General features: G+C 61.1%; 202 protein-coding genes, 1 tRNA gene, 1 other RNA gene and 4 pseudogenes (2 of these 208 only partly in view). 110 read left to right on the top strand and 98 right to left on the bottom strand.

Annotated features, from left to right (window positions below; all coding sequences use genetic code 11):
- Together AUC43_RS01255 and AUC43_RS01250 are read right to left on the bottom strand one after the other, a co-directional pair.
- A protein-coding gene (locus AUC43_RS01255) for a T9SS type A sorting domain-containing protein (protein WP_082684831.1) crosses the window boundary here: on the bottom strand, positions 1-260 show its start. 760 nt of this gene lie to the left of the window's left edge; the window shows 260 of its 1,020 coding nt (coding positions 1-260); the start codon lies at positions 258-260; its stop codon lies off the left edge, out of view.
- A 401-nt stretch (positions 261-661) separates the two neighbouring features.
- On the bottom strand, positions 662-1,480 hold the full coding sequence (locus AUC43_RS01250) for a ribonuclease H-like domain-containing protein (protein WP_068188785.1): 819 nt from the start codon (positions 1,478-1,480) through the stop codon (positions 662-664).
- A 291-nt stretch (positions 1,481-1,771) separates the two neighbouring features.
- On the opposite strand from AUC43_RS01250, the gene AUC43_RS20755 reads away from it, so the two are divergent.
- Complete coding sequence (locus tag AUC43_RS20755) at positions 1,772-1,945, top strand: hypothetical protein (protein WP_157780872.1); 174 nt, start codon at positions 1,772-1,774, stop codon at positions 1,943-1,945.
- 78 nt (positions 1,946-2,023) lie between these two features.
- On the opposite strand, the gene AUC43_RS01245 is transcribed toward AUC43_RS20755, so the two are convergent.
- The 6 genes from AUC43_RS01245 to AUC43_RS01220 form a co-directional block, all read right to left on the bottom strand.
- On the bottom strand, positions 2,024-2,545 hold the full coding sequence (locus tag AUC43_RS01245) for a carboxypeptidase-like regulatory domain-containing protein (RefSeq protein WP_068188782.1): 522 nt from the start codon (positions 2,543-2,545) through the stop codon (positions 2,024-2,026).
- A gap of 282 nt (positions 2,546-2,827) precedes the next feature.
- Positions 2,828-3,247 (bottom strand): carboxypeptidase-like regulatory domain-containing protein, encoded by a 420-nt coding sequence (locus tag AUC43_RS01240; RefSeq protein ID WP_082684830.1) that lies wholly within the window; start codon positions 3,245-3,247, stop codon positions 2,828-2,830.
- A gap of 255 nt (positions 3,248-3,502) precedes the next feature.
- On the bottom strand, positions 3,503-4,168 hold the full coding sequence (locus AUC43_RS01235) for an SdpI family protein (RefSeq protein WP_068188775.1): 666 nt from the start codon (positions 4,166-4,168) through the stop codon (positions 3,503-3,505).
- A gap of 36 nt (positions 4,169-4,204) precedes the next feature.
- A complete protein-coding gene (locus tag AUC43_RS01230; RefSeq protein ID WP_068188771.1) occupies positions 4,205-4,459 on the bottom strand; it encodes an autorepressor SdpR family transcription factor in 255 nt (84 codons plus the stop codon).
- Between the two features lie 115 nt (positions 4,460-4,574).
- Entirely contained in the window at positions 4,575-4,958 is a 384-nt protein-coding gene (locus tag AUC43_RS01225; RefSeq protein WP_068188768.1) for a hypothetical protein, read from the bottom strand.
- Positions 4,959-5,053: 95 nt separating this feature from the next.
- The gene (locus tag AUC43_RS01220; RefSeq protein ID WP_068198053.1) at positions 5,054-5,656 is read right to left on the bottom strand and encodes an RNA polymerase sigma factor; all 603 of its coding nucleotides are present in this window, start codon (positions 5,654-5,656) and stop codon (positions 5,054-5,056) included.
- A gap of 372 nt (positions 5,657-6,028) precedes the next feature.
- On the opposite strand from AUC43_RS01220, the gene nuoK reads away from it, so the two are divergent.
- The 3 genes from nuoK (at position 6,029) to AUC43_RS21795 (ending at position 10,375) form a co-directional block, all read left to right on the top strand.
- Positions 6,029-6,373 (top strand): NADH-quinone oxidoreductase subunit NuoK, encoded by a 345-nt coding sequence (gene nuoK / locus AUC43_RS01215; protein WP_068188765.1) that lies wholly within the window; start codon positions 6,029-6,031, stop codon positions 6,371-6,373.
- 117 nt (positions 6,374-6,490) lie between these two features.
- Positions 6,491-8,443 (top strand): NADH-quinone oxidoreductase subunit L, encoded by a 1,953-nt coding sequence (gene nuoL, locus AUC43_RS01210; RefSeq protein WP_068188760.1) that lies wholly within the window; start codon positions 6,491-6,493, stop codon positions 8,441-8,443.
- Positions 8,444-8,764: 321 nt separating this feature from the next.
- Entirely contained in the window at positions 8,765-10,375 is a 1,611-nt protein-coding gene (locus AUC43_RS21795; protein WP_068188758.1) for an OmpA family protein, read from the top strand.
- A gap of 111 nt (positions 10,376-10,486) precedes the next feature.
- Here the strand turns inward: AUC43_RS21795 and AUC43_RS01200 are convergent, their stop codons facing one another.
- The 4 genes from AUC43_RS01200 to AUC43_RS01185 form a co-directional block, all read right to left on the bottom strand.
- Positions 10,487-13,102 (bottom strand): TonB-dependent receptor, encoded by a 2,616-nt coding sequence (locus AUC43_RS01200; protein ID WP_233254078.1) that lies wholly within the window; start codon positions 13,100-13,102, stop codon positions 10,487-10,489.
- Positions 13,103-13,152: 50 nt separating this feature from the next.
- Positions 13,153-13,512, bottom strand: coding sequence for a winged helix-turn-helix domain-containing protein (locus AUC43_RS01195; RefSeq protein ID WP_068188753.1), 360 nt, complete (start codon positions 13,510-13,512; stop codon positions 13,153-13,155).
- An 8-nt stretch (positions 13,513-13,520) separates the two neighbouring features.
- A complete protein-coding gene (locus AUC43_RS01190) occupies positions 13,521-14,264 on the bottom strand; it encodes a DUF72 domain-containing protein (RefSeq protein WP_068188750.1) in 744 nt (247 codons plus the stop codon).
- A gap of 100 nt (positions 14,265-14,364) precedes the next feature.
- Complete coding sequence (locus AUC43_RS01185) at positions 14,365-15,120, bottom strand: DUF72 domain-containing protein (RefSeq protein WP_068188747.1); 756 nt, start codon at positions 15,118-15,120, stop codon at positions 14,365-14,367.
- 264 nt (positions 15,121-15,384) lie between these two features.
- Here AUC43_RS01185 and AUC43_RS01180 point away from each other — a divergent pair, with 264 nt between their 5' ends.
- The 5 genes from AUC43_RS01180 (at position 15,385) to AUC43_RS20750 (ending at position 19,648) form a co-directional block, all read left to right on the top strand.
- Positions 15,385-17,850 carry a prolyl oligopeptidase family serine peptidase gene (locus AUC43_RS01180; protein WP_068188743.1) on the top strand — a complete coding sequence of 822 codons (2,466 nt, stop codon included), beginning with the start codon at positions 15,385-15,387 and terminating at the stop codon, positions 17,848-17,850.
- A 131-nt stretch (positions 17,851-17,981) separates the two neighbouring features.
- Positions 17,982-18,347 (top strand): hypothetical protein, encoded by a 366-nt coding sequence (locus AUC43_RS01175; RefSeq protein ID WP_157780871.1) that lies wholly within the window; start codon positions 17,982-17,984, stop codon positions 18,345-18,347.
- Positions 18,348-18,455: 108 nt separating this feature from the next.
- Positions 18,456-18,848, top strand: coding sequence for a hypothetical protein (locus AUC43_RS01170; RefSeq protein WP_068188737.1), 393 nt, complete (start codon positions 18,456-18,458; stop codon positions 18,846-18,848).
- Between the two features lie 151 nt (positions 18,849-18,999).
- Complete coding sequence (locus AUC43_RS01165) at positions 19,000-19,395, top strand: NUDIX hydrolase (RefSeq protein WP_068188734.1); 396 nt, start codon at positions 19,000-19,002, stop codon at positions 19,393-19,395.
- A gap of 79 nt (positions 19,396-19,474) precedes the next feature.
- Positions 19,475-19,648, top strand: a complete 174-nt coding sequence (locus tag AUC43_RS20750) for a hypothetical protein (protein ID WP_157780870.1) — start codon at positions 19,475-19,477, stop codon at positions 19,646-19,648.
- A 249-nt stretch (positions 19,649-19,897) separates the two neighbouring features.
- Here the strand turns inward: AUC43_RS20750 and AUC43_RS01160 are convergent, their stop codons facing one another.
- Positions 19,898-21,340 carry a hypothetical protein gene (locus tag AUC43_RS01160; protein ID WP_068188731.1) on the bottom strand — a complete coding sequence of 481 codons (1,443 nt, stop codon included), beginning with the start codon at positions 21,338-21,340 and terminating at the stop codon, positions 19,898-19,900.
- A 278-nt stretch (positions 21,341-21,618) separates the two neighbouring features.
- Between AUC43_RS01160 and AUC43_RS01155 the strand changes: the two genes are divergently transcribed.
- Positions 21,619-23,745 (top strand): prolyl oligopeptidase family serine peptidase, encoded by a 2,127-nt coding sequence (locus tag AUC43_RS01155; RefSeq protein ID WP_068188729.1) that lies wholly within the window; start codon positions 21,619-21,621, stop codon positions 23,743-23,745.
- Between the two features lie 246 nt (positions 23,746-23,991).
- Here the strand turns inward: AUC43_RS01155 and AUC43_RS01150 are convergent, their stop codons facing one another.
- Positions 23,992-24,825: an oxygenase MpaB family protein gene (locus AUC43_RS01150; protein ID WP_071885787.1), complete on the bottom strand. Its 834-nt coding sequence runs from the start codon at positions 24,823-24,825 to the stop codon at positions 23,992-23,994.
- A gap of 174 nt (positions 24,826-24,999) precedes the next feature.
- Between AUC43_RS01150 and AUC43_RS01145 the strand changes: the two genes are divergently transcribed.
- A complete protein-coding gene (locus AUC43_RS01145; RefSeq protein ID WP_068188726.1) occupies positions 25,000-25,569 on the top strand; it encodes a class I SAM-dependent methyltransferase in 570 nt (189 codons plus the stop codon).
- 4 nt (positions 25,570-25,573) lie between these two features.
- Here the strand turns inward: AUC43_RS01145 and AUC43_RS01140 are convergent, their stop codons facing one another.
- Entirely contained in the window at positions 25,574-26,488 is a 915-nt protein-coding gene (locus AUC43_RS01140) for a pirin family protein (RefSeq protein ID WP_068188725.1), read from the bottom strand.
- A 260-nt stretch (positions 26,489-26,748) separates the two neighbouring features.
- On the opposite strand from AUC43_RS01140, the gene AUC43_RS01135 reads away from it, so the two are divergent.
- The 4 genes from AUC43_RS01135 (at position 26,749) to AUC43_RS01120 (ending at position 30,972) form a co-directional block, all read left to right on the top strand.
- Positions 26,749-27,612 carry an SDR family NAD(P)-dependent oxidoreductase gene (locus AUC43_RS01135; RefSeq protein ID WP_068188723.1) on the top strand — a complete coding sequence of 288 codons (864 nt, stop codon included), beginning with the start codon at positions 26,749-26,751 and terminating at the stop codon, positions 27,610-27,612.
- Positions 27,613-27,730: 118 nt separating this feature from the next.
- Entirely contained in the window at positions 27,731-29,137 is a 1,407-nt protein-coding gene (locus AUC43_RS01130) for a hypothetical protein (RefSeq protein WP_068188721.1), read from the top strand.
- A 92-nt stretch (positions 29,138-29,229) separates the two neighbouring features.
- Positions 29,230-30,171 (top strand): NmrA family NAD(P)-binding protein, encoded by a 942-nt coding sequence (locus tag AUC43_RS01125; RefSeq protein WP_233254077.1) that lies wholly within the window; start codon positions 29,230-29,232, stop codon positions 30,169-30,171.
- Between the two features lie 144 nt (positions 30,172-30,315).
- Positions 30,316-30,972: a DUF4142 domain-containing protein gene (locus tag AUC43_RS01120; RefSeq protein WP_068188718.1), complete on the top strand. Its 657-nt coding sequence runs from the start codon at positions 30,316-30,318 to the stop codon at positions 30,970-30,972.
- 123 nt (positions 30,973-31,095) lie between these two features.
- On the opposite strand, the gene AUC43_RS01115 is transcribed toward AUC43_RS01120, so the two are convergent.
- From AUC43_RS01115 to AUC43_RS01095, 5 genes are all read right to left on the bottom strand, one after another.
- Positions 31,096-31,404, bottom strand: a complete 309-nt coding sequence (locus tag AUC43_RS01115; protein ID WP_157780869.1) for a gliding motility-associated C-terminal domain-containing protein — start codon at positions 31,402-31,404, stop codon at positions 31,096-31,098.
- Between the two features lie 415 nt (positions 31,405-31,819).
- Positions 31,820-32,380, bottom strand: a complete 561-nt coding sequence (locus AUC43_RS01110) for a DsrE family protein (protein ID WP_233254076.1) — start codon at positions 32,378-32,380, stop codon at positions 31,820-31,822.
- Between the two features lie 88 nt (positions 32,381-32,468).
- Positions 32,469-33,521 carry a c-type cytochrome gene (locus AUC43_RS01105; RefSeq protein WP_068188711.1) on the bottom strand — a complete coding sequence of 351 codons (1,053 nt, stop codon included), beginning with the start codon at positions 33,519-33,521 and terminating at the stop codon, positions 32,469-32,471.
- 153 nt (positions 33,522-33,674) lie between these two features.
- Positions 33,675-34,013, bottom strand: coding sequence for a rhodanese-like domain-containing protein (locus AUC43_RS01100; RefSeq protein WP_068188708.1), 339 nt, complete (start codon positions 34,011-34,013; stop codon positions 33,675-33,677).
- 27 nt (positions 34,014-34,040) lie between these two features.
- The gene (locus tag AUC43_RS01095; RefSeq protein WP_068188705.1) at positions 34,041-34,859 is read right to left on the bottom strand and encodes a sulfite exporter TauE/SafE family protein; all 819 of its coding nucleotides are present in this window, start codon (positions 34,857-34,859) and stop codon (positions 34,041-34,043) included.
- Between the two features lie 278 nt (positions 34,860-35,137).
- On the opposite strand from AUC43_RS01095, the gene AUC43_RS01090 reads away from it, so the two are divergent.
- Positions 35,138-35,743: a TlpA family protein disulfide reductase gene (locus AUC43_RS01090; protein WP_068188701.1), complete on the top strand. Its 606-nt coding sequence runs from the start codon at positions 35,138-35,140 to the stop codon at positions 35,741-35,743.
- Between the two features lie 28 nt (positions 35,744-35,771).
- On the opposite strand, the gene AUC43_RS01085 is transcribed toward AUC43_RS01090, so the two are convergent.
- Together AUC43_RS01085 and AUC43_RS01080 are read right to left on the bottom strand one after the other, a co-directional pair.
- Positions 35,772-37,925, bottom strand: coding sequence for a glycoside hydrolase family 97 protein (locus tag AUC43_RS01085; RefSeq protein ID WP_082684827.1), 2,154 nt, complete (start codon positions 37,923-37,925; stop codon positions 35,772-35,774).
- A 398-nt stretch (positions 37,926-38,323) separates the two neighbouring features.
- Complete coding sequence (locus AUC43_RS01080; RefSeq protein WP_068188699.1) at positions 38,324-38,794, bottom strand: hypothetical protein; 471 nt, start codon at positions 38,792-38,794, stop codon at positions 38,324-38,326.
- A 770-nt stretch (positions 38,795-39,564) separates the two neighbouring features.
- On the opposite strand from AUC43_RS01080, the gene AUC43_RS01075 reads away from it, so the two are divergent.
- From AUC43_RS01075 to AUC43_RS01015, 12 genes and pseudogenes are all read left to right on the top strand, one after another.
- Positions 39,565-39,942 (top strand): VOC family protein, encoded by a 378-nt coding sequence (locus AUC43_RS01075; RefSeq protein ID WP_068188696.1) that lies wholly within the window; start codon positions 39,565-39,567, stop codon positions 39,940-39,942.
- A 429-nt stretch (positions 39,943-40,371) separates the two neighbouring features.
- Positions 40,372-40,947 (top strand): hypothetical protein, encoded by a 576-nt coding sequence (locus AUC43_RS21370; protein WP_068188693.1) that lies wholly within the window; start codon positions 40,372-40,374, stop codon positions 40,945-40,947.
- A gap of 279 nt (positions 40,948-41,226) precedes the next feature.
- On the top strand, positions 41,227-41,811 hold the full coding sequence (locus tag AUC43_RS01065) for a carboxypeptidase-like regulatory domain-containing protein (protein WP_082684826.1): 585 nt from the start codon (positions 41,227-41,229) through the stop codon (positions 41,809-41,811).
- Positions 41,805-42,311: a TonB-dependent receptor plug domain-containing protein gene (locus AUC43_RS01060; protein ID WP_068188687.1), complete on the top strand. Its 507-nt coding sequence runs from the start codon at positions 41,805-41,807 to the stop codon at positions 42,309-42,311. Before AUC43_RS01065 ends, AUC43_RS01060 begins: the two co-directional genes overlap by 7 nt.
- A 24-nt stretch (positions 42,312-42,335) precedes the next feature.
- Positions 42,336-43,583 (top strand): outer membrane beta-barrel family protein, encoded by a 1,248-nt coding sequence (locus AUC43_RS01055; RefSeq protein ID WP_082684825.1) that lies wholly within the window; start codon positions 42,336-42,338, stop codon positions 43,581-43,583.
- Positions 43,576-44,345 (top strand): annotated as a pseudogene (locus tag AUC43_RS21365) (IS5 family transposase). The gene AUC43_RS01055 and the pseudogene AUC43_RS21365 overlap by 8 nt, the downstream one beginning before the upstream one ends.
- A 30-nt stretch (positions 44,346-44,375) precedes the next feature.
- Positions 44,376-44,654, top strand: coding sequence for an outer membrane beta-barrel protein (locus tag AUC43_RS01040; protein ID WP_068188681.1), 279 nt, complete (start codon positions 44,376-44,378; stop codon positions 44,652-44,654).
- A gap of 353 nt (positions 44,655-45,007) precedes the next feature.
- Entirely contained in the window at positions 45,008-45,541 is a 534-nt protein-coding gene (locus AUC43_RS01035; protein ID WP_068188677.1) for an NUDIX hydrolase, read from the top strand.
- Positions 45,542-45,670: 129 nt separating this feature from the next.
- Positions 45,671-46,393, top strand: a complete 723-nt coding sequence (locus tag AUC43_RS01030) for an NADPH-dependent F420 reductase (RefSeq protein WP_068188672.1) — start codon at positions 45,671-45,673, stop codon at positions 46,391-46,393.
- Positions 46,394-46,651: 258 nt separating this feature from the next.
- Positions 46,652-47,440, top strand: coding sequence for a hypothetical protein (locus tag AUC43_RS01025; RefSeq protein WP_068188669.1), 789 nt, complete (start codon positions 46,652-46,654; stop codon positions 47,438-47,440).
- A gap of 137 nt (positions 47,441-47,577) precedes the next feature.
- Positions 47,578-47,850 carry a hypothetical protein gene (locus tag AUC43_RS01020; RefSeq protein WP_068188665.1) on the top strand — a complete coding sequence of 91 codons (273 nt, stop codon included), beginning with the start codon at positions 47,578-47,580 and terminating at the stop codon, positions 47,848-47,850.
- An 85-nt stretch (positions 47,851-47,935) separates the two neighbouring features.
- Positions 47,936-48,868: an isoaspartyl peptidase/L-asparaginase family protein gene (locus tag AUC43_RS01015; protein ID WP_068188661.1), complete on the top strand. Its 933-nt coding sequence runs from the start codon at positions 47,936-47,938 to the stop codon at positions 48,866-48,868.
- 69 nt (positions 48,869-48,937) lie between these two features.
- Here the strand turns inward: AUC43_RS01015 and AUC43_RS19920 are convergent, their stop codons facing one another.
- Complete coding sequence (locus AUC43_RS19920; protein WP_071885786.1) at positions 48,938-50,629, bottom strand: ATP-dependent nuclease; 1,692 nt, start codon at positions 50,627-50,629, stop codon at positions 48,938-48,940.
- Positions 50,630-50,774: 145 nt separating this feature from the next.
- Here AUC43_RS19920 and clpB point away from each other — a divergent pair, with 145 nt between their 5' ends.
- Positions 50,775-53,384: an ATP-dependent chaperone ClpB gene (clpB, locus tag AUC43_RS01010; RefSeq protein WP_068188657.1), complete on the top strand. Its 2,610-nt coding sequence runs from the start codon at positions 50,775-50,777 to the stop codon at positions 53,382-53,384.
- 100 nt (positions 53,385-53,484) lie between these two features.
- Here clpB and AUC43_RS20740 read toward each other — a convergent pair whose 3' ends face one another.
- The gene (locus AUC43_RS20740) at positions 53,485-53,964 is read right to left on the bottom strand and encodes a hypothetical protein (protein ID WP_157780867.1); all 480 of its coding nucleotides are present in this window, start codon (positions 53,962-53,964) and stop codon (positions 53,485-53,487) included.
- A gap of 585 nt (positions 53,965-54,549) precedes the next feature.
- Between AUC43_RS20740 and AUC43_RS01005 the strand changes: the two genes are divergently transcribed.
- The 4 genes from AUC43_RS01005 to AUC43_RS00990 all read left to right on the top strand — a co-directional run bounded on the left by AUC43_RS01005 (position 54,550) and on the right by AUC43_RS00990 (position 58,679).
- Positions 54,550-54,867, top strand: a complete 318-nt coding sequence (locus AUC43_RS01005) for a nucleotidyltransferase family protein (protein WP_068188654.1) — start codon at positions 54,550-54,552, stop codon at positions 54,865-54,867.
- Positions 54,845-55,210, top strand: a complete 366-nt coding sequence (locus AUC43_RS01000) for a HepT-like ribonuclease domain-containing protein (RefSeq protein ID WP_071885785.1) — start codon at positions 54,845-54,847, stop codon at positions 55,208-55,210. The genes AUC43_RS01005 and AUC43_RS01000 overlap by 23 nt, the downstream gene beginning before the upstream one ends.
- Before the next feature lie 375 nt (positions 55,211-55,585).
- Positions 55,586-56,185 (top strand): HupE/UreJ family protein, encoded by a 600-nt coding sequence (locus tag AUC43_RS00995; RefSeq protein ID WP_068188647.1) that lies wholly within the window; start codon positions 55,586-55,588, stop codon positions 56,183-56,185.
- Positions 56,186-56,324: 139 nt separating this feature from the next.
- Complete coding sequence (locus tag AUC43_RS00990; RefSeq protein ID WP_068188643.1) at positions 56,325-58,679, top strand: M1 family metallopeptidase; 2,355 nt, start codon at positions 56,325-56,327, stop codon at positions 58,677-58,679.
- Between the two features lie 359 nt (positions 58,680-59,038).
- Here the strand turns inward: AUC43_RS00990 and AUC43_RS00985 are convergent, their stop codons facing one another.
- The 9 genes from AUC43_RS00985 to AUC43_RS00945 form a co-directional block, all read right to left on the bottom strand.
- Positions 59,039-59,695, bottom strand: coding sequence for a cytochrome b/b6 domain-containing protein (locus AUC43_RS00985; protein WP_068188640.1), 657 nt, complete (start codon positions 59,693-59,695; stop codon positions 59,039-59,041).
- 14 nt (positions 59,696-59,709) lie between these two features.
- Positions 59,710-60,945: a pyridoxal phosphate-dependent aminotransferase gene (locus tag AUC43_RS00980; RefSeq protein ID WP_068188637.1), complete on the bottom strand. Its 1,236-nt coding sequence runs from the start codon at positions 60,943-60,945 to the stop codon at positions 59,710-59,712.
- 136 nt (positions 60,946-61,081) lie between these two features.
- Complete coding sequence (locus AUC43_RS00975; RefSeq protein WP_068188634.1) at positions 61,082-62,065, bottom strand: N-acetylmuramoyl-L-alanine amidase; 984 nt, start codon at positions 62,063-62,065, stop codon at positions 61,082-61,084.
- Between the two features lie 97 nt (positions 62,066-62,162).
- Entirely contained in the window at positions 62,163-63,851 is a 1,689-nt protein-coding gene (gene rny, locus AUC43_RS00970; RefSeq protein ID WP_233254075.1) for a ribonuclease Y, read from the bottom strand.
- Between the two features lie 128 nt (positions 63,852-63,979).
- Entirely contained in the window at positions 63,980-64,273 is a 294-nt protein-coding gene (locus AUC43_RS00965) for a cell division protein ZapA (RefSeq protein WP_068188626.1), read from the bottom strand.
- A gap of 39 nt (positions 64,274-64,312) precedes the next feature.
- Positions 64,313-64,609: a hypothetical protein gene (locus AUC43_RS00960; protein WP_068188624.1), complete on the bottom strand. Its 297-nt coding sequence runs from the start codon at positions 64,607-64,609 to the stop codon at positions 64,313-64,315.
- Between the two features lie 186 nt (positions 64,610-64,795).
- On the bottom strand, positions 64,796-67,807 hold the full coding sequence (locus AUC43_RS00955) for a M16 family metallopeptidase (protein ID WP_082684824.1): 3,012 nt from the start codon (positions 67,805-67,807) through the stop codon (positions 64,796-64,798).
- A gap of 209 nt (positions 67,808-68,016) precedes the next feature.
- On the bottom strand, positions 68,017-70,452 hold the full coding sequence (pheT, locus tag AUC43_RS00950) for a phenylalanine--tRNA ligase subunit beta (protein ID WP_068188620.1): 2,436 nt from the start codon (positions 70,450-70,452) through the stop codon (positions 68,017-68,019).
- Between the two features lie 298 nt (positions 70,453-70,750).
- The gene (locus AUC43_RS00945) at positions 70,751-71,362 is read right to left on the bottom strand and encodes a DUF1684 domain-containing protein (protein WP_071885998.1); all 612 of its coding nucleotides are present in this window, start codon (positions 71,360-71,362) and stop codon (positions 70,751-70,753) included.
- Between the two features lie 92 nt (positions 71,363-71,454).
- Between AUC43_RS00945 and AUC43_RS00940 the strand changes: the two genes are divergently transcribed.
- Positions 71,455-71,739 (top strand): hypothetical protein, encoded by a 285-nt coding sequence (locus tag AUC43_RS00940; protein WP_068188612.1) that lies wholly within the window; start codon positions 71,455-71,457, stop codon positions 71,737-71,739.
- A 97-nt stretch (positions 71,740-71,836) separates the two neighbouring features.
- Here AUC43_RS00940 and AUC43_RS00935 read toward each other — a convergent pair whose 3' ends face one another.
- Positions 71,837-72,328 carry a hypothetical protein gene (locus AUC43_RS00935; RefSeq protein ID WP_233254074.1) on the bottom strand — a complete coding sequence of 164 codons (492 nt, stop codon included), beginning with the start codon at positions 72,326-72,328 and terminating at the stop codon, positions 71,837-71,839.
- A gap of 567 nt (positions 72,329-72,895) precedes the next feature.
- Here AUC43_RS00935 and AUC43_RS00930 point away from each other — a divergent pair.
- On the top strand, positions 72,896-74,710 hold the full coding sequence (locus tag AUC43_RS00930) for a glycoside hydrolase family 13 protein (RefSeq protein ID WP_071885783.1): 1,815 nt from the start codon (positions 72,896-72,898) through the stop codon (positions 74,708-74,710).
- A gap of 207 nt (positions 74,711-74,917) precedes the next feature.
- On the opposite strand, the gene AUC43_RS00925 is transcribed toward AUC43_RS00930, so the two are convergent.
- The 6 genes from AUC43_RS00925 to AUC43_RS20735 form a co-directional block, all read right to left on the bottom strand.
- A complete protein-coding gene (locus tag AUC43_RS00925) occupies positions 74,918-77,365 on the bottom strand; it encodes an outer membrane beta-barrel protein (RefSeq protein WP_068188608.1) in 2,448 nt (815 codons plus the stop codon).
- Between the two features lie 385 nt (positions 77,366-77,750).
- The gene (locus AUC43_RS00920; protein ID WP_233254073.1) at positions 77,751-78,266 is read right to left on the bottom strand and encodes a DUF1003 domain-containing protein; all 516 of its coding nucleotides are present in this window, start codon (positions 78,264-78,266) and stop codon (positions 77,751-77,753) included.
- A gap of 195 nt (positions 78,267-78,461) precedes the next feature.
- Positions 78,462-78,713: a WGxxGxxG family protein gene (locus tag AUC43_RS00915; protein ID WP_068188601.1), complete on the bottom strand. Its 252-nt coding sequence runs from the start codon at positions 78,711-78,713 to the stop codon at positions 78,462-78,464.
- Between the two features lie 119 nt (positions 78,714-78,832).
- Complete coding sequence (locus AUC43_RS00910; protein ID WP_068188598.1) at positions 78,833-79,174, bottom strand: hypothetical protein; 342 nt, start codon at positions 79,172-79,174, stop codon at positions 78,833-78,835.
- A gap of 47 nt (positions 79,175-79,221) precedes the next feature.
- Positions 79,222-80,076: a cyanophycinase gene (locus AUC43_RS00905; RefSeq protein ID WP_068188595.1), complete on the bottom strand. Its 855-nt coding sequence runs from the start codon at positions 80,074-80,076 to the stop codon at positions 79,222-79,224.
- Positions 80,077-80,468: 392 nt separating this feature from the next.
- Entirely contained in the window at positions 80,469-80,672 is a 204-nt protein-coding gene (locus AUC43_RS20735; protein ID WP_157780866.1) for a hypothetical protein, read from the bottom strand.
- A gap of 438 nt (positions 80,673-81,110) precedes the next feature.
- Between AUC43_RS20735 and AUC43_RS00900 the strand changes: the two genes are divergently transcribed.
- Positions 81,111-81,770 carry a YceI family protein gene (locus tag AUC43_RS00900; protein WP_068188592.1) on the top strand — a complete coding sequence of 220 codons (660 nt, stop codon included), beginning with the start codon at positions 81,111-81,113 and terminating at the stop codon, positions 81,768-81,770.
- A gap of 466 nt (positions 81,771-82,236) precedes the next feature.
- Here the strand turns inward: AUC43_RS00900 and radC are convergent, their stop codons facing one another.
- Positions 82,237-82,995 (bottom strand): RadC family protein, encoded by a 759-nt coding sequence (gene radC, locus AUC43_RS00895; RefSeq protein WP_082684823.1) that lies wholly within the window; start codon positions 82,993-82,995, stop codon positions 82,237-82,239.
- A gap of 124 nt (positions 82,996-83,119) precedes the next feature.
- Between radC and AUC43_RS00890 the strand changes: the two genes are divergently transcribed.
- From AUC43_RS00890 to AUC43_RS00870, 5 genes are all read left to right on the top strand, one after another.
- A complete protein-coding gene (locus AUC43_RS00890) occupies positions 83,120-84,358 on the top strand; it encodes a metallophosphoesterase (protein ID WP_068188589.1) in 1,239 nt (412 codons plus the stop codon).
- Between the two features lie 118 nt (positions 84,359-84,476).
- Entirely contained in the window at positions 84,477-85,136 is a 660-nt protein-coding gene (locus tag AUC43_RS00885; protein ID WP_068188586.1) for a hypothetical protein, read from the top strand.
- 131 nt (positions 85,137-85,267) lie between these two features.
- Entirely contained in the window at positions 85,268-85,948 is a 681-nt protein-coding gene (locus AUC43_RS00880) for a carboxypeptidase-like regulatory domain-containing protein (protein WP_157780865.1), read from the top strand.
- Positions 85,949-86,213: 265 nt separating this feature from the next.
- Positions 86,214-87,215, top strand: a complete 1,002-nt coding sequence (gene uvsE, locus AUC43_RS00875) for a UV DNA damage repair endonuclease UvsE (RefSeq protein WP_082684821.1) — start codon at positions 86,214-86,216, stop codon at positions 87,213-87,215.
- Positions 87,216-87,290: 75 nt separating this feature from the next.
- Positions 87,291-87,647: a hypothetical protein gene (locus AUC43_RS00870; RefSeq protein ID WP_068188582.1), complete on the top strand. Its 357-nt coding sequence runs from the start codon at positions 87,291-87,293 to the stop codon at positions 87,645-87,647.
- A gap of 92 nt (positions 87,648-87,739) precedes the next feature.
- On the opposite strand, the gene AUC43_RS00865 is transcribed toward AUC43_RS00870, so the two are convergent.
- Together AUC43_RS00865 and AUC43_RS20285 are read right to left on the bottom strand one after the other, a co-directional pair.
- The gene (locus tag AUC43_RS00865; protein ID WP_157780864.1) at positions 87,740-88,120 is read right to left on the bottom strand and encodes a hypothetical protein; all 381 of its coding nucleotides are present in this window, start codon (positions 88,118-88,120) and stop codon (positions 87,740-87,742) included.
- A gap of 87 nt (positions 88,121-88,207) precedes the next feature.
- Positions 88,208-88,678, bottom strand: coding sequence for a hypothetical protein (locus AUC43_RS20285; protein WP_199243489.1), 471 nt, complete (start codon positions 88,676-88,678; stop codon positions 88,208-88,210).
- Positions 88,679-89,005: 327 nt separating this feature from the next.
- Here AUC43_RS20285 and AUC43_RS00855 point away from each other — a divergent pair, with 327 nt between their 5' ends.
- The 11 genes from AUC43_RS00855 to AUC43_RS00805 all read left to right on the top strand — a co-directional run bounded on the left by AUC43_RS00855 (position 89,006) and on the right by AUC43_RS00805 (position 99,816).
- Positions 89,006-89,530: an RNA polymerase sigma factor gene (locus tag AUC43_RS00855; RefSeq protein ID WP_068198010.1), complete on the top strand. Its 525-nt coding sequence runs from the start codon at positions 89,006-89,008 to the stop codon at positions 89,528-89,530.
- 11 nt (positions 89,531-89,541) lie between these two features.
- Positions 89,542-90,453, top strand: coding sequence for a HEAT repeat domain-containing protein (locus AUC43_RS00850; protein WP_071885782.1), 912 nt, complete (start codon positions 89,542-89,544; stop codon positions 90,451-90,453).
- Positions 90,398-91,270, top strand: coding sequence for a DUF4097 family beta strand repeat-containing protein (locus AUC43_RS00845; protein ID WP_068188572.1), 873 nt, complete (start codon positions 90,398-90,400; stop codon positions 91,268-91,270). The genes AUC43_RS00850 and AUC43_RS00845 overlap by 56 nt, the downstream gene beginning before the upstream one ends.
- A gap of 18 nt (positions 91,271-91,288) precedes the next feature.
- Positions 91,289-92,161: a DUF4097 family beta strand repeat-containing protein gene (locus AUC43_RS00840; RefSeq protein WP_082684820.1), complete on the top strand. Its 873-nt coding sequence runs from the start codon at positions 91,289-91,291 to the stop codon at positions 92,159-92,161.
- Positions 92,162-92,456: 295 nt separating this feature from the next.
- The gene (locus AUC43_RS00835; RefSeq protein WP_068188567.1) at positions 92,457-93,011 is read left to right on the top strand and encodes an RNA polymerase sigma factor; all 555 of its coding nucleotides are present in this window, start codon (positions 92,457-92,459) and stop codon (positions 93,009-93,011) included.
- Positions 93,012-93,014: 3 nt separating this feature from the next.
- Positions 93,015-93,869 (top strand): HEAT repeat domain-containing protein, encoded by an 855-nt coding sequence (locus AUC43_RS00830; protein ID WP_068188563.1) that lies wholly within the window; start codon positions 93,015-93,017, stop codon positions 93,867-93,869.
- Positions 93,870-93,967: 98 nt separating this feature from the next.
- A complete protein-coding gene (locus tag AUC43_RS00825; protein WP_068188560.1) occupies positions 93,968-94,738 on the top strand; it encodes a DUF4097 family beta strand repeat-containing protein in 771 nt (256 codons plus the stop codon).
- A 221-nt stretch (positions 94,739-94,959) separates the two neighbouring features.
- Positions 94,960-95,706, top strand: coding sequence for a DUF4097 family beta strand repeat-containing protein (locus AUC43_RS00820; protein WP_068188557.1), 747 nt, complete (start codon positions 94,960-94,962; stop codon positions 95,704-95,706).
- Between the two features lie 179 nt (positions 95,707-95,885).
- Positions 95,886-98,444 carry a DUF5916 domain-containing protein gene (locus AUC43_RS00815; RefSeq protein ID WP_068188554.1) on the top strand — a complete coding sequence of 853 codons (2,559 nt, stop codon included), beginning with the start codon at positions 95,886-95,888 and terminating at the stop codon, positions 98,442-98,444.
- Between the two features lie 216 nt (positions 98,445-98,660).
- Positions 98,661-99,455, top strand: a complete 795-nt coding sequence (locus tag AUC43_RS00810; protein ID WP_068188551.1) for a HipA family kinase — start codon at positions 98,661-98,663, stop codon at positions 99,453-99,455.
- A complete protein-coding gene (locus tag AUC43_RS00805; RefSeq protein ID WP_068188549.1) occupies positions 99,433-99,816 on the top strand; it encodes a DUF3037 domain-containing protein in 384 nt (127 codons plus the stop codon). The genes AUC43_RS00810 and AUC43_RS00805 overlap by 23 nt, the downstream gene beginning before the upstream one ends.
- A 146-nt stretch (positions 99,817-99,962) precedes the next feature.
- Here AUC43_RS00805 and AUC43_RS00800 read toward each other — a convergent pair whose 3' ends face one another.
- The 3 genes from AUC43_RS00800 to ssrA all read right to left on the bottom strand — a co-directional run bounded on the left by AUC43_RS00800 (position 99,963) and on the right by ssrA (position 102,114).
- Complete coding sequence (locus AUC43_RS00800; protein ID WP_068188547.1) at positions 99,963-100,361, bottom strand: YybH family protein; 399 nt, start codon at positions 100,359-100,361, stop codon at positions 99,963-99,965.
- 312 nt (positions 100,362-100,673) lie between these two features.
- The gene (locus AUC43_RS00795; RefSeq protein ID WP_199243488.1) at positions 100,674-101,165 is read right to left on the bottom strand and encodes a hypothetical protein; all 492 of its coding nucleotides are present in this window, start codon (positions 101,163-101,165) and stop codon (positions 100,674-100,676) included.
- A gap of 576 nt (positions 101,166-101,741) precedes the next feature.
- Positions 101,742-102,114: a transfer-messenger RNA gene (ssrA, locus tag AUC43_RS00790) on the bottom strand.
- A gap of 286 nt (positions 102,115-102,400) precedes the next feature.
- Between ssrA and AUC43_RS00785 the strand changes: the two genes are divergently transcribed.
- From AUC43_RS00785 to icd, 3 genes are all read left to right on the top strand, one after another.
- On the top strand, positions 102,401-104,425 hold the full coding sequence (locus tag AUC43_RS00785; protein ID WP_068188541.1) for a DNA polymerase III subunit gamma/tau: 2,025 nt from the start codon (positions 102,401-102,403) through the stop codon (positions 104,423-104,425).
- 368 nt (positions 104,426-104,793) lie between these two features.
- The gene (locus tag AUC43_RS00780) at positions 104,794-107,802 is read left to right on the top strand and encodes a M16 family metallopeptidase (RefSeq protein ID WP_233254072.1); all 3,009 of its coding nucleotides are present in this window, start codon (positions 104,794-104,796) and stop codon (positions 107,800-107,802) included.
- A 222-nt stretch (positions 107,803-108,024) separates the two neighbouring features.
- Positions 108,025-109,290 (top strand): NADP-dependent isocitrate dehydrogenase, encoded by a 1,266-nt coding sequence (icd, locus tag AUC43_RS00775; RefSeq protein WP_068188539.1) that lies wholly within the window; start codon positions 108,025-108,027, stop codon positions 109,288-109,290.
- Between the two features lie 877 nt (positions 109,291-110,167).
- Here the strand turns inward: icd and AUC43_RS00770 are convergent.
- The gene (locus tag AUC43_RS00770; protein ID WP_068188535.1) at positions 110,168-111,580 is read right to left on the bottom strand and encodes a mercuric reductase; all 1,413 of its coding nucleotides are present in this window, start codon (positions 111,578-111,580) and stop codon (positions 110,168-110,170) included.
- A gap of 152 nt (positions 111,581-111,732) precedes the next feature.
- Between AUC43_RS00770 and AUC43_RS00765 the strand changes: the two genes are divergently transcribed.
- Positions 111,733-112,467 carry a hypothetical protein gene (locus AUC43_RS00765; RefSeq protein ID WP_068188532.1) on the top strand — a complete coding sequence of 245 codons (735 nt, stop codon included), beginning with the start codon at positions 111,733-111,735 and terminating at the stop codon, positions 112,465-112,467.
- A 258-nt stretch (positions 112,468-112,725) separates the two neighbouring features.
- On the opposite strand, the gene sucD is transcribed toward AUC43_RS00765, so the two are convergent.
- Entirely contained in the window at positions 112,726-113,625 is a 900-nt protein-coding gene (gene sucD / locus AUC43_RS00760) for a succinate--CoA ligase subunit alpha (protein ID WP_068188529.1), read from the bottom strand.
- Positions 113,626-113,923: 298 nt separating this feature from the next.
- Between sucD and AUC43_RS00755 the strand changes: the two are divergent.
- Together AUC43_RS00755 and AUC43_RS00750 are read left to right on the top strand one after the other, a co-directional pair.
- Positions 113,924-114,898: pseudogene (locus tag AUC43_RS00755) on the top strand (PLP-dependent cysteine synthase family protein); the annotation flags it as partial.
- A 73-nt stretch (positions 114,899-114,971) separates the two neighbouring features.
- The gene (locus tag AUC43_RS00750; RefSeq protein ID WP_068188524.1) at positions 114,972-115,382 is read left to right on the top strand and encodes a response regulator; all 411 of its coding nucleotides are present in this window, start codon (positions 114,972-114,974) and stop codon (positions 115,380-115,382) included.
- Positions 115,383-115,479: 97 nt separating this feature from the next.
- Here AUC43_RS00750 and AUC43_RS00745 read toward each other — a convergent pair whose 3' ends face one another.
- Entirely contained in the window at positions 115,480-116,055 is a 576-nt protein-coding gene (locus AUC43_RS00745) for a hypothetical protein (RefSeq protein WP_068188519.1), read from the bottom strand.
- Between the two features lie 127 nt (positions 116,056-116,182).
- Complete coding sequence (gene ade / locus AUC43_RS00740; protein WP_068188515.1) at positions 116,183-117,844, bottom strand: adenine deaminase; 1,662 nt, start codon at positions 117,842-117,844, stop codon at positions 116,183-116,185.
- Between the two features lie 75 nt (positions 117,845-117,919).
- Between ade and AUC43_RS20730 the strand changes: the two genes are divergently transcribed.
- From AUC43_RS20730 to AUC43_RS00725, 4 genes are all read left to right on the top strand, one after another.
- A complete protein-coding gene (locus AUC43_RS20730) occupies positions 117,920-118,078 on the top strand; it encodes a hypothetical protein (protein ID WP_157780863.1) in 159 nt (52 codons plus the stop codon).
- Positions 118,079-118,195: 117 nt separating this feature from the next.
- Entirely contained in the window at positions 118,196-118,600 is a 405-nt protein-coding gene (locus AUC43_RS00735) for a hypothetical protein (protein WP_068188512.1), read from the top strand.
- Between the two features lie 31 nt (positions 118,601-118,631).
- Entirely contained in the window at positions 118,632-119,321 is a 690-nt protein-coding gene (cmk, locus tag AUC43_RS00730; RefSeq protein WP_068188508.1) for a (d)CMP kinase, read from the top strand.
- A gap of 286 nt (positions 119,322-119,607) precedes the next feature.
- Complete coding sequence (locus AUC43_RS00725; protein WP_068188504.1) at positions 119,608-120,489, top strand: 4-hydroxy-3-methylbut-2-enyl diphosphate reductase; 882 nt, start codon at positions 119,608-119,610, stop codon at positions 120,487-120,489.
- A gap of 66 nt (positions 120,490-120,555) precedes the next feature.
- Here AUC43_RS00725 and AUC43_RS00720 read toward each other — a convergent pair whose 3' ends face one another.
- Positions 120,556-121,101, bottom strand: a complete 546-nt coding sequence (locus tag AUC43_RS00720; RefSeq protein WP_068188501.1) for an O-acetyl-ADP-ribose deacetylase — start codon at positions 121,099-121,101, stop codon at positions 120,556-120,558.
- A 214-nt stretch (positions 121,102-121,315) separates the two neighbouring features.
- Between AUC43_RS00720 and AUC43_RS00715 the strand changes: the two genes are divergently transcribed.
- From AUC43_RS00715 to AUC43_RS00685, 7 genes are all read left to right on the top strand, one after another.
- Positions 121,316-121,618, top strand: coding sequence for a 2TM domain-containing protein (locus AUC43_RS00715; RefSeq protein WP_068188498.1), 303 nt, complete (start codon positions 121,316-121,318; stop codon positions 121,616-121,618).
- 38 nt (positions 121,619-121,656) lie between these two features.
- On the top strand, positions 121,657-122,823 hold the full coding sequence (locus AUC43_RS00710; protein ID WP_071885781.1) for a PQQ-dependent sugar dehydrogenase: 1,167 nt from the start codon (positions 121,657-121,659) through the stop codon (positions 122,821-122,823).
- Between the two features lie 89 nt (positions 122,824-122,912).
- Complete coding sequence (locus tag AUC43_RS00705) at positions 122,913-123,839, top strand: glycosyltransferase family 2 protein (RefSeq protein WP_068188495.1); 927 nt, start codon at positions 122,913-122,915, stop codon at positions 123,837-123,839.
- A gap of 62 nt (positions 123,840-123,901) precedes the next feature.
- Positions 123,902-124,384, top strand: a complete 483-nt coding sequence (locus tag AUC43_RS00700) for an ATP-dependent zinc protease family protein (RefSeq protein WP_068188492.1) — start codon at positions 123,902-123,904, stop codon at positions 124,382-124,384.
- A 62-nt stretch (positions 124,385-124,446) separates the two neighbouring features.
- Positions 124,447-125,397 (top strand): 30S ribosomal protein S6--L-glutamate ligase, encoded by a 951-nt coding sequence (gene rimK, locus AUC43_RS00695; RefSeq protein ID WP_082684819.1) that lies wholly within the window; start codon positions 124,447-124,449, stop codon positions 125,395-125,397.
- Between the two features lie 25 nt (positions 125,398-125,422).
- Positions 125,423-126,859 carry a hypothetical protein gene (locus AUC43_RS00690; protein WP_068188488.1) on the top strand — a complete coding sequence of 479 codons (1,437 nt, stop codon included), beginning with the start codon at positions 125,423-125,425 and terminating at the stop codon, positions 126,857-126,859.
- Positions 126,860-126,906: 47 nt separating this feature from the next.
- A complete protein-coding gene (locus tag AUC43_RS00685; RefSeq protein ID WP_068188484.1) occupies positions 126,907-127,866 on the top strand; it encodes a succinylglutamate desuccinylase/aspartoacylase family protein in 960 nt (319 codons plus the stop codon).
- A 170-nt stretch (positions 127,867-128,036) separates the two neighbouring features.
- Here the strand turns inward: AUC43_RS00685 and AUC43_RS19915 are convergent.
- Positions 128,037-128,785 (bottom strand): annotated as a pseudogene (locus AUC43_RS19915) (IS5 family transposase).
- A 126-nt stretch (positions 128,786-128,911) separates the two neighbouring features.
- Between AUC43_RS19915 and AUC43_RS00670 the strand changes: the two are divergent.
- The 5 genes from AUC43_RS00670 (at position 128,912) to AUC43_RS00650 (ending at position 132,760) form a co-directional block, all read left to right on the top strand.
- On the top strand, positions 128,912-129,592 hold the full coding sequence (locus AUC43_RS00670; RefSeq protein WP_068188470.1) for an OmpH/Skp family outer membrane protein: 681 nt from the start codon (positions 128,912-128,914) through the stop codon (positions 129,590-129,592).
- Positions 129,593-129,886: 294 nt separating this feature from the next.
- Positions 129,887-130,171, top strand: coding sequence for a hypothetical protein (locus AUC43_RS00665; protein WP_068188468.1), 285 nt, complete (start codon positions 129,887-129,889; stop codon positions 130,169-130,171).
- Between the two features lie 173 nt (positions 130,172-130,344).
- A complete protein-coding gene (locus AUC43_RS00660; protein ID WP_233254071.1) occupies positions 130,345-131,583 on the top strand; it encodes an MFS transporter in 1,239 nt (412 codons plus the stop codon).
- A 64-nt stretch (positions 131,584-131,647) separates the two neighbouring features.
- Positions 131,648-132,274: a hypothetical protein gene (locus AUC43_RS00655; RefSeq protein ID WP_068188461.1), complete on the top strand. Its 627-nt coding sequence runs from the start codon at positions 131,648-131,650 to the stop codon at positions 132,272-132,274.
- A 111-nt stretch (positions 132,275-132,385) separates the two neighbouring features.
- A complete protein-coding gene (locus tag AUC43_RS00650) occupies positions 132,386-132,760 on the top strand; it encodes a cupin domain-containing protein (protein ID WP_068188457.1) in 375 nt (124 codons plus the stop codon).
- Here AUC43_RS00650 and AUC43_RS00645 read toward each other — a convergent pair.
- A complete protein-coding gene (locus AUC43_RS00645; RefSeq protein ID WP_233254070.1) occupies positions 132,757-133,650 on the bottom strand; it encodes a diacylglycerol/lipid kinase family protein in 894 nt (297 codons plus the stop codon). The genes AUC43_RS00650 and AUC43_RS00645 overlap by 4 nt on opposite strands.
- A 125-nt stretch (positions 133,651-133,775) precedes the next feature.
- Here AUC43_RS00645 and AUC43_RS00640 point away from each other — a divergent pair, with 125 nt between their 5' ends.
- The gene (locus AUC43_RS00640) at positions 133,776-134,780 is read left to right on the top strand and encodes an App1 family protein (RefSeq protein WP_068188455.1); all 1,005 of its coding nucleotides are present in this window, start codon (positions 133,776-133,778) and stop codon (positions 134,778-134,780) included.
- Positions 134,781-134,789: 9 nt separating this feature from the next.
- Here AUC43_RS00640 and AUC43_RS00635 read toward each other — a convergent pair whose 3' ends face one another.
- The 10 genes from AUC43_RS00635 to AUC43_RS00590 all read right to left on the bottom strand — a co-directional run bounded on the left by AUC43_RS00635 (position 134,790) and on the right by AUC43_RS00590 (position 141,559).
- The gene (locus AUC43_RS00635; protein WP_257721732.1) at positions 134,790-135,203 is read right to left on the bottom strand and encodes a glyoxalase superfamily protein; all 414 of its coding nucleotides are present in this window, start codon (positions 135,201-135,203) and stop codon (positions 134,790-134,792) included.
- Between the two features lie 149 nt (positions 135,204-135,352).
- Positions 135,353-135,949, bottom strand: coding sequence for a DoxX family membrane protein (locus AUC43_RS00630; protein ID WP_068188450.1), 597 nt, complete (start codon positions 135,947-135,949; stop codon positions 135,353-135,355).
- A gap of 316 nt (positions 135,950-136,265) precedes the next feature.
- Entirely contained in the window at positions 136,266-136,859 is a 594-nt protein-coding gene (locus AUC43_RS00625) for a hypothetical protein (protein ID WP_068188447.1), read from the bottom strand.
- Between the two features lie 52 nt (positions 136,860-136,911).
- Positions 136,912-137,586 (bottom strand): NAD-dependent epimerase/dehydratase family protein, encoded by a 675-nt coding sequence (locus tag AUC43_RS00620; protein WP_068188443.1) that lies wholly within the window; start codon positions 137,584-137,586, stop codon positions 136,912-136,914.
- 279 nt (positions 137,587-137,865) lie between these two features.
- A complete protein-coding gene (locus tag AUC43_RS00615; protein WP_068188440.1) occupies positions 137,866-138,702 on the bottom strand; it encodes a CvfB family protein in 837 nt (278 codons plus the stop codon).
- Between the two features lie 102 nt (positions 138,703-138,804).
- On the bottom strand, positions 138,805-139,218 hold the full coding sequence (locus tag AUC43_RS00610) for an arsenate reductase ArsC (protein ID WP_068188438.1): 414 nt from the start codon (positions 139,216-139,218) through the stop codon (positions 138,805-138,807).
- On the bottom strand, positions 139,215-139,895 hold the full coding sequence (locus tag AUC43_RS00605) for an MIP/aquaporin family protein (RefSeq protein WP_199243487.1): 681 nt from the start codon (positions 139,893-139,895) through the stop codon (positions 139,215-139,217). Before AUC43_RS00605 ends, AUC43_RS00610 begins: the two co-directional genes overlap by 4 nt.
- A complete protein-coding gene (locus AUC43_RS00600) occupies positions 139,892-140,404 on the bottom strand; it encodes a GNAT family N-acetyltransferase (RefSeq protein WP_068188435.1) in 513 nt (170 codons plus the stop codon). The genes AUC43_RS00605 and AUC43_RS00600 overlap by 4 nt, the downstream gene beginning before the upstream one ends.
- A 201-nt stretch (positions 140,405-140,605) precedes the next feature.
- Complete coding sequence (locus tag AUC43_RS00595; RefSeq protein WP_082684818.1) at positions 140,606-141,178, bottom strand: ArsI/CadI family heavy metal resistance metalloenzyme; 573 nt, start codon at positions 141,176-141,178, stop codon at positions 140,606-140,608.
- Positions 141,179-141,223: 45 nt separating this feature from the next.
- Positions 141,224-141,559 carry an ArsR/SmtB family transcription factor gene (locus AUC43_RS00590; protein WP_068188430.1) on the bottom strand — a complete coding sequence of 112 codons (336 nt, stop codon included), beginning with the start codon at positions 141,557-141,559 and terminating at the stop codon, positions 141,224-141,226.
- Positions 141,560-141,935: 376 nt separating this feature from the next.
- Here AUC43_RS00590 and AUC43_RS00585 point away from each other — a divergent pair, with 376 nt between their 5' ends.
- Entirely contained in the window at positions 141,936-142,436 is a 501-nt protein-coding gene (locus tag AUC43_RS00585; protein WP_082684817.1) for an energy transducer TonB, read from the top strand.
- 108 nt (positions 142,437-142,544) lie between these two features.
- Here AUC43_RS00585 and AUC43_RS00580 read toward each other — a convergent pair whose 3' ends face one another.
- Positions 142,545-144,506, bottom strand: coding sequence for a BamA/TamA family outer membrane protein (locus AUC43_RS00580; RefSeq protein ID WP_157780862.1), 1,962 nt, complete (start codon positions 144,504-144,506; stop codon positions 142,545-142,547).
- A gap of 196 nt (positions 144,507-144,702) precedes the next feature.
- Here AUC43_RS00580 and AUC43_RS00575 point away from each other — a divergent pair, with 196 nt between their 5' ends.
- The 5 genes from AUC43_RS00575 (at position 144,703) to rfbD (ending at position 149,018) form a co-directional block, all read left to right on the top strand.
- A complete protein-coding gene (locus tag AUC43_RS00575; RefSeq protein WP_068188419.1) occupies positions 144,703-145,971 on the top strand; it encodes a putative DNA modification/repair radical SAM protein in 1,269 nt (422 codons plus the stop codon).
- 5 nt (positions 145,972-145,976) lie between these two features.
- Entirely contained in the window at positions 145,977-146,246 is a 270-nt protein-coding gene (locus AUC43_RS00570) for a hypothetical protein (RefSeq protein ID WP_068188416.1), read from the top strand.
- Positions 146,247-146,281: 35 nt separating this feature from the next.
- Positions 146,282-147,139: an alpha/beta fold hydrolase gene (locus AUC43_RS00565; RefSeq protein ID WP_068188413.1), complete on the top strand. Its 858-nt coding sequence runs from the start codon at positions 146,282-146,284 to the stop codon at positions 147,137-147,139.
- A gap of 10 nt (positions 147,140-147,149) precedes the next feature.
- The gene (locus tag AUC43_RS00560; RefSeq protein ID WP_071885780.1) at positions 147,150-148,073 is read left to right on the top strand and encodes a TIGR03915 family putative DNA repair protein; all 924 of its coding nucleotides are present in this window, start codon (positions 147,150-147,152) and stop codon (positions 148,071-148,073) included.
- A gap of 87 nt (positions 148,074-148,160) precedes the next feature.
- A complete protein-coding gene (gene rfbD / locus AUC43_RS00555) occupies positions 148,161-149,018 on the top strand; it encodes a dTDP-4-dehydrorhamnose reductase (protein WP_068188410.1) in 858 nt (285 codons plus the stop codon).
- Between the two features lie 192 nt (positions 149,019-149,210).
- Here rfbD and AUC43_RS00550 read toward each other — a convergent pair whose 3' ends face one another.
- A complete protein-coding gene (locus AUC43_RS00550; protein ID WP_082684816.1) occupies positions 149,211-150,449 on the bottom strand; it encodes an MFS transporter in 1,239 nt (412 codons plus the stop codon).
- A 116-nt stretch (positions 150,450-150,565) separates the two neighbouring features.
- Between AUC43_RS00550 and AUC43_RS00545 the strand changes: the two genes are divergently transcribed.
- From AUC43_RS00545 to AUC43_RS00535, 3 genes are all read left to right on the top strand, one after another.
- Positions 150,566-151,096 (top strand): GreA/GreB family elongation factor, encoded by a 531-nt coding sequence (locus AUC43_RS00545; protein WP_068188407.1) that lies wholly within the window; start codon positions 150,566-150,568, stop codon positions 151,094-151,096.
- 86 nt (positions 151,097-151,182) lie between these two features.
- Positions 151,183-151,650, top strand: a complete 468-nt coding sequence (locus tag AUC43_RS00540) for a hypothetical protein (RefSeq protein ID WP_157780861.1) — start codon at positions 151,183-151,185, stop codon at positions 151,648-151,650.
- A gap of 50 nt (positions 151,651-151,700) precedes the next feature.
- Positions 151,701-152,627, top strand: coding sequence for a bestrophin family protein (locus tag AUC43_RS00535; protein ID WP_068188401.1), 927 nt, complete (start codon positions 151,701-151,703; stop codon positions 152,625-152,627).
- A gap of 183 nt (positions 152,628-152,810) precedes the next feature.
- On the opposite strand, the gene AUC43_RS00530 is transcribed toward AUC43_RS00535, so the two are convergent.
- Complete coding sequence (locus AUC43_RS00530) at positions 152,811-153,740, bottom strand: AraC family transcriptional regulator (RefSeq protein WP_068188398.1); 930 nt, start codon at positions 153,738-153,740, stop codon at positions 152,811-152,813.
- 209 nt (positions 153,741-153,949) lie between these two features.
- Between AUC43_RS00530 and AUC43_RS00525 the strand changes: the two genes are divergently transcribed.
- The 3 genes from AUC43_RS00525 to AUC43_RS00515 all read left to right on the top strand — a co-directional run bounded on the left by AUC43_RS00525 (position 153,950) and on the right by AUC43_RS00515 (position 156,534).
- On the top strand, positions 153,950-155,479 hold the full coding sequence (locus AUC43_RS00525) for an aldehyde dehydrogenase family protein (protein ID WP_068188396.1): 1,530 nt from the start codon (positions 153,950-153,952) through the stop codon (positions 155,477-155,479).
- Between the two features lie 217 nt (positions 155,480-155,696).
- On the top strand, positions 155,697-156,059 hold the full coding sequence (locus tag AUC43_RS00520) for a hypothetical protein (RefSeq protein ID WP_068188393.1): 363 nt from the start codon (positions 155,697-155,699) through the stop codon (positions 156,057-156,059).
- A 73-nt stretch (positions 156,060-156,132) separates the two neighbouring features.
- Positions 156,133-156,534, top strand: a complete 402-nt coding sequence (locus tag AUC43_RS00515; RefSeq protein ID WP_068188390.1) for a DUF779 domain-containing protein — start codon at positions 156,133-156,135, stop codon at positions 156,532-156,534.
- A gap of 155 nt (positions 156,535-156,689) precedes the next feature.
- Here AUC43_RS00515 and AUC43_RS00510 read toward each other — a convergent pair whose 3' ends face one another.
- From AUC43_RS00510 to AUC43_RS00500, 3 genes are all read right to left on the bottom strand, one after another.
- Positions 156,690-158,735 carry a S9 family peptidase gene (locus tag AUC43_RS00510; protein WP_068188387.1) on the bottom strand — a complete coding sequence of 682 codons (2,046 nt, stop codon included), beginning with the start codon at positions 158,733-158,735 and terminating at the stop codon, positions 156,690-156,692.
- A gap of 117 nt (positions 158,736-158,852) precedes the next feature.
- Entirely contained in the window at positions 158,853-159,320 is a 468-nt protein-coding gene (locus AUC43_RS00505) for a MaoC family dehydratase (RefSeq protein ID WP_068188384.1), read from the bottom strand.
- A gap of 51 nt (positions 159,321-159,371) precedes the next feature.
- On the bottom strand, positions 159,372-160,136 hold the full coding sequence (locus AUC43_RS00500; protein WP_068188382.1) for a DUF4197 domain-containing protein: 765 nt from the start codon (positions 160,134-160,136) through the stop codon (positions 159,372-159,374).
- A gap of 405 nt (positions 160,137-160,541) precedes the next feature.
- On the opposite strand from AUC43_RS00500, the gene AUC43_RS00495 reads away from it, so the two are divergent.
- Positions 160,542-161,759, top strand: coding sequence for an aminopeptidase (locus AUC43_RS00495; RefSeq protein ID WP_082684815.1), 1,218 nt, complete (start codon positions 160,542-160,544; stop codon positions 161,757-161,759).
- Between the two features lie 131 nt (positions 161,760-161,890).
- Here AUC43_RS00495 and AUC43_RS00490 read toward each other — a convergent pair whose 3' ends face one another.
- From AUC43_RS00490 to AUC43_RS00480, 3 genes are all read right to left on the bottom strand, one after another.
- On the bottom strand, positions 161,891-162,628 hold the full coding sequence (locus AUC43_RS00490; RefSeq protein ID WP_068188378.1) for an SDR family NAD(P)-dependent oxidoreductase: 738 nt from the start codon (positions 162,626-162,628) through the stop codon (positions 161,891-161,893).
- Between the two features lie 24 nt (positions 162,629-162,652).
- Complete coding sequence (locus AUC43_RS00485; RefSeq protein WP_068188375.1) at positions 162,653-163,966, bottom strand: family 1 glycosylhydrolase; 1,314 nt, start codon at positions 163,964-163,966, stop codon at positions 162,653-162,655.
- Positions 163,967-164,066: 100 nt separating this feature from the next.
- Positions 164,067-164,672: a 2,3-bisphosphoglycerate-dependent phosphoglycerate mutase gene (locus tag AUC43_RS00480; RefSeq protein ID WP_068188372.1), complete on the bottom strand. Its 606-nt coding sequence runs from the start codon at positions 164,670-164,672 to the stop codon at positions 164,067-164,069.
- Positions 164,673-164,779: 107 nt separating this feature from the next.
- Here AUC43_RS00480 and AUC43_RS00475 point away from each other — a divergent pair, with 107 nt between their 5' ends.
- The 4 genes from AUC43_RS00475 to AUC43_RS00460 all read left to right on the top strand — a co-directional run bounded on the left by AUC43_RS00475 (position 164,780) and on the right by AUC43_RS00460 (position 168,755).
- Entirely contained in the window at positions 164,780-165,406 is a 627-nt protein-coding gene (locus tag AUC43_RS00475; RefSeq protein WP_068188369.1) for a bifunctional 4-hydroxy-2-oxoglutarate aldolase/2-dehydro-3-deoxy-phosphogluconate aldolase, read from the top strand.
- A gap of 184 nt (positions 165,407-165,590) precedes the next feature.
- Positions 165,591-166,739: a galactonate dehydratase gene (gene dgoD, locus AUC43_RS00470; RefSeq protein ID WP_068188366.1), complete on the top strand. Its 1,149-nt coding sequence runs from the start codon at positions 165,591-165,593 to the stop codon at positions 166,737-166,739.
- 132 nt (positions 166,740-166,871) lie between these two features.
- Complete coding sequence (locus AUC43_RS00465; protein WP_068188363.1) at positions 166,872-167,864, top strand: 2-dehydro-3-deoxygalactonokinase; 993 nt, start codon at positions 166,872-166,874, stop codon at positions 167,862-167,864.
- 15 nt (positions 167,865-167,879) lie between these two features.
- Positions 167,880-168,755 (top strand): SMP-30/gluconolactonase/LRE family protein, encoded by an 876-nt coding sequence (locus tag AUC43_RS00460; RefSeq protein WP_068188361.1) that lies wholly within the window; start codon positions 167,880-167,882, stop codon positions 168,753-168,755.
- Between the two features lie 24 nt (positions 168,756-168,779).
- On the opposite strand, the gene AUC43_RS00455 is transcribed toward AUC43_RS00460, so the two are convergent.
- Together AUC43_RS00455 and pbpC are read right to left on the bottom strand one after the other, a co-directional pair.
- Entirely contained in the window at positions 168,780-169,277 is a 498-nt protein-coding gene (locus AUC43_RS00455; protein ID WP_068188357.1) for a YcxB family protein, read from the bottom strand.
- Positions 169,278-169,310: 33 nt separating this feature from the next.
- Complete coding sequence (gene pbpC, locus AUC43_RS00450; RefSeq protein ID WP_099092862.1) at positions 169,311-171,695, bottom strand: penicillin-binding protein 1C; 2,385 nt, start codon at positions 171,693-171,695, stop codon at positions 169,311-169,313.
- Between the two features lie 544 nt (positions 171,696-172,239).
- Between pbpC and AUC43_RS00445 the strand changes: the two genes are divergently transcribed.
- Both AUC43_RS00445 and AUC43_RS00440 read left to right on the top strand, forming a co-directional pair.
- Entirely contained in the window at positions 172,240-174,969 is a 2,730-nt protein-coding gene (locus tag AUC43_RS00445) for a S8 family peptidase (RefSeq protein ID WP_068197990.1), read from the top strand.
- A 932-nt stretch (positions 174,970-175,901) separates the two neighbouring features.
- Positions 175,902-178,631 carry a S8 family peptidase gene (locus AUC43_RS00440; RefSeq protein WP_068188351.1) on the top strand — a complete coding sequence of 910 codons (2,730 nt, stop codon included), beginning with the start codon at positions 175,902-175,904 and terminating at the stop codon, positions 178,629-178,631.
- A gap of 111 nt (positions 178,632-178,742) precedes the next feature.
- Here AUC43_RS00440 and AUC43_RS00435 read toward each other — a convergent pair whose 3' ends face one another.
- The 3 genes and pseudogenes from AUC43_RS00435 to AUC43_RS21360 form a co-directional block, all read right to left on the bottom strand.
- Positions 178,743-179,558 (bottom strand): Vgb family protein, encoded by an 816-nt coding sequence (locus AUC43_RS00435; RefSeq protein WP_068188349.1) that lies wholly within the window; start codon positions 179,556-179,558, stop codon positions 178,743-178,745.
- Positions 179,559-179,575: 17 nt separating this feature from the next.
- Positions 179,576-185,140 carry an alpha-2-macroglobulin family protein gene (locus AUC43_RS00430; RefSeq protein WP_068188346.1) on the bottom strand — a complete coding sequence of 1,855 codons (5,565 nt, stop codon included), beginning with the start codon at positions 185,138-185,140 and terminating at the stop codon, positions 179,576-179,578.
- Positions 185,141-185,208: 68 nt separating this feature from the next.
- Positions 185,209-185,978 (bottom strand): annotated as a pseudogene (locus AUC43_RS21360) (IS5 family transposase).
- A 353-nt stretch (positions 185,979-186,331) separates the two neighbouring features.
- Between AUC43_RS21360 and AUC43_RS00415 the strand changes: the two are divergent.
- The 6 genes from AUC43_RS00415 to AUC43_RS00390 all read left to right on the top strand — a co-directional run bounded on the left by AUC43_RS00415 (position 186,332) and on the right by AUC43_RS00390 (position 193,872).
- Positions 186,332-187,789, top strand: a complete 1,458-nt coding sequence (locus AUC43_RS00415) for a L,D-transpeptidase scaffold domain-containing protein (protein ID WP_068188337.1) — start codon at positions 186,332-186,334, stop codon at positions 187,787-187,789.
- A 256-nt stretch (positions 187,790-188,045) separates the two neighbouring features.
- Positions 188,046-188,912, top strand: a complete 867-nt coding sequence (locus tag AUC43_RS00410; protein ID WP_068188335.1) for a M28 family peptidase — start codon at positions 188,046-188,048, stop codon at positions 188,910-188,912.
- A 154-nt stretch (positions 188,913-189,066) separates the two neighbouring features.
- Positions 189,067-189,972, top strand: coding sequence for a LysR family transcriptional regulator (locus AUC43_RS00405; protein ID WP_068188332.1), 906 nt, complete (start codon positions 189,067-189,069; stop codon positions 189,970-189,972).
- Between the two features lie 63 nt (positions 189,973-190,035).
- Positions 190,036-191,238, top strand: a complete 1,203-nt coding sequence (locus tag AUC43_RS00400) for a threonine synthase (RefSeq protein ID WP_068188329.1) — start codon at positions 190,036-190,038, stop codon at positions 191,236-191,238.
- A gap of 163 nt (positions 191,239-191,401) precedes the next feature.
- A complete protein-coding gene (locus AUC43_RS00395; RefSeq protein WP_068188324.1) occupies positions 191,402-193,303 on the top strand; it encodes a polysaccharide deacetylase family protein in 1,902 nt (633 codons plus the stop codon).
- A gap of 29 nt (positions 193,304-193,332) precedes the next feature.
- Positions 193,333-193,872, top strand: coding sequence for an RBBP9/YdeN family alpha/beta hydrolase (locus AUC43_RS00390; RefSeq protein ID WP_068188321.1), 540 nt, complete (start codon positions 193,333-193,335; stop codon positions 193,870-193,872).
- Positions 193,873-193,890: 18 nt separating this feature from the next.
- Here AUC43_RS00390 and AUC43_RS00385 read toward each other — a convergent pair whose 3' ends face one another.
- The 5 genes from AUC43_RS00385 to AUC43_RS00365 all read right to left on the bottom strand — a co-directional run bounded on the left by AUC43_RS00385 (position 193,891) and on the right by AUC43_RS00365 (position 198,458).
- Positions 193,891-194,166 (bottom strand): DUF167 domain-containing protein, encoded by a 276-nt coding sequence (locus AUC43_RS00385; protein WP_068188318.1) that lies wholly within the window; start codon positions 194,164-194,166, stop codon positions 193,891-193,893.
- Positions 194,167-194,171: 5 nt separating this feature from the next.
- Positions 194,172-194,936 (bottom strand): endonuclease III domain-containing protein, encoded by a 765-nt coding sequence (locus AUC43_RS00380; RefSeq protein WP_068188315.1) that lies wholly within the window; start codon positions 194,934-194,936, stop codon positions 194,172-194,174.
- Between the two features lie 206 nt (positions 194,937-195,142).
- Positions 195,143-196,120 (bottom strand): hypothetical protein, encoded by a 978-nt coding sequence (locus AUC43_RS00375; RefSeq protein WP_068188313.1) that lies wholly within the window; start codon positions 196,118-196,120, stop codon positions 195,143-195,145.
- 337 nt (positions 196,121-196,457) lie between these two features.
- Positions 196,458-196,868 (bottom strand): response regulator, encoded by a 411-nt coding sequence (locus AUC43_RS00370; RefSeq protein WP_068188310.1) that lies wholly within the window; start codon positions 196,866-196,868, stop codon positions 196,458-196,460.
- 99 nt (positions 196,869-196,967) lie between these two features.
- Positions 196,968-198,458 (bottom strand): sensor histidine kinase, encoded by a 1,491-nt coding sequence (locus AUC43_RS00365; RefSeq protein WP_068188307.1) that lies wholly within the window; start codon positions 198,456-198,458, stop codon positions 196,968-196,970.
- Between the two features lie 82 nt (positions 198,459-198,540).
- Here AUC43_RS00365 and AUC43_RS00360 point away from each other — a divergent pair, with 82 nt between their 5' ends.
- Positions 198,541-199,362: a TrmH family RNA methyltransferase gene (locus tag AUC43_RS00360; protein WP_068188303.1), complete on the top strand. Its 822-nt coding sequence runs from the start codon at positions 198,541-198,543 to the stop codon at positions 199,360-199,362.
- Between the two features lie 8 nt (positions 199,363-199,370).
- Here the strand turns inward: AUC43_RS00360 and galB are convergent, their stop codons facing one another.
- The 4 genes from galB to typA form a co-directional block, all read right to left on the bottom strand.
- The gene (galB, locus tag AUC43_RS00355; protein ID WP_068188300.1) at positions 199,371-201,833 is read right to left on the bottom strand and encodes a beta-galactosidase GalB; all 2,463 of its coding nucleotides are present in this window, start codon (positions 201,831-201,833) and stop codon (positions 199,371-199,373) included.
- 112 nt (positions 201,834-201,945) lie between these two features.
- On the bottom strand, positions 201,946-202,464 hold the full coding sequence (locus AUC43_RS00350) for a DUF6630 family protein (RefSeq protein ID WP_157780860.1): 519 nt from the start codon (positions 202,462-202,464) through the stop codon (positions 201,946-201,948).
- A gap of 18 nt (positions 202,465-202,482) precedes the next feature.
- Positions 202,483-202,929: a hypothetical protein gene (locus AUC43_RS00345; RefSeq protein WP_157780859.1), complete on the bottom strand. Its 447-nt coding sequence runs from the start codon at positions 202,927-202,929 to the stop codon at positions 202,483-202,485.
- 235 nt (positions 202,930-203,164) lie between these two features.
- Entirely contained in the window at positions 203,165-204,976 is a 1,812-nt protein-coding gene (typA, locus tag AUC43_RS00340; RefSeq protein WP_068188294.1) for a translational GTPase TypA, read from the bottom strand.
- Positions 204,977-205,214: 238 nt separating this feature from the next.
- Between typA and msrB the strand changes: the two genes are divergently transcribed.
- Complete coding sequence (msrB, locus tag AUC43_RS00335; RefSeq protein WP_082684813.1) at positions 205,215-205,766, top strand: peptide-methionine (R)-S-oxide reductase MsrB; 552 nt, start codon at positions 205,215-205,217, stop codon at positions 205,764-205,766.
- 445 nt (positions 205,767-206,211) lie between these two features.
- Positions 206,212-206,568, top strand: coding sequence for a hypothetical protein (locus AUC43_RS00330; protein WP_068188291.1), 357 nt, complete (start codon positions 206,212-206,214; stop codon positions 206,566-206,568).
- Positions 206,569-206,666: 98 nt separating this feature from the next.
- Here AUC43_RS00330 and AUC43_RS00325 read toward each other — a convergent pair whose 3' ends face one another.
- Positions 206,667-207,413 (bottom strand): hypothetical protein, encoded by a 747-nt coding sequence (locus AUC43_RS00325; RefSeq protein WP_068188287.1) that lies wholly within the window; start codon positions 207,411-207,413, stop codon positions 206,667-206,669.
- A gap of 232 nt (positions 207,414-207,645) precedes the next feature.
- Here AUC43_RS00325 and metG point away from each other — a divergent pair, with 232 nt between their 5' ends.
- Positions 207,646-209,688, top strand: a complete 2,043-nt coding sequence (gene metG, locus AUC43_RS00320) for a methionine--tRNA ligase (protein WP_068188284.1) — start codon at positions 207,646-207,648, stop codon at positions 209,686-209,688.
- 75 nt (positions 209,689-209,763) lie between these two features.
- Here metG and pth read toward each other — a convergent pair whose 3' ends face one another.
- From pth to AUC43_RS00295, 5 genes are all read right to left on the bottom strand, one after another.
- Positions 209,764-210,330 (bottom strand): aminoacyl-tRNA hydrolase, encoded by a 567-nt coding sequence (gene pth, locus AUC43_RS00315; protein ID WP_068188279.1) that lies wholly within the window; start codon positions 210,328-210,330, stop codon positions 209,764-209,766.
- A gap of 134 nt (positions 210,331-210,464) precedes the next feature.
- The gene (locus tag AUC43_RS00310) at positions 210,465-211,037 is read right to left on the bottom strand and encodes a 50S ribosomal protein L25/general stress protein Ctc (RefSeq protein ID WP_068188275.1); all 573 of its coding nucleotides are present in this window, start codon (positions 211,035-211,037) and stop codon (positions 210,465-210,467) included.
- Between the two features lie 124 nt (positions 211,038-211,161).
- Positions 211,162-211,974, bottom strand: coding sequence for a GNAT family N-acetyltransferase (locus AUC43_RS00305; RefSeq protein ID WP_068188273.1), 813 nt, complete (start codon positions 211,972-211,974; stop codon positions 211,162-211,164).
- A 79-nt stretch (positions 211,975-212,053) separates the two neighbouring features.
- Complete coding sequence (locus AUC43_RS00300; RefSeq protein ID WP_068188270.1) at positions 212,054-212,980, bottom strand: ribose-phosphate pyrophosphokinase; 927 nt, start codon at positions 212,978-212,980, stop codon at positions 212,054-212,056.
- A gap of 146 nt (positions 212,981-213,126) precedes the next feature.
- Positions 213,127-213,199 (bottom strand) — tRNA-Gln (locus tag AUC43_RS00295).
- A gap of 277 nt (positions 213,200-213,476) precedes the next feature.
- Between AUC43_RS00295 and atpD the strand changes: the two genes are divergently transcribed.
- The 4 genes from atpD (at position 213,477) to AUC43_RS00275 (ending at position 217,819) form a co-directional block, all read left to right on the top strand.
- A complete protein-coding gene (gene atpD, locus AUC43_RS00290) occupies positions 213,477-214,982 on the top strand; it encodes a F0F1 ATP synthase subunit beta (protein WP_068188267.1) in 1,506 nt (501 codons plus the stop codon).
- A gap of 124 nt (positions 214,983-215,106) precedes the next feature.
- A complete protein-coding gene (gene atpC / locus AUC43_RS00285; protein ID WP_068188265.1) occupies positions 215,107-215,352 on the top strand; it encodes an ATP synthase F1 subunit epsilon in 246 nt (81 codons plus the stop codon).
- Between the two features lie 69 nt (positions 215,353-215,421).
- On the top strand, positions 215,422-216,543 hold the full coding sequence (locus AUC43_RS00280) for a trans-sulfuration enzyme family protein (protein WP_068188261.1): 1,122 nt from the start codon (positions 215,422-215,424) through the stop codon (positions 216,541-216,543).
- Between the two features lie 46 nt (positions 216,544-216,589).
- Entirely contained in the window at positions 216,590-217,819 is a 1,230-nt protein-coding gene (locus tag AUC43_RS00275) for an MFS transporter (RefSeq protein WP_199243486.1), read from the top strand.
- On the opposite strand, the gene AUC43_RS00270 is transcribed toward AUC43_RS00275, so the two are convergent.
- From AUC43_RS00270 to AUC43_RS00260, 3 genes are all read right to left on the bottom strand, one after another.
- Positions 217,816-218,973: a DegT/DnrJ/EryC1/StrS family aminotransferase gene (locus AUC43_RS00270; protein WP_068188257.1), complete on the bottom strand. Its 1,158-nt coding sequence runs from the start codon at positions 218,971-218,973 to the stop codon at positions 217,816-217,818. The genes AUC43_RS00275 and AUC43_RS00270 overlap by 4 nt on opposite strands.
- Positions 218,974-219,036: 63 nt before the next feature.
- The gene (locus tag AUC43_RS00265; protein WP_199243485.1) at positions 219,037-219,732 is read right to left on the bottom strand and encodes an acetyltransferase; all 696 of its coding nucleotides are present in this window, start codon (positions 219,730-219,732) and stop codon (positions 219,037-219,039) included.
- 8 nt (positions 219,733-219,740) lie between these two features.
- Positions 219,741-220,382, bottom strand: coding sequence for a sugar transferase (locus tag AUC43_RS00260; RefSeq protein ID WP_068197977.1), 642 nt, complete (start codon positions 220,380-220,382; stop codon positions 219,741-219,743).
- A 46-nt stretch (positions 220,383-220,428) separates the two neighbouring features.
- Here AUC43_RS00260 and ispE point away from each other — a divergent pair, with 46 nt between their 5' ends.
- Positions 220,429-221,253 (top strand): 4-(cytidine 5'-diphospho)-2-C-methyl-D-erythritol kinase, encoded by an 825-nt coding sequence (gene ispE / locus AUC43_RS00255; RefSeq protein ID WP_068188254.1) that lies wholly within the window; start codon positions 220,429-220,431, stop codon positions 221,251-221,253.
- Here ispE and AUC43_RS00250 read toward each other — a convergent pair.
- The 3 genes from AUC43_RS00250 to tgt form a co-directional block, all read right to left on the bottom strand.
- A complete protein-coding gene (locus tag AUC43_RS00250) occupies positions 221,250-222,161 on the bottom strand; it encodes a DMT family transporter (protein ID WP_335340906.1) in 912 nt (303 codons plus the stop codon). The genes ispE and AUC43_RS00250 overlap by 4 nt on opposite strands.
- Before the next feature lie 153 nt (positions 222,162-222,314).
- Complete coding sequence (locus AUC43_RS00245; RefSeq protein ID WP_068188253.1) at positions 222,315-223,394, bottom strand: LptF/LptG family permease; 1,080 nt, start codon at positions 223,392-223,394, stop codon at positions 222,315-222,317.
- Positions 223,395-223,493: 99 nt separating this feature from the next.
- Positions 223,494-224,624 carry a tRNA guanosine(34) transglycosylase Tgt gene (gene tgt, locus AUC43_RS00240; RefSeq protein ID WP_068188252.1) on the bottom strand — a complete coding sequence of 377 codons (1,131 nt, stop codon included), beginning with the start codon at positions 224,622-224,624 and terminating at the stop codon, positions 223,494-223,496.
- A 110-nt stretch (positions 224,625-224,734) separates the two neighbouring features.
- Between tgt and AUC43_RS00235 the strand changes: the two genes are divergently transcribed.
- On the top strand, positions 224,735-225,367 hold the 5' portion of the coding sequence (locus AUC43_RS00235; RefSeq protein ID WP_157780858.1) for a glycosyltransferase. The gene runs 480 nt beyond the window's last position; the window shows 633 of its 1,113 coding nt (coding positions 1-633); its start codon is at positions 224,735-224,737; its stop codon lies off the right edge, out of view.

Below are 225,367 nucleotides of genomic sequence, written 5' to 3'. Positions count from 1 at the left end.
TAGGCCGCGTTGCCGGTGTAAAAATGGTCGTCGGCGGCCACCAGCGGCACGGGCATGCCCCCCACGGTGGCGGCCAGCGCCAGTACCCGGCCCTGGCCCGTGCCCCCGATGCCAAATTCCAGTTCCATGGTCGTGTCCGTGACCCGGACAATGCGGACTTCACCGCCCTGGCTAGGAGCCGAGACCTGGGCCTGGACGCGGCCAAACGATAGCCCAACTGCCAGACACAGCAGTAGCAGCGATAAAATGCGTGAAGGCATAAAACGGAAAGTAAAAGAAGGGGCTATATAGAGATTGAAATTAAATGAGAAACAAAAGCTGTTTTATGAGTATTGCCATGAGGCAAGTGCTTCCATGTCTTTCGTTTTATTGTTTTTGAGTATCAAATTATGGCAACAATAATGCAGGACTTGTTTTTATTTATGGCTAATAAGTGCGTAAAAAGGCTAATATTCATTTGAGGGCATTGAAATAAAGCAAGTGAGCTAAAATGGGCGCAATCAAAATTGACCCGGTTTCGTGCCCGAAGGCGTTGAGGTAAAAATAGTATTAATAAGTGTTGGCATTATGTTGAGCTGCCGGGGCGCATCGCTGGCGTTCGACCATCAAAAAGGGCAGCCTGTTGGGCTGCCCTTTGTCGAATTGCTTGTGAGAAAATGTGTTAGGCCATCACGCGCATAGCGGGCACGGCGGGCCAGGCCGTGTGGGTCACCTGCACCTCGGGCCACAGAGCCTTCTGGCCGGTGTAGTGCAGGTAAACGCGGGCCGTGGTGATGACGTCCTTTTCGCAGTAGGTCACGATGCGCTTGAGGTTTTTTTCGGTCCAGTAGGTGTAGCCCACCTGCGAGCCGTCGATGTCGTCTTTGGGCGACGGGATGCCGAAAACGCCGGCCAGCAGGGGCAGGGAAATGTGGCCTTTGTTGTCGCCAAACTTCCAGAGGTCCATGGTATCGAGCAGGTGGGGCAGGTCCCAGGGCTTGTGGCCGGCAATGTCGAGCATAGGCGGAATGGGCTGCCCGCAGATGAGCATGCGGCGGCCCATGTAGCCGTAGTCGAACTCGCGGCCGTTGTGGGCGCAGAGGTAGTAGCCGTCTTTGCCGGCCGTGTCGAGCTTGGGCCGGTAGTCCTGGCTGGCGGGCGGAAAGCGCTCCAGAAACTTCCCGAAGCCGCTGAGCACCGCGCACTCGTCGTCGTCGGCAAAGGACTTGACCCGGAACTCGAGCGCGTCGTCCTTCAGGTAGCGGAAATAGCCAACCGAGATGCACACCACTTTGCCGAATTCGGCGTAAAGGCCCGCTTTTTCATACAGCTCCGGGTGGGTTTTGCCGTCGGCCACCTCCTTGGCGTGGCGTTTGGTGCTGAACTTTTCCCAGAGCGGCCGGTGGGTTTCGGGCAGCTCGTCGTGGCAGCTATGACAGGGCACGGTCTCAATATCAACGAAAAAGACTTTGGTGAGGTCAACGTGACGGAGAATGTGCATGGCAGAGGCGGGCTATAGTCGAGTATGAAGGTAGTGCCCTGGCGGGCAACCGTGCAAAATTCCGCAGCGCTACCCTCGCGTTTAAAATTATTAACATATGAATATTAAATAAAAGCTAACCTGCAACGTTGGCGGGGCTCCTGGCCTCATCTTGCGGCATATTTCTCCCCTCAAGTCACTCGTTACTGTGGCTTTTCTCTACCCGGGCTCAGGGCAACCGCCGCTACTTCCACTACAAGATGGAGCTCAAGTCCCGAAAACGACTACCTGCCCGTAGCCATTTTCCCGGCCTTGGGCAAAGACAAAAAGCCTGTAACACCGCTGCTCACCAAGCACCGCATTCACACCAGCACCAACAAGTTCCAGTTTGTAGTGGCCAAGGAGCTCGCCAAAGCCGCCGTAGACCCCTATCACGAGCTGACAGACCGCGTGCTGGAAGACAATGCCAAGGATATAAAATTGTAGGCCGCCAGGCAGCCGACGCAAAAAAGCCCAGCTCCATTAATTGGGCTGGGCTTTTTTGCGTCGGCTGCTTTCTCGCGCTTACTTGATGCTGCGCAAAGAGCGGCGGGCCTGGCGGTGCGCCGTCTTGAGGTAGGCCTTCATGCCTTGGCGGCGGGCAATGGTGCACGTTACGGGCTGGGCAGTGCTCAGCTTCAGCGTGGCCGAGCAATCGTCGGCGGCAATGGTCGTGGTCTCATCGGCGAAGCCGGCGTAGCTGGCCACCAGCTGCACGGGGCTGCCGTTGTCCGGCACGGTCAGGCTGAATTCGCCGTTGGCATTGGTAACGGTCGCTTCTTCGGTGCCGGCCACTTCGACCACTGCACCCACCTGCACGCCGGCCGGGCCCATTACCCGCCCGCTCACCACCTTGGTGGCACTGCTGGGGCTGGCGGCCTTGCTGGTACGCCCATTGCCCACTGCAGCGGGCCGGCTGCCCACCGGAGCGGCCGAGGCTAACAGCAGCTTACTGGCGGGCTTGCTCTGGGCCTGGGCGCGGGGGCCGGTCAGGCTCAGGGCGAGGATGAGGAGGGAAGTGACGGCCAGGAGTAAAGAAGAGCGCATGCGACGAGGTACAGATAAGGTGGGAAAAGCCGTGGGGTTTTTGAATGATACAAATCTAGACTTGTATATAACCCCGTTTGGCCCTGTTTGGCCCAACGGTCATATTTGCACCGGTCAATGAATGATTTGGCTAGGCGAGTGAAATTGCTGTTTGCGAAAGCCAGCTTTTCGGGCATAAAAAAACCCCGACCGTATGGGGCCAGGGTTTTTGCTAAGGCACTGTTTTGCAGAAAAAAGGTGCCGGTTGCCTTGGTGAAAGAGGTGTTTTGGTAAGGATGAGGCTTATTCGTCGCTCAGCTCGTTGGCCGAGGGCCGGGTGGGGCGCACCAGGTACACAGAGCCCACGGCCTGAACGGGTGCGGTGGTGAGTACGGTCTCTTGCAAACCGCCGTAGCTGCACACCAGCTTCACGGCTTTGGCATCGGCGGGCACGCGGAGTTCAAATTCTCCTTCGGAGTTGGTCACGGCGATGGTGCGGGTGCCGTGCAGCCGAACGGTGGCCCCGGGCAGAGCACCCTGCTCGTCCTGTATCACCCCGTGCACCAGCTTATATGTGGTCGCTTTGGTGTTTTCTACGGCTGCCGGCTTCGTAACAGCCTTTTTGGGCGGCGCCACGCTGGCGTAGGCGAACTGAGCCCGGCCGGGCAGCGCTAAGAATAACAAGCCTAAGGCGATTACAGCAGATGTAAAGCGTGAGGTCATATAGAATTGCGTTGATGTCTTTTTTGATTGGGCATTGCAAACGTACAAACTAATAATAGCGAATTGCAAATATTGACAATTAAAAAATTATTGTAATTATAAGTAAAGGCCAAATTGGGCGATGGCAATTCAAAGCATACAAATGCAGAACGCCGCCCCACTGCAAGTGAAGCGGCTTTTGGTTAGCATTAAAACCCCACTTGTGGTCCAGCTTGTGGGGCCGCTGGGCGGGAAAGTGCCAGCGCGCTGTGCGGCTTAGGCCGAGCGGCCCAGCCGCTCCTGCTGTCGGAAAAGCAGGTAGGAGTAGAAGTAGCAAAAGGCCACCGTGCCCAGTATCAAGCCCAGCAAAGCCTTGCCTACCCAGGCCAGGGGCAGCACCAGCCCCAGGGCCACCATGAGCAGCCCGGCCAAGCAGAAGAGAATGCCGCCCACGCGGTGCGTGCGGGCCCAGACGGCTGCGCTTTCCAGCGTCCAGGGCGTGCGGATGCCCACAAAATAGTTGGGCTGCACCGTGGTGAGGTAGTTGCCCAGCAAGGCGAAACTCAGCCCCACAATGACCGCCGGCCCCCGGCCCGACGAGGCGCTGGGGTGCAGGGCCACGTAGAGGCAATAGCAAGCCAGCCCACTGACGAGCCCCACGAGGGCCAGGCGCAGCTTCTGAAAATTGGCGGTGTCGGTGGCGATGCGGTGCTTGGGGTCGAGGCGCGGCAGCACGCTGAGCAGCACCGCCAGGCCCAGCGGCAAAGCCAGGGTAAGCAGCCAGAGGTGCTCGCGGCGGGTGTAGCCGTTGGGCTGGCCGTCGAGCCCAAAGTGCGTGGGCACCTGGGCCGGCAGCCCCGCCCATGCATACGCGAGGTAGGCCGTGGGCACTAGCAACGCCAGCAGGGTGAGCAGTTGCCAGAGAAGCAGGTTCTTTTTCATGGAAACGTTGGAGTTTATGCGAAAGGGGAGCGCGGCTTAGGATTTGAACTGGTAGAGCCAGCCCAACAGCTCGTCGAACACGGTCATGTTGAGGGTGTAGACCACGAATTGGCCTTGCTTCTGGCTCGTCACCAGCTCGGCCTGGCGCAGCAGGTCGAGGTGGTGGCTGATGGTGGGGGCGGAGAACTGGAACTGCTCGGCAATGGCGCCCGCCGTGGCCGGCCCGTTGCGCAGCCTCTCCAGAATAGCCCGCCGGGTGGGGTCGTTCAGGGCTTTGAAGAGGGCATTCATGGCGGTGTTTTAATGTTTAGGCAAATGTCTAAATAAAAAGCCAATAAAAAAGCGCGGCTCCTTTTATCAAGGAGCCGCGCCACTAAAATAATTTTCATGCTGTGGCGCGCAGGTGCTAAGCCGGTTGCTCCATTTTGGGTTCGGCCGCAGTTTCGGGCCGGCGCATCCAGCCCATACCGCAGCGCTGTTGCATTTGCAGGCGGAATTTTTCGCGCTCTTCGGGGCTCAGGTGCTCGAGGCGGCCGGCCATGCGCTGCTGCCAGGCCTTGCGCCGCTGCGCCCAGGCGCCGGGCCGCCCGCCTCCCCGAAAGCCGCCGAACAGAATGCGGCTCAGCACCAGCAGGCCCACCGTTTGGCCCAGGCCGATGGCCGGGCCGTGGAACAGCTCTGGCACTAGCCAGTTCCAGAGGTACTGGGTCAGGAATACAGCAGCAGTAAGAAACAGCGCCGCGAAGAGGAAAATGCGGAGGCCGCGGAGCAGCCAGAATTTACGGTCCATGATAAGTAGTGGTTCGTTGTTAGTTGTTAGCTGCAGTTATATAGTTTTCAGGAAATTATATACAAGCCTGACAACGAGCAACTGACAACCAAGAATTAATCGGTGAATAACTCGGTGTACAGTTTTTGCAGGCGTTTGCGCAGGTGCAGCACGGCGTAGTGCTTGCGCGAAATCAGGGTTTTGAGGGGTACGCCCGTTTCTTCCTCCATTTCCCGGAAGGTCTTGTCCTCTAGTTCGTGCCATACAAATACCTGACGCTGGGCGGCCGGCAGTTCGGCCAGCGCATCGGTGAGAGCATCCATAAGGGTTTCGCGCAGCAGCCGGTTTTCGGGCGAGTCGTCGGGAGCGGGCAGCAGGTCGGCCAGCAGAAGGCCTTCGCCGTCGTCGGAGGCTTCGGCCGCACCGAAGGCCGCCTCCAGGCTCAAGGGGCGCTTGCGGCGGTACAGGTCGGTGATGCGGTTGCGGGCCACCCGAAACAGCCAAGCCGCAGCCTGCTCCACGGGCTTGAGCAAGCGGTAGCTCTCCACGAGCTCGGCAAAGACGTCCTGCAGGAGGTCTTCGGCCTCGGCTTCGTCGGGGATGCGGCGCCGGATGAACTGCAGCAGCCGCGGCCGCTGCTGTCGCACGGCGTCGGCAATCTGGCGGTCTTGCTGCGAGGCCGACATCGAAGCAAGGGAGGAGGGGAGCGAAAGTGCCATGGTTTCCATTCTGAACAAGCAGACGCTGGCCCCCCGAAATTACTTTAACTTTTGCAGGCCGGACTTATTCGCCCGTCCTGCTGAGCGCAGCCGAAGCATCCGGCGGGCGCCTCGTGTCATGTTGAGCCTGCGAAGCATCTAATCGCCGCAGAACGACTTGTTCTAACCTGATAAGATGCTTCCTGCGTCAGCATGACAGACGATTAATACCGGGCGATTAGATTAGGTACGCGGTCGAGATGCTTCGGCTGCGCTCAGCAGGACGGTCCTATTGTTGAGGATGCCACACGCAAAATCACCCCGAATTTTCCATTTTTCAAGGATACCTTTGCCGGCCGGCCGGCTGCACTGTTCTATCGCCGGCCCTTTCGCATGGACCAAACCGTTTGCCAGACCATTCCCGAAGTTATCCGCACCGTTCCGCTGCAGTACTACGTCTTTTTCGCCTCGGCCCTGTTTGCCATCGGCGTGACGGGGGTGCTGGTGCGGCGCAACGCCATCATTATTTTCATGTGCGTAGAGCTGATGCTCAACGCCGTGAACATTCTGCTCACGGCCTTCTCGGCCTACCGCGCCGACCCCAACGGGCAGATTTTCGTGTTTTTCATCATGGCCGTAGCCGCCGCCGAAGTCTCAGTAGGCCTGGGCATCATCGTCATGATTTACCGCAACTTCCAGACCACCGACGTCAACCTGCTCAGCCGGTTGAAGTGGTAGCGTAGCCGAGCGACTGCGTGAGGGAGTGACTGCGTGTTTACGCCAGCTTGCTCTCGCACAAGGTTGCTTCCTGCTTACCGCTTTCACTCAGTTACTCCGTCGCTCAGTCACTCCATTATGCAAGAAACTGTTCTCCCCGGCGCCAACGCCCCTTATTCTACGTTTCTCTACGTCCTGATTCCGCTGCTGCCTTTCCTGGGCTTTTTGCTGAACGGCCTGCTCAACCGGAAGCTTTCCGGCACCGTGGCCGGCCTCATTGGCAGCGCCACCGTACTGGGTTCCTTCCTTATCTCGGTGATGCTGTTCCTGAACTTTCAGTACCAGTATACCGTGCAGCTGTTCGACTGGATTACGGTGGGCTCGCTGCAAATCCCCTTCAGCTACCAGATAGACCAGCTCAGCCTCATCATGCTGCTGCTCGTGACGGGCGTGGGCTTCCTCATTCACGTGTACAGCATCGGCTACATGCACCACGACGAGAACGTAGGCAAGTTCTTTAGCTTCCTGAACTTGTTTATCTTCAGCATGCTGTTGCTCGTGCTGGGCGCCAATTTCGTTATCCTCTTCATTGGCTGGGAAGGCGTGGGCTTGTGCTCCTACCTGCTCATCGGCTTCTGGAACAAGAACACCGCGTTCAACAACGCCGCCAAGAAAGCCTTCATCATCAACCGCATCGGTGACCTGGGCTTCCTGCTCGGCATCTTCCTCATCTACCTCACCTTCAATTCGGTGCAGTACGCCGAGGTGTTCCAGAAGGCCAGCGTCGGCGAGTTCGGCACGTACGGCGTGGGAATTTGCACGGCCATCACGCTGCTGCTGTTTGTGGGCGCCATGGGCAAATCAGCTCAACTGCCGCTCTACACCTGGCTGCCCGACGCCATGGCCGGCCCCACGCCGGTATCGGCGCTTATACACGCCGCGACCATGGTTACGGCGGGCATCTACATGGTGCTGCGGGCCAACGTGCTGTTCACGCTCTCGCCCGATACCCTGCAGGTAGTGGCTATTGTGGGCGCGGCCACGGCGTTGTTTGCCGCCACCATTGGCTTGGCTCAGAACGACATCAAGAAGGTACTGGCCTACTCCACGGTGTCGCAGTTGGGCTACATGTTCCTGGCTTTGGGCGTGATGGGCTACTCCACGGCCCTGTTTCACGTGCTCACCCACGCGTTTTTCAAGGCGCTCATGTTCCTCGGCGCTGGCTCCGTGATTCATGCCATGAGCAACGAGCAGGACCTGCGCCGCATGGGCGGCCTGCGCAAAGCCTTGCCTATCACCTTCCTGACCTTCCTCATCGGTTGCCTGGCTATTTCGGGCATTCCGCCGTTCTCGGGCTTTTTCTCGAAAGATGAAATATTGAGCCATGCCTTTGAGCACAACAAGGTGCTGTGGGCCATGGGCTTGCTCACGGCCTTCCTCACGGCGTTCTACATGTTCCGCCTGCTGTTCCTTGCCTTCTTCGGCGAGTTCCGCGGCACCGAGGAGCAGAAGCACCACCTGCACGAGTCGCCCGCGTCGATGACGCTACCGCTCATCATCCTGGCCGTGCTGGCAGCCGTGGGCGGCTTCATGGGCGCGCCCATGTTCACCGGCGGGCACCACTACCTGGCCGAGTACCTGGCTCCGATTTTCACCTACTCGCAGCGCCTGATGCCGGCCGCGTTCAGCGCCGAGCCCGACCACAACACCGAACTGATGCTCATGGGCCTGTCGGTGGCCGCGGGCTTGCTGGGCATCGTCCTGGCGTATGTGCAGTACGTGGCCCGCGCCCAGCGCCCGGCCGCCGACGAGGCCCAGCGCTCGGCGCCCGAAAGCCTGGTATACCACAAGTACTACATCGACGAGCTGTACAATACGCTGTTTACCCGGCCCGTTATGGCGCTGTCTACCGGCCTGTATAAATTCGTGGAAAACGGCATCATCAACCCCGTGGTTGGTGGGTTTGGTCGTGTGGTGAACGGCGGCGGCCAGCTGCTGCGCTATGTGCAAACCGGCGCCGTTGAAACCTATTTGATTCTGATGGTAATCGGCATCGTGTTGATTCTGGGGCTCAACTTCGGGCGGTTCTAAGGCCCGGTCTCTTCCGTTTCCCATGCATAAAAAGCCACCCGCGAAAGCAGGTGGCTTTTGTGCGTAAAAGGCAAGGGATTGAAGCCGCTCAGGTGACTGGGCCGGCACCAGCAGCGAGGCCCACCGCTCCCGGGCCAACGCCCAGCCCAAGCACGACGCATGTTGGGCAAGGGTATTTCATTTTCAATATGTTCGGTGGCGGGCCGTATGCCTTATAGGCATTCCTGTAGCAACTTATTTGGGTAGAAAGGGTATAACGGAATATGTACCATTGGCTGAAAAGCGCATGGTGGACTACTCTCTCTTTCACACCCCATTATTATGCACCTAAAACCTCAACTCCTGCGCGGCCTCGCGCTGGGTGCGGTCCTGCTTGGCGTAGCTGCCCCGCACGCGCAGGCCCAGACCCCCGATAGAAAAACAGCCCTCAGCGGCAACGTTGGTTTGCTGCAGTACCACGGCAACATGGGCTCGGATTTTTGGAACCGCTCCGGCGTCGACATCGAGGTGGGCGGCGGCGGTGCTATTTCGCGCTACCTCTCGCCTTCCTGGGACGCGGCCCTGCTGGGCTACTACGAAACGTATAAATTCAGCAGCCAGGTACGCGCCGGCGACAACTTCGAAGCCCGCGTGGGCATGGTTGATTTGGGCTTCAAGCTCAAGCTCAACAACGGCAAGATTCTGAAAGAAGAATCCCGCATTCAGCCGTACCTGATGGCGGGTCCCGGCATGTTCCTCTCCAATACCTCGGGCCGGGCCAACGGCAAGGATTTCGGCGTCACCCAGATTCGCCGCCCCGAGCTGTTTGGCCTGGCCGGTATTCGCCTTCGCCTCAGCGATGTGGTGTCGCTGGACCTGACCACTAGCCAGCACTACCCGCTCACCGAGCGCGTGGACAACCTGTACGGCAGCCCCAACGACAAGCTCTACGACCGGTTCCTGCTGCACCAGGCCGGTATTACCGTAGCCCTGGGCCAAGCCAAGGATGAGGATAGCGACGGTGTGTCTGACAAAAAAGACAAGTGCCCCGGTACCCCCAAGGGCGTAGCCGTGGACCCCAACGGCTGCCCGCTCGACAAAGACGGCGACGGCATACCCGACTACCAGGATAAGTGCCCCGACGTGAAAGGCGTAGCCGCGCTGCAAGGCTGCCCCGACCGCGACGGCGACGGCGTGACCGATGCCGACGACAAGTGCCCCGACACGCCTGGCAAGGCGGAGCTGCAAGGCTGCCCCGACGCCGACAACGACGGCGTGATTGATCAGAACGACAAGTGCCCCGACACCCCTGCCGGTGTGAAAGTTGACGCCAACGGCTGCCCGCTTGACCGCGACGGCGACGGCGTGCCCGACTATCAGGACCGCTGCCCCGACCGTGCTGGCCCTGCCTCGAACAAAGGCTGCCCCGAGGTGAAAGCTGAGACCAAGAAGCGCCTGAAAGAGGCCACGAAATACATCAACTTCGAATTTAACAAAGCAGTGCTGCTGCCCAGCTCGTACCCGACGCTGAAGGACCTGGCCGCCATCATGGCCGAGTACCCCGACTACACGTTGAGCATCGCCGGCCACACCGACAGCAAGGGCGATGACAACTACAACCTGCGCCTCTCGGATGCCCGCGCCGCCTCGGCCCGCGCCTACATGCTGAGTCAGGCCGTGCCCGCTGACCGCATCGTATCGCACGGCTTCGGCGAAACCAAACCGATTGCGGATAACGCCACCAAAGCCGGCCAGGCCCTGAACCGCCGCGTCGAGTTTGACCTCTACCTCACCGGCGACCCCAACGCCGCCGAAGTGAAGTACGGCCCCGCCCCAACCATCTCGGAGCTGCAGAAAACGCCCGCTGGTCGGCCCACGGCCGGCAAGGCTCCCGTGAAAAAGGCGCCCGCCAAGAAGGCACCTGCCAAAAAGGCGCCCGTGAAACGCAAATAAGCTGCCCGCGCGGCATGCGCTAAAGAGAAAAGGCCCGCTCGATGAGAGCGGGCCTTTTTTGTGTTCATGCGTTAGCAACATCTTATCCCTTATCCTTCGCCGCCATTGCTATTACAGCTCGTAGGTAAGCGACAAATAATATAGCCCGCCCACGCTGGGGCCGCCCAGGTACGACTGGTAGTAGTGGTTCAGGACATTGCTGCCGCCGAGCTTGTAGCGCAAGTGTTGGGCTGGCATGGTGTAACTGATTTGGGCATCGAGGGTGCCGTAGGCCGCCACGTTGCCACTCACGAGAAAGGTCTGGGAATAGTAGCCCTGCTGCCAGCGGTAGTTGAGGCCGAAGCCCAGGTTTCTGTAGGCTTTTTCATTGCCGAGGCTGAGGTTGTAAGCCCAGCAGGGGGTATTGAACCCGTCTTCGAGGCCGTCGCCCGACTCGGTGCGGTCGAGGCGGGTAAAGGTCGTGTTGGCCCCAGCCAGGTAGCCGCGCGGCAGCTCATAGCGTAGCCCCAGCGAGCCGCCGTAGTTATACACCTGGCTTTGCGCATTGGTCCAGAGGCGGTAGCGGTTTTGGGTGGCTTTACTGGCGAGGTAAATGGCCGTGGAGTCCGGGTTGAGGGTTTTGGGCACGTAGGCTTCTACCTGGGCAATGAAGTTGCGGTACGTATTGTAGTAGAAGTCCGCATCGACCAGCCACTGGCCGCCGGGCAGCAGCGCGGCTTTGTAGCCCACTTCCAGCGAGCGAATGTGCTCGGGGCGGAGGTAGGTGTAAGGGCCCTTCACCAGTAGGTTGCGATTTTGCGCAATGGCCTGGGCCTGAACGGCTTGTTTCTGCGCGGCCGTGGCGTTGGCCGGCGTGTTGGCGTTGGCATACGCCGAGTTGGCGGCCACAAAGGCGTCGATGCTGGTGCGCAGGTAGCTGTTTTCAAACACCCCGTCCGACATCACCCGCAGCCCACCAATGCGTTTCACTTGCCCGCTGTTCACGTTCGAAAACCCTTCAAACAGGCTGGGGAAGCGGTAGCCGCTTTGGTAGCTCAACCGAAAATTGACGGCGGCACTGGGTGAATACACCGCGGTCAGACGCGGGTTGAAGCGCGTGATGAAGTAGTCGTTCTTATCGGCCCGCAGCGTGGCGGTAAGCCGGATTTTCTCGTTTGCCAGCCGCACGCCTGCTTGGAGGAAGCCGCCGGTCTTGCTGTAGGCCAGGTTGCTGAATGGGTCCCGGTTCTTCTCCGGGTTGATGAAGTAATTGCCATCGGGCACCACCAGGTAGGTGCGGTGGTCGGCCCCCGCCAGCAGGTCAACTTTGCTGGAAAGCCGGCTCCAGACACCCCGCCGCAGCGTTTCGGCCAGGTTCACCTGCGCCTCGGCGTGCAGCAAATTGGCGCGCACGCGCAGGGCCGCGCCCACATCCCAGTTGTTGATGGCCTGCACCGTTGCTAGCCGCTCCTCAAACGCGGCGGTGCCGGGCTGGGGGCGGCCGGCATCGGCGGCGGTGCGGGCGGTGGCGTGGGCCTGGGCTACGGGTTGCCCGGCCTGGGTGGCGGCGTTCCAGGCGGCGGCGTAGTCGCGGTTCCACACCGCATCGGGCTTGAAGCCGCGGTCAATGTTTTCGGCAGCCGAGCGCAAATTGTAGCTATGGCCGGTATTTTCCTGGGTGAGGTAGGCGCGGGCCTGCACCACCGCGGTGGTGAGCTGCAAGGCGTGCTGCTGCAAGCGGTAGTGCTGCAGCTGGAAGCGGTTCGAGCGCTGGTACACGTTGTCGAAGGCGGCCAGGCGGTAGGTATAGGCCAGCTCCGTGCCCGGGCGCAGGCGGTAGTGCAGCGCCGCGTCGGTCTTCAGGGTTTTCAGGTGGTAGTCCACCACGGCGGTTTCGTCGTAGCCGGTGCGGGCCACCTGGTAGTTCTTGCCGCCCAGGTTCAGCACGCTGCGGTCCGACGACTCGTTGCCGTAGCTGTTTACGGGGTCGCGCGCGGGGTTTTCGGCGCCCAGCAGACCTACGCTGGCGTTGCCCCTGGGGTTGATGTCGGTCTGGTCGTTGGCGGCCCAGTCGTACCCCCTCAGGTAGGTGGCGTTGGCTTTGAAAGCCAGCTTCGGGCGCAGGACTTTGGCGTAGCGCAGGCTGGTTTCGGTGAAAAGCCGGGCCCCCCTGGCCGGGTCACCGAGGTGATTGACGCCGGTTTTCTGCTGCACGCTGAGTCCTTCGGAGCTAAACGGGTTTTTCGTTTGGAAATCGGCCAGGCCGTTGATGGCATTCAGGCCATAGAGCGCCGCCGCGGTGCCGGGCACAATTTCCACCGACTTGATGTCCAAATCGCTGGGCCCCAAGACATTTCCAATGGGGCCGCCGATGTGTGGGGCCTGGTTGTCGATGCCGTCCACGAGCTGGGCAAAGCGCACGTTGGTGGTGTTCGTGAAGCCGCGGGCGTTCAGCACTTTAAACCCCAGGCTGGGGGTGATAACCTGCACGCCCTTGAGGTGCTCAATGGCATCGAAAAACGACGGCGCCGGCGTGAGGCGCAGGGCGCGGGCATTGAGCTTTTCTACCGTCACGGGCGACTGCAGAAAGCTTTCCTCTACCTTGGAAGCGGCCACCACTACTTCTTTCAGGGCCACCTGCTGGCGGGCCGTATCAGGCGGGGCCGGGGCTTGGCCGCGTGCAGTAAGGGGCAGCACTAGTACGGCCGCCCACGCCATGCAGGGCCTCGCCAATAGAAATGAGGGCATAAAAGCAGTTCGTTGTATTTGTAAAGATATAACGAACTAGGGCGTGCGCTTTAAGTTTGCAGGTGTTGGGTTTCAGCGGCCATAAAGGCCTGGAAGCGGGCTTGCAGGGCCCGAAAAGCCGTTATGGCTTCGTGGCCGGCGGCGGTCACCGCCGCGCCGCCCCCGCGGGAGCCGCCGGTTTGGGTGGTCACCAGCGGGGCCGCGGCTTGGGCATTCATGGAGCTCACCAGGTCCCAGGCCCGCTTGTAGGACATGCCCATGGCCTGCGCCGCCTTCGAAATGGAGCCCAGCGAGGCAATCTGCTCCAGCAGCTCGAGCCGGCCAATGCCGAGAAAGCGCCCGTCGTCGGTTTCGAGCCAGAGACGGCCGTTGAGGCGGTAGTTTTTGGTGGGCAGAAACAAGGCTTTCATGCAGCAAGTTAGATTAGCTCAACATGGCCGGCCTGCACCAGGGCCAGCATTTGCCGGGCGTTGCCGATGGCGGAGGCGTCGATGTCGTTGTTGAAGTACACGTAGGCTTCCTGCACCCCGGCCTGGGCCTGAATCTCGCTGGTGATGCGCCGCAGAAACCCCTCGTCGTAGGGCGAGCGGTAGAGGTCGGGCACGCCGTGGAAGCGGTAGTAGAGCACGGGCGCGGTAGCCACCACGGCATCGGGCAGCAGCGGGTGGCTCTGGCCGCAAAAGATAACGCGGCGGCGGGCCAGCTCCTCGTACACGTCCGGCCGCCACCAGCTGGGGTGGCGGAACTCCAGCACGTTTAGAAAGGAAGGGTCGAGGCAATCGAGGATGCGGGCCAGGCGGTCGGGGTCGTAGGCCAGGCGGGGCGGTAGCTGGAAAAGGATGGGCCCCAGCTTTTCGAGCAGGCCGCGGCCGGTGGTGTCGTAGAAGTCGCCGAGCAGCTGCTGCACGTTGTTGAACTGCTTGTAGTGCGTGATGAGCTGCGGCACTTTCACGGCAAAGCGGAAGTCGGCCGGGCTCTGCGCGTACCAGTTTTTCAGAAACGACAGCTTCGGAAACCGGTAGAAGGTTACGTTCAGCTCCAGGGTGCGGAAGTGCTGGCTGTAGTACTCAAACCACAGCCGCATGGGCATCTTCTCGGGGTAGAAAGCGCCGCGCCAGTGGCGGTAGTGGTAGCCCGAGCAGCCAATATGAAAGGTCGTCATGGTATTCCCGAACGCAGGAAACGCTATTACGTTGGGCTGGTGAGAGTGGGGCTTGGAGGTTCCTGCGCCTCCTACGGGTGCAAAGTATAGCTCAAGCGCCCTACGGCATGAGCACCGGCACCGAAAGCAACTGCTGCATCTGCCGCGCATTTTCCACGCCCACCGCCCCGATGCCGTTGTTGAAGTACAGGTACACTTCCTTCACGTGCTTGGCTGCGGTGATTTCATCGGCAATGCGCGCCAGGAATTCGGGGCTGTAGGGCGACTTGTATAGCTCCGGCACGCCGTGGAAGCGGTAGTACACCACGTCGGTATTGGCCACCACTTCATCGGGCAGCTCCAGGGGTGGGGGGTAGCTCTGGCCCACGAAGGTGACGCGGTGCTTGGTGAGCTCGCGCTGTACTTCGGCATCCCACCAGCTGGGGTGGCGGAATTCGACCACGTTTTGGTAGGCCGGGTCGAGGCTGTCGAGCAGGCGCTGCATCAGCTCTTCGGTATACGCGGCTTTGGGAGGCAGCTGAAACAGCACGGGGCCAAGTTTTTCCTTTAAGCCTTCGGCCACGGTGGCGTAGAAGCTGGCCAGAATGGGCTGGGCTTCGGCATTGAACTTCTTGTAGTGCGTGACCTGGCGCGGCGCTTTCACGGCAAAGCGGAAGTCGGGCGGGCTCTGGGTGTACCAGGTTTCAAAGGCCTTCAGCTCGGGCATGCGGTAAAAGGTCACGTTCAGCTCCAGCGTGTTGAACTGCGTGCAGTAGTATTCGAACCACTTGCGCGGCGGCAGGCCTTCGGGGTAAAACAGACCCTTCCAGTCGCGAAAGGAAAAGCCGGAACAGCCGATGTAATAGGTAGCGGGCATAGGGAAACGAGTGGTGAGAAAGGGGTAATCTCTACGCTGAAAGGCTTCCAGTGGCTGGAGTCAGCGCGTACAAATGGCGATTTTGGCTGCGGTGGCCCAACTGCAATGCCCGTTGCAAAAAGCAGCCTGTGCTTGCACCCAGTATTTGCGATGACAGCGTGCAGCGCTGCAGATTGCCCAAACTTTGTACCCGCCGCACCGCCGCCGCTTGTTACCTTTCGAGCACGGCATCGCGCCGGTTCGTTTTTCTTTTCATTGCCGCGTATGAAAAAACTGCTTCTTTCCGTCACGCTTCTGCTGGCCACCGTGGCGGGGGCCCAAGCCCAGGAGTTCAAATACCAGACCCCGCCCAAAGCCATTCAGGATATCCTGCTGGCGCCGCCCACGCCGCGTGTGTCGCTGTCGTCCGACGGCCGCGTGCTGGCGTTGCTGCCGATGCAGGACTTTCCCACCGTGGCCGAGCTGGCCGCGCCCGAGCTGCGCCTCGCCGGCCTGCGCCTAAACCCCCGCACCAACGGCCAGAGCCGGGTGAACTACGCCGTGGGCATCAAGCTCAAAACCCTGCCCAACGGCGCCGAAGTTGAAGTGAAAGGCCTGCCGGCCCAGGCACGCATCAGCGGCCTGAGCTGGTCGCCCGATAACAAGACCATCGCCTTTGCGCTCACCACGCCCGGCTCCGGCACCGACGGCCGCGTGGAGCTGTGGGTGGCCGACGTGGCCACCGCCACCGCGCGCCGCCTACTGGCCACGCCCCTCAACGATACCTTCGGCAACGCCTTCGAGTGGGTGTCGGATAGCAAGACCCTGCTGGCCTGCACCGTGCCCGCGGGCCGGGGCGCCGCTCCGGCCGCCGATGCCGCGCCCACCGGCCCGGCCGTGCAGGAAAGCGGCGGCGGCAAAAAAACCGCCGCGCCCACCTACCAGGATTTGATGAAGAGCCCCACCGACGAGCGGCTCTTTGACTACTATGCCACTTCGCAGCTGGTGAAGGTGAGCCTGGCCGATGGCGCCGCCCAACCCCTGGGCCAGCCCGGCGTGATTCAAAGCGCGTCGCCCTCGCCCGATGGCAAGTACGTGCTGGTGCGCACCCGCCACCGCCCGTATTCCTACACGCTGCCCATCAACAGATTCCCGCAGCGCCTCGACGTGCTGGACCTGGCCAGCGGTGCCCCGGTAAAAACCGTGGCCGACCTGCCCCTGGCCGATGCCGTGCCCATCGGCAACGATGCCGCGCCCACCGGCCCGCGCAATCACGCGTGGCGCGCCGATGTGCCGGCCACCATCTACTACGTGGAAGCCCAGGACGGCGGCAACCCCAAAACGAAAGCCGAAATCCGCGACAAGCTGTTCACCATCGAGGCACCGTTCACGGGGGCGCCGCAGGAGCTGGCGGCTTTGCCGCTGCGCTTTGGCGGCCTGAGCTGGGGCAATGGCCAGCTGGCCCTGGTGGACGGCTACCGTTGGGCCGACCGCCACCAGACCACCTGGCAGCTCAACCCCAGCAAGCCGGCCGCCCCGCTCACCGTGCTGTTCGATGGCTCGTCGGAGGACAAGTACAAGGACCCCGGCACGCCCTACGAGTACCGCAATGCCCAAGGCAAGTCGGTGCTGCTCACGGGTGGGCCCATGGGCCAAAGCATCTACTTGCTGGGCACCGGGGCCTCGCCCGAAGGCGACCGGCCTTTTGTGGACGAGCTGGACTTAATCGCCAAGAAAACCACCCGCTGGTGGCGGTCGCAAGCGCCGGTGTACGAAGTGCCGGTGGCCATCATCGACGCCAGCGGCAAGAAGCGCCAGCTGCTCACGCGCCGCGAGTCGCCCACCCAATCGCCGAACTACTACCTGCGCGACGCCACCAAGAAAGACAAGCTCACGGCCGTCACCAAATTCCCGAACCCCTACGCGGCATTCGGTGGCAGCTTTAAGAAGCAGGTGCTGAAGTACAAGCGCGCCGACGGCGTGGACCTGACCGCCAACCTCTACCTGCCCCCGAACTACAAGAAAAGCGACGGCCCACTGCCCACGTTCATGTCGGCTTACCCCTTGGAATTCAAGGATAAAAGCACGGCCGGACAAGTGACGGGCTCCCCCTACGCCTTCACGCGGATAGGTGGTGGCTCGCCGGTATTTTGGGTCACCCAAGGCTATGCCGTACTAGAGAATGTCAGCGTTCCGATAGTGGGAGAGGGCAGCAAAGACCCCAACGATACCTACATCGAGCAGCTGGTGAGCAGCGCCAAAGCAGCCATCGACGAAGGCGCCCGCCTGGGCGTGGTGGACCCGGCCCGCGTGGGCGTGATGGGCCACAGCTACGGCGCCTTTATGACGGCCAACCTGCTCACGCACTCCAACTTGTTCAAGGCCGGCATTGCCCGTAGCGGCGCCTACAACCGCACCCTCACGCCCTACGGCTTCCAGGGCGAAGAGCGCAGCTACTGGGAGGCACCGGAAGTCTACAACGCCATGTCGCCGTTCAACTACGTCAACAAAATCAAGACGCCCATTTTGCTCATTCACGGCGAGGCCGACAACAACACCGGCACCTATCCCATTCAGAGCGAGCGGTACTACGCCGCCCTGAAAGGCCAGGGCGCTACCGCCCGCTACGTGGTGCTGCCCGCCGAAGCCCACGGCTACGCCGCCCGCGAAAACTTGCTCCACGTGCTGTGGGAAACGAATGCTTGGCTGGAGAAATACGTGAAGGCCCCAGCGCCCCAGCCGGCTAACTAAACTGAGCGGCATTCGAAGCTGATTGTGTTTTTTAGCTCAACTTTTCAAAAAAGCTCGGTACTACTCTGCAGTAGGCCGGGCTTTTTGTTGTGAGCTGTTTGATTTAATGTTTCAAAAATTCCACCGTTTTCGTGAACGGTACCTTTGAAGCAATGACCACCGCCACTCTTAAGAAAGTTGTGTATTGGCTCCTCGTCCTTGTAGTGGGCGCTTTCGTGTTTTCGCGGGTAGGCTATTATTTCATTACCAAAGACGCGCCGTTCATGTTTGACATGGTGGAACAGGCCAAAGCCAGTGCGCGCGTGCAACGACACATTGGCGGGTATACGGCTTTCAAACACACCTACAATGAACACGATTTGGAAAAGGACACCTTGCCTTTTCGGGTGTGGGTATACGGCCGGGATAGTACGCTAGAGCTGAAAGGGCTGGCAATAAAAAAGAATCAAGAGTGGGTGCCCATTCAAGTAGATTCTGCCTATGTGCAAGTTGAATAGACCCTCCTTACTTTGAACAAGCTAGTTTAGGGCACCACCGTTTTCCTGAACGGCTTTTTATAGCCACTTTGCGCGAAGTACCCACTTTTTCCTGTCTTAACAGCCTCTATGCACCGCTTTAACTTGATAGGTTCAGCGTTGATGCTCGTGCTGTGTTGCGCTGTTTTCCCTCGGAAAAAAGCCGAACGAGAAGTGGCACTGGCTGGGCAGCTCGTCCCTGTTCAAGTCTTGCGTACCAACTGCAATACCTCTGCCCACTTCCGCTCCTTTCACTTCACCTTTCGGGGCCGCGAGCACGCCTTAAAAGTGGGCCGGGCGGACTGCAATGACCTTCGGAAAGGCAGCAACATGCTCTTGCAACACCTAGACGCTTATCCCGATGTATTCCTCCTTCCCGGCTACTACAGTAAAGGCGAGAACTGGGCGTGGGTGGGCCTCTTTGTCATAGGTAGCTACGGGGTCATCTCCAGTTGGCGCCATCTGCGAAAAGAAAAAACTTAACGCTCGTTTTCCTGAACCCCTAGCTATTATTTAGTAATTGAACTACTGAAGTGGCTTTTGGCCCAGATTGAGTTCAAAAAACTGGTTCACCAAGTCAAAGTTCAGAAAATACATTTGGGGATGAGTTTCGTGAACTTCATTACAACATTCTATGATTGACAAAATAGCCTGGCTGCACCTGCACGACGGCCAGCTGCTGAGCACCCGCAGCCGCGGCAAAAACCGCTATTACATTCCCGGCGGCAAGCGCGAGGCCGGCGAGACGGACCACCAAACCCTGCTCCGAGAAATCAAGGAAGAGCTGACAGTGGACCTTGACCCGGCCAGTCTGGTGCACGTGGGCACATTCACAGCGCCCGCGCATGGGCATCCGGAGGGCGTGCTGGTGCAGATGACTTGCTACAGTGCCCGCTACACCGGCAACTTGCAGCCGGCTGCCGAAATCGAAGAAGTGGTGTGGCTCAACTACCGGCACCGGCCGGAGGTGTCGGCCGTAGACCAGCTGATTTTTGACTGGCTGCGGGAGCAGGAGTTGCTGGCGGAATAGCCGGCGCAGGCAAAGAATATTGCGCCGGGGCCGTATACATAGGCTGCCGTACTTATTCCGCCTTTATATTCTTCGAATCATGGCCCTGATTAAGCCCAAAACGCGAAAAGCCATTCTTAAAGAGGTAAAACGGCTGATTATCAAGCACGGGACAGAAGTGGCGGTGGGCTTGCTTTCGGGGCTGATAACGAAGATTTTTGCCGATGCCGTGGAGGAAACCGACAAGCCCAAGAAAAAGAAGGCAAAAAAGTAGGGCCGCTTTGTTGAGCTGAAATGCAGCGGCTTTGATAGCCTACATAAGCTCCTATCTGACATAACGGAAACATTGGTAAAAGAACGTCATGCTGAGCGCAGTCGAAGCATCTCTCCCGCAAGACTAAAATCAATTAGTTGCGCGGGAGAGATGCTTCGACAAGCTCAGCATGACCGTTTCTGGATTTTTGGATTGCCTCTTGGCCCTCTGTCTTTGGGCAATGATTGGGCTATTGCCGCCGGGCCCGGCTTACTGCTGGTAGTAGCGCTTGGGCGTTTTGGTGATGTTCCAGTACTGCAGCATCCGGCCGTCGAGCTCGGATTTGTGGTAGTCGGTGAGGGGTTGCCAGTCCAGCATGGGGCACGTGGCCGGCAGGCGCACGATGGGGTCCGGCGACTGGGCCAGCTGGGCAAACAGGCTCCGCTCGCAGTCGTTGGAGGTGCCCAGCTTGCGCAGGTCGGCAAAGGTGAAGAGGGCCAGGCCGGCCACCACCACCGCGGCATACCGCCGCCGGGCCGGCGCGGACAAGTGCGTGAGCAGGTAATAGGCCGACAGAGCAAACCCGCCAATCAGGCCGAGCGTGATGGGCAGGATGCTGTCGTGCCGCACAATGTATTCGCGGTAGGAGCGGTAGCCGCCCAGGGGCAGCAGCAGCAGGTACGCCACCACAAACCAGCCCAGCCACTTGAGCACGGCCAGCACCCGGCCGCCCGGTGCAGCCTGCCGGCGCAGCAGGAAGGCGTTGAGCACCAGCAGGCCCAGCAGCAGCGGCAGGCCCACGTCCTCGGTCAGCGCATAGTAGATGCCCAGCGGCAGCCGCGCATAGCGCTGGGCAAGCGGCATGCTGGCCCACTGGCTCTCAGAGTTATTCAGCCCAATAAACATCGAGTACAAGCTCAGGGCGCTGAACAGCCCAAACGGCAAGAGCAAGGCCGGCGGCAGCTGTCCCAGGGCGCGCACCGCCCGGCGCAGCACCGGTTCCGGGGCTGGGCGCGCGGCAAAGCCCCGGTACCAGCACCCGAGCAGCGTCACGGGGCACACCAGGAGCACCGTGGCCGGCACGGTGGGGCCGTTGAAGGCCAGCACCACGGCCAGCCCAAGCAGCCCAACGTAGCCCGCCCACGACACCCGCAGCGGGGTGCCGTGCACCGCCGCCCGCAGATACGGCAGGAAAAACAGCAGCAGCAAGCTCAGCGGCAGCGCGTAGAAGGCGACGTAGGTAATGGACCAGTCCACCACGCCCATCTGGTAGTTGTAGCCGCCCGTTTGCAGCAGGGGCGCTACCAGCGCGGCCGCCAGCAAAAACCGCCGGCTCAACAGCTGGCGGCGGTTGCTGATGGCCACGGCCAGCACGTACACCACGAGGGCGTGCACGGCGATTTTCAACAGCGCACAGGCCGCGTACAGGCTGTCGACGGGGCTCAGCAGCCGCTGCAGCCACAGCGGCACGTGCCGGAAGTACTCGTACAAAAAGAAGTGGGTGAAAAACCGGTTGGGCGCCGAGTAATGCTCGTGGTGGAGCAGCACGCGCAGGCCAAACGGGTCGTGCAGCACGCGCCGGTACGCCTCGTCGGGCCACACGATGGGCGCCAGGTCGCCATCAAGCGGAAACTGCAGATACTGCCAAAACGAATACCCCAAATCGGCCAGCAGGAACAGGAGCAGCAGGTAATGCCAGTTTCGCTTCAGCACTTAGCAGGGGTTTGGTAGAGGGTGGGGGATGAAGGCTGCGGCCAGCTCAATCTTCGAGGCGAAACTACGGCAATACGGCCGAGCTGAAGCATGGCACGGGCGCGGGCAGAGGCTGAAACAACGCTCGTTTACTGCCGTTGACCCTGGGCACATGCTGGAGGTAGCCACGCTACTATGGTGTATCTTGGCCTGCCTAATCGAGGGTGGAAAGGGGCGAAATGACCGTGCCCCGCTTCTGCCTCAACTTCAGTTTCTTCCATTTCCCCTAAAATTCCCCTATGAGAAGCCTTTATGCCTCGTTGGCGGCGGTGCTGCTGAGCGCGCCAGCTTTTGCCCAGGCCCCCATCAAAACGTTGCCGTACCCGCAAACCAAAAAGGTCGACACGGTGACCACGTACTTCGGGACCAAGGTGGCCGACCCCTACCGCTGGCTGGAAAACGACCAGGCCCCCGACACCAAGAACTGGGTGCAGGAAGAAAACAAGGTGACCCAGAATTACCTAGCCCAGATTCCTTTCCGCGACGCCGTGCGCAAGCGCCTCGAAACGCTGTGGAACTACGAGAAATTCGGCGCCCCTTTCAAGGAAGGCAAGTACACCTACTTCTCGAAAAACACGGGCCTGCAAAGCCAGTCGGTGGTGTACCGGCAGGTGGGCGCCACGGGCACCCCGGAGGTGTTCCTCGACCCCAATACCTTCTCCAAAGACGGCACCACCTCGCTGGCTGGCCTGAACTTCACCAAAGACGGCAGCTTGGCCGCCTACCAGATTTCGGAAGGCGGCTCGGACTGGCGCAAGGTGATTGTGCTGCGCACGGCCGACAAGACCATCGTGGGCGATACGCTCAAGGACGTGAAGTTCTCCGGCACCGCCTGGAAGGGCAACGACGGCTTCTACTACAGCTCCTACGACAAGCCCAAGGCCGGCAGCCAGCTGGCCGGCAAAACGCAGATTCACAAACTGATGTACCACAAGCTGGGCACGCCGCAAAGCACCGACAAACTCGTGTTTGGCGGCGACAAAACGCCCCGCCGCTACATCAACGGCTCGGTGACGGAAGACCAGCGCTTCCTGGTTATCTCGGCCCGCAACACCACCACCGGCAACGAACTCTACATCCAGGACCTGAGCAAGCCAAACAGCCCCATTGTGACGGTGGTCGACAACGAGAAGACCATCAACGACGTGGTTGATAACGTGGGCAGCAAGCTCTACATTTTCACCAACCTCAGCGCTCCCAACAACCGCGTGGTGACCGTGGACGCCGGCAATCCCAAGCCCGCCAGCTGGAAAACCCTGATTCCGGAAACCAAGAACGTGCTGGAGGTGAGCACCGCCGGCGGCAAAATATTTGCCCAATACCTCAAAGACGCCACTTCGCTGATTGAGCAGTACAACATGGCCGGCAAGAAGGAGCGGGACATTGCCCTGCCTGCGCTGGGCACGGCCAGCGGCTTCAACGGCAAGAAAGAAGAAAAGGAAACCTACTACACCTTCACGTCCTACATCTACCCGCCCACCATCTTCAAGTATGACATCGCCAGCGGCAAATCGACGGTGTGGAAGAAGGCCGGCGTCCAGTTCGACCCCACCAAGTTCGAGTCGAAGCAGGTGTTTTATAACTCCAAAGACGGCACCCGCATCCCGATGATTATCACCTACAAAAAAGGGATGGTGCTGAACGGCAAAAACCCCACGCTGCTGTATGCCTACGGCGGTTTCAACGTCTCCGTGACCCCCGGCTTTAACCCCGCCAACATTGTGCTGCTGGAGAACGGTGGCATCTACGCCGTGCCCAACCTGCGCGGCGGCGGCGAGTACGGCGAAAAGTGGCACCTGGCGGGCACCAAGCTGCAAAAGCAGAACGTGTTCGACGACTTCATTGCCGCGGCCGAGTACCTGAAAGCCAACAAGTACACCGACACCGACCACCTGGCCCTCTCGGGCGGCTCCAATGGCGGCTTGCTGGTGGGCGCTACCATGGCCCAGCGCCCCGACCTCGCCAAAGTGGCATTCCCCGCCGTGGGCGTGATGGACATGCTGCGCTACAACCAGTTTACGGCCGGCGCTGGCTGGGCCTTCGATTACGGCACGGCCCAGGACTCTAAGGAGATGTTTGACTATCTCTACAAGTACTCGCCCTACCACGCCCTGAAGCCCGCCAGCTACCCCGCCACCATGGTCACCACCGCCGACCACGACGACCGGGTAGTGCCCGCGCACTCCTTCAAATTCGCCTCGCGCCTGCAGGAAGCCCAGAAAGGCAACGCGCCGGTGCTCATCCGGGTTGAAACCAAAGCCGGCCACGGCGCCGGGCGCTCCACCGCCCAGGTTATCAGCGAGCTGACCGATAAGTGGAGCTTCATGTTCCAGAACATGGGCGTGACGCCCTACCAGAACAACTAAAGCCCAGAAGGGCAGAACCTCACCCCCGGCCCCTCTCCAAAAGAGAGGGGAGCCTGACGGTTCTCATCTGTCATTGCGTGGCCGTAGGCCGTGGTAATCTGTTTTAGTCCGAGCGACTAGCCCAATAATGTGAAAAGCCCCGGCTCTGTGCAGAGTCGGGGCTTTTTAATAGGGCTTGTCACATCTCAAGGGCTTGTCGCAGTGGAAGGACGGATTGCCGCGCTGCGCTCGCAATGACAGGCGGCGCTAGGCTCCTCTCTCCGCGAGAGAGGGGTCGTACCCGGCAGGGCTGGGGCCGTGCCCAGCAGGGGTGAGGTGCCGCGGCGCGCTATCCAATGCGTCAATTTTGGCCCGGTAAGCGGGCGGCAGAATGGCCGCTCGCATCCAGCGGCCCAGCGCCAGCTGCTGGGTGCGGCGGTACACCGGCAGGATGGGCCGCACCCACGAGGTAGTGCCCAGCTGCAGCAGCTCGCGCACGGTGCCGGGCACCACCAGGCGCTGGGCGTGGCGCAGCAGCCAGTAACGGAACGGGCCCAGGTGCTTGCGATACTGCTGGTAGAGGTCGGCGGTGAAGCGGCTGTACGCCAGGTCGGTGGCCAGGTGCTGCTGGCGCACCGGCAGCCACTCGGCGTAGCTGGCCGGCAGGTGGGGGATGCCCATGCGCCGGCCCACGCGGGCAAACACGTCGAATACCTCCTCTTTTTCGGCGAGGGTGAGCGGCCGCTCCAGCGTCTCGAACGCGCGGATGGAGTAATCGATGAGCAGAAACAGCACGTCGCGGTAGGCCCAATCCGGGATGGCCATGCCGCGCTTGGCTTCCACGGCCGCGTGAATGGCCGCAATGGAATCGATGGCGCGCTCGGCAGTGGCTTGCTGGGAGTACACGATTTTGCGAGCGTACTCCACCGTCGAAAACAGGCGGGCGAGCGGGTCGGCGGGCAGGCGGCCGGTGAAGTAAAGCCAGTCCACGGCCTTATTGAGGGCAAACTCGGCCGCGGCCCCCGCAAAAATGAACAGCACGGTATCGGCCTTGCCCCAGATGGCGCGCACCACCGAACCTTTTGCAACGAAATAAGCCATGACGAAAAAACGGAAAAATTGAGCTAAAAGCTCCTGGCCCGACGCGGCGGGTGCCCGCTTGGTGCAGCGCCTGCGCCGGCTCCCAAGGGACACCGCCGTATACGCAGGCGCCCAGCCCCCGTAAAAGTGGCACCTGGCGGCCCGACGTCAGCTCTATTAACCCCTTTCCGGCCTATGCTTTCTCCTTTTGTCGAGCAGTTTTTTCGCAACCCCGCCACGGTGGGCTCGCTGGTGCCCAGTTCCCGCGAGCTTTCCGACAAGGTGATGGAGCCCATCGATTTCACCACCGCCCGCTGCATTGTGGAGTACGGTCCCGGCACGGGCGTCTTCACCGATGTCATCATCCAGCGCCGCAAAGCCGAAACCGTGGTGGTGCTCGTGGAGCTGAACCGGCGCTTTGCCAAGCTGCTGCGGGAGCGCTATGCCGGCCAGCCCAACGTGCACGTCATCCACGGCTCGGCCGATAAAACCGGCCAGTACCTGCGGGAGCTGGGCGCGCCGGCGGCCGAGTACGTGGTGTGCGGTCTGCCGTTTTCGTCGTTGCCGCGGCGGCAGGGCTGGCGCATCCTCGAGCACACCCGCGACTTGCTCCGGCCCGCCGGCAAGCTCATTTTGTTTCAGTATTCGCTCCAGAACAAGCGCTTGTTTGCGAAATTCTTTCGCCTGCTCGACCACGCCTACGTGCTGCTGAACCTGCCGCCCGCGCACGTGCTGGTGTACACGCCCGCCCCGGCGGAGGAGTAGCCCCTCAGGAAAGCGCCTGCGGCGGCGGCGAGCCCGCCGGGCGCGACTTATCCTCCGGCAGCGGCACAAACACAGCGTTGTCGTTCGGGGGCAGGGCAATGCGGCCGGCTTTCCAGTCGGCTTTAGCCTGGTCGATGCGCTCGCGGCGCGACGACACGAAATTCCACCAGATAAACCGCTCGCCCAGCGGCTCGCCGCCCAGCAGCATCAGCGTGCTGGGCTCGCGGGCCACCAGCACCGGGTTGAGGCCGGGCGTGAACACCAGCAGCTGGCCCGGGGTGTAGAGGCGGCCGTTTACTTCCACGCTGCCTTTGGCCACGTAGGCGCCGCGCTCGGGGTAGCCGCGGGGCAGGCCAAACCGGGCGCCGGTCTGCAGCACCACGTGCAGGTAAAACAGGGGCGAATGCGTTTTGACCTCGTTGCGCAAGCCAAAGGCATCGCCCGCAATCAGGCGCATCCACACGCCCTGGTCGGTGAAAATGGGCAGCTCCTGGGGCTGGTAGTTGGCGAAGGTGGGCGTCTGCTCTTCGGCGGCTTCGGGCAGGGCCACCCAGGTCTGAATCATTTCGAGGGCGCCGCCCGCCAGGGTGCCAGGGTCCTCAAACCGTTCGGAGTGGGCAATGCCGCTGCCGGCGGTCATCCAGTTTACCTCGCCCGGCCGGATAATCTGCTCCACGCCGAGGCTGTCGCGGTGGGTGACCTGGCCGCCAAACAGGTAGCTCACCGTGCTCAGCCCAATGTGGGGGTGGGGCAGCACGTCGAGGCTCGGCAGCTGCTCGGGCGGCACGTGCACGGGGCCGGCGTGGTCCATGAAAATAAACGGCCCCAGCATGCGCCGCAGCCGGTAGGGCAGAATCCGCTTCACATCAAACCCCGGCATAATGGCGGCGGGGCGGGCATCAATGACGAGGTCGAGCATGGCAGGAGCAGGGGTGAAAACCTAAAGTTATGGCCCGTGCCCACTGGGTTTGCGGCCCGTTTTGGGAAATACGCTGAAATAGCAAGCGGCAAGCTCGCTGGTCAGCTCAATTTCTGAATTGGCGGTGCGGCAGGCAGCAATTCGCCTGAAAATAGGAGAGGGGCGCTGTTTAAAGGGGAGCCACTTACAGCAGCTATGAGCAGATCATTAGTCGCCCCGCCGGCCCCCGAAGTTGCCGAAATTGGGCTACCTTCCGCCCCATGAAAATGACTCTTCCGGCCCTGGTAATCACGGGTGTATCGAGCGGCCTGGGGTTGGCCTCGGCCCGCGCGTTTCTCAGCCGCGGCTACCGCGTGTTTGGCAGCGTGCGCACCCCCGCCGATGCCGCCCGGCTGCAAGCGGAGCTGGGCGAAGCCTTCGTGCCGCTGCTTTTCGACGTGACCGATGGCCCCGCCATTGCCCGGGCCGCGGCCGAGGTGGCGGCCCAGCTGGCCGGCGAGCCCCTGCGCGGCCTCATCAACAACGCCGGCATTGCGCTGGGCGGGCCGCTGCTGTGCCAGCCCATCGAGGTGGTGCGGCAGCACTTTGAGGTGAATGTGCTGGGCCTCGTGCAGGTGACCCAGGCGTTTCTGCCCTTGCTTGGGGCCCAGCCCAATTTCCAGGGGCGCGTCGGCCGGGTCATCAATATTGGCTCGGTGAGTGGGCAGGTGGCCGCCCCGTTTATGGGCGCCTACGTGGGTACCAAGTTTGCCCTGGAAGGCCTCACGGCCTCGTGGCGCCGGGAGCTGCAGCTGTTTGGCGTGCCCATGGTGCTCATTGGGCTGGGCGTGACCAAAACCCCCATCTGGGACAAGGGCATCGACCTGGCGCCCTACCGCGACACGCCCTACTATGCCGCCGCCCAGCGCTTCGCGGGCTACGTGAGCAACACCCGCGACAAAGGCCTCAGCGCCGACTACGTGGCCGAGCGGCTGGTGAGCATCCTGGAAACGCCGCGCCCGCGCCTGCGCTACACCATCGCGCCCGATGTGTTCCGCAGCTGGATAGTGCCCCGGCTCCTGCCCGCTCGCCTCTTCGACTGGCTCCTGGGCAAGGGTATTGGGCTGCTGCCGGCGAAGCGGTAGCCGCCATCAGCGTACCAGCTCAACCCAGCCTTGGTTGGGCCAATTTTGATGGTGTGCTTAGAATCCCAATAACGAAGTAATACCTACTACTTTTATTGCTCTACCCTCACGCTCATTAATGAAATATTTCCTACTCGCGCTTCTTACCGTTTTAGTCGCTCAAAGCCCTGGGCGTGCCCAACGCATCCGCTTCGAGAAAGACTCGCTGACGCAGGTTTTTGCCCGGGCCCGGCAGCTGAACAAGCCCGTTTTCGTGCTGCTCGCTCCGCCACCGGTGTCGGCCAATACGCCGGCGGCGCTCCAGAAAATGCGCAACGAATCGGGCCTCAACGCCCCGGCCGTGGTGGCCGCGCTCAACCAAGGCTTCCTGAGCAAGGAGCTGCCCTTTGGCAAGGCTGAAACTGCGGCCGTGGTGCGCAAATACACGGTGACGAGCTACCCCACCTACCTGTACTTCGGCCCCGACGGCACCTTGCTCTATCGCAACTTCGGCAATGCTTCCAGCGAGCAACGCTACCTGCACGACCTGCAGGCGGTGCAGCAGGCCCAGGCCGACCCCGAAAACCTGAGCCACCTGCAGGAAGAGTACCGCCAGGGCCACTGGTCGGCCGAATTCCTTAAGCGCTACATCGCCAAGCACCGGCAGCTGGGTCTGCGCGTGGAGCCCGCCGTGCTCGATGCCTACGTGCAGCTGCTGCCGGTGCACGCCTTCGACCAGCCCGCCGAAGTGGTGTTTATTCTCGAAAACGGCCCTGTGGTGGGCAGCAAAGCCCAACAGCTGACGCGGCTCAACCCCCGGCTCTACGACAGCCTGTTCCGCAGCCTGCCCTTGCCCCAACGCATCACCATCAACAACCTGATTATCAGCAACACGATGAATCAGGCCATTGCCACCAAAAACCGCGTGCTGGCTACCCAGGGCGCCACTTTTGCCCGCGGCAGCTGGAACACTAACTATCAGCAGGGCTCCCGGGCTTACGACACCAACATGCTGCGCTTCTTCAGCGCCATCAAAGACACGGCCAGCTACCTGCGGTCGGCGGTGCTCTACTACGACCGCATCAACATGGGCATCTCGGCCGACTCGGCCCGGAAGGCGGTGGCGGCCCTGCAGGCGTTTCGGCAGGAGCAGCTGGCCAACCGGCAGCGCCTGAGCACAACGGCCGGCCAGCCCGGCAGCCTAGGCCCCAATGTGAGCCGTGTCACGACGATGGAGCCCACGGCCCGGCGCGTGCCCCCGGCTGCTTTTTTGCAGGAACTGAACAACGGCGCCTGGTCCGTGTACCAAACCGGCACCCGCAACAGCCAGCACCTGATGCGCGCCCTGCAGTGGAGCAAGCGCACCGTGGACCTGGACCCCGCCGCCTACAACTACGACACCCTGGCCCACTTGCTTTACCGGCTCCGGTTCTTCAGCGAGGCCGCGGCCATGCAGCAGCAAGCCGTGGCGGTGGCCCGGCAGGAAAAGGCCTCTACCACAAGTTACGAGCAGGAACTGGAGAAGATAAAGAAGCGCACGCTGTAAATGTGCGTAGTGCCTGCCGCTCGTGCTAACCATATCCGCCGCTGCCGGTTTCATCCCCAACCCTTTAAAGCTGGCATTTCAAACCTCCCATTTTGGCAGAACTTACTACCGCTAAGCAACGCAATCCGACTACCGAACGCGCCCCCATCGTGCTGGCCGGCGCCACCGGCGACCTGGGGCACCGCATTGGGCTTGCCCTGCTGGCGCGCGGCGCCGTGGTGCGGGCGCTGGTGCGCCCGGGCAGCGCCCACAAACCGGAGGTGGCCACGTTGCGCGAGCAGGGCGCCGAGTTGGTGGAAGTCGATTTCAACAGCGTCATGGCGCTCACGCAGGCCTGCGCGGGCGCGGCCTGCGTGGTGTCGGCCCTGTCGGGGCTGCGCGAGGTGATAGTGGACCTGCAAAAGCGGCTGCTCGATGCGGCGGTGGCGGCCGGCGTGCCCCGCTTCATTCCGTCCGACTACTGCATCGATTACACCAAGCTGCCCATGGGCTCCAACCGCAACCTCGACCTGCGCCGGGAGTTCAACCAACGGCTCGACCAGGCCCCCATTCAGGCCACGTCGGTGCTCAACGGCATGTTTACCGACTTGCTCACCGGCCAGGCGCCGGTGGTGCTGTTCAAAATCAAGCGGGTGATGTACTACGGCGACGCCGACCAGCCCCTGGACTTCACCACCACGGCCAATACCGCCGAATTTACCGCCGCCGCGGCCCTCGACCCCACCACGCCGCGCTACCTGCGCGTGGCCGGCGAAGTGGCCACCGTGCGGGGCCTGCAAAAGGCCGCCAGCCAAGCCACCGGCGAGCCGTTTAAGCTGCTGCGAATGGGCGGGGTGTGGGTGCTGGGCGCCCTGATAAAAGTGACCAAAGCCCTGATGCCGGCCAGCGACGACGTGTTTCCGCCCTGGCAGGGCATGCAGTACATGCACAACATGTTCACGGGCCGGCCCAAGCTGCAGCCCCTGGACAATGCCCGCTACCCCGACATACGGTGGACGCCAGTGCGGGAAGTGCTGGCCACCCGAGCCGGCTGATTTCCGGCCGGAGCAGCCCTGCCTTAGCTCAACTGTAGGAGCAGGCTAAGCGGTTATCCAGGCAAAACGTACGAAAATGTCTACCTGCTTTGAGGTGTACCGTATATACACTTCGAAATCTTACTCTTCAGCTAGATAATGACGATGAAAACCCTTTCTTATTTCCTGATAGCCGCCGCGATGGCCACCGCCACCGCGTGTAGCAGCACCAACACGGCCGCTTCCGAATCGGCGACCAGTAACGCCACGGATACCCGCATGGGTACCGACATGAACCCCACGCCCGCCCCCGACGCCAACGCGGGCGTGACCGCCACCGGCGCCGATGCCACGGGCGGCAGCGCCGACATGACGGCCTACATGAACACGTTTGCCACCATGCAGGACCCCGTATTCCTGATGAACGCGGCCAGCAGCAACATGCTGGAAGTTCGGGCCAGCCAAATGGCGGCCCAAAAAGCCACCACCCCCGAGGTGCGGAAATTTGCCCAATCGATGGTGAGCAAGTACACCCAGGCCAACCAGGAGCTAAAAGCCATTGCCGCGCCCCTGGGCGTAAAAATGCCCCAAACGATGATGCCCGTGCACCAGGCTCTGGCCGACCGGCTGATGGACAAGCGCGGCAAAGAGTTTGACCAGACCTACCTCGACGTCCTGGACAAGGCGCACCAGATGGACATTGCCATGTTTGAGGTGAAAAGCAAAGCGGCCGAAACGCCCGCCGTTCAGGCATATGCTGCCAAAACGCTGCCCGTCCTGCATTCGCAGCAGGACATGACCACTGCCCTCGAAAAGAAGTAGCCTGAATCGAACCGGGAGCAGCACAGGAAAGCTGAACCCCCTCGCTTAGCCCCAGCCCCGTGCCGCCGCACGGGCTGGGGCTTTGTTCTGGGTGGGGCTTGGTGCGGCAGCTATCCGGCTGCGTTAGCGGATGACCTCAAACCAGCCTTTGTAGATGGCACCCTCGGCGGTTTGGCAGAGGTAGTAGTACAGGCCGGGCGCCGTGCTTGCATTGCCGTACGTGTTGTGGTAGCCGTCGGAATGGTACAGCTTCTGGCCCCAGCGGTTGAAGATGGCCAGCGCCGTATTGGGGTGGCGCTCGATGTTCCTGATGGCAAAGGTTTCGTTCTGGGTGTCGCCATTGGGCGTGATGACGTTGTAGAAATACAGGCACCGGTCGTCGGGGCCCGCCAGCAGTGTGGTAACGCAGGACGTGAATTGCGACGCGGCCACCCTGCGCACGTGCGCACCACCTGCATGTCGCGGTGAATCGTGCTCAATAGTTGGCCCTGGCGGTACTCCAGCACGTCGACCGCCAGTTGAAAGACGCCTTGTTCCGGCCTGAAGTAGGTCGAAAGGCCCGTGTTCGGGTTTCGCCCAAGCAGCCCGCTGGCCCCAAAGGGCTGCGTTTCGCTATACCCCGGCGCGTAGGCCACCGGCACCTGCATCGGCAGATGCGCGATGATGGGCTTGCTCAACGCGTAAACGAGTTGGTCGCCGTCGGCGTCGTAGGCGTTATTGGCCACAAAGCTGCCGGCCCCGGCACAAATGAGGGCCACGGGAATGCTGGCAAAAAACCGGCAACGAGTTGGCCACCGTGCCCGGCGTCATCTCCACCTCCAGGGTCATGTTTTCATCTGCGATTAAATTATGGGTGCACCAGTGACCAGCCTTCGGCCTGGCGGATAATCAGCTCGCCGTTGCCGGTGGGCACAATGGAGATGTAGGGCAGCATGTCGGCCTTGGTCAGCTTGTAGGCCTTCATCGAGTTCTGGCACTGGGCCAAAACGACGCCCGCCTGCTGCAGCGCCAGCACGTCGGCCTCGTAGGGCTGGTCTTTGCGGAAAGCCACCGTGCCCCCGCTGAACACCACCAGCTCCAGTTCCAGCTTGCCTTTGAGGCGCGGGTCTTCCAGGGCGTTTTTCATGTTGTGCAGCGTCTTGCTGATGAGCTTCGGGTCGTCGCTATCGAGCTGGTACACGGCCCGGTAATGGCCCTTGGGAGCCGGTGCGCCCTGGTACGTGGCTGCCTTCGCCGCCACTGCCGCGTTGGGCGGCGTCAGCACCGGGGCGGGCGTGGCAGTGGGCTGGGCCGCGGGGGCCGAGGCAACTGGAGTAGCCGTTGCAGGCGTTTGGGCCCGGCTGATGCCGGGTGCGGCCACAAGCAGCAAGGCCGCGCCAGCCAGAAAACGAGCGGTAGTATTCATCATGAGCAAGCAAGAAAAAGGATGAGAAACAGTAGGTGAGAAGCAAGAATAGTTGGGCATCAGGCCGTGATGGCAAAGCCCCCGGCGAAGGCTAATGTGCCGCTGCTGGCGGCCGGTGTGCGGCTTCGATGGGCTGGTAGGGCCCGAACTTGTGCTGCTGTTCGGGGAAAGCATCCGCGTAAGGGCCAAAGGGATAATCCACGGGCTTCTGGCGGATGTCGGGCCAGTCGTGCGGGGTGGGCAGATGGGGGCGGGGCTGCGAGTTCACGAAGGCGGCCACGTCCCAGGCCTGCTCATCGGTGAGCTGGGGGTGGTCGAAGGTGGCCCCGAAAGGCATGGCCGCTTTCACGTACTTGGCAAAGTTGGACACCCGAAACAGCCCCGCGCCATCGTTGTAGCTGGCCGGCCCCCACAGCGGCGGGTACTGGTACTCGCGCCTATCGGCCAGCTGCTGGCCCTGGCCCGTGGGGCCGTGGCAGCGCTGGCACTTGGCCGCATACACGGCTCGCCCAATTCGCGGGTCGGCCGGCCGGTCCAGGTAGGGCAGCTTCACCAGGCCGGTGCCGTACACCTTTTGGCCTTTCGGAATGCCCTGGCCCAACCATTTGAGGTAGGCCACCATGGCGCGCATTTCACGGCTGCGGTCGGGCACGGCGCGGCCGTTGAGGCTGCGTTCCATGCAGTCGGCCACGCGCTTCTCGATGCCCTCCACCGTGCCGGAGCGGGCCCTCAGCTTGGGGTAGGTGGCGGCCACGGCCAGGTAGTTGTTAGCAAAGCCGCGCGTTCCGGCTTCGAGGTGGCAGTTCTGGCAATTCATGCCGTTGGTGAGAGACGCCACCGAGCCCTGCGGCCCCAAATACAGCGCGGTGTGGGCAATCAGCTCTTGCCCGTAGCGGATTTCGCGGCCCGCCGCCGTGTGCGGAATGGCGGCCGTATCCGGCGCTGGCGTGGCCGGGCGGTGGTAGCTGCCGGGCGGGGGCGGGCCCTGCGTGGCCTCGTCCGCTGCTACGGGCTCCGGCGCCGCCTTGGGACCGTAGAGTTGGGCCACCACCACGGCCAGCACCAGCACCACGGCGGCCGTCAGCAGCATCAGCAGCCGAACCAGCCGGAGCAGTTGCTGCGCGGGGGCTTCCGTGGGTTTCATGGGCGGCTAAGTTACCAAAAGGGGAACGCCGCCACTGCCGAATAGCCAGGTGGCTTTGCGCGCAGGGCGCGGTAGGTCCAGGTCCAGGAAGGAGGTTAAGCGTGAGGGAGGAGCGTTGGCAAGCGTTAAGACAAAGCGGGCCAACTACTCAGCTTAGCGCACCAGCTGTTCGGGCCAGTCCAGCACCCCGCCCAGCAGGTTGTGCACCTGCCCAAAACCGGCGGTGCTGAGCTGGCCGGCCGCGTTGGCCGAGCGGGCCCCGCTGCGGCAGTACACGTAGGTGGGCTTGGTGCGGTCAAGCGCCGCGATGCGCTGGGCAAAGTCGGGGCTGGTTACCTCGATATTGACGCCGCCGGGCAGGTGGCCGCTGGCAAACTCCTCGGGCCGGCGCACGTCCAGCAGCACCGCGCCGGGCTGGCGCAGCCCCTCGGCAAACGGCGCGGGCAAGAGGTTTTGGAAAGCGGGGGTGGCAGATTCTGTGGAACGGAACATACTGATGGAGAAAATAAAAACAGGAGTTTAAGCGTGGCGAAACAGCAGTTCCTTGGTGAGAATAAACGTGCCCATGGCCAGCGTAAACCAGCCGAAAGCGGGCTTGAGCCGGGCCCCCGGAATGAAGCGCGCGAGGTAGGTGCCCAGCACAATGCCGCCCAGGGCAAAGCTCAGAAAACCAAGCAAGAACGTCCAGGCGATAGGCGTGCCGGCGCTCAGGTCGCCGGTGAAGCCGATGAGCGAGTTTAGGGCAATGATGGCCAGCGAGGTGCCCACGGCCAGCTTCATGGGCAGGCGGGCGCCCAGCACCAGCGCCGGGATGATGAGAAAGCCACCGCCCGCGCCCACAAAGCCCGTGAGCGTGCCCACCACCAGCCCGATGGTCAGAATAAGCGGATAGTTGAAGGCGTGCGGGAAGTGCAGCTCCTCGTCGAGCACCTCTTCGGCCTGCTTGCTGCGAATCATGGACGTGGCCGCCGCCACCATGAGCACGGCAAAGGCCACCAGCACCAGCAGGTCTTTGGTGAAAACGATGCTGCCGGCCGTAAACAGCACGTGCGGGATGGTCGGCATGAGCACCTTGCGCACCGTAAATACGGACAGCAGCGAAGGCATCAGAAAGACCACGGCCGTTTTCAGCGACACCAGCCCCTTGCGGAAGTAGCCCGACGCGCCCACCGCCGACGTAGAGCCGACCACAAACAGCGAATACGCCGTGCTCAGCACCGGGCTCACGCCCATCAGGTACACCAGCACGGGCACCGTGAGAATAGAGCCGCCCCCGCCCATGATGCCGAGCGAAAGGCCGATGAAGATGGCCGCGAAGTAGCCGAGGGAGTGGAGCATGGGAAACGGGTGCACGAACCTAGGCATTTATTATGGGTTGTTCCCGGCGTTGGCCCTGCCCGGCAACGCGTATTGACTCATTATTGAGCTGAACTTTGCCCAATGCCGGGTGCGTTGGCAGCAGGTGGAGTGGCTTGGGTGCCGCAACCACCCCGGAGTTTCCGGTGCCTTTGGCCTGTTGCGCTCCGCAGGTGGGAAAAAGGTGGCCACCTTCGCGCCGTCTTGTTTCCCGCAACGGCCCAACCCGGGCGCCGAACAACTCTATGCCAATCCTCTCTATGAAGCATAAAGCACTGATGCAGTGGCTGCCGCTGGCCCTGTTTGCCCTCGTCCTGTTCACGCCCCTGCGGCCCATCGTGCTTGGTGGCGTGCAGCGCGGCCTGCTGGCCACGGGGCTCTGGAAAGCGGAGGTTCCCGTGGCCCCAATCACCGCGCTGCCGGTGGTGCCGACCGGCGGCCCGGTTTACCCGCACAACCTGCCGATGGTGACCCCGGAGGGCAAGGCCGTGAGCCTGAGCGACCTCAAGGGCAAGGCCGTGTTCGTGAACCTGTGGGCCAGCTGGTGCCCACCCTGCCGCGCCGAAATGCCCGGCATCGAGGCCCTGTACCAGAAGGTCGATAAGTCGAAGGTCGCCTTCGTGATGCTCTCGCTCGACGACAACCCGGCCAAGGCCCAGAAGTACCTGAAAAGTCAGGGCTTTACCTTTCCGCTGTACTTCCCCACGGGCCCGCTGCCGGCGCCGTTCGACTCCAACTCCATCCCGTCCGCCGTCATTCTCGGCCCCGATGGGCAAGTGGCGGCCCGGCACGACGGCATGGCCGAATACGATACGCCCGAGTTCAAGGCTTCGCTGGAAAACCTGAGCAGAAAGGCCGCGCATTAGCCCTTCCGCCCAGGTTCTGTAGGTGCCGCTACTTGGTGGCTTCCATCACGCTGATGGCGTAGCCGCCGCCGGGCGCGCAGTACTGCGCCAGCTTGGTCTTGCGTGTCACGTTCAGTTTGCGGATGGTGTAGGCCTGCGGATTTTTTTCGTAGTGAGCGTCCTTGGCGTCGGCGTAAATGGTGGCCACGTACTTTTTGCCAGGCGCCAGGAAGTCGAGCTTGATGTTCGACGTGCGGCCATTCTCATCACAGGTGCTGCCGATAAACCAGCTGCTTTTGCCCTTGGCCTTGCGGGCGATGGTAATGTAGTCGCCGGGCTCGGCTTCGAGCACGTGGGTGTCGTCCCAGTCCACGGCCACGTCCTTGATGAACTGGAAGGCGTCGAGGTGCTTGTTGTAGTTTTCGGGCAGGTCGGCAGCCATTTGCAGGGGCGAGTACATGGTCACGTACAAGGCCATTTGGCGCACCAGGGTGCTGTGCACGAAGGATTTGTTCTGCGGGTTGATGACGCTGATTTGGGTTTGGAAAATGCCGGGCGTGTAGTCCATCGGGCCGCCGATGAGGCGGGTGAAGGGCAGGATGGTGGTATGGTCGGGGTTGCTGCCGCCAAAGGCCTCGTACTCGGTGCCGCGGGCGGCCTCGTTGCCAATCAGGTTGGGGTAGGTGCGGGCCAGGCCGGTGGGGCGCACGGCCTCGTGGCCGTTCACCATGATGTGGTGCTCGGCGGCTTTTTCCAGCACGTAGTTGTAGTGGTTTATCAGCCACTGGTCGTAGTGGTGGTGGCCCAGGGGCACGATGTCGCCCACGTAGCCGGTTTTCACGGCGTTGTAGCCGTACTTGTTCATGAACTGAAAGGCCGAGTCCAGGTGCCGCTCGTAGTTGCGCACCGAGCCGCTGGTTTCGTGGTGCATGATGATTTTCACGTTCTTACTCGCGGCGTATTGCTGCAGCTCGGGCACGTTGAAATCGGGGTAGGGCGTCACGAAGTCGAACACGTAGTCTTTGTGCTTGCCGAACCAGTCTTCCCAGCCGATGTTCCAGCCTTCCACCAGCACGGCGTCGAAGCCGTGCAGGGCGGCGAAGTCGATGTACTCCTTCACGTGGGCGGTATTGGCGCCGTGCGTGCCGTTGGGCTTCACCTTGCGGTAGTCGACGGAGTCGAGCTTAATGTTGTCCATGTTAGTGTACGACCACGTGCTTTTGCCCGTAATCATCTCCCACCACACACCCACGTACTTCACCGGCTTAATCCAGCTGGTGTCTTTGAACTTGGTGGGCTCGTTGAGGTTCAGCACCAGCTTGGATTCCAGAATGTCGCCGGCCCGGTCGCTCACGATGACCGTGCGCCAGGGCGAGAGCGCTGGCGTCTGAATCAGGCCTTTGTCGCCCACCGCATCCGGCGTGAGGTGCGACTCCAGCACGAAGTTCTTGTCGTCGAGCTCCAGGTGCATGCAGGAGTAGTCAATCAGGGCCGCCTCGTGGATGTTGATGTAGAGCCCGTCCTGGCTTTTGAGCATAAGCGGGGTTTGTACGCCGGTGGGCGAGAAGGTGGTCTGCGAGGCGTTACCGGTCACGGCGGCTTTCATTTTGCCACGCACTTCCGATAGCTTTGACGTGACCGTGCTGTATTCCTGGGTGTCGTAGTCGCCGGGTAGCCAGAAGGCTTTGTGGTCGCCGGCTAGGGCAAACTGCGTGCGTTCCTCCTTGATGGTAAAGTAATCGAGCTTGGGCTGGCGCGGAAACTCGTAGCGGAAGCCCAGGCCGTCGTCGAACACGCGGAAGCGCACCCGCACCGTGCGGTCGGTAGCGGCCTGCTTTAGGGTCACGGCCAACTCGTTGTAGTGGTTGCGGATGGTTTTTACCTCGCCCCACACCGGCTGCCAGCTTTCATCAAACGTGCGCTGCTTGCTGTCGGCCACGGTAAAGCCGCTGGTGAGCGCCGGGGCATTTTTTAGCTCAAGCCCGAGCTTGCTGGTTTTAATAACGTCGCGCCCCTTGTAGGTGAGGTGGTAGGTGGGCACGCCATCGGCCTGCAGGGCAAACGTGAGCGTCAGCTTGCCATTGGGTGATTTTATTACTTCCGCGAGGGCAGTTTGCCACAGGAAACAGAGGCAAAGGAGGGTCAGGGTTTGACGGACGCTTTTGAGTGAAAAATACCCGGTTGAAGTACGGTGAGAGGGCATGTAGGAAGTGAGGTGAGTTGGGATGGATTTGCGAAAGAGCCCCGCCCGCCCTAGCAAAGGCAAGCGAGGCCCCAGAAGCTGCAGCAGCTTCCAGTATCCTGCAAAGGTGGCTATTTAGCTGTTATACTGAGCAGGCCGCCGCATCTCTCCCGCGCAACTTACCCGGCTGCGCCTCATTCACGAACAGCACGATTAATTTCCCTACCCCACTGCTCGAAGCCGGTACCGCGGCGGCACTTGGGCCCTGCAGCTCAACGCGGCATCGCCCCGACGGGGCACCCTGAGAAGGACAGAAAGGGAGGCCTAAAGGTCCGCCACTCGGCGGGGCTTTAGGCCTCCCTTTCGCTTAAACTGAACTCAGATGAGCTACATACGGAGGGTTGGTGTGCCCGACGCGGCTAGCGAGCCGATTGGGCTACCATCACTTGGGCCGGGGTCGGGGCCAGCTCCTGTACTAAGATGGCGGTTTGCGGAGTGGCTGGTACTTGCACATGGTAGCGGTAGCTCTCGCGCCCCACGCGCAGCCGGACGGCATAGTCCCCGGCGGGTACTTTGTTGAAGCTGAGCTTCGTGCCGTAGGAAGGGCGGTGGTGCACTTCATTCAGAAGGCGGGAGTAGTGGCCTTGGGATGATACCACTTCCAGCTGTACCCGCTGCTGGGTGGGGTTTTCGACGGTGAGAGCCAGGGTGTGGGCATCGGTTTGCTGAGCTTTAACGGACGGAGAATCCTGGCCCATTGCCGCGCTGCTGCAGCCCAGGATGGCCAGCCCGCCGAACAAGGCAGCCCGCAGGGATTGGGCTGAAGCCAGGCGTAGGGGAGCGGAGGCCGTGAGCGACTGAGTGGGGCGGAGGTTGAAAGAGAAGTTCATGGTTGCAGAAAAGATGAGTTGAAAAAGGAGAAAAAAGGTGGTCTAGGAAGCAGGTTATACAATAGTATAGTGTTATGCCAGGTAGCATGCAAAACATAGTAGATGATGTTTATTCTACCTGTTTGGCTTACTTCTATCCCAGTGTAGTTGATAATCGAGAGCCAGAATTCAAGGAAATTCTGTCGCAGGCTTCGCGCCGACTTGACAAAGCCGGGCGGCTGGCGGGATTGCGTTTTAGTTCTTCGGAGCAGGGCTTCGGGGAGAACTCAGCAGCACAAGGGGCTGCACGGTGGAGCGGCGTGCATATGGCAGGCGGAGAAGAGTGCTTTCAGAAGTGGATACCGCCCATGTAGGAGAACGTTACAGACTTTTTAGAAATTTTTTTTCAGCGCCGAGAGAACGGAGGTTGGAAGGAGGTCTTGGCCTATGGGCCAGCCCTATGCCTGGTACTACTTGCTCGTCCGCACTCTGGCCCTTCACGGAGTATGAGTGGGCTTCTGGGCCCACCAGCAGCGAAACGTGCAGATGCTTTATGCCGCGGCAGCTATTGAGCAGTAGCCGCTGCCCCAGCGCCTTGCAGCGCGCCTGCTGGCAGGGGAGTAGGTACCGTGAGGCCCAGCTCAACCCTGCCCGTAGCCGCCCCACGATGCTCCGGCCGGTGGGGAGAAAATTGAGCTGATTTCTCACACGAGAAGTTCTTCCGAGTTCTGCAAGGGCAAGGGAGAAGTGGCTGTACTTTGCTTGCCAATCCTTCTTCCGTCAACGCCTTTATGGAGATGAAACTTGAGCTGGTGCCGGTGCCGGTCACCGACATAGACCGCGCCAAAACGTTTTATGCCGAACAAGTCGGCTTTAAGCTCGACCACGACGTGCGGCCCAGTGCCACGGTGCGGGTGGTGCAGCTCACCCCGCCCGGTTCGGGCTGTTCCATTGTGATGAGCGAGGGGCTGTTTGGCCTGGCCATGCCGGTGGGTTGCCTGCGCGGCTTGCACCTGGTGGTCGCCGATATTGCCCAAGTTCGCGCCGAACTGGCGGGCCGGGGCGTGCCCATGGGCGAAATCCAGGATTTGGGCGGCGGCATGAAGTACGTGGGCTTCCAAGACCCCGATGGCAATACCTGGACGCTGCAGGAAATGCCGCCCAAGTAGCGCTGGGGCAGCCAGCAGCAGGCCGTGAGCCGGGCCAGGCGGTGGGGCTAACTTCTGAGAATCTTTGTAGCTAAGCGGCTCATGCTTATCATAGTATAGCCAAAACATGCAGGTGGCGGGTGTCCATCTAATGACACGCCACGGGCTTTACCATCGTCCCATTCTTGAGCTAAATATCTACGCCCATCGCAAAGGCGAATAGTTTTTTAAGGCGCCACTTTGTAATGCAAAGTTCTTTTGTTTCCTTTGCATCGTTCTATCTCATAAAGCCGTCCACTGCCGGGGGAGGCCGGTTGCGGGAAGCCCTTGGCACTTGTTTTTCAGCCCCATGGCCATGGCTCCGGCCGCGCCGACACAGCTTCTTAATTCAAAACGACCCGCTTTTAAAGGGTTCTTCTAACTCTCATCTCAACCAAAACGACTACTGCCATGACACTCGCCAAAAGCCTTACCCGCGTGGCCCTCGCTACGGCCTTCCTATTGCTGATACCCCTGGTGGCAATGCAGTTCACCAAGGAAGTGAATTGGACCTTGTCCGATTTCATTGTCGCGGGCGTGATGCTGTTCGGCGCGGGCCTCACGTTTGTCCTGATTGCGCGGATGGGGGACAATACCATGTACCGCCTGGGCGCCGGCCTGGGGGTGGCCGCCGGACTGCTGCTCGTGTGGGCCAATCTAGCGGTAGGGCTCGTCGGGAGTGAGGACAACCCCGCTAATCTGCTGTATGTGGCGGTGCTGGCGGTAGCCCTCGTCGGGGCATTCGTGGCGCGCTTCCGGCCGCTGGGTATGTCCAATGCCATGTTCGCGGCGTCGCTGACCTATGTGGTGGTCACCGTGATTGCGCTATTCATCTGGAAGCCCACGGGTGCTGCTGCCGAACCCCAGGTGCACATGGTGAATGTGGTAGGCGCGAATGCAGTTTTCGCCGCGCTGTGGGCCGTTTCGGGGTTGCTGTTTCGCCGGGCCGCCGCCACGGGCACACATTCAAACCGCCAGCTGGCGTAACGGTTTAGGGCACCCAGCGCCCGCAGCTTCTTGCGTTGCGGGCGCTGGCCTGGGTGGTGAATAAGATGCTGCTGGCCGAGCCGGTGGCCGGGACTGCTGCGCGGCTGCCACAGGCCCAAATGTGCCTTTCAGGAAGTGGGAATCCACAAGGATAGAAAAAAATACTTTTTATGTAATGCAACGTTGGGGTACCGCGATACACCTATTAGGCGCGGATGATAAATCCTGCCTACTCGTTGCACGCACCGCTTTCCTGACCACCTTTTTTCTGCACTTTTTATGAATAACCCCTTACTGCCAATGCTGGCCCTGGCCAGTGTGCTTGCTCACGAAGCCGTGGCTCAGGCTCCCGCGGCTCCAGCTTCACGTCCCGCGGGTGGCCCCGCCGGCATTCCGACGGGCGCACCGGGCGCTACCTCCCCGGCCCTGGTAACGCTGCCTGCCGCCCGCGGCACCGGCCGCATCAGCGGCGTGGTACTGGACGGCGCCACCAAGAAACCAGTGGAGTTTGCCACTGTGGCCCTGCTGCCCGCCACCGGCGACAAACCCGTGGACGGCACCGTGGCCGACGACAAAGGCCGCTTCAGCATGAAGGGACTGGCCGCCGGCGAGTACCGCCTGCAGCTCAGCTTCATTGGCTACGGCAGCCTCACGCAGCCGGTGACTTTGGCCGACGGCAAAATGACCCTCGACCTGGGCACCGTGGCCCTGACGCCCGCCGCCCAGCAGCTCAACGAAGTGACCGTGAACGGCGAGCGCCCCGTGGTGGAAAGTAAGCCCGACCGCCTGGTGTACAACGCCGCCACCGACAACACCAACAAAGGCAGCACCGCCGCCGACGTGCTGCGCAAGGCCCCATGGTGAGCGTGGACCCCGACGGCAACCTGCAGCTGCGCGGCTCCGGCAACGTGCGCATCCTCATCAACGGCAAGCCCTCGGCCGTGATTTCGGGCGACATTGCCACGGCCCTCAAGCAGCTGCCCGGCGACCAGATTAAGTCGGTGGAAGTCATCACCTCGCCCTCGGCCAAGTACGACGGCGAAGGCTCGGCCGGCATCATCAACATCGTGCTCAAGGAAAACAACCTACAGGGCGTGAACGGCAACGTGGGCCTGGCCCTGGGCACGCGCAACTCCAACGGCAACTTCACCCTCAACGCCCGCAAAGGCAAGCTGGGCGTGACGGCGGGCGTGAACGCCTTCGCCTTCTATTCGCCCGGCGACCAGGAAGTGGACCGCATCGATAGGGACGTGCGCACGGTGGTCAACGGCCAATCGGTCCTGACCACGGGCCGGCTGTACCAGCGCAACGACGGCACGGGCATGGGCGGAGGCGGCCAGGGCCGCGTTGGGCTGGAATACTAGCCCGCGCCCAACCACGCCCTCAGCCTGACCTTCAGCACGGCCCAGTTCGGCAACCAGTTCGACCTCGACATCAACAACCGCTACACCCTCGACCAGGGCCAGCCCACCAGCACCAACCCGCTGTTTGGCAACTACACCCGCGAGCAGACGATGGACGCCACCAACCGCAGCTACGACCTGCTGGGCTCCTACACGCGCAGCTTCGGGGCCAAAAGCCGCCGCGAGTGGACGGTGCTGGCCCAGCACAGCCGCAACCGCCGCGACAACGACTACGACGTGCGGCAATTCCCCCTCCTCAGCCCCGATTTCGACAACCCGCAGTACCGCGAGCAGAGCCCCAACCTGGCCCGCAACCTCGAAAGCACCCTGCAAACCGACTACGTGCACCCCATCGGCGAGAAGCAAACCGTGGAAGTGGGCGCCAAGATGATTCAGCGCACGGTGTTCAGCGACTACGAGGTGTACCGCACCAACCTGAGCACCGGCGTATTTGGACTGGAGCCCAGCCTGACCAACAAGTTTGACTACGACCAGGACGTGCTGGCCGGCTACGCAACCTACGGCACCAGCCTGGGCAAGAAATACACCGCCCGCCTGGGTGCCCGCGTGGAGCGCACTGACCTGCGCGGCAACTTCCAAAACCAGGACAACGAGTTCCGCCTGACCTACACCAACGTGCTGCCCAACGTGGCCCTCACGCGCAACCTCAAGCAGCCCGGCTCCTCGCTGCGGGCCACCTACTCGCGCCGCATCCAGCGCCCGAGCATCTTATACCTCAACCCGTACGAAAACACCAGCGACCCGCGCAACGTTTCGAAGGGCAACCCCGAGCTGAACGCTGAATTCACAGACAACTACGAGCTGAACTGGAACACCTTTGCCAAGGGCACCAGCATCAACGTGACAGTGTATTCGCGCCAAACCAACAACGCCATCGAGCGGGTGTACAGCACCGACGCCAACGGCCGGGTGCTGGCCACCTTCGGCAACGTGGCCCGCAACCAGACCTACGGCCTCAACCTGTTCGGCTCGGCCAAGCCCTTGCCCAAGTGGAACATCAGCGGCAACATCAGCGCCTTCTACGTGTACCTGAGCAGCAAGACCCTGAACACCAGCAACCGCGGCGTGGTGTACTCGGCCAACATCAACTCGGGCTATAAATTGGGCAAGGGCATCAGCTTCCAGATGTTTGCCATGCTCAACTCGCCGCGCATTCAGCTGCAGGGCACTAGGGAGTGTTTACAGTTAAGGTCGACCTTTGAGCATGAATAAAGACCGGAGTTTATTGACCGATGCGCAGTGGGCGAAGCTTTCGCCGTTGCTGCCGGGCCAAGAAAGTTCGCCGGGCACGACGGCCAAAGACACGCGCTTGTTCGTGGAAGCCGTGCTCTGGCGGGCCCGTTGCGGCGTCTCGTGGCGTGATTTGCCGGCCGAGCGGTTTGGGCCCTGGCACACGGTGTACGCCCGGTTTCGCCGCTGGCGGCAAGCCGGGGTATGGCCCCGGGTGCTGGCCCAAGTGCAACAGGAAGCCGGCTTGCACCGCCTGCTGGTCGATTCCACCACCGTACGGGCGCACCAGGTGGCCGCCGGCGCGAAAAAAAAGACAGCCCTTGCGGGCAGGCGCTCGGCCGCAGCCGCGGCGGCTTCACGACCAAACTCCACCTGAGTTGCGACGCGCAGGGCCGCATTTGCGCCCTGGCCCTGACCGGGGGCCACGCGGGGGATTGCCCGCAAGCGCTCGGGTTGCTGGTGCAGCACTTGCGCCCGGGGCAGGCGGTGCTGGCCGACCGGGCCTACGACGCGGGCTACGTGCGCGCCCAAATCCAGCAGGCAGGGGCCACGGCCGTGATTCCCGGCAAGAAAAACCGCACGGTCCCGTTGGCGCATGACGCTGAAAGCTACAAAGAGCGCAACCACATCGAACGGGCTATTAATGGCTTAAAACGCTTTCGGGCCGTAGCTACCCGATTCGACAAACGCGCCGCCAACTACTTTGCTACTTGCTGCTTAGTTGCAGCTTTAACCTGGCTCTAACTGTAAACACTCCCTAGCTCGCCCTGGCAGATGTACTCCCTGGGCCTGCGCAAAGACCTCTGGAAAGGCAAAGGCGACCTGACCCTGAACGCCGACAACCCCTTCAGCTCCTACGTGAAGCTGACCAACGACTTTGACACCGGCCAGTCGGTCTCGACCAACACCACCTACGTGTACAACCGCGGCGTGCGGGCCGCCTTCAGCTACCGGTTTGGCAAGCTGGAAAACAAGCCCAGCCGCCCCAAGCGCAGCATCCGCAACGACGACCAGAAAGCCGGCGACAGCGGCAACGGCCAGGGCGGCAACTAACCAAGCCGCGCGTTGCCCAAGAGTGGGTTAACTCCCTCCACTGGCCCGCCGAATGGTTAAGCCGAGTGGATACAGTTGAGGTAGCAGTTTTTCCCACAGCTTGTGGGGCGAGCTGCTGCCTTGGCGTTTCCAAGCCTCGCTAATTCGCCGCCCGCGGCCCGCCCGGTTTCCCGGTGGCGCGGGCGGCGAATTAGCGATATGGGCTCTTCTGCAACTGCCCTAGCGTGGGTTTAGCACAGCGTAACTCGTGCCGAAGAGGTAGCCTTTTCCCGGGTTTTGCCCATGTTGCTGATATTGCAGCGTAGCGGCCGCTTCCAGGTGCCTCGCCACGAGCATTGTCCGTCTCCAGTTTTATGAATCCTCCGCCTGCCCTGCGCGAATCAGCCGTGCTCGTCCCCGTGTTTCGCAACGCGGCCGGCGAACCCACGCTCGTGCTGGTGCGCCGCGGCGACCACGGCGTGCACGGCGGGCAGCTGGCATTCCCTGGCGGCAAGCGCGACCCCACCGACGCCTCCCTGCTGGCCACAGCCCTGCGCGAAACCGAAGAGGAAATTGGGCTGGCTGCGGCCGCCATTGAGGTGCTGGCCGAGCTACCGCCCCTGCACACACGCTCCACGGGCTTTCACATCACCCCGTTTCTGGCCCGCATCGCTCCGCCGCCCACGTGGCGCGCGGCCCAGCCCGAAATAGCGGAAGTGCTGGAAGTGCCCCTTCGCCACCTGGCCGACCCCGCCAACGCCGGCCAGGAACTGTGGCAATTCCCCGGCTGGCCCAACCCCGAGCTGGTGCCTTTCTGGCGGGTGGGGCCGCACTACCTGTGGGGCGCCACCTACCGCATGCTGCACCCGCTACTGCCGCGCCTGCTGGCAGGGGAGTGGGAACTGTAAAAGCCTCGGCTGCTTGCCAATGTATGGCCCACTGCCGGCGCGGCTGAACAATCTCAGGGAGCAGGTAGTCTTAGAGCGTACCGCTTTACACAAGAGCGGCTCACAAAACGCTAGCTCAATTTACTGCTTATGAACATTGGAATCATTGGGGCCGGCCACATCGGCAGCGCCCTCGCCGGGCGGCTCACCAGCCTCGGCCACTCGGTATACATTGCCAACTCCCGCGGCCCCGAAACGCTAACGGAGCTAGCCCAAAAAACCGGCGCCACCCCCGTTACGGCCCGGGAAGCCGCCCGCCACGGCGACATCATTGTGGTAACCATTCCGCTGAAAAACATTCCCGATCTGCCCAAGGACCTGTTTGAGGGCGTGCCCGCCAGCGTACCGGTAATTGACACCAGCAACTACTATCCCTTGCTGCGCGACGGCCAGCTGCCCGAGCTGGAAAGCGGCGTCCTGACCGAGAGCGAATGGGTACAGCAGCACCTAGGCCAGCCGGTGGTGAAGGTATTCAACAACATCCTCGCTCCGCACCTCGAGAAACCAGGGCAGCCCGCCGGCACGCCCGGCCGCATCGCGCTGCCCGTGGCTGGCGACGATGCCGCCGCCAAGCAAAAGGTGATGGCATTGGTGGAGGAGTTGGGCTACGACGCCGTAGATGCCGGCAGCCTGCACGAGTCGTGGCGCCAGCAGCCGGGCTCACCGATGTACTGCAACGATTTGCCGGCTGCCGAAGTGCGGCAGCATTTAGCCAGCCTGGGCACTACTCGCACGCCGGAGCAGCACGCCGAATTCACGGCCAACCAAGCCGCACAGGAAAAGCAATTGCACGCGCAAGGCGTCCGGCTGTAAGGGCCACTGCCCCGACCCACTTTGGCCGCCTAACTGCAAGCCGGTTGCCTTAAGCCCCAACAAAATAGTCCCAGCAGTTGCTGGGGCTCTTTTGTTGGGGCTTGTTCGATAAAAGATATGTTGACTTTGAAGGCAATCGGATGATGAATTGCCCTGTGGTGTAGCTTGCCATGCTGTATTAGCAGTTTACTAATGCTTTTTACTCGCCGATAAGTGCTGCCGGTCCGACCTTGATAGGAAAAGAGCACCCTAACTAATATGAAGCGCATACATCTGTTCGAACTGGAAGATTATCCCTGGTTTCCGCACTGGCTGCGCGCCTGCCTCACCCGGCTGATGGTGGTGATGCACAACCTGCTGGGCACCCCCGCCGATATAGCAGCCCTGCTCACCAGGGCCTTGCAGCATACGGGCCAGCACACCATCGTGGACCTTTGCTCGGGTGGGGGCGGCCCCATGCGGGAAGTGTTTCGGGCGCTGCAGGCCCAGCCCGGCGGCGAGCAGCTGCGCCTTACGTTTACCGACCTGTACCCGAACCGCGAAGTGGTGGCCGAAATAAACAGCGGCCCCAACCCGGCGCTGACGTATTGGCTGGCGCCGGTGGATGCGCTGCAGGTGCCGGCCGAATTAGCCGGGGTGCGCACCATGGTGGGCAGCTTTCACCACATGAACCCGGCCACCGCGCGCCGCATCCTGCAGCATGCCCGTGACAGCCGGCAAGCCATCTGCATCTACGAAATGAGCGATAACAGCCTGCCCACTGCGCTGTGGTGGGTATCGCTGCCCATGATATTTATGATGGTGTTCTTCCTCACGCCCTTTGCCCGGCCTCTCACCTGGAAGCAGTTGGTGTTTACGTACCTACTGCCGGTTATTCCGCTGTGCTTTGCCTGGGATGGGGCTGTGTCCAATGCCCGCACCTACACCTTGGAAGACCTGGACCAACTGCTGGCTGGGTTCGAAACCGAAGATTACAAATGGGAGAAAGGACGCATTACCGGCAAGGCCAAGAAACTGTATTTGCTAGGGCTGCCGCAGCAGAGCTAACAGAAAGGGCAGAAGCTGTCGCTGCTTAATGAGAAAGCTGGGCAGCTTCTTGGCATCTTCGGACAAGAACTAGCTTTGCCACCTTGCAGCGGCAGCGCCCAGCGCCGCATTCATCCCTCCAAAATACCTAATTGAGAATGCAAGATGCCATTCTGGACCTCGTTCGCCAGGCCCACGCCCTGACGGAGTCCACAGCCGTTACGACCAGCGACCTCACCACGCGCAAGCAACTAGTGCTGGCCGATTTGTCCCTGCACCTCGTACAGGCCGCGCTACGCCAGGAGCAGCCCGACCCCGCGGAGCTCAAGCGCTACCTCTACAGCATCCTCACCGTGTGCGACGGCTTCGTGCCGGACCTGGACCTCAAGGCGATGGCGAATGTGGTGCTGCCGTTTGAGGAAGCGAGTTAGTTGAGCCCTGCCCCGTGTGAAAGCTGCCGAACGATACGGACGCTTCTTCTAGTCTGTTGAATCTTAACCTACCTAATCAGAGCCCATGCCTTCCACCAATTTCACGCTGTTGCTGCACGGCGGCTCGGGCCGCCTGTACCCCGCCGGCACCCCGTTTCCGCAGGAAGCCGAATACCACCGCACCTTGACTGCTGCCGCACAAGCGGGCTTCGCGGTGCTGGCCGAGGGCGGCAGCAGCCTGACCGCAGTCGAAACCAGCCTGCGCCTGCTGGAAGACTCGCCTCTGTTCAATGCCGGGCGCGGCTCGGTGTTTTCGCACGCCGGACTGAATGAGATGGACGCGGCCCTGATGGACGGCGCCACGCTGCAAGCCGGTGCGGTGGCCGGCGTGCGCACCGTGCGCAACCCCATTTCGGCAGCCCGGGCTGTGCTCGAACGCTCCGCTCACGTACTGCTCACGGGCGCCGGCGCCGACCAGTTTGCCGCGGAAATGGGCCTGGAAACGGCCCCGCCGGAGTGGTTTCGGACCGAGGAGCGGTGGCAGCAGTTTCAGGCCCTGCAAGCCGCCGCAGCCAGCTCCTCCGCCCCAACCACCAAATACGGCACCGTGGGCGCCGTGGCCCTCGACCAGGCCGGGCAACTGGCCGCCGGCACGTCCACCGGGGGCATGCTCAACAAGCAGTATGGCCGGGTGGGCGACTCGCCCATCATCGGGGCCGGCACCTACGCCAACCACGTGTGCGCCGTGTCGGGCACCGGGCACGGCGAATTCTTCCTTCGCCACACCGTGGCCCACGACATCGCCGCGCTGATGGAGTACCGGGGCCTGAGCGTGGAGGCAGCCGCGCACCTGGTCATCCACGAGAAAGTGGCCCCCGCAGGCGGCAAAGGCGGCGTCATCGCCCTCGACGGGCACGGCCGCGTAGCCATGCCCCACAGCACCGAAGGCCTGTTCTGGGCCTACGTGAGCGCCGACGGCCGCACCGGCACCAACGTGTGCAACATGATTGTGGAGTAAACGGAGCAATACGCCCCCACCCCCGCCCGCTGCCCCCGCCGCTGAGAGAAAAGGAAGCTTCTTGTGTAGCTATTCAGGTATCCCTTTCCTGCTAGGATTATCTACCCATAGCCTCATGCGCCCCACAAAGTCCCACACATCACCCTTGGAAGGTTGCACATAACCTGTTTGTGTTGGGTCCTCACCCATGGCCTCAAACATTCTAGGAAGCCAATTCTGCTTTTCTCTTGGAACTCCCAGATTGCCTAGCCAAGCCTCAACTTCACCAGAGCGTACTACAAAAACACCATGTTCTTCTAGTTGGTCGAAGTAATCATTAGCTCCTTGTTTATCTATTGCCGTTAAAACTTCAATTCCGCCATTGCGTTTCCAGGTAACATCTACTGCATTTAGTGCAGCAAGTAAATTAGAGCGAGTTATTTCAATTCCCCCTAGACTTACCTTAGAGAAAAAAGCTCCCTCAGTTAATTTACTGAATGTTTTGCCTCCTTCTTTCAATACATCTAAGTCTACAATGCCAATAGCAGGAATGCCTAATTCTCGCAATGGGCGCACAATATCCCAAATAGTCTGTTTATTCTGGGCATTGATAAAAAGACAATTTCCTAAGCCTCGCCAATCTTTTGCAGTTCGAAGTCGCTCATTAACTTCTTGATAAAAAGCTCTGTCGGAATCTCCCTCTGTAACAATCACTGCTTCATAAAATAAGCCATCTAGCATTCCCGTTGAGCGAAGCATAGGATTGCGCATTAAATGAAGTAGCTGTTCGCGTCGTAAGACACGGGTAGTTGCAACTCCTCCTTTGTAAGTCAAGCGCACAATGTTAAGGGGCGCTCCGGACTGTATACAGCCCATCAAGAATGACGCGCTATGCGTCGATACAAATAACCTTTTTTCGGGTTCACTAGCTGATATAGAAGCCACTTCTTTGCCGAGCTTCATCGACAATGCGGGATGCAGAAATGCTTCCGGTTCGTCTATAAGAGTGATTTTGGGGTCACCAACAATTAATGCAGTAATTATGCCTGTGAATGCCCGGACCCCATCACTAGTTTGTTGAATTAAAGTACCGTCTCGATGATAAGCAATAGCTAAATCGTCCCACCCTCTCTCCTCAGCTTCAGTGGATGGGGCTCGGTCTGTTAAACGTACTCTGAGGTATCCTGGATTTGTTGGGTCAATCACGAAATAACGGCCAAAAGCATCAAACACTATGCGCCTTATGACTTGACGTAGTGTGTTGTTAAGAAAGAGGCGTGATAGTGGATTATTAGGTTGAGCTTGAAAATCACCTGTTTTTCTTTCTGTTAATAGGCCGAGACGACTGCTCCCATCCAACCTTAATGTAAATAAACTTCTTAAATCACCATACTGGTTTGAGCCAGAAACAAATCCTTGCACGGCTTCCTTGACTAAGTATTTATAATGGATTCTTTTAAAATCATCACTATTTTCATTCAGTTTGGTTCCTGCCCTAGATAAATAAACGTAATCAGAGTCGCGACTCTGGCCTAGTGTATTAGGACTTTGAATCTTATTTATTTCTACATTAAGTTCTTCTTCACTAAATTTTTTAAAGACTACACTTTCTAATACTTTATTTGGTAGACAGTGCCCATTAACACTCCAATTTTCTAATTCGACTAAGACTCGACTCTTGCCAGAATTGTTTGGTCCTACAAATACAGTGATTGGTGCTAACTCCAGCGTTAAGCCTGGTGTTGATGACGGGCCCGCTTTGAAATTCAATACTTCTACCATCTGTTTTGCCTGTAATTTTGTCTTTTAGCGTGCAATGTAAACATTTGTTTCCCGCCAAAAAGTCCGAAAAACCTCTTCTGCACCCCCTTTGCTAGTCCGCTCGTAGAACTTCTCCACTGAAGCACCTACTAAGAGACTACGACAAATGGACTTTAAAAACTTCACCATCAAGGCACAGGAGGCCGTGCAGAAGGCCACCGAAATCGCCGGGGGCAACCAGCAGCAGGCCGTAGAAACGGGCCACCTGCTGAAGGGCCTCTTCCAGAGCGACGAGAGCGTCTTCTCGTTTCTCGCCAGCAAGCTCGGCGCCAACCTCAACATCCTTACCCCGCGGCTCGACGCCATTGTGGCCGCTTACCCCAAGGTGAGCGGCGGCTCGCCCTACTTCGCCAACGAGGCCGCCGCCGCCGTGCAACGCGCCAACGCCGCCATGAAGGACATGGGCGACGAGTTTGTGTCGGTGGAACACCTGCTGCTCGGCATCCTCAGCGGCAAAGACGCTGTGGCCACTCTGCTCAAAGACACCGGCTTCAACGAGAAAGACCTGAAAGCCGCCATCAAGGAGTTGCGCGGCGGCCGCAAGGTCACGAGCCAGAGCGCTGAAGACCAGTACCAGAGCCTGAACCGCTACGCCCGCAACCTCAACGAGCAGGTGCGCGCCGGCAAGATGGACCCCGTGATTGGTCGCGACGAGGAAATCCGCCGCGTGCTGCAAATCCTCTCGCGCCGCACCAAAAACAACCCTGTGCTGCTCGGCGAGCCCGGCGTGGGCAAAACCGCCATCGTGGAGGGCCTGGCCCAGCGCATCGTGGCCGGCGACGTGCCCGAAAACCTGCGCGACAAAACCATCATGAGCCTCGACATGGGCCTGCTGGTGGCCGGCGCCAAGTACAAGGGCGAGTTTGAGGAGCGCCTCAAGGCCGTCATCAAAGAAGTAACCGACTCGGATGGGCAGATTGTGCTCTTCATCGACGAGATGCACACCCTCATCGGGGCCGGTGGCGGGGGCGAGGGCGCCATGGACGCCGCCAACCTGCTCAAGCCCGCCCTGGCGCGCGGCGAGCTGCACGCCATCGGCGCCACCACGCTCAAGGAATACCAGAAGTACATCGAGAAAGACAAGGCCCTGGAGCGCCGCTTCCAGGCCGTGATGGTGGACGAGCCCAGCATTGAGGACGCCATCAGCATCATGCGCGGCATCAAGGAGAAGTACGAGCTGCACCACGGCGTGCGCATCACCGACGACGCCGTGATTGCGGCCGTGGAGCTGAGCGCCCGCTACATCACCGACCGCTTCCTGCCCGACAAGGCCATCGACCTCATGGACGAGTCGGCCGCCAAGCTGCGCATTGAGCTGAACTCCATGCCCGTCGAGCTCGACGAAATCCAGCGCCGCATCATGCAGCTCGAGATTGAGCGCGAGGCCATCCGCCGCGAAAACAACCACGACCGCGAAGCCGTGCTCAGCAAAGAGCTGGCCGAGCTCAACGACAAGCGCGACAGCCTCAAGGCCCGCTGGGAAAGCGAAAAAGGCATCCTTACCGGCATCCAGGCTCAGAAAGAAGCCATCGAGCGCTACAAGATTGAGGCCGAGCAGGCCGAGCGCCAGGGCGACTACGGCCGCGTGGCCGAGCTGCGCTACGGCAAGATTCAGGAAGCCGAAGCCAAGCTCAAGGAGCTGCAGGAGCAAGCCAATGCGAATAAGGACGGCGGCACCATGCTGCAGGAAGAAGTAACCAGCGAAAGCATAGCCGAGGTAGTGGCCAAATGGACCGGCATCCCGGTGAGCAAGATGCTGCAGTCGGACCGTGAGAAGCTGCTGCACCTGGAAGAAGAGTTGGGCAAGCGCGTGGCCGGCCAGTCCGAAGCCATCGCAGCCATCTCCGACGCCGTGCGCCGCTCCCGCGCCGGCCTGCAAGACCCCAAGCGGCCCATCGGCTCGTTTATCTTCCTGGGCTCCACCGGCGTGGGCAAAACCGAGCTGGCCAAGGCCCTGGCCGAATACCTGTTCAACGACGAAAACGCCATGGTGCGCATCGACATGAGCGAGTACCAGGAGCGCCACGCCACCTCGCGCCTGATAGGCGCGCCTCCCGGCTACGTGGGCTACGACGAAGGCGGCCAGCTCACCGAGGCCGTGCGCCGCAAGCCTTACTCGGTGGTGCTGCTCGACGAAATCGAGAAAGCGCACCCCGACGTGTTCAACATCCTGCTGCAAGTGCTCGATGACGGCCGCCTCACCGACAACAAAGGCCGGGTGGCGAACTTCAAGAACACCATCATCATCATGACCTCCAACACGGGCGCCGACATCATTCAGAAGAATTTCAAAGAGCTGAACGAGTACAACCACGACGAAGTGGTGGACCGCACCCGCGAGGAAGTGGTAGAGCGCCTCAAGCAGCACATGCGCCCCGAGTTCCTGAACCGCATCGACGAAATCGTGATGTTCCAGCCCCTCAAGCGCAAGGAAATCCGCAAGATTGTCGACATCCAGTTCAAGCAGATTCAGCAGCGCCTGGAGGAAGCCGGCATTCGCCTGGAGGCCACGCCCGAAGTGCTCGACTACCTCGGCGAAGCCGGGTTCGACCCGCAGTTTGGCGCCCGGCCGCTCAAGCGCGTTCTGCAGCGCGTGATTCTCAACGAGCTGTCGAAAGACATCCTCTCCGGCCGCGTGAGCAAAGACGCCGTGGTGGAAGCCGTACTCGAAGACGGCCAGGTGAAATTCGAGAACGTGGAAATGCCCACGGTGTAATTATTGACCTGAATTGAGTAATTAATTAAAAAGCCCCGATGGCAATTGCTAGCGGGGCTTTTTAATTAGCACGTATCTCCAAACAAGAGAAGCATACTTATTAATGAAAATTAGAAGGGGAGTTGGGCGGCAGAAAAAGGTTTGGGCTTAATTTTCGTTTGATTTTTGGCGGTAGAATGTGTTTTTCTGTGTAATTAATAATTACCTCTGCTTCCCTGTCTTTGAAATTCCGCGACAATTGATAAATTCCAAGTGCCGTTATAGGAGCAGCAAGAACAAATCCTAGCTGCATCCCGCTTACAGCGTCAGGAAGGTTGCCATAGGTAGATGTTGAAGGACCGGCCGTAGCTACATAAACTAATGGGGTTGCAACTACAGCTATACCGCCAAGCACGACTAAAAGCCCACCGCCTACGCGCCTATTAGTAAACATCCGGTGCAGTGCTTTAACGGTGTCGGCCGCAGTGAGCTGAGGTAGGGTATATAGGGGAGGCATCCCGCCTACCCGAGACGAATCTGGCAGGGTTTGCCCACAGAGCGGGCCGGAAAGAAGCAGTAGTAGGCAGAGGAAGTGCAGCATATCAATTGGATAGATGAATCGAAATGTACATCGTGGAATTCAATGCAGCGCATTTAATTTAGGAGAATGCGGAACTGCCCACAGTGTAATTATTGAGCTAGCTGATTTGTAAGAGCGAAAGCCCCGCCAGCAAGCAGCTGGCGGGGCTTTCGTTTAATGGCTTGGTGTATGAGAATATGTCAAGGTGGATTCTAATCGGTTATGCAATTGCCGTTGAACTCGGGAGCTCAACGGTAAGTGTTGCTCATATTCTCGGATGATTTTTTCCACGTCTGGCGCGAGTTCAGGCGCAGCCGTAAGCCGTAACTCGTGACCGGCGATAACGCGGAGCTTGTAGCTCCACTGCCGCGCAGCGGCAATCGGCAGCCGCATGGACAGGTCGTTCCACCGCAAGCCGTTCTATTGCGAGGCACAACCTCGCCCAAATTTTCGGTACGAGTTACGCTGTGCTAAGCTTGCACCAGGGTACGCTTCTTGCCGAAACTCCTGTTAACCCCAGCCGCGCCCGCCACAGTGGCGGGGCGCGGGGGAGCCCAGCGCCGAGGCTGCCGTATCTTGTGCGTCCCCAGTCCCGTAGCCCACTTTATGGAACCCGTCCGCACCAAAGCCGAAGTTATCGAGCGCCTGCAGGCGCAGCGTGAGCAGCTGCGGGGCCTAGGCGTGGCGCAGCTGGGTTTGTTTGGCTCGTTCGTGCGCGACGAGGCCGGGCCGGAAAGCGACGTGGACTTGCTGGTCGATTTTCAACTGGGTCAGAAGTCTTTGCATACGCTGGTGGCGTTGGGCGACTTTTTAGAAGACTTGCTGGGCCGAAAAGTGGAACTGCTGACCCGTCCGGGCCTTTCGCCTTATATCGGGCCTCATATTTTACAGAGCACGGAAAATGTCCTCGCCACCGCCGCTTGAGCGATTGATGCACATTCGAGACGAGGTGCTATTCTTGCAGCGGTGCCGGTCAGCGTACGAATTGGGAACGATAATTCACGATGAAACGCTGAGCCGCGCCGTTGTGCGCAGCCTGGAAATCATTGGCGAGGCCACGAAGCATGTACCATTGGCTTGGCGTGATGCCTACTCGCAAGTGCAGTGGAAAGGCATTGCTGGCATTCGTGACCGCATGATTCACCACTATTTTGACATTGACTTCGAAATAGTAGCAGCTGTGCTAGAAAACGACCTAGACACACTCGGCAAAACCGTAGCACTAATGCTGTCAGAGTTGATTGATAACCCGCTGCATTTCTCTTGAAACTCCCGCTACCCTCGCCGCTTCAGTCACCGGCACGGAAAATGACGATTATAAAAAAAGGCCCTGGCTATTTAGCCAGGGCCTTTTTTATTTTAAAAAGCAGGTCCTAGAAATCCTTCGCGTTCAGGCGGCCGACCATGCTTTTGGGCAACGCATTTCTGGTGTGGCAGCAAGACCAGCAACAACCTCAATCTGAGGATTGCGAAAAGCTGGGCGGTTTGGACATTGCCGCAAGATATGTAGACGTAGCTCAAGTTGCCTATTTAAATTATTCCGTGATTTTATCAAAAAGCTGGCTAGGTAATTCCGCAAAACGCGCATTCAATAAAATGCCGACCTTCGCCTTCCGGCCTAGTTGTCAAGAATGCCTTTTTGATGTCTGTATTTCAAACTTACCTGCAGCTCGGGTTTCTGCACATCTGCACGCCCCGGGCGGCCGACCACCTCACGTTTTTGCTGGCGCTGTGCGCGCCCTACGTCCTGGCCGACTGGCGCCGGGTGCTGGCGTTAGTCACCAGCTTCACGGTGGGCCACTCGCTCACATTGGCCCTGGCCACGCTGGGCGTGGTGGCGTTTAATCCGGCCGTGATTGAAGCCCTGATTCCGATTACCATCATGGTTACGGCGTTGCTCAATTTGCGCAGCGCCAACAGCCGGGTGCTCCGGCCGCGGGCGCCGGTGGTGATAGCCGCCGCGCCCAATGCCTTGGCGCTGGGGTTCGGCCTCATCCACGGCCTGGGGTTTTCCAACTACCTGCGGGCCTTGCTCGGGGCCAATAGTCGCCCCATCAAGGAGCTGCTGGCCTTTAATGTAGGGGTTGAGCTAGGGCAGGTGCTCATTGTGAGCGTCATTTTGCTGGCGGGTGCGGTGCTGCTGCGGGGGCTGGGCGTGGCGCGGCGCGATTGGCTGCTCACCACCAGCGGCGCCGCCCTGGGCATTGCCACGGTGCTGCTGCTACAGCAGATGTGGCCCTAAGGGTAGGATTTTTGTTGCCGCTACCTGTTGGGGTGCAGGTTACGCCAATTATTTGCTGGAGCCGCCGCAACCTCTGGCGTATCTTCGTCGACTTTCCCAGCTACGGCTTCTTTTGCTTTTTTCTCCTTTACTTTTTTCTATGCGTCGTTTTCTATTTGCCGGCTTGGTGCTGGCTTTGGCGGGCCAGCGGCCGGCTTTAGCTCAGACCACCAATTCGGGTACCGACAAATTTGCACAGCTCGAAACGCTGCTGCCCACGCCCAACACCTACCGCACGGCCAGCGGCGCGCCCGGCAAAGACTACTGGCAGCAGCGCGCCGACTACGACATTAAAGTGTCGCTCGACGACGCCAAGCAGGCCATCACCGGCCGCGAAACCATTACCTACACCAACCTGTCGCCGGATGTGCTGCCTTACCTGTGGGTGCAGCTCGACCAGAACATTCTGGACAAGAATTCGATAACAAAGGCCACCGAGGTGGGCCAGCTGCAGGATAAAATGTCGTTCAACGCCCTGGAAGGCATGTTGTCGGATTTCGACGGCGGCTTCAAGATTGAGAGCGTGACGGGCAAAGACGGCAAGGCCCTGAAAACAGTGACCAACCACACCATGATGCGCGTGGACTTGCCCTCGCCCTTGCGCCCCGGCCAGTCCTTCGCCTTCAACGTGAAGTGGCACTACAACATCAACGACCAGCTGAAAATCAACGAGCGCAGCGGCTACGAGTACTTCCCCGAGGATAAGAACTACCTCTACGAAATCGCGCAGTTCTACCCGCGCATGGCCGTGTACTCCGATAATCAGGGCTGGCAGCACAAGCAGTTCCTGGGCAATGGCGAGTTCACCCTGCCCTTCGGCGACTATAAAGTGAGTATCACCGCGCCGGCCGACCACGTGGTGGGTGCCACGGGCACGCTCCAGAACGCCTCGCAGGTGCTCACGGCTACGCAGCAGAAACGCTTCGAGCAGGCCAAAACCGCCAAGAAGCCCGTGCTCATCGTCAGCCAGGAGGAGGCCGTGAAGGCCGAAGGCAAACGCGCTACCGGCACCAAAACCTGGAGCTTCGCCGCTAAAAACGTGCGCGACTTTGCCTGGGCCAGCTCGCGCAAATTCATCTGGGATGCCATGCAAATCAAGCAAGAAGGCAAGCCCGTGATGTGCATGTCGTACTACCCCAAAGAAGGCAACCCGCTCTGGGGCAAGTATTCGACGGAAGTCGTGGCCCACACCATCAAGACGTATTCCAAGTTCACGATTCCCTACCAGTACCCGGTGGCCATCTCGGTGCACGGCCCGGTAGGCGGCATGGAGTACCCAATGCTTTGCTTCAACGGCGGCCGCCCCGAGAAGGACGGCACGTATTCGGCGCAGCGGAAATACGGGATGATTTCGGTGATTATCCACGAAGTGGGGCACAACTTCTTCCCCATGATTATCAACTCCGACGAGCGGCAGTGGACGTGGATGGACGAAGGCCTGAACACCTTCGTGCAGTACCTGACCGAGCAGGAGTGGGAGCGCAACTACCCGTCGTCGCGCGGTGAGCCCCGGAACATGGTGAACTACATGCTAACCGACAAGACCCTGCAAACGCCAATAATGACCAACTCGGAGTCGGTGCTGCAGTTCGGCAACAACGCCTACGGCAAGCCGGCCACAGCGCTGAACATTCTGCGCGAAACGGTGATGGGCCGCGAACTGTTCGACCACGCCTTCAAGACCTACGCCCAGCGCTGGGCCTACAAGCACCCCACGCCGGCCGACTTCTTCCGCACCATGGAAGACGCCTCGGCCGTGGACCTGGACTGGTTCTGGCGCGGCTGGTTCTACACTACTGACCGCACGGACATCGCCCTGGAATCGGTGAAAAGCTACGAGATGAGCACGAAGAACCCGCAGGTCGAAAATGCCCGCCTGCAACAGCAGCAAGCCGCGGCCCCGGCCTCCATCTCGGCACAGCGCAACGCCCAGGACCTCAAGAGCACGCTGGTAGACGAGAAGCCCGAGCTCAAGGACTTTTACAACAGTTTCAACCCCTTGGCCGTGACGCCGGCCGACCAGCAGCGCTACACGGCGTATATGGGCACCCTGAGCCCCGAGCAGCAGCAGCGCCTGGGCCAGGAGCAGCACTTCTACGAGCTGAGCTTGCGCAACGTCGGCGGCCTGGTGATGCCCGTGATTGTGCAGCTCACCTACGCCGACAACTCGCAGGAAATTCAGACCATCCCGGCGGAAATCTGGCGCAAGAACAACGCGCAGGTGAGCAAGGTGATTGTGACCAAGAAGCCGGTCATCAGCTTCGTGCTCGACCCCTTTCAGCAGACGGCCGACACGGATTTGAGCAACAACGCCTTCCCGCGCCAGCCCGCTGCCTCGCGTTTCGAGCTCTTCCAGCAACAGCAGCAGGCCCAGCCCAACCCCATGCAGCAGGCAGCCCAATCGGCCAGCCCCATGCAAAAGCAGGAGCAAAAGCCTACTGGCGGCACCAAATAAGCAGCCCGATACATTCGGAACTGTGCACAAAAAAGCAGCTCAATTGAGCTGCTTTTTTTGTGCAGTGCAGATAGGAACTGGCGGCGCCTCAGCTCTGACGGGCACGGCCCCTCTCCACAGGAGAGGCACCACAGCGGCGCACCTGTCATTGCGAGTGAAGCGCAGCGGAACGCGGCAATCCGTCCTCTCACTGCGACCAATGCCGAGTTGTAACAAACTCAGTAGAAGCGAAAAGCCCCGACTCTGCAGTAGAGCCGGGGCTTTTCGCATTATTGGGCTGGCCGCTGAGACCAAGACGGATTGCCGCGCTGCGCTCGCAATGACAGCACCGCGCCACGGCCGGGGGTGAGGTGCCGCCGCTAAGCCACGCCCTTCTTTTCTCCGCCCACCATGCGCGAAATCAGCCCGTGGTCCTCACTGATTTCGGCCCACACCACGCCTACCACGTGGATGACAATGAAGCCGATAATCAGGAACATCGTCACGTTGTGCGTTTCCTCTGCCAGGTGATGAATGCCCTTCAGCCAGGATACGTCCTCATATATCAAAATGAGGCCGGTTGCTACCATAATGGTGATGAAGAGGTAAAACAGCGCGTAGGTGGCTTTGGCGAACAGAATTTTGCCGGCTTTGCTCTTGTCGGCGGGCGGGGCTAGGCGGTAGCGGCGCAGAATTTCCAACAGCCGCGCCGAAAAGCGCAGTTCCGAAGGGCCCGTCAGCTGCAGGCCGAGCCGCATCACCCAAAGCGCCACCAGTGCCCACCCGAAGTAAATGTGCCAGGCCCAGATACGCTCGCTGATGATGTGGGCCAGCTCGCGTGCCTGTGGCACTGAAACATCTTTCCCAGAAGACTGGAGCTCTGTCACTGCCGATTTGGATTTGACAATCACCTTCTGAAACAGAATGGTCATCAACTGTAGGCTGATGAGCAGTGCGTTGGCCCAGTGCCAGAACCGTATCGAGGCGCGGTAGTCTTTGATGGGTACTTCGACGGCAGGGGCAATGCTGGTGTTCATAGGCGGTCAGAAAATCAAATAGTAATGGCAGTTGTGGCTTCTGCGGCTGGCAGCGGTTCGGTGCGGCCGGGGTAAGCCAGCAGGGCAAGCTCCAGGCAAGTGAGAGCCGCCGCCAAATCGGTGCGGTTAAGCACGTAGGCCAGGCGCACTTCCTGCCGGCCCAGGCCCGGCGTCTGGTAGAAGCCGTTGGCCGGCGAAAGCATCAGGGTTTGGTTTTCGTAGGAAAAGCTTTCCAGCAGCCACCGCCCAAACTCTTCGGTGTCGTCGACGGGCAGGTGGGCCAACACGTAAAACGCCCCGCCGGGGCGCGGGCATACCACGCCGGGCATGGCCTGCAGGCGCGCCACGGTCAGGTCGCGCCGGGCCAGGTACTCGGCCTTGCTCTCGTCGAAATACGACTCCGGCAGCTCCGAGGCCGCCTCGGCCAGCAACATGCCCAGGCCGGGCGGACTCACCCGCATCTGGGCAAAGCGGAAGGCGGCCATGTACACTTGCTTATTGAGCGTGACCAGCGCGCCCACGCGGGCCCCGCAGGCGCTGTAGCGCTTCGAAATGGTATCCACCACTACCACGTGCTGCTCGGCCCCAGGGAGCTGCAGCGCGCTCACGTAGGGCGCGTCGTAGCAAAACTCCCGGTAGGCCTCGTCCGACAGCAGGTACAGGTCGTGCGCTTTGCAGAGCCCGAGAATGCTTTCCAGCTCGGCGCGGCTGTACACGTAGCCGGTGGGGTTGCTGGGGTTGCAGATGAGGATGGCCCGCGTGCGGGGCGAGAGCACGCGCTCAAAGTCGGCCAGCGGGGGCAGGGCAAACCCGTTTTCGATGTGCGCCGTGACGGGCACAATGGTTACGCCGGCCGCAATGGCAAAGGCCGTGTACGTGCCATAAAACGGCTCCGGAATAATGACTTCATCGCCGGGGTTGAGGCAGGTGAGCAGCGCAAACAGAATGGCCTCGCTACCGCCGGTGGTCACAATAATGTCCTCGAAGGCCACCGGCAGGCTGGCCCGCTGGTAGTAAGCCGCCAGCTTGCGCCGGTAGCTTTCGGTGCCCGCGCCGTGGCTGTAACCCAGCACGCGCACGTCGGCGGTGCGCACGGCTTCCAGCGCGGCGGGCGGCGTCTCAATGTCGGGCTGGCCGATGTTGAGCGGATACACAATTTTGCCCTGAAGCCGGGCTGCTTCGGCATAAGGCGCCAGCTTACGAAACGGCGAAACGGGCATGGCCTGCCCTCGCAGTGATACTTCTAACATACAGGTAAAGTTAAGAGCGGCCACCCGGCTAAGCGCCAGGAAGCCCGATGACTAAGCCACCGGCCCCGGGCTGGCCCCGGGCCAGAGCGTGGGCTTAGCCGCTTCGTCATCTGCGAAATATAATTCCCAGAGGCGGTTATAAGTACTTCTTGTAGAGATTATACAGAATGCGGGTGTCGGCGTCGGTCAGCGGCGCGGTTACGTTTTGCTGAATGAAATGGCGCTTGAACGCCTGAATGGCCGCCGGCAGGTCGTGGGTGTCGTACCCAATGATGCGCAGCGCTTCCTGCGGGTTAAAAGTCGCCTGCGTCCCGTTTAGGCGTGCCAGCTGCGCATCAACCATAGCAGTATCCCGCAGAAGAGAGCCCTGAGGCCTGCTGTTGGGCAAGGGCAGGTTGCCGGCCAGGGCCACCGTGCTGTCCACCAGCGTGCTATCGGGCAGGGTGGGGGTGCCGGGTGGGCTGGGAAGCGGGCCCGCATCGTACCACAGGCCAAACCCGTTGTCGGCCAGCCGCTTCCAGGGAAACAAGGCGCTGGGGTCGTTCTTGCGGCTGGGGGCAATGTCGGAGTGGCCAATGAAGTTGGCCGTGGGGATGCCGTAAGCCTTCTTCAGGCCCGCCAGCACTTTCAACAGGCTGGCTATCTGCAATTCGCTGAAGGGCTCGGTGCCATTGTTGTCCAGCTCAATTCCGATGGACGCGGAGTTGATGTCGGTGGTATTGCCCCACTTAGCCACGCCGCCGTGCCAGGCCCGCAGGTAGTCGTTGAGCATGTGGTACACCTGGCCGTCGCGCCCAATCACGTAGTGCGCGCTCACCTGGGTGCGGGGCAGCGTAAACGTCTTCAGCGTCTGCGCCGTGGAGTCCTGGGCCGTGTGATGGATAACGACCAGGTTGGGCTTGCGCAGGTTGAAGTTGGTGGTGCCCACCCAGTACTTGCCCAGCAGCATGCTGTCGGCGCCCGGCGTGGGCACGGGCATTGTGCGCAAGGACTTGGCGTAGGCTTTTACCTGCTTCTTATAGGAGCGGTTGGTAGTGGCGTAGGGGTTCTGCACGGCGCAGGCGCTTAGCCCAAGGGCCGCGAATAGGTAGAATGAGCGGGTGATAATGCAGGCCTTCATAGGCTCGAAAGGTAAGGATGGATATAGCCACATGCCATAAAAAAGAAGCCCTTGGAGCAACTGCTTCAAGGGCTTCTCTTGGGGATTGGCGGGCAGCTTACTTGGCGTACGCCACGGCGCGCATCTCCCGAATCACGGTGATTTTAATCTGGCCCGGGTACTGCATTTCCTTCTCAATCTTCTGCGAAATTTCGAAGCTCAGCTCGGCGGCGCGCTCGTCGGTCACGTTCTCGGCGTCGACCATCACGCGCAGCTCGCGGCCGGCCTGGATGGCGAAGCATTGGTTCACGCCCTTGAAGCCGTTGGCGGTTTCTTCGAGTTGCTTGAGGCGCTTGATGTAGCTTTCCATCATCTCGCGGCGGGCACCGGGGCGCGAGCCCGAGATGGCGTCGCAGGCCTGCACGAGCGGCGAAATCATGGCAGTCATTTCAATTTCGTCGTGGTGGGCGCCGATGGCGTTCACCACGTCGGGGTGCTCTTTCCACTTCTTGGCCATCTCCATGCCCAAGATGGCGTGGGGCAGCTCGGGTTCCTCGGTGCTCACCTTGCCGATGTCGTGGAGCAGGCCGGCCCGCTTGGCTTTCTTCACGTCGAGGCCCATCTCGGCGGCCATGGTGGCGCAGAGGTTGGCTACTTCGCGCGAGTGCTGCAGCAGGTTTTGGCCGTACGATGAGCGGAAGCGCATGCGGCCCACCATCTTAATCAGCTCGGGGTGCAGGCCGTGAATGCCAAGGTCAATGATGGTCTTCTCGCCAATTTCGACGATTTCCTCTTCGATGTTCTTGCGGGTCTTAGCCACGATTTCCTCCACGCGGGCGGGGTGAATCCGGCCGTCCTTCACCAGCAAGTGCAGGGAGAGACGGGCAATTTCGCGGCGCACCGGGTCGAAGCCCGAGATGATGATGGCCTCTGGCGTGTCGTCCACGATGATTTCAACGCCCGTCGCGGCTTCCAGCGCCCGGATGTTGCGGCCCTCACGGCCGATGATTTTACCCTTAACGTCGTCGCTTTCAATGTTGAAAATCGACACACAGTTCTCAATGGCGTGCTCCGAAGCGGTGCGCTGAATAGTTTCCAGCACAATCTTCTTGGCGTCTTTGGTGGCGGTCAGCTTGGCCTGGGCCACGGTGTCCTTCACGTAGGAACTGGCCTGAATCTGGGCTTCGTTTTTTAGGGATTCTACCAGCTGCTCGCGGGCCTCGGCGGCCGTGAGGTTGGCAATGGTCTCGAGCTGGCGCTGTACCGAATGGAGCTGCTCTTCGGCCTCTTTCTGCTTTTCTTCCAGCTCAGCCATAGCGGCTTCGTGGTCGAGGCGGCGCTTTTCGGCCTGGCTTTCCAGCTTGTCGCGCAGTTGCTGGGTGTCGTTCTGGTTTTTCTCGCGGGCTTTTTCCAGCTCCACTTCCTTGCGCTGCAGCTGCTCGAGCTGGCGCTGGGTGGTTTCGGTGAGCAGCTTGATGCTCTGCTCTTGCTCGACTACGCCTTGGCGGCGCTCGGTGAGCTCTTGCTCCAGGCTCTGCTTTAGGCGGCGGCTTTCGACATCAAACTCGTTGCGGAGGTTCTTGAACTTGTTCTTGGACTGCTCCAGGCGCTCGTCGGCCTGCTTTATCTTTTCGTCGCGGAGGCGGTTGCCTTTCTCCTCGGCGTCGCGGAGGATTTCTTGGGCCCGGGCCGTGGCCTGGCCTTCGTGGTCCAGCCGGGCTTTGCCGGCCAGCTGCTTGCCAATCACGAAGCCCGCCACAAGGGCGACCACCGCGGTCAGCAAACAGTACATTATTAGGGGGGACATATCAGTATGGTTTTGGAATGGGTGAAAACCATAACTGGGAGGAACAGTTTTGCCCGGGCTAACGCGGTAGCGGCCGATTGCCGCGCCGCCCTGCCGGGCCAACGAGTGTGCGGTGCCGGGCGAGGGGATTACCTCGCCGGCACCACGCCTGATAGCAGCTCGTCGAAACGAGCCAGCCGCTCGGTTAGCGCCGCATCGGTGCCATCCTTTTCCTTGCTCACTTTCAATTGGTCGGCCATGGTGGCCAGCGCAATCATGGCCAGTAAGTCCTGCTTGTCCTGAATGCCGTAGCCCTCCCGAAATTCGCGCAGCTTGTCGCTCAGCAGCCGCCCGGCCAAGCGCAGCCGTTCCTCATCCTGCACCGATACGCGCATGGGATAGTCCCGGTCAGCAATTCGAATTTTGATGGCTAGTTCGCTCATAAGGCGGAAGTTACGGCGGTGGGGGTGAAGGTCAGTGGGTTAGTCTCTCAAATAGGCAAGACACTTGTCCAGTTCGCGGATGTATTCGTTGAGGCGCAGTTTTAATTCGTTGGCGTGGGTGGGTTCCCCAGCTATGGTGTGTACAAGTTTAACAATATTTTCCTGGTTCTGGTGCTCCTTGAGCTGCCGGTCCCGCTCGCGCACATCGGCCCGCAGCTGCTGCACGGTGGTGTTGGCATCGGCCAGCTCTTCACGCAATTGCTGATAGGCAGCCACTAAGGTGGTAATCTGCCGCTCCAGGCGGTCGAGTTGCGCAAGCTGTTGGGATGAGGCCACGGTCGAGATAATTTTTGCGTGAAGATAAAGCGGGTCCCCGAAAGCTACGCTTTACCAGGGACCCGCTTGCAACTTACTACTCAGGCAGCTTTGAATTTGGTCTAGCTGGTTGGCAAAAAAAGTAAGCACGTCAGGAACCCCCGACGTGCTACTTGCTTCCAAACATCAGGTTAACCGGTTCGCCGACTAGCCTTTCTTCGTCTTGACCTTCATTTTGCCACCGTCTTCGGTTTTGGTCTTGATTTTCTCGTCAGTCGGCATGGCCATCTGGGCGGGAGCGGCGGCGGGCATGGCAGCAGCTGCCACTAGGGGCTTGCCGTCCAGGTCCAGCTCCACTACTTCGTAGCCCAGCTCGCCCAGGCCGGGGAAAGCCTTGGCGCGGTCGCCTACCACCACGATGTACATGTGGTCGGCGGGCAGGTACTTCTTGGCCGAGGCCTGCACGTCTTCCTTGGTTAGCTTCTTCAGAATCTGGCTCTGCTCATCCACAAACGAGGTGGGCAGGTTGTACTCCACGATGCGGCTCAGGAAGGCCGCTTTCTGCCCGCCGGTCTCGTACTTCAGGGCGTCGCTCTGGCCCACCGAGGTTTGCACAAAGCGCAGCTCCTCGTCGGAGATGCCGTTCGGGTAGTTCTTGATTTCGCTCATGAACTCCTTCACCGAAGCGGCCGTGGCATCGGCGCGCACGCCGGCCGAGGCCGTGAACGGGCCCACGTAGCTGGTGCCGGCAAAACCCGAGCGGGCGCCGTAGGTGTAGCCTTTGTTCTCGCGCAGGTTCAGGTTGATGCGCGAGTTGAAGGCGCCGCCCAGCAGGTAGTTGGAGAGGTAAGCGCGGTAATAGTCGCCGGTGGCATCGTAGGGCAGGGCCAGGTAGCCCACGCGGATTTCCGATTGGGCGGCACCGTCCTTGTTCACGAAGTAGATGCGCGTCTTATCAGGCTGGGTCACGGGCATGGCCGCGGGCAGCGTGATGTTCTGGCGGGGCCAGGCCTTCAGGAAGTCCAGCTTTGCGGTCACTTCCTTGGGGTCTACGTCGCCCACAATGGTCAGGTAGCTCGTGTTGGGTGCGCCGCCGGTTTGGTAAAACTGCTTCACGTCGTCGAGGGTGAGGCCGCTTACGCTGGCGGTGGTGCCGCTCGGGGAGATGCCCATTACGTCGGTGGTGCCAAACAGCAACCGGTCGTAGGTTTTATTGGCAATCACCACGGGTTGGGTATTCTGGTTGGCAATCAGCTCCAGGGTCTGCTTTTTCACGCGGTCAAAGTCGGCCTGGTCGAAGCGGGGACGCAGCAACCGCTCGTTGAGCAGGGCCAGCGTGGCCGGCAGGTTCTTGGTCAGGCTTTGCACGTATACTGTCACCCGGTCGTCGCCCGACTGCACCGATACGTTGCTGCCCAACTTATCCAGCTCGGCCGAAAATTGCTCGCTGGTGTACTTCTTCGAACCCTCGTTTAGCATGGCTGCCGTGAGGCTGGCCAGGCCGGCTTTGGCGGGGTTGGCCTGCTCCAGCCGGCGGCCGCCGCGGATGGTGAGCAGCATGGTCACGGAGGGAATCTCGGAGTTGCGGGTGCCAATCACCTTCAGACCGTTGGCAAACTCTTCGCGATACAAGGCCGGTACCTTGATAACCGGGTTGGCGCCGGAGGCCGGCTGCTTGCTGCGGTCAAAGGTGTCGGTGGCCTTCACGTACTTCAGGCCGGCGTACTCGTCTTTCGGCGCCTGGTAGCCCGCTTTGTCGATGGTGAAGTTGTCGGGCTTGGCCGCGGCTACACCACCGGTTTTGGGCAATACGCTCAGGATAACGGCGTGCTTGCCTTTGAGGTACTTGTCGTAGGCGCGCTGCACGTCGGCCTTGGTCAGGGCCTTGAGCTGCTTGGCTTCTACCGTGATGTAGTTCGGGTTGTTAAAGTAGGTCTGGTTGGCAGCGAGCTGGCTCACTTTGCCGCTTACGCTGGCCAGGCGGTTCACGCTTTGTGCTTCGGCCTGGGCCTTGAAGCGCTGCAGGTCCTCGTCGGTTACGCCGCGCTTTTCAAACTCGGTTAGGGTTTTGCGCACAATGGCTTCGAGGCTGTCGAGGCCTTTGCCGGGGAAGGGCAGGGCCACGATGGCCAGCTGGCCGGCCAGCTCCGAATTCTGCTGGTTGGCGCTGGCTTGCACGGCCTTCTGGTTTTTCACCAGGTTTTTGTAGAGCAGCGAGGTCTTGCCGCCGCCCAAAATTTCGGACAGAGCATCCAGGGCCATTTCGTCGGCGTGGCCGTGGGGCACGGTCGGGAACACCATCTGCAGCATCGGGAAGCGCACGTTGTCGGTGTAGCTCACGTAGCGGTCGGTAGCCAGCACGGGGGCGGGCAGTTTGGCCTTGGCCACGGCCGGGCCGCGCTTGATGGAGCCGAAGTACTTTTCTACCAGCTTCACCACTTGAGCGGGCTGCACGTCGCCGCCTACGGTCAGGGTGGCGTTGTTGGGGCCGTACCAGCGCAGGAAGAAGTTTTTCAGGTCCTCTACGTTGGAGCGGTCCAGGTCTTCGAGGTAGCCGATGGTCATCCAGGAATAGGGGTGGCCGTAGGGGTACAGCGTCTTGTTCACGTACTCGCTGGCGAGGCCGTACGGGCGGTTGTCGTAGTTCTGGCCCCGCTCGTTTTTCACGGTCGAGCGCTGGATTTCAAACTTCTTCTGGCTCACGGCGTCGAGCAGGAAGCCCATGCGGTCGGCTTCCAGCCACAGGCCGGTTTCGAGCTGGTTGCTCGGCAGGGTTTCGTAGTAGTTGGTGCGGTCCTGGTTGGTAGAGCCGTTCAGGGTACCCCCGGCGGCAGTCACCAGCTTGAAGTGCATCTGGTCGCCCACGTGGTCGGAACCCTGGAACATCATGTGCTCGAAGAAGTGAGCAAAGCCCGACTTGCCAATCTGCTCGCGGGCCGAACCTACGTGATACGTCACGTCCACGTGTACCAAGGGGTCGGAATGGTCTTCGGCTACAATGAGCGTCAGGCCGTTGGGCAGCACGTACTTCTCGTAGGGAATCACGAGTTGGCCGGGCTGCTTGGTCACTTTCTCAATCAGTTTGGTACCGCCGGGTGAGGCAGCCGATGCTGATTTGGTAGCCGGCGCTTTGCTGGCTTTCGCCGCGGGCTTTTGCTGCGCCGAGCCAACAGTGGTTACCAGGGCCAGGCCCAACGTAGACAATAAACGAAGATTCATTTTGCGAGAAACAGGAGTAAGGGGAGGGAAATAAAAAATACTTAAAGCACAGCTCAATGCTTGCTGCCTGAAAGATAGTACTTCGCCTATAAACCGGAGTAATAAATCGATGAGCAATGCAATTGTATAGAGCAAGGCATAAAAAAGGAACGCCATGCCGGGCATAACGTTCCTTGATTTCCAGGCAGCGGCCTGCTCGCCGGTTGTGGTTATTTGCGAATCAGCGCGCCGGCTTGCTTTTCAAATTGCCCAATCAGGCGCTGCATTACCTGGTCGATGGCCTGCTCGCTCAGGGTCTGGGTGAAGTCCTGCAGGGTGAAGCTCACCGAATAAGACTTCTTGCCCGCGCCCAGGTTTTCGCCGGCGTACACATCGAACACGTTCACGCTTTGCAGCAGCTTCTTCTCGGTGCGCTGCGCAATCTGGCGCAGCTGGTCGAAGGTCACGCTGGCGTCCACCACCAGGCTCAGGTCGCGGCGTACCTCCGGGAACTTGGGCAGCTCGCGGGCCACCAGCGTGGGCTTGTACTTCTTGCTCAGGGCATCCCAGTCCAGCTCAGCATACCACACGGGCTGCGTCACGTCGAGGCGCTTGAGCACCGAGGCGGCCACGGCGCCGAGTTGGGCCACGGGCTGGTTGTGCACCAGCAGCGTGAGGCCGCCGGCCAGGTAGGGGTGCTGCACTGGCTGCGAGGCCGCCCCGCCAAAGCCCAGGGCCGCCAGCACCTGCTGCACCGCCCCGGCCAGGTCGTGGAAGGTGGCTTTCTCCGACTTGTGCTGCCAGGTTTCGGCGGTGGCGTTGCCGGTCAGGTAAATCACCAGCTTGGTCTTCTCATGGTACTTGCCTTCGGCGGTTTGCTGGTAGATTTTGCCGAATTCGTACAGCTTCAAATCCCGCTGGCGGCGGTTAATGTTGTGCCGAATGATTTCCAGCCCCGAGTGCAGCAGCGTGGGCCGCATGGCATTCAAATCCACGCTGTTGTAGTTGAGAATGCGCACCAGCGACTCGTCCGCTTCGCCTTCTTTGTCGAAGTACTGCGAGTTGGTGAGCGAATTGGTCAGAATCTCCGAAAAGCCTTGCCCACTTAGCAAGGTGGCAATTTTGAGGCGCGTCACTTCCGGGTCGGGGTTCGGGAATTTAGCCAGGTACGACGCCGAGTTATTGGGCCGCAGCGCCACGTTGTTGTAGCCGTAAATCCGCAAAATCTCCTCGATGATGTCGGCCTCGCGCGTCACGTCCACCTTGTGCGGCGGCACCGACAGCAGCCAGGTGGCCTGGTCGCCCTCGTCCCGGTTTTCGTCGGTAATCACAATGTCCAGGTCGGTGAGAATCTGACGGATGCGCTCGGGAGCAATGTGCTGGCCCACCAGCCGCTCCACGCGCGGCAGGCGCAGGCGCACCGTGGCCGGCTGCACCGGCGCGGAGTACTCGTCTACCACCGGCGCAGCCACCGTGGCGCCTGCTACTTCCTGCAGCAGCAAGGCCGCGCGCTGCAGCGCCACGGGTACCATGTTGGGGTCGGTGCCGCGCTCGAAGCGGAACGAGGCATCGGTCTTCAATTGGTGCGTTTGGGAGGTGCGGCGCACGGCGGCGGGGCCGAAGTAGGCGCTTTCCAGGAACACGCGGGTAGTGGCGTCGCTCACACCCGAGGTCTTGCCGCCGAACACGCCGGCCAGGGCCATGGGCGCACCGTGGGCATCGGCAATCACCAGGTCATCGGCTTTGAGGCTGCGCTCCACGCCGTCGAGCGTCACGAATTTCTCGCCGGCTTCGGCGCGCTTCACCCGAATCTGGCTGCCCGTAATCTGGTCGGCGTCGAAGGCGTGCAGGGGCTGGCCCAACTCGTGCAGCACGAAGTTGGTCACGTCCACCACGTTGTTGATAGGGGAGAGGCCGATGCTGCGCAGGCGGCGCTGTAGCCACTCGGGCGAGGGGCCCACCTGCACGTTTTCGAGCAGCAAGCCGGCGTAGCGCGGGCAGGCGGTGGCGTCCTCAATCGTCACGCCGATGTTGGCCGCGGCCGAGGCCGACGCCTGGAAGGCGCTGGTATCGGGCAGGTGGCAGGGCTGGCGCAGCAGGGCGCGCAGCTCGCGGGCCACGCCGTAGTGCGAAGCCGCATCGGCACGGTTGGGCGTGAGGCCGATTTCAAACACGGTATCGGAGCCCAGGCCGAAGTAATCGGCGGCGGGCGTGCCGTTGGGCAGCTCGGTTTCCAGCACCATGATGCCAGCGTGCGAGGTGCCCAGCCCAATTTCGTCCTCGGCGCAAATCATGCCTTCGGAGGCCGCGCCGCGGATTTTGCTTTTCTTGATTTTGAACGGCTCGCCCTGTGCGGGGTACAGCGTAGCGCCTTCCAGGGCCACCACCACGCGCTGGCCAGCGGCCACGTTGGGGGCGCCGCACACTATCTGGCGCGGCTCGGCGTCGCCCACGTCCACGGTGGTCAGGCTGAGCTTGTCGGCATCGGGGTGGGCGTCGCAGGTGAGCACGGTGCCCAGCACCACGCCGCGCAAGCCGCCGGGAATGCTTTCCAGCTCTTCCAGGCTCTCCACTTCCAAGCCCGAGCCGGTGAGCAGGGCGCCGATTTCGGTGGCAGGTTTGTCGGTAGGAATGAGGGTCTTAAGCCAGTCGAAAGAAATGCGCATGAGGAGTGTCGGTTGTCGGTTGTCGGGTGCCCAGCATTGGGGCAGGCCGACAAAGGTACAAACCGAGGCAAGCCAGCTGAAAATGAAGCGGGAACTGGAGCATTTCACTCCGGAAATCTCACTCTCAACCCCCCTCCGGCGGAAAGGGGAGCCTGACGATTGTAGCGCGGACTTTTAGTCCGCGAAGTGCTAAACTCTACACGGAACACGCGCGGACTAAAAGTCCGCGCTACGTGCGCGCCGCCGTGGCTGCACTCTCCGCGGGAGAGGGGCTGGGGGGTGAGGTTCCCCGCTGCGCTCACTCGTGAAACGATTTTTCCCCAGCCGGAATAGCCACCTGGAGCCGATTTGCCGCCGGTGGCACGGGGCAGCTGTACTCGTTATTATAAGCGCAGTACGGGTTGTACGCCTGGTTGAAATCCAGCTCAATTTCCGTGGCGTCTAACTTGGGCTTGGCTGCGTCGAGGTAACGGCCGCCGCCGTAGGTTTCGTGGCCGTTTGTGGGGTCCGTGAATGGAATAAATAGCGTGGAATCTTTGCCCGTCGCTTTTAAATAAATGCCTAATTGCTGGGGCTTATTATCTATTTGAAATTTCGCGATTCCCCAATTTAAATATTTCTCCGCGCGGTTGTCGCTCATTTGAATGAGCGTGGTATCAGGGTTTGTATTGAGCGAAATAGTAGCAGGAATTACAAATGCTAATTGAGCTGGATAATACTTCAGGCTGTCAAATTGGGCCTTTTGTTCGGCGGATAGGGGAGAGCTATCCGACTGCCGAAAGGAGCGGTTTTTTTCGCTGCGGGATTTATTCAGTTTGGCGGAGTAAGCACTGGCGTCGGGTTTGGTGGCATTTAATGAATAGAGAATAATGCCGATGATGGCGGCGGCCAGCCCAATTTTTTTAATCATGTTGATGGTGTTTTCGAAAAGGTAACTCAAGGCCTGCAAACAGAGCGTTGGTCCGGGCTCAATTACAGGTGAGTTCCTACCTTGTTCGCCTCATGCGACTATTCTTTCTGCTCTTTACCGCGCTTGCCGGCATTGTTCCGGCCGCGGCTCAACAAGCTCCCGCAACTACTTTCCACGCCACCGAGCGCCGCGTAAATAACCTGATGCACACCAAGCTCGATGTGTGGTTTGAGTATGCCAAACGCTACCTCTATGGCAAAACGTGGGTTACAGTCAAACCCCACGTTGGGCTAACGGAAGCCCAGCTGCGGCAGCTGCTCACGGTCGGCGAGGCGGCCGTGGGCACGGTGCAGGCCGCGCGGCCCGCGCCGTGCTGACCAAAGCCCTGGACGCAGCCTAAAAGTAACGATTTATCTCCTCCGTGGAATTCTAAACCCAAGCTGAATGAAAGGCCGTTGACTGCGGGCTCCACCCTCAGTGACGGGGTATGGTTGCGCTGAACGTGATGCCTATCGCATTTGCCGAATACGTTTTGCGATACTGGTCGGTGTACGACATCGCCGTGTACATGAGGCCGACGCCCCGGTATGCTATTTCGAACGTCGGCCCACTGGCGCTTTGGAAGGAGACGTCTTCCCCAAGTCCATCGGTATTGAATTGAATGCCGCGGTGCATGGCCAGGCCGGCCCCCACACGGAGCTTATCGGTAAACATCCAGTTGGCCGTTAACAGGATGGGCACCCGGGTCAAACGGATATGGGCGTTATCGGCTGCGGTGGTCACGTACTTGTAGCCCACGGTTCCGCGCAAGCGCAGCTTCTCCACTTTCGGAACCTGAAACTCCCCGCCTACGGCGATGGAAATGCCCTGCCCGGCGTTTACCGATTGGGTATTTCCGTTGGTAAAATACACTTCGGCTACCCGGTCGCCACCCAGCTCCAAGGCGCCGCCGACCAACAAACGCACCGGGGGTGCTTTCTTTTCTGCCTCCTGCCCGCTGCCTTTATTCGCCTCTTGCGCGAAGCCTTTATTGAACGGAATAATTGCTAGCGAAGCAAATAAAACCAGGCTTCTCAAAGCTGCCATGTTGAAAGAAATTGGGGGTTTGTTGTTTGTGTTTTACTAATGACCGGTGGTTGCGCAGCCCGTGTAAGAGGCTCAGGTATTGCTTAATGGATAATGTTGGCAGCAGGATGCAAGACCGCTGTTTCCCAGCATATTCATAGCATATGCAAATATATAAGTCGGCGATATCGCGTTACAAAGCCCTGTATTTCGGAATATCAATGGCTGCTGTGCCGCGTGGATTTATGGGCTCAAGTTGCGCTAAGCAAACTCGCTCCTTTGCTGAAAGGGCCAGTGTAAAGAGTTTTGCTCACCCCTTCCCACGCTGTTGCTTCTGCTGCACCGGCGCCGTAATCTGCCGCTGGAGCACTGGTGCGCGTCGCTCGCAGGTTAGCCAATCAATCCTTCTGCGCGTAGGTTTGCGTCCCCACAGGCGCTGCTTTTCCCCGGCTATCAGACCCTCAACCCATGAAGAATCCTTTCTCCACTGCGCTGCTGGCTGTGCTGTTGCTACTGGCCTCGGTCCTGCCGGGCCGGGCGCAAGCCGATTTCACCCCGGATTGGAGCAAAGGAGTGGTCTGGTACCAAATATTTCCGGAGCGTTTCAGCAACGGCGACCCGCGCAACGACCCGAAGGTGACCGACCAGAACGGCGCCTATCCGTTTGACGACTCCTCGGCGTTCCAGATTCATCCTTGGGGCAGCGACTGGTACAAGCTGCAGCCCTACGAGCAGAAAAACGGCAAAGACATCTATTACAACATTCAGCGCCGCCGCTACGGGGGCGACTTGCAGGGCATCCTCAATAAGCTCGACTACCTGCAGTCATTGGGCGTGAATGCGCTGTACCTCACGCCGGTGTTTTGGTCGCCTTCCTCGCACAAGTACGATGCCCTGTGCTACCACCACGTCGACCCCACGTTTGGGCCCGACCCGGAAGGCGATAAGAAGCTCATGGTCACCGAAAACCCGCTCAAGGCCGAAACCTGGGTGTGGACCAAGGCCGATTTGCTGGTGCTCAAGCTCATCGAGGAAGTGCATAAGCGCAAAATGCACCTCATCTTCGACGGCGTGTTCAACCACCTGGGGGCAAAAAGCTTTGCCTTTCAGGACGTCGTGAAAAACCAACAAGCCTCGCCCTACGCCGACTGGTTTATGGTGAAGAGCTGGCGCGATGCCGCCAAAGGCACCGCCTTTGAGTACAACGGTTGGTTTGGGGTGAAGACCCTGCCCGAGCTAAAAGAAGACGAAACTGGCATTGTGGCCGGGCCCAAGCAATATATTTTCAACGCCACCCGGCGCTGGATGAACCCCATGAACAAAGGCGCAGCCCACGGCATCGACGGCTGGCGCCTGGACGTGGCCTACGACGTGGGGCACCCGTTCTGGAAAAGCTGGCGCCAGCATGTGCGCAGCATCAACCCCCAGGCCTACATGACGGCCGAGCTGGTGTTCCCAATAGAGAAAACCAAGCCCTACCTGAGCGGCGACGAGTTCGACGCTACCATGAACTACAACTTCGCCTTCGCCGTGCACGACTTTTTCGTGCAGGACGCCACCGCCGCCACCGTCACGGCCTTCGACGCCCGCCTCAAGCAGCTGCGCGAAGCCTTTGGCCCGGGCGTGGCCCTGAACATGCAAAACCTGGTAGACAGCCACGACGCTACCCGCATCGGCAGCGCGGTGGCCAACCCCGACGGCAAAAAAATGGGCGACTGGGGACCCTACTTCAACTGGAGCCAGAAGAGCAACAACAAGACCTACAATGCCCGCAAGCCCACCGCGGCCCAGCTGCAAAAGCAAAAGCTGATTGCCGCCTTCCAGATGCTGTACCTGGGCTCGCCGATGATTTTCTACGGCGACGAAGCCGGTACGTGGGGCCCCAACGACCCCGATTGCCGCAAGCCCATGGTGTGGGCCGACAAGCAATACGAGCCCGAAACGGCCAACCCCGACCAAACCACCCACGCCCCCGACGCGGTGCAGTTCAACAAGGACTTGTTTGCGTGGTACCAGAAGTTTATTGCCTTGCGCCGGCGCTCTGCGGCCATCCAGCGGGGCACCTTCACCACGGTAGCCACCGACGATGCCCGGCAGCTGTACGCCTTCCGCCGCACGCTGGGCAAAGAAGACGTGCTGGTGGTCCTCAACCGCGGCAGCAAGCCGGCTGCGTTCACCCACGCACTGCTCGCTGGGCACCAATACCAGGACGCCTTCACGCGGGCGGCAGCCACTAAGGTCACGGTGCCCGCCATGGGCGTGGTGGTGTTGCGCACCAAGTAAGGACTGCCGCTTCTGAAACTACCGGAACACGGGGGTCAATTGACTTCAGGGAAACAGCCGGAATTTTTACGAATCCACTATTAAGAAGTGGGAAAAGCTGGCTGTGTCACCGTAATGACCGACACAGCAGGGTAGTAGGCTGTAAGGGAAGGCGGTCCGCACCACTTTATCCGCTTCTTAAAAATTTGTCCCATGCCTTGCGGGTTATCAGCCCCCAGCGCGGCGTTTTTCGTCCTCGGCGCCGTCGGCGCGCCGGCGGGCGGGGGCCAGCTTGTCGTTGCCGAAGCGGTAGGTGAGCGTGAGCGTGGCCACTCGCGAATCGCCGGGCTGCCGGAACCGCTCGACGTAGTTGTTGTAGGCCGAGGTACCGCCTTCGATGTTGGTGTAGAGCACATCGGTTACGTTGAACTTGAGGGTGGCTTTGCGGTCCCACAGGCTTTTTTGGGCGCCCAGCGTGAGCTGGCCCAAGGGGCGGGCGTTGATGAAGCCGTACTGCTCGCGCGACTGGTAGGTGGCGTTTACGTCCAGGGTCCAAGCGCGGGGCAGGGCCACGGTGCTGGTGCTGCTCAGGTTGAAGGCGAGCCGGCCCCGATTGAGGGCTGTGCCGGCCAGGTCACCTACAAACTGCGAGTAGTACAGCACGGCGTTGTTGTACACGGTCCAGCCTTTCACCGGCTCCAGCGGCGCCGTCAGGGTCAGGGCGAAGTAGTGCTGCGTGGCCAGGTTCACGGGCCGGGACACGATGAGCCGGCTGGTGGCCGACTCGGGCTGCACTACCTCGATGATGGGGTGGCGGGTGTTGCTGTAGCTCAAGCCGGAACTGAATTTCTGGCGGAAGGTGTGCGTCAGTTCCAGGTTGTAGCTGGTTTGCGGCACCAGGTCGGTATTGCCCGAGCCGTAGGTGGTGGCGTCGAGGTAAATGCGGAAGGGGTTGAGCTGGCCGTAGCTGGGCCGGTCGATGCGGCGGCTGAGCGAGAAGGCCAGCGTGTGCCGGTCGGAAAGCGTGCGCGTGAGGCTGCCGCTCGGAAAGAGCTGGGCGTAGCGGCGGTCGAAGCCCTCGTTGCCCACGTCCTGCCGGCCAGTGGCCAGGGTTTGCTCGGCCCGCAAGCCCAGCTGCAGCTTGGTTTTGGGCCAGGTTTGGGCAAAGGTTGCGTAGGCGGCTTGAATCCGTTCGTCGTACCGAAACCGGTTGGTTTGGGTGAGGTCGACGCTGGTTTGGCCGTTCGCGGTGCGGTTAAACAGCACGTCGTTGTCGGAAGCCACGTGGCTGGCCTTGGCGCCCATTTCCAGCCGGCGCTGGTGGGTGAGGGGCCACAGGTAGTCGGCCTTGGCCGACTGGATGGTGAGCAGGCCGGTCTGGTCGCCCACCAGGATGTTAGGGGCGAGCGCCGGGCCGTCGAGCACCGTGGCCAGGCCCTGCTGCCGGCGGGTGTGGTACGTGGCGTAATTCACATCGCCCGACAGTTCGCGGCTGCCACCTGAATCGGCCGGAAAGGTGTGCCGGAAGTTGACGTTGCTGGTAAAGTTGGGCGTGGTCACGGTGCGGAACGACTCAGAATGGGAAGCCGTGCGCAGTGCTCCGTCGGGGCCGTATACCTGGGTGGCGTTGGTGCCCACGTTGTTGCCCGTGCGCCGCAGCCCGCTCACGGCCGCGCCCAGCACCGTGCGCTCGCTCAGGGCATAGTCGAGGCCCCCTCGAAAGTTATGGGCCTGGTTTTGCAGCCGGTTGTAGCTCACCTGGTCGGTGGTGCCGGTGGGTTGGGCTTGTTCGAAGAAGTCGCGGTGGATGGTGAGGTTGGAGTACGTGCGCCGGTCCGAGTAATTGTAGCTGCCAAACAGGTTTACCTTTTGATGGCGGTAGTTGGCGTTCAGGCCCGTGGTGAAGCGGCCGTGCACCCCGCGGCCGTAGCCCAGGTTGGCGGTGCCGTTGGTGCCCTGGCGCTGGTCTTTTTTGAGGTTGATGGCGATGATGCCGGCGCCGCCTTGGGCGTCGTACTTGGCCGGTGGGTTGGTAATCAACTCAATACTGCGCACCTGCTCGGCGGGCAGGGCGCGCAGGTAGTCGGCCAGCTCTGAGCCCGACATGGGCTGGCGCTTGCCGTCTATCATCACCAGCAGCCCCTGCTTGCCGCGCAGGGCCAGGTTGTCGTTAGTCACGGATACGCCCGGGGCGCGGGCCAGCACGTCCAGCGTAGTGTTGCCGGCGGCCAGCGTCGAGCCTTCCACGTTCACCACCGTGCGGTCGGCTTCGCGCTCAAACAGCGGCTTCTGGCCCACTACCACCACTTCCTTGAGCTTGGTGCCCTCACTGGTTTGCAAGGCGAAAGCTGGCAGCGTGAGCCCACCAGCCGGCACCTCCAGCGGCCCCGCCCAGTAGCGCACAAACCCCACCTGAGCTGCTGATAAGAGATAGCGCCCCAGGGGCACGGCGTCGAACTGAAACGCTCCTTTTACATCGCTGAACTCGGTTTTGACCACTACCGAATCGGCCGCCCGGTGCAGCGTGAGGGTGGCAAATTCCACGGGCGACCCCGTCGGGGTAGCCACGGTGCCGCGCACGGCGGCGGGCGTTTGGGCCTGGGCCCAGCCCGGCGCAGCGGCCAGCCAGAGCAGTGCCAGGCCGCGCCCGAGTGGGGAAAGTATCGAGCAGTTCATCAGCAGAAAAGAAAAGGTGAGGGTTTATTCAGTGACCGGCTTTGGCTTCGGGCTGGGCCATCCACCACCGTACCATCCGTGGTCAGCTCAAATCGGAAGCTTGTAGCATCGGCGGCCAGCAATTCGTCTTGCTTCAACTCCCGAACGAACGCCGCATAGTCAATATTCAGGTGCGGCTGCTGAGGCTGCGGATACCGGGCATCTACTGGCTCGGGCGCGGCTTCCTGCCTTATGCGACTACACGTAGTTAGTACGAAAAGATTCGTAACCAAATGTAAGTGAGGGAATCCACCGGGCCACCACGGTTTACGAATTTCTTCGTAGGTAAAATTTTAGGGTCGCTTGTTTCCAACTCAAGTCGCTTTGGCTTGCAGGAGCTGCTGGGCTATGCCGTTGGCGAAGCCGGAGAACTACGCTGCTCGTGGTGTTCGATGGTGTCGAGCACCTGCTCGGGCTTCACGTCTTGCGCGAGCTCCGCTAGCTCCGGGTCGTGGCCTTCTGCGATGCCGAGCTTTTTGGCCATTTCTGCCACCAGCGCGACGAGGCGCGTGATTTCGTGCTCGCCCAGCAGGCTCACCTGCAGGTTGAGCTCGGCGCGTTTGTCGGCCTGGGCCGACATGCGGTTTTGGCTGATGAGCACGAACGTCGAGAGAAAGATGGCCTCGACCGAGGCAAACATGGCCAGCACCACGAAGCTGGGGTCGAAGGGTTTCAGCCCAAGCCAGCCGGCATTCCAGATTAGCCAGCCGCCGAACAACGCCAGGTGAATGAACACAAACGCCAGGCTGTCCGCAAAGGTGGTAACGGCATCGGCCAGGCGCTCCTGCCAGGTGCGGCGGGCTTCTTCGGCCTGCCGCCGCTTGAGGAGCTCCGCGATGTTGCGCTCGACAATGCGGGCCATAGCGGGGGCAGGGGTCGGTGGGGTGGGGCGTGGGTTCATGCAGGGGCTGCTTGTGCAACAGCGAAGTAGGTGTTAAGAACCTAAGAGTCAACAAAAAGCCGTGAGCGAACGACAGCCTGGGCTGGCGCCTGCTCACGGCTTGCGGGGTTTTGCGCTGCCTCCTGCCAAGCGGGCTGCGGCGCGGTGCTCGGCCGGCTAGCGGTTATGATTGGGCACTGCGGCGGCGGTGCGGTGCACCTCGGTGGTTTTCCGACGGCCGAGCAAGCCCAACAGACCAAGCAGGCCGAGCAGGCCCCACTTGCTGTGGTCCTCGTCGTCGTTATCGCGCGTGGTGGTGGTTTTGGTGGTGTTGGTGGTGGCGTCGGCAGATTGAGCCCGGGCCGGGGTGTTCACGGCTAGGGTTGCGGTGAGGGCAAACAGGCCGAGGAGGGTGGTGGTCTTTTTCATGGGGTGGGTTTTGGTTTGAAAAATGGGTGGTAATTAAAAAAACGGGCAACTCGCGAACCGTTTAGTAAGGGTTATAAGGGCGTTCGGCCTTTAGAAAGCCGATGCGGAAGCGGCTAGGCTCAGGCCCGCGGGTGGGGCGTGGTGTTTCCGGAGGCAGCTGGTTGTCGGCGGGGCAACTTCCCTGCGCTTTGGCCCGACGCAACCCAATGGTCGAACGCCTCCAGGGATAGGTGCCCGGCCATGAAATTCCAGAGGGTGTAGCCGCGCCATTCGAGGCAAAAGCTGAGGAATTCGGGCTCGGCTTTGCTGGCCCGCATTCCCTGCGCCTTCACCTCGGCCCGCCGGTCCGGGGGGAGGGCTGCCAGCCAGTCATAAAAATCCGTGGCCGTGAGCGGCAGCGCCCGGGCCTGGGCACAGTACGCCTGGATGGCGCGGTGGATTTCGGCGGCCAGTTCGGTCATGAGCGATAGAATAGGGCAGAGCGAAAAGAGGGCCGAGCGGACGGAAGCTAGTGGGCCAGTGCAGCAGCGTGCTGGTACTGCGGCAGGGAGTAGCGCTCGCCGCGTGAAAGCAAGTGGACCTTCAGGTCGCGGATGGAGAAGACCTCGCCGGGCTTAACCTGCGGCAGGGTGTTGCCGGTGCAGTCGAGGCCGTCGACGAGCACCACAACGCCGTTGCCGAGCACCTCCAGCTCGCGGCCGTCGGTCACGAGCACGGCGGTGTCTTCTTCGAGTCCGATGCCCAGGCAGCCGGGGTTGCCGGCAATAATCTGTGCCATGCGCACGATGCGGCCGCGCGTGACGAAGTGAGTGTCGATGGCCACGTCGGGCAGCAGCTGCAGGCCGGCCGATAAGTGAATTTCGTCTTTGCGGAACCCCGCGTCGTTGCGGCCCTGGTAAATCATGGCCGTGGACATGGCCGCGGCCCCGGCGCTGGTGCCGGCAATGACGAAGTGTTCCTTGTGGTAGCGCTCGCGCAGGCGCTGCAGAAACTGCGTGCCGCCCAACAAGGCCGTGAGCCGGAGCTGGTCGCCGCCGGTGAACATGACGCCGTTGGCCCGGTCGAGCAGGGCCAGGGCCGCGGGGCTGTTGGCTTGCTCGCGGGTCTGGACGTCGAGCACTTGCACGTGCTTCACGCCGAGGGTGGCGAAGAGCTCAACGTAGTCCTCGGCCGCGGCCGCGGGCTCTTCGGACGCCGTGGGAATCACCACGACGGTGTTTTTGGCGGCCAGCTCGTCGACGAAGCGCTGGAGAATAAAATCGGGGGCCTCCTCGGGCGCTTCGTCCGGGTTGGGTACCTGGCGCTGTTCGTGGCCGCCGATGAGCAGCAGACGACCTTTGGGCAGGTGGTTGCGGGTGGGCATAAGTAAAGACAATAGGAACAGAAATGAGCGGAATAATTGGGCCAAGCCGGTTTTTCGGTGGCGTACCTGGCGCCGAAAGCGGGCGCTTCATCTACCCGGTGGGCGCACCGCCTGGCGCTGGTGCTGCACTCCACGGCGGTGTTGGCCTGGGCGTTGGCCGTGGCTTCGTTGTGCCGCTGCCCGGCCCGCTCTGGCAGGCTTCGGCCAGCGGCGGCCCCTGGGTGCTTGACTAAGGCAGGGCATAAACCTTGTGGGCCCGGGCGCCGCGCCAAGGTGGAGGGGTTCATGCAGACAAAAAAGAGCCCCGGGCCCGCGTTAGCGGGGCCAGCAGCGGACGGCGGAAAAGATGCGGGAGGCGAAGAGCCCGGCGCCCCCGAGCGGGCGGGAGGTGGCTACCTGAGCCCGGGGCGGCCGAACTCCTGCGGCCAGGACGTTTGCCGCAGCTCCGCAGTCGGAAGCAGGTACTCCTGGTCCTGCTCGCCGCGCAGGGTACCGAAGAAGTTGGGGGCCGCGTTGTTGTCGTCGCGCCGGACCTTGGCCACGATTTTGGGGTCGGCTTGGAGCACAGGTCGTTGGGAAATGGGGGTGGGCTTCATAGCACGGTGGGTGTAGGGCGAAGTGCCGAGGGGTGGGGGTGCCAGCGGCCTTTTTTAAACGGCAACGGCTCAGCTTTGACTGAGCTTAAAGTGCCTCCAGGCAAGAAATACGTATTATTCTGTAGCAAAATGGTATAAATGCGCAGGCATTTGCGGTAAACCCGCAGAGCCCTTAGGCTTGCGGAAACGGAGCCCTTGCGCAGAGATTTCGGCAGTAGCGGGTGCCGGGGAGATAATGAACAGGAGCCGTAAGCCGGTCGGCCGCGGCTGCACTGGGTCGGCCCAATGGGTGCCGCGGCGGCCCAGGCGCCGACCGGGGGGCGCCGTGGCAGGGGGCGCTGAGAGCAGCCGCGGCACGCCGCGCTGGCTCCGAATGTTGTCAGGTGGCAACTTCCTCTTAACTTGTCGCCTAACCATTTACTCTCCCTTTTTTCACCCATGCAAAAACTCTTCTTGCCCCTGCTGCTCGCCACTGCCGTGCTCGCGGCTCCCACACATGCCGCGCCCGGCGCGGCGCCCTCCGCTACGGTAGCCCGCAAGCCCACGCCCGAGCCTTACGTACTGCAGCCGCAGCTAAGCACGTTGGGCTGGCTCGCCAAAAAAGTGACCGGCCAGCACAACGGCACCATTCAGTTTCAAAGCGGGCAGGTGCTGGTGAAAGGCAGCCAGATTGTGGGCGGCACGTTCGTGGTCGACATGGCTTCCCTCAAGGACGAGGACCTGAGCGGGGGAATGAATGAAAAGCTGGTGGGCCACCTCAAATCCGACGACTTCTTTGGTGTGGAGAAGAACCCAACGGCCACGTTCGTCATCACGCAGGTAAAGGCGCTGAAGGGCGACGCCAGCGGGAACAACGCCACCATCACGGGCAACCTCACCATTAAAGGCAAAACCAACCCCCTTACCTTCCCGGCCCAGGTAGGAGTGAAAAACGGCGTGGCCGCCGCCAGCGGCACGGCCACCATCGACCGCACCAAGTACGACATCCGCTACCGCTCGAAATCGTTCTTTGAGAGCATCGGCGACAAGGCCATCGACGACAATTTCACGCTGACATTCAACGTCATCGCCAAGGCCGATGGCGTAGCTCAGCGCTAGTACTCGGCCCCGATACCACCGCAGCTGCCCTGCCCCCTGGGCAAGGTTGCTGCGGTGCATCTGCTTCTGTAAATTCCGGTACCTTTCGACCCACTACACCGTCTCCTCGGCCCCCCAACATCAACTCTATGCACGCTACTCGGCTTTCCATGGTGCTTTATATCGTCGGGGCGCTGCTCTCCGTGGGCGGTTTTCTCCTGCGCGTCAACCACCTCATTTCCCTGGGCCTGTGCTTCGCGATAATAACCGTGGGGCTGTTGGCCACCGGGATAGCGCGCAGGCGTAGGAAAACGCTCTTTCAGAGTTAGAAACGGCACTTGCGCGCGTTTCCTGGCAGCTATACGCAGTGCCAAATCATAGAAATTTGCTTCGCATTTCCCACCTGCGCATTCCTGGTCCAGCGGAAACCATTGCCCTTACCGCTTGCAGTAGTGCTGTTCCGCAAAACCGTGGTTCTTAGCCCAATTTACAGCATCCCCTCGTCGGCAAAGCTGTAGTAGCCTTGGTCGGAATAGATGAGGTGGTCGAGGATGGGCAGGTCCAGGAAGGTGCCGGCTTCCTTGAGCTTTTTGGTGAGCTGAATATCGGCGGCGCTGGGGTTGCGGTTGCCGCTGGGGTGGTTGTGCACCAGAATAATGCTGCTGGCCAGCTGCTCGAGGGCTTCTTTGAATATCATCTTGGGGTCGGCCACGGTGCCAGCCACTCCGCCGCGGCTGATGGCCGTTTTGCGCATCACCACGTTCGCCCGGTTCAGCAGAATCACCCAGAACTCTTCGTGGGGCAGGTCCATCAAATTGGGCCGAATCAGCTGGTAGATGTCGCGCGAGCAGGTGATGGTGGTGCGCGGGGCGGCATCGGCCTCTTTGCGGCGGCGGCCCAGTTCCAGCGCGGCCACCACCGTAATGGCCTTGGCCTCGCCGATGCCGGGGTGGCGGCAGAGCTGCTTCACGCTTTCGCGGGCCAGGGCGTTGAGGTCGTTGTTCACGCCTTGCAGCATGAGCTTGGCCACGTCTACTGCCGAGAGCTTCACGGTGCCCGAGCCCAGCAGAATGGCCAGCAGCTCGGCATCGGACAGGGCGGCGCGGCCTTTGGCCAGCAGCTTTTCGCGGGGCCGGTCTTCCTCGGCCCAGCTCTTGATGCCCAGCGCGCCGGGGGCCGCATAGGGTGGGGGCGTACCCGGCAGGGCGGGCGCCGTGGGTTCGGTCAGGCTGTCAGGTGTTTCCATGCGGCACGGGGTTGGTAGAGGGCGGAAAGTAAATTAAAAGTAAAGCAAAAGGCGCCTCGGCGCGTTTAAACAGCGAGTCCGCTTTGGCAGGAAGCCCGGCGGACCACCCGCTTCAGTTCAGATTATGCGAAATCCTTTGGTGTTATGGTTGGTATTGGGCCTGGTTATTCTGGCCGAATGGTATGGGTATCAGGCCACGCGCACGCTGGCGCAGCACCTGTCGGTGGGCGGGCGGCGGTGGGCGGCCGTCGGCTACTGGCTGCTCACGCTGGCCGTGTGGGTGCTGGCCTTTTGGGCGGGCTCGACCCGGCAAATGGGCAATACGGTGCTGAAAAGCTATTTGATGAGTTTGCCGGTGCTCTTGCTCGCGGCCAAGCTGGTTATCCTGATTCCCTTGCTGCTGGAAGACCTCACACGGCTGGGCCGCTGGGCCGTGAGCGCGGCTACGCGGCCAGCCGGGGCGGCAGGGCAGGCCATTCCGCGCAGCGAATTTCTGGCGAAGCTGGCCGTGGGCCTGGGCGCCATCCCGTTTTTCTCGCTGCTGTGGGGCATGGCCAAGGGCGCGACCGACTACCAGGTGCGCCGCGTGACGCTGCATTTTCCCAATTTGCCACCGGCCTTCGACGGCTTTAAAGTGGTGCAGATTTCCGACCTGCACACCGGCAGTTTTAGCTCAACCGAGCCGCTGCAGCGGGCGGTGGCGCTTATCAATAAGCAAAACGCCGACCTCGTGCTCATGACCGGCGACCTGGTGAACAACCGCGCCACGGAAGTAGAGCCCCACATTCCGGCGCTGCAGCAAATCAAATCCGACCTGCCCATTTTCTCCAGCCTGGGCAACCACGACTACGGCGACTACGTGCAGTGGGACAGCGCCGCCCAAAAGCGTGAGAACCTGGAGCGCCTGATGCAAAACCACGCGAAAATCGGCTGGACGCTCATCAACGATGCCAGCCACACCATCACGCGGGGCGACGACAAAATTGCCATCCTGGGCGTGCAAAACTGGAGCAGCCACGCCAACTTTCCCAAGCACGGCAACCTGCCCCGGGCCCACGCGGCCAGCGGCGATGCGCCGTTCAAAATCCTGCTCTCGCACGACCCCTCGCACTGGGAAGCGCAGGTGCTGCATTACCCCGACATTGACCTGACCCTGAGCGGCCACACCCACGGCATGCAGTTTGGCGTGAACCTGCCGGGCCTGAAATGGAGCCCCGTGCAGTACGTGTACAAGCAGTGGGCCGGCCTCTACGAGCAGGGCCGGCAGAAGCTGTACGTCAACACCGGGTTGGGCTATCTGGGCTATCCGGGGCGGGTGGGCTTCCTGCCCGAAATCACGCTGTTTGAGCTGCGGAGGGCGTAGCTAACAGGCAGTTGAGCTGGAATACTTGACAGGGGAATATTCAGGTTTGGCAACATACGCCACGGCATTGCCGTAAAGCGCCTCCAACCACTTACGGTTGTTCTTAACCTTCCCTGAAATGAAAAATTCCCTCTTGATTCTCGCGGGCGCTGCTGCCCTGTCGTTGGCTTCCTGCTCGCAGGAGAAGACCACCGAAGTCAACACCGTGCCGGCCGACGGCACCACGACCACCACCACGACCACGACCACCACGGGCCCGATGACGGAAGCCCAAATTGAAGCCCGCGCCCAGCAACTCGCCGACAAGATGGCGGCCAACATGAAAATCACGGACGAGGCCACCAAGACCAAAATCCGCACCGTGTACGTGAACCGCTACAAGCGCATCAACGACCTGCGCACCAAGTACACCACCGATACCACCGGCATGGCCGCTGCCATGCGCGATGCCAACAAAGAGCAGGACCAGGAGTTCAAGGTAATATTCGTGGACCCCACGCAGTACCAGGCCTACGAGTCGAGCCGCTCGAGCTACTACGACGACGGCAGCTACACGAACGATAATGCCAGCATGTCGTCGATGGACAGCACGTCGTCGGGCGCGATGAACTCCTCGAGCACCACCACCGAGTCTTCTACCACCACCACCGATGCCGGCACCGGCACCATGGGCGCTACCAAGCTGAAGGCGAAAGCCGAAGACGGCAGCAAAATCAAGGTGAAAGAAAACGGCAAAATCAAAACCAAGGACGCCGACGGCACCAAGGTGAAAAACTAACGAGTTGGTCGATGCAATCGGCCGAACCGTCGCTGAAAAGCCCGCACCTGCAACGGTGTGGGCTTTTTTTGGCTCAATGGGTTGCAACTTTGTTGTTGCGTGTGTTTACTAAGTTGATGTTTATCCAAATAGTGCCTTCTGTACGTGGCGTTTGGCCCAAGCTGAGCCAGTGGCTGGGGGGGCTGGCGGCGCTGTGGCTGCTGGCCGGCAGCGCCCAGGCGCAAGCCCAGCAAGTGCGCGTGAGCGGCAGCGTGGCCGCGGCCGACACGCGCCAGGCCGTGCCGGGCACTACCGTGCAGGTACAGCGCACGCGCCGCGGCGTTGTCACCAACGCCACCGGCGACTTTGCCGTGGATGCCCTGCCCACCGACACCATCTTGTTTCGGGCCCTGGGTTATAAAGTCCAGCTGCTGCCGCTGGGCGGCACCGGGCTCTCGCAGCTGGTGGTGCGTATCCAGCTGGTGCGCGACAGCGTGCGCCTCGGCGAAGTGCAGGTAACCGGCGACCGGCCCGACCGCGCCATTATCAACCGGGCGCTACGCAACATGAAGCGCCCCGCGCCGCCCGTGGCGAGCGGCGCCAAGCGCCCCCCGAAGCCCAAGCCCCTGTTCGCCGTCGACTCCACCGCGCCCAAAGCCCCGGTGCCCACCATTGCCAGCCCCGTCAGCCTGATTTACGAGCAGTTTTCGCGCGAAGGCAAGCAGCGCCGCAAGATGGAGGAGATTGAAGCCGCGCAAAAAGCCGAAAAGGCCCGCAAGGCCCGGGCCGACTACAACAAGGTATTTCGGGACAATCGGGGGTATGAGCCGTAGGGCGAAGCTTGGTCCGGGTAACCTCACCCCCGGCCCCTCTCCCGCGGAGAGGGGAGCCACGGCACAAGTACTAGATTAATTCCTGAAAACAGAAAGCCCCGGCTCACTTGAGCCGGGGCTTTCTGTTGACTGGTTCCCGGCAGGCTCCCCTCTCCGCGGGAGAGGGGCCGGGGGTGAGGTTCCACCCGGCTTGGGCTTTCCCCACTGCCGAGCTCCTAGTCCGATAAACTGAACCCACTTCCAACGCTTCGCGTAAGCCCACAGTATGAAAATTGGGTATCCCTGCGTGAACGAGGCGATGGACTGCAGCGCCGCCAATACCTTTCGGCTGGCCTCGTACTCGGAGGAGCGGCTCATTGCGGCCGTGACGGCTAACCTGATTTGCCTGCGCCGCATGCTGGAGTGGAACGTGGCCCAGGGCCTGCTCTTTTTCCGGATGGGCTCGGGCATTGTGCCGTTTGGCTCGCACGAAATAAACACCTTTCCCTGGCAGACCCACTTTGCGGCCGAGTTCCGGGAAATCGGCGATTACATCAAGGCCAACAACCTGCGGGTGAGTTTTCACCCCGACCAGTTTGTGGTGCTGAATTCGCCCAGCCCCGACATTGTGCAGCGCAGCATCCAGGAGCTGGTGTACCAGGGCTCCATGCTGGATTTGATGGGCCTGGACGGCACCGCCAAACTCCAGATTCATGTGGGGGGGCTATACGGCGAGCGGGAGCTGGCCATCAGCCGGTTTGCGGCGGTGCATGCCACCCTGCCCGCGGCCGTGAAAGCGCGCGTGGTGGTGGAAAACGACGACCGGCTGTTTCCGTTGCGCGACTGCCTGCACCTGCACGAGCTCACCGGCGTGCCCATTCTCTTCGACAACTTCCACCACGAGTGCCTCAACCACGGCGAGCCCATGGACGAAGCCCTGCGGCTGGCCGCTGCTACCTGGCACCCCACCCGCGACGGCGTGCCCATGATGGACTACAGCTCGCAGGCCCTGGGCGAGCGCAAAGGCAAGCACACCGACGACCTGGTCGACGACCTGTTTCGCGAATTCCTTACCAACCTTCACGGGCTCGACATGGACCTGATGCTGGAAATCAAAAACAAGGAAGCCAGCGCCCTGCGCGCGGTGGCCATTCTGCGCGAGCTGGGGCTGAGCGCCCCGGCGCCCAACGTGCCCAGCCCGCCGCTCACCCTGCCGCCCGACCCCAACGCCTCGCCCAAAGCCAGGCGCGCCAAAAAAGAGGCCGCCCCTGGCGCATCGGGTTCTTAAGTTTTTTCCGTTCCATTTGCTGGATTGAGCCAGCGCTCCACTTTCCAATTCCACCCTTTTACCACCCCTTAGCGAATGTCTCTCGACCACCTTCACGCTACTGTTAGCGCCCTCCGCAACGGCCTGACCAGCCTGCCCTTGGGCTCGGCCATGGACAACACCGAAACCTGGCAGCAGAAATTTTTGCAAAGCGGCGAGCCCGGTCTGCAGGACATTGCCCGCGAAATCGGCAACCTGCAGTCTTTGCTCACCAGCGGGGCCCTGAGTGCCACGGCCATCGGCCACTCCCTGAGCATGCTCGGGGACCAGACTGGCCAGGTAAGCGCGAATGTTGACGAGGAGCTGAAAAAGCCGCTGACCGAGCTCGCGGACTTGCTGCGCCGGCACGGTGCCGAGCTGCTGGCCCACGCCGAAAAAAGCAAGAAGAAATAGCCCGCCGCGCCACCGCGCCGCATCGCCCGAAGTGCAAAAGCCCAGCCCAATTAATTGGGCTGGGCTTTTTTCGGTACTAAAAGGGCTGCGGCTTAGCGCGGGATTACGTTGCTGCTGGAGCTCCGGCGCGAGCGGCGCGGCACCACGTCCGTCGATTGCCGGGAGCGGCTGTCCTTAATTACGGGCTGCTCCCGCACGTCGGGCACGGCCGTGGGCGACTCTTCGGGAGTGCCCGCCGTCGAGAAGCCGCGCTCCGGCAGCAGGCGGCTGGGCTGGGCGTCGGTGCTGGTGGGGGTGCGCTGCATTTCGGGCGGCCCCTGAATGGTGCTCTGGTTGAGAGCCGGATTGACGGGCGGCACGGTGGTTTGGCTTTGGCGGCCGCCGCGCACCGGCGCCGACGGGTCGAAGGGAACGGTCTGGGCTTGTGCTGTGGCTGCCAGGAGCAGGCCGGCCAGCAAAAAGTGCGGTTTCATGGGCTTGGGAGTAAATACAAAAGCCAAAACCGGCTGCTTCCGTGGAAACAGCCGGTTTGAAACCTTACGGCATTGCCCTTCAAAAGTTTACTTCCGGGGGTGGGCCTTCATCTTGGTCTTCTTGGGCGTGGCCTTGGCTTTGGCCTTCATGGGCCGGTTGCTCATCGACGTGGTGCTGCCGCTCATTTCGCCGCTGGTAGTGCCACTCGTCGTGCCGCTGGTAGTAGTGCCCGAGGTCGTGCCCATGTTGCCGCTGGTAGTGGCCCCCGAGGTAGTACCGCTGGTGGTTCCGCTGGTAGTGCCCATCGTAGTGCTGCCGCTGGTGGTACCCATCGTGGTGCTACCGCTGGTAGTGCCCGAGGTGGTCCCCATTGTAGTGCCACTCGTGGTCCCGCTCGTGGTAGTGCCAGAGGTGCTGCCCATACCACTAGTGGTAGTGCCCGATGTTGTGCCGCTGGTGGTACCCGAGGTAGAGCCGCTAGTGGTGGTTTGGGCGAGGGCCGCGCTGCTTACGCCAGTGGCAACTACGGATGCGAGCAAAATTCTGGAGAGTTTCATAGGTCGCGAGTTAGAGGTGAGAATGCACTTAATGTATTAGATGCCAAGCGAGTCTGCTTTTAGCGTGGGTTCTTTACGGCTACTGCTCCGGGTTAGGTTACAGAAGTTAAGAATAATTATTGAAATAATTGGATTAAGCTCAGCACTTTGCTGGGTCGAAAGTCGCTCAGGCCCTGCACGTAGCCGCTTGGTGCGCGGGGCTGAATCAGCCGGCATAAAAAAAGATGTGAATTTTCTGTAACCTTCCCGATTGGGCCCGGTGTCCACAAGCAAATCCCCTCACTACTTCAGCGCATCAGGTTGGACTCGCTATCGGATAATGCATTGATGCTGCGGGTGAAAGGCGGCGACCTGGACCGGATGGGCCTGCTCTTTGAGCGCTACCACCGCCAGCTGTTCGGCTTTCTTTACCACATGCTGGGCCGCGCCGATGCCAGCGAAGACCTAGTGCAGAATGTCTTCTACCGCATGCTCAAATACCGCCACACCTTCACCGGCGACGGCGAGTTTCGCACCTGGATGTACCACCTGGCCCGCAACGTGCTGGCCGACTTCATCAAGAAAAACCGCCACGATGCCCACCACACCGACATCGACAGCATGGCCGAGCACTTGGCTGGCGGCGCCGCAGCCGATGCCAGCCTGGAGCAGGCCCAGGACGTGGCCCTGCTGCACCAGGCACTGGGCCGGCTGCGCCCCGAAGACCGCGAAATCCTGGTCTTGAGCCGGTTTCAGGAAATGAAGTACGGTGAAATAGCCCGGGTGCTGAACACCACCGAAGGCGCCGTGAAGGTGCGCGTGCACCGCGCCATGAACGAGCTGAAGGCGAGCTACCTGCGCATCGAAAATTAACTGCTAGAGCTATGAACTGTGAACGCACCAAAGAGCAATTAGTCGATTACCTGAGCAGCCAGCTGACCCCCACCGAGCAGCAGGAACTGGCGGCCCACCTGGCCGACTGCGCCGACTGCCGCGAGGAGCTGCAGGCCGTGCAGCGGGTGTGGCAAACCATGGGCAACGTACCGGTGCCCGAGCCCAGCCCGCACGTGCGCGCCGATTTCTACGCCATGCTCAGCGCATTTAAGGAGCAGGAGGAAGCCGCGCCCAGCTACTCGCTCAAGGGTTTGTGGCAGCGGTGGCTGGCCCTGGAAATTCCGGTGCCGCTGCTGCGGCTGGTGTACAGCGCCTGCCTGATAGGAGTGGGGCTGATAGGGGGCTACTGGCTCAACAACGAGCACAAGCCCGAGCGCGCCGAACAGCAGCAAATCGCGGCGCTGGCAGGCCAGGTAGGCGACATGCGGCAGATGATGCTGCTGGCACTTATCGAAAACCCCTCGGCCACCGAGCGGCTGCGGGCCGTGAGCTACACCAAGCAACTGGACGGCCCCAACGCCCGCGTGGTGAATGCCCTGCTCAGCACCCTCAATAACGACCCCAACGTGAACGTGCGCCTGGCCACGCTGGAAGCCCTGGCCCCCCTGGCGCAAGACCCCACGGTGCGCCTGGGCCTGGTGCACGCCCTGGCCAACCAGGATTCGCCGCTGGTGCAAACCGCCCTGGCCGACGTGATGGTGCAGCTGCAGGAGCGCCGCTCGGTGAAGCCGCTGCGTGAGCTGCTCAAGCAGGAAAACCTGGACCAGACGGTGAAGAGCAAAATCGAACAAACCATTCAAACCCTGTCCCACGGCCGGCCCGCCGCGCCCTCAACCCCCCTCAGCCATGACCAGCCCCAATATTCGCCCCAGCCTGAGCGCCCTGCTTTTGCTGCTGTCTAGCACCGGGTGCTGGGCGCAGAGCAAAGAAGCCAAGGAGCAAATCAGCAAGGAATTTACGCTCACGGCCGATGCCGGGCGCAGCACCCTGGCCCTCTATAACATCAACGGCTCGGTGACGGTGCAGGGCTACGCCGGCAACAAGGTGCTGGTGGAAGCTACCAAAACCATACGGGCCGACGACGCGGCTGCCCTGGAGCAAGGCAGGAAAGAGGCCCAGCTGGGCTTCCAGCAGCACGGCGATAGCGTGGTGGTGTACCTGAGCGGGCCCTTCGACTCACGTCCGCACACCAACGACCACCGCAGCTGGAACCACAAGGACATTGACTACCGCTACAATTATGACTTTGTGGTGAAGGTGCCCTACCAGCTCAACCTGCACGTGTCGACGGTGAACAACGGCGCCGTGCTCGTGCAGGACGTGACCGGGCCCCTGCACGTGGGCAACGTGAACGGCTCCATCACCCTCAAAAACGTGAAGGGCACCACCTGGGCCCACACCGTGAACGGCAACGTGGACGCCACCTACGCCGCCAACCCGCCCGGGGCTTCGTCCTACCACACCATCAACGGCCAGATTCGGGTGCACTACCCGGCCAACCTGGGCGCCGACATGCACTTCAAGAGCATGCACGGGGAGTTCTACACCGACTTTGCCAATGCGGAAGTCCTGCCGGTGCAAGTCACCAAAAACCAGGAGGGCCGCGGCGGCGGCACCGTCTACAAGCTCACCAAGGAAACCGCCGTGCGCATCGGCAAAGGCGGGCCCGACCTGCGATTCGAAACCATCAACGGCGACGTGACCGTCTCCAAACAATAGTACTTTCCCTTATCAACGATGAACAACTTAGTTCAAATGGCCTTCACGCACCCCGTGCGGCGGGCGAGCCTTGCCCTTCTCCTCCTTGCCGGCGCCCTGCCGGCGCTGGCCCAGGATGCCAAGGATACCAAGGAACAACTCACGGTAGCCCTCAGCTCGCCCGGCAAGCCCGGTACGCTGGAAGTGGGCCTGGTCAACGGCTTTATTCACGTGACCGGCTACGGCGGCAAAGACGTGGTGATTGATGCCGCGGCCCGCCCCCGTAATTCGGGCCGGCACAGCGAGCGCAACGACGACGGCCCCGCCCCGGCCGGCATGAAGCGCCTCTCCAACGTATCGGGCCTGAACCTGACGGCCGAAGAGAAGAACAACGTGGTCGAGATTTCGACCGAGTCGCACATGCGGCCCGTGGACCTTACCATCAAGGTGCCCCAGAACTTCTCGCTCAAGCTGAGCACCGTCAACAACGGCGACATCATCGTCGAGAACGTGAACGGTGAGCTGGAAATCTCCAACGTAAATGGCCCCATTCAGCTCAACCAGGTATCGGGCTCGGCCGTGGCCAACACCGTGAACGGCAGCCTCACGGCTACCTTCAAAAGCGTGAAATCAGGGGCGCCCATGGCCTTCTCCACCCTCAACGGCAAGGTCGACGTCACGTTCCCGAGCAATGCCAAAGCCGCCCTCAAGATGAAGTCGGACCGCGGCAATGTGTACAGCGACTTTGACGTGGCCGTGGACAAGAACACGCCCAAAGTGACCCGTACGTCCCAGAATGGCCTCTACCGCATCAGCACCGACGACTGGACCTATGGCAAAGTCAACGGCGGCGGCGCCGAGGTGATGCTGAAAACCATGAACGGCGACATCCTGCTGCGCAAAGCCAAGTAAGGCCAGTCGTTTTTCGAGCATGATGCAACGTCATGCCTACCAGCACTCAGGCTGAAATAAAGAACGTCATGCTGAGCTTGTCGAAGCATCTCTACTGCATACTAAATTCAATTAGTTGCGCGGTAGAGATGCTTTGACAAGCTCAGCATGACGTTCTTTTTTATCTCAATTTTTCTGCGCTCTGTATGAAGTTCTTTTTTAGCTCATTTCTGAGCTTGAAAAAAAAATTGAGCCACCATGTAACGAATGGCCCAAAGCCCGGTACTCCTTTCAATCCCACTCCAAACCACCACCCGTGACCACCACGAGTACGAGCGACGAAGCACTGATGGCCGCTGTCCGGGCCGATGACCTCGACCAGCTCGTGCCGCTATTCGAACGGTACCACGGGCCCTTGTTCAATTACCTCACCCGCCTCACCAACGACCGCGAAACCAGCGAAGACCTCACCCAGACTGTGTTCGAGCGCATCCTTAAATACCGCAGCAGCTACCAGCCCACCCAGCCCTTCAAGGCCTGGGTGTACCAGATGGCCCGCAACGTGCACGCCGACTACTGGCAGCGCCGCGAAAAGCTGCGCGCCGCCGATGTGGACGTGGAGGAAGTGGAGCGCACCGGCGGCTTGCGCGGCGCGGCCGTCTCTCAAATGCGGGTGAGCACCTGCGCCGACGACCTGCACGAGGCCCTGGCGATGCTGCCCGCCCCGCAGCGCGAAATCCTGGTGCTGAACCGCTTCCAGGGCTTCGGCTACGAAGAAATCGGGCAGCTGCTGGGCTGCACCGCCGAAGCCGCCCGCGTAAAAGCCCACCGCGCCCTGCAGGCGCTGCGCAAAATCTATTTCGCTACCTAAGCCATGAAAACGCCCGAACTTTCTGCCTACCACGAGCTAGAAGCGCTGCTGCCGGCCTACGTGGAGCACTGCCTGCCCGCTGCCGAGGCCGACCGCGTGGCGGCCCACCTGCCCACCTGCCCCGCCTGCCAGCTGCAAGTAACCCAGCTCCGTGCTCTCACCAACGACCTGGACGCGGCCCTGCCCGAAGTGCCCCGCACGGCCCTGCGCGCCAACTTTATGGCCATGCTGGAAGAGCAGAAGGCCTTGTTGCCCACCGCAGTGCCCAGCGCTCCGGCCCCGGCTCAACCCGAAGCCAAGGTGGTGTCGATGTGGCCCACGGCGGTGGCCAATAACTGGATGCGCATCGCCGCCAGCATTATGCTGATTGCGGCCGGCGTATTCCTCGGCCGCCAGCTACCCTGGGGCGGGCGCTCCACCGACGGCGTGGCCACCACTTCCGAAGCGGATAAAAACACCCCCTACGCCCTGGCCCAAGCCCTGACCGGCGACAACGGCCGCACGGTTTCGGCCAGCGACCGGATTCGGCTGGTGACCAACTCGCCCAAAGAATCCGAGCCCGGCGACCCCACCGTGCAGGTGCTCCTCAATACCCTCAATTTCGACCCCAACCCCAACGTGCGCCTGGCGGCCTGCGAAGCCTTGTACCGCCTCCGCGACGACCCCCGGGTGCGGGAGGGCCTGGCTAACTCCCTGCCCATCCAAACCGACCCCAACGTGCAAATCGCACTGATTGACATGGTGGTGTCGATGCGCGTGCGCCGGGCCGTGCCCCAGCTCGAGCGTCTGGCCAAACGCCCCGATGCCCTGCCCGTGGTGCGGGCCCAGGCCGAAGCCGGCATCGGCAAACTGATTTAGTCTTCTCGTTTTCCTACTCTTTTCTCACCTGTTTTCTGCTCGCGGCGCCGGCCTCCGGCGCCGCGCCAGGACCTCACTTGCCTAACTTTTTTACCTCCATGAACAAGCTCATTGTACTCGCATTGGCGGGCCTGCTGGCGGCCCAGGCCGGGCACGCCCAGGAATACCGCACCAAACTCGGCGGCAAAGACCGCAAAATCATCATCGACATGCAGGGCAGCGACGTGACGGTGGAAGGCATCGACGGCAACGAGCTGGTGATAAAAGGCGACGGCTACGAAGAAACACCCAAGCGCGCCGAGGGCCTGCGCCCCATCTACAACTCGGCCGTGGACAACACCAAAATCGGCTTGGCCGTGACGCAGCAGGACAACACCGTGCACATTGTGCGGGCCTCGCGCAAAGACGCCAACTACACCATTCGTGTTCCGCGCAACTCTACTGTGCAGTACAACCAGACCAACTGGAACGGCGGCGACGTGGCCGTGCGCGACGTGACCGGCGACCTCGAGATAAACGTGAAAAACGGCGACATCAAGCTCACCAACGTGGCCGGCCCCGTGGTGGCCAACACCGTGAGCGGCGACGTGCAGGTGCGCTTTGCCCCGCTGCGCCAGGGTCCCAGCTCCATTTCTACCGTGAGCGGCGATGTGGACGTGAGCATGCCCGCCAACACCAAGGCCACGCTGAAGCTGCGCTCGGTTTCGGGCGAGGTGTACACCGACTTCGACCTGAACCTGGGCAAAGGCCAGGACGCCAGCATGCGCCACGTGGGCGGCCAGGTGGTTGACGGCACCATCAACGGCGGCGGCAACCAACTGTCACTCAAAACCGTGAGCGGCGACGTTTTTGTCCGCAAAGCCAAGTAGCCTGAAGCTTTAAAAAGACGGCTTCACTGCGCCTCGTGTCATGCAGAGCGTAGCGAAGCGTCTTATCCTCGCTGAACGAAACGTTGTGACGTGATAAGATGCTTCACTACGCTCAGCATGACAAACGGCTCTTCACCATGACAGACGGTGCTCTGCATGACGTTCTTTTTCCCGCTCCACTATCACTCAACCCCAGCCTTTCACCTCTCATTTTCTGCATCATGCGCCGCCTTATATTCTTCCTGTTGCTGGTCATTGCCGCGAGCGGCGTCCAGCAGGCTACGGCCCAAAAAATCATCGAAAAAAGCGCTAATCTAACGGCCGGCCAGCGGGTGTTTCTCAACCTGCGGCAGGCCAGCAACATCCACATCCGGGCCGGGGCCAGCGGCAAAATGACCGTGAAGGCCTCCGTCAGCATCAACCAAAACAAGCTCAACGATGCCTTGCTGCTCACCCTGGAGCCGGCCGGCGAGGAGCTGAAGCTGACCTCGGAGTTTGACAAGGAAATGCTGCGCAAAGCCGAGCCCGGCGACTGCCCCAACGGCGGCTCCTACTACGGCGATACGTACATCACCAACGGCAAAAACGGCGGCGCCCGCGACCACGACGGCCGCGTAGTGAACCAGGTGTGCGCCTTGATTGAGTACGACATCACCGTGCCCGCCGATGTGGCCCTGCACGTGAGCACGCTCAGTGGCAACATCGACATCGTGGGCCTCACCGGGGCCATCGAGGCCAAGTCTCTGAGCGGCTTTGTGGACGTGGCCTGGCCTGCTACCAAGGGCGCCGAGCTGGCCCTCAAAACCATCACGGGCGAGGTGTACACCGACCAGGACATTGCGTTTAGCTCAACCCCGCAGAAAAACCCCATGGTGGGCTACCAGCTGCGCGGCACCCTGAAGGGCAGCGGCCCGCTCGTCAAGCTCGAATCCATCAGCAACGACGTGTATTTCCGCAAGCGCAAGTAACCATTCCACAAGGCGGGAGTTTCCACGCAAAAGGGCGCCACACCGGCGGCCACCCGCATTCGTGCGTCCTGATGGCCAGCCTTTAAGAACGAGTTTTCCTGATTTTTTTGGAGGCGTCCGAAGAGTTGGGCAACCGTGTGCGCCGTTTTGCATCTATATCCACCACACTTCTTTCTGCTATGACCAGCACCTTTTCTCTGCGCGCTTTCTTTCTATTTATCGGGTTTCTTGGGCTGGCCTTGCCCAATGCCCTGGCCCAAACCGCCGCCCCCGCGGCTGCTCCCACGGCCACGGCCGGGCCCAAGCGCCAGCTGGGCGCGGTGCGCCTCCGCGAAGCCGTGAAAATCGATGGTGTGCTCGACGAGGCGGCCTGGCGCGAGGCGCCCGTTGCCACCGACTTCATCCAGCAGCGGCCCAACCCCGGCCCGCACGAAAAATACCCGACCGAAGTGCGCGTGCTCTACGACGACGCCGCCCTGTACGTGGGGGCCGTCATGCACGACATCTCGCAGGACTCCATCCTGCGGGAGCTTACGGCACGGGATAATTTCGGCAATTCCGACTTGTTCAGCGTGTTCATCGACACCTACCACGACCAGCTCAACGGCTACAATTTTACGGTCACGGCTTCGGGCGTGCAGCTCGATGCGCGCTATTCGCCGGCCGGGGGCGAAGACGGCAACTGGAATGCGGTGTGGGAAAGCCGCGCCGTGCAGCGCGGCACCGACTGGGTAGCCGAACTGCGCATTCCGTACTCGGCCATCCGCTTCAGCGGGGCGCCCGAGCAGCTCTGGGGCCTGAACTTTGCCCGCCAGCGCAAGCGCGAAAACCAGCAGTTTTTCTGGAACGAGGTGAAGCCCCAGGTGTCGGGCTTCGTGAACCAGTGGGGCGAGCTCACCGGCCTGCGCGACCTGAAGCCGCCGCTGCGCCTCTCGCTCACACCCTACGTGTCGGCTTACGTCAACCACAACCCCCTGAACGCCGAAGGCACCAAGCGCACCACCACCAGCTTCAACGGCGGGGCCGACATCAAGTGGGGCATCAACGAAAGCTTCACGCTCGACGCCACGCTGGTGCCCGACTTTGGGCAGGTGCAGAGCGACAACCAGGTGCTCAACCTCTCGCCCTTTGAAGTGCAGTTCAACGAAAACCGGCCCTTCTTTACCGAAGGCACCGAGCTGTTCAACAAAGGCAATTTGTTTTATTCGCGCCGGGTGGGCGCCACCCCGGTGGGCTTCTACAACGTGCAAGCCGGCCCCAACGAGCGCATCGTGCGCAACCCCGCCGAAACGCCGCTGCTCAACGCCACCAAAGTATCGGGCCGCACCAGCAAGGGGCTGGGCATCGGGGTGTTCAACGCCCTGAGCAACGACGTGTACGCCACCGTTCGCAACCAGGAAACGGGCGAAGAGCGCGAGGTGCTCACCCAGCCGTTCTCCAACTACAGCATCGCGGTGCTCGACCAGAGCCTGAAGAACAACTCCTACGTTTCGCTCATCAACACCAACGTGACGCGCGCCGGCCAGACCTACGACGCCAACGTGACCGGTGGGCTGTTTCGCTTCGCCAATAAGAAAAATGCCTACGCTGTGGACGGCCGCGTGGTGTACTCGCGCCGCCGGGGCCTGGCCTTCGGCAGCACCGAGCAAATCAACGACCAGGACGGCTACAAGTACCAGGTGGGGGTGAGCAAAATCAGCGGCAACTTTACCTGGAGCCTGAACCACGGCATCGAGTCCGACGCCTACAACCCCAACGACCTGGGCATCCTGTTCGGCAACAACAACATCTCGCAGGGCATTGACCTCAGCTACAACAAGTTCAAGCCCTTCTGGAAGGTCAACAACCTTTACACCTACGCCAGCGTGAGCCATACGCTGCTGTACCGGCCCACTCTCTACCAGGGCATCAGCTTTTACTCTGGCGCCAACACCACCTTCACCAAAAGCTTCCTGCAAGTAGGCTTCAACCTGAACGCCGACGCCGTGCAGCACGATTTTTTTGAGCCCCGCGTCTACCCGCTCGGCCAGTACTACGTGCGCCTGCCGGCCAGCCTCAACATCAGCGGTTTCTTCAACTCCGACTCGCGCAAGAAATGGGCCCTGAACGCCAACGCCGGCATCCGGCGCTTTGCCACCGACGAGCGGGTGCCGGGCCGGCCCGTGCGCACGGGCTACGGGGTGGGCATTTACCCCCGCTACCGCGTCAACGACCACCTCACGTTCCGCTACACCCTGGACTGGGGCTACAAGGACAACCAAATCGGCTATGTTAACGGCGGCCTCGATGCCAGCCAGCCGCTCGACCGGCCGCTGCTGGGCGCCATCCTGCTGGGCCGGCGCGACGTGGTGACCGTGTCCAACGTCGTGTCCACGGCCTACACCTTCACCAACCGCATGTCGTTTACGCTGCGCCTGCGCCACTACATCAGCAACGTGCACTACGCCGACTTTACCACCCTCGGGCCCAACGGCGAGGAGACGCCGGTGACCTACCAGCGCAACCGCGACAACACCTACAACGCCTTCAACGTGGACGCCGTGTACTCGTGGTGGTTTGCGCCGGGCTCGCAAATCAGCGTGGTCTGGAAAAACGCCGGCTCCACTTATTTGCAAGCCGAGGAAGCCACGCCGCTTTACTTCGACAACTTCAACAACACCATCAACACGCCGCACAACAACTCGGTGTCGGTGAAGGTGCTGTATTACCTCGACTACCTCACGCTGCGCAAGAAATAGCCCCCGGCGCCCCGTAAAGGCGCAGCCTTCAGCAAAACCGCCCCGCTGGGCGGGGCCGAAGCATCTCCCCACGAGCATCCTGTCTGGTTGGTGAGTACGCTCCTTCGCTGCAACGAAGCGGGTGGGATGCTTTAACTCCGTTCGGTGGGGCGCTTTTATTGTCCAGGTTGCGGAATTGTCCGTCCTTTGCACGGACCCTTTAACCATTCGCGCGGTATGCCGGCAACCAGTGCCCCAGAACTTCGAACCGTGGCCGTGACGCGCTACGTGACGCCGTTGCGCGAAGGCGGCTCCCTGCCCGCCTTGGTCGAGGCCGACGACGGCTTTCTCTACGTGCTCAAGTTTCGGGGCGCAGGGCAGGGGGTGAAGGCCCTCATTGCCGAGCTAATTGTGGGCGAGCTGGCCCGGGTGCTGGGCCTGCGCGTGCCCGAGCTGGTGTTTTGTGAGCTCGACGAAGCCTTCGGCCGCACCGAGCCCGACGAGGAAATCCAGGATTTGCTGCGCGCCAGCACCGGCCGCAACCTGGCCCTGCACTTCCTCTCCGGCGCCATCACCTACGATGCGCTGGTCACCACCATCGACCCCCGCTTGGCGTCGCAAATCGTGTGGCTCGACAGCCTGACGCTGAACGTGGACCGCACCGCCCGCAACACCAACATGCTCATGTGGCACAAGGAGCTGTGGCTCATCGACCACGGCGCGGCCCTCTACGTGCACCACGCCGGCCCCGACTGGGCCCAGCCGCGCCCCCGCCCGTTTCCCCAGATTAAGGCCCACGTGCTGCTGCCCCAGGCCAGCGAGCTGGCCGCGGTAGACGCCGAGAGCCGCGCCCTGCTCACGCCCGCGCGCATTCGCGCCATTGTGGCGCTGGTGCCCGACGAATGGCTGGCCCACAACGAGGCCTCGCCCGACGAGCAGCGCACCGACTACGTCCGCTTCTTGGAAACCCGCCTGGCGGCATCAGAAACCTTTGTTCAGGAAGCCCAAGATGCCCGACAAGCACTTATTTGAGTACGCCGTGCTGCGCGTGGTGCCCCGCGTGGAGCGCGAAGAGTTTCTCAACGTCGGCGTTATCGTGTACTGCCGGTCTTTGGGCTTTCTGCAAACCCGGTACGAGCTGCCCGAAGCCCGCCTGCGCGCCTTCGCCAACGGCCTAGACCTGGACGAGCTAAACGCCCGCCTGCACGCCTTCGAGCGCATCTGCCAGGGCCGCGCCACCGGGGGCACCATTGGCCAGTTTCCCATTGCCGAGCGGTTTCGCTGGCTCACGGCTACGCGCAGCACCATCGTGCAAACCTCGCCCGTGCACCCCGGCCTCTGCACCGATGCCGGCGAAACCCTGACGCGGCTATTCGCCCAACTGGTGCAATAAACCGGCTTCGATTAGCAGGTGAGGGCTTTTAAAAGTCGAAACAGGATTGCTTTAAGTCCAATAGGGCTCCGGAAACAAAGTCGATTTTTTCCGGAGCCCTATTGGGTTATCTAATTGCAGATAACTGTTTGCTCATCCGCATTGGCTTATTGAGCCGGCGCCGGCTGGCTGGTATTCCAGATGTCCTGGTGAAGCTTCCATTGGCCTTCCTGCTCCTTCCAGACCACCACGTATTTACCCTGGTCCAGTTGCGTGTCTTGTGGCCCATACAGGGTGTAATTGCCGAGCTCAATGGCGGTGTCGGTCAGCTGTTCTACTTCCCGGGTATGCAGCTTCACCCGTTTGATGCCCATTTCCATGGCGCCCTGCCAGAAGGCCTGGATGCCGGCTGGTCCCTCGATGGGCTCCATGCCGGTGGGGAGCAGCACGCCGTTGGGAGTATATAGGCCCGCAACGGCGGCCGCGTCGCCCCGCTCAAAGTTGGCCTCAAAGGTGGCGTTGGCACGCCGGATTTCGTCGCTGATGCTGGTGGTTAACGTGGGCATGAAGAAAGTGGTTAAAGGTGAAGTTGTTTTTGCAATGTATAAACAATTTATATGATTTAAAACGATAATTCCTAAAAACGCGCAAATCATAATTTCCAGCTGACCAGTAGCCCTGAGCCTTTCAAAACGTAAAGCGGGTGAAAAGAAAAACCCCGCTTGCGAGCCGCAAACGGGGTTTTTAAGTGAAGATACAGGAATCCGAACCGTGGGCCAGACAAGGGAATCGACAGTCTTTCTGTGGGCGGGTCTATGAAAAACACCGCCCGACCAAACTGGCCGGGCGGTGCGGGTCTCTTAACAAAAAAAACGGAATTAGTGCGAGAAAATATAGGTGCTCGTAGCTCCCTTGCCGTCGGCAGAAGGCTCGGTGTAGGTTAGACGCATGGCCTTGTCCGTTAGCTCGGCTACGGCCAAGCGCCGCGTATTGTCGGCATGGGTTTCAATCAGCGAATCTGCACCTGCATTCAGGCGCCAGGTGCCATCAATTGGCTCAGAGGCCTGGCCATTGGAATGAACGCCGCGCAGCAGCGAATACGTGCCGTCGGCCTTGTACGTCGCGCTGGTAACCAGCAGGGATAGCTTGGTATGCGGAAACAGGTCAGACGTCATCACCTGCTTACTGGCTTCATTGGCCGCGCTTATCGTCAGGCCGGTTTGGTGCCAGGCGCCGGTGGTGAGCAAGTCGGGCCGGGCCAGCACCGCCGCGGCGGCGGAAGATTTAGGTGAGCCATGTACTTGTTCCAATTCCTTTTCGCAGGAGGCCAGTGTGAGCGCGGCCAGGGCCACACCCAAGAATAGGGGCATTTTTTTCATGCAAACAACTTTATGGGTTTTATGCAGCGCCTACTGCTAGGTGCTGGCATCGTTGGAAATAGCGTGCCTAAAAGCCAAGCACTCGAAGTCAATCCAGAACGGACGTCCTGTATTGCCAAGCCCAACTACCCTCAAAGCCTTTAGGCTCAGCTTTTATGAGAAAAACACAATTAATTAAAATTTGTTCCGCTAAAATTATATTAGCTTTTGGTTAATTAAAATGCTGAATTTCAGATAATTACAAATAATTATGGTTTCAATTATTAGATTGACCTTGAATGCGCCACCTGTAATATAACGGTTATTTCATATTACACTGTAGTGCGTGTAGTGGATTTGCGCCTGGGTTGGTTTGGAATGCATGCAGATTCTTTATGCATATAAGTGTCTGTTGTTTTTCTAATGTCCGCAACGAAACAAACTGAAAGCCAATGCCGGGGATGCACTTTGCAGCGTTTGCGATAGCCAAGGCAGGCAGAGTCAATAGGGATGCGAGGCTACTCGGTAGTGATTCGCAACCCGGGCTAAACAGAAAAACCCCGCTTGCGAGCCGCAAACGGGGTTTTGAAGTGGAGATGCAGGGATTCGAACCCTGGTCCAGACAAGGAAATCGACGTGCTTTCTACGTGCGTATCTATGCTTGGATTTTCATGGCGGTACAGGCGCACATCAGGCCTTTGCACCGCCCCTAGCTGCAGTTGGGTTTCGCCCCCGAGTCACAGTTCCTCGAAGGCTATTTTCTACTTACGACGCTCCGAACTCCCAGGTGTAGAAACTTACCCGGGCGGAACGATGGCAATTACCTAATTCTGAACTAGGCAGCCATGGCGTACGAATAGTCGCCAGTTGTTGTTTGATAGATTTTTTGACAGGAGAGCTTCCATCAACTCCTGGCACGCTTACCCGCAATTTGCGCAAGCTGTCAATTCCGGTCATCCCCAAATGGTAAAGAACGAGTCCCGTGGTCGCCTCGAAAGGCTAAGCGGGCCGCGAAGGTACGCGTTGAACAGGAAACGATGGGGGAGGAGGGAAGGTTTCCGTTAATGTGGAGGTTTTAGCGCCCGTCATGCTGACGAAGGAAGCATCTTATCACGTTCAAACAATTCGTTCAACCGTGATAAGATGCTTCGCCAGCTCAGCATGACAGACGGCCAAAGCGTTACGGTTTGCTAAGCCAAACCGCTTCCAAAGCCGCCCTTTTTTGGGTAACTTTGTAGACAGAACTTATGGATAATTTCGTCGTTTCGGCCCGCAAGTACCGTCCTTCCACGTTTCGCAGCGTGGTGGGGCAGCAGCACGTCACCACCACGCTGCAGAACGCCATTCAGAGCCAGCACCTGGCCCAGGCGTTCCTGTTTTGCGGCCCCCGCGGGGTGGGCAAAACCACCTGCGCCCGCATCCTGGCCAAGACGATAAACTGCACCAACCTCTCAGCCGAAACCGAGGCCTGCGGTACCTGCGCCTCGTGCGTGGCCTTCCAGGAAAACGCCTCGTTCAACGTGCACGAGCTGGACGCGGCGTCCAACAACTCGGTCGAAGACATCCGCTCGCTGGTGGAGCAGGTGCGCTATGCCCCGCAGGCCGGGAAGTACAAAATCTACATCATCGACGAGGTGCACATGCTCTCAAACGCCGCCTTCAACGCCTTTCTCAAGACGCTGGAGGAGCCGCCGAGCTACGCCATTTTCATCCTTGCCACCACCGAGCGCCACAAGATTATCCCCACCATCCTGTCGCGCTGCCAGATTTTCGACTTCAGCCGCATCAAGGTGGAAGACATGCGCGGGCACCTGCGCTACGTGGCCACCCAGGAAGGAATCACGGCCGAAGACGACGCCCTGCACCTGCTGGCCCAGAAAGCCGACGGCGGCCTGCGCGATGCCCTGTCGATGTTCGACCAGATGGTCACCTTTGGCGGTAACAACCTGACTTATAAAGAGGTGGTGCAAAACCTGCACATCCTCGACTACGACTACTATTTCCGGCTCATTGACAGCCTGCTGACCGAAAACCTCTCGGCCGCGCTGCTGCTGCTTGATGAGGTGATGCAGAACGGCTTCGACCTGCACAACTTCGTGGTGGGCACTGCCGAGCACCTGCGCGGCCTGCTCGTGTGCAAAGACGCCGTGACGGTGCAGCTGCTGGAAGTGTCCGACGGCATTAAGCAGAAGTACGTGGAGCAGGCCCAGGCCGCGCCGCTGGCTTTCCTGCTCTCCGCCCTGAACCTCATTAGCCAGTGCGACCGCGAATTCAAGCAAGCCAAAAACCAGCGCTTGCACGTGGAACTGGCCTTGATGAAGCTGGCCTACCTGAACGGGGCCGTGCAGTTTGTCCGCGAATTGAGTCCTGCCGGCAACGGCGAGGCTAAAAAAAAAACTAGTGTCCTAAGCGGCTCAACCGAAGTGTCCAGCCCGGCGCCTGCCCCCAGCGGCAACGGCAACGGCCATGCTCAATACGCGCCCATTGCCACGCCAGCGGCCATCACTCCGGCGGCTATAGTTGCGGAGCCACCGGCTGCTTCTTTTTCTGAGTTTGAGGCGATGCCTACTGGGCGCGTTGCGCCGCCCGCCGACGGCCCAGAGCCGCTGCCCGTGGACAACGGCGTGGAAGAGCTGCACGACACGCCCAGTATTGAGGTTGAGCCAGTTCCGGCCATCACCGAGCGCCACCAGATGCGCGATACGTTGCCGCACGTCGAAATCGGCGTGCCGAGCTTTGAAGGCATTGAGCCAACGCCGCGCCCCACGCCCGCGGCGGCCTTCGCCAAAATTCCCAGCCTGGCCAGCAAAATGCCCAGCCTGAAGGACCTGAGCAGCAAGAAAGCAGCCGGACCGGCCGCGGCTTCGGTAGCGGCCGAGCCCCAGTTTACCAGCGGGCCAGTGGCGCCCATCGACCCCGCTTTGCTGCAGCGTGTATGGCAGGAACTGGCCGAAGAGCGCCGCGCCCAGGACCGCATGAGCGAGTTCTGGGTCCTGAACCGCCCGGTGACGGCCAACGCCGAGCACATGATTGAGCTGAGCGTGGATAACCCCATTCAGGTGGACCAGTTCAACGACATGCGGGTGGAATTTTTAGCGGAGCTGCGCCGCCGCACGGGCCACCCGCGCCTCACGGTGCAGCCCGTGGTGGCTACTGCCGCGCCCACGGCCCGCAAGCTCTACACGGCCACCGACAAGTTCGAGTACCTGGCCGAGCGATTTCCCGCCCTGCGCGAGGCCAAGCAACGCTTGGGCTTAGAAGCCGACTTTTAAGGCGGCGTACTAGGAAAAGCTAGTTATAGCTGCCGATGCTAAGCATCAGTATGAAATCAGCTGTAAGCCGTCTGTCATGCAGAGCGCAGCGAAGCATCTTATCGCCGAGGAACGGTCAGGCGTGAGAAGATGCTTCGCTCCGCTCTGCATGACAGCCGATTCAAATGGTGCGGATTAGGAGCTTTTACATGAAGCGGCGCCTCGGTCTTGGTAACGTTTCAAGAGCCCATTACTGAGCTCAATTCTACCGCAAACGTTTGGGGGAAATTCTGGGCTGACCGGAGCGTCCAGCTTCAGGACAGAGCAAACTGGCAAGTTAGCTGAAAAATTCGTTTTTTATTCCCCTATCAGCCAGCTACCTTTGTTTTTTGAATCCCTTCGGCTACCGTTCCGCGCCCTTCGTGAAAAACAACTTTTTGCTGCTGTTTCCGGCCTTGGCGGCGCTAGGTCTTGCTACACAGTGCCAATCGAGCAAGCCAGCTACTACTGCTTCGGCAGCCACTGTTGCCCCAGCTGCTGCGCCTGCTGCCCCGAAGGAATACCGCTACGAAACGGTGCCCGGCGACCCGCTGCAAGTCCGTATCTATAAACTGGATAACGGCCTGACGGTTTACCTATCCGATTACAAAGACGCCCCGCGCATCCAGACCTACGTGGCCGTGCGCGCCGGCTCCAAAAACGACCCCGCCACCGCCACCGGCCTGGCGCACTACCTCGAGCACATGGTGTTCAAGGGTACCTCAAAATTGGGCACGCAGGACTGGGCCAAGGAGAAAGTTGAGCTTGATAAAATCGAGGCGCTTTATGAGGTGTACCGCGGCCAGCGCAACGACCCCGCCGCCCGCAAGCGCACCTACCACCAGATTGACTCGATTTCGGGTGTGGCCGCGCGCTACGCCGTGCCAAACGAGTACGACAAGGTGATGGGCGCCATCGGGGCCAAGGGCTCCAACGCGCACACTTCCAACGAGGAAACGGTGTACCAGGAAGACATTCCAAGCAACCAGCTCGAGAAGTGGGCCGCCATCCAGGCCGAGCGCCTGCAGGAAATGGTGCCGCACCTGTTTCACACGGAGCTGGAAGCGGTGTACGAGGAGAAAAACCGCGGCCTAGATACGGATTCTTGGAAGCAGCGCGAAGTATTGGATGCGGCGCTATACCCCACGCATCCCTACGGTACGCAGACGACAATTGGTACGATTGAACACCTGCAAAATCCGTCCATCACCGAAATCAAGAAGTACTTCACCCAGTATTACGTGCCAAGCAACGTGGCTCTGTGCCTGAGCGGCGACTTGGACTACGACCAGACTATTCGGCTGATTGATAAAAGTTTCGGCTCGTTGCCTGGCAAGCCGGCCCCGGCGTTTACGCCGCCGGTGGAAAAGCCCATCACTGCGCCCATCAACCTCGAGGTGCTGGGGCCACAGGCCGAGAACGTGGTTGTGGGCTTCCGGCTGCCCGGTAAGGCCACCCGCGATGCCCTGCGCCTGAAGATGCTCGATGCCATTCTAAGCAATGGCCAAGCCGGCCTGATGGACCTCGACCTGAACCAGCAGCAAAAGGTATTGCAAGCCTATTCCTCGTTTGAGCCCATGGTCGATTATTCGACCCATACCCTGCAAGGGGCTCCCCGCCAAGGGCAGAAGCTGGAAGAAGTGAAAGCGCTGATGCTGGCCGAGTTGGACAAGGTGAAGCAAGGCAACTTCCCCGATTGGTTGATTCCCGCCATCATCAACAACGACAAACTGGACCGCACCAAGCGTTACGAAAGCAACGAAGCCCGCGCCAGCGCCATGTACGAAGCGTTTATTGAGCGCGTCGACTGGAAAGACTACCTCAAGCAGCAAGACGATTTCGCCACCATTACCAAGGCGGAAGTGGTGAAGTTCGCCAACGACAATTACGGCCAGAACTACGTAACCGTGTTCAAGCGCAACGGCGTTGACCCCAACAAGGTGAAGGTGGTGAAGCCAGCCATTACCCCGGTGCCGGCCAACCGCGACGCGGCCTCTGCTTATTACAAACAGCTGACGGCCATGCCGAGCTCGGAACTGCAGCCGGTATTCGTCGATTACAAAAAGGATATTCAGCAGACGGAAATTAAGCCCGGCCTGCCGCTGTACTACACGCACAACGCCGAAAACGGGTTGTTCAACTTATCCTACGTAGTCGAGTTGGGCACCAACAATGACCCCCGCTGGGGCCTGGCCGCTGACTACCTGCAGTACCTCGGCGCTGGCAAGTATTCGGCGGAGCAGCTGCAGCAGGAGTTCTACAAATTGGGCTGTTCCTTCAACGTAACCAGTGGGTCTGACCGGATTTCCATGACCTTGAACGGTCTCGATGACAACCTGCAACCGGCCTTGCAACTGTTTGAACAATTGCTGAATGCGCCCAAACCCGATGCTGCGGCCCTGAAAAACATGGTGGCCGGCATCTTGAAATCACGCCAAGATGCCAAGCTGAGCAAGCAGGTGATTTTGAATGCGGCGTTGGTGAATTACGTGAAGTATGGTCCGAAAAACCCGTTCACGAACATTCTTAGCGAGAAGGAACTGAAGGCCCTGAAGCCCGAGCAGCTCACAGCGCTGATTAAGAAACTGCCGACTTATCAGCACCGCGTACTGTACTACGGTCCACGTCCGCAGGAAGGCACGGTGGCCGTGCTGAAAGCAGAGCACCGCACGCCCGCCAAGCTCACCTCCGTGCCGGCTGCCAAAGACTTTGCCGAGCAACCCCTGAAAGACAAAAAGGTGTACTGGGTGGACTACAACATGGTGCAGGCCGAAATCCTGTTCCTGACCAAAGGCGACTTGTATAGCAAGGACTTGGTGCCCACCGTCGCGCTCTACAACGAGTATTTCGGGGGTGGCATGGGCAGCATCGTATTTCAGGATTTGCGCGAAAGCAAGGCGCTGGCTTATTCGGCCTATTCCGGTTATTCCAATGCCAACAAGCTGGGCCGCTCCAACTACAACCTGAGCTACATCGGCACGCAGAGCGACAAGCTGCCCGAGGCCATGGCCGGGATGGAAGCCCTGCTCACCGACATGCCCGTGGCCGAAGCCAACCTGGAAATTGCCAAAAATGCCATCCGCAACAGCATCAGCACCGAACGCATTACCAAAGGCAACGTACTGTTGAGCTACGAGCGGGCCCGCCGCCTGGGCCTCGACTACGACCTGCGCCGCGACGTGTACGCCAGCACGCAGAAAATGACTTTCGATGAATTAAAGAAGTTTCAACAGGCCAAGATTAAAGGCCAGAACCAGGTGATTCTGGTGATTGGCTCGAAGGACCGGCTCAATTTCAAGGAGCTGGCCAAGTACGGGACGGTACAGCAGCTCACGCTGAAGGAAATCTTCGGGTATTAGCCACTACCGCTCAATGGGGGACCTCACCCCTCTAGCCCCCCTCTCCCAAAGAGAGGGGGGACTAGTTTCTAGCCAAGCTGAAAAGTGGGCTGAAACCGGTTCTAAGGTTAGAAATTAAACCTAAAAATAGTCTGCCTGCTCTCCTGGAGTAGGGGCTAAGGGGTGAGGATTCCCCGCTAGAATCTAATTAAACAAACGAACACGCCTAACACACGACCCCACATGGCAGAGCAAAAAATCACCATTAAAAACGGCAAGCTGAACGTACCGGACAAACCCACCATTCCCTTCATCGAGGGCGACGGTACCGGTCCGGACATCTGGCATGCTTCCAAGCTTGTGTTCGACGCGGCGGTTGAGAAGGCTTACGGAGGCAAGCGGCAGCTCGTGTGGAAAGAAGTGCTGGCTGGTGAGAAATCCTACAAGCAGACCGGCAACTGGCTGCCCAACGAAACCCTCGATGCTTTCCGCGAATACCTGGTGGGCATCAAAGGCCCGCTGACGACGCCCGTGGGCGGCGGCATCCGCTCGCTGAACGTGGCCCTGCGCCAGGAACTGGACCTGTACGCCTGCGTGCGCCCCGTACGCTACTACGACGGCGTGCCCTCGCCGGTGAAGCACCCGGAACTGACCGACATGGTCATCTTCCGCGAGAACACCGAGGACATCTACGCCGGCATCGAGTACATGAACGGCACGCCTCAGGCCCAGAAAATGCTGGAATTCCTGCAGGACGAAATGGGCGTGAAGAAAATCCGTTTCCCCGAGTCGTCCTCGTTCGGCATTAAGCCGGTGAGCAAGGAAGGCACCGAGCGCCTGGTGCGCGCCGCCATCAACTACGCGCTGGCCAACAAGAAGCCGTCGGTGACCATTGTGCACAAGGGCAACATCATGAAGTTCACCGAGGGTGCCTTCAAGACCTGGGGCTACGAGCTAGCTGAGAAGGAGTTCGGCAGCAAGGTGTTCACTTGGGCGCAGTACGACAAAATCGTGGCCAAGCAAGGTGTGGCCGTGGCCGACGCCCTGCAAAAGCAGGCCGTGGAGCAGGGCAAGCTTATCATCAAGGACAGCATTGCCGATGCCTTCCTGCAGCAGATTCTCTTGCGCCCCGCCGAGTACTCGGTAGTGGCTACCCTGAACCTGAACGGCGACTACATCTCCGACGCCCTGGCGGCTATCGTAGGCGGCATCGGCATCGCGCCGGGCGCCAACATCAACTACGTAACCGGCCACGCCATCTTTGAAGCCACCCACGGCACCGCGCCCAAGTACGCCAACCAGGACAAGGTGAATCCCGGTTCGGTTATCCTCTCCGGCGTAATGATGCTTGAGCACATGGGCTGGAAAGAAGCCGCTGCCCTCATCAACAAAGGTCTCGAAGCCGCCATCGCCAAGAAGCACGTAACCTACGACTTTGAACGCCAGATGGAAGGCGCTACGCTGCTGAAATGCAGCGAATTCGGCCAGGAGATTGTAAACAATATGTAGTAGTTTGGCAGCTGCCTAAGCAACAATAGAAACCCCCGCGTCGGCTTTGGCTGGCGCGGGGGTTTTGCATTAATGCGTTAACTTTCCAATGATGAAGTTCACTTGTTCAGCCGTTGTTTGCTTGTGGGGATTAGTTACCTTGTCCGGGTGCTGCTTCGACCCGTGCGTGGGCTTGCCGAGGTCCGGAATAGCCTACTTTCAGCTAAGCCCCGATACATTGAATGGCAATGGCTTTACTCGTGCTGAAGAGCGGTCTGTGTACGCCGTGCGATACAGCGATGGAAGATTAACCCAACCTGTTGACACCCTTCGACAAGCGGCTGTTGTCGGTGCCCAGCAGCCAACAAAGACATTGTATATATCTAAACGCCAGTTTGTGCTGCTCTTTCCGAGTGACTCAACTACTGCGCGAGCTGTTTACTACCGATTTGTCGTGCCTGCAGCCAACCGTCGATTTGATATACGCAACGTCTACTTGGAAACGAAAATGGAAGAACCGTGCAAATGTGAGTACGTAAACAACCTGCGGTTTACACTTGATAAACAAGCCATCGTAGTACCCCAATCTCGACCTGAAGAGGCTGTTGTGATGCTGCGAAAATAACGGCTGTTACTCCCTAGCTCTTTCGGAGTAAAACTCCGAAAGCCGCCTGTTGGGGGCTTCAAGTCCCCCAATCATTAAACGATATCCTCGAATACTGGCGCGAGTTTAGCGCAGCGTAACTCGTGACTAAGCATGATTGGAGGCTGTGCCTCCATTGCCGCATCGCGGCAAGCTGATACTGGGCCCGTTCAGTGAGTCATTCCAATGCGAGGCGCAGCCTCGCCCGGATAGAAGACACGAGTTACGCTGCGATAAACTCGCGCCAGTTTAATGCTACCTCCCGCCGCGCTTCAAATCCCGAAACACATTATTCAACCCTTCAGCCCAAGTTGGGTGGGCGAAAATCATGTCCTGTAGCTGCTGATACTTGAGCCGCCCGGCCATGGCTACTTCGAGGATGGCCATGATTTCGCCTGCTTCGGGGCCGAGCAGGGTGGCGCCGAGCAGCCGGTCGTCGTTGCCGACGAGTACTTTCCAGAAGCCGCGCGATTCGCTGGTGTGCTGGGCACGTCCTATCGTGCGCACTGGCATGGTGGCCACGCGGTAGGGCACGTTCTGTTCCTGGGCCTGGCCTTCGCTCAGGCCAATACGGGCCATGGGCGGGTCGGTAAACACCACGTAGGGGAGGGGCCGCTGGCGGGCCGAGCGTTTGCGGCCGTGCAGCAGGGCGTCGCGCACGATGCGGTAGTCGTCGTAGGCGAGGTGCGTGAACTGCGAGCCGGGGTGAATGTCGCCCAGCGCGTACACGCCGCGCACGTTCGTTTGCAGGTTGTTATTGACGAGGATGTAGCCTTGCTCGTCGGTTTTGATGCCCGCATAGCCCAGGCCCAGCTTGTCCGAATTGGGCTGGCGGCCGGTGGCTACCAGCAAATGGGTGCCGCGCAGGCGCCGTTCGCCCTGGCTGGTATGCGCCGAGAGGGTGAGCTGGCCATCGGCGCCGCGACTCACGCGGTGGGCGTGCGCGCCCATCACAAACTCGATTCCTTCCTGGCTCAAGGCTTCCTGCAGGCCGCGGCAGGCGTCGTCGTCTTCGTGCTCAAGCAGCTGCATTCCCGCTTCCACTACGGTAACCCGGCTCCCGAAGCGGCGAAACATCTGGCTGAATTCCATCCCAATGTAGCCCCCGCCCAGAATGAGCAGGTGCTCGGGCAGTTCCTGGAGGTCGAGCAGCTCGGTAGTGGTGAGGTAGCTGGCCTCGGCCAGTCCCGCCACATTAGGAACGGCAGGGCGCGTGCCGGTATTGATGAAGACGAGCGGGGCGGTGAGGTCCTGGGTCGTGCCATCGGCCAGGGCCACGTGCAGGGTGCGCGGCCCGGTGAAGGCGGCGTGGCCACCGAGCACGGTGATGTGGTCGTGCTCCTTGGTCAGGTTGGTGCGGGTGCCGTTACGCATGGCGCGCACCACCACATCTTTGCGGGCCACCGCCGCGGCCATGTCCACCCGAAGGCTGGCGGCGTTGGGCACTTCTGGGGCAGCTACGGTGGCGGCGGTGCGGAGCTGGTGTAGGCGCTCGGCGGTGGAAATGAGTGTTTTGGTAGGCGCACAGCCGTAGTTGATGCAGGAGCCGCCCAGGTGGTTTTCTTCGATGAGCACCACGCGGCGGCCGGCATCGGCCAGGGCCGTGGCCAGTGGGTTGCCAGCTTGGCCAGAACCAATGATAATGGCGTCGAAAGCAGTAGCGGACATGAGCACGGCGGTAGGTGAATCTCCTTGCCTTCATACGGTTCGGCTTGCCTGCGTGGCTAGCCCACTACCAAAATGAGCGGTAATGTCCGGTTTAAACACGAAATTGCGGTATCAGGCGTTGGTTTGCCTATTCTTATATCTAACCCTATTCTATGAAGCACCTGCTGCGCCTTACCCTATTACCTGTCCTTTCGGGCCTCACAGGATGTGCTTCGCTCTACTTTCCGCCGCCGCCGCATGCGCCGCTGCTCACGCACGAAGGCGAGTTCTACGGCGCGGTGAGCACCAACCAGCACAATAACTACGCCATGCAGGGCGCCTACGCCCTCACCAACCACCTGGGCGTGGCCGGCACATTTTCGTCGCTGCACCGCAACAAGTCGGCTAAAACCGAGAACATTGATTTTGGCGAAGTCAGCCTGGGCTACTTCACGCGCTTGCCCGATAAGCGCGTGCTGGAAGTGTACGTGGGCGGCGGCGGCGGCAGCACCGAGCGCATCGAGCGCGACAACGACCAAGTGACCACCAAAAAGCTGAACGGCAGCCTCTCCAAGGTATTTGCCCAGGTGAACTACGCCCGCAAAAAGAACGACAACCTGCGCCTGTTCAAGCACGACTTCCCGCTGACGTATGGCGCGGCGCTGCGCATGAGCTACATGCAGCTCAACAACTTCCACATCAACGACCAGCTGGCTCCGGGCGAAAACAACCTGTTTTTTGAGCCCATCACCTTCACTCGCGTGGAACTCGGCGGCCCCGTGCAGTTGCAGCTAATCAGCGGCCAGATTTTCGGCTTCCGTAGCAACAAGTACCTCAAGGCTGCCAACTCGGTGTTTCAAGTGGGCATTGTGGTGAACCTGGGCGGCGACAGCTCGGGGGATAACTAGCCCGATATAAGTTGAAAGCATCCCCATTGAACGTGTAGAGACGCGACACTTCGCGTCTCCTTGTTGCTGATGTTGTGATAAGTTGTGCAGTGTCGTTCAACGCCGAGACGCGAACCGCAGGTCGGCGTAGCCAAGTGTCGCGTCTCTATATCGACTTTTGTAAATACCACTGAAGGCGCCCAACTCAAAATTGAGCTAAATAAAAAAAGCCCCGGCGCTGGCCGGGGCTTTTTATGTTCGATAAAGCAATTGAGCTAACTACGCGACCACTTCAGCCTCTTGGCCGCTCAGTACGCGCAGCATGGTTTCGCCAATCTCAGCGGGCGAATCCACCACGTGGATGCCGCACTCGCGCATGATGGCCATTTTGGCGGCAGCCGTGTCGTCGGCACCGCCCACGATGGCGCCGGCGTGGCCCATGCGGCGGCCGGGAGGCGCGGTCTGGCCGGCGATGAAGCCTACTACGGGCTTCATATTGCCGGTATCCTTAATCCAGCGGGCGGCTTCGGCTTCCATGCCGCCGCCGATTTCGCCAATCATAACGATGCCCTCGGTTTCGGGGTCATTCATCAGCATCTCAATGGCCTGCTTGGTGGTGGTCCCGATGATGGGGTCGCCGCCGATGCCGATGGCCGTGGTCTGGCCCAGGCCGGCTTTGGTGAGCTGGTCGACGGCCTCGTAGGTGAGGGTGCCCGACTTGCTGACGATGCCGATTTTACCTTTCTGGAAGATGAAGCCGGGCATGATGCCCACTTTGCACTCGCCGGCGGTCATTACGCCAGGGCAGTTTGGCCCCACCATCGTGATGCCCTGCCGGTCTTTCAGGTAGTGCTTCACGGCAATCATGTCCTTAGTGGGGATGCCTTCGGTGATGGTGATGATGACGCGGATGCCGGCATCGGCCGCTTCCATGATGGCGTCGGCGGCGAAAGCCGGGGGCACGAAAATGATGCTGGTGTCAGCGCCGGCTTTTTCCACGGCTTCGGCCACGGTGTTGAACACGGGACGGCCCAGGTGCTCGGTGCCGCCTTTGCCAGGCGTTACGCCGCCCACCACGTTGGTGCCGTAGTCCATCATCTGCTGGGCGTGGAACGAGCCTTCGGAGCCAGTGAAGCCCTGCACGATAACCTTGGAATCTTTATTGACCAGAACGCTCATTCGTAGGTGATTTTGGGAAAATTAATGGAGGAGAGGCCGGTGGCCCGCTTGGGCAACAGCGCTGCAAAAGTAGGGCTTTTTGGGGGCGCGGCAAGGTGCTTTGTTCAATAACCAACCACTTGGCGTCTTGAGCGCAGCAGAGGACCTTAACGCAGTAGAACAGTTGAGTGCAATTCAGTTGGCGCAAGAGCGGTAAATGGCTTCGCTGCGCGCTGGACGACGGGCGGCACCCCGCCCCGCCGTCGAAATTCCTACCTTTGTGCCTTCACCCGAAAACTCCCCCACCCAACCTTTTTCAATGTATTTCAACCACGTTATCGAGGCCGTTGGCCACACGCCCCTCGTCAAGCTCAACAAGGTCACCGACGGCATCAAAGGCACCGTCCTGGCCAAGGTAGAGTATTTCAACCCCGGCAATTCGGTGAAGGACCGCATGGCCATCCGCATGATTGAGGACGCCGAGAAAGCCGGTCTCCTGAAGCCGGGCGGCACCATCATCGAGGGCACCAGCGGCAATACCGGCATGGGCCTGGCCCTGGCCGCCATCGCCAAAGGCTACAAAACGGTGTTTGTGATGAGCGACAAGCAGAGCAAGGAAAAGCAGGACATCCTGCGCGCCGTGGGCGCCGAGGTGGTGGTGTGCCCCGTCGACGTGGCCCCCGACGACCCGCGCAGCTACTACTCGGTAGCTCGCCGCCTCAACCAGGAAACGCCCAATTCCTTCTATCCCAACCAGTACGACAACCTCTCGAACACCGCCGCCCACTACGAGGGCACTGGCCCCGAGCTGTGGGCCCAAACCGAGGGCAAAATCACGCATTTCGCGTGCGGAGTGGGCACTGGCGGCACCATCTGCGGCACGGCCAAGTACCTGAAGGAGCAGAACCCCGGCGTGGTTTCCATCGGCCTCGACACCTACGGCTCGGTATTTAAGAAATACAAGGAAACGGGCGTTTTCGACGAAAACGAAATCTACCCTTACAAAACCGAAGGCATCGGCGAAGACATTCTGCCCAAGAACGTGGACTTCGACCTGATTGACTTGTTCATCAAAGTAACCGACCAGGACGCGGCCGTGATGACGCGCCGCCTGGCCAAGGAAGAAGGCCTGTTTGTGGGCTGGTCGTGCGGCTCGGCCGTGTACGGCGCCCTGGAATATGCCCGCGAGCACCTCACCGAGGACGACACCATGGTGATTATCCTGCCCGACCACGGCACCCGCTACCTCGGCAAAATATACAACGACGACTGGATGCGCGCCCAGGGCTGGTTGTAATCAATCTGGGCTATTGCCGGAATGCGCTGGGGCTGGTATCTTCGTGGAAGCTAGAAATCAAACATTATACATGTCTGCGAATTTGAATCATATTGTACTGGTAGACGACAACGAAACCACTAGCTTCCTCAACAATCGCCTGTTGGGTCGTTTGGCCGTTGCCGACCACGTGAGCACGTTTTCGCGCGCCGATGAGGCGTTTGAGCAGCTCTGGGGCGACGCCGACAACGGCAGCCGCGGCCCCGCGCCCGACCTGGTGTTTGTGGACCTGAAAATGCCCGGCATTTCCGGCTTCGAATTCCTCGAGCTGTACAACGCCCTGCCCCAGCCCGTGCAGGACAAAACGGTGATGGCCGTGCTCACCACCTCCATGCACGGCGCCGATACGGCCCGCGTGGCTAAGTACCCCAACGTGGAGTACCTGACCAAGCCGCTCACCGAAGAAAAGATGCGCAAGCTGCTGGAAAAGCGCTTTCAGTAGCTCTGGCCAATACGCAAGGTTTGCCAGTACAATAACTGCTGCTTGGCCGCCTGTATTCAGCTCAAGTATATAGCCCAACAAATTCAAAGGCCCTGACTCACTCCGAGTCGGGGCCTTTGAATTTTCCCTTAATCTTATCGAACACCCCGTGGAAAAGGCCTTCGTTTTTCTGCTTAAGGATGATGTAGCGCACCGAAAAGCCAGTCGGAAACCGGTTCCAGTCGCTGGAGTGGAATTCGACGGTGGGCTTGAAATCGATGGATAGCACCACGGGCACGAACGCAATTTTGTACTCGGCCCCGATGATGCCATCGAAGCCCCAGAAGTTACCGTCGTCCTTGTTGGTGCCGTAGTGGCCGCCCGCGCCTAAGTAGTAGTTGAGGCTGGGCCCCAGAATGCCGAAGTGGCGCTCGGCCAGCACGGTGGCGCTGCGTTCGCGGGGCGCCAGCATGCCCAGGCCTTCCAGCGTAGTGCTAGGCAGCACCAGCTGCTGAATGGTGATGCCGTAGCTACTGCCGCCGCTGCGGAAGCCCGCGGCCGTGCGGTACTTCTGGGCCAGGGCCGGCTGGGCGAGGCCAGCCACCAACAGCAGCAACAAGGCGGGGCGAGCAGCCCGCCAGCTCAATTTCTGGAATGGCTGATGCAGCAACTGAAATGGAAACGAGTAAATCATATATAAGGAAGCAATTCTGAGCTGGCCTGCCTGGCTTTTCGCTGGCAGTGCCGGCCCGGGTCGGGCCCTAGTACGCAGAATTGGTGCGGGAAATTGCTTTTGAGCAGCAGAAACAGCGCTGGGGCGGCTACTCCACGGCGGCTACAAACGCGAACTGCTGCCCGTCAAACAAGCCTTTGTCGCTGAGCTTCAGGTCGGGAATGACCAGCAGCGCCATAAACGAGAGCGTCATAAACGGGGCGCCCAGGGGAGAGCCTAACTGTTTGGCCAGGGCATCGACGGCGGCGTAGGCGCTGGCCACGGCGCGCCCGTCCTGGTCCGACATCAGGCCGGCCACGGGCAACGGCACCAGAATTTCCTGCCCATCGGCGCCCACGGCGGCCAGGCCGCCTTTGGCAGCAATCACCAGGTTTACGGCGCGGGCCAGGCTGGCATCGTTGCAGCCCACCGCCGTGATGTTGTGCGAGTCGTGGCCCACGCTGCTGGCCAGGGCGCCGTGCTTCAACCCAAAGCCGCGGATGAAGGCCACGGCCGGGGCCACCTGCGGCTGGTAGCGGTTGATGACGGCCAGCTTGAGGACATCGCCGGCGATATCGGGCACCACCAGGCCGTTTGCTACCTGCGCTGGCATGTCGACCCGGGCTGTGATGAGCTGGCCATCGAAGCACTGAATAACCCGCAAGTTGGGCTGGCCCGGGCCGGGCACCGGCACCCGGAAGTCTTCGGCCCGCACGGGCTGGGCGTGAAAGTTATTGACCACGCCCACCGGCGCTGGGGGCAGGAGCGACGTTCCTTTTTCGGCCACCAGCACGCCGTTGAGGTAGGTTTGCAGCACGTTGAACTGCTGCAGGTCCGAAACGGTGATGAAGTCGGCTGGGTCGCCTTCGCTCAGCAGGCCCACCGATAGGTTGTAGTGATTCACGGGGTTTACGCAGGCCACACGTAGCACCTGGAATACGTCGTGGCCCAAGGCCACGGCCCGCTGCACCAGCTGGTTGATGTGGCCCAGCACCAGCGTATCGGGGTGCTTGTCGTCGGAGCAGAACATCAGGTTGGCGTAGTGCTCGGGCATCAGCTCAATCAGGGCATCGAAGTTGCGGGCCGCCGAGCCTTCGCGGATAAGAATTTTCATGCCCACGGCCAGCTTGTCGCGGGCCTCGGCCGCGGTGAAGCACTCGTGGTCGGTGCTGATGCCGGCGCTGGCGTAGTGGGCTGCGTCCTGGCCGCGGAGGCCGGGCGCGTGGCCGTCTACGGGGCGGCCGGCGGCGTGGGCCAGCTCAATTTTGGCCATCACGTCGGCGTCGCGGTGCAGCACGCCGGGCCAGTTCATCATCTCGGCCAAGTAACCAATTTTAGGGTTTTCGAACAGCGTGGCAATGTCGGCGGCCGTGATTTCGGCCCCGGCCGTTTCGAAGGGCGTGGCCGGCACGCAGCTCGGGGCGCCAAAGCAGAACTTGAACGGCGAGTGGCGGGCGTTTTCCAGCATGTACTCCACGCCCGCCACGCCCAGCACGTTGCCGATTTCGTGGGGGTCCGACACGGTGGCCACGGTGCCGTGCGTCACGGCCAGCCGGGCAAACTCGGTGGGCACCAGCAGCGAGCTTTCCACGTGCACGTGGGCATCGACAAAGCCGGGCAGGGCGTAGGGGAGGGCCGCATCCGGAGCCGTGGCGCCGGTGGGGGTGATGCTGGCAATGCGGCCGCCCGCCACCCGAATGGTGGCCGGCTGGATGGAACGGGCAAAGATGTCGACAACGTTGGCGGTGAGCGAGAAATCAGCGGGAATCATGCGGGAAGCAAAGAGTAGTGAAAAGCCGAACGGCTCAGCCCGCAAAGAACCTTAACTTTGAGTAAAATACCTGCCATGAGGAAATCCCCGTCGTTTCTGCTTCTGCTCGTGCTGCTGAGCCTGGGCGCCAGCACCCTGAGCAGCTGCGCCCGCCGCACCACGCAGCAAAAGAAAACCAGCTGGTACAAGCACCACGGCCGCGGCAAAGCCGAGCCTTGCCCCTGCGACCGGTAGCCGTGGCTCCCTCAAAATAATCTGCCAACGGCCGGATGCAGCTTGGGCTGCCGCCCGGCCCTTGTGCATTTGGGCCGCTACCACCTTACTTACCTGCGTCACCCCCTTACTTGCCTTATGCCAGACGCCACCCCCACGCCCCTCGATTCCCTTCTGGTTGCTGCCGAACAGGTCCGCCAGCAATTAAAACTGAAAGCCTTCGATGCCGAAGGCGTGGCCCATCTGGCCAATTTTATCCAGGCCCAGCGCGGGCTGCTGGGGCCAGCCGAACGGCCGGGCTTTATCATGGCCCTGGGCTGCTTCCTCGGGCAGAGTCTGGTGCAGATGTACGGGGGCGAATGGGGCACCGGGCGCGACGGTAGTACGGGTATTGGGCTGGCCAACAGATTTTTTTTTAATCCCTTCCATTTAGTCGATGCTCAACTGAATGAGGGAGAAAGCGCCTCGGTGGCGGCCTTTTTTGCCTCGGTGCCGGGCCGCCTGAAGACCCCGCCCGCCGCGCGTAAGAGCTGGATTTCGTAATCTTGCGGGGCCAATGGCCGCCCGCGTCGTTATGAAACAACTCGTTATCGCCATTGATGGTTACTCCTCTTGCGGCAAAAGCACCACGGCAAAAGCCGTAGCCGCCGCCCTGCACTACGCCTACGTAGACACGGGCGCCATGTACCGCGCCGTGACGCTGTACCTGCTGGAGCACCACATTCCGTTCGATGATTTGACCCAAGTGGAGCAGGCCCTGCACACGCTGCAAATCAGCTTCCGCCGCAACCGCCGCACGGGCCGCAACGAAGTGTTTCTCGACGGCGTAAACCGCGAGGACGACATCCGCCAGATGGTGATTTCCAACTCCGTAAGCGAGGTGTCGATTATTCCCATGGTGCGGCACGCCATGGTGGCCCAGCAGCAGCGCATGGGCCGCAAGCGCGGCGTGGTGATGGACGGCCGCGACATCGGCACCACCGTCTTTCCCGATGCCGAAGTGAAGGTGTTTATGACCGCCGACGTGGACGTGCGCGCCCAGCGCCGACAGGCCGAGCTGGCCGAAAAAGGCGAACACGTGGGGCTGGACGTCATTGCCGAAAACCTGCGCAAGCGCGACTACCTCGACTCGACCCGCACCGAAAGCCCCCTGCGCCGGGCCGCCGACGCCGTGCTGCTCGATACCACCCACCTCGTTATCGACGAGCAGGTGGATTTCGTGCTCGAGCGGGTGTCGGCCGCGCTGTTTGCACCGCACGCGTAGCAGAGATTAAAAGTCAAGTCGTCATGCAGAGCGCAGCGAAGCATCTTCTCACGCCACAACGACTCGTTCGACGGGGATAAGATGCTTCGCTGCGCTCTGCATGACAAAAAGCGCGAGCAAGATGATTTGCTGCGCTCGGTAGGACGTTCCTTTAACGCTGAATGACCGCCGGCTTCAAGCTCAGCCATTGCAGGAAGTTGGGCTAACTTTTGCTGAGTGCGCTGCGGCAAAGGCGTACCTTTGCTCCGGCGAACCCCTTGCCGCCGCGCGGTGTTAAACTCCCAGCATGAAGGTCACTATAGATAAGAATTCCGGTTATTGCTTCGGCGTAGAATTCGCCATTCAAATGGCCGAAGACGAACTGGCCCACGGCCAGCAGCTGTACTGTCTGGGTGATATTGTGCACAACCGCATGGAAGTAGAGCGCCTGCATCAGCAGGGCCTGCGCATCATCGACCGCGAGCAACTGGCCCAGCTCCACGACACCAAAGTCCTCATCCGGGCCCACGGCGAGCCGCCGGAAACCTACCAGCTGGCCCTGCAAAACAACCTGGAGCTGATTGACGCCAGCTGCCCGGTGGTGCTCAAGCTGCAAAACCGGGTGAAGCACGCCTTCGACCTGAGCCAGCGCCAGGACGGCCAGATTGTGATTTATGGCCAGCCCGGCCATGCCGAAGTAGCCGGCCTCACGGGCCAGACCGGCAACCGCGCCATCATTGTGATGAACGAAGCCGACCTGGACCAGATTGACTTTGCCCGTCCCGTCACCCTCTTCAGCCAGACCACCAAAAGCACGGCCGGCTTCTACAAGATGAAGGCCCTGATGGAAGCCCGCATTGCGGCGGCCGGCGGTGAGCTGGATAGCTTTGATGCCAACGACAGCATCTGCCGGCAGGTGAGCAACCGCGAGCCCGCGCTAGCCAAGTTTGCCGTCGATTTCGACGTGGTGTTGTTTGTGAGCGGCCGCAAAAGCTCCAACGGCAAGGCCTTGTTCTCGGTGGTGAATGCCATCAACCCACGCAGCTACTTCATCGAGAACGAAAGCGAAATCGACGAAGCCTGGCTGGCCGGTGCCCAATCCGTGGGCATTTGCGGCGCCACCAGCACCCCGCTGTGGCTCATGCAGCAGGTAGCCCAGCGCGTAGAAGGCGTAGGGGAAATGGCCTAACCCACTACTTGTATTATTAATATAACAACCGGGCCCGATGACTCACCAGTCGTCGGGCCCGGCTGTTTAGCGGCTCAATTCCTGCTCGTAGAGCCGGCGGCTGGCGTCGTCAAATGCCACGAAAACCACGGTTTCGGGGTATTCATGTTCGGCCAGGAAGCGGCGCACTTCGCGCACGGCAATCTTGGCAGCTTCCGGCTTGGGGTAGCCGTAGATGCCGGTGCTGATGCCAGGAAAGGCCAAGCTGGTCAGGCGGTGCTCGGCGGCCAGGCGCAGGCTGTTGCGGTAGCAGCTGGCCAGGAGCGCGGGCTCGCCGTGGTGGCCGCCGTTCCAAACGGGGCCCACCGTGTGGATGACGTGGGCCGCCGGCAGCTTCCCGCCCGCCGTGATAACGGCTTGGCCCGCGGGCAGGCCGTTGCGGTAGTCGGGACTGGCCCGGATAAGGCGGCATTCCTCAAGAATGGCGGGGCCGCCGGCCCGGTGAATGGCGCCGTCGACCCCGCCGCCCCCGAGCAGGCTGGAATTGGCCGCGTTAACGATGGCCGAAACGTGCTGGCGGGTGATGTCGCCCTGAAGGAGCATGATGCGGGTGCTGAGGTCGGTGGAAGGCATGGCGGGCAGGGCAAAGCGGCAGGCAGCCGGGTGGATGCGGGAATGTGGTTGAACGCAGCTGATTTAAAATGGCTGCCTGCGGCTTACGCTTCAGCAGCCCCAATTGCTGCTTGGGAAACCGACGGTGACGCTTCGGTAGCGGCAAGTTGCGGGCCGCATTCAAAAAAGCGTATTTTTAACTAACCATTCCAATTACCCCTTAATTATCAACCTCATGGAGCCCCTGAACCGCGACCCATACCTGTGGCAAAAGGCCAAAGCCCGCGCCAAGTTTCAATCGCACCTCGTGGTGTACGTGCTGGTAAATGCCGGGCTGTGGGTGCTCTGGGCCCTGACCAGCCATCGGCACGACGAACTGGTGCCCTGGCCCGTGTGGCCCACGGTATTCTGGGGCATTGGGCTGGTAATGCGGGGCGTGGCGGCGTACGGCGGCTTCGGTTACGAGCAGCGCACTCAGCGCGAATACGAGCGGCTGCTGCGCGAGCAGAAAGGCAACGACGCGCAGCGCTTCGCATAACCTCTTCCTTGGGCCCAAGGCCTGCAAATCTGATGGCTATGAGAACGAACCCGTCCTTGCTGTTTGCCGCGCTGCTGGCGGTGTTGTGGATGCTGGCTCCCGCGACCGCGTGGGCTCAGCCCACGCCCGGGGCGGTGCCACCACCCAAAGCGGCGGGGAACCTGGCCAGTATCAAACTGCCGCAGGGCTTTCGCATTGCCTACTTTGCGCAGAACGTACCCGGAGCACGCGAGCTGGCCGTGGGGCCCGACGGCACGGTGTATGTGGGCACGAATGCCAATGGCAACAAGGGCAAAGTGTACGCCCTGCCCGACAAAAACCACGACGGCAAAGCCGACGCCGTCATCACCATTGCCACCGGCCTGAACACCCCCAACGGCGTGGCTGTGCGGCAGGGCAGCCTCTACGTGGCCGAAATCAACCGCATCATCCGCTTCGATAACATCGCGGCCAATCTGCGGACGCCGCCCAGGCCGGTGGTGGTGTACGACAAGCTGCCCGGCAACCCGTGGCACGGCATGCGGTACATCGCCTTCGGGCCCGACGGCCTGCTGTACGTGCCGGTGGGCGCGCCCTGCAACTCCTGCGAGCCCGAAAAGCCCATCTTTGGCACCATCAACCGGCTGCGGGCCGACGGCACGGGCTTCCAGAACGTAGCCACGGGCGTGCGCAACACCGTGGGCTTCGATTGGCACCCTGTAACCAAAGAGCTGTGGTTTACCGACAACGGCCGCGACATGCTCGGCGACGACGTGCCGCCCGATGAGCTGAACCGGCTCAGCAAGCCCGGCCAGCACTTCGGCTTCCCGTACTACTTCGGCGGCGACGTGCCCGACCCGGAGCTGAGTGCCGGCAAAACGCCCAACATGTACACCAAGCCCGCCCGCAAGCTGGGTGCCCACGTGGCCGCGCTGGGCATGAAATTCTACACGGGCACCAAGTTTCCAGCTCAATACCGCAACCAGATTTTCATTCCCGAGCACGGCTCCTGGAACCGGAGCCAGAAAAGCGGCTACCGCATCACGCTGGTGAAGCTAGACCCCACCGGCCGCCAGGCCCTGAGCTACGAGCCCTTTGCGGTGGGCTGGCTGCAGGGGCAGCAAAGCTGGGGCCGCCCGGTGTGCCTGCTTGTGCTGCCCGACGGCAGCCTGCTGGTGTCCGACGACCAGGGCGGCGCGGTGTTCCGAATCTGGTACGCGGGCTAGCCCCGGGCGGGGGCCAATGGCGGGGCTTGGGCTGGGGTCAGTACTTTTGGCTCCCCAATTGCGCCCGCGCCCTCATTTAGCCCTTGCCTGTGGATATATCGGTTGTCATCCCCATCTACAACGAAGAAGCCAATATTGCCACCCTGCACAACCGCGTAAAGGGCGTGCTGGAGGGCATGAAGGTGAGCTACGAGCTAATCTTTATCAATGACGGCTCGCACGACCGGTCACTGAACCTGTTGTTGGAGCTGGCCGCCCACGACCCGCAGGTGGGCTACATCGACTTGAGCCGAAATTTTGGGCACCAGATTGCCGTGACGGCGGGCCTGGACGTGGCCAAGGGCAACGCCGTGGTCATCATCGACGCCGACCTGCAGGACCCGCCCGAGCTGATTCCGGGCTTGTACGAGAAGCTGCAGACAGGCTTTGAGGTGGTGTACGCCAAGCGCCGCTCGCGGCAGGGCGAGAGCGTGGCCAAGAAATTCACGGCCCGGCTGTTTTACCGGCTGCTGGCCAGCATCACCCACATTTCCATCCCCGTCGATACCGGCGACTTCCGCATCATCTCGCGCAAGGTGGTAGAGGGCCTGAAGCTGATGCCGGAGCAAAACAAGTTTTTGCGGGGCCAGATTTCGTGGATAGGCTACCGGCAAACCTTTGTGGAGTACGACCGCGCCGAGCGCGCAGGCGGCGAAACCGGCTACACCTACCGCAAGATGATTCGCCTGGCCCTGGACGGCATCACGGGCTTCTCCGATGCTCCGCTGAAGGCCGCCACGCTGGGCGGGTTCGTGGTGTCGGGCGTGGCATTTCTGGTGATGCTCTACACGCTGTATTCGCGCTTTGTGACCCACGACTACCAGCCGGGCTGGGCCTCGCTGATGATTAGCATCCTGTTTTTGGGCGGGGTGCAGCTCATTGCCGTGGGCATTATTGGCGAGTACATTGCCCGGCTGTCGGCCAACGTGCGCCAGCGGCCGCTGTACCTGGTTTCTAATACCAACATCGTGTCCTGAGCCTAGCCGGAGGCGGCTATAAGGGCAGCAGTTGGCGCTTTGTGTGCATCTTAGGCGTTCCTATGGCCAGCCTCCGTCCTCCCAAGCGCGTCCTCGGTCGTCGCGAGTTGATTGATTTCCCCGACTTCGCCCTCACGGCCATCGAAGCCAAGGTGGACACGGGTGCCTACACCAGCGCCATTCACTGCAGCGACATTCGCATCGAGCCCGACGCCAGCGGCCGGCCCGTGCTGCACGTGCAGCTGCTCGACCCCGAGCACCCCGGCGTGAACGGCCAGCCGCTGGCCTTTGCCGAGTTTGCTCTGCGCGACATCCGCTCTTCCAACGGCGAGGTGCAGGAGCGGTACGTTATTCAGGCGGTGGTGAAACTCTACGGCAAACTTTTTACGGCCGAGTTTTCGCTCTCCGACCGGTCCGATATGAAATATCCTGTCTTGCTGGGTCGCAGCCTGTTGCGGGAAGGACGCTTCGTGGTGGACGTGGCCCGACGCAACCTTTCTTACAAAGCACAGGTTAGGGCAGCTTCCCGGCGTACGCGGCCCTGAAAATCTTTTCGGCCGTAGTTTGGCATCCGTTACCCTTCTCTCCTCACCACCGCCCCTGCATCGTGAAACTGGCTATTCTCTCGCGGGAACCCAAATCCTACTCCACCCAACGGCTGGTAGAAGCCGCCGCCGTGCGTGGGCACCACGCCGTGGTCATCGACCACATGCGGTGCAACCTCGTGCTGGAAAAAGGGCGGCCGGGCATCCTCTACCACGGCGAAAGCCTGGAGGGATTCGACGCCATTATCCCGCGCATCGGGGCTTCGGTCACGTTCTACGGCACGGCCGTGGTGCGGCAATTTGAGATGATGAAGGTGCGCACCGCCGTCGAAAGCCAGGCCATTGTGCGCTCGCGCGACAAGCTGCGCTCGATGCAGATTCTGAGCCGGGCCGGCGTGGGCATGCCCAAAACCGCCTTCACCAACAACTCGGACGACGTGCCGGCCATGGTGAAGCAGGTGGGCGGGGCCCCGGTCATCATCAAGCTGCTGGAAGGCACCCAGGGCCTGGGCGTGGTGCTGGCCGAGTCGGAAAAAGCAGCTCAATCCGTGATTGAGGCGTTTCACAACCTCAAGGCCCGCATCATTGTGCAGGAATTCATTGCCGAAAGCAAAGGCGCCGACCTGCGGGCGTTCGTGGTCGACGGCGAAGTAGTAGGTGCCATGAAGCGCCAGGGTCAGGAAGGCGAGTTCCGCTCGAACCTGCACCGCGGCGGCGTGGGCACGCTGGTGAAGTTGAGCCGCGCCGAGAAGGCTGCCGCCCTGCTCGCCGCCAAGGCTCTGGGGCTGAGCGTGGCCGGCGTGGACATGCTGCAGAGCAAGCGCGGCCCGCTGGTGCTGGAAGTAAACTCCTCGCCGGGCCTGGAGGGCATCGAGAAAGCCACCAAGCTGGATATTGCCGGCCGCATCATCGATTTCACGGCGGCACTGGCTCTCAAAAAACACAAACGCGCCGCCCTGCTCACGCCCGAAATGGACGGCGACTCCCAGCCCGCCCCGCCGCCCGCACCATAGCCCCGCCCGGGCCGTGCCACGCTTTATGAACAAACGATACCTGGTGGTTTTGCTGGCGCTGTTTGCGGGGCTGGATACAATTTTTACGTTTGGGCAGTACTGCCAGCAGCCCCTCGACGGCGACCTGGCGGCCATCGTGGTGCCCAGCGCCTGGTACCGTCCCGTGCTGCACGACCCGTTTGGCTGGGCCGTGCTCAGCCAAAATGCCGTTTACGCGGCCCCGAACCGGTTTTTTGCCCACGCCGCGATGGTGGGCTACCTGCGCCATGTGCCCCGCTGGCTGCACGCCGTGGCCTCGCCCATCGACAGCATTTACCTGGCCGGTGCCTTGTTCAAAACCGGCGTGCACGTGCTGCTGCTGGCGCTGCTGGCCGCCTACGTGCGCCTGGGCAGTCCTGGCACCTGGGGCCGCCACGGGTGGTGGCTGGCCGTGGCGCTGCTGGTGCCATTGTTCCAAACGGCCGGCTTCAACGGGCAAATGGGCATTGTGTCCCGCTCGCTCACCTATAGCTTCTTTTATGAGTTTCCGGTGGCGCTGCTGCTGGTGCTGCTGCTGCCGTTTTACCGGGTGGCGTGCTGCCAGCAGCCTATGCGGCTGGGGTGGCGGCCGGTAGTGGCGTGGCTGGGGCTGGCGGTGGTGCTGGCCTTCAACGGCCCGGTGGTGCCGGCGGCCGCGGCGGTGCTGTTTCTGGGCATCGGCGTGCACTGGCTCGGGCAGCAGTGGCAGCGGCAAAAAGGAGAGGGGCCGGGCGGCCCCGCCTGGCTGTCGGGGCAGGCCATGGGGCTGCTGGGAATTTTTGCCGGGCTGTGTGCCTACTCCCTGTTCATTGGCCGCAACAACGCCGAAAACGCGCATCCCTCCACCTTGTGGGAGCTGTACCAGCGAGTGCCGCAGGGCATTTTTAATGAGCTCACCAGCCAGCTAGGCCTGCCCTTGCTGGTGGCGTTTGTGCTGAGCAATGGCTGGCTGGTGCGGCGCTTTACGCTGGCATCGGCAGAGGGCCGGCGGGTGCGGCAGGTGCTGCGCTGGGTGGGGCTGTTTGCGGTGGTGTACATCGCGCTGCTGCCCCTGGGCGGCTACCGCCCGTACCGCCCGTATATCCTGCGCAACGACTCCATTTTGCCCGTGCTGCTGGGCTTGCTCTTTGCGTACGCGCTTTCCACGGTGTATTTGCTGCAGCAGCTGCCGGCGCGGTCCCGCCGCTGGTACGTGGGGGCGGTGTGCGTGCTTTCGTTCATCTTCATCAACGCCGACCGCCGCCTGTGGCTGCGCGACGGCAACGCCTGCGAACGGCAGGCCCTGGCGCAACTCGCCGCCGCGCCAGCCGGCGTGGTGCGCCTGCCCGCCGACTGCACCGTGCTGGGCTGGCTGCCGATTACCGATTTCCGGCAGTCGGCCTACAATGCGGAGTTGCTTTACTACTGGGGCGTCACGCCCAGCCGCCGGCTGTATTACCAGTAAGTCCAGGGCCCGGTATTTTGCCGTTATTTGCAGAAATCCGGTTTCCCGTGCCCCACGCTGCTTCCTCGTTTCACCTCAACGGCCTCACCATTCACCCCGGCGAGCAGGTGCTCACGCGGCTGGTGATTTCGAAGCTGCCCTCGGGCACGGTGATTGACGTGCCGGTGCACGTGATGCGGTCCACCGAGCCCGGCCCCACGCTGCTGCTCATGGGCGGCATGCACGGCGACGAGGTCAACGGCATCGAAACCATTCGGCGGCTGGTGCGGCGTGAGCTGCTGCAGCCGCTGCGGGGCAGCATCATTGCCATCCCCATTCTCAACATCTACGGGTTTCTGAATTTCAGCCGCGACGTGCCCGATGGCAAGGACGTGAACCGCTCGTTTCCGGGGTTTCCGCGCGGGTCGCTGGCCGGGCGGGTGGCCCACCGCTTCATGCGCGAAATCATGCCCCTGATTGACTACGGCATCGATTTTCATACCGGCGGCGCGGCGCGCGCCAACTTCCCGCAGGTACGCTGCCTGCTGGGCGTCGACCCCGAGGTGGACGCCATGGCGGGGGCTTTCGCGGCTCCGTTTACGCTGCACGCGGCCCTGCGGCCGGGCTCCTTGCGCGAGGCAGCCCACCGCTTGGGCAAGCGCATCATCGTGTACGAAACCGGCGAAAGCCTGCGGCTCGATGAGACCGGAATTGAAGAGGCGCTGGCTGGTACGCTGCGCGTGCTGCACCACCTGGGCATGGCTCCCGCCGCCCCGCCGCCGTCGCGGCCCGGCATTGTCTGCCGGCGGCATACGTGGCTGCGGGCCCGGTTTGCCGGGCTGTTTCGGGCCCACGTCGAAAACGGCCAGTACCTGGAGAAAGGGCAGGTATACGGCTCCGTAGCCGACCCATATGGGCAGCAGGCCGTGCGGCTGGAGTCGCCGGTGAGCGGCTACGTTATTGGGCTGAACCACATGCCGGTGGTGAACCAGGGCGACGCGCTGCTCCACATTGCGGTGCCCGAATAAGTGCAGCGGCCCGCCATGGACTTTTCCTTGTCTGCCGGACGGGTGCGGCTGCGCTACCTGCGCGCCACCGATTTGCCGGACTTTGCCGCGTACCGCGCCGACCCAGAAGACCGAACGCGCAATAAGTGCCGGTGCGCGGTAATTGGACCGGATTGGGCTAGGGGGTGTTCTCAGTTAAGATAGAGGGTCATGATGCGGGCACAGATGAACGCCTGAAAAGAGGCGTCCAATTTGTCGTATCGGGTGGCCAAGCGCCGGTGCTGTTTTAGCTTGTTCACGGTTTGCTCGATATGGTGGCGCTTGGCGTAGGCGCAGGGGTCAAAATGGGGGACGTGGCGCCGCCTCGGCGTAGGCGGAATAACGGCCAGCGCGCCCGCCGCGGCAATCAGCCCGCGCAAGGCGTCGCTGTCGTAAGCCGTGTCGGCCACCACTTCGCAAGCCGGGGCCAGGTGCGGGGCCAGCAGCCACGCCGCCTGCGGGCAATCACCGGCCTGTCCCGGGGTGAGCAACCAATTGAGCACGTTGCCGGCCCCGTCGCAGCTCAGGTGCAGCTTGCTGGTGCGCCCGCCCCGGCTGCGGCCGATGGCCTGCGCGCCTTTTTTTTGGCGGCGCCGGCCGCGTGCTGGTGCACGCGGATGCTGGTCGAATCGAGTTGCACCTGGCGCTGGCGGGCGTGGGGGATGCGGCGGTTGTGGGCGATAAGCCAGTTCGCCACCCGCTCCCACACGCCGCTGTCGCGCCAGCGGGCAAAGCGCACGTACACCCGGTGCCAGTGCCCCAAATGCGGCGGCAGGTCCCGCCAGCCCACGCCCGTGCGCCCCAGCCAGAGCACCGCTTCCACAAAGCCGCGCGTGTCGCGCGCCGTCGTGCCGCGGCAATTGGCCTGGCCCGGCAACAAAGGCGACAACTCCGCCCACATCGAATCCGTCAGTAATGTCCGGTCTGCGTTCATTCCCCAAGTTACCCTATTAACTGAGAACACGCCCTAGTTAGTGTTAGCTCAGGCCGGCAGCTTACTTTTACAAATTATTCACTTGTTGTTTCCATGAAAAACCCCGTTCAGACAACCATTAACATCGTGCTACTGCTGGCTGTGGCCGCTTTGTATTTCCTGCATTTCAGCAGCCGCGTGGCCGCCCCGGCCATTGCCACCGACAAATCCACCGCCGTCATGGCATCGCCCGTGCTAAACACGGCCGATACCACCGCTGCCAAAACCACCAGCACCACCACTGAGGCCACCGCAGCGGCTCCCGCTCCCGGCACCGAGGAAAAAATCGTTTACGTGGAGTCCAGCAAAATGCTCGATGGCTACCAGGGCATGAAGGATGCACGCAAAGCCTTTGAGGGCAAAGCCCGTAATTGGGAGCGCCAGAACCAAGGCATGCTCACCAGCTTCAAATCTGCGGTGGAGGCCTACCAGAAGCAGGCACCAACTCTTAGCCCCGAGCAGCGCGCCGCCTCCGAGCAGCGCCTCCAGGCCCAGCAGCAGGAAGTAGGCCAGAAGCAGCAGCAACTGCAGGCCCAGGCCCAGGAAGAAGAAGCCAAGCTCACCCAGAGCGTGCTCGAGAGCGTGAATAAGAAAGTAGAAGCTTATGGCAAAACCCACGGCTACAAGATGATACTGATTGCCGCTCCCAGTGGCACCATTGCCTACGGCCGGAAGGACCTCGACATCACCGCCCCGGTGCTGACTTACCTGAACGCCGAGTACCGCAAGAAGTAAGGCGGCGAGCGGGGGACCTCACCCCCGGCCCCTCTCCAAAAGAGAGGGGAGCCTAACTCTAAAAAGAAAGCCCCAGCTCAATTTTGAGTTGGGGCTTTCTTTTTAGGAATTGAGCTAAAAGCTTGTTGTGTGGCTCCCCTCTCTTATGGAGAGGGGCGGGGGTGAGGTTCCCCCGGCAGGCAACGACTCCGCTAGGCATTTCTGCTGGCCGTCGCTCGGGACATTAAACCTGGGCAACGGCGACTTGTCGAAGTCAGTAAAATACCCAGTGTTTGACTTAGCCTGCTTTATCCAATGAAAACCCGTTCGTTTCTGTTGCTGCTAGCCTTGCTGCTTGCTGGGCCGCTGGTGGCCTCTAGCCCGGCCCGGGCCCAGGTGATAGTGCGGGGTGGCTACTACAGCCCACCACCGCGCGCTTACTACGGCCCCCGCTACTTCCCGCCGCGCACGGCGGTAGTGTATGCCGTGCCACCGCCCCCTGTGGTAATAGTGCCAGCCCCCTATTACGCGCCTCGCATCTACTACGCACCCCGGCCTTACTACGGTTCGCGGGGCCACCACTACGGTCGCCGCTGGTAGAAGGCTGGGTTTCTCTCGATGAGTTGAAAAAAGCCCTGTTACGAAGTAGCAGGGCTTTTTTGTGCCCGGCAGGCCTGGGTACTGGGCTGAGGCATGGGACTATATGCCTGGGTAGGACAGGGCTGCTGGTTTTGGCGTACGTTTGGCTCAATTTCAGCCCGCAACTTTCCGTTTTGGCTTCCGACATTGCTCTTTCACCAGCTCCCACTTATCATCGGCCGCGGTGGGTGCTGCCCATCATTGTGTTTGCGCAGTTTGCCTGCACCTCGCTTTGGTTTGCGGGCAACGCCGTACTGCCCGATTTGCTGCCGGACCTGCTGCCCGATGCCTGGCTGAGAAGCGCGTCGCTGGGCGAGATGGTATCGGCGGTGCAGCTAGGGTTTATTGTGGGCACGCTGGTGTTTGGCCTGCTCCGGCTGGCCGATAGGGTGGCGCCGGCCCGCCTGTTTTTGCTCTGTGCCGTAGCCGGCAGCCTGACCAACGCGGGGCTGCTGCTGCCGGGGCCCACGCCCGTGGTGGTGCTGGGGCTGCGCTTTGCCACCGGCCTGTGCCTGGCCGGCATCTACCCGGTGGGCATGAAAATAGCCGCCGATTACTACGAAAGGGGGCTGGGCCGGGCTTTGGGCTACCTGGTGGGAGCGCTGGTGCTGGGCACCGCGCTGCCCCACCTGCTGCGGTTGCTGGCCGCCGACGTGGAATGGAAAGCCGTGGTGCTGGCTACCTCCGGCCTGGCGCTGGCGGGTGGCGTGCTGCTGTGGGCCTTGGTGCCCAACGGGCCGTACCGGCGGCCCGGGGCGCGGCTGCAGCTGGGCACGGCGTGGCAAGTATTCCGGGAGCGGCCGTTTCGGCGGGCGGCGTTGGGCTACTTTGGGCACATGTGGGAGCTGTACACGTTTTGGGCTTTTGTGCCGATGCTCCTGGTCACGCACGCACGGCTGCACCCCGAGTCGGGCCCATTTGGCCCCGGCTGGGCTTTTGGGCTGATTGCGGCCGGGGCGCCGGCCTGCGTGGCGGGCGGCTACCTGGCCCAGCGGTTCGGCAGCCTGCGCACGGCCCGGGCGGCGCTGGCGGTATCGGGCGCCTGCTGCCTGCTCAGCCCGCTGCTGCTGGCATTGCCGCGGCCCGCATTTGGGGTGGCGGTGCTGGTGTGGGGCATGGCCGTGGTGGCCGATTCGCCGCAGTTTTCGGCATTGGTGGCGCAGCGAGCGCCGGCTACCGCCACGGGCACGGCCCTCACGCTGGTTACCTGTTTGGGGTTTGCCCTCACCATTGTCAGCCTGCAGAGCTTCGCGGCGCTGCAAGGGCACGCGGATGCGCGCTACCTGTTTTTACTGCTGGCGCCCGGCCCGCTGCTGGGGCTGCTGGCTACGCGCACTGCCAGGCCCCAAAATGCGGACGACAGCAGGCGCTAGCTGCTCAATTTTGCTTAATCTTACGGCAACTAAACCCGCGTTGGGTTCCTGCTTGATTTCTTGCATGAAACAATTGTATTTGCCCCTGTGCGCCGCCCTGCTGCTGGCGGGCTGCAACCAAACTGCTCCCGTTACTTCTGCTCCTGCCGCGGCGGCCCCCACGGCCCAGGCGCCTGCCGTAACCCCCGCGGAAACCGCTCGTCCCGATTCGGCCATTGCCGCTGATACTGCGCCGGCTGCCGATGGCGTAGCGGCAGCGCCGGCCACTGCCGCCCCCGCGCTCCGCGAGGCCGAGACGCTGAAAATGTCGTTCAAATTCAAGCCCGCGCCGAATCCCGACGACCCCAACCACCCCAAAACCAGCGCCCACCTCGTGCTGCAGGGCGCCAAGCCTATCGACATTGACCTGGGCAAGTTTGCGGCCCTGCCCGATGTGGTGGACGCCACCAAGGCTAAGCTCGCCGGCTTTCCCGGCGGCATGCTCATGGGCTTCCGCAGCTACCACGCCTCATCGGGCACCAGCTCCGACCTGGCCGTGCTGAGCGTGGACGGCCACCGCCTGCGCGTGGTGCAGCGCCGGGTGGAAGAAACCGCCACCGAGCCGGGCCAATTTGAAACCGCCCGCGAAATTCCGTTGCCAGCCAATACCGTGGTGGTGGCTGCGCCTTTGGCTCCAACGGCCAAAAAGTAGCTCAACCCAGGCGCACGCAATTCAATAACGCCGGTCCATTCTCCGGCGTTATTGAAGCCAACGCGGCAAAATTGAATTGGGCTAACTGGTTTTTAATTTGTAGGTTAGGGCATGGATACAACAACCCTCCTTGCCCCGATGAAGGGGGCCGTGCGCCGCGAAGTAGGTGGTGTGCAAGTCGATGTGGTGAAAACCGGCAATGCCCGCGTCAAGCGCATTGTGTACCCCAAAGGCTTTCGCTGGTCCAGCAACCTGAAGGACATTGTGGGTACCCCGCTGTGCATGCACGCCCACGTGGGTTTCCTGGCCAGCGGCGAAATCGATATTCAGTACGCCGATGGCACCATTGAGCGGTTTGTGGCGCCGCAGGCCGTGGCTATCGCGCCCGGCCACGACGGCTGGGTGGTAGGCACCGAGCCGGCCATCCTCATCGAATTCGACTTCGAGGGCGAAACCGTGGAGCGCATGGGCGTGAGGCGCGACTAGGCCACCGAATCAGGCACCAGCACGCGCAGCGCACCCGGCCGGATTTCCACGTCGACGCGGGTGGTTTTGCCCCGGTACTCGCCGTCTACCTGGAAGTCGACGGGGCGGGTGATTTCCAGGCTCACGGTGGTGGTACTGAATATTTCCACTGCGGCCGGGTTGAAGGGCTGGAAGCGCCAGAACATCTTCAGCAGCTCGCGGCCCACCAGGCGGCGCAGCACCACCACCTCAAACCGGCCGTCGGACACATCGCCGTTGGGGTTGATGGTGGCGCCCGTGCCGTACACGCGGGCATTGGCCAGCACCACCATAAACGCGGTGCGCTCCACCTGCTCGTGGTCGCACTGAATGCGCACCCGCATCAGGCGCCGCCGCAGCAGCGACCAGAACGCGGCCCGCGCGTAGCCCAGCATGCCGCGCCAGTTCTGGTTTTGGGCATAGCGCACGAGCTGGGCGTTCAGGCCGATGTCGCTCAGGTGCAGGCAGAGGTCGGTGCCGTTGAGGTAGAGCACATCCACGGCTTTTTCGGTGCCGTGCACGGCGATGCGCAGCGCCTCGGTGGGGTCGGCGGGCAGGTTCAGCTCCTTGGCCATGCCGTTGGCGGAGCCCGCGGGCAGCACGGCCAGGGGCAGGTTGGCGGTAATGGCTTCGGCGGCCACAATTTTCACGGTGCCATCGCCGCCCACGGCCACCAGGCGGTCGGGGTGCTGGCTGGCGATGCGGGCCTGCAAGGCGGGGCCGTCGTCGTGGCCGGTAAGGGTGAGCACCTCAGCGGTATGGGGCAGGGGCACAAAGTAGTCGGCGATGGTGGTGGCCCAATCGGTCTTCTCCGCGCTGCCGGAAGCGGGATTCACGACGAACAGAAAGCACAGGGACGAAGGGGAGGGCATGGGCGGCGGGGAAGTGGCGGGGCGCAAGTTGAGTTGAGGTTACGGTTAATTCCCGCAAAATCCATCTAACTCATCTTTTTCGCCGTAACGGTTTTTCTGACCTCGCAGCCGAACATCCCTCCCCGATGACCGAAAAACTCCTGGCCCGGCTCCGCCTGACCCGGCGGCCCACACTCAAGCTGTACCGCGGCTTCGGCAGCCCCGGCTGCGTGGTGGTGCAGGGGCACGCCTTCCGGCAAAGCCCGCTGCCGCGCACCCGCTACCGGCCCAATTTCTGGGCCAACGCTTGGGGCCTGCTCCGCCTGTTTCTGGTGCGGCCCTGGGCCGAGGTGCCCGTGCGCGTGACCGTGGCCGGCCACACCGCCGGCGCCCGCACCGACGCCGACGGCTTCTTCCGCCTGGAAATACCGCTACCCACGCCGCTGCCGGCCGGCTGGCACCCGGCCACCGCCGAGCTGCTCGACATCGGCACCGGTACCCCGCTGGCCCATGCCACCACCGAGGTGCACGTGCCCTACGAAACACCCCTCGCCTTTATTTCCGACATCGACGACACCTTTCTGGTATCGCACTCGGCCACGCGCTGGCAGCGGCTGTGGGTGCTGCTGAGCCGCAATGCCCGCAGCCGCGCGCCCTTCGCCGACGTGGCAGCCCACTACCAGTGGCTGGCCCAGGCCGGCCCCGCCACTCCCGAGCGGCCCAATGCCTTTTTCTACGTCTCAAGCAGCGAATGGAACCTCTACGATTTCATTCTGGAGTTTACGGCCCACAACCACCTGCCCAAGGGCGTGTTCCAGCTCAGCCAGCTCAAGCGCCTGAGCCAGCTGCGGCACACCGGCCAAAACAAGCACGCCACCAAGCTCGACCGCATCGTGCGCATTCTCGAGGCCTGCCCCGGCCAGCGCTTCGGCCTGCTCGGCGACGACTCCCAGCAGGACCCGGGCATCTACGCCGAAGTGGTGAAGCACTTTCCCGCCCGCATCCGGGTGGTGTACCTGCGGCAGGTGCACGCCGCCGGCCGCCCCGCCGCCGAAGCCGCCCTGGCCCAAATCAAGCAAGCCGGCGTGGAGACCTGCTACTTCAAGCACAGCCGCGACGCGCTGCGGCACTCGCAGGAAATGGGGCTGTGAGCGGGCGGGCTACTGGCGCTCCACGAAAGTGAGGCGGTTGCTAAACGGGTCGGTGACGGTCATTTCCATGGCCGTCGGGTCGTAGGAAGGCGTCACAATGCTGGGCTTGTTGTACTTGTAATCTTTTACCTCCAGTTGGCGGTGAAAGGCATACAATTCCTGGAAATCATCGATGAATACCCGGGCCCCCGGAGAGCAGTCGCCGGAGTGCTCCGAAAGGTGCAGCGTGATGTCGCCGCGCGCAATTTGCAGGTAGGCTGGGCTGCCTTCCGGCCGGTGCTCCCACTCTATCCGGAAGCCGAGCCACGTCATGTAAAACTCCCGGGCTTTGTCGTAGTCAAAAATTCGGAGTATCGGAATTACATGCGCCACGTCGAGTCTTTTTAGGGTTGGAGGGTTGCCACTAGCCTGCTGCCAGGCCAGGGGCTTGGGGCAGTAAGCTACAGATAGTTTCGGGTTATTTCTGCAGCCCAGCTGGGGGTTCTACTGCCGCACCCGCTGCTGGCGTTTCAGGAAGTAGTGCCAGGCGGTGGCCCCCAGCAGCAGGGCCGCGCTGAGCAGCATGGTGCTGGTCATGGTGCGCAATGAAACGGGGTAGAGAGGCTGCCGATAACCACAACGCCGGCCCCCAGCCACCACAGCAGCTCCACGGGCAGCGGGGCGGTTTGCAGGCGCTGGGCGTGCAGGGCCGGCGCATCGGCGGGCGGGTAAAACAGCCACTTCAGCCGCGGGTAGTCGTGCAGCAGCAGGCCCAGGTTGAGCACCAGAAAGCCGGTGGTGAGAAAAGGCGTGCCCACCCAGTGTTGCGACCAGGTGAGGAATATAATATTGAGCCACATGGGCACCAACAGCACCGCCCCCAGCAGCGCAAACCGGCCCGAGAGCAGCAACAGCCCAATCAGCAGCTGCGCCACCCCGATAAATTGGGCAAAGATTTCGAGGCTGTACTTGGCCAGAAACGCGTGGTTCATGGGCGGGCCCATCAGCCCGGTGATATGGTTGTCGGAGAGCTTGTAGAGCCCGCCGCCCAGCATGAGCGTGCCCAGCAAAAGCCGGCTTCCGAGTACGTACAGGCGCCGCCATGGCCCACCTGCCACCAGGGCCACGCCGGTAGCCACCACCGGCAGCAGAATGCAGAGCGCGTAAAACAGGGCCGGAGCAATATTCATGAGGAGCAGGCCGAAACAGATAAAGGTCACTTGGGCTGAGTGGCCGGCTGCAATAGTATATTATCTGTTGCTAATATTCAACAAAAAGCCCCGCCAGAGTCTGGCGGGGCTTTTTGTTGTTTTGGCTCAACGAACATTGCTTCGTTTCAAATCGGCTGTCATGCTGAATAGAACATCAAGTTGTGCTGGCGTCTGTCCTGCTGAGCCTGCGAAGCACCTAATCGCCGCTGAATGATTCGTTCTAGCCTGAGAAGATGCTTCCTTCGTCAGCATGACAGACGGCGCGCTGCATGACAGCGCGGAAGCTAGAGTTAGGCTAGAACGTGTAGCGCAGGCTGATGGCGGCGTCGTTATAAAAGCCGGTGTAGCCGTTGAAGACGTCGAAGAAGGGCTTGTAGTCAACGCCTACTACGAACGGCAGGTCCTGCAGCTTGTATTCCAGGCCCAGAATCAGGTCGGCGCCGAAGGCTACGTACGTTGCTTCGTCGTAGCGGTAGTCGCCGTGCACGAGGTAGTAGTTGTTGCCGTGGCCCTTGTAGTAGTACCGGTCATCGGCGAAGTAGTAGCGGCCCTGGTAAGCTCCAGCGTGGAAGCCGGCGCCGTAGTAGAACTGCAGGCCTTTGGCGTCCGGAACGCCGATATGCTTTTCGCCCAGCACCGTGAGGCGGGCACCGCGGGCTTTGTACTCTGTCGTGAGCAAACCTTCGATGGCTACCCCGTTCTTGCCGCTCAGGAAGTGTTTGATGGTAAGTCCCGAAGAGTAGCCGCCGCCGCGCAGGCCAATGCCGGTGTTATACCCCGAATTGCTGCTGCCACCGCCGCCACTGCTTTTCTTTTTGGATTGGGCCTGGGCCAGGAAGCCCGGCAGGAGGAGCAGGAGGAAAAGAAACCTGAACTGTATGTTTTTCATGTAAAGCTGAATGGTAATGGACTAGTATTTGGACAAAACTAAGCCTTTCGCGCTAAACTTTCTGCGTTGCCCGGGCTTCTGCCGCTATTTCGTCGGACAAATGCACCCGCACGCCGCCGCCATCGTCTTCGGCCGCGTGCAGCATGGCCGCAGCCACAGCATCCGCGGTTACGGGGCGGTATTTCTGCAGCGGGCCGCGCAGCAAGGGGCTCAATACCCGCAACACCACGGCCCCCAGCCGCTCGCCAAGGCGGGGCTGCGGCCGCTCGCCCAGCAGCAGCGACGGCCGGAAAATGTGGATGGCCCGGAACGGCACCTGGCGCACTGCTTCCTCCATTTCGCCCTTCACGCGGCTGTAGTACACCCGCGATTCGGGGTCGGCCCCGAGGCTGGATACCACCATGAACTGCGCCGCGAAATTGCCTGCCGTGAGCGCCGCCAGCGTCACCACGTACAGGAAATCCACTTTGTAGAAGGCCTCCTTCGAGCCGGCCTGCTTCATGGTGGTGCCCAGGCAGCAAAACACGTCGTCGGCAATGAGCTGCAGGCGCACGTCCTGCAGCTTGTCTAAGTCGGTCACCACCTGCGTCAGCTTGGGATGCTGCAGTGGCAGCGGTTTGCGCCCCACCACAATTACCTTGGCGTAGCGCTCCGATTCCAGCAGCAGCGGCAATAAGTGCGAACCAATAAGGCCCGTGGCCCCGGCGAGTAAAGCTGTTTTGCGCATAAGAAGCAGAGTGCAGAACGAAAAACTCCCCTCCTTACCAACCGAAGGTCAGCGAAGCTAAGGAGGGGATGTTGCCGCTTCAGCGGCAACGGGGGTGGTTGAGCCGTTGAACGACACCCAAACGACTTGCTAAGAACGACTAATCAGGCGCAGAGTTGACGGGCCTGGTAAATCGGTTCCTTTAGCTAATGTTCTGCCATCGTTCAATGCCCACAACCACCCCCGTCCGCGCTAAAGCGCGAACATCCCCTCCTTGGTAAGGAGGGGAGCTTCTTTGTTCTATTTCAGCTGAGTCGCTTCCGGCTCCAGGAGCACCAGGCCCTGGCGGAAAAGGGCGCCCAGAGCTTTCTTAAATACCTTTTTGCTCATGCCCACGCGGCGGTACACGTCTTCGGCCAGGCTTTTGTCGCCGAGGGGCAGGCGGCCGCCGGGGGCGGCCTGAATGGCTTTGAGCAGCGTGTCCGTGGCCGATTCTACTTCGCCGTAGCCCTCTTTTTGCAGGCGCACGTCGAGCTTGCCATCGGCGCGCACCTGGCGCAGGAAGCCGGGCAGCTGCTCGCCCAGGCGCAGGGGCCGGAACACTTCGTTGTGAAACAGCAGGCCCTGGTGGGTGCCGTTCACGATGACAGGGTAGCCCAACTCCGTTTCGTCGGCCACGAGCAGGCGCACGGCGTCGCCGGGCTCGCCGGGGAAGGGCTCGTTGCTCAGGAATTGCTTCCACTTGGTGGAAGCCACCAGCCGGTCGCTTTCCTCGTCGAGGTACACGTACACCACCACGCGCTCGCCGGTGCGCAGGTCGCGCCGCTGGTTGCGGAAGGGCAGGAGCAGGTCTTTTTCGAGGCCCCACTCCAGGAACGCGCCGGCCGGGCCGTGGTCGCGCACGGTGAGCGCGGCAAAGGAATTCACCAGGGCCAGCGGCCGCAGGTTGGTGGCAATGAGGCGGTCTTCGGAGTCGCGGTACACGAATACGCGCACGATGTCGCCCACGCGGGTGCCGGGCTCCACGTACTTATTGGGCAGCAGCAGGTCGCCGTCGTCGGAAGTCAGGTACAGGCCGACGCTGGTTTCGCGGGCTACTTCGAGGTCGTTGTAATCGCCGAGGAGGAGGCTGGCCATCGGGTAAAAAGTAATTAGGTGGAGGGCAAAGGTCGGGGCTACGGCACGGAAAGCCATGCGGCAGATTGGCGCAGCCCAACGAGCCCAACTTCAGGCGGTGGGCTAGCGGGCCTGCGGCACCGGTTGTACGCCGGCCTGAGCCAGGAGGTCGAGCACCTGCCGCTCAATCAGGTCGCGCACCTGGCGAAATTCGGCCGGCTCCAGGTGCTTGGGGTCGGGTATCTGCCAGTCGAGGCGGTGCTTGGCCGCAATGAACGGGCAGGCGTCGCCGCAGCCCATGGTCACCACGTAGTCGAACTCCTGGTCGCGTACCTCGTCGAGAGATTTGCTGGCGTGGGCGTTCAGGTCGTAGCCCAACTCGGCCATGGCCGCAATGGCTTTGGGGTTGATAACCCCGGACGGCCGCGAGCCGGCGCTGTAAGCCGCTACCTGCCCGCCCCCGTGCAGGGTGGCAAAAGCCTGGGCCATCTGGCTACGGTTAGCGTTTTCGATGCACACAAAAAGGAAGCTGGTCATGGGGTCGAACGGGTGTCGAGAGATGGTTTGAGTTGCAATAATCGGTCGAAGGCCACGGCCAGCAGCGCCCCCGCCAGCGGGGCCACCACGTACAGCCAGGCATAGGCGAGGTGTCCGCTAACCAATGCCGGTGCCAAGGAGCGGGCCGGGTTCATGGAAGCGCCGGTGAGGGGCCCAGCCACCAAGGCTTCGAGCCCCACGGTGGCCGCGATGGCGAGGCCCGCCAGCAAACCCTCTTCTTTAGCGCCAGCCGTGACGCGCAGAATCACAAGCATCAGCCAGAAGGTGAGGGCCAGTTCTATCCCAAAGGCCTGGCCGGGGCCGTGGGCCGGCAGGGTGGCGCCCAGGGTAGAGCCTTCGGTGGCCAGCAGCTTCACTAGGCCGCTGCCCGCCAGCGCGCCCACCAGCTGGGCGCCCACGTACGGTAGCACCCGCGCACCCGGAAAGCGCCCGGCCGCCCAGAAGGCAACGGTCACAGCCGGGTTGACGTGCGCGCCGCTAACGGCGCCCAGGCTCTGAATGAGCACCAGCACCACCAGCCCAAACGCCGCTGCCACGCCGCCGTGACCCAGAGCGTGGGTCTGCTCGTTCACGACGGCGGCCCCGGTACCGAAAGCCAGTAGCACGGCCGTGCCCAAGGCCTCGGCTAGCAGACTATGGCGCAGCGAGGGCTTCACGAAGCGAGCGGGGCCGCGCCCACCACCGCGCTGCGGCGCTCGAGCAGCAGGGTATCGCGCCACTGTCCGTGGAGCTGCCCAATCCGCTCGCGCCGGCCCACTTGCCGGAAGCCGTTGGCCTCGTGCAAGTGCACGCTGGCACCATTTTCCGGGAAAATGCCGGCCTGCAGCGTCCACAGGCCGTTTAGTTCCGACTCCTTTACCAGTGCCGCCAGCAGGGCCCGGCCCACGCCCTGCCCGCGGGCGCCATCGGCAACGTACACGCTCACTTCGCCTACGCCCGCATACACGCAGCGCCCCGAAACGGGGGTGAGGGCCGCCCAGCCCAATACCGTTTCCGGCTCAGTTTCGGCCACGGCTACCAGCCGACAGGTGGGCAGGTGGCTGGCGTTCCACTCCTCCCAAGTGGGCGGCTCGGTGGCGAAGGTGGCATTGCCCGTGGCCATGCCTTCGGCATAAATAGTGCGCACGGCAGGCCAGTGGACAGCAGTCATGGGCAGGATTTTCATGGGTGAATTGAGCTGAAAGGTGATTGGTGTTTGCCTTACTAATGAGGTGTCTCGCCCGCGTCTTTTGTCCTGCAAATCCTCTGTCATGCTGACGAAGGAAGCATCTTCTCACCGAGGAACGAGTCGTCCGGACGTGATAAGATGCTTCCTTCGTCAGCATGACAGACACTTGATGGACGTCGAGCAGACGATTATTAACTGTTAGCAGCAGCCTCCACCGGGCGTGCACGTGGTAGCCGTAGCGGGCGTGGCCTCTACCAGCGTGAAGGGCATGGGCGCAGTCGTCAGCACTTCCTCTGCAGCTGGGGCGGTTTGCTTGGCAGGCGCAATGCAGCATTGGCTGCTATCACTGGCCGCGTCGTACTCGTCCTGGTAGCGCGGGTCGTTGAACTCGGCGTCGGCGTGGAAGTAGTACACTTCCCACTCCACGCCGTCGGGGTCGTTCACCCAGAACTTGTCCTGCTTGGCGTAGCAGCAGCTGGTGCCTATTTCCTCGCGGCTCACCAGGCCGGCCTTGCGGGCCACGGCCAGGCGCTCGTCCAGTTCCTCCACCGTTTCTACCTGGAAGCCCAAGTGGCCGAAGTGGCTTTGCACGCGGTCGGGGTTTTCTACGAAGGAGATAATCAGCGAAGGCTTGTCGAGCACGTACTTGGCGTAGCCGCGCTTAATCTTGGTAGCCGGCTGTCCGAAGAAGGCCGTGTAAAAGTTGACCGTGGCGGTCAGGTCAGACACGTAGAGCGAGACGTGCATGCGGGGAAAAACAGAAACTTCCATGACGTGTAAGGAATAAGATGAAAGGAGGAAAGGGGAGGGAGAATTCTAGCAGGCGCAGCCGGCCGCAGGCAGCGGCAACTCGGCCAGCAGGTTGCCGAGGAGCTGGCGGGCGCGGTCCCAGCCGGCCCGGTCGATGCAGTAGCACACGCGCGGGCCGTCGACTTCGCCCTGCACCAAGCCGGCCGTTTTCAACTCTTTGAGGTGCTGCGAGACGGTGCTTTGGGAGATGGGCAGCTCCAGCACCAGCTCGCCGCACACGCACGACTGCCGCTGGGCCAGCAGTTGCAGGATGGCCACCCGCGCCGGGTGCCCCAGGGCTTTGGCGATAACGGCGATTTGCTGTTCGGCTTCGGTGAACTGTTCGCGCTTGTGGGCTGCCATGGGAGTTATTTCGTTTATCGTCGATTAACGATGACAAAAGTATTCCATTGCTTGGCCCTGGTCAAGTATTTCGTGATTGTTTATGGAAATATGCAATAAAACCGTTGAAATATAGCAATTACGAAAATGGGATAAGTGCAAAAGGTACAAAAAGATAATATTGAAATGTGAGGGCAAGAGTTATATATTGCATCATCAATTGCATCCATTTGAAGCCAAATGCAATCTGTAACCTTATCCACATATTCTATCTTACTATTTCGCTATTCCACTGAAAAGACAATTTGCTTAAATCCAGCTTCTGGAGAAATTCGTTGTTAATTCATAGAATGATTTTCTGACTTGCTTTTGATTCTTAACCTAAACCTCTACTAGCATGCTTCAATCTTTACGCTTCCATGCATTTCTAGCTTTCATCGCCTTATCTGGGGTGGCGGCCAAAGGGCAGACCTTGGCTCAGGTAAGCTCCAAAGTGGCAACTCCGGCGGCCACCCCGGCGGCCACACCAGCTACCCTGGCTGTGCCCATGACGGCAATGCAGCCCGCCGTGTACCCCGATTCGGTGTACATCAACCCCGAGGTGCGGCCCCAATTTGTGGGTGGCGACAAAGCCTTCACTGCTTATCTGACCAAGTCGATTCGCTACCCCGCCCAGGCGATGCAGCGCCACATTTCCGGCAAGGTGTACGTCAACTTCGTACTGAATGCCGAGGGCAAAGTGCAGGATGCGCACGTGGTGCGTGGTCCCGGCAACGGCCTCAACGACGAGGCTCTGCGCCTGGTGTGGCTGATGCCCGCCTGGGAGCCCGGCCGCGTAAACGGCCAGCCCGTGCGCGTGGCTTGCACTGTGCCCATCTCCTTCAATACGGAGCGGTAGAAGGCGCTTTCTAAGAGAACTCCAGACGGGGTAGAGGCCCCAGTAGAGGCCCCACGCTTGGCAACGAGCGTGGGGCCTCTACCCCGTTTTTATTTCGGTATGCTGCCTTTACTGGTACTGCCCCGTGCCGGGCTGGCCCAACCCAAAGTCGGTGAAGGTGACGGTTTCGCGCGAGGTCTCGAACAAGCGCACGCCGGTGGCCGAGTTCAGGCCGCGCGGGTAGTAGCCAATCAGCAGCTGGAAGGTGCGTAGGGCCGTGAACTCGTTGCGGAAGCGCAGGCCCAGCCCAAAGCCAGTATAGGGCACGCCGCTGAAGGGCGAGCCGCCCCGGGGCCGGTCGCTCACCCAGGCCGCATCGGCAAAGGCAATACCCGCAAGCCGGAAGCCCAGCAGCGAGAGCGGCGTAAACAGCGTGGTTTCGTAGTTGACCACAAAGCGGCTGGTGGCCGCAATGGGCTGCCCCGGCGAGAAGCCGCGCAAGCCGCGCTCGTTGGTGATGCCCTGTAGGAACTCGCCCGGCCGGCGGTTGAAGCCTACGGTGGCCCGGCTGCTCAGAAAGTGCCGGTACTGCCAGTTGCCGAAGTGGTAGAGCTTGGTAAACGAGGTGAATTCGGTGGACAGCAGGCCTTGTTCCCACTTGTGGTCTTTCAGCAGCTGGTACGAGCCTAGGTCGGCGGCAGCGTATAAGTAGCCGCTGCCCGTGCTGAATCCGGCCGCTGCCAGGCGCACGTCCACGTAGCGGCGCGGCACCACGCTGTTGAGGTCGTAGCCGGCCGTGAAGCTCAGCAGCGTGCCGGTGGGTACGTCTTCGGTGCGGCCAAAGCCGAATAGGTACCGGTCCTTATAGTAGCGGCGCACGGAGTAGCCCACCGTTCCCAGCAGCAGCGTGCCGTTGCGGAAGTTGGGCGGGTTTTGCAGCACCAGGTCGGGGTCGGGCTGGGGGATGGTGCTGTAGGCGGTGTGGTACACCCGGGCCGAGAGAATCACGCGGCCGGGGTTTTCGTAGCCCAGGTCGTAGGAGCGCAGGCGCAGGGCCCGGCCCACCCAGGCATCCTGCACGGTGTAGCGCAGCGGGTGGTAGCGGTAGGGCTCGCCCGGGGGTGGGGCGGTGAAGGCGATGTTCTGGCTGATGCTGTTCAGGTTGAGCGCCCCCGCGTACCGGGCCCGGGGCGAGTAGAAGTCGCGCTGCACCGACACCCCGCCCGAGCGGTAGTTGTACTCGTTGCGGTAGCGGGCCTGGGCGTACACAAAGTTGCGGAACGGGGCCGTGTAGCTGCCATCGTACGACCATTGCTGGGGCTGTTCGTGGTTTTCGGTGCTCAGGCCGCGCCCGTAGCGGTAGGCGTTCTGGAGCTGGTGGCCCTGGCCGAGAAAGTTCTCGTCGCCGAAGGTGATGAGGCCCGACGTGGGCGAGCCCAACTCATAGCCGGCCGTGATGCTGAACACGTCGGTGGTGAGCACCTCAATGTCGACGCTGTCGCGGGTGGTGGTGGCTTCGTTAACCAGCACGCGCGCGTCCAGAATTTCGGGCGTTTGGCGCAGCAGGCGTTCCGATTCGGCCAGGGCCTGGGGCTCCAGCGGCTGGCCCGGCCGAAACAGCAGCACCTGCCGCACCCGGGAGCGGGCGGTCTTGATGTGGAGCGTGTTGCCCGACTTTTCCCAGAACGTGCGCGGCACCTTGGTCGAGTCGGTGAGGCTGTAGCCGAAGGCGTCCAGGGTGCGGATGTCGACGCGCCGCACGATTTTGAAGTTGTGGCGGTCGAACTGCCGGTCCAGCAGCACGGCGTCGAGGCCGGCCTGTTCTTGCTTGCGTTGGGTGAAGTTGAACAGCGCCGAAACGGCGCGGCCCGCAATGGTTTTGCGGCGCGAGTAAGCTTTCAGGCGGTTGATGACCCGCTCTTCGTCGAAGCGCTGGCGAAGGGAGTCGGCGCGGTGGGGCAGGATTTCCTCGCTGGCCTTGAGGGAGTCGGGCGGCACGGCCGAGCGCGGGTCAAACGTCTGCGCCTGGGCCGCCCGGGCGCCCAGGCCAAGCCAAACAAAGACCAACAGGACACAACCGCGAAAGCTCATAATGGGGCGCAACGCTGCAAATTACGAAAAGGAGCCGGGGCCAGCATGTGCACGCCACTTCTTTGCTAAAAAATCAGCATTGGGCTAGCATTTCTTTTTCAAGAAAAAGAAACTATTACCAAAAAAATTAGCTTAACACTTTGCGTCTATATGGCCGCTTTTAACTACTTTTAAGGCGAAAAGCCAGCCATTCCTCATGAACGAGCGCATTCAAGAGAAACTAAGCATATTAGCTGATGCCGCGAAGTATGATGCTTCGTGCAGCAGCAGCGGTGGCAAGCGCAAAAACGAGAACAAGGGCCTCGGCAATGCTGAGGGCATGGGCATCTGCCACAGCTATACCGAAGACGGCCGCTGCGTGAGCTTGCTCAAGATTCTGCTTACCAACCACTGCATTTTCGACTGCGCCTACTGCGTGTCGCGCCGCTCCAACGACGTGAAACGCGCCGCCTTCACCGTGGACGAAGTGGTGGACCTCACCATCAACTTCTACCGTCGCAACTACATCGAAGGGCTGTTTCTGAGCTCCGGCATTTTCTCGAGCCCCGACTACACCATGGAACGGTTGGTGCGCATCGTGAAGAAGCTGCGCACCGAGCACAAGTTCAACGGCTACATCCACGTCAAAACCATTCCGGGCGCTTCGGAGGAATTGATTCAGGAAGCCGGCCTGTACGCCGACCGCCTGAGCGTAAATATTGAGCTGCCTTCGGAGCTGGCCCTCACTACGCTGGCGCCCGAGAAGAACTACCAGGAAATCCTGACCCCCATGGGCCAGATTCGTGACGGTATTGCCCAGAATAAGGAGGAGAAGGCGCTGTTCAAGAAGGTGCCTTCTTTCGCTACGGCCGGCCAGACGACGCAGCTCATTGTGGGCGCCAGCGCCGAAACGGACCTGCAAATCATCAATCTCACCGACTCGCTCTACCAGGGCTACGGGCTGAAGCGCGTGTACTACTCCGGCTATATCCCCGTGACTGACGACGCCCGCCTGCCGCAGGTGACGCAGCCGCCCGTTATCCGGGAGCACCGCCTGTACCAGACCGACTGGCTGATGCGCTTCTACGGCTTCCACGCCGACGAAATCCTCGACCCGGCCCACCCGCACCTCGACCTCGAGATTGACCCCAAGCTGGCCTGGGCCCTGCGCAACCGCCACGTTTTTCCGGTGGACGTGAACACGGCCGAGTACGAAATGATACTGCGCATTCCCGGCGTGGGCGCGCGCTCGGCCAAAAAAATCGTGGCCGCCCGCCGCTTCACCACCCTCAACATGGAAACCCTGCGCCAGCTGGGCGTGGTGCTCAAGCGGGCCAAATACTTCCTTACCTGCCAGGGCGAGCACCAGCCCATCATCGGCGAGTTGAGCGAGCAGCAGGTGCGCCGCCAGATTCTGTTCGGCGCCGGCTCGGTGCGCTCGGCCCTGGTCACGCAGCAGCTCGACTTATTCGCCCAGGCTTCTTAATCGACATGAACTACGACCTCCTTTTTTCGAACGGCCCCTCGCCGCTGCAGAAAAGCAGCCTGGGCGGCGTCCAGCACGACATTTTTTTCTCCGTTATGAAAGTTATTCACCGCCAGCCCCAGCCCGCTCGCATCCCGGCCTCCGATAAAGTAGCCCGCCTCTCGTGCTGCTGCCGCATCAGCGAACTCATGCCCCTGGTGCGCCAGATGCACGACGATGCCCGCGCCCGGGCCATGGCACGCATGGCCGACGGCGACGCCCAGCAAGCCGCTTAGCGCAACTTCTGGGCATCGGCGCCGGTATTGGGCATATGGCTTACCCCGTCGAACACCAGCAGGTGCCCACCAACGGCCTGCAGCTGCACGTGGCCCAAAGCGGGCCGGCCGCCGGGCCGCTGGTGTTGCTGCTGCACGGCTTCCCGGAAGGCTGGCATGCTTGGCGCTACCAGATGGGGCCGCTGGCCCAAGCAGGTTTCCGGGTATGGGCGCCCGACCAGCGCGGCTACAACCTAAGCGACAAGCCCCACCACGTGCAGGACTACACCATCGACAAGCTGGCCGCCGATGTACTTGGGCTGATGGACGCCACGGGCGCGCAAACCGCCGCCGTGGTGGGCCACGACTGGGGCGCGGCCGTGGCCTGGTACCTGGCGGCGCACTACCCGGCCCGCATCCACCGCGCGGCGGTGCTCAATGTGCCCCACCCGCAGGTGCTTGCCCAGGCCCTGCGCAACAACCCCCGGCAGTTTGCCAAAAGCTGGTACGTGTTTTTCTTCCAATTGCCGTGGCTGCCCGAGGGCCTGGCGCGGCTCCGCAACTGGTGGGCCGCCCGCCAGGCCATGCAGCGCACCAGTGCCGACGGCGTTTTCAGCCACCAAGACCTAGAGGCCTACCGCGACGCCTGGAACCAGCCGCGCGCCATGCGCAGCATGATAAACTGGTACCGCGCGGCGGGTCGCTTTGTAGGCCGGCTCAGCAAAACCGGCCGGGTGAAAGTGCCCATGCACATCATTTGGGGTGAAAACGATGCCTTTCTGGAGGCTGACCTGGCCCGACAGAGTCTGCAGCTGTGCGATGCCGGCCGCCTTACGTACCTGCCCTCCAGCCACTGGGTGCAGCACGAGATGCCTGATGAAGTAAACGCGCTGCTGCTCAATTTTCTGAAATAGCCCCCTGCCGATGCCCAACCTCACCCCGCTGCGCCGCCCGGCGCCGGCCCCCGCTCCGCCCACGGCCGGGGCCCGCCGGCCGGCGCCGGTGCTATCTGGCGCCCCGCGCGACTACACCTACGACGGCACGTTTGAGGGATTGCTCACGGTACTGTTCACTATCTACGAGGGCAAGGCCGCGCCCAACAGCATCCAGCCCGAAGCCACGGTGCAGGGTGGGCTGTTTGCGCCGGCTGCGCCCATCGAAACCAGCGAAGCGCTGGCCGCCCGCGTGTGGGACGGCCTGCTGAAAACCATGGACGCCGAAGCGCGCACCCGCTTGTTCCACGTGTTTCTGAGCGAGCAGCCCGACCGCGAGCTGCTCATTTTCCGGTACGTGGACCTGGCCCTGCGCACACCCGTGGACATCTCCACCAACTACGCCGATGCCAGCGTGCGCCGCGTGCAGCACCTGGCCCAGCAGATGTTCCGCGAAAAGCACCGCATGGAAGCCTTTGTGCGCTTCGAGAAAACCACCGACGACCTGTTTCACGCCACCATCGAGCCCGATTTTGACGTGCTGCCGCTCATCGCCGCCCACTTCACCAAGCGCTACGCCGACCAGCGCTGGCTGATATATGACCGTCGCCGCCACTACGGCCTCTACTACGACCTGACCCGTACCGACGTGGTGCAGTTCGAGGCTACGCAGGCGCCCAAATCCACCCAGTTATCGGCCACCGTGCTCGACGAGCGGGAGCCGCTGTTTAAGCTGCTCTGGCAGGCATATTTCGACCACGTGAACATTCCGGAGCGCAAAAACCTGAAGCTGCACCGCCGCCACATGCCGCTGCGCTACTGGAAATACCTGAGCGAAAAACAGCCCCGCGAAATGCGTTTTGAGCCCATTAAGAACAAGCGCCCGCCCGTGGACCCTAACTTGCGGCTCGAATAAAGCCCCTGTGCTTCGTTCCGACGCCGGGCTGCTGAAGAGAGGTAGCCGCTGGCACATTTATTCTTCTAACACAAAGCAGCATAGTTCATGGGTAGCATATTGGTTTTTGGGGCTTCGGGCCAATTGGGGCAGTGCCTGGCGCACGTAGCGCAGGAGCGGAACACGCCCAACATGGTGTTTCTACCCGAAGCGCAGGCCAATATCCTTAACCCCGCCGGCCTGGCAGCGCTTTTTGCCGAGCACCGCCCGGCCTACTGCATCAACTGCGCCGCCTACACGGCCGTGGACAAGGCCGAAGACGAAGTTGAGCTAGCCCGCAAAATCAACCGCGACGGCGTGGCCAACCTCAGCCAGCTGTGCGGAGAGTACGGCACCGTCCTCATCCAGATTTCTACCGACTTCGTCTTTGCTGGCACCGGCAACCAGCCTTTGGTAGAGACCGACGAAGCCGCGCCCATAAGCGTGTACGGCCTCACCAAGCTGGAAGGCGAGCAGGTAATCTCGGATTACACCAACAAGTTCTTCATCCTGCGCACGAGCTGGCTGTACTCCGAATACGCCAACAACTTCGTGAAAACCATGCTCAAGCTGGGCCGGGAGCGCGAGGAGCTCAAGATTATCTGGGACCAGCTAGGCACGCCCACGTACGCCATCGACTTGGCCGGCTGCATCCTCTCCATTATTGAAACTGGGAGCCAGGAATTCGGCCTCTATCATTATAGCAACGAGGGCGTCACGTCGTGGTACGATTTCGCTACGGCCATCTTCGAGCTGAGCCAGACTCCGGTGCGCACCGTGCCTATTCGCACGGCAGAATACCCCACCAAGGCCACGCGGCCCACTTATTCGGTGATGGACAAGACCAAAGCTAAAACGCAGCTGGGTGTGGCCATTCCGCACTGGCGTCACAGCCTGCAGGTGTGCTTGGGGCGGCTGGAGGTGTAGGGAACCTCACCCCCAGCCCCTCTCCAAAAGAGAGGGGAGCCACGGCACAAGCACAAGCTTTAGCTCAATTTTCAATAGAAAGCCCCAACTCAATTGAGCTGGAGCTTTTAGTTGATTGATTATCATTAGGCCCCCCTCTCTTTTGGAGAGGGGCCGGGGGTGAGGTTCTCGCGTCACGACTTCGGTTCTCGTCTACTCCCGCCCGTAGCGCCGGCTCACCAGCAGCGCTACCGCCGTGAGGGCGCCGCCCACGAAGCACACGCCGGGCCAGCCGCCGTGTACCCAGGCCAGCCCGCCCAGAATTGAGCCCAAGGAGCCGCCAGTAAAGTAGGCCGTCATGTACACGGTGTTGAGCCGGCTGCGGGCCTCGGGCACCAGCGAGAATATCATCGACTGATTGGAAATGTGTGTGGCCTGCACGCCCACATCGAGCAGGATGACTCCAATTACCAAGCCCGCCACGTAGAGGCCGCCGAAACCCAGAATGGCGTAAGCCACCAGCGCCAGCACAATGCCTAGTGCAATGGTGTAGTCGGGGCCTTTGGTATCGGCAGTTTTGCCAGCCAGCGGGGCGGCTAGGGCCCCGAAAGCACCAATTAAGCCGAAGAAGCCGGCTACGTCGCTGCCGTAGTGGAAGGGGGCACCTTCGAGGTAAAACGCCAGCGTGGTCCAAAATACGCTGAAGGCGGCGAAGAGGCTGGCGCCCACCAGCGCGGCGCGGCGCAGCGGCGCCTGCTCGCGGGTGAGCGTGAGCAGCGACTTCATCAGCGAGCCATAGGAACCGGTGAACGTGGGTTGGTCGGTGGGCAGCTTCCAGGCCAGCAGGGCGGCGAGCAGCACCATGAGCCCGGCCCCAATTTCAAACATGGCGCGCCAGCCCAGGTGCAGGCCCACGTAGCCGCTCACGGTGCGCGAAAGCAGGATGCCGATGAGCAGGCCGCTCATCACGCGCCCCACGATGCGGCCGCGGCTGGCTTCCGGGGCCAGGTGGGCGGCCATAGGTACCAGCAGTTGCGGCACCGCCGAGAAGATGCCCAGCAGCACGCTCGCCCCCGCCAGCACCGCAAAGCTGGGGGCCCAGGCGGCCAGGCCCATACACAGGGCCGCGCCCAGCAGCATAAGCAGCATCATGCGCTTGCGCTCCAGCTTGTCGCCCAGTGGCACCACCAGCAGCATGCCCAGCGTGTAGCCTATCTGCGTAGCTGTGGCCACCAGGCTGGCGCTGCTGTCGGAAAGGCGGAACGTGCGGCCGATGGCGGCGAGCAGCGGCTGGTTGTAGTAGATATTGGCTACTACCAGGCCGCAGGTCACGGCCATGAGCCACACCAAGGCGTTGTCTAGCAGCTGGGGAGCCGGGGTTTCAGTAGGGGAGGCGGTGGGAGAAGTAATGGGAATAGATAAAGGCGTATTCTCAACGAGGGATGCTTTCATGTAAACTAGCGAACGGTTTTAAAGCTGCGCAGGACGCAGACGGGGCTAACAGCGAAAAGCCGCCAATGGTTACGCCTGCACCATAACCTGCCGATGACTCATGCGTTCAACCCACCATGAGCCGAGGATTTGTAAAAGAGGATGACTCCCAGCAGCCACCCATTATTCCGCCGCGGGCGGCGCTGCCGCCCGGCACGCCCAACTATGTCACGCCCAACGGCCTCGAGCAGCTCCGCGCCGAGCTCACGGCCATGGAAGCCGAGCGCGCCCAGGCCGAGGGCAACCGCGACAACGACACCGACCGCACCCACCGGCTGTCGCTCTACAACGGCCGCATTGCTCTGCTCGCCGAGCGCATTGCCAGTGCCAAAGTGGTAGACCCGCACACGCAGCCCCCCAAGGAAGTGCGCTTTGGCGCCACCGTCACGCTGCGCACGGTGAGCGGGGGCAAAGTCGGCGCCGAGCGTCGGTTTACCATTGTGGGGGTTGACGAAGCCGACGTAGCCCACGGGAAGGTGGCGTTTATCGCGCCCATTGCCCGGGCCGTGCAGGGAGCCAAGTTGGGCAAGACCGTTACGGTGAAGCTGGGCCCGCAAGAAGAAGTGGTGCAAGTAGAGTCTATCGCCTACGACAACACCCCAGCTTAGTCCTCGGAATAAGGGTGGGGTACCGCTAAATGCTTCAAAGCCCGTTTCGTGGGGTATTACATGAAGAAAACTGCTTATTTTGCTTCATGCAATTGACTCCTCCCACGCCCTTGGTTGACCTTTCGTACCGCCCCGACTTGCACATCCTGGTCGTGCGGTGGCTGGGGGTTACCGCCGACGAGGAAACCCGACGCATCTACCGCTACCTCGAAGAAGCCGACGTGAACCAGTGCCGCTTTTGGCTGTTGGATGCCCGCCGTCGGCCCAGCTCCGGCCCAGCCGTCACGCGCTGGATGCTCGATGAGTTTGCCCCGCTGGTGTCGGCTCACTTTCGTGGGCTGTTGTATTTCAGCTACTTGATTTCGCCGGCCCACCTCAGCGCTGCCGAGGACTTTCAACGGCAGGTAGCGGCCATCTCCAACCCGTCGCTGCCCTATCGCCTGCACTACGCCAGCCAGGAGAGCGAAGCCACCAACTGGCTGCTAGAGGCACAGGCCAGCGAAAAAGCGCCGGGCCGGCCCCTGCCGACCGGCCACCTATCTTCCGGCCAATAACCGGCCAGTGCCCGCTTGAAAGTGCTGATTGTTGGCCTATCCGTTGCGCTATGATTGTATATAAATCGACTGACTGGTGGGAAGCCCTGCGCCACCTGCGTTCCTCGGGCATTATCCGCCTCCTGCTAAAGCGTGTGCTGTGGGTGGGGCTGTACGCTACCGTGGTCACGGCCGGGGCGGTGCAGTTCAACCTGCTGAATTTTACCGTAGATAAGGAGTTTTTTACTTTCCTGGGCATCATGCTCAGCTTGCTTCTGGCGTTCCGGACCAATTCGGCCTACGACCGGTTTTACGAAGGCCGCCGGCTCTGGGGTCAGCTCGTGAACAACTGCCGCAACCTGGCCGTGCTGCTCCACGCCCGCCTCCCGGCCGATGACTACGCCAACCGCACGTACTTGGCTCAACTTCTGTCCAACTTCCCCATTGCCCTGGATGGGCACCTGCGGGGAGGCGTGCGATTTCACAAGCTGGGCGAGGCCCACAGCGGCTATGTGGAACAGCTGCGGCAGGTCAGCCACGTGCCGTCGCGCATTGCGGCCCAGCTGCAGGAATTCTACGAACAGCTGCTACAGGAGGGCCTTATTCTGCCCACGCACCTGCTCACAATTCAGCGGCACCACGAAGTGCTGCTGGACGTGGCCGGCGCCTGCGAGCGGATTAAAAGCACGCCCATCCCTTTCTCCTACAGCTACTTCATCAAGGGCTTTATCTCGGTATTCATCGCCACCATGCCCTTCAACCTGCTCGATACCTACGAGTACATGACGGTGCCCATCACCATGTTCGGCGCCTACGCCCTGCTGGGCGTGGAGATGATAGGCGACGAAATCGAAGACCCCTTCGGCAAAGACAGCAACGACCTGCCGCTCACCCAGCTCTCGAACCGCATCCGGGCCAACGTGCACGAAATCCTGGGCGTGGCCCTGCACGAAGACGTGAAAGGGCTTGCCGACGTGCCGTATAGCGTGGTGTTTTAACCTCCCTCCGGCCCCTCTCCCGCGGAGAGGGGAAACCGGCAGCTGTAGCGCGGACTTTTAGTCTGCGAGTCGCTCGATTTTATCCCGTTCAGGCGCGGACTAAAAGTCCGCGCTACGTGCGCGCAGACATGGCTCCCCTCTCCGCGGGAGAGGGGCCGGGGCCGTGCCCGGCAGGGGTGAGGTTCACGCCACCATCTGCTTCTTATATGCCCCCGGCGTCACGCCCTCGTACTTCTTAAAAAGCGCCTGGAAGTAAGAGAGATTGTTGAACCCCGCCCGCATGCACACTTCGGCCACGCTCGCCAGCGGGTGGCGTAGCAGCCGCTTCGCCTCGCTCAGCCGCTCGCGGATGATGAACTCCACCGGCGTGATGCCAAACTCCCGCTTGAACACCCGGAAGAACGTGGCCTTGCTCATACAGGCCAGCGCGCTGAGCTTGTCGATGCTCAGGTTCTCGGCCAGGTGCTGCTTGATGTAGTCGACCACGGCGGCGAAGCGGTGGGAGGTGAGGTAGCGGGCGTAGTCGTGGAAAATGAGCTGGCGGGCCTGGGTTTGCATCAGGCGCACAAGCAGTTCCTGCAGGGTGAAACTGGCCAGCACGTCCTTGTTGGCGTGGGTGGTACGCGACACGGCCACGAGGCGGCCCAGCGTATCGGTGAGCTCGGGGGTGTTGGTGAGGTGGGCGTACTCGGGCTGTTGCAGGGTCCAGGGTTGGTGGGCCTCGGCGCGCGGGTACCGCTCGTTGAGCAGGTCCACGGTGTGGCGGATGGTGTCAGGTGCGATGGCCACGGCCAGGCACTGGGTGGGCTGGCACAGGCAGGCCTCGGGGAAGTCAATTTCCATGAGCTCGTCCTTGTCCACCACCACCGACTCGCCGGGCAGGTAGTCGAAAGCGGCGCGGCCGGGCAGGTGCATCACCTTTTTGCCGCGGAGCATGGTGGTCAGGGCCAGGCCGTCGAGGCGCAGCTGCACGCGGTGGGCGGCCTGGTGGGTTTCAAAAACGTTGAGCTCAAACCCATCGAGGGCGTACACGGTGCGGTTTTCGACGAGGCTGTGCAGGCACTCGACGGTGAGCGGGGCAACGGCGGCGGGGAGGGAAGCGCGCGTGGGCATGGGTGGGATTTAAGTTAACCACGACGCTGGAAACGCCGCAGGAGAAGGGCAGGGCAGAAAGGCGCAACCGTAGCCAAAACGGCGCGGGTTGTTCCGGCAAGTTGCGATTATTCCCGCACACTTTAAGACAATACCACAACCCAACGAAAGGTTATTCGGAGACCTTTACCATCCAACTAACCCACTCAACCTTTTCTTTTTACAACATCATGGCTGAAACCCTCGAAGCAACCTCCACCGTGGTGGAGCGTCCCCAGTTCAAGTCTCATTACGACAATTTCATCGGCGGCAAATGGGTGGCCCCGGTCAAAGGCCAGTACTTTGAAAATCCCTCGCCCATCGACGGCAAGGCCTTCTGTAAAGTGGCCCGCTCCACCAAGGAGGATATTGAGCTGGCGATAGACGCCGCCCATGAAGCCTTCAAAACCTGGAGCAAGGCCTCGGCCACCACGCGCAGCAACATGCTGCTCAAGATTGCCGACATCATGGAAGCCAACCTGGCCCACCTGGCGGCCGTGGAAACCGTGGAAAACGGCAAGGCCATCCGCGAGACCATGGCGGCCGACCTGCCGCTGGCAATCGACCACTTCCGCTACTTCGCGGGCGTGATTCGGGCCGAAGAAGGCTCGGCCACGGAGCTCAACGAAACCACGCTGTCGCTCGTGATTCAGGAGCCACTGGGCGTGGTGGGCCAGATTATCCCCTGGAACTTCCCGCTGCTGATGGCCACCTGGAAAATCGCGCCCGCCCTGGCCGCCGGCTGCTGCGTGGTGGTGAAGCCCGCCGAGCAAACCCCCGCCAGCATCATGGTGCTCATGGAAATGATTCAGGACGTGCTGCCCGCCGGCGTGATTAACGTCGTGAACGGCTTCGGCCTGGAAGCCGGCAAGCCCCTGGCCAGCAACAAGCGCGTGCAGAAAGTGGCCTTCACCGGCGAAACCACCACCGGCCGCCTCATACTGCAGTACGCCGCCGAAAACATCATCCCCGTGACCATGGAGCTGGGCGGCAAGTCGCCGAACATCTTCTGCAAATCGGTGATGGACGCCGACGACGACTTCCTCGACAAGGCCCTGGAAGGCGCCGCCATGTTTGCCTTGAACCAGGGCGAAATCTGCACCTGCCCCTCGCGCCTGCTCATTCACGAGGATATTTACGACGCCTTCATGCCCCGCCTCATCGAGCGCGTGAAAGCCATCAAGCTCGGTCACCCGCTCGACCCCAACACCATGATGGGCGCGCAGGCCTCGAACGACCAGTACGAGAAAATCTTGAGCTACCTGGAAATCGGCAAGGCCGAAGGCGCCGAGGTGCTGGTGGGCGGTGAGGCCCATACCCACGACCACCCCGAGCTGGGCGACGGCTACTACATCCAGCCCACCATCTTCCGGGGCCACAACAAAATGCGGATTTTCCAGGAGGAAATCTTCGGCCCGGTGCTGTCGGTGGCCACGTTCAAAGACAACGACGAAGCCATCGAAATGGCCAATGACACGCTCTACGGCCTCGGCGCCGGCCTCTGGAGCCGCGATGCCCACGAGCTATACACCATGCCCCGCGCCATTCATGCCGGCCGCGTGTGGGTGAACTGCTACCACGACTACCCCGCCGGCGCCCCCTTCGGCGGCTACAAAGCCTCCGGTTTTGGCCGCGAAAATCACAAGATGATGCTCGCCCACTACCGCCAGACCAAGAACATGCTCATCAGCTACAGCAAGCAGAAGCTGGGCTTCTTCTAGGCCTTCGCGTGTGATGCGTTAAAAAGAACGTCATGCTGAGCGCAGTCGAAGCATCTCGCGTGTGGTAGTAATCCCTTTCTTACCATTGGATTTACTATTGCAGTTGCACGCGAGATGCTTCGACTGCGCTCAGCATGACGTACTGTTTGGCCAATGCAGCTTGCCGACAGATTCCGCGTATATCCGGTCATCTTGCTTCTTAACAACCTCAACTTAAATGCACAGCAAACAGAAGTGTCTTCTCGCCTTGGGCTTAATGGTGGTTTCTCTGGGCGTACAAGCCCAGAAACTGCCCGTTCCTGGTGAAAAGAATCCCGACTGGGTGCTGCGCCAATTACCTCCTCAGCACGGCATGCCGACCATGCGGGTGTACGCGGCTCCCCAGCCCGGCCGGCCGCTTCACGTCGACCAGCGCAACGCTGAGACCGGAGTGGTCACGCGCCTAGCTGACCCTGCTCATGGGCTCTTCTACGACCTGGAAAACCATATCATAGAAGACCAGCGCGATGGAAAGCGTTACAGCTTCTACCATAAGGGCAGTGTACCCAAGGCCCCGCGCCGCGAAATCAAGTATTTATGAAGAGGTGGCTTCTTGACAAAGCCAACCGGCCAGGAAAAGATGCCCGATTCATCCCAACCGTAATAATCTTCCCATGCCCACGCCCCGCGTCCTCGTTACCCAAGCCGCTGAGGCTACCATTGACCTTTTGCGCGACGAAAACGGCCCGCTTATGTTCCACCAAAGCGGCGGCTGCTGCGACGGTTCCTCGCCCATGTGCTTCGCCAAGGGCGAGTTTCGCATCGGCGGCAACGACGTGTGGCTGGGCCAGATTCACGGCTGCGACTTCTTCATGAGCACCAGCCAGTTTGAGTATTGGCAGCACACCCAGCTCACGGTGGACGTCACGAAGGGCCGGGGAGCCAGCTTCTCGCTGGAAATCCCGCTGGGCGTGCGCTTTCTGATTCGCTCGCGGCTGTTCACCGAGGAAGAATCCAAGGACATGGCCCCCGTGCAGCAAGGGGAGGAGTACCTTGAGCAGCAGGCTGCTTCCTAAGGCAATGTAGAAACGCGACACTTCGCGGCTTCGCGGAACGATACCCACGCGGCGCCTACGACGAGACGCGAAGTAGTATTGCGTCTCTACATCGTTCAATGAATCAAAAAGCCCCGCTGATGAAGCGGGGCTTTTTTGTTGGGCTTAAATCAGGGTTACTTCACGGCCGTTTCTTTCACCAGCGTCACCGTTTTCGGGTCCACGGTTATCTCTTCCAGGCGCTTCGCCACGGCCGGCGACATGCTTTCCTGGAAGCGGCCGCCCAGGTGCTTGGATAGAAATTTCTCGGAGGCGGCCAGCATGGCCATGTTGTTCACGGGGCGGGCGAAGCCGTGGCCTTCGTCGGGGGCGAGGAGGTATTGCACGGGGTAGTTGCGGTCGCGCAGGGCCACTACTATCTGGTCGGCCTCGGCCTTGTTCACGCGCGGGTCGTTGGCGCCCTGCACCACCAGCAGCGGCGTTTTGATTTTATCGGCGGCGGTCAGCGGCGACATGCGCGCCAGCTCAGCCCGGCCGGCTTCGGTGCCGGGGTCGGCCATGCGGGCGTACATCTGCTTGCGCCCAGCTTCCCAATAAGGCGGAATGGCGTTGAGCAAGGTCATCAGGTTGGAAGGCGCCACAATGGCCACGCCGGCCGAGTACACATCCGGGGTGAAGGCCACGCCCGCCAGCGTGGCGTAGCCGCCGTAGGAACCGCCCATGATGCCCACCTTTTTGGGGTCGGCAATGCCCTGGGCGATGAGGTACTTCACGCCCCAGGTCAGGTCATCCTGCATTTTGCGGCCCCACTCGCCGTTGCCGGCATTCAGGAATTTCTTGCCGTAGCCGGTGCTGGCGCGGAAGTTGGGCGACAGCACCGCGTAGCCGCGGTTGGCCAAAAACTGGTGCTGCGGGTTGAAACCGTAGGAGCTGCGGGCCCAGGGGCCGCCGTGGGGCATGATGATAACGGGCAAGTTCTTGGCGGGCACGCCCTTGGGCAAGGTCAGGTACGCCGGAATTTCCAGGCCATCCGACGACTTGTAGCGCACCACTTTCATCTCGGCCAGGTGGGCGGGGTTGAGCTGCGGGCGCAGATCGTACTGCTTGGTGAGTTGCTTGGTTTGGCGGTTGAAAAGGTACACCACGCCGGGCTGGGTGGCCGAGTTGGCCGAGAGCAGCCACAGCCGCTCGTCGGTAGTGTTTGAGGTGGGGTACACGTCGAGGCCGGGAAGCTTGGCACTGGCCGTTTTGAAGTCCTTTTCAAACTCCTTGTCTTTCCACACGCGGCGCATCCGGTCATCCTCGAAGCTGACGAAAATCGGTTCGTGGGTTTTCTCTGATACGGCCAGATTGTCCACGTCCACGCGCTTCAGCGGGTCGGCTTGGAAGGGCTCTTCCTTGCCGGTAGCGGGGTCCATCAGCACGATTTCGGCCAGGTTGCGGCCCTGGCCCATGTTCGTGACCATGTACACCCGCTTGTTGTCCTTGGCAAAGGAAACCACGTTGCTCAGCTCGTCGATGGAGGTTTTGTAGAACGGCGTCAGCTTGTCGCCTTCCACGCGCAGCCACTCGGTGCTGCCGTCGGGGTTAGAGCGCGATGCCAGCCGTAGCTGGTCGTTCCAGTCAAACTCCCAGGCGCCGATGCGGTCGTTGTTCTGGCGCACCAGGGTTTTCTCGCCGGTGGTCAGGTTCAGCTTGTAAAGGTCGTGCCAGGCCTTGTCGCGGTCGTTCAGGCCGATGTAGAGCGTGTTGGGGTCGGTGAGGGGTACGTGCACCACCTGCACCCGCACGCCCTTGAGGCCGGTGAGGTCGCGGGCGGTGGGCACGGCCTGGCCGGCGGGCAGGTTCTCGGCCGGGTTCACGGCGTAGATGTTGAAGTTTTCGTCGCCGCCCTTGTCCTGGCTGTAGAGCAGGTACTTGCCGTCGCGGCTCCAGAAGTAGCCGCGCACTGGGCGGGCTTGGTCGTTGGTCATGGGCCGGGCCTTCTCGAAGGGCTCGTTCAGGCCCTTCACCCAGATGTTGCGGGTGCCGTTGTAGGGCTTGATGAAGGACAGAAGCCTGCCATCGGGCGAGAGCTGGGCGCCCGAAATCTCGGGGTCGCCAAATAGCAATTCGCGGTCGATAAGCGGTGGCTGCGCGCCGGCTTTGGGGGCTTGCGCCACGCTCGGTAGCGGCGATGCCAAGGTCAGCAGGAGTCCCAGGCAGAGCAAAACGTGTTTCATAAGTAAGCAGAAAAAGATGAAAATGAGAGCCGAATGTATGCAAAAAGGACCGTGCAGCCAGCGCCACACGGTCCTTTTGGTCAATTATTTATCGATTATGTTCTTTCGATAAGCCTATTATTCCTGAAAATGGTATAAAAACGTAACAACGCCGGTGTAAGCGGGCTTTTTAGAGCCCTCAATTTCCAGCGTCACGCCCACCCGCGTCTTAGCAATGCCGCGCAGGTTGACCACCGACAGCAGGCTGGCACGCAGGCGCACCTGGCTGTTCACCGTCACGGCCTGGTTGAAGCGCAGGTTTTCGATTTCGTAGTTGACCTGCATTTTCAGGTTCTCAATGGCCACGATTTGCTGCCAGAGGTAGGGCAGCAGTGATACCGTGAGGTAGCCGTGGGCAATGGTAGCCTTGAAAGGCGACTCGACCTGGGCCCGCTCGGCATCCACGTGAATCCATTGAAAGTCGAGCGTGGCGGCCGCAAACTGGTTGATTTGCTCCTGGGTGATGGTGTGGAGCTCGGAAACGCCCATTTCCTGGCCCACGCAGGCTTCGAGTTCGGCGAGGCTGCGAATGGTAAGTTTGCTCATAAGTGGCGGTTGGATTGCGGATGAAGGGCCGCAAACATACGCCGCTTCAGCTTAGCCGTTGCGGCCAAATACCCGGCGCAGCAGCTCGGTGGTGCGGGCCACGGGGTTCTCGCGGATGTTGGCCTCTTCCTGGGCAATGAGCGTGAACAGGCCGTCGACGGCTTTGCCGGTAGCGTACTGGTTCAGGTCGGGCTGCACGGGCGTCACCAGCGGAATCTGGTTGAAGCGGGTGGCCAGGTCTGTGTAGTAGCGGGTGGCGCCCACTTTGTCCAGGCTCTGCTGCATGATGGGCGTGAAGGCGGCGGTGAGCTGGCTGGAGGTGGTCCGTTTTAGGTACTGGGTAGCGGCGTCCTTCTGGCCCGTCAGGATGTTCCAGACGTCGGAAAAGGTCAGGCTTTTGATGGCGCTGATGAAAATGGGCTTGGCGCTGCGGGCCGCGTCTTCGGCTCCCCGGTTCAGCGACAGCTCAAACTTATCGACCTGGCTGCCCAGCCCAATGGTGCGCAGGGTGTTGGCCACGCGCTGGGCATCGGGCGGAAACGGAATGCGAATGAGGCGATTGAGGTAGAAGCCATCCGTCTGCGAAGCTTGGTCGGCACCCTTGCCGATGCCTTGCAACAGGGCCTCCTTGAGGCCGCTGGCGGCTTCGGTATTCGATAGCCCGCCAATGGCGGTGCTGCCCGTGCTGCTACTGGTCGGCGTTTTAATGCCGGTGGGCAGCTTGAGGTCTTTGAGGCTGGGGAAACGGAACTGGGCCGAGGCACTGAACGAGAGGCCTGATAAGAGCATCAGGGCGGCGAAGGAGCGGATTTTCATGAGGAAAGAGCGAAGCGAAATATGCTTGCAATTGGCCTATTGCAACGCCCATGCCGAATTTTTGTACAGCTCTGTTGGAGGCATGGTTTCGTGTTCGCCGCTTCTAGCATGCCCGCGAGTAATCTGCGACTACACACCGGTTTGACGTGTGGAAGTGGACAAGGCAGCAGGTTGTTACATTCCTGATACAGCCTATTATTCGTGCCCGGCGAAAAGTGCTGCGCGAAGTCCGCACAAGCAGTTGAACTGGTAGACCGCTACTTAAACTTGTTTGTTTTTACTATTTATACAAATAAATATTGATTAATTATAAAATAAATATAGCTTAGCCCATTGATTGGCGTTTTCATAGGTAAGCAGCCTCGGAGCGTTGATATACTTTTCACTCATTTAATCCTTGTTCCAATGTTGAAAAAATGTTTACCAGTGGCCTGTGTTTCAGGTCTGCTCTTATTAGCCGGTTCGGCTTTCGGCCAGAACTACGAGCAGGTGGCCAAACAAATTGTGAATACCTCGGCCGGCGTGAAGCCGGGAGACGCCGTTGTGATTACGGGCGGCCAGCACACGCTGCCGCTCATGGAAGCCGTAGCTGTGGAAGTGGCCCGCGCCGGCGGGCAACCCAGTATGTGGCTCACCACCGACAAAGTGGCTCGGGCCATCAACATGGAAACGCCCGAATCGGCCATTCAAGCTAGCAAAGCCAACAATATGGCTCTGTTGGCGGACGTGCTGATTTCCTTGCCCACTCTCGAAGACAGCCGTGCGGTGATGGCAGACTTGAGTGCAGCCCGGCGGGCTAAATTCGGCCAAGTAGCTGCCGCTTCTGGCTTTACTCAGCAACTCGATGCCAGCAAGCTGCGGGGCGTGTTTGTGAGCTACCCGAGCAAGAGCTACGCCGCGGCGCAGCAACTCGACTATCCCGCCTACGAGCAAATGATGTGGGGCGGCATTGGGGCCGATTACACGGCCATTGCCGGGCAGGCCGAGCAGCTAAAGAAACTCCTGGACACGGGCAAAAAAATCCACATTACCTCGCCATCGGGCACCGATTTGACCATGGACCTTGCCGGCCGGCCGGTATTTGCTGACGACGGGGCATTATCGACTGCCGACCAGAAGGAGAAGCTTATTTATAATCGCTCGGTGCGCCTACCTGGCGGCCTTATCTACGGTACTTGCCAGGAAACCTCGGGCACGGGCCGGCTGGAATTCGCCAACGATGCTATTTCCGATGGTAAGCCATTAAAAGGCTTTAAAGCAGACTTGAAAAATGGCCAGGTTGAAAACGTACGCGCCGACGTTGGCGCCGACGCTTTCAAAGAGCAGATGACTGCGTATGGGCCTTCGGCGCTCCAGGTAGGCCGCTTTTCTATTGGGCTGAACCCGGTGATGAAACAGGACGATGCGAAGGCATACCACCCAAACACTGCGGCTGGTATGGTGTACGTGAGCTCGGGCAACAATTCGCTGTATGGTGGCCAGAACAAAGCGACGGGCGGCTACAGTTATCCTATTGCCAATGCCACGGTGGATATCGACGGCAAGGTAGTGGTACGCAACGGTCAACTTGTGTCGCCGGCCACTACTAGCACGATGCCCGCACCAAAGAAAAGCCGGAAATAAGCCACACCGCACAGGCTATAATGCTCAAAGGGCCAGCCAATTCATCATTGACTGGCCCTTTGTCGTTTGCCTCACTACAAGATTATAGGGCGCTGTACCAAGCAAGCGCGCTGGCGGCGCTACTTCATCAATTACAGCCGGGCCAGCCGGCCGCCGTCCACGCGGATTTCGGCGCCCTGCACGAATTGGGCATCATCGGAAGCCAGGTAGGCAATGATGGCGGCTACGTCTTCGGGGCGGCCCACGTCGGCTTTATTCACGACTTCGACGCCGCTTTTAATGTTGGGATTTTCCCAGAGCATGGGCGTGTCGATGGCGCCGGGCAGGATGACGTTGGTGCGGATGCCTTTGGCCTTGCCTTCCAGCGACGAGGAGCGGGTGAGCGAGAGCATGGCGGCTTTGGCCGCCGCGTAGGGAGCCACCAGCGGGCTGGTTTCGATGGCGTGAATGCTGGCCACGTTCACGATGGCACCGCCGGGCTTCATGTGCAAAAAGGCCTGCTTGGTGAAGTAAAAGGCCCCGAGCAAATCCACGTTCAGGATGCGCAGCCAGTCGTCGCCGGTCAGCTCCTCGAGGGCTTTGAACTGCATCAGGCCCGCGTTGTTCACCACGGCGTCGAGGCGGCCGAAGCGCTCCAGCGTGCCGGCTACGGTGGCTTCTACCTGCGCTTCGATGGCCACGTTGCAGAGGCTGGCCCACACCTCGGGGGCGCCAGCGGCCTGCACGTCGGGCACGGCGGCGTCGAGGTTGGCCTGGTTGTAATCGGCGAGTACGATGCGGGCGCCTTCGGAGGCCAGGCGCTTGGCCACAGCCAGCCCAATGCCGCTGGCGCCGCCGGTTACGATGGCGGCTTTATCCTGAAATCTCATGTGATGGGGAAGGGAGGCGGGGGGTTAGGATTCGACGGTAGCGTTGGCCTCGGCCGTGGTTTTATCGGCGCTGGATGCTTTTACTTCGGCTTTTTGCTTGCTGGCCCAGGCGCTCTGGCTGTCTTTGGGCATCACGATGGGCACCTGCAGGCACACGCTGTGGGTGGGCAGCACCTGGTCCCAGCCGGCGATGAGCTGCTTGTAGGCCATGCCCACGGGCCGCACGTTGCGGTCCAGGTCGTACAGCCCCACGGGGTTTACGTGGCCGTTGCTTTCGCGCAAAGCGGTATCCCAGTCCACCTGGTCGGTGAGGGAGTACCAGGTGAAGCCGATGACGGGCACGCCGTCGTTGCGCACGCGCAGCACGTTGGCCCATTCCTTCCACAGCCAGTTCACCGATTCGTCGCCCTTGGGGCCCTGGTTGAGGTTGGTTTCGGTGTGCATTACGGGCAGGCGGTAGCGGTCGTGGTACTGCCGGGTAATGACGTGGTAGCCAAATATCTCGCCCGAGGCGCGGGTGCTGCCATCGGGCGACACCCGGTGCTCGTTGGTGTAGTAGTAGTCGTTGCCCATGATGCAATGGTGTTTCAGGTTGTTGTGCAGGAAGAAGTGGTACTCGTCCTTGGTCATTCCGTTGTCGGTGAGGTACTCGTACATGTCCGAGTTCACGCGCCGGCCGTAGTTCAAATCCAGCGACAGAAAGCGCTTCGAATTCATGGTTTCGGCCGGGCCGATGGCGGCCGGGTTTTCGGCATGGAAGTACTCCGACGACTCGCTCTGAATAAAAATGGCGTCGGGCCGCACCTCCAGGATGGAGCGCATGGCCAGCACGTTGGCCTTCACAATGTGCTTGAGCGCCGTCACGAAAGCCCTGTCGCTGCTGAGCTGCTCGTTCCACCAGCCGTAGCGGGCCGAAAACTGCGCGCAGATGTACATCTCGTTCACCGGCGTGTACAGCTGCACCCACGGAAACCGCGTGGCGAAGGCCTTGGCGTACTGCCCAAACAGCTCCGGAAAGTCCGGATTCTGGAAGTTGCCTATCCAGTCGGGCACCCCAAAGTGGCACAAATCGACAATGGGCGAGATGTTGCGGCGCAGCAAGTCCTGAAACGTGACGTCGGCAAACGACCAGTCGTATTTGCCCGGCCCCACAAACGCGGTGTGAATGGGCGGCCCGTAGCGCAAAAACCGAATGCCCAGGTCCTGAACCAGGTCGAAGTCCTTCTGCCAGAACTTGTAGTGGCCGCATTTTTCCAGCTCATCCACGCGCACTTTGCCGTTTTGGATGGTGGGGTTGCTGTTTTCGATGCCGGTGGCAAACAGAAATTGAGGGCCCATAAGCGCAGGGTGGAGAAGTAGCCGGAGGAAGTGCCAGCCGCTGCGGCCCGCACCTGCAGGGGTACTCCATTCGCCGCTTCTGTGTTGCGTACCGCCCGGCTTAGAGGTCGTACATCTCCACAATGGCGAGGTGGGCATCGAAGCGGTACACGTGGACGCCGCCGGTCACGATTTCCAGCCCTACTACCTGGGTTTCGCTCAGGTGCTCGAGGTACATGCGCAGCCCGCGCAGGGTGTTGCCGTGCGAGACAATCAGCACGTTCTTATCGGCGCGGAGCTGCGGTGCGATTTCGGCCTCGAAAAATTCGACGGCCCGGGCCCGGGTCTGCTTCAGGCTTTCGCCGTTGGGCGGGGCCACGTCGTAGCTGCGGCGCCATTCGTCTACCTGCGCCTGCCCGTATTTGATGGCTACTTCGGCCTTGTTGAGGCCCTGCAGGTTGCCGTACATCCGCTCCTTGAGGGCGTCGACGTGGTGCACCGGCAGGTCGGCCCACCCGGCCCGCTCCACAATGATGTCGAGCGTGCGCTTGGCCCGGATAAGGGTCGAGGTGTAGGCCACGTCGAAGTGGAAATCTTTCAGCTTGTCGGCTACGGCGTAGGCTTCGGCCTCGCCGGTGGAACTCAGGGGCACGTCGAGCCAGCCCGTGAATACGTTTGCCAGATTCGCCGTCGATTCGCCGTGCCGGACGAGAACAAGGAGAGCCATGGGATGAGGAAAGCGCTGTGAGGTAGGGTGAGCCTCGGCCTAACCCGTCTCTACGGTTCTACGTTGTCGGAAGGCAGCAGTGTATCACGCTCCCTTCCCGGCTAGCCATGACGATGCCCCTCTCGCATATCCTTGAACACAAGCTCGTCGCCATTATCCGCGGCGCCAACCCCCCGGACCTGCTGAAAATAGCCGAGGCCCTGCACGAAGGCGGCGTCCGGACAATGGAAATCACGCTGAACTCGCCCGGGGCGCTGGCCTCGATTGAAGAGCTGGCCGAGGCCATGGACGGCCGCATGCTGATAGGCGCGGGCACCGTGCTCGACCCCGAAACGGCCCGGGGCGCCCTGCTGGCCGGCGCCCGCTTCATCATCTCGCCCACCCTAAGCAAGAAAACCATCCGCATGACCAAGCGCTACGGCGCCGTAAGCATTCCGGGCGCCTTCACCACCACCGAAATCCTGAAGGCCTACGAGCACGGCGGCGACATCATCAAGGTATTTCCCGCCTCGGTGGGGGCCAAATACTTCAAAGACCTGGCCGGGCCGGTGCCGTTTATCCCGCTCATGCCCACGGGCGGCGTCTCGCTGGACAACATCAAGGATTTTCAGGATGCCGGGGCCGTCGCCTTCGGGCTGGGCAGCTCGCTGGTAGATACTAGCCAGCCGGTTAGCGCCAAGTATCTGCAGCAACTCACGGCCAAAGCGCGGCGTTTCGTGCAGGCCGTGGCGTAACCGTAACTCAATCGTCTGTCATGCTGAGCTGGCGAAGCATCTTATCACGGCTCAACGATTCGTTCTAACCTGATAGGATGCTTCCTTCGTCAGCATGACAGACGATTGGATTAGTAGCCCAAGCGAGGTGCTTCGCTGCGCTCGGCATGACAATATGATTCGCCCCTCATTTTAGCCCAACCCAATGAAAATTGCCCGCTTTACCTTGTATCAGGTGCCGCCCCGCTGGCTGTTTCTGAAGATAGAAACCGACTCGGGGCTGGTGGGATGGGGCGAGCCCGTAATTGAGGGCAAGGCGGCCACCGTGGCCACGGCGGTGAATGAGCTCATGGAAAACCTAGTGGGCAAAGACCCGCTCAACATCGAAGACCATTGGCAGGTGATGTACCGCGGCGGCTTCTACCGCGGCGGCCCCATTCTAATGTCGGCCATTGCCGGCATCGACCAGGCCCTGTGGGACATCAAGGGCAAGTACCACAACGCGCCGATTCACCAGCTGCTGGGCGGCCGCGTGCGCGACCTGATGCGCGTGTACTCCTGGATAGGCGGCGACCGGCCCGAGCACGTGGGGCAGGCCGCGACCGAAATGGTGGCCAAGGGCTTCAACGCCATTAAGATGAATGCTACCGATGAAATGGCCTACGTAGATTCCTATGTCAAGATTGACCAGGTGCTGGCCCGCGTGGCGGCCGTGCGCGAAGCTGGTGGGCCAGGCCTGGGCATTGGCATCGATTTCCACGGGCGGGTGCACAAACCCATGGCCAAGGTGCTGGCCAAGGAGCTGGAGCCGTACCGGCCCATGTTCATCGAGGAGCCGGTGCTGCCGCAGAACAACGAGGCCCTGCGCGAGATTGCCCGGCACACGTCCATTCCCATCGCCACCGGCGAGCGGATGTTTTCGCGCTGGGATTTCAAGCAGCTGCTGATTGACGGCTACGTCGACATCATCCAGCCCGACCTGTCGCACGCTGGCGGCATCACCGAGTGCAAGAAAATTATTTCCATGGCCGAGGCCTTCGACGTGGCCGCGGCGCCGCACTGCCCGCTGGGCCCCATTGCGCTGGCCGCCTGCCTGCAGGTAGATGCTAGTTGCCACAATGCCTTCATCCAAGAACAAAGCCTGGGCATTCACTACAACAAGGAAAATGACCTGCTCGACTACCTCGTTGATAAGACGGTGTTCGACTACGAAAACGGCTTTTGCAAAATCCCGGAAGGCCCCGGCTTGGGCATCGAAATAGACGAAGAGTACCTCCTGAGCCGCGTCGCCATCGGACACAATTGGCACAACCCCATCTGGCGCAACGCCGACGGGAGCGTGGCGGAATGGTAGGGCGCTGCGGTAGGACGCTGCGCTTAATTAAAAATGAAGAATGAAGAATTGGAATTGAGCAGAAGAGCCCGAACTTCCTCATTCCTCATTCCTCATTCCTCATTCCTCATTCCTCATTAAGCCCAAGCGCCCATGAACCCAGCCACCACCTTCCTCAGCTGCGATTGGGGTACTTCTTCCTTCCGGTTGCGGCTAGTGGAGCGCGAGGGCCTGAAGATTCTGGCCGAGGAAAGCTCTAAGGAGGGTAACGCCGCCACGGCCGAGCTTTGGAAGCAGGCCGGGCAGCCCCCGGAGCAGCGCGTGGGCTTCTACTTGGCCATTGTGCAAGGACACTTGAAGAAGCTGGAGGAAGCAGTGAAAACCTCGCTGGACGGCGTGCCCGTGGTGATTTCTGGTATGGCTTCGTCCACCATTGGCATGGAGGAGCTGCCGTATAAGCCGCTGCCTTTCGCCACCGATGGCTCGGATTTATCAGCAAAAATCATGGAGCCTACGGCCGATTTCAAGCACGCGACCCTGCTGATTTCGGGCGTGAAAAGCGATGACGACGTGATGCGGGGCGAAGAAACCCAGCTGGTAGGCTGCCAGTTTGAAAATACAGCCGAGCAGCAGCTTTTTCTGCACCCGGGCACGCACGCCAAGCACGTACTGGTGCAGCACGGCCAGGCCGTGGCGCTGAAAACGTACATGACCGGCGAGTTTTTCTCGCTCCTCTCGAAGCAGGCAATACTGGCCGCTTCGGTAGCCGAAGGCGGCCAGCTGGAGGAAGGCGCCAATCGGCAATGGTTTGAGAAAGGTGTGCAGGACAGCCAGCAGGATAACCTGCTGCACAATGCCTTTCTGGTGCGCACCAACGACCTGTTAATGAAAGCCAGCAAGCCGGAGAACTTCTTCTACCTGAGCGGGCTGCTCATCGGCAGCGAATGCCACGACCTGCTGGGCAGCCTGCCCGCCAGCATCACCCTGGCCGGCGAGCCCGTGCTGCTGGCGCACTACGGCGCGGCCCTGCGCGTGCTGGGCATCGCCGACAAATGCCCGGTAACCACAAAAACCGCCGTTGAGGTAACCCTGCACGGGCAAAGCGCCGTCTTACAGCACAGTCGCATCAACCAGCAAAAAGCGTAACGGCAGCGCATCACTATGCAGGCTCAATCCATCTACCCCGCGCAGGCGGCTCTGGGCGAAGGCGCGCTCTGGAACCCAGAGACGCAGCAACTGTACTGGGTAGATATTGAAGGCCGGTCGTTTCATGTTTTTGACCCGGCCACGGGGCAGGACCGGCGCTTCTGCACCGGTGCCCGGGTTGGCACGGTAGTGCCCATGCACAACGGCGACGTGCTGCTGGCCCTGCAAACGGGCATTTACCAGCTCAATATTGCCACCGGCCAGCTCAATCTGGTGGTGAACCCGCTCACGGAGCCCACCCTGCGCTTCAACGATGGCAAATGCGACCCGGCCGGGCGGTTTTGGGTGGGTACTTTCGACCTGGAGCAGAAGCCCCACGCCGGTACCCTCTACCGGCTCGACCCCGATGGCAGCCTCCACGTGATGCTGCGCGGCATCACGAACTCCAACGGGGTGGTCTGGTCCTTAGACCACCGCACCATGTACTACATCGACACTCCCACGCTCACAGTGCAGGCGTTCGACTACGACAGCGGCACCGGCGAAATCGCCAATCCGCGGGTCATCATCCGAATTCCCCAAGGCGCTGGCGTGCCCGATGGCATGACCATCGACGCGGAAGGTATGCTCTGGGTGGCGCTGTGGGGCGGCGGGCGCATTCAGCGCTTCGACCCCCACACCGGAGAAGCGCGCGAAACCGTGGAGGTGCCCGCGCCCTTCACGTCCTCCTGCGCCTTCGGCGGCCCCGACTTGCGCACGCTTTACATCACCACGGCCCGCAGCGGTCTCACACCCGCCCAGCAGCAGCAATTTCCCCTGAGTGGCAACCTGTTTGCCGTAGAGCCGGGCGTGCGGGGAGTGCCGGCTTATTTCTTCGATAAGCGACTTTGAACACGTGAGTAACTGCTGCTTTCTCTAATGCAATTGCCGAGCGGTTTGCTGTGCCTTGATAACCGCATCAATCTGATTTTCGGAATCGAAAGCTGAGTTTGGCAGGAAAATACTGGCTCCATTTTCCGGAATCATAAACAGTGCATTTGGCGTGCGGATAATGTTGCTTATTCCTTTCCATTGTAGCGCACCGTGGGAAAAAGGACCATCTATTTTTATAAATTCCTCCCTGAAATTAATGACAATATCCTGGCCCGTGATTCCACTCTTTTTTCGGTCTTTCAGCCACTTGCGCTTTGAGTAAAAGAACTTTGTGAACTCGTAAACGCCTATAGCAATGAAAAAATACGGTAACCTTCCCAAGGCGTTGCCGGTGTCAATAAATCGTAAGACTATCCAGAATAAAATCATGAAAACAGCTAAGTATGGCTGCCATCTACGAATCCATTTCTGCGACGCCCATTCCCGATAGAAATCGTTGTAATATTTATCGTTTGGAGTAATTACTATCGTGAAATCCATTTAAGAGGTATATAGGTCGATTGGTCCTGTGCCTCAAAGCTCGGCTACCTGCAGCTGAATATCCACGTTGCGGCCGTGGTCGTCGGCGCAGGAGATTTTTACCGCGCCGCTCGGGGGCCGGAAAAACACCCGTTCCGTAGCCGAAGCGGCCCGCAGAAACCGGTCGTTTACGTACCAAAACACCTGCCGCACCTCGCTGCCCGCTGCGCAGCTGAGCAGCAGCTGTTGCTTTTCGCGGCGGTTGAGCAGGTATTCGGCATTGGCCAAGGGCGAGGTGATGGCCAGGGCGCCGCCGGTATCGTCGTCGGCGTTGCGCACGAGGCGGCAGGCGGGGTTGTGAGCGGGCAGGCGGGTGGCATGCAGGCCCTGGGCTTCGCGAAACGCCAGCACTTCGGGCCGCGGGTTGGGGAAGAGCTGGCGCCGGAAGCCGCTGGCCGGCACGCAGGCCCGGCAGTAGGAAATGGAGCCATCGGCCGATACCAATGCTTCGCGCTGGTGCTCGCAGCGCTGGGCGCTGGACACGCTCGGGAGGTAGTAGTCTATCAATTGGTTGGGGCAATGCTCGCCCGGCACCAGCCCACTCTCGGCACACACCAGCCGGAAGTCGAGGCTGGTGGGCGGCGTGGCCCAATTGTTGGGCGAGTTATAAGCCAGTGCGTTAAACAAGTCAAACAGCAGCGGGGTGGCAATGTCGGTGCCGGTGAGGGCCGGGCTGCCTTCGCCGCTGAAGTTGCCCACCCACGCGCCCACGGTGTAGTCCTGGTTGTAACCAATGCTCCAGGCGTCGCGGCGGCCGTAGCTGGTGCCGGTCTTCCAGGCAATCTTGGGCAGGCGCGCGCTGCCCTGGTAGCCCAACGGCAAATCGGGCCGGGTGTGTTGAGCTAAAATATCGGTGATGAGGAAGGCCGCGGCGGGGCTTGTTATTAATGAAGAATGAGGAATTAAGAATGAAGAATTGGAAGTTGGAGCAGCCGCTTTCCCGGACAATTCCTCCTTCTTCATTCTCAATTCTTCATTAAGATTAAGCGCCAGCGTCAAAGGTGCGTACCGCCCCTGATCCGCCAGGGCCGCGTACAGCGCGGTGAGTTCCTCCAGCGTAGCGCCGCAGCCGCCTAGTATCGTGCTCAGCCCCAGCCGGGGGGCATCGTGCGCCACGCGCCGGAAGCCGGCATCGCGCAGCTTATCGGTGAAGGTAGATACGCCCAGCTCCGAGAGCACGCGCACCGCCGGGATGTTGAGCGAGTAAGTAAGGGCCCGCTCCACGGTCACCTCGCCGCTGAAGCTCTTGTCGAAGTTCTCGGGCCGAAAGCCGCTGAAGTTAGTGGGCACGTCTGGGAGCTTGAGCTTGGGCGTCACGAGGCCGCGGTCGAGGGCCAGGGCGTAGAGAAAGGGCTTGAGCGTGCTGCCCGGCGAGCGAATGGCTTGCACGCCGTCGACCTGCCCGGCACTGGTGGCGTCCTGGAAATCAGCGGAGCCCACGTAGGCCTCCACAGCGCGGGTGCGGTTGTTCACGACCAGCACGGCGGCCTGGGCGATGCCCAATTCGTGCAGGCGGCGCACGTAGTTTTTGGTCAGGTCTTCGGCCTGGGCCTGGGGGCCGCGCCGCAGCGTGGAGCGGATGATGGGCTGGCCGGGAAACCGCGTCACGAGCCGCCGGGCCAGGTGCGGGGCCAGCAGGGGGGGCGCGTGGCGCTGCACGGCCAGGGGCTCGGCCAGCGCGTCGGCAATGTCCTGGTCGGGAAAAAGGTGCTGCTGCTGGAAGCGCCGCAGCCAGCGGTTGCGTTCGGCCCGGATGGCGGCATTGTTCTTGCCCAGCACCAGGATGCGCGGCTGGTTGGGGATGATGGCCAGCGTCACGGTCTGGGCCAACGAGAGGTAGTCGGGCGGCTGCTGGAAGTACAGCAGCGCCGCCGATTTCACGCCCTCGATGTTGCCGCCGTAAGGCACCAGGTTCAGGTACAGCTGCAGAATCTCGGCTTTGCTGTAGTGCGCTTCTAACTGCAGGGCCCGCAGCATTTCGAGGATTTTGTTGCCCAGGGTGCGCTCTTTGGGCTCGAGCAGGCGGGCCACCTGCATGGTGATGGTGCTGGCGCCGGTGGTGCGGCCCGTGCCCAGCAGGTTGCGGCCCGCCGCCTGCACGATGGCAATCGGGTTGACCCCAAAATGATACCGGAAGTACCGGTCTTCCTTATAGATAATGGCTTGCTGTAGCGCCGGCGTGATTTCGGGCAGCTCCGTTTTCATGCGCCACTTCTGCGTGGGGTTCAGGTAGGCGTGCAGCACGGTGCCGTCGGCGGCCAGCACCAGCGGCGAGTAGAGCGGGGCGCGGGGCAGGGGAAAGGCAACATCCAGCCCCAGCAGCAGCAATAGGGCTGCCAGTACTGCGCCGCCAAGCCGAAGTCCCGTCCGCCAATTCATAACCAAAGGTATTGGCCGCTTTATGGCAACGGCCGTTTTAGCCCAATTTACCATCGCCCAGCCGATTGGCGCGCGGTGTGTCCGGGCAGCACAACCACTGCTGCTGCCGGGCGGGCGGCAGGGGCGAATAAGCGGGTGCGTAACGAAATAAAGGTGAACGGTAATTGTCAGATAAAAATCTGAATGGTAGAATTAATCAGAAGCTGAATAAGGAGCTTTTGGAAATTGGATTAAATGGTGTCGGTACACGGGTTGGGTAAATAGCAATTATTTTAATTCGTTGCCAGCAGGGGCGGATTAGGAGGCTGCATTGAGCCAAATGCCAAAATTATTTTCATCAAAATGACTTTTTTTATATAAGTTTCAATTACGATGAAATCCGTGCTTAGGTATATTTCCGTAAATATTCCGTGTTCGGCAGGCAAGCTTCTTCCAGCCTTCCAGGTAAAAGCGCTACTCGTTCAGCTGTAGTACTCCCATGCCCGAAGCTGCCCCGCCAAACAAAATTCCTTTCACCAACCCCCACAATATTTCTCACTACTACATGAAGAACAAATTTATCGCAACCCTCCTGTTGGTGGGCTTCAAGGCCAGTACTTCGTTTGGCCAGGCTGTAGTCGACCCCGAACTGCGGGCCGCGTTTGCCACGAGCCCAACGGCCCAGGTAGTAGTAACGTTTAATGGTAGTGGGGCTCCGCAGGCTTCGCAGGTGCAGGCCCTGACGCAGCTAGGCATCACCCGCGGCATCACCATGCAGGCCCTCCCCATTGCCGGCGTGGTGGCCACCGCGGCCCAGGTGGATGCCTTGGCTCAAAACCCGGAAGTGCGCTCGCTGTACATTAATAAGCAGCTGGAGTTCTTTAACAATGGCGACACCAACCTAACGGGCGTGAAGCGGCTGCGTCTGGACGCGCAAACGACGGCCCGCAACAACGGAACACCGGTTTCGGGCCGGGGCATTGGCGTCTTGATTAACGACAGCGGCGTGGACGGTACGCACGAAGACATCAAGCTCGGCTCGCACCTGGTGCAGAACACCTTGGGCTCGACTAACCTCAACTCGGTGAGCAGCGTGTTGCCCGTGACCTACGTGGAAGGCGTGCCGAATACCGACAACAACTCCGGCCACGGCACGCACTGCGCCGGCACGGTAGGCGGCAACGGTTCCAAGTCGGGCGGTAAGTACGAAGGCGTGGCGCCGGGCGCTTCGCTGCTGGGCTACGGCTCGGGCGGCGCGCTGCTGGTGCTGGATGCCATCGGCGGCTTCGATTATGCCCTCACGCACCAGTTCCAGTACAACATCCGCGTGATCAGCAACTCGTTCGGCAGCAGCGGAACCTTCGATCCCAACGACCCCCTGAACGTAACCACCAAGCGCTGCTACGACCGCAACATGGTGGTGGTGTTTGCCGCCGGCAACTCCGGCCCGGGCGCCGACACCCACAACCCCTACGCCATTGCTCCCTGGACCATCTCGGTGGGCGCCGGGGATAGAAACGGCCAGCTTGCTTCTTTCTCGTCGCGCGGCGTGAAAGGCCAGCAGGGTACTTTTGTCGTCGACGGCCAGACCTGGACGTACAAGAACGAGCCCGTCATCACCGCTCCTGGCGTCGACGTGGTTTCCACCCGCACCCAAGCTCCGGTGCCCCTGCTGGGCGCTCAGAAAGATGCCGCCATGCTGACGGCTGCTGAACTGCCCTTCTACACCGTACTAAGCGGTACTTCCATGGCTACCCCGCACACCGCTGGCATTGTGGCCCTCATCCTAGAGGCCAAGCCGTCGATGACGCCGGCCCAAGTGAAGGAGCTGCTACAGAAAACCGCTACCAACATGCCCGGCCGCGAATCGTGGGAGGTGGGTGCTGGTTACGTCAACGCCTTTGCTGCCGTCGACCGCGCGTTCCGCGGCACGGATTTCGGCTCGACGGTGAATTCCACTCGCACCTTCAACAGCAGCGTTAATTCAATCGCTACGGTGTCGCCCTTCACCGTGAAGTATAATCCCGCTACCACGGCCTCCAACCAGTTTACCTTCAACGTGGCTAGCGGCGTGAACAGCATGGAAGCCAGCATCTCGACGTACGGCATCGAAGGCCAGACGGGCAACACGGTCAACCTGATTGTGCTGGACCCCACCGGCAAGCAGTACCGCTCGGGCATTCCCGTAGAATTTACGCTCACCCCCGGCCGTAGCGTGGCCGTGGCATCGCCGATGCCCGGCACCTGGACGCTGAAAGTAGACGGCCTCAACGGGGTAGCTGCTCCCGAAGACATCGACGGCAAGATTACCATGCAAACGCCGGCCGGTACTACCAACCTGAACGACATCGCCGGCGACCCCGCCGAAGCCGCTATCAAGATGGCTATTACCAACCGCCTCGTTGATGGTCTGCCCACCGGCTACAAGCCAAGCCAGGCCCTCACCCGCATTCAACTGGCCGAGTATCTGCTCATGGGCCAGGGCATCCGCCAGTTCCAGCCCACCAGTGGGGTGCGCTCGTTCAACGACATTTTATCGGCTAACGACATCTTGCTGACCGAATCGGTAGCCGCGCGTGGCGCTGCCCAACGCGACATGTACCACCAGTTCAACGGGGTGATGCTGCCCACGGCATCGGGAAGTTTCTCGCCCGCCGGCCTTGTGAGCCGTGCTTCTCTGGCCTACTCGCTGGTCCAGGCCCTGGGCTTCCAGGCGCAGGCCCTGGCCCGCAACGGCAAGGCCGTGACGGTGAACTACAACGGCAGCAAGGTGCCGCTCGATGACGCCGGCAACATCCCCGCCGGCCTGGAAGGCTACGTGAGCATCGCCCTGGAGCTGAACCTGATCAACGCCTACTTCTCCGTCACGCAGGGCCCCTACGACCTGCAGCCGGTGGTGCACGCCACTTTCAAGCCCACGCAGAGCGTGAGCCGCGGCGAGTTCGCCGTCATCGTCACCCGCACCTTCCCGCAGTACAACGCCATGACCCAGCCCACGGCCCAGGCCGCCACGGCCGGCTCCAGCACCACAACCACCGCTACCCAGCAAGTGGCCGCTTACCCCAACCCCTTCACGGGCAGCACCACCATCAGCTACGCGCTGGCTAAGGAAGGCCCCGTAAGCGTGGAGGTGTTCAACGCTATGGGTGCCAAAGTGCAGACCCTGGTAGTAGGCACCGAAGCGGCGGGCGTGCACCAGGTCAAGTTCGACGCGGCCAAGCTGGCTCGTGGTACTTACCTGTTCAAGGTGAAGACCGGTGAGTCGGTGACGACCAAGCGCCTGGTCGTGCAGTAAGCACGGCGAATACCGTCCATTTGAAAAAGGCCTGCTCGTAAGAGTAGGCCTTTTTTGTGCTTGCTGGCTTTTCGCAGCCGCTTATCCGAGCGGCCCCCAAAGGCAATTGCTGGTCTGGCTTAATAGATTAGAAACCGGCTTTATGGAGTGCCAGCAAGATTCCGGCAACTCGGCTTTCGTTCGCCACGGTTGCCTAGAGTTAGAGTATGTGTGTGGCACAGAGTCAGCCTATGGCTGCACAACGAGACGCCTTCAGAAGGGGATAGCCCAATTATGTCGCAGCAGCGTCATCACACCGAGTCGCATAACGCTAAAATAAACGAGGCGGGAAATTGAAAGCAATGTCACAAACCGCATTTTTTTTCAAGGAGCATAGACAACAAGGTTACCTGGGCTGATTTCAGTAAATAGATGATTAACAGGTAAATGTAATTGTACATTTCCAGTGTTGGTACATTTAAATTTATTATTTTACACGTAATTGATTGTGCTTTTATTTTACTAGCCTGCCGTCTTAACTGTCTTGGTTCGGGGCTGAATTTCCTTTTTCACAAAGAAAAAGGGCTATAATATTGTGAAGCCTTGAGAGGATGCTGCCAACGGCCCTTTTCCTTCCTCCTAAGCATGCGTAATGGCCCGGTCTCGCCTAAGGAGTGATGCGACATTTATCGGCAAAACAGCTTCTTGTTGAGATTATGATATCGGATTGCTGTGTCCCAAAATTATTTTTAGTCAAGGCGCAAAATTTATAAAAAAACCATTATTCATGAAATCCACATAATAGGCTTCATTCGTACAGGCTACGTGGTCGATAGAGGACCAACTGGCAGACTGTTTCAACAAGCGAGAATGCTTACTTAAATACCCTCTTTCGTTCCTCACCGCATACCAGTTTTCTTTTCACCAACCCCCACAATATTTCTCACTACTACATGAAGAACAAATTTATTGCAACCCTCCTGTTGGTGGGCTTCAAGGCCAGTACTTCGTTTGGCCAGGCTGTAGTCGACCCCGAGCTGCAAACCGCGTTTGCAACCAGCCCCTTGGCTGAAGTTGTGGTGACCTTTAATGGTAGTGGGGCTCCGCAGCCCGAGCAGGTAGCCTTTCTGCGGCAGTTGGGCATTACCACGGGCATCACGATGCAGGCCCTCCCCATTGCCGGCGTGGTGGCCACCGCGGCCCAGGTAGATGCCCTGGCGCACAATCCGGAAGTGCGCTCGCTGTACATTAATAAGCAACTGGACTATTACAACTTTGAGGATACCAACCTGACGGGCGTGAAGCGGCTGCGTCTGGACGCGCAAACGACGGCCCGCAACAACGGAACACCGGTTTCGGGCCGCGGCATTGGCGTCTTGATTAACGACAGCGGCGTGGACGGCACGCACGAAGACATCAAGCTCGGCTCGCACCTGGTGCAAAACACCTTGGGTACCACCAACCTCAATTCCAAGAGCAGCATGCTGCCCGTGACCTACGTGGAAGGCGTGCCGAACACCGACAACAACTCCGGCCACGGCACGCACTGCGCCGGCATCGTGGGCGGCAACGGCGCCAGGTCGTCGGGCAAGTACGAAGGCGTGGCGCCGGGCGCTTCGCTGCTAGGCTACGGCTCGGGCGGCGCGCTGCTGGTGCTGGATGCCATCGGCGGCTTCGATTATGCCCTCACGCACCAGTTTCAGTACAACATCCGCGTGATCAGCAACTCGTTTGGGACGTCGGGTGCCTTTAACCCCAACAGCCCGATAAACGTGGCTACCAAGCGCTGCTACGACCGCAACATGGTGGTGGTGTTTGCCGCCGGCAACTCCGGCCCGGGTGCCGATACGCACAACCCCTACGCCATCGCGCCCTGGACCATCTCGGTGGGTGCCGGCAACCGTTTTGGTACGCTGGCGCCCTTTTCGTCGCGCGGCGTGAAAGGCCAGCAAGGCACTTTTGTCGTCGACGGCCAGACCTGGACGTACAAGAACGAGCCCGTCATCACCGCTCCCGGCGTCGACGTGGTTTCGACCCGCACCCAGGGACCGGTAGCATCGCTGGGCGCCCAAACGGATGCCGCTCTACTAACTCCGGCCGAAGTGCCGTTCTACACGCACATGAGCGGTACCTCGATGGCTACGCCGCACGTGGCGGGTGTGGTGGCCCTCATTCTGGAAGCCAAGCCGTCGATGTCGCCGGCCCAGGTAAAAGAACTGCTTCAAAAGACGGCCACCAACATGCCCGGCCGTGAGGCCTGGGAAGTAGGCGCCGGTTATATCAACGCCTTTGCCGCCGTCGACCGCGCGTTCCGCGGCACCAACTTTGGCTCGACGGTGAATTCGACCCGCACTTTCAACAGCAGCGTGAATTCGCTGGCGACGGAAGCGCCTTTCACCATCAACTTCAACCCGGCTACTACGGCAACCAACCAGTTCACCTTCCAGGTGGCGTCGGGGGTCAACAGCCTGGAAGCTAAGATTTCTTCGCCCGGCGTATTGGGCGAAACTGGCAACACGACCAACCTGATTGTGCTGGACCCCAACGGCAAGCAGTACCGCTCGGGCATTCCCGTTACGTTCTCGCTGAGCACCGACCGCGGCGTGGCCGTGACTTCGCCCATGGCCGGCACCTGGACCCTGCGTGTGGAAGGCCTGAACGGCGTAGCTGCTCCGGAAACCATCAAGGGCAAGATTACGATGCAGACTCCCACGGGTACCACCAACCTGAACGACATCGCCGGCGACCCCGCCGAAGCCGCTATCAAAATGGCTATTACCAGCCGGTTGGTCGATGGTCTGAGCAGTGGCTACCAGCCCAGCGCTCCGCTTACCCGCCTGCAGCTGGCCGACTACCTGCTCATGGGCCAGGGCATCCGCCAGTTCTCGGCTACCGATGGCTCGCGGGTATTCTCCGATGTGACGTCGGCCGCCGACATTCTGCTGACCGAGTCGGTAGTAGCTCGCGGTGCTGCCCAGCGCGACCGCCTGCACCAGTTCAATGGCGTGATGCTGCCCACGGCGAGCGGAACCTTCTCGCCCAATACCGCAGTGACCCGTGCTTCGCTGGCTTATTCGCTGGTGCAGGGCCTCGGCTTCCAGAACGAGGCGCTGGCCCGCAACGGCAAGGCTGTAACGGTGACGGTGAACGGTACCAAAGTGCCCCTCGACGATGCTGCCAGCATCCCCGCCGGCCTGGAAGGCTACGTGAGCATTGCCCTCGACCTGAACCTCATCAACGCCTACTACTCGCTGACGCAGGGCCCTTACGATTTCCAGCCCGTACTGCACGCTACCTTCAAGCCCAGCCAGACGGTGTCGCGCGGTGAGTTCGCCGTTATCGTAACCCGCACCTTCCCGCAGTACAACGCCATGACCCAGCCCACGGCCCAGGCCGCCACGGCCGGCTCCAGCACCACAACCACCGCTACCCAGCAAGTGGCCGCTTACCCCAACCCCTTCACGGGCAGCACCACCATCAGCTACGCGCTGGCCCAGGAAGGACCGGTAAGCGTGGAAGTGTTCAACACGCTGGGCGCCAAAGTGCAGACCCTGGTGGTGGGCACCCAGGCAGCTGGCCCGCACCAAGTGAAGTTCGACGCGGCCAAGCTGGCCCGCGGCACCTACCTCTTCAAGGTGAAAACCGGCGAAACGGTTTCGACCAAGCGCCTGGTCGTGCAGTAAGCACGGCGAATACCGTCCATTTGAAAAAGGCCTGCTCCACGGAGCAGGCCTTTTTTTGTGTTGTCTAATATTGGTGGGCCCTAGCTGACTGGCTTGAGCTGAAGGACAATGCTACTGCCTGGCGCTTTCCGTTATGTGGCGAACTCGCGCCTGGGCTCCTGCATATTCTAACACCCAGAAGCTGCCGTTAGCCGCCTGCACGATGCCGGTGGGCTGCCAGGGCTTGGGCGATTGAAAGAGGGTCTCGACTTTGCCGTTGGCCCGAACGCGCAGGTAGCGGCGGCCTTCCAGGTCGGCCACGTAGACATTGCCGCGGACGTCGGGCCATATGCCCATCAGCGCGTGCCGTCCGTTGGTAGGCGCCAGGTGGCGGGCTACGGTGCGCACATTTCCTTTTGTATCGATTCGCAGCAATTCGCCCCCTGAAGCCACGTACACACTGTTGTCGGGCGCGACGGCCAGCTGATTCACGATGTAGGGAAATGTGTAATGAGGTACCAGGCGGCGCAGCTGGCCGCTCGGGGTGCGCTGGTAAACCTGATTGTTCTGGCCTTCCACGTGGTGCAGGAAGTACGTGGCCCCCGCGGTGTCGCGCACAATGCCGTAGTCTTCGCGGAAGCCATCGGTCCAGGGGCGCACGTCGCTTATTTGGCCTGTTGGGCTACGCTTCCAGAGCCGGTGGCGCCATTTGCCGCTTTCGTAGCGGCTGTCTTCGCCGTACAGGTTGCCGGCCTGGTCAAAGGCCAGCTCGTGGGTGTGCACGTGGGCTACCGCAATGGTCTTCCGGCCCGCCGCATCAATGCGCCAGACGTTTTCCAGGTCGGTGTAGTACACGTTGCCTTGCCGGTCGAGCACAATGCCCCAGCCCGGGTGGGCCCAGGCCGCGCCTGGCAGCAGCAGAAACAGCAGGAGCCAAAAGCGCTTCATGGGTTCATGGAATGAGGTTATTTCACACGCACTGTGCCGGCGCCGTTGTAGGAGTGGTACTCGGCGTTGTACATGGCATCGGCGTTGACTGGGCCGAGCTTGAAGGTGCCTTTGCTCACGGCGCGGGCTAGGTAGTAGAACGACTTAGGCTTTTCGGTGGCAGTGGTGAAGAAGTTAATCCGGTCGTCGCGCACGTCGAGGTAGTCGGGTTGGGTGGCGTCTTTGGCCCAGTCCAGTTCGCGCACCGCGCCGATGCGGGAGTTTTCGATTTCCAGGCCGGCGGGCAGCAGGTCGGTGATGGCTACGTTCTTCACGGTGCCGGCCGCGTCGCCGGCTTTGATGGTGATTTTAACCACCACCAAATCATTCTGGCGGAAGGTGGGCGTGAGCAGAGGATGTCCGGCGCGGTTCAGAAACTGGCGACGTACTTTCAGGTAGCTGTCTTCCTCCTTCACTTTTCCGCTGGCCGAAATACCTTCGGTTTCCCAGAAGTAGTAGAGGTTGCCGCTGCCGGTGGTGCGCAAACTCAGGGCGCGGTTGGCTACGTTGGGTATCGTCAAATCTTTACCGGTGAAGCTGCCCAGGGCTTTGCCATTGGCCGAAACCGTAGCGGTGGCGGTGCTCTTGACGTCTCGCTTGGCAATTTTGCCCAGGGCTAGCAGGGCGAAGGCGCGCTCCTGGGTGTTGAGCCAGCCGGCGGTGCGCAGCCGGCGGCTGAGCTGCCGGGCCAGTTCCAGTACTTGCGGGTTGTTGGGGTCGGTTTCTATAAGCGCATTCAGCACAAGGCCCTGGTCGCGGATGGGGGAGTAGAACGAGCCGTCCAGTGCACGCTTGGCTGCCGTTTCGCCGCCGAACTTGGTGGGGAGCAGGGCCCGGAACTGGCGCTGGTTGCCGAGCAGGGCGTGGGTGCAGGCCAGCAGAAACTTGGAGTCTTCGGCCAGCAGCTGGCGGTTGGCTTTGTAGTAGTTCAGGGCCACGGCGTCCTGGCGGCCAGCCAGGGCCAGCACGTAGAGCGAGTAGGCAATTTCTTTGCTGGCGATGGTTTTCTCGCGGGCGATGTTGCTCACGTCGAAGTACCGGTAGGGCTCGGTTTCGCGCTTTTTGAGGCGGAACTGCAGGTAGCGCAGGGTTTTGTCGAGCACCGATTTGTTCACCGCAAAACCGGCTCGTTGGGCTTCTTGTAGGAAGTGGGCGGCATAGGCCGTGGCCCACCAGTTGTCGTAGTCGCCGCCGGGCCAGTAGCTCAGGCTGCCGTTGTAGAGCTGCATCGCCTCAATCTTGCGGATGGCCTCCTGTACGTGGTAGTTGGGATTGTAGCGCTGGGTTTTGGCCGTGGCGCCAGTTTTCTGCTGCAAAGTGGCCGCCAAATCGGCGTAGTACAGCTGCGGGAACGCGGCAGACACGGTTTGCTCCAGGCAGCCGTAGGGGTATTGCAGCAGGTAGCGCAAGTCCTTGCTGAACTCCGTGAGGGGCGAGCGGCTAATGACCAGTCGGCTGGTGAGCGAAGCGGGCAGGAAGTCGGTTTTCAGGTTGAGCGGGAGCGAGGCGCCGCCTGCTAGTACGCCGCTGCCGGTGCGCTTTTCGAGCGAGGCGGCGGGGCGAATGGGAAAATCTATTGCTTCAGAAAGAACAAAAACCGGTTTTCTTGCTTGATGAGCGTCTTTGTAATCGTCGCGCTGATAAGCACTAACTACAACCTTTACTGAGCCCTCACCTATAGTTTTTGCTATAAAGCGAAAAAAAACGCGACACTCAAATTGAGGCTGAACAACTTCAGGAGGTGCAAAATTGCCATTATAAATTACCGTGGGTGTTTCAATTGCAGGTATTTTAATTAAAGAGTTGTGTTGAAGTTCGGCGAATAATGCAAGTGGCTTGCTCGTAGTATTCGTTAGTGTCACTGGCACATCAATCGTGTCGCCTGGGCTTGCAAACCGTGGCAGCGCTGTGGAAATCACCACCGGGTCGGCCACCTTCATCGTGTACTCGGCGCTGCCAAAAGCATCGTCCTTATAGGCCACGGCCATGATGCGCAGGGCACCTGAAAACTGCGGCACGCGCACGCGGTAGCGCACTTTGCCGGCGGCATCGGCGGTGAGGACGCCGCTCCATTTGGCCACAAGTTTCACGCGGCGGTTGGGCACGGGGTTGGTGCGGCGGCGCAGGTCGGCGGCGTCGCCTCCGCTGCTGCTGGTGCCCAGCTCGGGCAGCAGAAAAGGGTACATGTCGAAGGCCGACACTTCCAAGGCGCGCTTCTGGTAAAAGTAGCCGTAGGGGTCGGGCGTGCGGTAGTTTTTGATTTGCAGAATGCCCTCGTCCACCACGGCCAGCGTGACCTGGGCGCGGGGCGCGGTGGTGATTTCCACCGTCTGGAACATCTGCGAGCGGCTGGCGGCTGGCGCGGCAATGGCCACCGCGAGGCGGGCGCCGGGCTTTTCCACCGTGAGCGGCACGAAGCCGCGGGCCACGGTGAGCGGCAGGCGGTTGTCGGAAATGGCGCGGATGGCCGTGGCCGTCACGTACACGTTGGGCACGTGCTCGGCCTTGATGGGAATTTTGACCTGGGCCGATTTCTGGTCGGTGGTTACGTAGAAATGGTCGAGCACGCGGCCCCGCTCCACGGTCACGAGCACGCGGCCGGCGAAGGGCGTTTTCAAGAGCAGGTTGGCGGTTTCGCCGGGCTCGTACTTGGCTTTGTCGGCCTCGATGGTTACTTCGCCCTCGTTGTTCACCTCGAAGGAATTGGCCTGGGTGTCGCCGTAGCCATAGGCGTAGAAGCGCTGCGCCACGTAGCTCAGGGCGCCGGGCCGGCTGATGCGCACCTCGTATTCGCCCGAGTACAGCGGCGTGAAGCTGAACGGCGTGCCGTTGCCCACGGCTTGCGTGCGGCTCAATATCGTTTGCTCGCGCTGCTGCGAATTGTAGACGTAGCGGCCGCCCTGGCGCTCGAGCACGGTTTCCCAGAGCAGGCGCACCAGCTTCACCTGGGCCTGGGCGCTGGTGGGCTGGCCCTGCGACGTGAGGGCCAGCAGGCGCACGGCGGTGGCCTGGCGCGTGCTCATCAGCTCCGGAATTTCCTGGATGCCGAACATCGTGGCCTGGGTTTGCACATCGAAGGTGGCAAGGCGGTTTACGGGCCGGCCGGTTTCGTCGAACACCGTGGCGAAGGCCACGCCTTCCAGCGTGCCGAGGTCGCGCACTTCGGGCACGTCGTAGGTGGCGGTGGCTCGGCCGGCGGCATCGGTCACGCCCTCGCGCACGGTTTTTTCGAAGCGCGAAGCGGGTTTGCTGGCGCTTTCTTCGTCGCTTTCCGACGTGGTTTTGCGCCGCTCGCCGCTGTTGATTTCAAAGGAGTAACCTGGGAAATTCTTGGGCTGAAACGTCTTTTCTTTCAGCGAAAACTCGACCTCAAACTTGCGGTCGGCCGCGGGCGGGCCAAACAGGTTTTGGGCGTTGATGGTGGCCGTCACGGTCTGGCCGGGCTGCAGCACGGCGGGCGCGGCCGTTACGCTCACCTTCAGGCGGTCGGGGATGAATTCTTCCACGCTGATTTGCTTGGACGTCAGCATAATGTCGTTGCCGGTCAGCACTTCCAGGGTGTAGAGGCCGGTCATTACGGCCGGCGGCAGGATGAAGCGGCTTTCGAAGGAGCCGGCCTGGCTCAATTTCTGGCGCAGGCTGCTGTATTCCTTGCCCGTGGGCAGCAGCAGGCGAATTTTGACGGGCAGGTTGGCAGGCGGCGTTTGCCAGTCTTCGGTGCGCACCACGGTGTTGGTGCGCACGGTGTCGCCGGGGCGGTACAGGTTGCGGTCGCCGTAGAGGAAGGCTTGGTAACGGGCGGCATTGCTGGTGAGGCCGCCCACTTCGAAGCGCGAGGTTTCGACGCGGCTTTTGGCCAGGTCCAGGAAGGTGAAATCGGCGCCTTTCACGGCCGTCACCATGCCAAGCTTGAAGCGTTTCATGCTGGCGGCCGAGTCGAAGGCGGCCACGCCGGCCGCGTTGGTCGTCACGGTGCCGATTACTTGGTTGTTGCTGCTCACCAGGTTCACCGTCACGTCGGCCAGCGGTTGGGCCGTGCGGATGGAATTGGCGAACACCAGCGTGCCGCCGGTGGCGCCCTGCTTCACAATCAGCCCCACATCAGTCACGGCCACCAGCTTGCTCACCTGCAGCCACTGGCGCTCAGTGTCCTGCACGCGCACCACGTACAGCCCCTTCATGGCCCCCTGAAACTCCAGGGCTTTGAGGTCCAGGTTCAGCAGGCGCAAGCCGCCCGACTTGGGCAAGCCGCTGACCGAAATAGTGCGCTCGGAAATGACGCTGCCGATGTTCTCGGTGTCGTAGTAGCGGAAGCTGCGGTCGATGTATTCGCCGTTCTCGTCCTGGTTGCTGCCTTCGTCCATCCCTTCGTCATCGTCGTAGCGGGGGTAGCCGTAGGAGGGCTCGCCGCGCAGCAGCTGTTGGATGTTGTTGGCGTAAACCTTCGCAATGGTCACCTTCACTTTCTGCACCTCATTGATGCGCAGGCCCAGGTTGCGGGTGCCCAGGGCATCGAGGTACATGGCTTTTTCGCCGCTGGCAAAGCTGATACTGGGCCGCTCGGCGGCGAAGGAAACCGACTGGCTGTAGGGTTCAAACAACTGCCCGCCCAGCAGCCCGCGCGCCCCGGAGGCCAAGGTCACCTGGTAGGTTTTGCCCACTTGGAAATTGCCCTTCAGCGCAAAGCCGCTTTCCAGCGCCTCGATGGCAAAGGGCGCGCTGGGCGACACTTTCAGCGAGGTCTGAATGTCCGAAATCGCCACCGGTTGGTTGGTGAGCACCGTCACCACGGCCTCGCCGTTCACGAGCGAGCCCGTCAGCTCGCGCACTTCCAGCACCTGCGGCTCGGGCACTTCGAGTTGAGCTAAAAGGGGCTTTTCGGTGGGTTTTCCGCCGACAGCGGGCGTGAGGCCGGGCGCCACTTCCACCGTGAGGGCCGCGCCAGGCTTCACTTCTTGGGCAAAGCTGAGGCCCAATATCTTGTCCGGCTCGGCCGTGATGAGCTGCACGGCCACGGGCTTGCCGTCCTGGGTCACATGCAGGCGGGGGCGTAGGTCGGCTGGCCGCACGGGGTAGTTGAACACGAGGTTGGCGCGCAGCTCGGCTGTGCCCGCGGCCTTGGTCGAGCGGCCGTAGAACACCTGCGGCGTGGCCATGCTCAGGTAGGGCGTGTGGAAGCGCCGGCGGTTGAGCGCCAGCTGCTGCTTGCCGCTGGGCAGGGTTTGGGCTTGCAGCGCGGCATCAAACACGGTGCTGGGCCGAAAGGGCTCCAGCGGCGAAAACGTCAGCTCCCGGTCGCCGGTCCACTTGAACTTGCCGCGCACGGCCGGCGAAAACCGCACGTACTGCGTGGTGTCCCAGCGGTTGAGCTGGGCATCAGGTACCACGGCTTCATCGAAGGTGAAGACCAGATTGGAATACGGGTCGATTTCTTCGCCGTCGGACTGCTCGGTGGCGACCTGTTCCCGGGTCGACTTTTTGGAGCACGAAAAAGCCACCAGCAGCAACAGCAGCAGCGGCAGAATACGGAAGCGAACCAGCATGGGAAGAGGAGGGTAAAATCGTCCGTAAGGTAGTGTTTCGCGCCTATATAGCTAGGGAGTGTTTACAGTTAGAGCCAGGTTAAAGCTGCAACTAAGCAGCAAGTAGCAAAGTAGTTGGCGGCGCGTTTGTCGAATCGGGTAGCTACGGCCCGAAAGCGTTTTAAGCCATTAATAGCCCGTTCGATGTGGTTGCGCTCTTTGTAGCTTTCAGCGTCATGCGCCAACGGGACCGTGCGGTTTTTCTTGCCGGGAATCACGGCCGTGGCCCCTGCCTGCTGGATTTGGGCGCGCACGTAGCCCGCGTCGTAGGCCCGGTCGGCCAGCACCGCCTGCCCCGGGCGCAAGTGCTGCACCAGCAACCCGAGCGCTTGCGGGCAATCCCCCGCGTGGCCCCCGGTCAGGGCCAGGGCGCAAATGCGGCCCTGCGCGTCGCAACTCAGGTGGAGTTTGGTCGTGAAGCCGCCGCGGCTGCGGCCGAGCGCCTGCCCGCAAGGGCTGTCTTTTTTTTCGCGCCGGCGGCCACCTGGTGCGCCCGTACGGTGGTGGAATCGACCAGCAGGCGGTGCAAGCCGGCTTCCTGTTGCACTTGGGCCAGCACCCGGGGCCATACCCCGGCTTGCCGCCAGCGGCGAAACCGGGCGTACACCGTGTGCCAGGGCCCAAACCGCTCGGCCGGCAAATCACGCCACGAGACGCCGCAACGGGCCCGCCAGAGCACGGCTTCCACGAACAAGCGCGTGTCTTTGGCCGTCGTGCCCGGCGAACTTTCTTGGCCCGGCAGCAACGGCGAAAGCTTCGCCCACTGCGCATCGGTCAATAAACTCCGGTCTTTATTCATGCTCAAAGGTCGACCTTAACTGTAAACACTCCCTAGGCCTGTTTTCTTCTGGCGACAGCCTGGCCAGGCGGCCATTTTCCGCTTTATATCCGGCAAGTGGCTTGACTAAATAGTCAAGTATTCAACTGGCTTACTGGGCTACTACTTCGCGGGGTGTTATTGTAATTTACCATTTAAATTTAGTAAATTAGGTGGCGATAGGAGAGGGGATTGGCTTCGTTTTGAAAAGAAACCAGAACCAAAACAAACCGTATTTTTTTAAAGCCAGCCAAACTGGCCCGATGATTTACCCGGCTAATCAACGACGTGATTAATTGATTTTCGAATGATAAGAACCTTTACGCTACTTGTTTATGCAACTGATAGGGCACCTGCTGTTGGCCTTATTGCTGACACTGGCCGCCGCCAGCCCAGCACGTAAGCCCCAACCACTATTGCGCGCGCACCTAGCTGAACCATCAGCCCAATCCGCGCCCGACTCGCTGCCGCTCCGCATCCGGGCATTACTGGCCGACACCGCCGTGACCGCGGGCCACCGGCCCTTGCTCTGCCACGACGGGCGCGGAACCAATGCCTTTTACAGCCGGCGCGACTATGCCCCGGCCTGGAGTGCGGGTTCCCAGGTCAGCGCATCGGGCCATGCGGCACTGGCCCTGCTGCAGAAGGTCGAAGAATATGGGCTTCAGCCCAATAACTACCACGTGCCCGCCCTGCAGGCTTTGGCCAAATCGATTGGGCCAGCCGGGGCGTCGGCGCGCCAACGCATTCGCCAGGCCCGCTTCGAGATCCTGCTCACCGATGGCCTGCTGCGGTTTGCGCTGCATTTGCGCCGGGGCCAGCTGCGGGAGCTCAAGCCTTCGCCCCTGGAAAAGGCCGACTCGCTTTTTGAGCCGTCCGCCTGGCTGGCCCGGGCCCTGGAGGCGCCCGAATTTGTGCCCGAGCTGCTGCGCTGCCAGCCCCAGCAGCGGGAGTACCAGCAGCTGCAGCAGGCGTTGGCCCGCTGGCGCCAGCGGCCCCTGGGGCGCGATTCGGTGCGTATCCGGCGGGCCCAGCAGCTGGCGCTCACGCTGGAGCGCTGGCGTTGGCAGGCCATTCCCGATTCCAACTACGTGCTGGTAAACCTGCCGGCCTACGCGCTGGAAGTGGTGCACGGCGACACCGTATTGCAAACCCACCGCCTCGTTATCGGCAAGCCCGAGAGCCCCACGCCTACGCTCAGCAGCAAGCTCCGCGTCTTTACCCTGGCCCCCGAGTGGCGGGTGCCCTACAGCATTGCCACCGAGGAAATTCTGCCCCGCTTGCGGGATAACCCGCGGTACGCGGCCCGGCATAATTTTTCCATCTACAATGCCCAGGGCGAGCTAATAGACCCCACCGAGGTAGACTGGTGGGACGTCCGGAAGAAGCGGTTCTACTACACCATTCGTCAGAATCCTGGCCCAGGCAATGCCTTGGGCTCGGTTATTTTCCGCTTCCGCAACCCCTACGAAGTGTACCTGCACGCCACCTACGACACCCGCGATTTCAAACGGCCCTACCGGGCGCTGGGCCACGGCTGCATGCGCATGGAGCGCCCCATGGAGCTGGCTTCCTACCTGGTAGGGGCCGACAGCCTGCGGGCCACGCTGCCCTCCGAGGCCGAGCTGGCGGCCGCCCCCGTCCCGCGCCGCGTCACGCTCGCGCACCCCGTGCCGCTGCATGTGCGCTACGCAACCTGCGCTGTGGTGGCGGGCCAGCTGCGTTTCTACGCCGATGTGTACAAGCAGGACGAAGCCCTGCGCCAGCAGCTATTTGGGCGCGGCGTGAACTGATGCTGGCCGGGTTGGCCATGGTGTAGAGACGCGACACTTGGCTACGCCGACCTTCGGTTCGCGTCTCGGCGTCCGCGCCGTTCGAGCATTCCCATTGCGGCGTAATTGTTCAACGCCGAAACGAGAAGTGTCGCGTCTCTACATTGTTCGGTTGAGCTATATAGCCTCACAAGTCCCCACTTTTATTAAGCTCAACTAACCCACCGCTTGCTTTCGCTACCGTATAGTTTTGCGAGTCCATCCCGCCCCGCTTGCTATGCCCGCCGACCAAAGCCGCCTCCATGCCGACGTTGCCTTTCTCACCAACCTGCACCCGGCCCGCAATTGCCACAACCTGCAGTCCTTGAACAAGGCGGCCGACTACATCAAGGGCTGCTTTGAAAAGCTCCAAACCACCGTTTCGGAGCAGGCCTTCCTGGCCGATGGCCGGCGCTACCGCAACATCATCGCCTCTTTCGGTCCGCCCGAGGCCGAGCGCCTCATCGTGGGCGCGCACTACGACGTGTGCGGCGACCAGCCCGGCGCCGACGACAATGCCAGCGCCGTGGCCGGCCTGCTCGAAACCGCCCGCCTGCTCCACCTGAGCCGGGCGCCGCTCCGGCACCGCATCGATTTTGTCGCTTATGCCAACGAGGAGCCGCCCTACTTCGCCACCGAGCACATGGGCAGCGCCGTGCACGCCCGCGCCCTGCACGCCGCCAAAGCCAAGGTGCGCGGCATGCTGTGCTACGAAATGATAGGCTACTTCAGCGACGAGCCCAACTCGCAAAGCTTCCCCAACGAAGCCCTGGCCCAGCTGTACCCCAGCACCGGCAACTTCATCGTCGTCGTGGGCAAAACCGGCCAGGAAGCTTTCACGCAGCAAGTGCAGGCCCTGATGCAGCCCCACGCCGGCACCCTCGACGTGCAGCGCATCAACTTGCCCGAAGCTCTGGGCGGCCTGGCCGGATTATCCGACCACCGCAACTACTGGGCCCAGGGCTACAACGCCGTGATGATTAACGACACGTCTTTTCTGCGCAACCCCCACTATCACCAGAAATCGGATACCATCGAAACACTCGATTTCCCGCGCATGGCCCAGGTGGTAGATGGCGCATTCGGAGCTCTGCTGGGGTTGTAGAGGCGAAGTAACAGCAGATATAAAGCACGTCATGCTGAGCGGAGCCGAAGCATCTCGCTCGGGGTAGTAATTTCATTGATTGAGTTACTTGCGTTGGCGAGATGCTTCGGCTCCGCTCAGCATGACGTGCTGTTCATTCATAACCCTGATTCCCTTGCTCTCCCATCCGCACGAAGTTTTTCTCGAAGTAGCCCAACGGCTCAGTTTCACTAAAGCCAGCCAGGCTTTGTTCATCAGCCAGTCGGCTGTGAGCAAGCAGGTGAAGGCGCTGGAGGAGCACTACAAAACCGGCCTGTTTGAGCGCATGGGCAGCAGCATTCAGCTCACGCCCGCCGGCCTGAAGCTCTACCAAAAGCTGCTGCAGGCCAAGCAGCTGCAGCAGGAGCTGCACCAGGAAATGAGCGAGCTGAGCACGGCCTTCGCGCCGGCCATGCACTTGCTGATTGGGGCCAGCACCACCATTTCGCTCTACGTGCTGCCGCCCGTGGTCTCGGCTTACCTGCGCCTGCACCCCAACCGCCAGCTCAGCCTCAAAAACCGCAACTCCGACAACATCCTGCGCGCCCTGCTCGACCACGAAATTGAGCTGGGCATCATCGAAGGCATCCACAAAGTGAGCAACGTGACCTACACGCCCCTGCTCACCGACGACGTGGTGGCCGTGTGCGCCGCCCACAACCCGCTCGAACACCGCACCCTCGAAGTGCACGACCTGCTTACCACGCCGCTGGCCCTGCGCGAGGATGGCTCCGGCACGCTGGCTGTGTTGGAAGAGGCTCTGGCCCGGCACCGTATCAAGCTGGCGGCCCTACCGGTACGCGTGCGCATGGGCGGCACCGAAGCCCTCAAGAACTTTGTGCGGGTGGATAGCTGCCTGGCTTTTTTGCCCCGCCAGGCCGTGACGAAAGAGCTGGCCTCGGGCGAGTTTTCAGAAGTGAAAATCAATAATTTTCCCTTGAAAAGGGAGTTCAACTTTATTCAGCGCAAGGGTACTGAGAACAACGCGCCTTACAAGGATTTTCTGCTTTTTACCAAGCGCTACTATTCCCAGAAGGCATAGCCTATTCCAAAAACCCATCCCTAAAAGGCATACCGCGGGCAGGCCCCTCCCGTACTTTGCCGTATGAAACTGGTAGCCTCCGAATCCCTCTCGCGCTTAGCCGCACTGCACTGCTCGGCCTGCGGCACTCCGCACTCTGCCTTCGACCTGCAACGGGTTTCCACCTGCTGCAACCTGCCTCTCGTGGCCGATTATGACCTGCACGAGCCCCTGAGCCGCGACGTTATCGACCAGGCCGATACGTCGATGTGGCGCTACGGCGCCCTGCTGCCCCTGCTGCACGACGAAAACAAAGTGACCCTGGGCGAAGGCATGACCCCCATGCTCAACCTGCCCCGCTTGGCCGCGCGCCACGAGCTGTCCTCCCTTCTGCTGAAGGACGAAGGCCAGAATCCCACCGGTTCGTTTAAAGCGCGCGGCCTCAGCATGGCCGTATCCAAAGCCAAAGAGCTGGGCGTAGACGGCTGCATCATTCCCACGGCCGGCAATGCCGGCGTGGCCATGGCCGCTTACTGCGCCCGCGCCGGCCTCCGGGCCGTAGTGGTAATGCCGCGCCACACCCCCATGGCTTTCAAAGAAGAGTGCTACTGGTACGGTGCCGAAGTGGAGCTGGTCGATGGCCTCATCAGCGACTGCGGCGCCCGCGTGCGCCAGCGCAACGCCGACGGCGCCCTGCTCGACATCTCGACCCTGAAGGAGCCCTACCGCCTCGAAGGCAAGAAAACCATGGGCTACGAAATCGCCGAGCAGCTCAACTGGCAGCTGCCCGACGTGCTGCTCTACCCCGCCGGCGGCGGCACCGGCCTCATTGGCATCTGGAAAGCCTTCCAGGAAATGAAGGCCCTGGGCTGGCTGGCGCCCGAAACGCGGCTGCCGCGCATGGTGGCCGTGCAAGCCCAAAACTGCTGCCCCCTGCTGGAAACCTACGCCGGCCGCCAGCCCAACTGCCACAGCTACCAGGGTAGCGCCACGCTGGCCAACGGCCTAGCCGTGCCGCACCCCCTTGGCGAAGCCATGATGCTGCGCGTGCTGCGCGAGTCCAACGGCACGGTGGTGAGCGTTAGCGAGGAAGACATGCTGGCCGGCATGCGCGACCTCGGCCAGCAGGAAGGCCTGTTTGTGGCCCCCGAAGGCGCCGCCGTATGGATGGCTACCCGCCAGCTGCTGGCCACCGGCTGGCTGCAGCGCGACGAGAAGATTCTGCTGCTGAACACCGGCAGCGGCCAGAAATACATGGAAAACGTGGCCGGCCGCGCACTGCGCTAACGCGACCGGGCACCGCCATGCCTGCCCTGCACAGCGCAGCCGAAGCATTCCTGCCAGGAGAGTGAGTTCTACCTGGTGAGCACCCTCCCTTCGCTGCAACGAAGCGGCAGGGATGTTTCGGCTACGCTTAGCACGACCTTCCGGCAGGCAATACCTTTGCTGGATGCGCATTCTCCACGTTCTTTCGGCTGAGTTCTTTGCGGGCTCCGTGGCCTATGCCGTGCAGCTGGCAGAGGCCCACCGCGCCCAGGGCCACCAGGTGTGGATGCTCTCCGAATCCGACCAGCTGCCCACCGGCGCCACGCAGGTCGTGGCGCCCATCAGCAACCGCCGCTACGCGCAGCGGCTGCGCAATGCCCGTTTTATCCGGCAGCTCGTTCGGCAGGAGAACATTGATGTGGTGCATGCTCATGCCCGCGCAGCCAGCTGGGTGAGCTACTTCGCCCTTCGCGGCATTAAAATCCCGCTGGTGAGCACCGTGCACGGCCGCCAGCACCTGCATGCTTCCACCTCACTGTTCGACATCTACGGGGATAAGGTCATCGCCATTTGCGGCAATCTGCGCGAGCATTTGGTGACCGAAGTGAAGATGGCCGCGTCCAAAATTGTGGAGATTCCCAACGGGGTCAATTTTGGCGCTGCGCCAAAATTGAATGAAGAATTAAGAATGAGGAATGAAGAGTTGTCGTCTGGCAATTCTTCATTCCTCATTCTTAATTCTTCATTAACCCAGCCGTTGCGGGTCGCGTTTATCGGGCGGTTTAATGGAGGCAAAGGCGAGCGGGCGGCTGCCCTGTTGCAGCAGGTTTTTCCGGAGCTGCTTCGGGAGTTTCCGCAGCTGCGGGTGGCGCTGATTGGCGGTGAGCTGGAGCAGTTGCCGGCCGCTGGAAAAACTGCCTTGGAGCAGCTGCAGGGTGAATTTGGAGAGCGGGTAGAAGTGGTGGGCTTCACGAAGGATGTGCCTGGTTGGCTGGCCCGCACCGCGCTGGTCATCGGGGCCGGGCGGGTGGCCATCGAGGCCCTGGGCGCGGGCCGGTCCGTGCTGGCGCTGGGCGAAGCCAGCTACGAAGGCCTGGTAACCGATGACACTTTTGCCGCGGCGGCCGCTTCAAATTTCGGAGACATTTCGGCGCAGGTAGCTTCGCCAGCGGTTGATTGGGCTGCCATCCTGGAAGATGCCCAAGCCTTTCTGCAGGCCCCGCAACCAGTAACGGCAGAATTGCAGCAGCGCGTGAGGGTACATTACGACCTGGCCACGGTAGCCACGCGGGTGCTCGAGGTATACCGCGAAGCGCGCATGCGCAAAGCCGCCCCGGATTTTATCCCAGTGCTGATGTACCACAAAATCCCCGACGCGCCGCTCGAAACCAAGCACAAGATTTACGTCACCAAAGAGAATTTTGAAAAGCACCTGGCGTATTTCCAGAAGCAGAAATTAACGCCCATAACCTTTGCCGACTATCTGAAATTTGCCAACGGCGAATTGCCGTTAGCTCAATTTCCCGCGCGGCCCATCATCTTAACTTTCGACGACGGCTACACCGACAATTACACCAACCTGCTGCCGCTGATGCAGCAATACGGCTACCGGGGCGTTATGTATTTGCTCGGCGATTTTGAAGTTCGGCACAACCAGTGGGACCTGGCCGCCGACCCCACCGAGCCGCGTTCCGAAATAATGGACCTGGCCCAAAAGCGTGCGTTCGTGGCCGCAGGCTGGGAAATTGGGGCGCACACCATGTCGCACCTGCGCCTCACCACGCTGCCACCATCCGAAGCCGCCCAGGAAATTCAACGCAGCAAAGCGGAATTAGAGGCTACCCTGCAAACCCAAATTGTGAGCTTCGCCTATCCGTACGGCGACAGCAACGACACCGTGAAAAAGGCGGTGCGGGAAGCCGGATTTACGCTGGGCGTTTCCACCGACACCGGCGGCATGCACCTCGAAGACGACCGCATGCAGGTGTTTCGGATAAACATGTTTCCGAACGAAAGCGCGAGCAGTCTATTCAAAAAAACCTCGACGTGGTACCGGAAATATTACCGCTGGAAACGCAAGAAATAATTGCCGAATAACCCCAAAGGCTGGCGCAGATGAACACCGAAAAACCAACCATTCTGACCGTGCCGGGCCTGGGCAGCTCCGGGCCGCTGCACTGGCAAAGCCGGTGGGAGCAGCTGCACCACTGCCAGCGCGTAGAGCAGGCGGAATGGGACCAGCCCGTGTGTGCCAATTGGGTCCGGCAGCTCCACCACGCCATTTGCCAGTCCCCGGGCCCGGTGCTGCTGGCAGCGCACAGCCTGGCCTGCCCCACGGTAGCGCATTGGGCCGCCACTCACGATGCCTCCCGCGTAGCCGGCGCCCTGCTGGTGGCCCCCGCCGATGCCGAACGGCCCGACTTCCCCGCCGGGGCCACCGGATTTGCGCCCCTGGCCTTGCAGCGCCTGCCGTTTCCCAGCATTGTGGTAGCCAGCACCAACGACGAATACGTGACCCTGGCGCGGGCGCGCTTTTTTGCCGACGCCTGGGGCAGCCGGTTGGTCAACGCCGGTGCCCGCGGACACCTCAATTCTGACTCCCACCTGCACGACTGGCCCGAAGGGTGGGCGTTGCTGCAGCAGCTCAAGCCCTGAAACAGTGGCAACCCTGGCTCAGGAGGCCGCTTGCAGCCGAGCCAATACGGCCTGACCGGCCGCCTCGTCCACGCCCTCAATGCGGATTTTCTTAATCGGCGCGGTGTGCCCACTCAGCAGCTCCACGCTGTTTTTGCTCACGCCAAATACCTCGGCTAAGTAGGCCAGCAGGCAGGCATTGGCCTTGCCGTCCTGAGCGGGGGCCTTCAGGCGAACGGTCACGGAGCCGTTGGCGGCTACTTGCAACGCCGTGGTTTTGGCCCCGGGCTTGGCGCGCAGGTGTATAATAAACATGGAATTTAGGCCGCCGGAGAACTGGATGCCGCCAGCCGGGCCTGCCCGAAGGGGCACTGGTCCAGCACCACGCAGCGGTGGCAGGCGGGCGCACTAAAGTAGCAGCATTTCTGCCCGTGAAACATGAGCGCCTCGTGGTGGTCGTACACCTGCTGGGCATCCCAGCCCGGGGGCAGCAGGGCTTCGAGCAGCTTGTGGGCCGGGCCTTCGCCCACCTTCGGCCCAATGAGGGCCAGGCGCTGGGCCACGCGGTGGTGGTGGCTATCCACGGGCATGGCCGGAATGCGCAGGGAGCTGAATAGGAGGGTGGCGGCGCTGGTTTTCGGCCCCACGCCGCTGATGCTTTCCAGCCAGGCCCGCGCTTCGGGAATGGGCATTTCGGCGAGGAAATCCAGCGAGCACGGGGCATCGGTGCCGCAGCGCTCGCTGATTTCGCGCAGCACGGCCTGAATGCGCGGGGCCTTCTGCTCGGGCCAGGTGCAGGCCCGAATGGCGTGCTGCACGGCTTCGGTCGGCGCATCTCGCACGTCCTCCCAGGCCGGAAACGTAGCCCGTAGTTCCTGGTATGCCCGGTGCGAATCGGCGTTTTTGGTGCGGTGCGAGAGCAGGGCACTCACCAGTTCGCTCAGCGGGTCTTTGGTGCTGAAAAAGCGGAATGGCGCCCCGTATTCGGCACACAGCCGCTCGTGCACCAGCAGGGCCTTGGCCTGGCGGGCGGCAAAATCAGCGGCAAGAGCTTCGGAAGTAAGAGACGCGGCAGTAGGCTTCATGCCAGACCTACGCACGCAGCCAGCCCAGGGGTTGCTTTACGCTTCGCTTAATTAAAAATAATGAGGAATGGAGAATTGGAATTGAGCTAAAGTGCCCGAACTTCCTCATTCCTCATTCCTCATTCCTCATTCCTCATTCCTCATTCCTCATTCCTCATTCCTCATTCCTCATTCCTCATTCCTCATTCAGCGAAGCGCCGCCAGCGTTATTTCCCGGCGTTGTACAGGGCAATGGCTTGGCGCTGGTTGCTGGCTTGCTTGCTTTGAAGCACAATGGGCACGATGAGCACCGGAATGGCCGCGTACACCATCGGCGAGATAGACCGGCCGTTGTCAGTGGGCTGCAGCGATTGCAGCAAGCCCGCTATCAGCAGGCCGCCGCCCACCACGTAGCTGCCCACGGTGATTTGCTGGTAGCGGCGCGACTCCATGAGCAGCTGCTGGGCGCCGGCGTTGTCGCTGGTTGCGAGCATCAGGTTGCGGGTGCTCAGGCTTTGGATGGGGCCGTTGTCTTTGGAGAAGTATTCGGTTTTGACGGTGCGGTAGCCGTTGTAGGGGTATCCCATGCCCCCCATGCCGTACCCGCCGTAGCCATAGCCCCCGTAGCCCGGGTAGCCAAACCCGCCGGGGCCGGAGCTGTACTGAGACGTGGTGATGGAATACAGGCTGATGCGGCCGGTTTTGTCGCGCCGCAGCGTGCTCTCACGCGACGAGCCGGGCAACGTGGTGCGCACGTAATGCCCCGTTTCGTCTTCGTAAAAGCCGACTTCGTTCAAATCAAACTTGCGCTGCCCATCCAGCAGCAGGTAAGAGCGCCCAAACAGCGGCGTCTTCGTCTCCACATCCGAGGCGTTGTACACCAAGCCGTTCTTCAGGCCTACCTGGAAGCGGGCCGCCCGGGTATTGTTGCCCGGCAGCCGGCCGGGTGGGGTAGGGGCGTACACCGGCGCGGGAGCCGACATGGGGCCGGGCAGGGGCGTGGTTACCGTGGCGCGGCGCGTGGTGTCGGGCGGGGCCACGGGCACTGCATCCAGCTGGCGGGGAGCCGGCGCCGTGCGGGGCCTGGCCGGCGGTGGCATGGTGGGTGGCGCGCCCAGTTGGCGCGGGCCCACGTCCTGGGCCTGGGCTGCGCGCCCTCCGAGTAATACCAAGGCCAGTGCCGGAAAAAAGATAGGAATTCTCATATGAAGAACGGAAGGAATGTCAGTGGGGCTGAACAAGGTACCAACGCCCAACAAATATGCCAGACCAGTACCACAAAGCTCCCCTAGAGCATCAGCTTTTTTGCCGAAACGCAAACGAAAGGTAATGCGTGTGAATTCCGTTCTTCCTGCGTGAGGTTCAAATAAACAACCAGCCGTCGGCCCCGGCCAAAGGTGTCGTTCTTGGCGATAGCAAGGGCCTGCCATTTTAGCTCAATTTCGCTCCAAGCGCTTCATTATAAGTCTAGTATCTATTTGCATAGGTCGCAGTTCCTCGGTGCTAAGCGAGGTTTCTGGAAGGCCCTGCAAGCGGCAAAAGTTAATTCAGCAACTTTTCCAGCAAACTCAGGCTGTCGGCCAGGTCGGTGCTGGTTTCAAAGTCCAGGGGCTTGAGGATGTAGCCGCTCACGCCCAGGTTTTCGGCGTTGAGCCGGTCCACGTCCATGCTGGAAGTGGTGGTGATGAACACCGGAATGTGCTGAAACTCGGGGTTGGCGCGCAGCTCGGTGAGGAACTCAATGCCGTTCATGCGGGGCATGTTCAGGTCCAGCAAAATGACTTCGGGGAGGGGGCGCAGGGGCTCGGCGCCGTTGCGGCCCAGCAGCAGGTCCAGCGCTTCCTCGCCGTTGAAGGCCGTGTGCAGCTGGTGGGGCACGTTGAACTTGGCGAAGGATTTCTCCGCCGTCATCGTATCAAAAATATCGTCTTCGACAAGTAAAACCGAACGCATGCAATACAGAAAAATAGGGGAGTTTACCCACAGCTAGCCGGAAAAGCCGTGAGTGGTAATAAGTCCGGAATGCCTTCGATGGGTTCCCGCGGGGCAGGTTTACTTTGGCCAGGTAAAGATAAAGCCAGCCCCCTGGCCCGGAACCGATTCGACGCGAATGCTGCCGTGGTGCTCGTTAATAATCTTTTGCACAATGCTTAAGCCAATGCCCGTGCTTTCGGCCGTATGCCGGTCGCGCAGGGTTTGAAATAGGAGAAAAATCTTTTGGTGGTACTCCGGCGCAATGCCGGGTCCGTCGTCCTGCACCCGGAATTCGTAAAACGGACCGGCCTCGCGGCACGTCACTTCCAGGTGGCCGGCTCCGCGCTGGTGGTACTTCACGGCATTGCTGAGCAGGTTGGTAAACACCTGCTGCAGGCCCAGCCGGTCGGTCATGAAGCTCGGCATCTCGGGGGCTACACGCAGGGTAAAGTCCGGCGGTACCACCAGTTCGGCTACTTCGCCCAGCAGTTGAGCTACGTTCACGGTGGCGGTGGTCTGGGCGGTGCGGCCCACCCGCGCATACGCCAGCAGGCCGTTTATCAGGTCTTCCAGGCGCGCCAGCCGGCCCTTCATCTGGTCGAGGTAGGTGCGCAGCTGGGGCGAGAGCTCGGCCGCCAGCTCGTCTTCAATCCATTTTACGATGGTGGTGACGCCGCGCAGGGGTGCCTTCAAGTCGTGCGAGGCCACGTAGGCGAATTGATCCAGCTCCTGGTTGCGTTTTTCCAGGGCACTGAAGCTGGCGTCCAGCGTCTGGGTCATGCGGTTCAGGGACGTAGCCAAGCCGCCGAGGTTATCCTCGGCCGTGTCGGTGATTTTTACCGTGTAGTCGCCCTGCACCACTTGCTCGGCCAGCGCCCTGATTTGGGCGATGCGTCGGCTGATTTCCGCGTTGATATCGGCCAGCTCGCCCTGCAGGCGGCGGTTGTCGGCCAGCTCCTTCGCGATTTTTATCACCAGCCACACCACAATCAGGATGGCCAGCACCGCCGACACCAGCACCACAATGGGCGTGGCTTTCTCGAATACATCCTGCAACGCGCTGCGTTGGGCCAGCAGCGCCAGCTCGCTGTCTTTGATGCGGGCGTAGAGGATGCGCACCTGGCGCAGGGTTTGGCGGTCGGTGTCGAGTAGGGTTTGCATTGCCGCCCGGCTCATGGATTTTTTGATTTCCGTGAGAGGTCGCAGAATCCGGAACTCCTGTTCTACTAGGATTCGCAGCGAATCGAGGCGCGCGCGTTGGGCGGGGTTGTCCACCGTGAGGGCCTGGATGCGCTCAAGGCTGGCCGGCAGCTGGCCGGTGGCAATGCTGTAGGGCCGCAGGTACATGGTGTCGCCGGTGAGCAGGTAGCCGCGGGTGCCGGCCTGGGCATCTTTCAGCACAGCCGTGATGGTTTCGGCCTCCTGCAGTACCTGGTAGGCATGCTCTACGCGGGCCGTTTGCACGCTCAGGCCCCGGATGCTCCAGAACGAGGCCGCCGCCGTGAGCAGCAGAATGCCGATGGCCAGGGCAAAGCCGATGACGATGTTGCGGTCAATTTTTGATTTCATTGGTTGCGAAGGTAATGGGCCGCCCTACGCTGGCGCCTAGGCCAGGGTTGGGCCGCGCCGCCGGGCCCGTATCTTCGCGGCCATGCCGCTTGCCCCCTCCGACCGCCTCAGTAGCCCCCAAAACCCGCGCATCAAACAGCTGCTGCGCCTTCAGCAAAAATCGGCGGAGCGCCGCGCGCTGGGCCTCACCCTGGTAGAGGGCCTGCGCGAGCTCACCATTGCCGTGGAAGCCGGCGTGTCCGTGGCCACCGTGTACACCTGCCCCGAGCTGGCCGGCGACACCGGCCTGGCCGCCCTGCAAAGCCTATTTGCCGATAGCGCCGCGGCCCCTGAGTGGTTCGAAGTCACGCGCCCGGTGTTCGAAAAAGTAGCCTACCGCGAAGGCTCCGATGGCCTGCTCGCCGTGCTGCGCACCCCCGCCCGCACCCTGGCCGACCTGCGCCTGCCGCCCAACCCCCTCGTCATCGTGCTCGAAGCCGTGGAGAAGCCCGGCAATCTCGGCGCAGTACTCCGCACGGCCGATGCCGCCCCCGTCGACGCTGTGCTCATCGGCGACCCGCGCACCGATTTATTCAACCCCAACGTTATCCGGGCCAGCATCGGCTGCGTGTTTACGGTGCCCACGGTGGCCGCGCCGGTAGCTGATATCCTGACGTTTTTGCAAGAGAAAGGCATCCGCAGCTACGCCGCGGCCCTGGCCCCCGAAGCCCATCCGTACACCAAGTGCGACTTCCGCGGCCCCACGGCCCTGGTGATGGGCACCGAAGCCGATGGGCTCACGCCCCAGCTGCGCGCGGCCTGCGACGAAACCATCATCGTGCCCATGCGCGGCCGCATCGACTCGCTCAACGTGAGCGTGGCCACCGCCGTGCTCACCTTCGAGGCCGTGCGGCAGCGCGGGTAGCCGCCTGCTTATTTGGGGCTGCTCGTTTTCAGCTCCACGGTGCCGGGTTGCAGGCCGGTGGCCGTGGCCTGCAGCCGCAGGGCACCGGCGGTTTTGCCAGCCTCCACTACGGCCACCAGTTGGCCATGGAAAGCCCGCATCTGGGGCTGCTGGAATGACTCCAGGCTCGTCGGGTCGCCGTTGGCTACGGCGTGGAAGCTGCCCGCGCCCGTCACGGCAAAGTGCAGTTCATGGGCGGCATCGGGGCAGAGGTTGCCTTGCGCGTCTTCCACGCGGGCCGTCACGAAGGCCAGGTCCCGGCCGTCGGCGGTCAGGGCTGGGCGGTCGGCCACCAGGCGGATGTGGTGGGGCTTGCCGGCAGTCTTCACCTGCTCGGTGGCCACGGCGTTGCCCTGGGCATCGTAGGCCACTACCTTGAGCGTGCCGGGGGCATACTTCACGTCTTCCCACATCAGGCGGTAGCGCGTTTCGGGCCGGTCGGAGGCCAGCTTGGTCTGGCGCCCCTGGCTTTTGCCGTTCACAAACAGCTCAGCCGACGGGTAGCTGGTGTAGCAGAACACCGGCGTAGGCTGGCCTTCGCGGCCGGGCCAGGTCCAGTGCGGGAGCAGGTGCAGCGTAGGTTGAGTTGTATTCCAGCGGGCGCGGTAGAGGTAGTAGCGGTCCTTGGGCAGGCCGGCCAGGTCAATGATGCCGAAGTAGGAGCTGTGGGAGGGCCACTTTTCGTCGTAGGGCGTGGGCTCGCCCAGGTAGTCGAAGCCGGTCCACACAAACTCACCCAGCACTTTGGGCTGGTCGTCCTGCGCCACAAATTCCTCGTCGGGAATTTGCGACCAGTTGCAGGATTCCAGGTCGTACGACGACGACTGGTTGTCGGGATACTTCTTCTCCTTGGCCTTCACCACCGGAAACTTGTACACCCCGCGGCTGCTGACTGTGGAGGCGGTTTCGGAACCCAGCAGGAAGCCCTGCGGCAGCTGGCCCAGCGCTTCCGGGTAGCGGTGCGGCTTGTAGTTGAAGCCGGGGATGTCGAGCACCTGCGCAAAGTTGTTTTTGAAGTCGTCGTCGAAGCGGTCCATGCCCGCGGCCACGAGGCGCGTGGGGTCCTCGCGGTGCACGATGTCCTGCAGGCGCTTGGCAATCTGGCTACCGTTGGGGCTGCTTTGGTCGGGCACCTCGTTACCAATGCTCCACATGATGACCGAGGGGTGGTTGCGGTCGCGGTGCACCATGTTCACCAGGTCTTTTTCAGCCCACTCGTCGAAGTATTGGCTGTAGCCGTTCTTCACTTTTGGCGCTTTCCACTCATCAAAGGCCTCTACCATCAGCATAAAGCCCATTTCGTCGGCCAGGCTCACCAGCTCGGGCGCCGGCATGTTGTGCGAGGTGCGGATGGCATCGGCGCCCATTTCCTTGAGCAAGGCCAGCTGGCGGCGCAGGGCGGCCACGTTCACGGCGGTGCCCAGCGGGCCCAAATCGTGGTGGTTGCACACGCCCCGAAACTTGCGGGCCTTGCCATTCAGCGAAAACCCTTTGCCCGCCTCAAACTTGAACGAGCGAATGCCGAACCGGGTGCTATACTCGTCTTTCAGCACCTCGCCGGCATACAGCTTCGAGGCGGCCGTGTACAGCACCGGCGTTTCCGGCGACCACAGCTTTGGGTTGGGCACCGTCAGGTTTTGCTCGAATTCCAACGCGTTAGTGGTTACCAGCGCCGTGGTGGTGGTGGCCACCACCTGGCCGGCCGCATCCCGGATTTCGGTTTGCAGCCGCAGCGGTTGGAATGCCCCACTTGGGGTTTCAATCTTGGTTTTGAGCTTTACCTGGGCGCTGCTAGCGGTGATTTCGGGCGTGGTCAGGTAGGTGCCCCACACCGGAATGTGCACGTCGTCGGTCACAATCAAATGCACGTTGCGGTATAGCCCCGCGCCGGGGTACCAGCGCGACGATTCCGGCTGGTTTTGCAGGCGCACGGCCAGCGTGTTGTTGCCGTCGGCCCGCAGGTAGGAGGTAATGTCAAAGGAAAACGAGTTGTAGCCGTACGGCCAGTAGCCCACCTCCTTGCCGTTCACAAAGACGTGCGCGTTGCTCATCGCCCCGTCAAAGAGCAGCACGGCCCGCCGGCCGGGCCCAAACTGCGGCACCGCCAGCGGCCGCCGGTACCAGCCCGTGCCGATGAAGGGCAGCCCGCCCGTACGCCCCGCTTTGAGCGTCGCCGCCTGCTCGTTGTTCTGCTCAATTTTAACGGCCTGCAGGTCGTTCTTGCCATCAAAAGGCCCGTAAATAGCCCAATCGTGCGGCACGGTCACGGTTTGCCATTTCGCATCCTGAAAAGCTGGAGCGGCGGCATCGGCTACCTCGCCCTTCGTGAATTTCCAGTTGGTATCCAGTAGGTATTCCTGTCGGGTTTGGGCCGTGGCCGGAAGGGTGGCCAGCAGCACTAAGGCGGCGGCAAGGGTTTTCAGGGTAGGCATAGGGCGGCTCAAGCAGAGGTGGGTTTCGGTTCGTAAGCTACAACCTGCCCCTGTTTTGGCTGATAGTTCAGCTTACCTAGGCGCGCTACTTGGGCTACAAAACGCCTTTCTGCTAATACACCGTCAGCTGGAAGCCTAGGTCGGCGGCCAAGCGCCGTGCTGTTTCGGCTTGGGCGTCGGCTACCACTCCCAGCGGAAAAGAGTCGCTATCGAGCGAGAACAGCACCAGCGCAAGGCCCAGTGATTCCAAAGCATCCTGCACGGCATCGAGCTGCTCGGGGCCGGGCTGGCCGCGCTTGAGCAGGGCGGCCGGCAGCAGGGCCCGGGTTGTCTTTTGCCGCGTTAGTATCTCGTTAATGCCATCGGCAATTTCTGCGGAGGTTTCGTTCCAGTCGCTTTCCCAGGCTAGTTCTTCGCCGAGTAGCGCGTCGATGAGAGCAATATCGCGCAGCTCCTGCGCCGGCAGCGGGGCCACAATGCCGCGCTCCTCTAGTTCCTCGGCAAACTGCTCCTGGTAAGCAGCTGGGTCCTGGATAGCCAACGCCAGCCGCTCGCTCACTCGCTGGGTAGCATCGGCGTCATTCAGAGTAAAAAGCTGCACAAAGCGGCTCAACGTTTCAGATGGAATCAAACTCATTAGAAATTAAGATTAGTGGGGCAGTACGCCCTCCTGCTGCACTTGCACCAGGTATGGTATCAGGGCAGCCGGACGTACCGCTGCCGGCAGCCGCCGCGTGGCATGGTATTGACGGATAACCTGATACAGTTGGTCCCGCCCGTTATTAACGGCGCGGATTACGCCGAATGCCGACACGCCCAGCAGGCTATATGCCATGGGAGCTACCCAGGAGTCGTAGTAATAGGCATTGTAGTTAGGGGAGGCGCCGTAAGTAGCCGGGTTGGGCTCGTAGTGCCGCCCGACAGCTGTTATCACCGGCACCGGAATGGCAGCAAAGCGCATGATGCTGCGGCCGGTTTTCCACTTAGCGTAATACAGGCGGATAATGGCGCGCGCCGTGTCGTTGAAAGCGTAGGCATCCTCAAAACCCGCGCGGGAAAGCTTGTATTGGTCTTTGCTCGGGTGTTCGGTCATCACATCAGCAGAAGACTGAGCCCATCCCGACCGGGTAGCTATCAGTAAGAGAAGGAGTAGAAATAGGGTAGATTTTTTAGGCATAAAGCGCAGCGTAGAAGAAAGGAAATCAGATTGAGTAGGCTGAGAATAATCAGTAAAACTAACAATTAGCCAATATTCGTAATCGATTTATACTGAAAACGCCCAGCTTCGGAGTGCGGAGCTGGGCGTTTTCAATATAAATCGATTACAGAGCTTAGTCAGCCTGCTTGGCGTAGCGCAGACGCTCGTTTTCGTCGAGCAGAATCTTGCGCATCCGAATCGACTTTGGCGTTACTTCCAGGTACTCATCCTTCTGGATGTATTCCATGGCTTCTTCCAGCGAGAACTGACGCTTAGGAACAATCTTGGCGTTGTCATCGGTACCCGAGGCACGCATGTTCGTCAATTTCTTGCCTTTCTGGATGTTCACCGTCAAGTCATTGGGGCGGGTGTGCTCGCCGATAACCTGGCCGCCGTACACTTCCTCACCCGGGTCCACGAAGAACGAACCACGGTCCTGCAGCTTGTCGATGGTGTACGCGGTGCCGGCACCGGTTTCCAGCGAAATCAGCGAACCAGCGATACGGCCAGGGATGTGGCCCTTGTGCTCCTCATAATCCACAAAGCGGTGGTTCATGATGGCCTCACCGCCGGTGGCAGTCAGCACGTTGTTACGCAGGCCAATCAGGCCACGCGACGGGATGGTGAACTCCAGGTGCTGCAGGTCGCCCTTGGGCTCCATGATGGTCATTTCGCCTTTGCGCATGCTCACCAGCTCGATTACTTTACCGGCCGATTCCTCGGGCACGTCCACCACCAGCAATTCGATGGGCTCGGTGCGCTTGCCGTTCTCGTCCTCTTTGAACAGCACCTGGGGCTGGCCCACCTGCAGTTCGTAGCCTTCGCGACGCATGGTCTCGATGAGAACCGACAAGTGAAGAATGCCGCGGCCGAATACGAGGAAGGTGTCCTCTTTGTCGGTGGCTTCTACGCGCAGGGCGAGGTTCTTCTCCGTCTCCTTGAACAGACGGTCACGCAAGTGACGCGAGGTCACAAACTTGCCTTCTTTACCGAAGAACGGCGAGTTGTTGATGGTGAACAGCATGTTCATCGTCGGCTCGTCGATGCTGATGCGCTCCAATTGCTCGGGGTTGTCAGCGTCGGCCAGCGTGTCACCGATGTCGAAGCCTTCGATGCCCGACACGGCGCAGATTTCGCCGCTGCTTACTTCTGCCACTTTCACGCGGCCGAGGCCTTCAAATACGTGCAGCTCGCGGATTTTTACTTTTTTGATGCTGCCGTCGGCCTTCATCAGGCTCATGTTCGAGCCTTCTTTCAGCGTACCGCGGTGCACGCGGCCGATGGCGATACGACCCACGAACGACGAGTAGTCGAGCGAAGTAATCTGCATCTGGGGCGTGCCTTCCAAAGTCGGCGCGGGCGGAATCGACGAGATAACGGCGTCGAGCAACGGAATCAGGTTGTCGGTTTTAACTTTCCAGTCGGTGCTCATCCAGCCCTGCTTCGAGGACCCGTACAAGGTCACGAAATCGAGCTGGTCTTCCGAAGCGCCGAGGTTGAACATGAGGTCGAAAACCTGCTCGTGCACCTCGTCGGGACGGCAGTTTTCCTTGTCCACTTTGTTCACCACCACGATGGGTTTCAGGCCCAAGGCAATGGCTTTGCCGAGCACGAAACGGGTCTGCGGCATGGCGCCTTCGAAGGCATCCACGAGCAGCAGCACGCCATCGGCCAGCTTCAACACGCGCTCTACCTCGCCGCCGAAGTCGGCGTGACCAGGGGTGTCAATGATGTTGATTTTGGTGCCGTTGTAGCGTACCGATACGTTTTTGGAAACGATGGTGATGCCACGCTCGCGCTCCAGGGGGTTGTCGTCGAGAATCAGGTCGTCGAAGTGCTGGTGGGCGTCGAAAATCTTGGATGCGTGGATAATCTTATCCACCAGGGTGGTCTTGCCGTGGTCAACGTGAGCGATGATGGCAATGTTCCGAATATTGTTGGCCATATGGGTTGTTTTTGCGGGTGCAAAGGTACGGATAAAAAGGCGCAAAGCCTTGTGTCACTCTTATTAACAAACCGCGAACCAAGGCGAGTACCCGCACCGGCCGGCGCGCAGCCAAGCTTGTCGCCCTAAATCAATTAGCAGGGGCGTAAGGTTCCCGGCGGCTTTTCGTCTACCCCGCCGACCGAACCGTACCCCAGCGTCGTATGTTGGTCACCTGTCAATAATCTCACCCCCAACCATGCGTTTTTCCCTCTTGTTATTGTTTGTTTCGGCGCTCACCCTCAACACGGCTTGTTCGCAGAAGCGCGACGTGGCCGTCAATACCGCTCCTCCGGCGCGCACGATAGGCGGCAAAACTTACTTTCAGCCCAAGCCAGTTACCGGCAAGCCCGACGAGTTTCCGGTGCGGAAAACGGAGGCCGAATGGAAAAAAGTCCTCACGCCCGACCAGTACTTCATCCTGCGCGAAAAAGGCACCGAACGGCCCTTTACCGGCAAATACCACGACAACCACGAGGCCGGCAACTACTACTGCGCCGCCGACCACAACCTGTTGTTTACCTCTGATACCAAGTTTGAATCGGGCACCGGCTGGCCCAGTTTCTTCGCGCCAGCCACCGCCAACAGCGTAAAAGTGGCTTCCGACAATACCTTCGGCATGAGCCGCGATGAGATTGTGTGTGCCAAGTGCGGCGGCCACCTCGGCCACGTCTTCAACGACGGCCCCAAGCCCACCGGCCAGCGCTACTGCATGGACGGTAACGCCCTCGTGTTTGAGAAGAAAAAGTAGAGCCCTTGGTGTTATTCAAGCACAATTCACAAATGAAAGCCCCCTGGCAATCCAAGCCAGAGGGCTTTTCGCTTATAACTGCTGTTGTTTTAGCTGTTTTTAAGGCCAACGGAGTACTCGTTTACTTATTGAAGATAATTGCATTGCCTTGGGGATTTATGGCCATAGTTTCTGGCCCAATTGAATACCTGTGCAAGAAGTGGCTTTTACCCGTCGCCGCTTTCCCAACAACGACTTGCATTCCCGTCCCTAGGCTGTGGCGGATTTGCGGTGCTTCATGCAACACCACAGGGAAGTATGTGGCGCCGGTACTTTGCCCATTCGGCGGTTGCTAGCGACGGTAAAAGCTGGCTACAGCATTTGGCCTGGCACCGCCAACCCCGCCGCCCCAACCCGCGTTTGAAGCAGGCAGCCCACAGTGGGCTGATTTCTTAATCGTTTGGCAATGGTAAAGTTTTGCGTTTTCATAGGTCGCGCCTTTCTCGCCATCGGGGCGGTGCTGGTAGCGGCCTGCACGGCCACCGAGCAAAAAGGCGAAACCGCGGCGCCCTCGGCGGCTCCCACCGAAGTGCGCACCGACGCCGACCGCCGCGCGATTTATAACAACGGCGTAGGCACCAATTCTGCCGTGCCCGACGCCACCCCAAACCGCGTGCGCCTCGGCGAGCAAGCCGCCGACATCAACCGCCAGAAGCGCATCGAAAACGTCAATTCCAACGACCCCAACAACACGCCACCGGAAACGCGCATCAACCGCCTGCGCTACGACCCACCCGTCGACACCCTGCGTCGGAGGCCGTAATTCAGCTCCACTGATAGTTAAACAAAATTAAAAAGCCCGCTTCCAGATACTGGAGGCGGGCTTTTTTCAGGGTGGGAGCGTCTCGCCGCTGTAGGAGGCTATGCGCTTACTTCGCCGGTGCTGGGGCTGTCGGCGCTGTTCATTACGTCGTTAACTTCCGGGGCCTCGGCGGGTGCCGGGGCGGCTTGTACGCGCGGCTTGGGGCCCCGGCGGGCACCCGTGGCCGTTGAGCCGGGCTTGGGCCCACGCTTGGCGGGCGCGGCGGCACCCGCAGCGACGGGCTTGCGGCCGCGCGGGGCGCCAGTGGTAGCGGCGGCCGTGGTGCCGGGCTTGCGGCCTCGGGCTTTGGGCGCTTCGGCTTCCCCGGCTTCATCGGTTGCGCGGGTTTTGCGGGGCGTGCCGTCTTTGTTCAGGGTTTGGCCTTTTTTGCTGCTGCGCGTGGTGGTACCCGTTTCGCTACCGGTGCCGGCCGGGCCGGTTTCGGCGCTGCTGCCGCCCGATACCGAATCATAATGCCGCACGATGGTTTGCAGGGCTTGCTCAAACATGCGCTCCGTGTCGCCGTCGAGGCGGCGCGTGGCCTCCTTCACTACTTCCTTCAGCTTGGCCTTCGTTTCTTTGCGGATGCGAGTCACCACTTCGTTCATACGGTTGTTCAGCTCCTTTTGCAGTTGCTTGGCGGCCGTCTTGAGCGTCTTCTTTTGGCTGGCCTTGTTATCAGCGCGGTCTTCGTTGAGGACCGATGCTGCCCGGCCTGCTTTTTTGGCTGACTTGCGGGAGGCCTTTTCTTCCGGCGTGCGTTTCGCACGTTTTTCCGTCTGTTTCGGAGAAGCAGGTTTTTTCATTTGAAAGAATGGTTGATGGAGGTGGAAAAAGGAAGAGCAATACTGCCTTTTGCGCGGCGACATTAATTAGTCGCGCTCAAATATAAAATGAATTAAGTATCAAACGGTTCGCTTACTTTTTTTGTTGATTTAATTCTGTGTTTTTTCTGTCGTTCCTTTGCTCCACCCCGTAATATTCGCTGATTTTCATCCATAAAACCGAGCTTATTTACAGGTTTCCTTTTTGTTAAATATGTCGCATCTTCCTAAACGTTACACGGTTACTGCCGCCTTGCCCTATGCCAATGGCCCGGTGCATATTGGCCATTTAGCAGGGGTTTATTTACCCGCCGATATCTATGTTCGTTATCTGCGTTCGGCGGGGCGTGACGTGAAATTTATTTGCGGCTCGGATGAACACGGCGTTCCAATTACCATTCGCGCCCAAAAAGAGGGCGTTACGCCCCAGCAAGTGGTGGATAAATACCACGCATTAATTCGCGATTCATTTCGCGACTTTAATGTGTCGTTCGATGTGTATTCGCGCACGTCGTCGCCCACGCACGCCGAAGTTTCCAGCAGCTTTTTCACCAAGCTCAACACCGCTGGTCAATTTATTGAGCAAACCACGCAGCAGTATTTCGACGAGCAGGCCCAGCAATTTCTGGCCGACCGCTACATCGTGGGTACCTGCCCGAATTGTGGCAATGAGAATGCCTACGGCGACCAGTGCGAGCGCTGCGGCACCTCGCTCAGCCCAACGGAATTAATTAATCCGCGCAGCATGCTCAGCGGTGCGCAACCAATATTGCGCGATACCAAGCATTGGTTTTTGCCCCTCGACCAGTACGAGCCCTGGCTGCGCGAATGGATAATTGAAGGCCATAAAAACGACTGGAAAACCAACGTGTACGGCCAGTGCAAATCCTGGATTGACCAGGGCCTGCACCCACGCGCCGTCACGCGCGACCTAGATTGGGGTGTGCCCGTACCCCTGGCCGGTGCCGAAGGCAAAGTGCTGTATGTGTGGTTTGATGCGCCCATTGGCTACATCTCGGCCACCAAAGAAGCTTTTCCGGAGGAGTGGGAGTTGTACTGGAAAGATGCTGGCTCCAAACTGGTGCATTTTATTGGCAAAGACAACATTGTTTTTCACTGCATTATTTTCCCGGCGATGCTCAAGGCGCACGGCGAATTTATTCTGCCGGATAACGTGCCCGCCAATGAATTCCTGAATCTGGAAGGCGACAAAATCAGCACCTCGCGCAATTGGGCTGTTTGGCTGCACGAATACATGGCTGATTTCCCCGGCCAGGCCGATGTACTTCGTTACGTGCTGTGCGCCAACGCCCCCGAAACCAAGGACAACGACTTTACCTGGAAGGATTTTCAGGCCCGCAACAACAATGAGCTGGTTGCCACGCTGGGCAATTTTGTAAACCGCGCCGCCGTGCTCACGCACAAATTCTTTGAAGGCAAAGTGCCGGCCAAAAGCGAATTGCACGACCTCGACCGGGTTACGCTAGCTCAAGCCTCGGAATTCCCGGCGAAAATCGGCGAGCTAATTGAGAATTACCGCTTCCGCGATGCGCTGGCCGAAGTGCTGAACTTGGCGCGCCTGGGCAATAAATACCTGGCCGAAACGCAGCCCTGGCACCTGATTAAAACCGATGCGGCCCGCACCGGTACCGTGCTCCACGTGGCCCTGCAAATTGCAGCGGCGCTGGCTCCGGTAATGGAACCCTTCCTCCCCGAATCGGCCCAGAAACTGGCGACCATGCTCAACCTGGAGCTGGGAAATTGGGCCAGTGCGGGCCGCCCAAATGCGCTGGTGGCTGGCCACGAACTGCGCGAAGCCACGTTGCTCTTCGCCAAAATCGAAGATGCCACCGTTGAGGCGCAGGTGCAAAAACTGCTCGATACGAAAAAAGAAAATCAGCTCGCGAATACGCCCGTGACGCCCGCCAAAGCCGACGTGTCATTTGATGAATTCAGCCAGATGGATTTGCGGGTGGGCACCATTGTGGCCGCCGAAAAAGTAGCCAAAACCAAAAAGCTGCTAAAGCTCACCATTGACCTGGGCCTGGAGCAGCGCACTATCGTGAGCGGCATTGCCGAACATTTTATCCCGGAAGCGCTAATTGGCCAGCAGGTGCAGGTGCTGTTAAATCTGGCGCCGCGCGAAATCAAAGGCATCCAAAGCCAGGGCATGGTGCTGATGGCCGAAAACGCCGATGGCAGCCTGGCCTTGATGCAGCCCAGCACGCCCGTGCGCAATGGCAGCGGAGTAGTTTAAAAATTAATCGTTGTAATAAAAAAGCCCGGCTGCACAGTGCATCCGGGCTTTTTTATTACAACGATTAATTGCGACTTACTTCACATTTACCACGTTCATGGCCCGCTCCAGGCCCATGGCCCCGAAGGCTAAAACGGCATCGGCCGCTTTCTCAATGCGCGTCGGTAGCTCAATTAATTCGTCGGCCGAGAAAGGATTCAGTACGTAATCGACCTGGCGGCCTTTGGGAAAATTGGCATCTACGCCAAACCGCAGCCGGGCGTAAATATCGGTACCCAGCGTGGCCTGAATGTCTTTCAGCCCGTTATGGCCGCCCGCCGAGCCCTGGCCTTTCAGCCGCAACTTGCCGAATGGCAGCGCCAAATCATCGGTGACCACCACCATGTTTTCTACCGGGATTTTTAGCGTAGCCAGCCAGTGGGCCGCCGCTTTGCCGCTGAGGTTCATGTAGGTGGTGGGCTTCACCAGGGTGTAGGTGTGGCCTTTGTGCTTGAATTCGGTCACGAACGCATGGCGGCTGATTTCAAAGCGCGGCGCGTCGAACTTGGCCGCCAGATAATCGGCCACCATGAAGCCGATGTTGTGGCGCGTGTCGGCGTATTCAGGGCCAATGTTGCCCAGGCAAAGAACCAGAAACTTCATAAAATCAACAAGGAATTGCCGGCCGGGGCACGACGCATTTTGGGGTAACTAAAAAGCCGCCCCAAAATTGGAGCGGCTTTTTGTATTTGCTTGCCTATTCCTGAAAGTTAGAAATAAAGCGGCAGCAACTGGAATTACTTGCCAGCGGCCAGTTCGCCTTTCAGCGCACGTGGGATGGTGATGGTGGCGATGGGAGCCTCCGCGCTGGTCAGGATGGTGTAGCCCGTCGGCTGCACGGCACCTACCTTGATGGATTTGCCCAGCTCCATCGAGCTGATGTTCACTTCTACGTAGTCGGGGAGGTTGTCCATGGTGGCGCGCACGCGCACTTTGCGCAGCTTGCTCACCAGCTTGCCACCGGCGAGTACGCCCGGCGACACGCCTACGTATTTCACGGGGATGTCCATCTTCACCTCTTTGCCTTCTTCCAGCTCGAGGAAGTCAACATGGAGGAGCATTTCGTTCACGGGGTGAAACTGCGCGTCCTGCACAATGGCTTTGTACATGGTGCCTTCCACGTTCAGGTCCACAATGTGTGCCTCAGGCGTGTACAACAACTCGCGGAACAGGATAGCGGGCACTGAGAAGTGCACGGTGTCCTTGCCGCCATACAACACGCACGGTACTTGAGCGTCGAGGCGCAATGCCTTGGCGTCCGTTTTACCGAGATTCGCTCTTTTAAACCCTACAATCTCGAGGCTTTTCATAAAAACTTTGGTTAGGAATGATTTACCACCCCGGCAACCTTGCCGAAACGGGCCGCAAAGGTAGCCGCTATTTGTCAGAATACCAATGAATGCGGCCAGAAAGACCTTCGAGCCGCCTTCCGAATCACGCGGGTGGCAACTGCCATTTCAACCGCGTGTAGGCTACCTGGAAGCCCGCCCGCTCGGCATTACGCTGCGACTGGCTGCCGGGCTGCGCACACATCATGGCCAGCGTACAGCCTCGGTGCGCCGCCCAGTTCAAGCGGCTGGTAAGCAAGGCGCGTTGAGCACCTTGCCCACGAGCTTCGGACACCGTGCTGGCGCCGGCCAATAGCACCACATTTCCCTCAATAAACATGCTGCCGGCGGCAATGGCCTTCCCATCAGATTCTACTAAGAATGCATGCATGCCGCGGGCTTGCGCGATTATCGGCGCAAAGTCCAGCATAAAAGCGCCCAGCTCTTCCGACTCGGCACCCCAGCCGCGGGCTGAGGTTTGTGCCCACAGTAAGGCTTCTGCCGGCGTAATAGGGCGGGTGCGCAGTGCCGACGGGGCCAAGTCGTCCACGCTCGCTTCGATAGGCCGATACATGACGTTGGTAAACTCCAGTGGCTGATATCCGCGCTTCCCTAGTAGATGGAGCGTTTCCGGGGCCGCTAACGGGCTTACTTCGTGCAGAACCGGAGCCTTGCGTTCCCGAAAGTACCGTTCGAGCTGGGCGAAAATCTCCGCTGTGGGCACCTCAAACAAGCCCAATCCGAAGGTTTGCGTCAGGGGTGAGCCGGGGCCGTCGAAACAAGCGTACGTGCCCGCTATTATGGCATGTGCTGCGCCCACTTCCGTCGACAACCTTGCCCGGGATTCCACCATGGCCGCATTGCTGCGGGCTTCAGTCAGTTCCAATTGCTGCGAAAGGGCTAAATCTCCGAAAAGCATCGTGCAGTTTTGACTAAAACCAAATGAGAGGAAAGTGCCCGTTAGGCAAGTTCAACGGAAGCGTCCAGTTGAGGGCCGTTTACACAAACAGCGAGCTGATGCTCTCATGCGTCACCACGTTGCGGATGGCGGCGGCAAATAAATCAGCGAGCGAAATCACACGAATCTTGGGGTTCTCTTGGCGCAACGGAATCGTGTCCGACACAATTACTTCGGTCAGCGCCGACTCGCGGATGCGGTCGTGGGCCGGACCCGAGAGCAAGGGGTGGGTGATAACCGCGCGCACCGACAGGGCGCCGCGCTCCATGAGCAGGTCGGCGGCTTTGCAGATGGTGCCGGCCGTGTCCACGATGTCGTCCACCAGCACCACGTTCATGCCCGTCACGTCGCCAATCACCTGCATGGAGGCGATTTCATTGGCCCGCAGGCGCATTTTGTCGCAGACCACGATTTCGGCGCCGAACTTCTTGGCGAAGGCGCGGGTGCGCACCACGCCGCCCACGTCGGGCGAGGCAAAGATGAGGTTCTCAAGGTTCAGGGACTTGATGTAGGGCGCCGACACGGTGGCGCCGTCGAGGTGGTCGACGGGGATGTCGAAGAAGCCCTGAATCTGACCGGCGTGCAGGTCGCAGGTCATCAGGCGGCTGGTGCCCACGCTCTGAATGAAATCGGCCACCACCTTGGCGCCGATGCTTACGCGGGGCTTGTCTTTGCGGTCCTGGCGGGCGTAGCCGTAGTAGGGCATCACAATGTTGACGGAGTGGGCCGAGGCCCGCTTGGCGGCGTCCACCATCAGCATCAGCTCCATCAGGTTTTCGGCCGGCGGGTTGGTGCTCTGGATGAGGAACACCGCGCAGCCCCGCACGCTCTCGTTGAAGCTGGGGCCGAGTTCCATGTCGGCAAAGCGCTGGATGCTGAGGTCGCCGAGCTGGGTGCCATACGCTTCGGCAATGCGCTCTGCCAAGTCGTGTGAGGCATTTCCGGCAAAAATTTTGACCTGTTTCATAGGGGAAGGTGCTGAAATAATAAGTTGAAGCGCAGTAAGGCTCGGGCCAGCGAGGCGACGGGAGAGGCCGGGTGGAAAAAGCGAAAGGCGCTGACCACTCCGGAAGTTGGAGAAGCCAGCGCCTTTCGTTTACTCGAGCTTTGTCGTTGTCCGACCAGGGCTCGAACCTGGACTTTCTTGAATCAAAATCAAGCGTGTTGCCAGTTACACCATCGGACAATTTCCCAGTGGGCTACGTGCCGTTTGGGAGTGCAAATGTACTACCGGAAAAATTCGAGGCAAGTTTTTGTGGAAAAATTTTCTGAATAAAATTGAGCAGGAAGCCGGAGTAAAGCGCCTAAACACTCATTGCAGGCTGATTTACACGGAGTAAAGTGCCTTGAGAGGCCCAAAAGTGAGGAGGCGGGCCTTATACCGAAAGGGGTTGGAAAAGCCGTGCTTCTGCCGTAATTTTGCGGCCTGAAAACCGCATCATCTTCATTATAAATACATCGCAATGGCGAATACCGGCAAAATCACCCAGGTCATCGGCCCCGTAGTGGACGTGAGCTTCGCGGGTGAAAACACGAAGCTGCCCAACATCCTCGACGCGCTCGAAGTAACCAAAGACAACGGCCAAGTGGTGGTGCTGGAATGCCAGCAGCACTTGGGCGAGGACCGGGTTCGGACCATTGCCATGGACTCGACCGAGGGCCTGACCCGTGGCGCCGAAGTGCGCGACCTCGGCGCGCCGATGTCGATGCCCACCGGCGACGCCATCAAAGGCCGTCTGTTCAACGTTATCGGCCAAGCCATCGACGGCATTCCGCAGCCCAAGTCGGACGGCCCGCTGCCGATTCACCGCCTGGCGCCTCCCTTCGAGGACCTGGCTACCTCGTCGGAGATTCTCTACACGGGCATTAAAGTAATTGACCTGCTGGCTCCCTATGTGAAGGGCGGTAAGATTGGTTTGTTCGGTGGTGCTGGTGTGGGCAAGACCGTACTCATCATGGAGTTGGTAAACAACATCGCCAAGGCCTACGCCGGTCTGTCGGTGTTTGCCGGCGTAGGCGAGCGTACCCGCGAGGGCAACGACTTGCTGCGTGAATTCATTGAGTCGGACATCATCAAGTACGGCGATGCCTTCAAGCACTCGATGGAAGAAGGCGGCTGGGACTTGTCGAAAGTGGACGAGGCGGAACTGCTCAAGTCGCAGGCTACCCTCGTGTTCGGCCAGATGAACGAGCCCCCCGGAGCCCGTGCCCGCGTAGCCCTCTCGGGCCTCACGGTAGCCGAAAACTTCCGCGATGGCGACGGCACCGGTGCCGGCCGCGACATCCTGTTCTTCATCGACAACATCTTCCGCTTCACGCAGGCGGGTTCGGAAGTATCGGCTCTGTTGGGCCGGATGCCTTCGGCCGTAGGTTACCAGCCCACGCTGGCCACCGAAATGGGTGCCATGCAGGAGCGCATCACCTCGACCAAGCGCGGTTCCATCACCTCAGTACAGGCCGTGTATGTGCCTGCCGATGACTTGACTGACCCGGCTCCGTCGACGACGTTTGCTCACTTGGACGCCACCACGGTATTGAGCCGCAAAATCTCCGAGCTGGGCATCTACCCCGCCGTGGACCCGCTGGACTCGACTTCGCGCATCCTGTCGGCCGACGTAATCGGCAACGAGCACTACAACACCGCCCAGCGCGTGAAAGAGATTCTGCAGCGCTACAAAGAACTGCAGGACATCATCGCCATCCTGGGTATGGACGAACTCTCCGAGGAGGACAAGCAGGTGGTAAACCGCGCCCGTCGCGTGCAGCGCTTCCTGTCGCAGCCCTTCTTCGTGGCCCAGCAGTTCACCGGCCTGCAAGGCGTACTCGTTGACATCAAGGACACCATCCGCGGCTTCAACGAAATCATCGACGGCAAGCACGACCACCTCCCCGAGGCGGCCTTCAACCTGGTGGGTACCATCGAGGATGCCGTGGTGAAGGGCGATAAGCTGATTGCCGAAGCCAAGTAATTCCGTTTGTCATGCTGACGGAGGAAGCATCTTATCACGGTTGCTTTCTCCGTCAGAATTACAAACCCACGCGGCGCGAACGTGATAAGATGCTTCGCTCCGCTCAGCATGACAGAAAATTAAAATGCACTTAGAAATCATCACCCCCGACCGCAAGGTATTCGAAGGCGAAGTGACGTCGGCCCAGTTTCCGGGTGCCGATGGCTCGTTTGAAGTGCTGAACAACCACGCCCCGCTGATTGCCGCCCTGCGCGCCGGCGAGGTAACGCTGACCAGCGCGACCGGCCGCGAAGCCATTCGCATCGAAGGCGGCGTGGTGGAAGTGCTGCGCAACAATGTGATTGTGCTGGCTGAAGGCGCCATCGCTTAAGCCGGTTGTTAAAATGAATTGAGAAAAGCCTTTCCGTGACCGGGAAGGCTTTTCTGCTTTACTGCCTGTATGAACATCATCCCCAAAATCACCCCGATTTACCAAACTTCCGTCTTCAAGTTTGAGGACTTGGACGCCGTGCAGCAGTACTTCGACGAGCCGGGCAGCCGGTACCTGTACTCGCGCAATGGCAACCCCAACAGCGACGAGCTGGCCGATGCCGTGAACCGCTGGGAAGGCGGGGCCGGCGCCGTGGCCACCGGCTCGGGCATGGCCGCCATTTTTGCGGCGCTGATGACCTACTGCCAGGCCGGCGACCACGTGCTGTGCGCGGCCGATATCTACGGCGGCTCGGCGGCGCTGCTGAATCAGGAACTGGCGCGCCTGGGGGTGAGCGTGAGCTACGTGCCGTTTGAGGAACTGTACAACCTGCGGCCGTACGTGCAGGCCAGCACCAAGCTGCTGCTCTGCGAAACGATGAGCAACCCCCTGCTGCGCGTGGTAGACCTGCGGGCAATGGCCACCGAATGCCACCAGCACAACCTGAAGCTGGTGATAGACAATACTTTTGCCACGCCGGTGCTCACCAAGCCACTGGCGTACGGCGCCGATTTGGTGCTGCACAGCGTGACCAAGTACCTGGCCGGCCACTCCGACGTGACCGCCGGGGCCGTAGTAGCCCGCACCGCCGAAGATGCCGCCCGCCTGCGGCAGATAGGCACGGTGTTCGGCCTGACGCTTAGCCCCATGGAAAGCTGGTTGAGCGTGCGGGGCATGAAAACCATGCGCCTGCGGGTGGCTGCGCACAGCCACAACGCCCAGCAAGTAGCTGAGTTTCTCGAGGTGCACCCCACTGTGGAGGCCGTTTACTACCCCGGCTTGCTCACGCACCCGCAACACGTGCTGGCGGCCACGCAGGGCCACGGGCTGTTCAGCGGCATGCTGTCGTTTCGGTTGCCGGATGATGTGGCGGTGGTCAACCGCTTTATGCAGCGGTCCCAGCGGTTTCCGTTTGCGCCCTCGCTGGCGGGCGTCGACTCGTCGTGCTCGCACCCGCTCTATACCTCTCACCGCGCCCTCACCGAAGAGCAGCAGGCCGCGTTGGGCATCACCGTTGGGCTAATTCGCCTGAGCGTAGGCATTGAGCCGGTGGAAGAGCTACTGGCCGATTTGGCTCACGCCCTGGCCTAGCGTTGAGAGGTTGAGTTGCGGAAGCACCGTTTTTAATCTTGGCTGCGTGAACCGACCCGCCGTAGAGGTACTTAAAATGGGACGCTTTCGCTACCTGACCCGGGCCGTGTGGCTGCTTTCGCTGGTCAGCCTCTTCACTGATTTGGCCAGCGAAATGCTGTATCCGGTCATGCCGATGTACTTGCAGTCCATCGGCTTTTCCGTGTTTTTTATCGGGGTGCTGGAGGGCGTGGCTGAGGCGGTAGCGGGGCTGAGCAAGGGCTACTTTGGGCAGTGGTCGGACCGGTTGGGCCGGCGCGCGCCCTTTGTGCAGTTGGGCTACGGGCTGAGCGCGGTGTCGAAGCCACTGCTGGCGGTGCTGGCCACGCCGGCCTGGGTACTGCTGGCCCGCACCATCGACCGGCTGGGCAAAGGGCTGCGCACGGGGGCCCGGGATGCGCTGCTGTCGGACGAAACCACGCCCGCTGACCGGGGCAAAGTATTCGGGTTTCACCGTTCCATGGACACACTGGGCGCGGTGCTGGGGCCACTGGCGGCGCTCTTGTGGCTGAGCGCACATCCGGGGAAGTTCCGGCCGTTGTTTCTGTGGGCTTTCCTGCCCGGGGTGGTGGCGGTGCTCATCACGTTTGCCCTGCATGAGCGGGGTGCCGTGCCATCGGGCCGGCCCGTGGTGCCGTTCTGGGCGTCTTTCCGCTACTGGCGGCAGGCTTCCGGCTCCTACCGCCGGGTGGTGGGCGGGCTGCTGGTGTTTGCCCTGGTCAACAGCTCCGACGCGTTTTTGCTGCTGCTGGCCCGGCAGCGGGGCCTACCCGCAACGCAGGTTATAGGCCTTTATATTCTCTACAACGTGACCTATGTGGCCAGCGCCTGGCCCCTGGGCCACTTGGCCGACCTCCTCGGCTCGCGCCGCCTGATGGTAGCGGGCTTGGTGATGTTTGCCGCCGTCTACGGCGGCGTGGCCTTCGCGCACGAGCGGTGGGAATTTGCCGCCCTGTTTATGCTCTACGGGGTGTACGCCGCCGCTACCGAGGGCGTGGGCAAGGCCTGGGTGAGCACGCTGTGCGCGAAAACCGATACGGGCGCGGCGTTGGGCACGTACGCGGGCCTGAGCAGCTTGGCTGCGCTGGGGGCCAGCACCGGGGCTGGCCTGCTGTGGCAATGGTACGGCCCGCTGGCTACGTTTGGGCTGGCGGCTGCGGTCACGTTGGGCGTGGCCGCGTACCTGGCAGGGGTGCGGGTCGTAAGGCTACCCGAACAGCAGTTGTTTTCCGCTTAGCTCACGGGTACGGGCAGGCCTTCGGCTACGGCCTCGGCTACCCGGCGCAGGTCGGCTTCCGTCATGGCGGTGCCGCTGGGCAAGCACAGGCCGCGGTCAAATAAGTTGGCGCAAACGGAGCCGCCGTACATAGGCGCGCCCACAAACAGGGGCTGCAGGTGCAGCGGCTTCCAGAGCGGGCGGCTTTCCACGTTGTGGGTTTCGAGCTGCAGCCGCACGGTTTCCGGGGTGGCGGTGGTCTCGGTGGGGTCGAGCAGCACCGTGGTGAGCCAGCGGTTGGAGCGGCTGCCGGCGGGCTCGGTGGCCGGGGCCACGCCGAGGCCGGGCAGGCAGGCGAGGTGTTCCTTATACCACGCAAAAATTTCGCGGCGCCGCTTCACCCGCTCGCATAGCAGCTCCATCTGCCCGCGGCCAATGCCGGCCAGGATGTTGCTCAGGCGGTAGTTGTAGCCCACTTCCGAGTGTTGGTAGTGGGGCGCGTCGTCCTTGGCCTGAGTAGCCAGGAACCGGGCTTTCTGGGCCAGGGCCGCGTCGTTGGTCACCAGCGCGCCGCCGCCGCTGGTGGTCAGAATCTTGTTGCCGTTGAAGGAAAACACGCCAACCGTGCCGAAGCTACCCAGCGGCTTATTGTTGAAACACGAGCCCAGCGCTTCGGCTGCGTCTTCGAGGATGGGCAGCTCGTACTCGGCCGCGATGGCCAGTATCTCGGTGAGCCGGGCCGGCATGCCGTAAAGGTGCACCAGCAGCAGGGCCTTGGGCTTTTTGCCCCGGGCAATGCGGTCGGTAATGGCTTCGCGCAGGCGGTCGGGGCACAGGTTCCAGGTGTCAGCTTCGCTGTCTACAAAAACTGGCGTTGCGCCCACGTACAGAATGGGGTTGGCCGTAGCCACGAAGGTAAAGGAGGGGCAGAGCACCTCGTCGCCGGGGCCCACTCCGAGTAGAATCAGCCCCAGGTGAATGGCGGCCGTGCCCGACGACAGCGCCACGCAATGCGCCACGCCAGTAGCCTGGCAAATGTCGGCCTCGAAGCCGGTCAGATTGGGCCCCGCCGGCGCCACCCAGTTGTCCTCGATGGCTTTGTGCACGTAGTTTATTTCGTGCCGGCCCAGGTGCGGAGGGGATAGAAAAAGGCGGTCGTGGTCTTGGCTACGCATACGGTTTTGCTTATTTAGGAATTAACAATGAAGAAAATGGAATTATCGGATTTGACCAATGCTTCAGTCTTCATTCTTCATTTTTAATTCCCGGGCGGGGACGCCCACCGCAGTCACGTTGGCCGGTAAATCGCGCACGGCCACCGCCCCAGCCCCGATGATGGTGTTGTCGCCAATGCGCACGCCCTGGATAACGGTGGCGTTGGTGCCGAGGTAGGTGCCAGCGCCCAGTTGGGCGGCGCCGCTCACGTTAGCGTGGGGCATCAGCGAGCAAAAATCGCCGAGCACGGCGTCGTGCCCCACGGTGCAGCCCAGGTTGAGCAGCACAAAGCGGCCCAGCTCAATATCGCAGGTCAGCAGGCAGCCTTGCTGCACGATGCAGCCCTCGCCCAGCGAAACACGCTGGTGCGGGGCCAGCATCACCTGCGGGTGCACCAGCACCGGAAACGATAGCCGCGCCGAGGTTAGCCGGGCCACCACGGCGGCCCGCCCGGCCGAGCTGCCCACGGCCACGGCCACGGCCAGCGGCACTGCGGTGGCGTTGAGGTCGGCGCTGGTGCCCAGGTAGGGGAGGCCGGCCACGGTGGGCGTGGCGGGGGCCAAGTCGTCGTAGAAGCCGCGCACGTCCCAGCGGGGGTGGCTCAAGTTGAGCTGCTGCAGCAGCAGCAGCACCTCCCGCCCCAGGCCCCCCGCGCCAAAAATGACGATAGGCGCGCCGGCTTCCATTTCTTCATATTCCGAGAAAAACAACTTGGTCATACAGCAATCTACGGGGAAACGGAGGGAGGGGGGCTGCCCTGGAAGGCCACGGTGGTGGCGTGCCCGGGCGTGGCCACGCCGCTGCCGCGCAGCACCCGCCCGGCGGTGCGCCACAAGATGTTCATATCCAGACGCCACGATATATTATCCACGTACCATACGTCGAGGGCGAATTTTTCTTCCCACGAAATGGCGTTGCGGCCGTTTACCTGCGCCCAGCCCGTGAGGCCGGGGCGCACCTCGTGGCGGCGGGCCTGGGTGGGGGAGTACAGGAGCAGGTACTCGGGCAGCAGCGGGCGCGGGCCCACCAGGCTCAGGTCGCCGCGCAGGATGTTCCAGAGCTGGGGCAGCTCATCGAGCGACGTGGCGCGCAGCCAGCGGCCTAGGGCGGGCAGGCGCGCGGCATCGGGCAGGAGGTGGCCGGCCGGGTCGCGCGCGTCCGTCATGGTTTGAATTTTATAAAGCACGAAGGAGCGCCCGTGCCAGCCCGGCCGCACCTGCCGAAACAGCACCCGGCCCCGGTTTTGGGCTGCGGCCAGCCCGGCGGCGCCAGCTAGTAGCGGCAGGGCCAGCACCAGCAGCGGCAGGGCAATGGCCACGTCAAGCAGGCGCTTGCCGTGGCGGACGTAAAAAGAAGCGGGAGCGGGCACGGCGCAAAAGTAACTTTGCCCGGCAGGCTTTGGCTTGCTTCCGTTCATGCTCGTTTTCCCCAACGCCAAACTCAACCTCGGCCTCTACGTGACCGAGCGCCGCCCCGACGGCTTCCACAACCTGGAAACGGTGTTTGTGCCGCTGCCCTGGACCGATGCGCTGGAGCTGTTGCCGGCCGAAGCGGGCCATGCCACCAGCATCACGCTCACCGGCCGCCCCATCCCCGGCAGCCCCGCCACCAACCTCTGCGTGCGGGCCTACGAGCTGCTGCAAGCCGATTTTCCGCAGCTGCCGACGGTCCAGATGTACCTGCACAAAATCGTGCCCATCGGGGCGGGCCTGGGCGGCGGCTCGGCCGATGCCGCCTTTGCCCTGAAGGCCGCCAATGACTTGTTTGGCCTGGAGCTCACGGTGGAAATGCTGGAAAGCTACGCCCGGCGGCTGGGCGCCGACTGCGCCTTCTTCATCCGCAATAAGCCGGTGCTGGCTGTGGAAAGGGGCGATGTTTTTGAGGAAATTGAGCTGAACCTGTTGGGCACCGGGTGCGTGGTGGTTTACCCCAATCTGCACATCGGCACGCCCGAGGCATTTGCCGGCATTGTGCCGCAGCGGCCCGCGCACCACCTGCGCGAGGCCGTGGCCCAGCCCCTGGAAACCTGGCGAGCCACGGTGAGCAATGACTTTGAAGCGTCGCTGGCACCCGCCCACCCGGTGCTGGCCGACATCAAGCAGCAGCTGTATGGGGCGGGCGCGGCTTACGCCAGCTTATCCGGTTCGGGCTCTGCCTTGTACGGTCTGTGGCCGGCTGCGGCAGCCGTTCCGGCCCTGCAGTGGCCCCCCGACTACACCGTGTGGCAAGGCGTGCTTTAAACCGTGATGGGCGGCGTGGGCTCGGGCTGCTTGTCCTTCATCAGGCGGGCCACCAGCGGGTGAATGAGCACGCTGAACACGATAAGCAGCGTACCCAGGTAGAAGCCCGTGGCCATGCGCTCTTTGCTGCCAAAGACCAGCACGGCCAGCCCAATGCCGTACACCGGCTCCAGGTTGATGGTCAGGTTGACGGCAAAGGGCGAGAGGCGCTTCATCAGCTCAACCGAGGTAGAAAACGCGTAGACGGTGCACACGCCGGCCAGCAGGCCCAGCCAGAGCCAGTCGTAGCCGTGCCAGGCCAGCTGCAGCCCCTGGCCCTGGGTGAAGTAATGGCTGTACACCGGGAAGAACAGCGCGATGCTCAGGCAGGCACCCAGCATCTCATAAAACGTGAGCCGCAAGGGCGGGTGCGACTTAATCAGCTTGGCATTCAGGACGCTAAACAGCGCCGAGAGCCCCGCCGACAGCACCGCCACGCCCAGGCCCAGGAGCTGGTCCAGCTCGGCCTGGCTCACTAGGTAGAGGCCCACCATCGTAATCAGGCCCAGCCCAACTTCGTAGCCGCGCACGCGCCGCCACAGCAGCAGTGGCTCGAGCAATGACGTCCACAGCGCCAGCGTGGCCAGGCCCGCCAGACACACGCTCACCGACGAAAGCCGGGCCGCCAGAAAGAACGTAATCCAATGCGCGGCCACCAGGGTGCCCACGCTCATCAGCCGCACCGCCTGACCCGCCGGAATGCGCCACACGGCCCGCCGCGCCACCAGCAGCACCGCCAGGCCCGTGGAGGCCAGCAGCGTGCGCCAGAAAACCAGCTCCACCGGCGGCACCGTCAGCAGCTTGCCCAGTACGGCCGTGAAGCCCCACAGGAGCACAATGAAATGAAGCTTGAGGTAGTCGCGCAGCAAGGGGATGGGAAACAGAAAGGTTAAAGGAACGTCATGCTGAGCGCAGTCGAAGCATCTCTACCGCGAGAGTAAACCTATCAAAAGGGTTTAGTTGCGCGGTAGAGATGCTTCGACTGCGCTCAGCATGACGGATGTGTGGCGTGGTATACTCCACTACTTCGGCACGAAGCGGTACAGCGCCAGCCCAATTACACTGAACACCATGCTGGGTATCCATGCCGCTATCAGCGGCGCGAGGCTGCCCACCTGCGCCAGGTTGCGGCTCAGCATCACAAAAATGATGAATACGAAGGCCAGCACAAAGCCCAGCGCAATTTGCCCGCCCACGCCGGCCCGCGATTTTCGAGCGCTGAGAATGACGCCAATCAGCGTGAGAATCACAATGGCAAACGGGTAGGAGTACCGCTCGTATTTCTCGCTCAAGTACAGCTGGGTGTCGTCGGCCCCGCGCTCAATCTTGGTTTTGATATAGGCGTTCAGCTCGGGCAGGGTAAGGGTTTCGGCCAGGCGGTACGTGCTGGCAAAATCCTTGGGGTACAAGTTCAGGGTGGTGTCGCGGGCTGCTACGGTTTCGAGCTTTTCATCCTGCGCGCCGTGGAACGTGCGCACCAGCTGCGGCGATAAATGCCACATGTGCTTGGTCGAGTCCCAGTTGATAGCATCAGCCGTGAGCCGGCGGCGCAGCAGGGTACCGTCCACGGTTTCGAGCGCAAAATGGAAGCCGATGTTGCTGGTGTTGTCGTAGCTCTCCATGTACACGTAGCTGCGCGGCCCAATTTTGATGTGCACGTTGCGCCCCTGAAATCGGTAAGGCAGCTTGATGTACGCCCGCTCAAACGCCACCCGCGATTTATTGCCAAGCGGCAGCACCCACCCAATCAGCCCAAATATCAGCAGCCCCACCACCGCGCCGCCCATGGCATAGGGCAGCATCAGCCGCTTAAAGCTCACGCCGCTGGCCAGAATGGCGACAATCTCGGTGCGTGCCGCCAGCTGCGCCGTCACAAAAACGACGGCAATAAATATGGTAATCGGCGAAAGCAGATTGGCGAAATAGGGAAACAGAAAAATATAATAGCCGAAAATAATTTTCGACATCGACAAATTGTGCTGAATAAAATCGTCGTTTTTTTCGGTGAAATCAATCACGCAAATCACCGACACGAGAATTACCACCGAGAAGAAAAACGCGGCTAGAAATTTCTTAATTATGTATTTGTCGAGGATATTCACCTTAAAATAATTATGAGTTTTGAATTATGAGTTAGGAATTGAGCGGTGGTCTTGTTTGGTCGAATACAACTCTGAATTCATAACTCATAATTGGACTGGCTACAGCCTTGTCATCACCTGCTTCACCATCCGCTCTTTCCAGGGGGCAAACGTGCCGGCCACGATTTGCTTGCGCGCTTCTTTCACCAGCCATAGGTAAAAGGTGAGGTTGTGGGCCGAAGCAATTTGCGGGCCCAGCATTTCCTGGCACTGAAACAAATGGCGCACGTAGGCTCGGGTATAGAACGTGCTGGCGGGCCCGCCTAGTTCGGCGTCGATGGGCGTAAAATCGTTGGCCCACTTCTTATTCGTCACGTTCATGATGCCCTGCGTGGTGAAGAGCATGCCGTTGCGGGCGTTGCGGGTCGGCATCACGCAGTCGAACATGTCCACGCCCAATGCGATGTTTTCCAAGATGTTGGCCGGGGTGCCCACGCCCATCAGGTAGCGCGGCTTGTCCTTGGGCAGGATGTCGCACACCAGCTCGGTCATTTCGTACATCAGCTCGGCGGGCTCCCCCACGCTCAGCCCGCCGATGGCGTTGCCCTCGCGGCCCTGGGCCGCAATAAACTCGGCCGACTTGATGCGTAAGTCCTTGAACGTGCTGCCTTGCACAATCGGGAAAAGCGCCTGTTGGTAGCCGTAGAGGCCTTCGGTGCTGTCGAAGCGCTGAATGCAGCGCTGCAGCCAGCGGTGCGTCATGTCGAGCGAGCGGGCGGCGTAGTCGTACTCGCAGGGCCAGGGCGTGCACTCGTCGAAGGCCATGATGATGTCGGCCCCGATGACGCGCTGAATGTCCATGACGCCCTCGGGCGAAAACAAATGCTGGCTGCCGTCGATGTGCGAGCGAAACTTCACGCCCTCTTCCTTGATTTTGCGGGTGTTGCTGAGCGAATACACCTGGTACCCGCCGCTGTCGGTGAGAATGGGGCGGTCCCAGCCGTTGAACTGGTGCAGGCCGCCGGCCGCCCGCAGCACGTCGAGGCCCGGCCGCAGGTAAAGGTGGTAGGTGTTGCCGAGAATAATCTGGGCTTGGATGTCCTCTTTCAGGGTTTGTTGCGATACCGCTTTCACGGTGCCGGCCGTGCCCACGGGCATGAAAATGGGCGTTTCGATGGCCCCGTGGGCCGTTTCTAGGCAGCCGGCGCGGGCTTTGGTGGCGGGGTCTTGGGCGAGAAGGTCAAAAGTCATAAGCAGAAGCAAAGGTAGCCCACCCGCCCGGCGTCCCGTACTTTTGCCGGCCCCTTTACGCTGCCCCGCCTTTGCACCTAACTGTACCCAACTCCCCCTTTTTCTGGCTTTTGCTTGCGTGCGTAGGGGTGCAGCTCTTTTACGCCGCGTATTTCTTCTGGCCCTTTGCCCGCCGCGCCCCGGAAGCCACGGCCGAAGTGCCCGGGCCCGATGCTGAGCCGGTTTCCATCGTCGTGTGCGCCCGCAACGAACTGCACAACCTGCGCCGCCTGTTGCCGTTGCTGCTCCAGCAAGACTACCCCGCCGGCTTCGAAATCGTCCTCGTCGACGACCGCAGCGACGACGACACCTACCTCTACGCCCAGCAGCTCGCCCAGTACTACCACGAAAAAGTGCGCCTCGTGAGCGTGGCCCGTACACCCCGCGATTTTGCGCCCAAGAAATACGCCCTCACGCTGGGCATCAAAGCCACCCGCCATGCGCGGCTGCTGTTCACCGATGCCGACTGCATTCCGGCCACCAACCAGTGGCTGCGCCTCATGCAGCGTGGCTTCGCCAACCACGGTGCGGCACCGGCCGATTTGGTGGTTGGCTTCTCGGCCTATGTCGAGGCGCCGGGCTTTCTCAATAAGCTGATTCGCTACGAAACCCTGCTCACTGGCGCCCAGTACTTAAGCTTTGCCTGGCGCGGCTGGCCCTACATGGGCGTGGGCCGCAACCTGGCCTATACCCGGGCCTGCTTC

Origin of the sequence: Hymenobacter sedentarius (assembly GCF_001507645.1) — a bacterium.
Lineage (GTDB): Bacteria > Bacteroidota > Bacteroidia > Cytophagales > Hymenobacteraceae > Hymenobacter > Hymenobacter sedentarius.
The sequence above is the reverse complement of the archived record's forward strand: the minus strand, read 5'-3'. Positions and strand labels throughout refer to the sequence as shown.

What these genes read in the sequence shown, in the direction of transcription:
- AUC43_RS01250 (WP_068188785.1), bottom strand. Translation starts at nt 1,480, where the DNA reads ATGCACATTCTCCGTCACGTTGACCTCACCAAAGTCTTTTTCGTTGAT.
- AUC43_RS01245 (WP_068188782.1), bottom strand. Translation starts at nt 2,545, where the DNA reads ATGCGCTCTTCTTTACTCCTGGCCGTCACTTCCCTCCTCATCCTCGCC.
- AUC43_RS01240 (WP_082684830.1), bottom strand. Translation starts at nt 3,247, where the DNA reads ATGACCTCACGCTTTACATCTGCTGTAATCGCCTTAGGCTTGTTATTC.
- AUC43_RS01235 (WP_068188775.1), bottom strand. Translation starts at nt 4,168, where the DNA reads ATGAAAAAGAACCTGCTTCTCTGGCAACTGCTCACCCTGCTGGCGTTG.
- AUC43_RS01230 (WP_068188771.1), bottom strand. Translation starts at nt 4,459, where the DNA reads ATGAATGCCCTCTTCAAAGCCCTGAACGACCCCACCCGGCGGGCTATT.
- AUC43_RS01225 (WP_068188768.1), bottom strand. Translation starts at nt 4,958, where the DNA reads ATGGACCGTAAATTCTGGCTGCTCCGCGGCCTCCGCATTTTCCTCTTC.
- AUC43_RS01220 (WP_068198053.1), bottom strand. Translation starts at nt 5,656, where the DNA reads ATGGCACTTTCGCTCCCCTCCTCCCTTGCTTCGATGTCGGCCTCGCAG.
- nuoK (WP_068188765.1), top strand. Translation starts at nt 6,029, where the DNA reads ATGGACCAAACCGTTTGCCAGACCATTCCCGAAGTTATCCGCACCGTT.
- nuoL (WP_068188760.1), top strand. Translation starts at nt 6,491, where the DNA reads ATGCAAGAAACTGTTCTCCCCGGCGCCAACGCCCCTTATTCTACGTTT.
- AUC43_RS21795 (WP_068188758.1), top strand. Translation starts at nt 8,765, where the DNA reads ATGCACCTAAAACCTCAACTCCTGCGCGGCCTCGCGCTGGGTGCGGTC.
- AUC43_RS01200 (WP_233254078.1), bottom strand. Translation starts at nt 13,102, where the DNA reads ATGCCCTCATTTCTATTGGCGAGGCCCTGCATGGCGTGGGCGGCCGTA.
- AUC43_RS01195 (WP_068188753.1), bottom strand. Translation starts at nt 13,512, where the DNA reads ATGAAAGCCTTGTTTCTGCCCACCAAAAACTACCGCCTCAACGGCCGT.
- AUC43_RS01190 (WP_068188750.1), bottom strand. Translation starts at nt 14,264, where the DNA reads ATGACGACCTTTCATATTGGCTGCTCGGGCTACCACTACCGCCACTGG.
- AUC43_RS01185 (WP_068188747.1), bottom strand. Translation starts at nt 15,120, where the DNA reads ATGCCCGCTACCTATTACATCGGCTGTTCCGGCTTTTCCTTTCGCGAC.
- AUC43_RS01180 (WP_068188743.1), top strand. Translation starts at nt 15,385, where the DNA reads ATGAAAAAACTGCTTCTTTCCGTCACGCTTCTGCTGGCCACCGTGGCG.
- AUC43_RS01170 (WP_068188737.1), top strand. Translation starts at nt 18,456, where the DNA reads ATGCACCGCTTTAACTTGATAGGTTCAGCGTTGATGCTCGTGCTGTGT.
- AUC43_RS01165 (WP_068188734.1), top strand. Translation starts at nt 19,000, where the DNA reads ATGATTGACAAAATAGCCTGGCTGCACCTGCACGACGGCCAGCTGCTG.
- AUC43_RS20750 (WP_157780870.1), top strand. Translation starts at nt 19,475, where the DNA reads ATGGCCCTGATTAAGCCCAAAACGCGAAAAGCCATTCTTAAAGAGGTA.
- AUC43_RS01155 (WP_068188729.1), top strand. Translation starts at nt 21,619, where the DNA reads ATGAGAAGCCTTTATGCCTCGTTGGCGGCGGTGCTGCTGAGCGCGCCA.
- AUC43_RS01150 (WP_071885787.1), bottom strand. Translation starts at nt 24,825, where the DNA reads ATGGCTTATTTCGTTGCAAAAGGTTCGGTGGTGCGCGCCATCTGGGGC.
- AUC43_RS01145 (WP_068188726.1), top strand. Translation starts at nt 25,000, where the DNA reads ATGCTTTCTCCTTTTGTCGAGCAGTTTTTTCGCAACCCCGCCACGGTG.
- AUC43_RS01140 (WP_068188725.1), bottom strand. Translation starts at nt 26,488, where the DNA reads ATGCTCGACCTCGTCATTGATGCCCGCCCCGCCGCCATTATGCCGGGG.
- AUC43_RS01135 (WP_068188723.1), top strand. Translation starts at nt 26,749, where the DNA reads ATGAAAATGACTCTTCCGGCCCTGGTAATCACGGGTGTATCGAGCGGC.
- AUC43_RS01130 (WP_068188721.1), top strand. Translation starts at nt 27,731, where the DNA reads ATGAAATATTTCCTACTCGCGCTTCTTACCGTTTTAGTCGCTCAAAGC.
- AUC43_RS01120 (WP_068188718.1), top strand. Translation starts at nt 30,316, where the DNA reads ATGAAAACCCTTTCTTATTTCCTGATAGCCGCCGCGATGGCCACCGCC.
- AUC43_RS01110 (WP_233254076.1), bottom strand. Translation starts at nt 32,380, where the DNA reads ATGATGAATACTACCGCTCGTTTTCTGGCTGGCGCGGCCTTGCTGCTT.
- AUC43_RS01105 (WP_068188711.1), bottom strand. Translation starts at nt 33,521, where the DNA reads ATGAAACCCACGGAAGCCCCCGCGCAGCAACTGCTCCGGCTGGTTCGG.
- AUC43_RS01100 (WP_068188708.1), bottom strand. Translation starts at nt 34,013, where the DNA reads ATGTTCCGTTCCACAGAATCTGCCACCCCCGCTTTCCAAAACCTCTTG.
- AUC43_RS01095 (WP_068188705.1), bottom strand. Translation starts at nt 34,859, where the DNA reads ATGCTCCACTCCCTCGGCTACTTCGCGGCCATCTTCATCGGCCTTTCG.
- AUC43_RS01090 (WP_068188701.1), top strand. Translation starts at nt 35,138, where the DNA reads ATGAAGCATAAAGCACTGATGCAGTGGCTGCCGCTGGCCCTGTTTGCC.
- AUC43_RS01085 (WP_082684827.1), bottom strand. Translation starts at nt 37,925, where the DNA reads ATGCCCTCTCACCGTACTTCAACCGGGTATTTTTCACTCAAAAGCGTC.
- AUC43_RS01080 (WP_068188699.1), bottom strand. Translation starts at nt 38,794, where the DNA reads ATGAACTTCTCTTTCAACCTCCGCCCCACTCAGTCGCTCACGGCCTCC.
- AUC43_RS01075 (WP_068188696.1), top strand. Translation starts at nt 39,565, where the DNA reads ATGGAGATGAAACTTGAGCTGGTGCCGGTGCCGGTCACCGACATAGAC.
- AUC43_RS21370 (WP_068188693.1), top strand. Translation starts at nt 40,372, where the DNA reads ATGACACTCGCCAAAAGCCTTACCCGCGTGGCCCTCGCTACGGCCTTC.
- AUC43_RS01065 (WP_082684826.1), top strand. Translation starts at nt 41,227, where the DNA reads ATGAATAACCCCTTACTGCCAATGCTGGCCCTGGCCAGTGTGCTTGCT.
- AUC43_RS01060 (WP_068188687.1), top strand. Translation starts at nt 41,805, where the DNA reads ATGGTGAGCGTGGACCCCGACGGCAACCTGCAGCTGCGCGGCTCCGGC.
- AUC43_RS01040 (WP_068188681.1), top strand. Translation starts at nt 44,376, where the DNA reads ATGTACTCCCTGGGCCTGCGCAAAGACCTCTGGAAAGGCAAAGGCGAC.
- AUC43_RS01035 (WP_068188677.1), top strand. Translation starts at nt 45,008, where the DNA reads ATGAATCCTCCGCCTGCCCTGCGCGAATCAGCCGTGCTCGTCCCCGTG.
- AUC43_RS01030 (WP_068188672.1), top strand. Translation starts at nt 45,671, where the DNA reads ATGAACATTGGAATCATTGGGGCCGGCCACATCGGCAGCGCCCTCGCC.
- AUC43_RS01025 (WP_068188669.1), top strand. Translation starts at nt 46,652, where the DNA reads ATGAAGCGCATACATCTGTTCGAACTGGAAGATTATCCCTGGTTTCCG.
- AUC43_RS01020 (WP_068188665.1), top strand. Translation starts at nt 47,578, where the DNA reads ATGCAAGATGCCATTCTGGACCTCGTTCGCCAGGCCCACGCCCTGACG.
- AUC43_RS01015 (WP_068188661.1), top strand. Translation starts at nt 47,936, where the DNA reads ATGCCTTCCACCAATTTCACGCTGTTGCTGCACGGCGGCTCGGGCCGC.
- AUC43_RS19920 (WP_071885786.1), bottom strand. Translation starts at nt 50,629, where the DNA reads ATGGTAGAAGTATTGAATTTCAAAGCGGGCCCGTCATCAACACCAGGC.
- clpB (WP_068188657.1), top strand. Translation starts at nt 50,775, where the DNA reads ATGGACTTTAAAAACTTCACCATCAAGGCACAGGAGGCCGTGCAGAAG.
- AUC43_RS20740 (WP_157780867.1), bottom strand. Translation starts at nt 53,964, where the DNA reads ATGCTGCACTTCCTCTGCCTACTACTGCTTCTTTCCGGCCCGCTCTGT.
- AUC43_RS01005 (WP_068188654.1), top strand. Translation starts at nt 54,550, where the DNA reads ATGGAACCCGTCCGCACCAAAGCCGAAGTTATCGAGCGCCTGCAGGCG.
- AUC43_RS01000 (WP_071885785.1), top strand. Translation starts at nt 54,845, where the DNA reads ATGTCCTCGCCACCGCCGCTTGAGCGATTGATGCACATTCGAGACGAG.
- AUC43_RS00995 (WP_068188647.1), top strand. Translation starts at nt 55,586, where the DNA reads ATGTCTGTATTTCAAACTTACCTGCAGCTCGGGTTTCTGCACATCTGC.
- AUC43_RS00990 (WP_068188643.1), top strand. Translation starts at nt 56,325, where the DNA reads ATGCGTCGTTTTCTATTTGCCGGCTTGGTGCTGGCTTTGGCGGGCCAG.
- AUC43_RS00985 (WP_068188640.1), bottom strand. Translation starts at nt 59,695, where the DNA reads ATGAACACCAGCATTGCCCCTGCCGTCGAAGTACCCATCAAAGACTAC.
- AUC43_RS00980 (WP_068188637.1), bottom strand. Translation starts at nt 60,945, where the DNA reads ATGTTAGAAGTATCACTGCGAGGGCAGGCCATGCCCGTTTCGCCGTTT.
- AUC43_RS00975 (WP_068188634.1), bottom strand. Translation starts at nt 62,065, where the DNA reads ATGAAGGCCTGCATTATCACCCGCTCATTCTACCTATTCGCGGCCCTT.
- rny (WP_233254075.1), bottom strand. Translation starts at nt 63,851, where the DNA reads ATGTCCCCCCTAATAATGTACTGTTTGCTGACCGCGGTGGTCGCCCTT.
- AUC43_RS00965 (WP_068188626.1), bottom strand. Translation starts at nt 64,273, where the DNA reads ATGAGCGAACTAGCCATCAAAATTCGAATTGCTGACCGGGACTATCCC.
- AUC43_RS00955 (WP_082684824.1), bottom strand. Translation starts at nt 67,807, where the DNA reads ATGAATCTTCGTTTATTGTCTACGTTGGGCCTGGCCCTGGTAACCACT.
- pheT (WP_068188620.1), bottom strand. Translation starts at nt 70,452, where the DNA reads ATGCGCATTTCTTTCGACTGGCTTAAGACCCTCATTCCTACCGACAAA.
- AUC43_RS00945 (WP_071885998.1), bottom strand. Translation starts at nt 71,362, where the DNA reads ATGATTAAAAAAATTGGGCTGGCCGCCGCCATCATCGGCATTATTCTC.
- AUC43_RS00940 (WP_068188612.1), top strand. Translation starts at nt 71,455, where the DNA reads ATGCGACTATTCTTTCTGCTCTTTACCGCGCTTGCCGGCATTGTTCCG.
- AUC43_RS00930 (WP_071885783.1), top strand. Translation starts at nt 72,896, where the DNA reads ATGAAGAATCCTTTCTCCACTGCGCTGCTGGCTGTGCTGTTGCTACTG.
- AUC43_RS00925 (WP_068188608.1), bottom strand. Translation starts at nt 77,365, where the DNA reads ATGAACTGCTCGATACTTTCCCCACTCGGGCGCGGCCTGGCACTGCTC.
- AUC43_RS00920 (WP_233254073.1), bottom strand. Translation starts at nt 78,266, where the DNA reads ATGGCCCGCATTGTCGAGCGCAACATCGCGGAGCTCCTCAAGCGGCGG.
- AUC43_RS00915 (WP_068188601.1), bottom strand. Translation starts at nt 78,713, where the DNA reads ATGAAAAAGACCACCACCCTCCTCGGCCTGTTTGCCCTCACCGCAACC.
- AUC43_RS00910 (WP_068188598.1), bottom strand. Translation starts at nt 79,174, where the DNA reads ATGACCGAACTGGCCGCCGAAATCCACCGCGCCATCCAGGCGTACTGT.
- AUC43_RS00905 (WP_068188595.1), bottom strand. Translation starts at nt 80,076, where the DNA reads ATGCCCACCCGCAACCACCTGCCCAAAGGTCGTCTGCTGCTCATCGGC.
- AUC43_RS20735 (WP_157780866.1), bottom strand. Translation starts at nt 80,672, where the DNA reads ATGAAGCCCACCCCCATTTCCCAACGACCTGTGCTCCAAGCCGACCCC.
- AUC43_RS00900 (WP_068188592.1), top strand. Translation starts at nt 81,111, where the DNA reads ATGCAAAAACTCTTCTTGCCCCTGCTGCTCGCCACTGCCGTGCTCGCG.
- radC (WP_082684823.1), bottom strand. Translation starts at nt 82,995, where the DNA reads ATGGAAACACCTGACAGCCTGACCGAACCCACGGCGCCCGCCCTGCCG.
- AUC43_RS00890 (WP_068188589.1), top strand. Translation starts at nt 83,120, where the DNA reads ATGCGAAATCCTTTGGTGTTATGGTTGGTATTGGGCCTGGTTATTCTG.
- AUC43_RS00885 (WP_068188586.1), top strand. Translation starts at nt 84,477, where the DNA reads ATGAAAAATTCCCTCTTGATTCTCGCGGGCGCTGCTGCCCTGTCGTTG.
- uvsE (WP_082684821.1), top strand. Translation starts at nt 86,214, where the DNA reads ATGAAAATTGGGTATCCCTGCGTGAACGAGGCGATGGACTGCAGCGCC.
- AUC43_RS00870 (WP_068188582.1), top strand. Translation starts at nt 87,291, where the DNA reads ATGTCTCTCGACCACCTTCACGCTACTGTTAGCGCCCTCCGCAACGGC.
- AUC43_RS00865 (WP_157780864.1), bottom strand. Translation starts at nt 88,120, where the DNA reads ATGAAACCGCACTTTTTGCTGGCCGGCCTGCTCCTGGCAGCCACAGCA.
- AUC43_RS20285 (WP_199243489.1), bottom strand. Translation starts at nt 88,678, where the DNA reads ATGAAACTCTCCAGAATTTTGCTCGCATCCGTAGTTGCCACTGGCGTA.
- AUC43_RS00855 (WP_068198010.1), top strand. Translation starts at nt 89,006, where the DNA reads ATGCTGCGGGTGAAAGGCGGCGACCTGGACCGGATGGGCCTGCTCTTT.
- AUC43_RS00850 (WP_071885782.1), top strand. Translation starts at nt 89,542, where the DNA reads ATGAACTGTGAACGCACCAAAGAGCAATTAGTCGATTACCTGAGCAGC.
- AUC43_RS00845 (WP_068188572.1), top strand. Translation starts at nt 90,398, where the DNA reads ATGACCAGCCCCAATATTCGCCCCAGCCTGAGCGCCCTGCTTTTGCTG.
- AUC43_RS00840 (WP_082684820.1), top strand. Translation starts at nt 91,289, where the DNA reads ATGAACAACTTAGTTCAAATGGCCTTCACGCACCCCGTGCGGCGGGCG.
- AUC43_RS00830 (WP_068188563.1), top strand. Translation starts at nt 93,015, where the DNA reads ATGAAAACGCCCGAACTTTCTGCCTACCACGAGCTAGAAGCGCTGCTG.
- AUC43_RS00825 (WP_068188560.1), top strand. Translation starts at nt 93,968, where the DNA reads ATGAACAAGCTCATTGTACTCGCATTGGCGGGCCTGCTGGCGGCCCAG.
- AUC43_RS00820 (WP_068188557.1), top strand. Translation starts at nt 94,960, where the DNA reads ATGCGCCGCCTTATATTCTTCCTGTTGCTGGTCATTGCCGCGAGCGGC.
- AUC43_RS00815 (WP_068188554.1), top strand. Translation starts at nt 95,886, where the DNA reads ATGACCAGCACCTTTTCTCTGCGCGCTTTCTTTCTATTTATCGGGTTT.
- AUC43_RS00810 (WP_068188551.1), top strand. Translation starts at nt 98,661, where the DNA reads ATGCCGGCAACCAGTGCCCCAGAACTTCGAACCGTGGCCGTGACGCGC.
- AUC43_RS00805 (WP_068188549.1), top strand. Translation starts at nt 99,433, where the DNA reads ATGCCCGACAAGCACTTATTTGAGTACGCCGTGCTGCGCGTGGTGCCC.
- AUC43_RS00800 (WP_068188547.1), bottom strand. Translation starts at nt 100,361, where the DNA reads ATGCCCACGTTAACCACCAGCATCAGCGACGAAATCCGGCGTGCCAAC.
- AUC43_RS00795 (WP_199243488.1), bottom strand. Translation starts at nt 101,165, where the DNA reads ATGCCCCTATTCTTGGGTGTGGCCCTGGCCGCGCTCACACTGGCCTCC.
- AUC43_RS00785 (WP_068188541.1), top strand. Translation starts at nt 102,401, where the DNA reads ATGGATAATTTCGTCGTTTCGGCCCGCAAGTACCGTCCTTCCACGTTT.
- icd (WP_068188539.1), top strand. Translation starts at nt 108,025, where the DNA reads ATGGCAGAGCAAAAAATCACCATTAAAAACGGCAAGCTGAACGTACCG.
- AUC43_RS00770 (WP_068188535.1), bottom strand. Translation starts at nt 111,580, where the DNA reads ATGTCCGCTACTGCTTTCGACGCCATTATCATTGGTTCTGGCCAAGCT.
- AUC43_RS00765 (WP_068188532.1), top strand. Translation starts at nt 111,733, where the DNA reads ATGAAGCACCTGCTGCGCCTTACCCTATTACCTGTCCTTTCGGGCCTC.
- sucD (WP_068188529.1), bottom strand. Translation starts at nt 113,625, where the DNA reads ATGAGCGTTCTGGTCAATAAAGATTCCAAGGTTATCGTGCAGGGCTTC.
- AUC43_RS00750 (WP_068188524.1), top strand. Translation starts at nt 114,972, where the DNA reads ATGTCTGCGAATTTGAATCATATTGTACTGGTAGACGACAACGAAACC.
- AUC43_RS00745 (WP_068188519.1), bottom strand. Translation starts at nt 116,055, where the DNA reads ATGATTTACTCGTTTCCATTTCAGTTGCTGCATCAGCCATTCCAGAAA.
- ade (WP_068188515.1), bottom strand. Translation starts at nt 117,844, where the DNA reads ATGATTCCCGCTGATTTCTCGCTCACCGCCAACGTTGTCGACATCTTT.
- AUC43_RS20730 (WP_157780863.1), top strand. Translation starts at nt 117,920, where the DNA reads ATGAGGAAATCCCCGTCGTTTCTGCTTCTGCTCGTGCTGCTGAGCCTG.
- AUC43_RS00735 (WP_068188512.1), top strand. Translation starts at nt 118,196, where the DNA reads ATGCCAGACGCCACCCCCACGCCCCTCGATTCCCTTCTGGTTGCTGCC.
- cmk (WP_068188508.1), top strand. Translation starts at nt 118,632, where the DNA reads ATGAAACAACTCGTTATCGCCATTGATGGTTACTCCTCTTGCGGCAAA.
- AUC43_RS00725 (WP_068188504.1), top strand. Translation starts at nt 119,608, where the DNA reads ATGAAGGTCACTATAGATAAGAATTCCGGTTATTGCTTCGGCGTAGAA.
- AUC43_RS00720 (WP_068188501.1), bottom strand. Translation starts at nt 121,101, where the DNA reads ATGCCTTCCACCGACCTCAGCACCCGCATCATGCTCCTTCAGGGCGAC.
- AUC43_RS00715 (WP_068188498.1), top strand. Translation starts at nt 121,316, where the DNA reads ATGGAGCCCCTGAACCGCGACCCATACCTGTGGCAAAAGGCCAAAGCC.
- AUC43_RS00710 (WP_071885781.1), top strand. Translation starts at nt 121,657, where the DNA reads ATGAGAACGAACCCGTCCTTGCTGTTTGCCGCGCTGCTGGCGGTGTTG.
- AUC43_RS00700 (WP_068188492.1), top strand. Translation starts at nt 123,902, where the DNA reads ATGGCCAGCCTCCGTCCTCCCAAGCGCGTCCTCGGTCGTCGCGAGTTG.
- AUC43_RS00690 (WP_068188488.1), top strand. Translation starts at nt 125,423, where the DNA reads ATGAACAAACGATACCTGGTGGTTTTGCTGGCGCTGTTTGCGGGGCTG.
- AUC43_RS00670 (WP_068188470.1), top strand. Translation starts at nt 128,912, where the DNA reads ATGAAAAACCCCGTTCAGACAACCATTAACATCGTGCTACTGCTGGCT.
- AUC43_RS00665 (WP_068188468.1), top strand. Translation starts at nt 129,887, where the DNA reads ATGAAAACCCGTTCGTTTCTGTTGCTGCTAGCCTTGCTGCTTGCTGGG.
- AUC43_RS00655 (WP_068188461.1), top strand. Translation starts at nt 131,648, where the DNA reads ATGAAACAATTGTATTTGCCCCTGTGCGCCGCCCTGCTGCTGGCGGGC.
- AUC43_RS00650 (WP_068188457.1), top strand. Translation starts at nt 132,386, where the DNA reads ATGGATACAACAACCCTCCTTGCCCCGATGAAGGGGGCCGTGCGCCGC.
- AUC43_RS00645 (WP_233254070.1), bottom strand. Translation starts at nt 133,650, where the DNA reads ATGCCCTCCCCTTCGTCCCTGTGCTTTCTGTTCGTCGTGAATCCCGCT.
- AUC43_RS00640 (WP_068188455.1), top strand. Translation starts at nt 133,776, where the DNA reads ATGACCGAAAAACTCCTGGCCCGGCTCCGCCTGACCCGGCGGCCCACA.
- AUC43_RS00630 (WP_068188450.1), bottom strand. Translation starts at nt 135,949, where the DNA reads ATGAATATTGCTCCGGCCCTGTTTTACGCGCTCTGCATTCTGCTGCCG.
- AUC43_RS00625 (WP_068188447.1), bottom strand. Translation starts at nt 136,859, where the DNA reads ATGAAAAACATACAGTTCAGGTTTCTTTTCCTCCTGCTCCTCCTGCCG.
- AUC43_RS00620 (WP_068188443.1), bottom strand. Translation starts at nt 137,586, where the DNA reads ATGCGCAAAACAGCTTTACTCGCCGGGGCCACGGGCCTTATTGGTTCG.
- AUC43_RS00615 (WP_068188440.1), bottom strand. Translation starts at nt 138,702, where the DNA reads ATGGCCAGCCTCCTCCTCGGCGATTACAACGACCTCGAAGTAGCCCGC.
- AUC43_RS00610 (WP_068188438.1), bottom strand. Translation starts at nt 139,218, where the DNA reads ATGACCAGCTTCCTTTTTGTGTGCATCGAAAACGCTAACCGTAGCCAG.
- AUC43_RS00600 (WP_068188435.1), bottom strand. Translation starts at nt 140,404, where the DNA reads ATGAAAATCCTGCCCATGACTGCTGTCCACTGGCCTGCCGTGCGCACT.
- AUC43_RS00595 (WP_082684818.1), bottom strand. Translation starts at nt 141,178, where the DNA reads ATGGAAGTTTCTGTTTTTCCCCGCATGCACGTCTCGCTCTACGTGTCT.
- AUC43_RS00590 (WP_068188430.1), bottom strand. Translation starts at nt 141,559, where the DNA reads ATGGCAGCCCACAAGCGCGAACAGTTCACCGAAGCCGAACAGCAAATC.
- AUC43_RS00585 (WP_082684817.1), top strand. Translation starts at nt 141,936, where the DNA reads ATGCTTCAATCTTTACGCTTCCATGCATTTCTAGCTTTCATCGCCTTA.
- AUC43_RS00580 (WP_157780862.1), bottom strand. Translation starts at nt 144,506, where the DNA reads ATGAGCTTTCGCGGTTGTGTCCTGTTGGTCTTTGTTTGGCTTGGCCTG.
- AUC43_RS00575 (WP_068188419.1), top strand. Translation starts at nt 144,703, where the DNA reads ATGAACGAGCGCATTCAAGAGAAACTAAGCATATTAGCTGATGCCGCG.
- AUC43_RS00570 (WP_068188416.1), top strand. Translation starts at nt 145,977, where the DNA reads ATGAACTACGACCTCCTTTTTTCGAACGGCCCCTCGCCGCTGCAGAAA.
- AUC43_RS00565 (WP_068188413.1), top strand. Translation starts at nt 146,282, where the DNA reads ATGGCTTACCCCGTCGAACACCAGCAGGTGCCCACCAACGGCCTGCAG.
- AUC43_RS00560 (WP_071885780.1), top strand. Translation starts at nt 147,150, where the DNA reads ATGCCCAACCTCACCCCGCTGCGCCGCCCGGCGCCGGCCCCCGCTCCG.
- rfbD (WP_068188410.1), top strand. Translation starts at nt 148,161, where the DNA reads ATGGGTAGCATATTGGTTTTTGGGGCTTCGGGCCAATTGGGGCAGTGC.
- AUC43_RS00550 (WP_082684816.1), bottom strand. Translation starts at nt 150,449, where the DNA reads ATGAAAGCATCCCTCGTTGAGAATACGCCTTTATCTATTCCCATTACT.
- AUC43_RS00545 (WP_068188407.1), top strand. Translation starts at nt 150,566, where the DNA reads ATGAGCCGAGGATTTGTAAAAGAGGATGACTCCCAGCAGCCACCCATT.
- AUC43_RS00540 (WP_157780861.1), top strand. Translation starts at nt 151,183, where the DNA reads ATGCAATTGACTCCTCCCACGCCCTTGGTTGACCTTTCGTACCGCCCC.
- AUC43_RS00535 (WP_068188401.1), top strand. Translation starts at nt 151,701, where the DNA reads ATGATTGTATATAAATCGACTGACTGGTGGGAAGCCCTGCGCCACCTG.
- AUC43_RS00530 (WP_068188398.1), bottom strand. Translation starts at nt 153,740, where the DNA reads ATGCCCACGCGCGCTTCCCTCCCCGCCGCCGTTGCCCCGCTCACCGTC.
- AUC43_RS00525 (WP_068188396.1), top strand. Translation starts at nt 153,950, where the DNA reads ATGGCTGAAACCCTCGAAGCAACCTCCACCGTGGTGGAGCGTCCCCAG.
- AUC43_RS00520 (WP_068188393.1), top strand. Translation starts at nt 155,697, where the DNA reads ATGCACAGCAAACAGAAGTGTCTTCTCGCCTTGGGCTTAATGGTGGTT.
- AUC43_RS00515 (WP_068188390.1), top strand. Translation starts at nt 156,133, where the DNA reads ATGCCCACGCCCCGCGTCCTCGTTACCCAAGCCGCTGAGGCTACCATT.
- AUC43_RS00510 (WP_068188387.1), bottom strand. Translation starts at nt 158,735, where the DNA reads ATGAAACACGTTTTGCTCTGCCTGGGACTCCTGCTGACCTTGGCATCG.
- AUC43_RS00505 (WP_068188384.1), bottom strand. Translation starts at nt 159,320, where the DNA reads ATGAGCAAACTTACCATTCGCAGCCTCGCCGAACTCGAAGCCTGCGTG.
- AUC43_RS00500 (WP_068188382.1), bottom strand. Translation starts at nt 160,136, where the DNA reads ATGAAAATCCGCTCCTTCGCCGCCCTGATGCTCTTATCAGGCCTCTCG.
- AUC43_RS00495 (WP_082684815.1), top strand. Translation starts at nt 160,542, where the DNA reads ATGTTGAAAAAATGTTTACCAGTGGCCTGTGTTTCAGGTCTGCTCTTA.
- AUC43_RS00490 (WP_068188378.1), bottom strand. Translation starts at nt 162,628, where the DNA reads ATGAGATTTCAGGATAAAGCCGCCATCGTAACCGGCGGCGCCAGCGGC.
- AUC43_RS00485 (WP_068188375.1), bottom strand. Translation starts at nt 163,966, where the DNA reads ATGGGCCCTCAATTTCTGTTTGCCACCGGCATCGAAAACAGCAACCCC.
- AUC43_RS00480 (WP_068188372.1), bottom strand. Translation starts at nt 164,672, where the DNA reads ATGGCTCTCCTTGTTCTCGTCCGGCACGGCGAATCGACGGCGAATCTG.
- AUC43_RS00475 (WP_068188369.1), top strand. Translation starts at nt 164,780, where the DNA reads ATGACGATGCCCCTCTCGCATATCCTTGAACACAAGCTCGTCGCCATT.
- dgoD (WP_068188366.1), top strand. Translation starts at nt 165,591, where the DNA reads ATGAAAATTGCCCGCTTTACCTTGTATCAGGTGCCGCCCCGCTGGCTG.
- AUC43_RS00465 (WP_068188363.1), top strand. Translation starts at nt 166,872, where the DNA reads ATGAACCCAGCCACCACCTTCCTCAGCTGCGATTGGGGTACTTCTTCC.
- AUC43_RS00460 (WP_068188361.1), top strand. Translation starts at nt 167,880, where the DNA reads ATGCAGGCTCAATCCATCTACCCCGCGCAGGCGGCTCTGGGCGAAGGC.
- AUC43_RS00455 (WP_068188357.1), bottom strand. Translation starts at nt 169,277, where the DNA reads ATGGATTTCACGATAGTAATTACTCCAAACGATAAATATTACAACGAT.
- pbpC (WP_099092862.1), bottom strand. Translation starts at nt 171,695, where the DNA reads ATGAATTGGCGGACGGGACTTCGGCTTGGCGGCGCAGTACTGGCAGCC.
- AUC43_RS00445 (WP_068197990.1), top strand. Translation starts at nt 172,240, where the DNA reads ATGAAGAACAAATTTATCGCAACCCTCCTGTTGGTGGGCTTCAAGGCC.
- AUC43_RS00440 (WP_068188351.1), top strand. Translation starts at nt 175,902, where the DNA reads ATGAAGAACAAATTTATTGCAACCCTCCTGTTGGTGGGCTTCAAGGCC.
- AUC43_RS00435 (WP_068188349.1), bottom strand. Translation starts at nt 179,558, where the DNA reads ATGAAGCGCTTTTGGCTCCTGCTGTTTCTGCTGCTGCCAGGCGCGGCC.
- AUC43_RS00430 (WP_068188346.1), bottom strand. Translation starts at nt 185,140, where the DNA reads ATGCTGGTTCGCTTCCGTATTCTGCCGCTGCTGCTGTTGCTGCTGGTG.
- AUC43_RS00415 (WP_068188337.1), top strand. Translation starts at nt 186,332, where the DNA reads ATGCAACTGATAGGGCACCTGCTGTTGGCCTTATTGCTGACACTGGCC.
- AUC43_RS00410 (WP_068188335.1), top strand. Translation starts at nt 188,046, where the DNA reads ATGCCCGCCGACCAAAGCCGCCTCCATGCCGACGTTGCCTTTCTCACC.
- AUC43_RS00400 (WP_068188329.1), top strand. Translation starts at nt 190,036, where the DNA reads ATGAAACTGGTAGCCTCCGAATCCCTCTCGCGCTTAGCCGCACTGCAC.
- AUC43_RS00395 (WP_068188324.1), top strand. Translation starts at nt 191,402, where the DNA reads ATGCGCATTCTCCACGTTCTTTCGGCTGAGTTCTTTGCGGGCTCCGTG.
- AUC43_RS00390 (WP_068188321.1), top strand. Translation starts at nt 193,333, where the DNA reads ATGAACACCGAAAAACCAACCATTCTGACCGTGCCGGGCCTGGGCAGC.
- AUC43_RS00385 (WP_068188318.1), bottom strand. Translation starts at nt 194,166, where the DNA reads ATGTTTATTATACACCTGCGCGCCAAGCCCGGGGCCAAAACCACGGCG.
- AUC43_RS00380 (WP_068188315.1), bottom strand. Translation starts at nt 194,936, where the DNA reads ATGAAGCCTACTGCCGCGTCTCTTACTTCCGAAGCTCTTGCCGCTGAT.
- AUC43_RS00375 (WP_068188313.1), bottom strand. Translation starts at nt 196,120, where the DNA reads ATGAGAATTCCTATCTTTTTTCCGGCACTGGCCTTGGTATTACTCGGA.
- AUC43_RS00370 (WP_068188310.1), bottom strand. Translation starts at nt 196,868, where the DNA reads ATGCGTTCGGTTTTACTTGTCGAAGACGATATTTTTGATACGATGACG.
- AUC43_RS00365 (WP_068188307.1), bottom strand. Translation starts at nt 198,458, where the DNA reads ATGAAATCAAAAATTGACCGCAACATCGTCATCGGCTTTGCCCTGGCC.
- AUC43_RS00360 (WP_068188303.1), top strand. Translation starts at nt 198,541, where the DNA reads ATGCCGCTTGCCCCCTCCGACCGCCTCAGTAGCCCCCAAAACCCGCGC.
- galB (WP_068188300.1), bottom strand. Translation starts at nt 201,833, where the DNA reads ATGCCTACCCTGAAAACCCTTGCCGCCGCCTTAGTGCTGCTGGCCACC.
- typA (WP_068188294.1), bottom strand. Translation starts at nt 204,976, where the DNA reads ATGGCCAACAATATTCGGAACATTGCCATCATCGCTCACGTTGACCAC.
- msrB (WP_082684813.1), top strand. Translation starts at nt 205,215, where the DNA reads ATGCGTTTTTCCCTCTTGTTATTGTTTGTTTCGGCGCTCACCCTCAAC.
- AUC43_RS00330 (WP_068188291.1), top strand. Translation starts at nt 206,212, where the DNA reads ATGGTAAAGTTTTGCGTTTTCATAGGTCGCGCCTTTCTCGCCATCGGG.
- AUC43_RS00325 (WP_068188287.1), bottom strand. Translation starts at nt 207,413, where the DNA reads ATGAAAAAACCTGCTTCTCCGAAACAGACGGAAAAACGTGCGAAACGC.
- metG (WP_068188284.1), top strand. Translation starts at nt 207,646, where the DNA reads ATGTCGCATCTTCCTAAACGTTACACGGTTACTGCCGCCTTGCCCTAT.
- pth (WP_068188279.1), bottom strand. Translation starts at nt 210,330, where the DNA reads ATGAAGTTTCTGGTTCTTTGCCTGGGCAACATTGGCCCTGAATACGCC.
- AUC43_RS00310 (WP_068188275.1), bottom strand. Translation starts at nt 211,037, where the DNA reads ATGAAAAGCCTCGAGATTGTAGGGTTTAAAAGAGCGAATCTCGGTAAA.
- AUC43_RS00305 (WP_068188273.1), bottom strand. Translation starts at nt 211,974, where the DNA reads ATGCTTTTCGGAGATTTAGCCCTTTCGCAGCAATTGGAACTGACTGAA.
- AUC43_RS00300 (WP_068188270.1), bottom strand. Translation starts at nt 212,980, where the DNA reads ATGAAACAGGTCAAAATTTTTGCCGGAAATGCCTCACACGACTTGGCA.
- atpD (WP_068188267.1), top strand. Translation starts at nt 213,477, where the DNA reads ATGGCGAATACCGGCAAAATCACCCAGGTCATCGGCCCCGTAGTGGAC.
- atpC (WP_068188265.1), top strand. Translation starts at nt 215,107, where the DNA reads ATGCACTTAGAAATCATCACCCCCGACCGCAAGGTATTCGAAGGCGAA.
- AUC43_RS00280 (WP_068188261.1), top strand. Translation starts at nt 215,422, where the DNA reads ATGAACATCATCCCCAAAATCACCCCGATTTACCAAACTTCCGTCTTC.
- AUC43_RS00270 (WP_068188257.1), bottom strand. Translation starts at nt 218,973, where the DNA reads ATGCGTAGCCAAGACCACGACCGCCTTTTTCTATCCCCTCCGCACCTG.
- AUC43_RS00265 (WP_199243485.1), bottom strand. Translation starts at nt 219,732, where the DNA reads ATGACCAAGTTGTTTTTCTCGGAATATGAAGAAATGGAAGCCGGCGCG.
- ispE (WP_068188254.1), top strand. Translation starts at nt 220,429, where the DNA reads ATGCTCGTTTTCCCCAACGCCAAACTCAACCTCGGCCTCTACGTGACC.
- tgt (WP_068188252.1), bottom strand. Translation starts at nt 224,624, where the DNA reads ATGACTTTTGACCTTCTCGCCCAAGACCCCGCCACCAAAGCCCGCGCC.